This window comes from Chryseobacterium piscicola, from assembly GCF_900156685.1.
In the GTDB taxonomy this organism is placed as follows: Bacteria; Bacteroidota; Bacteroidia; order Flavobacteriales; family Weeksellaceae; genus Chryseobacterium; species Chryseobacterium piscicola.
Genome location: NZ_FTOJ01000003.1, coordinates 115,343 through 323,381, shown reverse-complemented (window position 1 = coordinate 323,381; position 208,039 = coordinate 115,343). Strand labels below are relative to the sequence as shown.

General features: G+C 32.9%; 182 protein-coding genes, 2 tRNA genes, 1 other RNA gene and 1 pseudogene (1 of these 186 only partly in view). 111 read left to right on the top strand and 75 right to left on the bottom strand.

Annotation, left to right across the window (positions count from 1 at the left end; genetic code table 11):
* A partial coding sequence (locus tag BW939_RS07515; protein WP_143753986.1) for a transposase occupies window positions 1-131 on the bottom strand: 131 nt, incomplete at its 3' end.
* Window positions 132-196: 65 nt separating this feature from the next.
* On the opposite strand from BW939_RS07515, the pseudogene BW939_RS16095 reads away from it, so the two are divergent.
* Window positions 197-2,554 (top strand): annotated as a pseudogene (locus BW939_RS16095) (S8 family serine peptidase).
* Between the two features lie 4 nt (window positions 2,555-2,558).
* Here BW939_RS16095 and BW939_RS07500 read toward each other — a convergent pair.
* On the bottom strand, window positions 2,559-3,584 hold the full coding sequence (locus tag BW939_RS07500) for an AAA family ATPase (protein WP_076451376.1): 1,026 nt from the start codon (window positions 3,582-3,584) through the stop codon (window positions 2,559-2,561).
* Window positions 3,585-3,910: 326 nt separating this feature from the next.
* On the opposite strand from BW939_RS07500, the gene BW939_RS07495 reads away from it, so the two are divergent.
* Entirely contained in the window at window positions 3,911-5,287 is a 1,377-nt protein-coding gene (locus BW939_RS07495; RefSeq protein WP_123891555.1) for a hypothetical protein, read from the top strand.
* Window positions 5,288-5,562: 275 nt separating this feature from the next.
* On the opposite strand, the gene BW939_RS15935 is transcribed toward BW939_RS07495, so the two are convergent.
* The 5 genes from BW939_RS15935 to BW939_RS07465 form a co-directional block, all read right to left on the bottom strand.
* Complete coding sequence (locus BW939_RS15935; protein WP_076451372.1) at window positions 5,563-6,726, bottom strand: NERD domain-containing protein; 1,164 nt, start codon at window positions 6,724-6,726, stop codon at window positions 5,563-5,565.
* Between the two features lie 4 nt (window positions 6,727-6,730).
* The gene (locus tag BW939_RS07485) at window positions 6,731-7,570 is read right to left on the bottom strand and encodes a reverse transcriptase family protein (RefSeq protein ID WP_159439259.1); all 840 of its coding nucleotides are present in this window, start codon (window positions 7,568-7,570) and stop codon (window positions 6,731-6,733) included.
* Window positions 7,560-7,856, bottom strand: a complete 297-nt coding sequence (locus BW939_RS07480; RefSeq protein WP_159439258.1) for a helix-turn-helix domain-containing protein — start codon at window positions 7,854-7,856, stop codon at window positions 7,560-7,562. The genes BW939_RS07485 and BW939_RS07480 overlap by 11 nt, the downstream gene beginning before the upstream one ends.
* A gap of 80 nt (window positions 7,857-7,936) precedes the next feature.
* Window positions 7,937-8,155 (bottom strand): hypothetical protein, encoded by a 219-nt coding sequence (locus tag BW939_RS07475; protein ID WP_076451366.1) that lies wholly within the window; start codon window positions 8,153-8,155, stop codon window positions 7,937-7,939.
* An 811-nt stretch (window positions 8,156-8,966) separates the two neighbouring features.
* Window positions 8,967-9,602 (bottom strand): hypothetical protein, encoded by a 636-nt coding sequence (locus BW939_RS07465; protein WP_076451362.1) that lies wholly within the window; start codon window positions 9,600-9,602, stop codon window positions 8,967-8,969.
* 831 nt (window positions 9,603-10,433) lie between these two features.
* Here BW939_RS07465 and BW939_RS16170 point away from each other — a divergent pair.
* Entirely contained in the window at window positions 10,434-10,565 is a 132-nt protein-coding gene (locus tag BW939_RS16170) for a leucine-rich repeat domain-containing protein (RefSeq protein WP_394333835.1), read from the top strand.
* A 111-nt stretch (window positions 10,566-10,676) separates the two neighbouring features.
* Here BW939_RS16170 and BW939_RS07460 read toward each other — a convergent pair whose 3' ends face one another.
* A complete protein-coding gene (locus tag BW939_RS07460; RefSeq protein ID WP_076451360.1) occupies window positions 10,677-11,000 on the bottom strand; it encodes a translation initiation factor in 324 nt (107 codons plus the stop codon).
* Window positions 11,001-11,405: 405 nt separating this feature from the next.
* Here BW939_RS07460 and gpmI point away from each other — a divergent pair, with 405 nt between their 5' ends.
* The 5 genes from gpmI (at window position 11,406) to BW939_RS07435 (ending at window position 16,262) form a co-directional block, all read left to right on the top strand.
* On the top strand, window positions 11,406-12,947 hold the full coding sequence (gene gpmI, locus BW939_RS07455) for a 2,3-bisphosphoglycerate-independent phosphoglycerate mutase (RefSeq protein WP_076451358.1): 1,542 nt from the start codon (window positions 11,406-11,408) through the stop codon (window positions 12,945-12,947).
* Between the two features lie 139 nt (window positions 12,948-13,086).
* Window positions 13,087-14,067 (top strand): acyl-ACP desaturase, encoded by a 981-nt coding sequence (locus tag BW939_RS07450; protein WP_076451356.1) that lies wholly within the window; start codon window positions 13,087-13,089, stop codon window positions 14,065-14,067.
* 97 nt (window positions 14,068-14,164) lie between these two features.
* The gene (locus BW939_RS07445) at window positions 14,165-14,593 is read left to right on the top strand and encodes a BT0820 family HAD-type phosphatase (RefSeq protein ID WP_076451354.1); all 429 of its coding nucleotides are present in this window, start codon (window positions 14,165-14,167) and stop codon (window positions 14,591-14,593) included.
* Window positions 14,594-14,685: 92 nt separating this feature from the next.
* Window positions 14,686-15,495, top strand: a complete 810-nt coding sequence (map, locus tag BW939_RS07440) for a type I methionyl aminopeptidase (RefSeq protein WP_076451352.1) — start codon at window positions 14,686-14,688, stop codon at window positions 15,493-15,495.
* Complete coding sequence (locus BW939_RS07435) at window positions 15,495-16,262, top strand: class I SAM-dependent methyltransferase (RefSeq protein ID WP_076451350.1); 768 nt, start codon at window positions 15,495-15,497, stop codon at window positions 16,260-16,262. The genes map and BW939_RS07435 overlap by 1 nt, the downstream gene beginning before the upstream one ends.
* Before the next feature lie 61 nt (window positions 16,263-16,323).
* On the opposite strand, the gene BW939_RS07430 is transcribed toward BW939_RS07435, so the two are convergent.
* Window positions 16,324-16,650, bottom strand: coding sequence for a DMT family transporter (locus BW939_RS07430; protein WP_076451348.1), 327 nt, complete (start codon window positions 16,648-16,650; stop codon window positions 16,324-16,326).
* A gap of 142 nt (window positions 16,651-16,792) precedes the next feature.
* Window positions 16,793-17,356 carry a Crp/Fnr family transcriptional regulator gene (locus BW939_RS07425; protein ID WP_076451346.1) on the bottom strand — a complete coding sequence of 188 codons (564 nt, stop codon included), beginning with the start codon at window positions 17,354-17,356 and terminating at the stop codon, window positions 16,793-16,795.
* A 250-nt stretch (window positions 17,357-17,606) separates the two neighbouring features.
* On the opposite strand from BW939_RS07425, the gene era reads away from it, so the two are divergent.
* The gene (gene era / locus BW939_RS07420) at window positions 17,607-18,482 is read left to right on the top strand and encodes a GTPase Era (protein WP_076451344.1); all 876 of its coding nucleotides are present in this window, start codon (window positions 17,607-17,609) and stop codon (window positions 18,480-18,482) included.
* A gap of 69 nt (window positions 18,483-18,551) precedes the next feature.
* Window positions 18,552-18,980: a DoxX family protein gene (locus BW939_RS07415; RefSeq protein WP_076451341.1), complete on the top strand. Its 429-nt coding sequence runs from the start codon at window positions 18,552-18,554 to the stop codon at window positions 18,978-18,980.
* A 120-nt stretch (window positions 18,981-19,100) separates the two neighbouring features.
* Here BW939_RS07415 and fsa read toward each other — a convergent pair whose 3' ends face one another.
* Window positions 19,101-19,754 carry a fructose-6-phosphate aldolase gene (fsa, locus tag BW939_RS07410; protein ID WP_076451339.1) on the bottom strand — a complete coding sequence of 218 codons (654 nt, stop codon included), beginning with the start codon at window positions 19,752-19,754 and terminating at the stop codon, window positions 19,101-19,103.
* Between the two features lie 154 nt (window positions 19,755-19,908).
* Between fsa and pepE the strand changes: the two genes are divergently transcribed.
* From pepE to BW939_RS07350, 12 genes are all read left to right on the top strand, one after another.
* Window positions 19,909-20,601 carry a dipeptidase PepE gene (gene pepE, locus BW939_RS07405; RefSeq protein WP_076451327.1) on the top strand — a complete coding sequence of 231 codons (693 nt, stop codon included), beginning with the start codon at window positions 19,909-19,911 and terminating at the stop codon, window positions 20,599-20,601.
* A 40-nt stretch (window positions 20,602-20,641) separates the two neighbouring features.
* The gene (dacB, locus tag BW939_RS07400; protein ID WP_076451325.1) at window positions 20,642-22,015 is read left to right on the top strand and encodes a D-alanyl-D-alanine carboxypeptidase/D-alanyl-D-alanine endopeptidase; all 1,374 of its coding nucleotides are present in this window, start codon (window positions 20,642-20,644) and stop codon (window positions 22,013-22,015) included.
* A 4-nt stretch (window positions 22,016-22,019) separates the two neighbouring features.
* Window positions 22,020-23,186: a sensor histidine kinase gene (locus BW939_RS07395; protein ID WP_076451323.1), complete on the top strand. Its 1,167-nt coding sequence runs from the start codon at window positions 22,020-22,022 to the stop codon at window positions 23,184-23,186.
* Window positions 23,187-23,255: 69 nt separating this feature from the next.
* Entirely contained in the window at window positions 23,256-23,924 is a 669-nt protein-coding gene (locus BW939_RS07390; RefSeq protein WP_076451321.1) for an ABC transporter ATP-binding protein, read from the top strand.
* 25 nt (window positions 23,925-23,949) lie between these two features.
* Window positions 23,950-24,504 carry a murein L,D-transpeptidase catalytic domain-containing protein gene (locus tag BW939_RS07385; RefSeq protein ID WP_228417151.1) on the top strand — a complete coding sequence of 185 codons (555 nt, stop codon included), beginning with the start codon at window positions 23,950-23,952 and terminating at the stop codon, window positions 24,502-24,504.
* Window positions 24,505-24,519: 15 nt separating this feature from the next.
* Complete coding sequence (gene radC / locus BW939_RS07380; protein ID WP_076451316.1) at window positions 24,520-25,197, top strand: RadC family protein; 678 nt, start codon at window positions 24,520-24,522, stop codon at window positions 25,195-25,197.
* Window positions 25,194-26,093: a hypothetical protein gene (locus BW939_RS07375; RefSeq protein WP_084566617.1), complete on the top strand. Its 900-nt coding sequence runs from the start codon at window positions 25,194-25,196 to the stop codon at window positions 26,091-26,093. The genes radC and BW939_RS07375 overlap by 4 nt, the downstream gene beginning before the upstream one ends.
* A 91-nt stretch (window positions 26,094-26,184) precedes the next feature.
* Window positions 26,185-26,712 (top strand): DUF1697 domain-containing protein, encoded by a 528-nt coding sequence (locus BW939_RS07370; protein WP_185115867.1) that lies wholly within the window; start codon window positions 26,185-26,187, stop codon window positions 26,710-26,712.
* A gap of 39 nt (window positions 26,713-26,751) precedes the next feature.
* Window positions 26,752-27,561, top strand: a complete 810-nt coding sequence (gene kdsA / locus BW939_RS07365; RefSeq protein ID WP_076451310.1) for a 3-deoxy-8-phosphooctulonate synthase — start codon at window positions 26,752-26,754, stop codon at window positions 27,559-27,561.
* A gap of 64 nt (window positions 27,562-27,625) precedes the next feature.
* Window positions 27,626-28,144 (top strand): hypothetical protein, encoded by a 519-nt coding sequence (locus tag BW939_RS07360; RefSeq protein WP_076451308.1) that lies wholly within the window; start codon window positions 27,626-27,628, stop codon window positions 28,142-28,144.
* A gap of 41 nt (window positions 28,145-28,185) precedes the next feature.
* Window positions 28,186-30,390, top strand: a complete 2,205-nt coding sequence (locus tag BW939_RS07355; protein WP_076451306.1) for a TonB-dependent receptor plug domain-containing protein — start codon at window positions 28,186-28,188, stop codon at window positions 30,388-30,390.
* 7 nt (window positions 30,391-30,397) lie between these two features.
* Entirely contained in the window at window positions 30,398-30,868 is a 471-nt protein-coding gene (locus BW939_RS07350) for a DUF3347 domain-containing protein (RefSeq protein ID WP_076451304.1), read from the top strand.
* Between the two features lie 67 nt (window positions 30,869-30,935).
* Here the strand turns inward: BW939_RS07350 and BW939_RS07345 are convergent, their stop codons facing one another.
* Window positions 30,936-31,133, bottom strand: a complete 198-nt coding sequence (locus BW939_RS07345; RefSeq protein WP_076451302.1) for a hypothetical protein — start codon at window positions 31,131-31,133, stop codon at window positions 30,936-30,938.
* Between the two features lie 136 nt (window positions 31,134-31,269).
* Between BW939_RS07345 and amaB the strand changes: the two genes are divergently transcribed.
* The 10 genes from amaB (at window position 31,270) to BW939_RS07295 (ending at window position 42,174) form a co-directional block, all read left to right on the top strand.
* Entirely contained in the window at window positions 31,270-32,820 is a 1,551-nt protein-coding gene (gene amaB, locus BW939_RS07340; protein ID WP_076451300.1) for an L-piperidine-6-carboxylate dehydrogenase, read from the top strand.
* 77 nt (window positions 32,821-32,897) lie between these two features.
* A complete protein-coding gene (lat, locus tag BW939_RS07335) occupies window positions 32,898-34,223 on the top strand; it encodes an L-lysine 6-transaminase (protein ID WP_076451298.1) in 1,326 nt (441 codons plus the stop codon).
* Window positions 34,224-34,286: 63 nt separating this feature from the next.
* The gene (locus BW939_RS07330; protein ID WP_076451295.1) at window positions 34,287-34,517 is read left to right on the top strand and encodes a DUF2007 domain-containing protein; all 231 of its coding nucleotides are present in this window, start codon (window positions 34,287-34,289) and stop codon (window positions 34,515-34,517) included.
* A gap of 120 nt (window positions 34,518-34,637) precedes the next feature.
* Window positions 34,638-35,150, top strand: coding sequence for a GNAT family N-acetyltransferase (locus BW939_RS07325; RefSeq protein WP_076451293.1), 513 nt, complete (start codon window positions 34,638-34,640; stop codon window positions 35,148-35,150).
* A 114-nt stretch (window positions 35,151-35,264) separates the two neighbouring features.
* A complete protein-coding gene (locus BW939_RS07320) occupies window positions 35,265-35,729 on the top strand; it encodes a transcriptional regulator (protein ID WP_076451291.1) in 465 nt (154 codons plus the stop codon).
* A gap of 1 nt (window position 35,730) precedes the next feature.
* Window positions 35,731-36,915, top strand: coding sequence for an efflux RND transporter periplasmic adaptor subunit (locus BW939_RS07315; protein WP_076451289.1), 1,185 nt, complete (start codon window positions 35,731-35,733; stop codon window positions 36,913-36,915).
* Window positions 36,915-40,061: an efflux RND transporter permease subunit gene (locus tag BW939_RS07310; RefSeq protein WP_076451287.1), complete on the top strand. Its 3,147-nt coding sequence runs from the start codon at window positions 36,915-36,917 to the stop codon at window positions 40,059-40,061. Before BW939_RS07315 ends, BW939_RS07310 begins: the two co-directional genes overlap by 1 nt.
* 20 nt (window positions 40,062-40,081) lie before the next feature.
* The gene (locus BW939_RS07305) at window positions 40,082-41,497 is read left to right on the top strand and encodes an efflux transporter outer membrane subunit (protein WP_076451285.1); all 1,416 of its coding nucleotides are present in this window, start codon (window positions 40,082-40,084) and stop codon (window positions 41,495-41,497) included.
* A 193-nt stretch (window positions 41,498-41,690) separates the two neighbouring features.
* Window positions 41,691-41,764, top strand: a tRNA-Ala gene (locus BW939_RS07300).
* Between the two features lie 29 nt (window positions 41,765-41,793).
* On the top strand, window positions 41,794-42,174 hold the full coding sequence (locus BW939_RS07295) for a hypothetical protein (protein WP_123891554.1): 381 nt from the start codon (window positions 41,794-41,796) through the stop codon (window positions 42,172-42,174).
* Window positions 42,175-42,241: 67 nt separating this feature from the next.
* Here the strand turns inward: BW939_RS07295 and BW939_RS07290 are convergent, their stop codons facing one another.
* Together BW939_RS07290 and BW939_RS07285 are read right to left on the bottom strand one after the other, a co-directional pair.
* A complete protein-coding gene (locus tag BW939_RS07290) occupies window positions 42,242-42,541 on the bottom strand; it encodes a putative quinol monooxygenase (protein WP_076451280.1) in 300 nt (99 codons plus the stop codon).
* Between the two features lie 206 nt (window positions 42,542-42,747).
* The gene (locus tag BW939_RS07285; protein ID WP_076451277.1) at window positions 42,748-43,317 is read right to left on the bottom strand and encodes a Crp/Fnr family transcriptional regulator; all 570 of its coding nucleotides are present in this window, start codon (window positions 43,315-43,317) and stop codon (window positions 42,748-42,750) included.
* A gap of 206 nt (window positions 43,318-43,523) precedes the next feature.
* Between BW939_RS07285 and uvrA (BW939_RS07280) the strand changes: the two genes are divergently transcribed.
* From uvrA (BW939_RS07280) to BW939_RS07255, 6 genes are all read left to right on the top strand, one after another.
* Window positions 43,524-46,352 (top strand): excinuclease ABC subunit UvrA, encoded by a 2,829-nt coding sequence (uvrA, locus tag BW939_RS07280; protein WP_076451418.1) that lies wholly within the window; start codon window positions 43,524-43,526, stop codon window positions 46,350-46,352.
* Window positions 46,353-46,423: 71 nt separating this feature from the next.
* A complete protein-coding gene (locus BW939_RS07275; protein ID WP_123891553.1) occupies window positions 46,424-47,209 on the top strand; it encodes a leucine-rich repeat domain-containing protein in 786 nt (261 codons plus the stop codon).
* A gap of 164 nt (window positions 47,210-47,373) precedes the next feature.
* On the top strand, window positions 47,374-47,775 hold the full coding sequence (locus BW939_RS07270) for a hypothetical protein (RefSeq protein ID WP_076451273.1): 402 nt from the start codon (window positions 47,374-47,376) through the stop codon (window positions 47,773-47,775).
* A 93-nt stretch (window positions 47,776-47,868) separates the two neighbouring features.
* Window positions 47,869-48,381 (top strand): DUF421 domain-containing protein, encoded by a 513-nt coding sequence (locus BW939_RS07265; protein ID WP_076451271.1) that lies wholly within the window; start codon window positions 47,869-47,871, stop codon window positions 48,379-48,381.
* 3 nt (window positions 48,382-48,384) lie between these two features.
* Complete coding sequence (locus BW939_RS07260) at window positions 48,385-48,879, top strand: GNAT family N-acetyltransferase (RefSeq protein ID WP_076451269.1); 495 nt, start codon at window positions 48,385-48,387, stop codon at window positions 48,877-48,879.
* Between the two features lie 105 nt (window positions 48,880-48,984).
* Window positions 48,985-49,272 carry a hypothetical protein gene (locus tag BW939_RS07255; protein WP_076451267.1) on the top strand — a complete coding sequence of 96 codons (288 nt, stop codon included), beginning with the start codon at window positions 48,985-48,987 and terminating at the stop codon, window positions 49,270-49,272.
* A gap of 41 nt (window positions 49,273-49,313) precedes the next feature.
* Here BW939_RS07255 and BW939_RS07250 read toward each other — a convergent pair whose 3' ends face one another.
* Window positions 49,314-49,628, bottom strand: a complete 315-nt coding sequence (locus BW939_RS07250) for a DUF4286 family protein (RefSeq protein ID WP_076451265.1) — start codon at window positions 49,626-49,628, stop codon at window positions 49,314-49,316.
* A 147-nt stretch (window positions 49,629-49,775) separates the two neighbouring features.
* On the opposite strand from BW939_RS07250, the gene gyrA reads away from it, so the two are divergent.
* From gyrA to BW939_RS07225, 5 genes are all read left to right on the top strand, one after another.
* A complete protein-coding gene (gyrA, locus tag BW939_RS07245) occupies window positions 49,776-52,361 on the top strand; it encodes a DNA gyrase subunit A (RefSeq protein WP_076451263.1) in 2,586 nt (861 codons plus the stop codon).
* A 102-nt stretch (window positions 52,362-52,463) separates the two neighbouring features.
* Window positions 52,464-53,495 (top strand): tetratricopeptide repeat protein, encoded by a 1,032-nt coding sequence (locus tag BW939_RS07240; RefSeq protein WP_076451261.1) that lies wholly within the window; start codon window positions 52,464-52,466, stop codon window positions 53,493-53,495.
* Between the two features lie 626 nt (window positions 53,496-54,121).
* Complete coding sequence (locus tag BW939_RS07235) at window positions 54,122-54,958, top strand: 1,4-dihydroxy-2-naphthoyl-CoA synthase (RefSeq protein WP_076451259.1); 837 nt, start codon at window positions 54,122-54,124, stop codon at window positions 54,956-54,958.
* A gap of 87 nt (window positions 54,959-55,045) precedes the next feature.
* The gene (gene menA / locus BW939_RS07230) at window positions 55,046-55,978 is read left to right on the top strand and encodes a 1,4-dihydroxy-2-naphthoate octaprenyltransferase (protein WP_076451257.1); all 933 of its coding nucleotides are present in this window, start codon (window positions 55,046-55,048) and stop codon (window positions 55,976-55,978) included.
* 21 nt (window positions 55,979-55,999) lie between these two features.
* Window positions 56,000-56,686 (top strand): metal-dependent hydrolase, encoded by a 687-nt coding sequence (locus BW939_RS07225; protein WP_076451255.1) that lies wholly within the window; start codon window positions 56,000-56,002, stop codon window positions 56,684-56,686.
* A gap of 62 nt (window positions 56,687-56,748) precedes the next feature.
* Here the strand turns inward: BW939_RS07225 and ffs are convergent.
* Window positions 56,749-56,846: signal recognition particle sRNA small type (gene ffs, locus BW939_RS07220), an RNA gene on the bottom strand.
* 132 nt (window positions 56,847-56,978) lie between these two features.
* Between ffs and BW939_RS07215 the strand changes: the two genes are divergently transcribed.
* The 9 genes from BW939_RS07215 to BW939_RS07175 all read left to right on the top strand — a co-directional run bounded on the left by BW939_RS07215 (window position 56,979) and on the right by BW939_RS07175 (window position 71,869).
* Window positions 56,979-57,578, top strand: coding sequence for a DUF4199 domain-containing protein (locus tag BW939_RS07215; RefSeq protein WP_076451253.1), 600 nt, complete (start codon window positions 56,979-56,981; stop codon window positions 57,576-57,578).
* 16 nt (window positions 57,579-57,594) lie between these two features.
* Window positions 57,595-58,545 carry a glycosyltransferase family 2 protein gene (locus BW939_RS07210; protein WP_076451251.1) on the top strand — a complete coding sequence of 317 codons (951 nt, stop codon included), beginning with the start codon at window positions 57,595-57,597 and terminating at the stop codon, window positions 58,543-58,545.
* A gap of 216 nt (window positions 58,546-58,761) precedes the next feature.
* Window positions 58,762-62,472: a DEAD/DEAH box helicase gene (locus tag BW939_RS07205; protein ID WP_076451249.1), complete on the top strand. Its 3,711-nt coding sequence runs from the start codon at window positions 58,762-58,764 to the stop codon at window positions 62,470-62,472.
* 145 nt (window positions 62,473-62,617) lie between these two features.
* Entirely contained in the window at window positions 62,618-63,337 is a 720-nt protein-coding gene (locus BW939_RS07200; RefSeq protein WP_076451246.1) for a GIN domain-containing protein, read from the top strand.
* Window positions 63,338-63,707: 370 nt separating this feature from the next.
* The gene (locus BW939_RS07195; RefSeq protein ID WP_076451416.1) at window positions 63,708-65,423 is read left to right on the top strand and encodes a phospho-sugar mutase; all 1,716 of its coding nucleotides are present in this window, start codon (window positions 63,708-63,710) and stop codon (window positions 65,421-65,423) included.
* A 191-nt stretch (window positions 65,424-65,614) separates the two neighbouring features.
* On the top strand, window positions 65,615-66,868 hold the full coding sequence (locus BW939_RS07190) for a pyridoxal phosphate-dependent aminotransferase (RefSeq protein ID WP_076451243.1): 1,254 nt from the start codon (window positions 65,615-65,617) through the stop codon (window positions 66,866-66,868).
* 88 nt (window positions 66,869-66,956) lie between these two features.
* The gene (locus BW939_RS07185; protein ID WP_076451241.1) at window positions 66,957-68,297 is read left to right on the top strand and encodes a S1 family peptidase; all 1,341 of its coding nucleotides are present in this window, start codon (window positions 66,957-66,959) and stop codon (window positions 68,295-68,297) included.
* Between the two features lie 113 nt (window positions 68,298-68,410).
* A complete protein-coding gene (locus BW939_RS07180) occupies window positions 68,411-68,944 on the top strand; it encodes a hypothetical protein (protein ID WP_076451239.1) in 534 nt (177 codons plus the stop codon).
* Window positions 68,945-69,025: 81 nt separating this feature from the next.
* Complete coding sequence (locus BW939_RS07175) at window positions 69,026-71,869, top strand: VIT domain-containing protein (RefSeq protein ID WP_076451237.1); 2,844 nt, start codon at window positions 69,026-69,028, stop codon at window positions 71,867-71,869.
* A gap of 69 nt (window positions 71,870-71,938) precedes the next feature.
* Here BW939_RS07175 and BW939_RS07170 read toward each other — a convergent pair whose 3' ends face one another.
* The gene (locus tag BW939_RS07170; protein ID WP_076451236.1) at window positions 71,939-72,589 is read right to left on the bottom strand and encodes an NAD(P)H-binding protein; all 651 of its coding nucleotides are present in this window, start codon (window positions 72,587-72,589) and stop codon (window positions 71,939-71,941) included.
* A 346-nt stretch (window positions 72,590-72,935) separates the two neighbouring features.
* Here BW939_RS07170 and BW939_RS07165 point away from each other — a divergent pair, with 346 nt between their 5' ends.
* The gene (locus BW939_RS07165; RefSeq protein ID WP_076451235.1) at window positions 72,936-73,961 is read left to right on the top strand and encodes a rod shape-determining protein; all 1,026 of its coding nucleotides are present in this window, start codon (window positions 72,936-72,938) and stop codon (window positions 73,959-73,961) included.
* A gap of 310 nt (window positions 73,962-74,271) precedes the next feature.
* Window positions 74,272-74,718, top strand: a complete 447-nt coding sequence (locus BW939_RS07160) for a phosphohydrolase (RefSeq protein WP_076451233.1) — start codon at window positions 74,272-74,274, stop codon at window positions 74,716-74,718.
* A gap of 277 nt (window positions 74,719-74,995) precedes the next feature.
* On the opposite strand, the gene BW939_RS07150 is transcribed toward BW939_RS07160, so the two are convergent.
* Window positions 74,996-75,673 (bottom strand): YceI family protein, encoded by a 678-nt coding sequence (locus BW939_RS07150; RefSeq protein ID WP_076451229.1) that lies wholly within the window; start codon window positions 75,671-75,673, stop codon window positions 74,996-74,998.
* 243 nt (window positions 75,674-75,916) lie between these two features.
* Here BW939_RS07150 and BW939_RS07145 point away from each other — a divergent pair, with 243 nt between their 5' ends.
* Both BW939_RS07145 and BW939_RS07140 read left to right on the top strand, forming a co-directional pair.
* Complete coding sequence (locus BW939_RS07145) at window positions 75,917-78,040, top strand: Tex family protein (RefSeq protein ID WP_076451227.1); 2,124 nt, start codon at window positions 75,917-75,919, stop codon at window positions 78,038-78,040.
* 329 nt (window positions 78,041-78,369) lie between these two features.
* Window positions 78,370-79,431 (top strand): 3-oxoacyl-ACP synthase III family protein, encoded by a 1,062-nt coding sequence (locus tag BW939_RS07140; RefSeq protein ID WP_076451225.1) that lies wholly within the window; start codon window positions 78,370-78,372, stop codon window positions 79,429-79,431.
* Between the two features lie 82 nt (window positions 79,432-79,513).
* On the opposite strand, the gene BW939_RS07135 is transcribed toward BW939_RS07140, so the two are convergent.
* The 6 genes from BW939_RS07135 to BW939_RS07110 form a co-directional block, all read right to left on the bottom strand.
* On the bottom strand, window positions 79,514-80,659 hold the full coding sequence (locus tag BW939_RS07135) for a peptidase associated/transthyretin-like domain-containing protein (protein ID WP_076451223.1): 1,146 nt from the start codon (window positions 80,657-80,659) through the stop codon (window positions 79,514-79,516).
* A gap of 226 nt (window positions 80,660-80,885) precedes the next feature.
* Complete coding sequence (locus tag BW939_RS07130) at window positions 80,886-82,343, bottom strand: hypothetical protein (RefSeq protein ID WP_123891552.1); 1,458 nt, start codon at window positions 82,341-82,343, stop codon at window positions 80,886-80,888.
* Window positions 82,333-83,361, bottom strand: a complete 1,029-nt coding sequence (locus BW939_RS07125; protein WP_076451219.1) for a caspase family protein — start codon at window positions 83,359-83,361, stop codon at window positions 82,333-82,335. The genes BW939_RS07130 and BW939_RS07125 overlap by 11 nt, the downstream gene beginning before the upstream one ends.
* A 3-nt stretch (window positions 83,362-83,364) precedes the next feature.
* Window positions 83,365-84,873 (bottom strand): hypothetical protein, encoded by a 1,509-nt coding sequence (locus BW939_RS07120; protein WP_076451217.1) that lies wholly within the window; start codon window positions 84,871-84,873, stop codon window positions 83,365-83,367.
* Window positions 84,874-85,214: 341 nt separating this feature from the next.
* The gene (locus BW939_RS07115) at window positions 85,215-85,391 is read right to left on the bottom strand and encodes a histone H1 (RefSeq protein ID WP_034684091.1); all 177 of its coding nucleotides are present in this window, start codon (window positions 85,389-85,391) and stop codon (window positions 85,215-85,217) included.
* Between the two features lie 408 nt (window positions 85,392-85,799).
* Window positions 85,800-86,855, bottom strand: coding sequence for a M28 family metallopeptidase (locus BW939_RS07110; RefSeq protein WP_084566615.1), 1,056 nt, complete (start codon window positions 86,853-86,855; stop codon window positions 85,800-85,802).
* A 37-nt stretch (window positions 86,856-86,892) separates the two neighbouring features.
* Between BW939_RS07110 and BW939_RS07105 the strand changes: the two genes are divergently transcribed.
* The gene (locus tag BW939_RS07105; RefSeq protein ID WP_228417148.1) at window positions 86,893-88,074 is read left to right on the top strand and encodes an aminotransferase class I/II-fold pyridoxal phosphate-dependent enzyme; all 1,182 of its coding nucleotides are present in this window, start codon (window positions 86,893-86,895) and stop codon (window positions 88,072-88,074) included.
* Window positions 88,075-88,125: 51 nt separating this feature from the next.
* Here the strand turns inward: BW939_RS07105 and BW939_RS07100 are convergent, their stop codons facing one another.
* From BW939_RS07100 to BW939_RS07035, 13 genes are all read right to left on the bottom strand, one after another.
* A complete protein-coding gene (locus BW939_RS07100; RefSeq protein WP_076451213.1) occupies window positions 88,126-88,737 on the bottom strand; it encodes an inorganic pyrophosphatase in 612 nt (203 codons plus the stop codon).
* A gap of 25 nt (window positions 88,738-88,762) precedes the next feature.
* Window positions 88,763-89,275, bottom strand: coding sequence for a DUF7935 family protein (locus BW939_RS07095; protein ID WP_076451211.1), 513 nt, complete (start codon window positions 89,273-89,275; stop codon window positions 88,763-88,765).
* A 78-nt stretch (window positions 89,276-89,353) separates the two neighbouring features.
* Complete coding sequence (locus tag BW939_RS07090; protein ID WP_076451209.1) at window positions 89,354-89,953, bottom strand: 5'-methylthioadenosine/S-adenosylhomocysteine nucleosidase family protein; 600 nt, start codon at window positions 89,951-89,953, stop codon at window positions 89,354-89,356.
* Between the two features lie 301 nt (window positions 89,954-90,254).
* Window positions 90,255-90,947, bottom strand: a complete 693-nt coding sequence (locus BW939_RS07085; RefSeq protein WP_076451412.1) for a DsbA family oxidoreductase — start codon at window positions 90,945-90,947, stop codon at window positions 90,255-90,257.
* A gap of 365 nt (window positions 90,948-91,312) precedes the next feature.
* On the bottom strand, window positions 91,313-93,088 hold the full coding sequence (locus BW939_RS07080) for an acyl-CoA dehydrogenase family protein (RefSeq protein WP_076451207.1): 1,776 nt from the start codon (window positions 93,086-93,088) through the stop codon (window positions 91,313-91,315).
* A gap of 100 nt (window positions 93,089-93,188) precedes the next feature.
* Entirely contained in the window at window positions 93,189-93,554 is a 366-nt protein-coding gene (locus tag BW939_RS07075; protein ID WP_076451205.1) for a four helix bundle protein, read from the bottom strand.
* 52 nt (window positions 93,555-93,606) lie between these two features.
* Window positions 93,607-94,788: an acetyl-CoA C-acyltransferase gene (locus tag BW939_RS07070; RefSeq protein WP_076451203.1), complete on the bottom strand. Its 1,182-nt coding sequence runs from the start codon at window positions 94,786-94,788 to the stop codon at window positions 93,607-93,609.
* A 96-nt stretch (window positions 94,789-94,884) separates the two neighbouring features.
* A complete protein-coding gene (tnpA, locus tag BW939_RS07065) occupies window positions 94,885-95,352 on the bottom strand; it encodes an IS200/IS605 family transposase (RefSeq protein ID WP_076451410.1) in 468 nt (155 codons plus the stop codon).
* 577 nt (window positions 95,353-95,929) lie between these two features.
* Window positions 95,930-98,323, bottom strand: a complete 2,394-nt coding sequence (locus tag BW939_RS07060) for a 3-hydroxyacyl-CoA dehydrogenase/enoyl-CoA hydratase family protein (RefSeq protein WP_076451201.1) — start codon at window positions 98,321-98,323, stop codon at window positions 95,930-95,932.
* A 64-nt stretch (window positions 98,324-98,387) separates the two neighbouring features.
* A complete protein-coding gene (locus BW939_RS07055; protein WP_076451199.1) occupies window positions 98,388-98,837 on the bottom strand; it encodes a MarR family winged helix-turn-helix transcriptional regulator in 450 nt (149 codons plus the stop codon).
* A gap of 167 nt (window positions 98,838-99,004) precedes the next feature.
* The gene (locus tag BW939_RS07050) at window positions 99,005-99,928 is read right to left on the bottom strand and encodes an ABC transporter ATP-binding protein (protein WP_076451197.1); all 924 of its coding nucleotides are present in this window, start codon (window positions 99,926-99,928) and stop codon (window positions 99,005-99,007) included.
* A 366-nt stretch (window positions 99,929-100,294) separates the two neighbouring features.
* Window positions 100,295-101,266 (bottom strand): FecCD family ABC transporter permease, encoded by a 972-nt coding sequence (locus BW939_RS07040; protein WP_076451194.1) that lies wholly within the window; start codon window positions 101,264-101,266, stop codon window positions 100,295-100,297.
* A gap of 15 nt (window positions 101,267-101,281) precedes the next feature.
* Entirely contained in the window at window positions 101,282-101,836 is a 555-nt protein-coding gene (locus BW939_RS07035) for a TlpA family protein disulfide reductase (protein ID WP_076451408.1), read from the bottom strand.
* 30 nt (window positions 101,837-101,866) lie between these two features.
* On the opposite strand from BW939_RS07035, the gene BW939_RS07030 reads away from it, so the two are divergent.
* Window positions 101,867-102,991, top strand: a complete 1,125-nt coding sequence (locus BW939_RS07030) for a 2Fe-2S iron-sulfur cluster-binding protein (protein ID WP_076451192.1) — start codon at window positions 101,867-101,869, stop codon at window positions 102,989-102,991.
* Window positions 102,988-103,605 (top strand): SanA/YdcF family protein, encoded by a 618-nt coding sequence (locus tag BW939_RS07025; protein ID WP_076451190.1) that lies wholly within the window; start codon window positions 102,988-102,990, stop codon window positions 103,603-103,605. Before BW939_RS07030 ends, BW939_RS07025 begins: the two co-directional genes overlap by 4 nt.
* A 4-nt stretch (window positions 103,606-103,609) precedes the next feature.
* On the opposite strand, the gene tamL is transcribed toward BW939_RS07025, so the two are convergent.
* Window positions 103,610-106,207, bottom strand: a complete 2,598-nt coding sequence (tamL, locus tag BW939_RS07020) for a translocation and assembly module lipoprotein TamL (RefSeq protein WP_076451188.1) — start codon at window positions 106,205-106,207, stop codon at window positions 103,610-103,612.
* On the opposite strand from tamL, the gene BW939_RS07015 reads away from it, so the two are divergent.
* The gene (locus tag BW939_RS07015; RefSeq protein WP_076451186.1) at window positions 106,193-106,918 is read left to right on the top strand and encodes a TrmH family RNA methyltransferase; all 726 of its coding nucleotides are present in this window, start codon (window positions 106,193-106,195) and stop codon (window positions 106,916-106,918) included. The genes tamL and BW939_RS07015 overlap by 15 nt on opposite strands.
* Before the next feature lie 91 nt (window positions 106,919-107,009).
* Here the strand turns inward: BW939_RS07015 and BW939_RS07010 are convergent, their stop codons facing one another.
* The 5 genes from BW939_RS07010 to porQ form a co-directional block, all read right to left on the bottom strand.
* The gene (locus BW939_RS07010) at window positions 107,010-107,507 is read right to left on the bottom strand and encodes a phosphoribosyl-ATP pyrophosphatase (protein WP_076451184.1); all 498 of its coding nucleotides are present in this window, start codon (window positions 107,505-107,507) and stop codon (window positions 107,010-107,012) included.
* A 4-nt stretch (window positions 107,508-107,511) separates the two neighbouring features.
* Entirely contained in the window at window positions 107,512-107,820 is a 309-nt protein-coding gene (locus BW939_RS07005) for a phage holin family protein (protein WP_076451182.1), read from the bottom strand.
* Window positions 107,821-107,899: 79 nt separating this feature from the next.
* The gene (locus BW939_RS07000) at window positions 107,900-108,244 is read right to left on the bottom strand and encodes a YtxH domain-containing protein (RefSeq protein ID WP_076451181.1); all 345 of its coding nucleotides are present in this window, start codon (window positions 108,242-108,244) and stop codon (window positions 107,900-107,902) included.
* A gap of 94 nt (window positions 108,245-108,338) precedes the next feature.
* A complete protein-coding gene (gene cmk, locus BW939_RS06995) occupies window positions 108,339-109,013 on the bottom strand; it encodes a (d)CMP kinase (protein WP_076451179.1) in 675 nt (224 codons plus the stop codon).
* Window positions 109,014-109,093: 80 nt separating this feature from the next.
* Complete coding sequence (gene porQ / locus BW939_RS06990) at window positions 109,094-110,086, bottom strand: type IX secretion system protein PorQ (protein WP_076451177.1); 993 nt, start codon at window positions 110,084-110,086, stop codon at window positions 109,094-109,096.
* A gap of 313 nt (window positions 110,087-110,399) precedes the next feature.
* Between porQ and pyrH the strand changes: the two genes are divergently transcribed.
* The 5 genes from pyrH to BW939_RS06965 all read left to right on the top strand — a co-directional run bounded on the left by pyrH (window position 110,400) and on the right by BW939_RS06965 (window position 117,299).
* The gene (gene pyrH / locus BW939_RS06985) at window positions 110,400-111,107 is read left to right on the top strand and encodes a UMP kinase (RefSeq protein WP_076451406.1); all 708 of its coding nucleotides are present in this window, start codon (window positions 110,400-110,402) and stop codon (window positions 111,105-111,107) included.
* A 141-nt stretch (window positions 111,108-111,248) separates the two neighbouring features.
* Window positions 111,249-111,803 carry a ribosome recycling factor gene (gene frr, locus BW939_RS06980; protein WP_076451175.1) on the top strand — a complete coding sequence of 185 codons (555 nt, stop codon included), beginning with the start codon at window positions 111,249-111,251 and terminating at the stop codon, window positions 111,801-111,803.
* A 588-nt stretch (window positions 111,804-112,391) separates the two neighbouring features.
* A complete protein-coding gene (locus tag BW939_RS06975) occupies window positions 112,392-113,894 on the top strand; it encodes a carbon-nitrogen hydrolase family protein (RefSeq protein ID WP_076451173.1) in 1,503 nt (500 codons plus the stop codon).
* A 190-nt stretch (window positions 113,895-114,084) separates the two neighbouring features.
* Entirely contained in the window at window positions 114,085-115,728 is a 1,644-nt protein-coding gene (locus BW939_RS06970) for an ABC1 kinase family protein (protein WP_076451170.1), read from the top strand.
* Window positions 115,729-115,946: 218 nt separating this feature from the next.
* Entirely contained in the window at window positions 115,947-117,299 is a 1,353-nt protein-coding gene (locus tag BW939_RS06965) for a DEAD/DEAH box helicase (protein WP_076451168.1), read from the top strand.
* A gap of 196 nt (window positions 117,300-117,495) precedes the next feature.
* Here BW939_RS06965 and BW939_RS06960 read toward each other — a convergent pair whose 3' ends face one another.
* The 3 genes from BW939_RS06960 to BW939_RS06950 all read right to left on the bottom strand — a co-directional run bounded on the left by BW939_RS06960 (window position 117,496) and on the right by BW939_RS06950 (window position 119,400).
* Window positions 117,496-118,152: a GDSL-type esterase/lipase family protein gene (locus BW939_RS06960; RefSeq protein WP_076451166.1), complete on the bottom strand. Its 657-nt coding sequence runs from the start codon at window positions 118,150-118,152 to the stop codon at window positions 117,496-117,498.
* Between the two features lie 67 nt (window positions 118,153-118,219).
* Complete coding sequence (locus BW939_RS06955) at window positions 118,220-118,678, bottom strand: lipocalin family protein (RefSeq protein ID WP_076451164.1); 459 nt, start codon at window positions 118,676-118,678, stop codon at window positions 118,220-118,222.
* A gap of 122 nt (window positions 118,679-118,800) precedes the next feature.
* Window positions 118,801-119,400: a hypothetical protein gene (locus tag BW939_RS06950; RefSeq protein WP_123891570.1), complete on the bottom strand. Its 600-nt coding sequence runs from the start codon at window positions 119,398-119,400 to the stop codon at window positions 118,801-118,803.
* A 145-nt stretch (window positions 119,401-119,545) separates the two neighbouring features.
* Between BW939_RS06950 and BW939_RS06945 the strand changes: the two genes are divergently transcribed.
* From BW939_RS06945 to bglX, 6 genes are all read left to right on the top strand, one after another.
* Window positions 119,546-122,080, top strand: coding sequence for a phosphoenolpyruvate carboxylase (locus BW939_RS06945; protein ID WP_076451160.1), 2,535 nt, complete (start codon window positions 119,546-119,548; stop codon window positions 122,078-122,080).
* 260 nt (window positions 122,081-122,340) lie between these two features.
* The gene (locus BW939_RS06940) at window positions 122,341-122,697 is read left to right on the top strand and encodes a bleomycin resistance protein (protein WP_076451158.1); all 357 of its coding nucleotides are present in this window, start codon (window positions 122,341-122,343) and stop codon (window positions 122,695-122,697) included.
* Window positions 122,698-123,127: 430 nt separating this feature from the next.
* On the top strand, window positions 123,128-125,917 hold the full coding sequence (locus BW939_RS06935; RefSeq protein WP_076451155.1) for a SusC/RagA family TonB-linked outer membrane protein: 2,790 nt from the start codon (window positions 123,128-123,130) through the stop codon (window positions 125,915-125,917).
* A 13-nt stretch (window positions 125,918-125,930) separates the two neighbouring features.
* Window positions 125,931-127,394, top strand: a complete 1,464-nt coding sequence (locus tag BW939_RS06930) for a RagB/SusD family nutrient uptake outer membrane protein (protein ID WP_076451153.1) — start codon at window positions 125,931-125,933, stop codon at window positions 127,392-127,394.
* Between the two features lie 2 nt (window positions 127,395-127,396).
* Window positions 127,397-128,827: a glycoside hydrolase family 30 protein gene (locus tag BW939_RS06925; protein ID WP_076451151.1), complete on the top strand. Its 1,431-nt coding sequence runs from the start codon at window positions 127,397-127,399 to the stop codon at window positions 128,825-128,827.
* Window positions 128,828-128,966: 139 nt separating this feature from the next.
* The gene (bglX, locus tag BW939_RS06920) at window positions 128,967-131,189 is read left to right on the top strand and encodes a beta-glucosidase BglX (protein WP_076451149.1); all 2,223 of its coding nucleotides are present in this window, start codon (window positions 128,967-128,969) and stop codon (window positions 131,187-131,189) included.
* 408 nt (window positions 131,190-131,597) lie between these two features.
* Here the strand turns inward: bglX and BW939_RS06915 are convergent, their stop codons facing one another.
* From BW939_RS06915 to BW939_RS06905, 3 genes are all read right to left on the bottom strand, one after another.
* Window positions 131,598-132,407, bottom strand: a complete 810-nt coding sequence (locus BW939_RS06915; RefSeq protein WP_076451147.1) for an enoyl-ACP reductase FabI — start codon at window positions 132,405-132,407, stop codon at window positions 131,598-131,600.
* Between the two features lie 118 nt (window positions 132,408-132,525).
* Window positions 132,526-132,825, bottom strand: coding sequence for a hypothetical protein (locus tag BW939_RS06910; protein ID WP_185115865.1), 300 nt, complete (start codon window positions 132,823-132,825; stop codon window positions 132,526-132,528).
* A gap of 326 nt (window positions 132,826-133,151) precedes the next feature.
* Entirely contained in the window at window positions 133,152-134,006 is an 855-nt protein-coding gene (locus BW939_RS06905; protein ID WP_076451146.1) for a nucleoside phosphorylase, read from the bottom strand.
* Window positions 134,007-134,384: 378 nt separating this feature from the next.
* Here BW939_RS06905 and BW939_RS15835 point away from each other — a divergent pair, with 378 nt between their 5' ends.
* On the top strand, window positions 134,385-134,537 hold the full coding sequence (locus BW939_RS15835; protein ID WP_159439257.1) for a hypothetical protein: 153 nt from the start codon (window positions 134,385-134,387) through the stop codon (window positions 134,535-134,537).
* Between the two features lie 21 nt (window positions 134,538-134,558).
* On the opposite strand, the gene nhaA is transcribed toward BW939_RS15835, so the two are convergent.
* The 3 genes from nhaA to BW939_RS06885 all read right to left on the bottom strand — a co-directional run bounded on the left by nhaA (window position 134,559) and on the right by BW939_RS06885 (window position 138,741).
* Window positions 134,559-135,902 (bottom strand): Na+/H+ antiporter NhaA, encoded by a 1,344-nt coding sequence (gene nhaA, locus BW939_RS06900; RefSeq protein ID WP_076451145.1) that lies wholly within the window; start codon window positions 135,900-135,902, stop codon window positions 134,559-134,561.
* Window positions 135,903-136,515: 613 nt separating this feature from the next.
* Complete coding sequence (locus BW939_RS06890; protein ID WP_076451142.1) at window positions 136,516-136,884, bottom strand: response regulator; 369 nt, start codon at window positions 136,882-136,884, stop codon at window positions 136,516-136,518.
* 9 nt (window positions 136,885-136,893) lie between these two features.
* The gene (locus BW939_RS06885; RefSeq protein WP_076451140.1) at window positions 136,894-138,741 is read right to left on the bottom strand and encodes a PAS domain-containing sensor histidine kinase; all 1,848 of its coding nucleotides are present in this window, start codon (window positions 138,739-138,741) and stop codon (window positions 136,894-136,896) included.
* 406 nt (window positions 138,742-139,147) lie between these two features.
* Here BW939_RS06885 and BW939_RS06880 point away from each other — a divergent pair, with 406 nt between their 5' ends.
* The 16 genes from BW939_RS06880 to hisIE all read left to right on the top strand — a co-directional run bounded on the left by BW939_RS06880 (window position 139,148) and on the right by hisIE (window position 151,422).
* Window positions 139,148-139,381, top strand: coding sequence for a hypothetical protein (locus BW939_RS06880; protein WP_076451138.1), 234 nt, complete (start codon window positions 139,148-139,150; stop codon window positions 139,379-139,381).
* A 19-nt stretch (window positions 139,382-139,400) separates the two neighbouring features.
* On the top strand, window positions 139,401-139,670 hold the full coding sequence (locus tag BW939_RS06875; protein ID WP_076451136.1) for a hypothetical protein: 270 nt from the start codon (window positions 139,401-139,403) through the stop codon (window positions 139,668-139,670).
* Between the two features lie 37 nt (window positions 139,671-139,707).
* On the top strand, window positions 139,708-140,043 hold the full coding sequence (locus BW939_RS06870) for an RNA polymerase sigma factor (protein WP_076451134.1): 336 nt from the start codon (window positions 139,708-139,710) through the stop codon (window positions 140,041-140,043).
* A gap of 135 nt (window positions 140,044-140,178) precedes the next feature.
* Window positions 140,179-140,607 carry a hypothetical protein gene (locus BW939_RS06865; protein ID WP_076451132.1) on the top strand — a complete coding sequence of 143 codons (429 nt, stop codon included), beginning with the start codon at window positions 140,179-140,181 and terminating at the stop codon, window positions 140,605-140,607.
* Window positions 140,608-140,977: 370 nt separating this feature from the next.
* Window positions 140,978-141,523 carry a C40 family peptidase gene (locus BW939_RS06860; protein ID WP_076451129.1) on the top strand — a complete coding sequence of 182 codons (546 nt, stop codon included), beginning with the start codon at window positions 140,978-140,980 and terminating at the stop codon, window positions 141,521-141,523.
* Window positions 141,524-141,621: 98 nt separating this feature from the next.
* On the top strand, window positions 141,622-142,434 hold the full coding sequence (locus BW939_RS06855) for a 2,3,4,5-tetrahydropyridine-2,6-dicarboxylate N-succinyltransferase (protein ID WP_076451126.1): 813 nt from the start codon (window positions 141,622-141,624) through the stop codon (window positions 142,432-142,434).
* A 10-nt stretch (window positions 142,435-142,444) separates the two neighbouring features.
* On the top strand, window positions 142,445-143,119 hold the full coding sequence (locus tag BW939_RS06850) for a glycosyltransferase family 32 protein (RefSeq protein WP_076451123.1): 675 nt from the start codon (window positions 142,445-142,447) through the stop codon (window positions 143,117-143,119).
* Entirely contained in the window at window positions 143,103-144,203 is a 1,101-nt protein-coding gene (locus BW939_RS06845; RefSeq protein WP_076451121.1) for a glycosyltransferase family 4 protein, read from the top strand. The genes BW939_RS06850 and BW939_RS06845 overlap by 17 nt, the downstream gene beginning before the upstream one ends.
* Window positions 144,204-144,447: 244 nt before the next feature.
* Window positions 144,448-145,305: an ATP phosphoribosyltransferase gene (gene hisG / locus BW939_RS06840; RefSeq protein WP_076451119.1), complete on the top strand. Its 858-nt coding sequence runs from the start codon at window positions 144,448-144,450 to the stop codon at window positions 145,303-145,305.
* 1 nt (window position 145,306) lies between these two features.
* Window positions 145,307-146,581 carry a histidinol dehydrogenase gene (gene hisD, locus BW939_RS06835; protein ID WP_076451117.1) on the top strand — a complete coding sequence of 425 codons (1,275 nt, stop codon included), beginning with the start codon at window positions 145,307-145,309 and terminating at the stop codon, window positions 146,579-146,581.
* A 4-nt stretch (window positions 146,582-146,585) separates the two neighbouring features.
* Window positions 146,586-147,611 (top strand): histidinol-phosphate transaminase, encoded by a 1,026-nt coding sequence (gene hisC, locus BW939_RS06830; RefSeq protein WP_076451115.1) that lies wholly within the window; start codon window positions 146,586-146,588, stop codon window positions 147,609-147,611.
* 2 nt (window positions 147,612-147,613) lie between these two features.
* Complete coding sequence (gene hisB, locus BW939_RS06825) at window positions 147,614-148,708, top strand: bifunctional histidinol-phosphatase/imidazoleglycerol-phosphate dehydratase HisB (protein WP_076451113.1); 1,095 nt, start codon at window positions 147,614-147,616, stop codon at window positions 148,706-148,708.
* Between the two features lies 1 nt (window position 148,709).
* Window positions 148,710-149,288: an imidazole glycerol phosphate synthase subunit HisH gene (hisH, locus tag BW939_RS06820; RefSeq protein ID WP_076451111.1), complete on the top strand. Its 579-nt coding sequence runs from the start codon at window positions 148,710-148,712 to the stop codon at window positions 149,286-149,288.
* An 82-nt stretch (window positions 149,289-149,370) separates the two neighbouring features.
* Window positions 149,371-150,093: a 1-(5-phosphoribosyl)-5-[(5-phosphoribosylamino)methylideneamino]imidazole-4-carboxamide isomerase gene (gene hisA, locus BW939_RS06815; RefSeq protein WP_076451109.1), complete on the top strand. Its 723-nt coding sequence runs from the start codon at window positions 149,371-149,373 to the stop codon at window positions 150,091-150,093.
* The gene (gene hisF / locus BW939_RS06810) at window positions 150,086-150,838 is read left to right on the top strand and encodes an imidazole glycerol phosphate synthase subunit HisF (protein WP_076451107.1); all 753 of its coding nucleotides are present in this window, start codon (window positions 150,086-150,088) and stop codon (window positions 150,836-150,838) included. Before hisA ends, hisF begins: the two co-directional genes overlap by 8 nt.
* The gene (gene hisIE, locus BW939_RS06805; RefSeq protein WP_076451104.1) at window positions 150,835-151,422 is read left to right on the top strand and encodes a bifunctional phosphoribosyl-AMP cyclohydrolase/phosphoribosyl-ATP diphosphatase HisIE; all 588 of its coding nucleotides are present in this window, start codon (window positions 150,835-150,837) and stop codon (window positions 151,420-151,422) included. Before hisF ends, hisIE begins: the two co-directional genes overlap by 4 nt.
* Before the next feature lie 82 nt (window positions 151,423-151,504).
* Here hisIE and BW939_RS06800 read toward each other — a convergent pair whose 3' ends face one another.
* The 6 genes from BW939_RS06800 to thrS form a co-directional block, all read right to left on the bottom strand.
* A complete protein-coding gene (locus BW939_RS06800) occupies window positions 151,505-152,428 on the bottom strand; it encodes a M28 family metallopeptidase (protein ID WP_076451102.1) in 924 nt (307 codons plus the stop codon).
* Between the two features lie 40 nt (window positions 152,429-152,468).
* On the bottom strand, window positions 152,469-153,632 hold the full coding sequence (locus tag BW939_RS06795) for a M28 family peptidase (protein WP_076451100.1): 1,164 nt from the start codon (window positions 153,630-153,632) through the stop codon (window positions 152,469-152,471).
* 92 nt (window positions 153,633-153,724) lie between these two features.
* On the bottom strand, window positions 153,725-154,069 hold the full coding sequence (gene rplT, locus BW939_RS06790; RefSeq protein ID WP_076451098.1) for a 50S ribosomal protein L20: 345 nt from the start codon (window positions 154,067-154,069) through the stop codon (window positions 153,725-153,727).
* A 119-nt stretch (window positions 154,070-154,188) separates the two neighbouring features.
* Entirely contained in the window at window positions 154,189-154,386 is a 198-nt protein-coding gene (gene rpmI, locus BW939_RS06785) for a 50S ribosomal protein L35 (RefSeq protein ID WP_076451096.1), read from the bottom strand.
* Between the two features lie 254 nt (window positions 154,387-154,640).
* Window positions 154,641-155,141 (bottom strand): translation initiation factor IF-3, encoded by a 501-nt coding sequence (gene infC / locus BW939_RS06780; protein WP_185115863.1) that lies wholly within the window; start codon window positions 155,139-155,141, stop codon window positions 154,641-154,643.
* A 162-nt stretch (window positions 155,142-155,303) separates the two neighbouring features.
* A complete protein-coding gene (gene thrS, locus BW939_RS06775) occupies window positions 155,304-157,241 on the bottom strand; it encodes a threonine--tRNA ligase (protein WP_076451092.1) in 1,938 nt (645 codons plus the stop codon).
* Between the two features lie 140 nt (window positions 157,242-157,381).
* On the opposite strand from thrS, the gene BW939_RS06770 reads away from it, so the two are divergent.
* Window positions 157,382-158,356 carry a dipeptidase gene (locus BW939_RS06770; RefSeq protein ID WP_076451090.1) on the top strand — a complete coding sequence of 325 codons (975 nt, stop codon included), beginning with the start codon at window positions 157,382-157,384 and terminating at the stop codon, window positions 158,354-158,356.
* Between the two features lie 16 nt (window positions 158,357-158,372).
* Here the strand turns inward: BW939_RS06770 and BW939_RS06765 are convergent, their stop codons facing one another.
* The 6 genes from BW939_RS06765 to BW939_RS06740 all read right to left on the bottom strand — a co-directional run bounded on the left by BW939_RS06765 (window position 158,373) and on the right by BW939_RS06740 (window position 164,718).
* Complete coding sequence (locus BW939_RS06765; protein ID WP_076451089.1) at window positions 158,373-158,558, bottom strand: hypothetical protein; 186 nt, start codon at window positions 158,556-158,558, stop codon at window positions 158,373-158,375.
* A gap of 12 nt (window positions 158,559-158,570) precedes the next feature.
* Window positions 158,571-159,176: a DUF4230 domain-containing protein gene (locus tag BW939_RS06760; RefSeq protein ID WP_076451087.1), complete on the bottom strand. Its 606-nt coding sequence runs from the start codon at window positions 159,174-159,176 to the stop codon at window positions 158,571-158,573.
* A 5-nt stretch (window positions 159,177-159,181) separates the two neighbouring features.
* Entirely contained in the window at window positions 159,182-159,745 is a 564-nt protein-coding gene (locus BW939_RS06755) for a thioredoxin family protein (protein WP_076451085.1), read from the bottom strand.
* A 1-nt stretch (window position 159,746) separates the two neighbouring features.
* Window positions 159,747-160,214, bottom strand: coding sequence for a pyrophosphohydrolase domain-containing protein (locus BW939_RS06750; RefSeq protein ID WP_076451084.1), 468 nt, complete (start codon window positions 160,212-160,214; stop codon window positions 159,747-159,749).
* A gap of 175 nt (window positions 160,215-160,389) precedes the next feature.
* Window positions 160,390-163,320, bottom strand: a complete 2,931-nt coding sequence (locus tag BW939_RS06745) for a reprolysin-like metallopeptidase (protein WP_076451082.1) — start codon at window positions 163,318-163,320, stop codon at window positions 160,390-160,392.
* Between the two features lie 258 nt (window positions 163,321-163,578).
* Window positions 163,579-164,718, bottom strand: a complete 1,140-nt coding sequence (locus BW939_RS06740) for an acyl-CoA dehydrogenase family protein (RefSeq protein WP_076451402.1) — start codon at window positions 164,716-164,718, stop codon at window positions 163,579-163,581.
* A 189-nt stretch (window positions 164,719-164,907) separates the two neighbouring features.
* Here BW939_RS06740 and BW939_RS06735 point away from each other — a divergent pair, with 189 nt between their 5' ends.
* Window positions 164,908-166,770, top strand: coding sequence for an endonuclease (locus tag BW939_RS06735; protein ID WP_076451080.1), 1,863 nt, complete (start codon window positions 164,908-164,910; stop codon window positions 166,768-166,770).
* A gap of 128 nt (window positions 166,771-166,898) precedes the next feature.
* On the opposite strand, the gene BW939_RS06730 is transcribed toward BW939_RS06735, so the two are convergent.
* Window positions 166,899-168,353, bottom strand: coding sequence for an LptF/LptG family permease (locus BW939_RS06730; RefSeq protein WP_076451078.1), 1,455 nt, complete (start codon window positions 168,351-168,353; stop codon window positions 166,899-166,901).
* Between the two features lie 410 nt (window positions 168,354-168,763).
* On the opposite strand from BW939_RS06730, the gene BW939_RS06725 reads away from it, so the two are divergent.
* Window positions 168,764-171,316 carry a M4 family metallopeptidase gene (locus tag BW939_RS06725; protein WP_076451076.1) on the top strand — a complete coding sequence of 851 codons (2,553 nt, stop codon included), beginning with the start codon at window positions 168,764-168,766 and terminating at the stop codon, window positions 171,314-171,316.
* Window positions 171,317-171,433: 117 nt separating this feature from the next.
* Here the strand turns inward: BW939_RS06725 and BW939_RS06720 are convergent, their stop codons facing one another.
* Window positions 171,434-172,081, bottom strand: coding sequence for an outer membrane lipoprotein periplasmic chaperone LolA1 (locus tag BW939_RS06720; protein ID WP_076451400.1), 648 nt, complete (start codon window positions 172,079-172,081; stop codon window positions 171,434-171,436).
* 245 nt (window positions 172,082-172,326) lie between these two features.
* Window positions 172,327-174,849 (bottom strand): FtsK/SpoIIIE family DNA translocase, encoded by a 2,523-nt coding sequence (locus BW939_RS06715; protein ID WP_076451074.1) that lies wholly within the window; start codon window positions 174,847-174,849, stop codon window positions 172,327-172,329.
* A gap of 248 nt (window positions 174,850-175,097) precedes the next feature.
* Here BW939_RS06715 and ccsA point away from each other — a divergent pair, with 248 nt between their 5' ends.
* Together ccsA and BW939_RS06705 are read left to right on the top strand one after the other, a co-directional pair.
* The gene (ccsA, locus tag BW939_RS06710) at window positions 175,098-178,421 is read left to right on the top strand and encodes a cytochrome c biogenesis protein (protein WP_076451072.1); all 3,324 of its coding nucleotides are present in this window, start codon (window positions 175,098-175,100) and stop codon (window positions 178,419-178,421) included.
* A 1,127-nt stretch (window positions 178,422-179,548) separates the two neighbouring features.
* The gene (locus tag BW939_RS06705; RefSeq protein WP_076451070.1) at window positions 179,549-181,381 is read left to right on the top strand and encodes a T9SS type A sorting domain-containing protein; all 1,833 of its coding nucleotides are present in this window, start codon (window positions 179,549-179,551) and stop codon (window positions 181,379-181,381) included.
* A gap of 138 nt (window positions 181,382-181,519) precedes the next feature.
* Here the strand turns inward: BW939_RS06705 and uvrA (BW939_RS06700) are convergent, their stop codons facing one another.
* Both uvrA (BW939_RS06700) and BW939_RS06695 read right to left on the bottom strand, forming a co-directional pair.
* A complete protein-coding gene (gene uvrA / locus BW939_RS06700; protein WP_076451068.1) occupies window positions 181,520-184,309 on the bottom strand; it encodes an excinuclease ABC subunit UvrA in 2,790 nt (929 codons plus the stop codon).
* A gap of 5 nt (window positions 184,310-184,314) precedes the next feature.
* Window positions 184,315-185,391 (bottom strand): hypothetical protein, encoded by a 1,077-nt coding sequence (locus tag BW939_RS06695; protein ID WP_076451066.1) that lies wholly within the window; start codon window positions 185,389-185,391, stop codon window positions 184,315-184,317.
* Between the two features lie 189 nt (window positions 185,392-185,580).
* Here BW939_RS06695 and BW939_RS06690 point away from each other — a divergent pair, with 189 nt between their 5' ends.
* From BW939_RS06690 to purF, 11 genes are all read left to right on the top strand, one after another.
* Complete coding sequence (locus tag BW939_RS06690; protein WP_076451064.1) at window positions 185,581-185,814, top strand: hypothetical protein; 234 nt, start codon at window positions 185,581-185,583, stop codon at window positions 185,812-185,814.
* A 162-nt stretch (window positions 185,815-185,976) separates the two neighbouring features.
* Window positions 185,977-186,735 carry a GLPGLI family protein gene (locus tag BW939_RS06685; RefSeq protein ID WP_076451062.1) on the top strand — a complete coding sequence of 253 codons (759 nt, stop codon included), beginning with the start codon at window positions 185,977-185,979 and terminating at the stop codon, window positions 186,733-186,735.
* Window positions 186,723-187,565 (top strand): GLPGLI family protein, encoded by an 843-nt coding sequence (locus tag BW939_RS06680; protein WP_084566614.1) that lies wholly within the window; start codon window positions 186,723-186,725, stop codon window positions 187,563-187,565. Before BW939_RS06685 ends, BW939_RS06680 begins: the two co-directional genes overlap by 13 nt.
* Window positions 187,566-187,674: 109 nt before the next feature.
* Window positions 187,675-189,486: a TonB-dependent receptor plug domain-containing protein gene (locus BW939_RS06675; RefSeq protein WP_076451058.1), complete on the top strand. Its 1,812-nt coding sequence runs from the start codon at window positions 187,675-187,677 to the stop codon at window positions 189,484-189,486.
* A 63-nt stretch (window positions 189,487-189,549) separates the two neighbouring features.
* Window positions 189,550-190,266 carry a DUF2490 domain-containing protein gene (locus BW939_RS06670; RefSeq protein ID WP_076451056.1) on the top strand — a complete coding sequence of 239 codons (717 nt, stop codon included), beginning with the start codon at window positions 189,550-189,552 and terminating at the stop codon, window positions 190,264-190,266.
* A gap of 108 nt (window positions 190,267-190,374) precedes the next feature.
* The gene (locus BW939_RS06665; protein ID WP_076451054.1) at window positions 190,375-190,980 is read left to right on the top strand and encodes a SatD family protein; all 606 of its coding nucleotides are present in this window, start codon (window positions 190,375-190,377) and stop codon (window positions 190,978-190,980) included.
* Window position 190,981: 1 nt separating this feature from the next.
* Window positions 190,982-191,677, top strand: coding sequence for a DUF3307 domain-containing protein (locus tag BW939_RS06660; protein ID WP_076451052.1), 696 nt, complete (start codon window positions 190,982-190,984; stop codon window positions 191,675-191,677).
* A 77-nt stretch (window positions 191,678-191,754) separates the two neighbouring features.
* Entirely contained in the window at window positions 191,755-192,477 is a 723-nt protein-coding gene (gene purC / locus BW939_RS06655; protein WP_076451050.1) for a phosphoribosylaminoimidazolesuccinocarboxamide synthase, read from the top strand.
* Window positions 192,478-192,580: 103 nt separating this feature from the next.
* On the top strand, window positions 192,581-192,697 hold the full coding sequence (locus BW939_RS16165) for a four helix bundle protein (protein ID WP_394333834.1): 117 nt from the start codon (window positions 192,581-192,583) through the stop codon (window positions 192,695-192,697).
* A complete protein-coding gene (locus BW939_RS06650; RefSeq protein ID WP_394333833.1) occupies window positions 192,648-192,875 on the top strand; it encodes a four helix bundle protein in 228 nt (75 codons plus the stop codon). The genes BW939_RS16165 and BW939_RS06650 overlap by 50 nt, the downstream gene beginning before the upstream one ends.
* A gap of 64 nt (window positions 192,876-192,939) precedes the next feature.
* A complete protein-coding gene (purF, locus tag BW939_RS06645) occupies window positions 192,940-194,439 on the top strand; it encodes an amidophosphoribosyltransferase (protein WP_076451048.1) in 1,500 nt (499 codons plus the stop codon).
* Between the two features lie 82 nt (window positions 194,440-194,521).
* Here the strand turns inward: purF and BW939_RS06640 are convergent, their stop codons facing one another.
* Both BW939_RS06640 and aroB read right to left on the bottom strand, forming a co-directional pair.
* Entirely contained in the window at window positions 194,522-195,169 is a 648-nt protein-coding gene (locus BW939_RS06640; RefSeq protein WP_076451046.1) for a porin family protein, read from the bottom strand.
* A 253-nt stretch (window positions 195,170-195,422) separates the two neighbouring features.
* Complete coding sequence (gene aroB, locus BW939_RS06635; protein WP_076451398.1) at window positions 195,423-196,469, bottom strand: 3-dehydroquinate synthase; 1,047 nt, start codon at window positions 196,467-196,469, stop codon at window positions 195,423-195,425.
* A 101-nt stretch (window positions 196,470-196,570) separates the two neighbouring features.
* On the opposite strand from aroB, the gene BW939_RS06630 reads away from it, so the two are divergent.
* The 6 genes from BW939_RS06630 to BW939_RS06605 all read left to right on the top strand — a co-directional run bounded on the left by BW939_RS06630 (window position 196,571) and on the right by BW939_RS06605 (window position 203,950).
* Window positions 196,571-197,725 carry a pseudouridine synthase gene (locus BW939_RS06630; protein WP_228417146.1) on the top strand — a complete coding sequence of 385 codons (1,155 nt, stop codon included), beginning with the start codon at window positions 196,571-196,573 and terminating at the stop codon, window positions 197,723-197,725.
* Window positions 197,726-198,217: 492 nt separating this feature from the next.
* Window positions 198,218-198,940 (top strand): NUDIX hydrolase, encoded by a 723-nt coding sequence (locus BW939_RS06625; protein WP_076451044.1) that lies wholly within the window; start codon window positions 198,218-198,220, stop codon window positions 198,938-198,940.
* A gap of 304 nt (window positions 198,941-199,244) precedes the next feature.
* Complete coding sequence (locus BW939_RS06620; protein ID WP_076451394.1) at window positions 199,245-200,045, top strand: Cof-type HAD-IIB family hydrolase; 801 nt, start codon at window positions 199,245-199,247, stop codon at window positions 200,043-200,045.
* Window positions 200,046-200,351: 306 nt separating this feature from the next.
* A tRNA-Ser gene (locus tag BW939_RS06615) sits at window positions 200,352-200,436 on the top strand.
* A gap of 359 nt (window positions 200,437-200,795) precedes the next feature.
* Window positions 200,796-203,129, top strand: coding sequence for a TonB-dependent receptor (locus tag BW939_RS06610; protein WP_076451042.1), 2,334 nt, complete (start codon window positions 200,796-200,798; stop codon window positions 203,127-203,129).
* Window positions 203,130-203,140: 11 nt separating this feature from the next.
* On the top strand, window positions 203,141-203,950 hold the full coding sequence (locus BW939_RS06605) for a DUF4249 domain-containing protein (RefSeq protein WP_076451040.1): 810 nt from the start codon (window positions 203,141-203,143) through the stop codon (window positions 203,948-203,950).
* Window positions 203,951-204,227: 277 nt separating this feature from the next.
* Here BW939_RS06605 and BW939_RS06600 read toward each other — a convergent pair whose 3' ends face one another.
* From BW939_RS06600 to BW939_RS06590, 3 genes are all read right to left on the bottom strand, one after another.
* Entirely contained in the window at window positions 204,228-204,602 is a 375-nt protein-coding gene (locus tag BW939_RS06600; RefSeq protein WP_076451038.1) for a response regulator transcription factor, read from the bottom strand.
* 67 nt (window positions 204,603-204,669) lie between these two features.
* The gene (locus BW939_RS06595) at window positions 204,670-204,873 is read right to left on the bottom strand and encodes a hypothetical protein (protein WP_076451035.1); all 204 of its coding nucleotides are present in this window, start codon (window positions 204,871-204,873) and stop codon (window positions 204,670-204,672) included.
* Between the two features lie 132 nt (window positions 204,874-205,005).
* A complete protein-coding gene (locus tag BW939_RS06590; RefSeq protein ID WP_076451033.1) occupies window positions 205,006-206,976 on the bottom strand; it encodes an ATP-binding protein in 1,971 nt (656 codons plus the stop codon).
* 603 nt (window positions 206,977-207,579) lie between these two features.
* On the opposite strand from BW939_RS06590, the gene BW939_RS06585 reads away from it, so the two are divergent.
* Window positions 207,580-207,837, top strand: a complete 258-nt coding sequence (locus BW939_RS06585) for a hypothetical protein (protein WP_076451030.1) — start codon at window positions 207,580-207,582, stop codon at window positions 207,835-207,837.
* A 52-nt stretch (window positions 207,838-207,889) separates the two neighbouring features.
* Here the strand turns inward: BW939_RS06585 and BW939_RS06580 are convergent, their stop codons facing one another.
* Window positions 207,890-208,039 carry the 3' end of a M28 family peptidase gene (locus BW939_RS06580; RefSeq protein WP_084566613.1) on the bottom strand. 1,248 nt of this gene lie beyond the right edge of the window, so 150 of the gene's 1,398 nt are visible here — the last part of the coding sequence; the start codon falls outside the window, past its right edge — the gene reads right to left on this strand; the stop codon is at window positions 207,890-207,892.

Here is a 208,039-nt window from a genome sequence, read left to right as displayed (position 1 = left end):
CGCCATTTGTATAGCAAAGTCACTTTAATACCGAGTTCTCTGGCTAATTCTGATATATTATTTCTCTCTCTGCTCAATTGAACTGCTTGGGTTTTGAAAGCAGGATCATAAATTTTTCGTTCTTGTTTCATATCTTAAAATTAAGGTTTTATGCTTAACTTTAACTGGACGTTAAATTAGTATATCCAACAACTCGATGTATGTAAATAATGAAGATGTAAAAGATCGACCTCGTGTAAGTAATTTCTTTCTGGCAAAACAAATTAGACCTTCAGTTATAGCTTATTCTCAAGATTTGTCTCAGAAATATAAAAATAGAGATGAAGAAGTTAAAGTGCCTCTGTACATAGATTATATAAAGATTAATTTTATTGATCAGTTTGATATTAAAAATTATAATCAAAAATATTATGATGATTTAGGACTAGAAAGTGTTGAGTTTAGTAATTTTGGAGCTACAGGGCTATTCGCTATTATTGATAAAGAAAAATTTGGTGATTTCTTTGAAGAGCTTGATAACTTCGTTAATACAACACGAGGATTTATCCTTCGAGCTGGAAGACCTAGATTTATTGGTTATATAAAAAATTTTTCTTTATTAACTTCGAAAAATATTATACCCTATAATCTTGAAAGAGACAATGATATAGTTATTCTAACATTAATTGACTTACCAGTTGATGAGGATAAAAAACAGGCAATACTAAAGTCATTAGATTATTATCTTTTAGAACAAAAAATAGATTTTCTTTATGATGAAAAAAATGATAGAATAGAAGTCTATAATTCTACAAATGATGAAATTCTAAAAATTGTTCAGAATTTTGATATTATTTTAAGTGTAACGAATTCATTTAACAGAACGATTGGTCCATCGGAATTTAATACTGTTAAATTAAGCCAAGCTTTTGAAATTTCAAATTCTGATGAAGACCTACCAATTATTGCTATTCTAGATACTGGTATTAGTGCTAAAACACCTCTTAAAGATATTCTTATAAATGACGATTCATTTACTTTGGGGGGACATCCATTTGAAGATACTTGTGGTAAGGCTCGTCACGGGCACGGAACTGCTGTCGCCGCCTTAGCAGCTCTTGGAAAAACTAACCATATTAATGAGTTTGCGGGGGAAGTTTTAGCAGACGCTAAACTGCTATCAGTAAAAATTCTTGATCGAGATTCTGGAGCAATTTCTGAATCAAAATTATTAGAACTTTTGTACGAAGTTAAAAGAAAATATCCTTTAATTAAATTATTTGTATTGACAACTTGCTATGAGTTACCGAAAAAAACAAATGAGAAATATTCAGAATATACTTAAGCTTTAGATAATTTTGCTCACGAAACAGATAGTCTTATTTTTATATGTACAGCTAATAATTATGATTGTTTTGGTGATGTTACAAATTATGATTACTCTTATTTTGAAAATGAAAAATCAAATTTGTGTACTCCTGCGGATAGTATGAATAATATTATTGTTGGTTCAGCTTCAGATAATTTCTTTGAGGTTTGTCAAGATAGTGTATCTCCTTTCAAGGAGTTTCCAACTATGTATTCTAGAACAGGCCATTTCGTTCAAAAAATGTTTCTTTCAACAAAAAAAATTAACAAAAATCTTTTTAGACCAGATATTATTGAGTCTGGTGGAGACTTAGGTTATAATAGATTAAATGAAATAGACGAAATAGATCCTCCTGCTTTAAAACTTCTTTCGGCAGTATCTTCATTGGGATCATACTATAATATAGGGACAAGCTTTTCTACACCGTTAGTAGCAAATATTGCTGCCAAAATTCAAAAAAATTATTCTGAGTTAAAATCTCAAACTATAAAAGCTTTAATAATCAATAATGCGTCTACGGAGTTCATAAAATTTCCTGCTAATTTTGGACACTTAGTAAGTTCAGCGTCAGGCAATGGCTTAGTAAATGATGAAAAATCTGTTTTCTCTTCTGAAAATTCTGCTACCTTTATTTTAGAAGATGAAATTGGTGAAAACAAAATTAAAGTATATCCAGTCAATATTCCACGATACATTATTGAGGATAGAATGGGCAAAAAAAATGGAGTTTTACGTATTACAGCAACAATGTGTTTTAGTTTTTCTCCAATAAAGAACAATCAACTTTCATATTGTCCAATACATATTGCTTATTCATTCTTTAAAAATCATAATGCAGAACAAATTCAACTTAAGAATGAAATACTTAAATCAAATTTTAAATCGAGTTTGAGATGGTCACAAGACGGAAGGTATGTTTCAAAGCCTATACCATATTCTAATTCTCAAAAAATCTCATTTGTTGTGAATTGCGATGAATTGTTAAATGAAGATTATACAGTTAAATTAGCTATTCATTGTAAAGTCTCCAAACAAATTGTTGGAGGACTTCCGAATGATTATCCTTCTGAATTTCCATTTTCAATTGTTTTTAAGATTGAGGAAACAATTAAAGAAAACACGGGACAACTTTATGATGAATTAGTTGCAATAAATGAAGTAGAAGTATTAAATGAAGTAGAATTGGGAGAACTTGATATTGAATAAATTATTATCTAAATAAAGAATTTTTTTCTGATTCTATTAATCCATTCCATATATCAGTAGATATTTTTCCAGAGATACTATTTTCTACATCTTCTTTCGCAAATAAGCTTCTTTTAATAGCGTTTATAAGAGATTTTTGGATACTATAATATGATAAGCCAACACTATTCTTTATAATTTTGTTGGCTTTTAATTTATTATCAAAAGTAAATTTATCATTTTGTAAAGTAAGATCAATTAATTTCTTAACATCTTTTTCAGTAGGTAAAGAAAACTCGATGATATTATCAAAACGTCTTAGTAATGCATCATCGATCATATCTTTTTGATTCGTTGCCGCAATAACAATTGTGCTTTGCGGCAGATAATCGAAAAGTTGTAGAATTGTATTAACTACTCTTTTCATTTCGCCGTGATCTTGTCCGTAATCTCTAACTTTTCCTAAACTATCAAATTCATCTAGGAAAATAATACAATCTTCTACGGATGCTTTTTTAAATAGTTTAGAAAGATTTTTGCTTGTTTCGCCAAGCTTAGATGAAACAATGGCACCTAGATTAATAACTACAATTAATTTGTTTAATTCTCCAGCAATAACGTAAGAAGCAAGTGTTTTTCCGCACCCTGATGGTCCAAAAAGAAGAAGTTTATTAGAAACAGGCAGATCAAATCTTTGTAATAAATCAATTTTTTGATGTTCCTCAATGAAATACTTTAATTCTTTAGAAACGGTTTCCTCACTAATTATGTTTTCAAGATTATAATCAGACGTAACTTTTTCTAAAATCAGATCTGAAATTTCTCGATCATCAACTTTCTGAAAATAAGAATCTGTTCCAACTTTTGTAAGCGCATTACTCTTTTGCAATCTAATAGAATCCTTTAAGATTGATTGTAATTGAATTGCAAAATTAAGTTTTTTACTTTTTTTTGAATGCTCTATTAATTCGCTAAGTACAGATAAAAGCCCTTCTTGGTCATTCTGTAGACCAAATTTTGCTATGTCTTTTATGTACTCTTGTTGGCTCATTTCTTAATTTTGTTGCAAATATAATGCTTTTAGTATCATTTAGTATCCAAGCTTTATTTACTTATCTTAAAGATAATGTTTTTTTCTAACATACACACTGCTTTATATCAGATAGTTATAGTAATGCAATAAAGAAAGCTATAAAAATTACTGTATACAAAAAAATCTAAGTTTTATTGCTCACACATTACTGTTTTCCTCTTTTTTCTTCTAAAAGCAGTTTGTATATTTATAAATTGATGTTTAATAGCAAATTTTATATCTAATAATATTAGCAAAAGAATACTACTATGTTAAGAATTTATTGTGACACAAATATATTTTCTTTGATAAAAGAAACTCACCCAGCATTTAATGCCAGTTTGAAGCAGGTTATGGATGAATTAAATAATATAATGCTATATACCTTCTCTTTTGCGCATTTGGAAGATAAAAGTAGAACTAAAAAAGAGCATATTCATCTAGCTGAGGATGATTTGAAAAGAATGGAAATGTATGTAAAAGATAATTATTTTTCTTACGAAGAAAATGATAAAATGACGCACTTCTTTTTAGCGACTCCTTTAGAAGCATTCGAAGGGATAAATTTTGATACCTATAATGAGGTACTTCAAAACGGTTTTGATTACACATCATTATTAACAGATTTAGATGACGACGAAATAAGTAGGCCTTTTACTTTTATGATGAAATCTTTACTTGATATGTCTGTGATTAATCCGAGAATTTCTATTGCAAATGACGATTCTCAATCTGAAAAGTGGTTAGATAAATTTTATCCACAAGAAGAAAATGTAACTTTTGGAGAGTTAATAAATAAGATGATGGGGTTTGGAAATCAGTTTCTTAATAATAGTTCTGAAATAAAAGAAATTAGAAAATATTTAGAAGAGTATTTAGATAGGGATGATTATAGTTTTGAAAAATGGGGGATTGAATTTGATAAAAAATTTTCGGATACTCAAATTAAAATGTCTTTTTCAGAATCGATGGAAAAGGTATTTAAGATTAATTCTAATTATACAGATTATGATAAATTTTTACTTTATTATTGTTCGTTGGAACTCTATAATGTCACAAAGGAAAAGAGTTCAGGAAAAACAAAATCATTTAATTTCAGAAGTTTACAAAATGATGCTAAACACGCTTGGTATGCATCTTTTTCTGATTATTTAGTTAGTGATGATAGAGGATTATTAATGAAGGCCTATATAGCGTATCGTTATTTTAAAATTCCTACAAGAATTTTGAGCATTACTGAATTTATTAATATGAAAACTCAATTTTTAAATCAGGAAGAAAATAGTAAGGCTTTTATAGAAACCTTAAAATATGAAGTGAAAAAAAGTCTTGTTTTAAAAGGAGAAACATTTAGTGATACTAGTAAAATAATAAAACCAACACATAATTTTTTCAACTATTTTAATCGTATAAAAGAAGATAGCAAGATTGTAACTCTTTTTTGTGAGCGAACAGCTAAAACTAATAATCTGATGTATCGAGAAATAGAACTTTTGATAAATAAACTAATTAACCTTTTCGGTGTTGATATCAACAATAAAGGTTATTTTGATTTTGATAAAGAAATTAAAGAAAATGAGGGTTACTTGAGAGTTTGGAAGTTGGAGGATTTGACAATTAAACTTTGGAATGCAAGAGTAACTGCAGGTACCACTGCTTGTCTGGATTTTATATTAAAGTAATTGGATTGCCCACCTTTCCCCAGCAAATAACATAATTTGGGATTGTGTTACATGCTTTCCTTACAACAGGCATAGCCCTTTTGCGCCGTTGCCCTACCAACGCTACCGGCAGCATAATATCAATACCTATCTGAAACAGAGTTGAATAATTTTATTCATTTTATAGATGTAAAAACTCATAGTCTTTGCTAATTGCTTTACCGCTATTATTACCAAAAGCTAATTAACTTGTTTTTTGTCAAATATTTCAATTTACAAAAAATAAGTATAATGATTTATTTTCTCATATCCTTACTACGACTTATCACGGGATTTTTAAAATATCCCAATTCTTCCTTAGCTTCTGCTATTTTTTCTAACATTTCACCATTTAATTCCGGAATATCCAAATAAGCAATATCAAATATATGTTGCTTTTCAGGGCTTTCGCCGATTGCAATACCAATAACTTTTGGAGCATTTTTATTTTCCATTCGTGCAATCAAACACCTTAGCTGTAGTTCCTTTTCTTTGTTTTCCCAGTTTTTAGGGCTTAAAGGCATAAATACATAAGAATGATCACTGCCTTTGTAGGGTGGTAGCATTCTGCCTTTCAATTTCTTTTGTATGGCATCGATAAAAGTCATTCCTAACTCAATTCTGTTAATTCTTGGTTCTAATGTGATTATCCTTGTTGCCTTTTCTAAGTCAGACATCATTTCAGAATTTCCTTTATCAACAATATGGATTTTATGTAGGTGCGATACAATTTCATCCCATATAAAGCTTTGTGGAATTTCTCTTTGCCAGTATTTATATTCTTCGCTTTCGATGTATTCTTCCCACATACCATCATCCAGCATAACGCTGTCAGGAACAAAATCAAATTTCAATTCTGTAGTAAGATAGAGTGCAAGAAAATCTATTTCTCTTGGTACAGAAACAATCTTGTTTGACAGAAAATCTTCTTTTGCTTTAAGATAATTTACAAAATCTGTAATGGTATCCAATTCTTTTAAAACTGTAAAAGTAGAAGGCTCGTCAAATACGTGTACAAAGCCATTCCCGAAATTTCCGTTATCTAAAGGGAATTCATTTTTACCGCCAAAAGCAATCGCAATTCTGAATATCTCTCTGTCTGAATGTGGTGGTAATTGAATTTTTGTAATCTTATCACTCAGCGTTATTTCGTTTACAGTTTTAAGAAATCTTTCAGCACCATATATTTGGTCAATTGAACCAAGGATAGCTTTCTTTTGCCATCTTTCATACTGAATGTTTTCATCCGAATGCTCTGAAACCTTAATGTCCTTGATTGAAATAATTACAATGGTGTTATTACAAACCACCAAAACATCACACAGTTCTTTATTTTTCTTTCCTAAAGGACTTGCAAAACTCCAAAAAGGCAGAAAGGATTTTTCGCATAATTCAGATACGAATTTTTCAGATGGTGTCATTTTATTACTTTTTCCTATTATTGGTTTTCAAAATATTATTTCGATAGCTTGTATAAGGTTTCATTGTTCCATCGGGCAATATTTCTTCCGCTTTAACCTTTGCTATAATCTTTTCTGGTGCATCAATTTTATTTAGAAAAATTTTAATTCCGGTTACGGTTTGTGCACCATTATAAAAGGTTTTTCTTCTACTTATTTTTAAACCACTCTCTAAAACAATACCTAAAATTTCTTCAATGATGTTCTGAAAATCTGATTGAGACGAAAAGGTTAAATCATCTATATACCTTGTGTAAGTAATGTTGTGAGCATTACAAAGCTCAATAAGTTTATAATCCGTTCTTAAAAAAACAATATTTGAGATGTGTGTACTTGTAGGCGTACCCTGGGGCAATTCTCCTTTCCAGGTTGTCAATCTGGTTATGTAAAAAGCACATTGAGCATTGAAGCCTAATTCAAGAAATGTTTCATATATTTTCTTCGCAGTTATTGACGGATAAAAGTCCTGCAAATCGGTTGTAAGTATATATTTCTTTCCTTGATGCGGTTTGGCATTTGTGATATTGCTTCGCTTTTTAACACCGCCGTGTACATTTTCAGGTAACTCAATTACAGCAAGAACACGGTCTTTGATTTGCTTCTGAATGGCTTTTAAAGGAGCTTTTGATGGTCTAATTGCTCTCTGTTTAATAGTACCGTCCTTGTATGTTTTAGGTTGATTGGTTTTCTTATCAACTTTTACCTCGTACCATTCCCTATAATGACTATCAATATTTTTGACAAACTCATCTAACTCCTTTTTTGATTTGCCAATAATTGATGGGAAATGTAATTTACTTCTCAACTCTGAAGAACTCATTTATCAGAGATTTTACGGATGGGTTAATAATTTCGAATGCTTTTCTTTTTTCTGGAGAAATGTCATCTTCATTAAGTGATAAATAGAATAATATAGGTAAGGGCAAATCAAGATTTTTACTTATCTCTTTTAGCGTAGATAAATTAGGCTCTTTAGCATTGTTTTCTATCTGAGATAAATAAGTTTGAGTAATACCACAACTATCAGCAAACTCTGTTTGAGTTTGCCCTCGTTGTTTTCTAATGTCTTTTATAACTGTACCTAAATTCATTTTAGTTGATGTTAAATGGAAAAATTTAAAGGGTGCCGAAAACGTGATTGTTGTATAATCTGTATCATAATTCAGTAGCATTAAATTAAAAACTTAATAATCAGGTCGATGATGTCGGCAATTTCCGTTTGGTACTGCTTATCCGTCAATCCTTTCTTTGTTCTTAATCTATTCAATTTTGCAACTGCATCGTTCAATAAATTAACGTCACTCTCCGAAAGAGAACACTGGTTCTGTAGGATGGTTTGTAATGATGTTTTCAAACCATCGATGTTTTGAAGTCTTTTTAACCGAGACATAAAAAATAAGATTTTAAAGTTAATGGGGCATTATTGCACCCTGCTTATTTTACAATAGCCCATTACTAAATGCGTAGACAATGTTCTCTATACACCACTTTAAAATCCCTGCTTCCTATCAATAATAAAATAAGAAACATTCAAATCAATTTAATTAATATCAAATCATCTAATATCCTTTCTCCTTGCATCAGTTATTGGCTGATTGGGGATTGAGGCATTTCGAGGACAGACAAGAGGATTGACCCGAAACCCCATAGGGGTTGTTTAATGAATTAAACAAAAAATATAAAGCTCCACTTAGTAATTAGCTTTCAAAACATATTTTCAAAGAACTATGATGCAAATATATAAATTATTTCTGACAGTTAATAAAAATGAAAGAAATATTTCAAAAAAGATTAAAACTCAACCATAGTCTATCAGGTCACGAAAAAATGTAGCTTTAGTAAAGTGTCCAGTGTATAAGTTTAATGCCTTGTCCCATATTTTAAGCTTTTCAAAGAATTATAGGAGGCAAAAATGATGCAGATAGTAGTCTTTTGCCAGTTCCTCCAGCCAATACACAGACAAGCTGTATATCCGCTTCCGTCACCGCGCACAGTCGTATTCCGTGCTGATGAAAATTACTTTTTGTCATAGCTTCCAGCATCATATCTTTTTCATCCAATACGAAAAAGCATTTTCTTTCAGCACTCCATACCACTGTTTTTCGAGCCGCCTGTCAGGATTAGCTATCCAAAGAAGTTGTTCTGCTTATTGATATTTTGGTATGCATCATTTTTGTGCGAGTTTTTTACCCTAATTAATTTCAGAAATCACGCTTTCTTCCCAAAATCAGATCATCAATTTCAAAATCAAATTTATCATATAGATCTCTGAAAGAAATTTGCTCTTCAAACAATGCTTTCTCAACTGCAAATTCACGATACTTATTTAATATTCCACCTTCTAAAAATACACACACTGAACTTTTGTTGTGGTCAACAGAATATTGTACATCTTTTACCCAAAACGTTGTCCATCCGGTTTTGGCTTTAAATTCAAAAGTTTCATAAGCTCTCGGAATTGCCGGAAGTGTCAGCCAAAAAGAACAATAGCCATCATAATAACGTATGTAGAGTTCTACTTGGATTCCTTGTTCTGCATAGAATAAATCCGGATAATTTTCATTGAGTTCTAGGATTCCGTCATAAATCTCCTGTAACCATTTAGAAATCTTTGCAGAAGGATATCCACTCAGTTTAGAAATTTGCGTAATGGTAAGATTGTCATTTGACCTACAATAGTCCTTTTCCAAAATCCATTTCAGAAAATCATTATATCCTTTTCCATTGTTTTGGGATAGTAATATTTCCGACCATCTAGACATATTCTGCAGGCAATGTAAATACTCTTGGGTAGAAGCCTTATGAATAAATTTGGGGCGTTCTTTTTTCCTTGGCATTTTATTTTAAAGTTAAGTAAATCGGTAGACAAAAAATAAAAAAAGCAAAGCAAGTTAGGAGGCTTCCCAATCCAGCCGTTATATTGTGTAAAGGTCAAGCCCTGCGGGTTTATAGGAAAAAGTTTTTTCGTATAAAATATACGCAAAAATTTTTTCCTATAAACCTTGACACAATTCGCCGCCCCTTACAAAAGTGCTTTATTTTTTTCGGTTTTTTCTTCGTTTCTTTTAGAAATATTTCAATTGAGAATTTCAGGGGAAAAGAGAGAAGGATTAAATTCTTGGTTTAAAATCTAAAAAGCCTGTTCAAATTTTGGACTTTTTACTTGCAGATTTGAGCAGAAATTTCTACTTTTACTACGTAAAATTTTTATAATGGATTTTACCGCTTTTTGCAAATGCCCTATTTAAGGCCTTTCACAAGATGCTACAGCGAAACGCTTATCAATAAAAGGACGAGAAGAAGTTACAAAAACCCTCTCTCTCCGCAAGTTGAGAAACTAAAAAACATCAAAAGCCTTTAAATAGTGATATTTAAAGGCTTTTTTGTGTTTATGATATATCACAACATATCATTACGATACAATTAAAAAGTGAGTAGTGAAAAATACAGAAAGTACTTAGTTAATTATATTTTTAAAAAAAACATAAATATAGAACAGATAAATTGTAGAATAAAAAAAATAGCAACGTCTTCAGTGAATCTCAATTAGCTAACAGTAATTAATCCACAGTTCTGTAAACTTCAAAATCTACAAACAGTCTATTTAGAAGCTTATAATCTTAAAAATTTTTCTTCGTACGTTTACTGAAATTACCAACATTGAATAAATTAATCTTCATAACAATCAAATCAGGAATGTTTCAGAGGTAGATAAATTTAAAAGCTTGAAATTTTTAAATTTTTCCTACAACCAAATTAATGATATGAGCGATTCTAAGTTTTCTAAAAATTTAAAATAACTAGAACTTCGGAAAATCAACAGAGCAGGCATTTCAGAATCTATTCTACATTTAAAAATATTGACTTTTTGAAAGTAGGAGAAAATAAAATCACCAATATTTATTTCTAGATTATCCGCCGACCCTTTTGGTCTTGAAGCCCATTTCTTTAAGGATATTCATTATTTTATCACGGTTGTCGCCTTGTATAATGATCGCTCCATCCTTTTCAGACCCGCCAATCCCCAAGGTAGTTTTTATTTTTTTTGAGATTTTTTTCAAATCTTCTTCACTGCCTTCCCAGCCCTCAACTACAGTTACAGGCTTTCCATTTCTTCCTTTTTTTTCAAATTTACATACCAAAGGTTCTTTTTGCTTAAAGGCTTCTTCTGGCATTTCAAAATCCTGCTCTTCGTGTGCAGGGAAAAGGTTTTTTAGTTGGTCTCTTAAATCCATAAGACAAAATTAAAAAAAATAATCCTGGTAAATATTGAATTATTATAAGTTCGGGTAATAAATTATTTTAAATTTAATCATAATTTATAAAAGTGAAAAAAAATAGTTATAAGTAGAGTTTTTAAGAACTACAAGTTTATTTTATTACTTGAATCTAAGATGCAAAACTGCCTCTTAGTATTATTTTAATAAGTTTTACGCATATTTATCAATTTACTAAATTGTATTAAACTTATTTATCTTCTATAGCTTTGTTTTTTAAAGGCTTACAATTAATTCAGATCAATTAGATCTTTTATGATTATTTCAAAATTCAAAAACGACTGGTTTTATCAAAATTTAAACATCATAAATTCTGATTTTCATTTATAAATAGATAAATTTGTTTGTTAAAATTTTCGAAGAATGTCAAAAAAAGCAATATTAGCAATCCTTGACGGATGGGGAATAGGCCTGAAACCAGAAGTTTCGGCAATAGAACAAGCCAACACACCGTTTATGGACAGCTGTTTCCAAAAGTTTCCTCATACAACTCTTGAAGCAAGTGGTCTTGCCGTAGGTCTTCCTGTAGGACAAATGGGAAATTCAGAAGTTGGTCACATGAATTTAGGTGCCGGAAGAGTAGTTTATCAAAACTTGGTAAAACTCAATATGGCAGTAGAAAACGGAACTCTTGGTCACGAAAAAGCAATTGTTGATGCTTTTGACTACGCTAAAAGAGAAAATAAAAATATACACTTCATCGGTTTGGTTTCCAATGGTGGTGTGCATTCACACATCAATCACTTAAAGGGTCTTTTAACAGCTGCTAAAAATTTTGGTTTAAATGAAAATGTATACGTTCATGCATTTACAGATGGCCGCGACTGTGATCCTCATTCTGGATTAGGGTTTATTACCGAGCTTCAGCACCACATGTCTGAAACAACAGGAAAACTGGCATCTGTTATTGGAAGATATTTTGCAATGGATAGAGACAGAAGGTGGGAGCGTGTAAAACTCGCTTATGATGCTATGACTGAGGGAGTGGGAGTTTTCACGACTGATGTACTGTCTGTAATTCAGCAATCGTATGACGAAAATGTAACTGACGAATTCATCAAGCCTATTATTTTGACCAAACAAACGCAGATTGGAAATGTAGTTCCAGTGGCAAAAATTATCAACGGTGATGTTGTTATTTGCTTCAACTTCCGCACAGATCGCGGACGTGAAATCACTGAAGTGCTTTGCCAGCATGATTTCCCTGATTATCAGATGAAAAAACTAGATTTATATTATGTTACACTTACCAATTATGATAAAACGTATCAAAATGTAAAAGTAGTTTTTGATGAAGATATTTTGAGAGAAACGATGGGCGAAATATTGGAGAAAAACGGCAAAACACAAATCAGAATTGCCGAAACAGAAAAATATCCTCACGTTACTTTTTTCTTTAGTGGAGGAAGAGAGGAAGAATACCATGGTGAAAGAAGATTGCTTTGCCCGAGCCCAAAAGATGTCCCTACTTACGATTTGAAACCTGAAATGTCTGCGTATGATATTACCAATGTCATTTTACCTGAACTAAAAAGTAAGTCTGCAGATTTTATATGTTTAAATTTTGCCAACACAGATATGGTAGGTCATACTGGGGTTTTTGAAGCCGCTGTGAAAGCTGCCGAAACAGTTGATAAATGTATAGAACAAGTTGCCACAACTGCTTATGAAAATGGTTATGCTGTTTTCATCTTAGCAGATCATGGGAATTCTGATATGATGAAAAATGCCGACGGATCGCCGAATACTCAGCACTCAACTAATTTGGTTCCTTTAATCGTGATGGATAAAGACCACGAGTGGAGCCTTACCCCCGGAAAACTAGGTGATATAGCACCTACGATATTGAAAGTAATGGGGATTGAAATTCCTGCAGTAATGACAGGAAATATTCTTGTAAATTAAAAAAATAACAACAATATAAGCGGATATGAACCGTTGTACAAATAGATGTATTTGATGATAATCATCATAAGGATACTTTTATTATGTTACAAATAATAAATTAAATCATATCTTTGCAATTCATATAAATCAATTTAGAATGTATCAAAGCTTGGTAAGGAAAGAAATAATGGGAATTTTGGAAAAAGAAGTAGGCTCTTTTCTAGAAAAATTTTTAACCCCTATTGAAAAGATTTGGCAGCCTTCAGACTACCTTCCGGACCCCTCAAGTCCAGACTTTAAATACGATTTAGAGGAAATCCAAACTTTTGCTCGCGAAATGCCTTATGATTTATTTGTAACGCTTATTGGAGACTGCATTACAGAAGAAGCACTTCCTTCTTATGAGTCTTGGTTAATGAGTGTTGACGGAATTGATCAAGAAAAAAGTGGACCAAGCTGGGCAAGCTGGATAAGATCATGGACGGCTGAAGAAAACAGACACGGCGATTTACTCGGGAAATATCTTTACTTATGTGGTAGAGTAAACATGAGACAAGTAGAAATTACTACCCAATACCTAATAAGTGATGGTTTTGATATAGGAACAAGCATGGATCCTTACAGAAACTTTATATATACTAGCTTTCAAGAGACAGCCACTAACGTTTCTCATAGAAGAGTAGGTACTTTAGCGAAGCAATCTGGAAATGGTAAATTAGCAAAAATGTGTGGTGTAATAGCGGCTGATGAAGCAAGACACGCAAAAGCATACAAACATTTTGTTGCGAAAATTTTAGAATTAGATCCTTCAGAAATGATCTTAGCATTCGAAGATATGATGCGTAAGAAAATTGTAATGCCAGCTCACATGATGAGACAATCTGGGCAGGCTGCAGGCGAACTTTGGGGGCATTTCTCAGATGCTGCACAAAGATGTATGGTATATACAGGACAAGATTATATCAACATCATGAAAGATCTTCTTGATGAATGGAAAATTGAACACATCACTGGTCTTACCGAGAAAGCCGAAAAAGCTCAGGAATATTTAATGAAACTTCCATCGAGACTTCAGAAAATTACTGATAGAATTTCTACCCCAGATCTTCAATTCCAATTCAGTTGGGTAAAACATTAAATAAAAGTTTAACTATTTTATCAAAATACAGTGTTGCAGTAATGTAGCACTTTTTTATTTTATTTAGTATCTTTGCAGAGCATAATGATACATAAAGATGAATAATAAAAAAATTGCAGTAGATTTTGACGGAACAGTTGTAGAAGATGCCTATCCATCGGTAGGTAAAGCTAAAATTTTCGCATTTGAAACCCTGAAAAAACTACAGTCTGAAGGCTATAGATTAATTCTTTGGACGTACCGTCATGGGCCCGCTTTAGAAGATGCTATAGAATTCTGCAGAAAAAACGGACTAGAATTTTATGCCGTAAACTCAAGTTTTGAAGGTGAAGTTTTTGATTCTGCTACGCAATCAAGAAAAATTGATGCCGATTGGTTTATTGATGACCGAAATATTGGCGGCTTTCCTGGCTGGGGAGAAATCTATAATATTATCACTGATAGAATAGAGTTCCGTGTTGAAGGTGGTGAAGTTTTAGCCTATTCAAAACTTAAAAAAGAAAAGAAAAAAGGACTTTTCTGGTAAGAAATCCTATGTAACAATTTACCAATATAACAATCTATCAATCAGCCATTGTTACACTGATACACTTTTAGATTGCTACATTTATAGAATTAATGATTCATTTAAAAAATATAGACGAACTTCGTCTAATGAAAGAAAGCGCAAGGTTGGTTTCCAAAACTTTAGGAATGATTGCTAAAGAAATTAAACCAGGAATTACAACGCTTTATTTAGATAAATTAGCTCATGATTTCATCAAAGATCATGGCGCAGAACCCGCATTTTTGGGATATGGAGGTTTTCCGTATTCACTCTGTATATCGCCTAATGATCAAGTGGTACACGGTTTTCCAAGCAAGGAAGAAATTAAAGAAGGCGATGTGCTTTCTGTAGATTGCGGAGCTATCCTCAACGGTTTTGTGGGAGATCACGCTTATACATTCGAAATTGGAGAAGTTGCCAGTGAAACAAAAAAATTACTGAAAGTTGCCAAAGAATCTTTATACAAAGGAATAGAGCAATGTGTAAGAGGAAAAAGAATTGGTGATATTTCTTATGCAATTCAAAATCATTGCGAAAAACAAGGTTATGGTGTGGTAAAAGAATTGGTGGGTCATGGTGTTGGAAGAAAAATGCATGAAGATCCGCAAGTTCCTAATTACGGTAGACAGGGAAGTGGAAAAGTCATCAAAGATGGTTTAACAATTGCCATTGAACCCATGATTAACCTTGGAACTGAAAAGGTGAAATTTCATAATGATGGATGGACAGTTACAACATTAGACAACAAACCTTCTGCGCATTTTGAGCATGATGTTGCTGTAATCAACGGTAAACCAGTACTTTTGTCTACTTTTCAATATATATATGATGCATTGGGAATTGTGAGTGATGAAGAGAAGGCTTTTCAATTGGATTTTTAATGAAAAAACTTACCAAACTTTTACTCAATAAAATCCCAAGACCCATGCTTATTCAGATGAGCGTTTGGGCACGTCCGTTGATATATCAGTTCTTTAAAGGCGATAAATTTTTTGACCCTATTGACGGTAGATCTTACAGGAAATTTCTTCCTTACGGATACGGAACTCAGCGTGAAAACGCTTTGTCTCCGGGAACTCTGAGCCTAGAGAGGCACCGTCAGATGTTTCTTTATCTTCAGAACGAGACAGAATTTTTTACCAGAAATTATAAAGTTCTCCACATTGCTCCCGAACAAGAGTTTTTGAGAAAATTCAAAAAAATGAAAAATCTAGAGTATATTTCTGCAGATCTTTTCTCGCCTATTGTAGATGTAAAAGCAGATATTTTGGATCTTCCCTTTGCAGATGAGAGTTTTGACATTATTTTCTGTAATCATGTTTTGGAACATATTCAGGATGATGCAAAAGCAATGAGCGAATTATATCGTGTGATGAGACCTGGAGGATGGGGGATTTTGCAGGTTCCGATGAAAAATTCACTAGAAAAAACCTACGAAGATTTCACCATTACAGATCCTAAGGAAAGACAAAAACATTTCGGGCAGTACGATCATGTTCGCTGGTATGGTATAGATTATTTTGACAGATTAAAAGAGGCTGGTTTTGAAACTGAAATTAATTTTTACTCACAACAGTTTTCTGATGAAGAAATCAATAAATACGGTTTAAGAAAAAACGAAATTTTACCGATAGTTCTAAAAAAATAAAAAACGGCTTCAGATTTTGAAGCCGTTTTTCTTTTATGTTTCGTGTATTTTATAATTAAAATTAATGTGAAACTGCCTTCAATCCAATTACAGAACCAATCAATGTACATATAAAAAATATTCTCCAGAAGCTTGCGGGATCTTTAAAGATGAAAATTCCTACCAATGCAGTTCCTACAGCTCCAATCCCAGTCCATACAGCATAAGCGGTTCCGATAGGTAATGTTTCTGTGGCTTTGATGAGCAACAGCATACTTACCGTTAAGCAGAATAAAAAACCGCCAAACCACCAGTACATCATGTTTCCCGAAGTTTCTTTTACTTTTCCGAGACATGATGCAAAAGCAACTTCAAACAATCCTGCGATGATTAAAATAATCCAGTTCATTTTAAAAAATTTATGATGTAAAATTGATATTTTAAAATCAATTAAAATTTTACAATTGTTAAAAAATACTGATTAGAATTCTCAATCATCAATCGCATAATCACTCAATTTTCACACTGTAAAACTCTTCATACGCCTCAGTTCACTTTATCTCTGCCCTAATTCTGCTTAAAGTCACCTGCGACATTCCCAGATAAGAAGCGATATGCCCCAGCTGAATTCTTTGCAAAAGATAAGGTTTGTCTTTTAGTAAATCTTTATAGCGCTCAAGAGCCGTTTTGTATTGTCTAGAAATAATTAATTCCTCAGTCTTTACCAGTTCACGTTCTGCAAATTTCCTTCCCCAATTGGCAATATGAATATCCTCATTAAATAACAACTTCAGCTGAGAAGTTTCTAGCTTATACAATTCGCAATCTTCTAAAAGCTCAATACTTTCATAGCCAGGTTTTCCTTCTACATAGCTTTTCATAGATACTATTGGTTCGCCTTCCGTACCAAACCAGAACGTAATATCATTATTTTCTGAAGAAGTGTAGGCTCTGGCAATACCTTTCTTTAAAAAATAAATATAAGGCACCACTTTATGGGCTTCCATCAAACAAAACCCTTTAGAATATTTTCCTTTTGAAATATGTAGCTTCAGATTTTCTCTAGAAGATTCTGGAAGTTGGTAAATTTGATTAAGAATTTCGTCAATATCCATAAATAAATTATATTTAGCAAAAGCTTTTTGTTGAAAATGCGTTTTTTAATACTTGCTTTTTTATTGAAAAGGCTTTTTTTACCCTCTTCAATATACTTGCTGCTAAAACCTCAGTTTAATCTAATGTTTTAAACATGTATTTCATTCAAAAATAAACTTTTTTGAACATCTAATTTTAATAATCATCAAAACACCAATTTTGTTTTTAGTAACTTTGCCAATCGTAACAAAAACGAATTAATTTTTTTATATGCATAAAGCAGGATTTGTAAATATCGTTGGAAAGCCAAATGCCGGAAAATCTACCCTTCTAAATCAATTGATGGGAGAGAAATTGGCTATAGTAACACAAAAGGCCCAAACAACTAGACACAGAATTTTTGGAATTTATAATGAAGAAGACCTACAAATTGTATTTTCTGATACTCCCGGAGTTTTAGATCCAAAATATGGTTTGCAAGAAAAAATGATGGATTTTGTGAAAGACTCATTGCAAGATGCAGACGTTTTTCTTTTCATCGTAGACGTTACCGATAAAGCCGAACCATCAGAATTTTTAATTGACAAATTAAATAAAATTCCAGTTCCGGTTTTATTATTATTAAATAAAATAGACCAAACCAACCAAGAAGGTTTAGAAAAAATAGCTACCGAATGGCACGAAAGGATTCCTAAAGCTGAAATTCTTCCTATTTCGGCACTCAATGCTTTTAACCTTGATATTATTTTGCCTAAATTAAAATCAATGTTACCAGAGAGCCCGGCTTACTATGATAAAGATATGTATACCGATAAACCTGAACGTTTCTTCGTTAATGAAGCCATCAGGGAGAAAATTCTTTTGAATTATGATAAAGAAATTCCATATTCTGTAGAAGTTGTTACAGAAATGTTTAAAGAAAAAGAAGGTATTATCTTTATTGATTCTATCATTTACGTAGAAAGAGACACGCAGAAGGGAATCATCATAGGGCACAAAGGTGAAGCCATTAAAAAAGTAGGAACTGAAGCAAGAATAGATTTAGAAAAGTTTTTTTCGAAAAAAATTCATTTAAACCTTTTTGTGAAAGTAAAAAAAGACTGGAGAAAGAACGACAGAGATTTGAAGAATTTTGGATATAGATAGACTAAAAACCTAATATTCATCGTCGAATTAAAAGATTTTTGCTATCTTTAAACTAAAATTTTCAAGTCGATGAGCTATCAAAATTTAAAATCTAATCCACTTATTTTCGATATTGTCTTGCTTATTGTAAGATTGTTTATAGGATTTGCCATGATTTCACACGGATTTCCTAAACTTCAAGATTTAATTGATGGTGTAGATAAACCATTCTTTGATTTTATTGGTTTAGGCCCGGAAATCACTTTATCATTAACAGTTTTTGCAGAATTTGTTTGTTCAATATTTATTATTTTAGGATTATTTACAAGAATTGCTGCAGGAATTCTGCTTTTTACAATGTCAGTTGCAGCATTTGTGGTACATGGAGCAGATGATTTTGCGAAAAAAGAAGCCAGCTTACTTTATCTTTCAATTTATACAATTATTGCCACGGTAGGAGCAGGAAGATTTTCGGTTGATGGTATGATTGAGAAACGAAAACGAACTTCAGATTGGTAAAATAATAGACATAAAATAGAAATCCCGAAACTTAAAAATTTCGGGATTTTTTATGTGTATTTTTTTAGATTTTAAATTCTCAAAAGAGTTTAAAATCTAAAACATCATATCTCAAATCAACTAAGACAGTTTCTGAGAATCTGCAACAAACTGAGCCAATCCGCTATCTGTTAAAGGATGTTTCAACAAACTCAAAATCGGAGGAAGCGGAGAAGTAATAACATCTGCACCAATTTTTGCACAATCAATAATGTGCATTGAATGACGGATAGAAGCCGCTAATATTTCGGTTTCATACATATAATTATCAAAAATTAATCTTATTTCTTGGATCAAATTCAGACCGTCTGTAGAAATATCATCCAACCTTCCTAAGAATGGCGAAACATAAGTTGCTCCTGCTTTTGCCGCTAAAAGCGCCTGTCCTGCAGAGAAAATCAATGTACAGTTTGTTTTGATACCTTTATCAGAAAAATATTTTAAAGCTTTGATACCGTCTTTAATCATCGGGATTTTCACCACAATATTCGGATGAATGGCAGCCAATTCGTCTCCTTCTTTAATCATTTCTTCATAGGTTGTAGAAAGAACTTCAGCAGAAATATCTCCGTCAACGATTTCGCAAATTGCTTTGTAGTGGTTTCTGATCTCTTCAGCACCACGAATTCCTTCTTTCGCCATCAAAGACGGGTTGGTAGTTACGCCATCAAGAATCCCAAGATCTTTGGCTTCTTTAATCTGCTCTAAATTGGCAGTGTCAATAAAAAATTTCATTTCGTTAAATTAGATTTAATTTCCACAAAGATAAACAATACTCGGAAATGATTTTCTAATGCTTTACCAATTCTTAGTTTTAATTATCTTTGTTTATACAGAACTGTTCTTTGCTGTTTTTTTTACTGGAAAAGAATTTTATTATCTTTAAAAAATGAATATCATACTAGCATCTACTTCCACACTTTTTGGCGGAAATTACTTAGAATATTTAAAAGAAGAGTTAATCGGATTATACAAAGGGATAGACGAAATTATTTTTATACCTTTCGCAAGACCGGGCGGCATCTCACACGAAGATTACACAGAAAAAGCGAAATCTTTTTTTGAAACCATCAATATTAGAGTAAGAGGTTTACATGAATTTGATGATAAAACGGAAGCTTTGGATCTGGCTAAGGGTTTTTTTACGGGTGGCGGAAATACTTTTCTGCTTGTAAAAACGTTACATGAAGAAAATCTGATGTCTGTTTTAAAGAAAAACATCGAGGCTGGAAAACCTTATCTAGGATGCAGTGCCGGAAGCAATATTGGCGGACAAAACATGAAAACAACGAACGATATGCCCATTGTTTATCCCCCAAGCTTTGATTGTATGGGGTTGGTTCCTTTTAATATCAATCCGCATTATTTGGATCCTAATCCAGAATTGAAACATAACGGAGAGACTAGAGAAACAAGAATTAAAGAATTTTTAACTCAAAATGAAATAAAAGTGGTGGGACTGCGTGAAGGAAACTGGATCAGAAGAATAGACAATATAATTACTGTAGAAGGCAGCGAGTTGACGAGGATTTTTGAAAAAGGAAAGGAGCCTTATGAAATTAAAAGCGGTAGCCAGATTTAATTTAAATTCTTATTTTCTATAGTAATAAAACCCCTTTTGAATGAAAAAAATAGTCTTCCTATTTTCATTTTCCGCACAGCTTGTTTTTGCCCAAAACATCAACCAAAAGCTCGATGATGCAACAAAAAATCTGATGAATTCTTCAACAGCAATTTCATCAAATTTATCATTCTATGTTGCCGATGAAAATGGTAATTTAATTTATGAATATCAAGGAAAAAAAGGACTTTCAACGGCTTCTACTCAAAAGATTTTTACCGCAGCTGCTGCTTTGGAAATTTTAGGAAAAAACTATACTTACAAAACCGTTACTTCTTATTCTGGAATAATTTCTAAAGGAAATTTAAATGGAAACCTCTTTGTAACATCAAATGGCGATCCCACCTTAGGAAGCTGGAGATATGAAGGTTACAAACCAGAAAATTTTAAACAAAAACTCTTAGATGCCATAAAAAAAGCAGGAATTACAAAGATTTTCGGAGATTTGATTATTGATGATTCTTATTTTGATCATCAGACCGTTCCAGGTGGCTGGCCTTGGGATGATTTGGGGAATTATTACGGAGCTGGTGTTTGGGGAGTAAATTGGCGTGAAAATCAGTTTGACATCAACATTAACGGAACAGATTTTAAAAATTTTTCTTATCCGCTGGAAGGCGTAAAATGGCTCAATGATTTGAAAGCTGCTGGAAGTTCAGATCAAAGTTTGATTTTTACAGCTCCACATTCAAATGTTGCTTTAATTAACGGAAGTTTACCAGCAGGAAAAGTAACTACGGTTTCAGGATCTGTTCCTAATCCTCCTCTGCAATTGGGAATTGAAATAAAAAAATGGCTGAGCGATTCGAAGATTGAAATTTCAGGAAAAGTTTTCACTAATTCTCAATTGGAAATAGAAGGCCAAGAACCATTGAAAACCCCTACAAAAAATATCATTTTCACTTACGAATCGCCGACTTTAGACAAAATCGTTTTTTGGTTTCTGAGAAAATCTGTCAATATGTATGGCGAGAATTTAATTAAAACTTTAGGAAAAGAGAAAAAAGGTAATCCTAGTTTCAAAAGTGGTATTTCTTATTTAAAAGAATTTTGGAAATCTAAAGGAATTGACTCTGCTATGATAAATTTTGCAGATGGGAGCGGACTTTCGCCTCAAAACTATGTGTCTGCAAAAGCTGAAGTTCAAGCTTTACTTTATGCGAAAAAACAACCTTGGTTTGAAACCTATTACGACGGATTTCCCACTCAAGACAATGGTATGAAAATGAAAAGTGGAACCATGCGAGACACAAAATCCTACGCAGGTTATTACACCTCTAAAGATGGAAAAAATTATGTTTATTCTATTATCATAAATAATTATCAAGGAAGTGGAAGCTCAGAACTGCAAAAAATCCTGAATGTTTTAAAATAATCAGATGAAAAACCGTCCTTTTTTAGCACGACTCAGCAATTGGTTTGTTTTTACAATACTGACTGTAATTGTTGTGGCGCTCATTGTTTCATCCAATATTCTCATTAATAATTTGAGAAATAAAGAAGCTGAACGCATCAAAGTCTTTGCAACGGCTATTAAAATTATGCAGGGAACAGAACAGACAAGTTCAGAAACGATGGATCTTATTTTCGCAATTTTGAACGAAAATGATCAAATTCCAACGATCTTGGCTGACGAAAATAAAAATCCGCTTATTTATGAGGGAAGTTCGAGAAATATTCCGCAGGAAATTTTAGACAATCCTAAAGAGTTGAAAAAACTCATCGTAAAAATGGAAAGCAATTACGCACCCATTGAAATAGAAATTACCAAAGGTGATAAGCAATTGCTTTTTTACGATAACTCAAAGTTGCTCAGTGATTTAAGATATTATCCATACTTTTTAGGACTATTCATTATCTCTTATCTCGCTTTCATTTTCTGGTTTCTGAGAACCATTAAAAAAACCGATGAAGGCTATCTCTGGGCAGGCTTGGCAAAAGAAACAGCACATCAAATTGGAACTCCATTATCTTCAATGATTGGATGGATGGAAATCATGAAACTAGAAACCCCCGATTCTGAAGGTGTTCATGAGATAGAAAAAGACATCGAAAGATTAAGAACAATTTCCGAAAGATTTTCTAAAATAGGATCTGTCCCTGAGCTTAATGACATGAATCTTAATGCTACAATTAAAGAAAATTACGATTATTTAAAAACAAGAATTTCACGAAAAGTTGATTTTACGATTCATCTTCCAACCTATCCAGTTTTGGTACCGCATAATAAAATTTTGATCAGCTGGGTTATAGAAAATCTTGTAAAAAATGCTGTTGATGCAATGAAAGGAGAGGGAAAACTTCAAATTTGGATGATGGGTAAAAATAAAAATATACTAATTGAAGTGAAAGACAATGGAAGCGGAATGACACATAATCAAGCTTTAAATGCTTTCAAACCAGGTTATTCTACAAAAAAAAGAGGTTGGGGTTTGGGGCTTAGTTTAGCAAAAAGAGTAGTGCAAGAATATCATAATGGGGATATAAAAATTTCTCAAACAGAATTGGGAAAAGGAACAACTTTCAGAATTTCAATTAGAAAGTAATAGAATTAATGATTAGTTTATTACTGAAAGCAAAACGATAAAAGCAAAAAAAATCACTATTTTTGAGGCATGATTACAGCAAAAAATATTCGTAAATCATACGGAGCTTTAGAAGTACTAAAAGGAGTAGATCTTCACATCAAAACAGGTGAAGTAGTCTCTATTGTGGGAGAATCCGGTGCAGGTAAGTCTACACTTTTGCAGATTCTGGGTACCTTAGATAGCCCTTCTTCTCCTAAAGAAAACAATACAGAAATCACAATTGCGGGAGAATCTTTCATTAATATGACCGATAAACAAATTTCTAAATTCAGAAATCAGAATATTGGTTTTGTTTTTCAGTTTCATCAGCTTTTACCAGAGTTTACAGCTTTGGAAAATGTTTTAATTCCTACTAAAATTGCAGGCGCCAACGAAAGAGAAGCTATAGAAAGAGCAGAATCTATTTTTGAAGATTTAAAAATTCAGCATCGTTTAGATCATAAACCAACTCAGCTTTCTGGTGGTGAAGCACAGCGTGTAGCGGTGGCCAGAGCATTAATCAATTCACCAAAAATAATTTTTGCCGACGAGCCTACAGGAAATCTGGATTCTAAAAATGCAGATGATCTTCACCGTCTTTTTTTTGATTTAAGAGACAAGTACAACCAAACTTTTGTGATTGTAACGCATAATCCAAATCTTGCTGAGATTACAGACAGAAAATTGGTCATGGTAGACGGTTTAATTGTAGAGTAAAAATATGTTTAAAAATTTTCTTTTTTTGCTGATTCTAGTTTTTGTGAGTTGCGAAGGAACATCTCAGACTTTTACAATGCAGATTCCTAAAGAGAAAATAACTGAATTGAAAACTTTTATAAAAGGCAAAAATTATAATCAAGATATTGCGGTTTTTATTAATTATAAAATTAAATCAGGAAAATACAGATATTTTGTTTACGATTTTAAAAACGATAAAATTCTACAATCCGCAATCGTTTCACATGGCTCCGGATCAGATACTGATATTTATGGTAATTTAAAATTCAGCAATACTGAAAATTCATATCAGTCGTCTTTGGGCAAATTCGAAATTAAAGAATCTTATTCTGGTAAGTTTGGCAAATCCTATCGTCTGGATGGTTTAGACAAAACCAACAGTAATGCAAGAAGCCGTGCCATTGTTTTACATTCTTTAGGATGTGTTTCAGATTTAGAATCAAATCAGCCGGCTTGTTTAAGTTTGGGTTGCCCCATGCTTTCGCCAAAATCATTTAAAGAAACGGCAAAATATATTGATATTTCTGATAAAACGATGATTTTATATGCTTTTTATTAAATTAAATTCAGAAAAATGTCCATTAAATTTTTAGCAGAAGACGACAGACCAAGAGAAAAATTTTTACTGAAAGGGAAAAATTCACTTTCTGATTCTGAACTTTTAGCCATCATTATGGGTAGCGGAAGTCGTGATGAAACTGCTGTGGAGTTGGCAAGAAAAATTTTAGCCTCAGTTGGCAACAGTTGGCATCAATTGAGTTTACTTACTATTAAGGATTTAACAAAATTTAAAGGAGTAGGTGAAGTAAAAGCCATTTCTATAGCGACAGCTTTAGAAATCGGAAGAAGAAGATCAGCACAAGAAATTCCAGACAAACCACAAATTAACAGCAGTAAAACAGCCTACGATGTTTTGAAAATTCATTTATCAGATTTGAGAACAGAAGAATTTTGGGCTTTATTTTTAAATCAAAATAATAAAGTTGTGCATATTTCTCAGCTCACTCAAGGTGGAATAAGCCAATCTTTGGTTGATCTTAGAATATTATTTAAAATTGCTATGGATCATTTCGCCACCGGAATTATTGTTTCTCACAATCATCCTTCAGGAAATCTTAAGCCTAGCCAAGAAGACATTAATATAACAAAAAAAATAAAAGATGCTGGAACTCTTTTAAGCATACAGCTTTTAGACCATCTCATTATTACTCAAAATTCATATTTGAGCTTTGCAGACGAAGGATTATTATGATCAGAAAATTAAAATATAATGAAATTGATTTCGAAAAGTATTCTCAATGCCTAGAAAACTCGGCACAGAGAAAATATTCTGCAACAAAAATATTTTTAGACATTACAACAAATAAAAAATGGGAATTGCTTGTTTACAAAGATTACGAAGCTGTAATGCCTGTTCCTTATGTTTTCAAAGCTGGCATAAAGATAGTTTTAAACCCCATGCTTTGTCAGCAATTAGGAATTTTTTCTAAAGAAGATAATGTTGAAATCAATAATCATTTTTTAAAATTTTTAGAAAAAAAATATCTCATCAAGTTTTATACATTCAATGAATTCAATCATTTTAGTAGTTCTTTAAAGTGTAAAAAAAACTTTCTTATTCCTGTTAATAATTATGAAGATGTTTATTCTAAATATTCGCCGAAAAGAAAAAGAAAACTGAGATTAGAAAAAGAGATTGCAAATCATTGTGAAATTAAAAAAATTAGTTTTATTCAAGCTGAAGCTTTTATAAAAGATAATTTTTTGGGGGCTAGTAAAGAAAAAGATATTGATTTATTCATTTCTATTTTTAAGAAAATGTTTGAAGAAGGTTGTCTCAGTTTTTCGGCTTTTTATCTTCATAACAAAATTATAAATATTATTGCAATTTATTTTGATGATATTACTACTGCGCTTTTAGGAACGTTTAATGATAAAAACGCAGTCAAATTTTCTGGTGCTTCAATGTTGATAGATCATTGCATAAAAGAAAACATCCAGTACAAAGTTTTTGATTTTGAAGGAAGCCAATTACCTAATGTTGAAGAGTTTTTCCGTGGTTTCAGACCCGAACTTCGACCCTACCAGTTAATTGAATATTCTAAAGTAGATATTCTAAAAAAAATTGTGCGTTTTAAAATATTTTAAAAGTTGAGTTAAGCCGTTCTCATTATTTTTTTTATTTAATTATAAAATTTTACAAAAATAAAATCAAAATCCTTTTTTAAATTTTAATATTATGAAATACTGCGCATTTCTACGTGGCGTTAACGTAAAAGGGACTACTATGAAAATGGCGGATGTCTGTAAAGTGTTTATAGATGCAGGAATGCAAGATGTAACTTCTGTTTTAGCATCTGGGAATATTATATTTTCATCAGATAAAAAAGAAAATCAACTTAAAATTATTCTTCAAGAGGCAATGTCTGAAAACTTTAATTATGAAGCATTTCTCTTTGTGAAAAACCAGCAAGAAATAGATTTTTTTTTGAAAAACAATCCGTTCACAAAAAATAATGATTTGCATGTTTATGGTTTTGTTGGCAAAGAAAATTTTGAAGAAATACTGATGCAAGAGTTTCAAAATTCTGAAACAACAGATAATGAAGATGCAAAAATTGTAAACGGTTTTTTTTATTGGCAAATTCCGAAGGGAAATACTCTAGATTCCACCTTTAGCAAAATTTTAGGCAAAAAAAACATGAAAGATCAGTTTACCAGCAGAAATATTAATACTTTTGAAAAAATCATCCAAAAAATGACTTAAATTTTATGTATTTTTACTGAACTTTTTTAATTTAATAAAATGATTCAGTATCTAGATAACATCCATCACAAGGATTCAAAAAACTTTTTTCTAATCGCAGGTCCTTGCATTATTGAAGGCGAAGACATGGCACTCAGGATTGCTGAAAAAGTTTTGGAATTAACCAATAAATACAAAATTCCTTATATTTTCAAAGGAAGCTTCAAAAAAGCCAACAGAAGCAGAGTAGACTCTTTTACAACAATAGGTGAAGAAAAATCTCTTGAAATTCTTAAAAAAGTAGGCCAAACTTTCAATATTCCAACCACAACGGATATACACGAAAACCAGCATGCAGCTCTGGCCGCACAATATGTAGATGTTTTACAAATTCCAGCTTTTTTGGTTCGTCAAACTGATCTTTTGGTAGCAGCAGCTGAAACAGGAAAATGTGTTTCTCTTAAAAAAGGACAATTTCTTTCTCCAGAATCAATGAAGTTTGCTGTGGAAAAAATTACCGATTCTAATAACCAAAAAGTAGCTATTATCGAGAGAGGAAATTCTTTTGGATATACAGATTTAATCGTTGATTACAGAGGCATTCCTACCATGAGAAATTACGCGCCGGTAATTTTAGATGTTACACATTCTCTTCAGCAGCCCAATCAAAGTTCTGGTATTACAGGTGGAAGACCAGACTTAATAGAAACCATTGCCAAAGCAGGGATTGCAGTAGGTGCAGACGGAATTTTCATAGAAACCCATCCAACCCCAGAAACAGCTTTATCTGATGGTGCCAATATGCTGAAACTTGATCTTTTGGAAGATTTACTTCAAAAGCTGACGAGGGTGAGAGAAGCAATATTATAATTAATTATTGAGGTTCAATCATTGATTTAATTCAAAACTCAATCGCCAATATGATATAAATTTTATGATAAAGAAACTTTCTTTACTTTTTTTCTTTTCAATTTTTTTTTGGTCTTCGGCTCAAAAGGCAGATTCATTGCAAATTGATTTTCCTGATAAGTATAAACTGAAATTGGCAAATTCCAAAGAAAATATGCAAATGAAGGTACTGGAGTATATTCCTGAAAACGAAAATTGGGAAAATTACAGCATCATTATTACCAAATTGACGATGAAAAACACGGCATCACTTCCCATGCAAACCCTTTTTGACTATCATAAGAAGATGGCTGAAGAAAAAGTGGTAAACTTAAAAGTTACAGAGATTTCAAGAAATAAAGAGGGCGAAAAAGAATACAAACTCTTTACCATGGAAGCCGATGCTTACAAAGATGCAGCTGGTACAGAATCTCAGGTTTACTATTTTATAAAAGGCAATCAAGATATTATTTTGTGCATTGCTGCAATAAAACAAAAAAAACTCCCTGCAGAGTTTATAGAAGAATGGTCAAATATTTTTCTTAAAAGCAGGATTATCAAATAAAAATTAATAAATTAACTTCCCGAAATCTTAAAGCATTTCTATTGAAAAAATTAGTTTTACCTCTCGGTCTTATACTTCCAATACTTGCGTTTTCGCAGGTTAAAAAGAAAGATACTACAAAAATTACCAATATTGAGGAAGTGGTTTTCCAAAGAAAAGATAAAGGTAAAACAAACGATCTTACTTCCGTTAGAATTTCGGCAAGAGATGCACAAAATGTAGCGAGTATTTCAGGTGGTATTGAAGGTTTAATTAAAACTTTGCCTTCCGTCAACTCCAATACCGAACTTTCTTCACAATACATGGTACGCGGTGGAAACTACGACGAAAATCTCATTTACATTAATGATATCGAGATTTACAGACCCTTTTTAATTAGAAATTCTCAGCAAGAAGGTTTAAGTATCATCAATCCGGATATGGTTTCTACGGTCAATTTTTCCGCAGGTGGTTTCGAGCCAAGATATGGTGATAAAATGTCATCAGCTTTAAATATTTATTATCGAGAGCCAGAAAAATCTGAAGTTTCTGGAGAAGCCAGTTTAATAGGAGGAAGATTAACAACCGGTTTAGCATCAAAAAATAAAAAATTGACTGCTTTATTTTCAGGAAGATACCGAAACACCAATTTGGTTCTAAATACTTTAAATGAAGACACAGATTTCAATCCTAAATATTATGATTTTCAATCTTATATAAATTATCATTTTAACGATAAACTTTCTGTTTCTTTCATAGGTTTTTATTCTAAAAACGATTATGAGATGATTCCTAAAGAAAGAGAAGTGAATTTTGGAACTGTAAGCCAACCTATCAACCTAAATGTATTTTACAACGGTAGAGAAACGGATGCTTATAAAAACATGATGGGAACAGTTTCTGTGAATTATAAACCTTCTGAAAAATGGAAATTTACTCTTGATAATTTTGCATACCAAAACCGTGAAAAAGAATATTACACGATTGCATCTAGCTATATTTTACAAACTTTTGATCCTATAACGGGAGCACCAGTTACTTCGTATGATGTTGGTGGGCAGATAGAGCATGCAAGAAATGATTTATTTGTAAGAACTTACGGTACTCAGCTTAGAACGCGTTTTTCTCCTAATGTAAACACAAATCTCGAATTTGGTTTTAAATTTGAAAAAGAAAATCTTCAGGATCTTACCAACGAATATAAATTGGTAGATTCTTCGGGATATAGTATTCCTACTTTGCCTTTTGATCCTAGGTTTCCAGATGCTTCAGATTTAGATTTGTTTTATAGCATTTCTGGTAAAAATCACATTCAGCCAACAAGGATGTCTGCTTATGCTCAATACTCTCAAAAGTTTTTTTGGGGAGCGAGCAAAGTTTTCATTAACGCAGGTGCAAGAGTAGCGCATTGGAGTTTCAATAAAGAAACCATTTTTTCACCAAGAATTCAGCTTGCAATAAAACCCGAATGGAATGCAGATATGCTTTTCACATTATCTGGTGGAGTTTATTATCAGTCTCCTTTTTATAAAGAAATTAAAGACTTGAATGGCAATTTTAATTCAGATATTAAATCTCAACGTTCAATTCAGGCAATTTTAAAAAACGATTACGAATTTACATTTGAAGACAGACCTTTTAAGCTTACTACAGAACTTTACTACAAAAAAATGAATGATCTGATTCCTTATTATATGGATAATGTAAGAATCAGGTATTCAGGCAAAAATAATGCTACGGGGTATGCTTACGGTGTAGACACCCGTCTTTTCGGGGAATTTGTTCCGGGGATTGATTCTTGGTTGTCTGCAAGCTATGCCCGAGTTTATGAAAATATATACGGAAGAGGTGATATTCCCAGACCAACCGATCAGCGATTTAGATTTGCCATGTTTTATCAGGATTATATGCCGAAATTTCCATCGATGAGAGTGAATTTGACTTTAACGTATGCGATGGGACTTCCAAATGGGGCTCCTGTTTTTACAGATCCATACCAATACCAGAAAACTTTACCTTCATACAAACGTGTAGATTTGGGACTTTCAAAAGTTTTTATTGATAGAAAAGACAAAAAGAAAACCTATGGATTTTGGGGTAATTTTGAAGAACTTATTTTGGGTGTACAAGTTTTCAATGCATTTAATATCAACAATACTGTCTCAAATCAATGGATAACAGATTCTAATACCAGTTTAATGTATCCTGTTCCGGTAAGGCTTACTGGACGATTTTTTAATGTAAAACTAGAATTTAAAATTAAATAATTTACAAATGAAAAAAAAGTTCATCATTTTGGTTTTCGCATTTTGTTCGGCTATGTTTTTTGCTCAGTCTAAGAAAAATGCTCAAGTTACAAATCTTTATAAAAATTATATTTCATTAAAAAATGCTTTGGCGACAGATAGTTCTGCAAAAGCATCTATTTCAGCGACAGATTTTGTAAAAACGGTTTCTGTAATTAATTCTAAAATAATTGCAGAAGGAAATCTAGCTATTATGAAAAACAGTGCGAAAGTAATTGCTAACTCAGATAATATAAAAGTTCAACGCAAAAATTTTGAAAATATATCAAACCAAATGATAGCATTAGCAAAACTATTTAAGTTGACAGATAATTCAGTTTATATTCAATATTGCCCAATGGCGGATGCCGGGTGGCTCAGTAACGAAAGTAAAATAATCAATCCCTACTACGGAAGCTCAATGCTAAGTTGCGGAAAGGTACAGCAAGAGATAAAATAAATACATATAAAATAAAAACAGCCTCGAATTTCGGGGCTGTTTCAATGTGTAGAGAATTTATCAATAATTAATCAAATACAGTTGTAAAATATGTTTTGATAACAGACCACAAGTTATTTCCTAAATATAAACCTAAAGTTGTTGTAATAATCCCTTTTATGGTAAAGAAAACAATACCCCAAACTCCAAATTTTTTCACCATCTGCTTCCATTTAGAATTTTTCTTTTCTTCCGTTATTTCATTAAGAGTCTCTTGATTTTCCATCTCTGAATTTCAAATGATTACCCTACAAATATACACATGTTCGTAATCATTACAAATAATTTTCATTTTAAATTTTTTAAAATTTCTCGGTAACGGATATTTTTTTATCTTTAGAAAAACGAAAAGTAAAATTTTTATGTCAAAAAAAGTCAAAGATTTCGGAATTGAAAAATCATTAAAAAATTTGGGAATCAAAGATGAAAACAAAGGTACTTCCATAGGAGGTAAATTTTTTGCATCAGGAAAAACAATTGAAAGTTACTCTCCCGCAGACGGAAGATTAATAGGAAAAGTAAAATTATCGGGCGAACAAGATTACGATAAAGTAATTGAATCTGCTCAAAAAGCATTTTTAGAATTCAGAACTGTACCTGCGCCGAAAAGAGGCGAAATCGTACGTCAATTAGGACAAAAATTAAGAGAATATAAAGACGATCTTGGGAAATTGGTTTCTTATGAAATGGGAAAATCTTTGCAGGAAGGACTTGGTGAAGTGCAGGAAATGATAGATATCTGCGATTTTGCGGTTGGCCTATCAAGACAGCTTCACGGTTATACAATGCATTCTGAAAGACCTGGCCATAGAATGTACGAACAATATCACCCGCTTGGTATCGTAAGCATCATTACAGCTTTCAACTTTCCAGTAGCCGTTTGGGCTTGGAATACAGCTTTAGCATGGATATGCGGTAATGTTACTATTTGGAAACCGTCAGAAAAAACACCGCTTTGTGCTATTGCTTGCCAGAATATTATGAATGAAGTTTTGAAAGAAAATAATCTTTCAGAAGGAATTTCAAGTGTAATGGTGGCGGACCATGAGATTGGGCAAAAATTAGTAGATGACAAACGTGTGGCTTTGGTTTCATTTACAGGTTCTACAAGAGTGGGAAGAATGGTTTCTTCTAAAGTGGCTGAAAGATTTGGCAAATCAATCCTTGAATTAGGAGGAAATAATGCAATTATTATTTCTAAAGATGCCGATTTAGATATGTCTATCATAGGAGCTGTTTTCGGCGCTGTGGGAACTGCTGGGCAAAGATGTACATCTACAAGACGATTAATTATTCACGAAAGTGTTTACGATGAAGTGAAAAATCGTTTGGCAAAAGCGTATGGTCAGTTAAAAATCGGAAATCCATTAGACGAAAACATGCACGTTGGGCCACTAATCGATGTGGAAGCCGTGAATCAATACGAACTTGCTATAGAAAAATGCAAAGCAGAAGGAGGGAAATTCGTGGTTGAAGGCGAGGTTTTAGAAGGAAAAGAATATGAATCTGGTTGTTATGTAAAACCGTGTATTGCGGAAGTTGAAAATTCTTATGAAATCGTTCAGCACGAAACTTTTGCGCCAATTTTATATTTAATTAAATACTCAACTTTAGAAGAAGCAATTGCAATTCAAAATGATGTTCCTCAAGGTTTATCTTCTGCGATTATGACTCAGAATTTGAGAGAGGCAGAATTGTTTCTTTCCCACGCTGGTTCAGATTGCGGAATTGCCAATGTCAACATAGGTACTTCAGGTGCGGAAATCGGTGGTGCATTTGGTGGTGAAAAAGAAACTGGAGGAGGAAGAGAATCTGGTTCTGATGTTTGGAAATACTACATGAGAAGACAAACTAACACGATTAATTATACTGCAAGTCTTCCTTTAGCTCAGGGAATTAAATTTGATCTTTAAAATAATTAGAATCAGGAGATTACATGTTTTTATTTTTAAATCTGCTGATTCATTTCAACTAAAATTTTAAAATTAATATGGACAATATATTAGAAATTCAGTCAAATAAAGTAAAAGAAACAGTAGGAAAACACGTTTTGGCAGACGGTTTTGATTTTGTAATGGATATCGAAAACTCTCATGGATCATGGATTCATGATTCAGTTTCTGGGAGAAATTTTCTGGATATGTTTTCAATGTTTGGTTCAGCATCAATTGGCTACAATCATCCATATCTTGTTGAAAAATCTCAATGGCTTGGGAAAATGGCGGTTAATAAACCAACTTTGGCAGATGTTTATTCTAAGGAATATGCACACTTTCTTGAAGTTTTCGAGAGAGTAGTTCTTCCTGAAGAATTACAGTATGCATTCTTTATAGAAGGTGGAGCTCTGGCCGTAGAAAATGCGATGAAAGCATGTTTCGATTGGAAAACAAGAAAAAATTTCGAAAAAGGTCTTGATCTTGAAGCGGGTATTTGTATTCATTTCAGACAGGCTTTTCACGGAAGAAGTGGTTATACTTTGAGTTTAACCAACACCTCAGACCCAAGAAAATATCAATATTTTCCAATGTTTGAATGGCCAAGAATTTTGAATCCTAAATTAAATTTTCCAATAACAGAGCAAAATTTAGAGGAAACTATTAAGAACGAAAATTTAGCATTACTTCAAATTACAGAATCTATTCTTTCTAATCCTGATAAAGTAGCTTGTATTATCATTGAACCAATTCAAGCTGAAGGAGGGGATAATCATTTCAGAGATGAATTTTTTGTAGGACTAAGAAAAATTTGTGATGAGCACGAAGTTCTTTTAATTTTTGATGAAGTACAATCGGGTATAGGGATTACAGGAAAAATGTGGGCTTTCGAACACCTTAGCGTAAGACCAGATATTATATCTTTTGGTAAAAAAACTCAGGTTTGTGGCATTTTAGCGAATAAAGAAAAATTTGATGAAATACCGAATAATGTTTTCAGAGAAAGCTCAAGAATTAATTCTACTTTTGGTGGAAATTTAATAGACATGCTTCGTTTCCAATTGGTAATGGAGGTTATAGAAAAAGAAAATCTTTTGGAAAATGCCAATATTGTTGGCGAATATCTTTTGGAAGGATTGCAGAATTTAGCTCATAAATATCCAGAAAAACTCTCTAATGCAAGAGGAAAAGGCTTGATGTGTGCTATAGATTTGCCATCTGGTGAACATAGAGACCAAATCAGAAATATTTTGTACAACGACGGATTAATTATCCTTTCTTGTGGCGATCAGTCTATAAGATTCAGACCGCATTTGAACGTTACAAAAGAAGAAATTCAAATTGCTTTAGATAAAATTGAAAATAATATTAATAAAATTTAAAACTCCAAAATTTGGAATTTAAAAAAAAACACCATAAATTTAGATACTCAAAATGTATATTATATGGAAAGAAGTACAAGAGTATCAGTTTTTGAAAGTGATAAACCAGCAGAAATTCAATTGATAAAATCTAAGCTTGATGAAGCCGAGATTACCAACGATACAGAAAATAATTATCTAACTTTTACCACAACACCTACAGCTACATCTCTGAAGGTAATGGTAGATTTACAAGATGAGAAGAAAGCATTTGAAGTAATTGATGCTTATTTGCAACAGAGTAAAAATCAATAAAAAATAATTTCATAATTTTAAATTTTACTACTTCGAAACCGAAAATTAATTCATATTAATTTTCGGTTTTTTATGGTATATAACCACAGAGTTTATTTTTTTATAACCAAATCATTAAAAATGGAAAATAAAATTGAAATGAGAGAAGCCCATATTTCTGAAGTCGGGCAAATCTGGAAAATCATTCAGCAAGCAATAGAACGCAGAAAAAACGAAGGAAGCACCCAATGGCAGAATGGCTACCCAAACCAAGACACCATAGAATCTGATATCAGTAAAAATTTCGGATATGTATTAACCGTTGATGGTGATATTGCAGTATACACAGCTTTAATTTTAAATAATGAGCCAGCATATTCTTCTATTGAAGGGGCTTGGCTCAGCACTGGTGAATTTGTGGTAATCCATAGAGTAGCTGTAGATGAAAAGTTTTTCGGCAAAGGACTCGTTAAAATTTTATTTGATAAAATTGAAGAATTTACCAAGAAACAAGGTATACAAAGTATAAAAGTTGATACCAACTATGATAATATTGCTATGCTGAAAATACTTGAGTCTAAAGGATATTCTTATTGCGGTGAAGTGATGCTCGCTGGAGGAATGAGAAAAGCTTTTGAGAAGATTATAATATAGGCCAAAAGTTAAATTCAACTTCATTGATTCTTTCTTAAGCAATCGATTAAAAAAGTCTATCTCTTTTGTTCGTTTTGTTCAGAACCAGTTTATATTTTTGTCAAAAATTTTTTTATGGAAAAAAAAATTTATTTAGATGACAAAATTTTTCAGGATGCTGTACGGTTTTATGGTACGGTTTTTAGTATACCTCCCTTAGCTTCAAAGATTTACGCCTATCTTCTTTTTGATTTTAAAAAAGAAGGTGTTACGTTTGAAGAATTTGTTCATGTATTCAATGCAAGTAAGAGTTCGGTTTCTACTAGCTTAGTACTCCTTTTAAATGCTGAATTAATAGTTGATTTAAATAAAATTGATGAAAGAAAAAGGTTTTTCTACATTAATGATGAGTTTAAAAGAATCAGATTTGAGAAGATAGTTCAGAAGATGCAGGATGAACTTAAACTTTTAGACGATTTCGATGTTTTTCATAAAAAACAAAACATAAACCACGACGAGTACGACGAAAAAGTTGTTGCATACAAAGAACTTTTACATAAAAATATAAACAATATAAAAGAATCACTTAATAAACTGTAAAATGAATAATAAACTAATCATACTTTCTATGGCATCGCTTTTATTGGCGTCGTGTAAGAAAGAAGTGCCTAAACAAGAAGATGCAAAGCCATTTCCTGTAGTAAAAGTAGAAAGCAGAAATATAACGGGATACCAAATTTTCCCCGCTAGTATTCAAGGAAAGGTGAATAATGATGTTCGTGCAAAAATTCAGGGTTACATCACCCAAGTTTTGGTGGATGAGGGACAATATGTTACTAAGGGTCAACCATTATTTCGTTTAGAGACCAATACTTTGAATGAAACAGCTGCCGCTGCAAAAGCCGGTATTGGGGCAGCACAATCTAATATTGCAGCAGCTCAAGCCGCAGTAAACGCTGCGCAGGTAGAAGTAAACAAACTGAAACCTTTAGTAGATAAAAAAATCATAAGCATTGTTCAGCTTCAGACTGCGCAGGCTAATCTTGCGCAGGCTCACGCACAGGTTCAGCAGGCTATTGCTGCTAAACAACAAGCTACGGCGAATTATAAAGGTGCAGCCGCAAACGTAGACTATTCTATTATTCGTTCACCTATTTCTGGTGTGGTAGGTAAATTACCTTTAAGAACAGGAAGTTTAGTAGGTCCTTCAGATCAAACAGCTTTAACAACGGTTTCTGATACGTCAGAAATTTACGCTTACTTTTCAATGAACGAAAAAGAATATTTCGATTTTCTCGAAAAATCTACCGGCGCTACAGTGCCAGAAAAAATAAAAAACTTACCAATGGTAGAGCTAGAACTTGCCAATGGAAGTTTATATCCAGAAAAAGGCAAAATTCAAGCTATTACAGGACAAATTGATCCCACCACAGGAACAATTCAGTTTAGGGTTTCATTTACCAATGCCCAAAAATTACTGAGCAACGGAAACAGTGGGAAAATTAGACTTCCAAAATATTACAATAACGTTTTGGTTGTTCCTGAAGGAGCTACCTATGAACAACAAGGAATTGTTTATGTTTACAAAGTCAACAAAGACACTGCCAGAAATACTGTAGTGAATATTATTGACAGAATCAACAATTTAGCACTTATAAAAGAAGGGGTAAAAGAAGGGGAGTCTGTAATTGCAGCTGGAACAGGAACCTTGAAAAACGGAACTCCTGTAAAACCACAGCCTACAACAACTGACGAAATCGTGAAATCTATAAAACCGAAATTCTAATGATAAAAAACTTTATTAACAGACCGGTTTTATCCACAGTAATCTCCATTTTAATTGTTATCCTCGGTGTTTTGGGACTTACAGTGCTTCCTGTAACTCAATATCCAGACATTGCACCCGCCACGGTGAGTGTAAGAGCAAACTATGCAGGAGCCAACGCTGAAACCGTAATGAAGAGTGTGGTTGTACCTTTAGAAGAACAAATCAACGGGGTTGAGGGGATGGATTACATTACTTCAACTGCAGGAAACGACGGGTCGGCTCAGATTCAAGTGTTTTTCAAACAAGGAGTTGATGCAGATATTGCTGCAGTAAACGTTCAGAATAGGGTTTCAAGAGCCAGCCCATTACTTCCAAGTGAAGTGACAAGAGCGGGTGTTGTAACTCAGAAACAACAGACAAGTGCATTGATGTATCTTTCTTTTTATTCTGAAAACAAAAATATTGATGATGTTTATCTTCAAAACTTTTTGAATATCAACGTTATTCCAGATCTTCAGAGAATTAATGGTGTAGGTGAAGCCAACGTTTTTGGTGGGAAAAACTATTCGATGAGAGTATGGCTAGATCCCGCAAAATTAGCAGCTTACGGAATTACACCTGCTGAAGTTACCTCTGCCATCAATGACCAAAGTAGAGAAGCAGCTGCAGGTTCTCTAGGACAAAACAGTGGAAGTTCTTTTGAATATATCATTAAATATGTCGGAAAATTCAGTGAGAAAGAGCAGTATGATGACATTATCATTAAATCTCTACCAGACGGGCAAAATTTAATGCTAAAAGATGTTGCAAAAGTAGAACTCGGAGGCCTGTCTTATTCAGGAGTTGGTGAAAACGGAGATAATCCTTCTATTAGTATGGGGGTTTTTCAAACGCCAGGATCAAATGCTCAGGAGATTATTGAAAACATAAAAAAACAACTTAAAGAAAATGAAAGCTCTTACCCAGAAGGCGTAAAATATACATTTAACTTTGATACCAATGAATTTTTGGACGCATCTATCGAAAAGGTAATTCATACTTTGATTGAAGCATTTATTTTGGTTTTTTTAGTGGTATATATTTTCTTACAAGATTTTAGATCAACATTGATCCCCGCAATTGCAGTTCCGGTTTCTATTGTAGGAACCTTCTTTTTCTTAAATCTATTCGGATATTCATTAAACCTATTAACGCTTTTCGCATTGGTACTGGCAATTGGTATTGTAGTAGATGATGCGATTGTGGTAGTAGAAGCAGTACATGCCAAAATGGAAAATGGTATTTCTGATGCCAAAAAAGCAACCGTTGAAGCAATGGACGAAATCACAGGAGCAATTATCTCTATTACTTTAGTAATGGCAGCGGTATTTATTCCGGTAACTTTTATTACAGGTCCTACTGGGGTGTTTTATCAACAGTTTGGTATTACTTTGATTATAGCAATTATTATTTCGGCAGTTAATGCATTAACATTGAGCCCAGTGTTATGTTCACTATTCTTAAAACCACACGAAGATCATCACGAAGATTATAAAAATAAAAATTTCATTAAGAAATTCTTTTATAAATTTAATATAGGCTTTAAAACTGCAACAGATCGTTACGGAAGAGGATTTAATTTTTTAATCAAACACAAGTGGGTAACTTTAGTAATTCTAATCGTAACAGGAGGAATTATTTATTGGGCAAACGGAAGCATGAAAAAAGGTTTCGTTCCTACAGAAGATAGAGGAATTATATTTACAGACGTTCAGCTTCCACCAGGAGCATCAATGGAAAGAACCTATACTGTTCTAAAAACGTTGCAAAAAGAAGCAATGAGAATCCCAGGAATTCAAAATGTAACTATTTCTACAGGTAGAGGATTATTATCCGGAAACGGGAGTAACAACGGCCTGGCTTTTATTAAATTGAAACCTTTTGACGATAGAAGCGGAGAAGGATTATCTTCTGAAGAAATTTCTAAACGATTATTCAGCTTATCTGGAAAAGTTCCGGACGCGAAAGTTGTATTCTTTCAGCCTCCGAGTGTACCAGGATTTGGTAATAGTGCAGGTTTTGAGATGGTTCTTTTAGATAAATCCGGAGGCGATTTTGCTCAGCTTGATGCTAAAACTAATGAATTCATCGGAAACTTAATGCAAAGACCAGAAATTGAATTTGCACAGACTTCATTTAATACAAAATATCCGCAGTATTTAATGGAAATCAATGTTCCATTGGCAAAACAAAAAGGAGTTTCTGTAAATGATATTTTGTCTGCTATGCAAGGCTATATTGGAGGTATTTATAGTGCAGACTTCACGAAATACGGAAAGCAGTTCAGGGTAATGATTCAGGCACTTCCGGAAGATAGAGCCAATGCTCAAAATCTTAATCAGTATTATATAAAAACAAGTTCTGGAGAGATGTCACCTATTTCACAATTTGTGACTTTAACCAAAACTTATGGCCCACAATCTGTAGGACGTTATAACTTGTTTACATCAGTTAAAATTACCGGAGCAAATAAAGCAGGATTCAGTTCTGGTGATGCAATTACAGCAGTTCAAGCGGTAGCAAAGGAAACACTCGACCAGAATTACGACGTTGAATTTACTGGGCTTACAAGAGAAGAATTGAGTTCAGGATCTCAGACTTTGTTGATTTTTGCTTTGAGTTTAGTATTTGTCTATTTCATCCTTTCTGCTCAGTATGAAAGCTATATTTTGCCATTAGTTGTGGTAATTTCTCTTCCTCTTGGGGTAATGGGAGCTTATTTCGGACAAAAAATAATGGGTCTAGAAAACAACATTTACTTTCAAATTGCATTAATCATGCTGGTGGGATTATTAGCAAAAAATGCAATTCTGATTATAGAATTTGCTGTTCAGAGAAGACATCACGGTGAAACAATTGTAGAATCTGCCATCAACGCAGCTAAAGCCAGATTAAGACCGATTTTGATGACATCATTAGCCTTTATCTTCGGTCTTCTACCATTGGTTTTAGCAAGCGGAATTGGTGCGGTAGGTAACAGATCAATCGCAACAGGAGCTTCTATTGGATTGTTGATAGGTACAATATTGGGTGTTTTTGTAATTCCTGTTTTGTATGTGATTTTCCAGACTTTGCAGGAGAAAATAAAACCTATTAAACCGAAAGACATCAATTTAGCCGAATAAGTAATTTAGAGTATTTAAAAATGAAAAAATTATCAATCTATATAAAAGGAACAGCTTTTTCAGTGCTTACTTTGGCAACCTTATTCTCCTGCAACATCAGAAAAGAATACGAAAGACCAAAAGAAATTACTCCAGAAAATCTATTCCGAACAGACATGCTTCCAAAAGATTCTTCGTCCATGGCAGCACTTTCTTGGAGAGAAATCTTTACGGATCCTATTTTGCAGGGTTACATTGAAAAAGGAGTACAGAATAATCTGGATGTTAGAATAGCAATTCAAAATTATGAGGCAGCCGAAGCTTACCTTAAACAAAGTAAAGCAGCATATCAACCCACGGTTTCTATCGGCCCGAATTATACATTTCAAACCCAGTCTGTCAATACACAATTTGGGCAAATTATTGGAGAAAGAAGATACATTAATCAATTTGATATTACGGCAACTATAGGCTTTGAAGCAGATATTTGGGGTAAATTAAAAGCTCAGGAAAAAGCACAAATTGCCTCTGTATGGGGAACTATAGCAGCCCATAAAGCAGTGAAAAATGATCTTATTGCTGCAATTGCGTCTTCTTATTATCAATTATTAACTTTCGATCAGCAAAAGAAAATTATTTCTAAAACTATTGTAATCAGAGAAAGCAATCTTGAAACTACGAAAGCTTTGAAAGAAGCCGGAATTCTTACAGAAGTTGCAGTACAGCAAAGTGAGGCTTTAGTTTATAATGCCAAGGCTTCATTAATAGATATTGAAACACAAATTCAGATTCTTGAAAATACAATGAGCCTATTGATGGCAGAACCTTCCCGAGAAATAGAGCGTTCTACATTGGAAGCACAAAAAATTCCTTCAGAAATTGCTGTGGGATATTCTGCAAGCCTTCTCGCCAACAGACCCGATGTAATGAGAGCAGAATTCAATTTGATGAATGCGTTTGAATTGACCAATGCTGCAAAAGCTCAATTTTATCCTACATTCAAAATAACAGGATCTGGCGGTGTACAATCTGTGGATATCGACCATCTTTTTAGTATAAACTCACTTTTTGCAAGTGTTGTAGGAGGGTTGGCACAGCCGCTTATTAATAAAAGACAAATCAGGACTAATTATGATGTAAGTCTCGCTAATAAAGAAATTGCTTATTTAAATTTCAGAAAGACCGTTCTCACAGCTGGAAAAGAAGTTTCTGATGGAATAAGAGTTTTTACTGTTCAAGATTCTTTTATAGATTTAAAAACCAAAGAACTCAATGCATACAAAAATTCGGTAAACTTTTCACAAGAATTGGTGAATTATGGTATGGCAAACTATCTTGAAGTGCTTACAGCCAACGTGAATGCTTTAAATGCAGAGCTTAATATCTCAAATGCCCAATACAACAAAATGAAAGCAGTAGTAGATCTTTACAAAGCCTTAGGTGGTGGATGGAGATAATCTACTTTCGTTAGAATTTTATTTTAATCTTATTTTAAACGTATGCTTTTCCGGGCATACGTTTTCTTTTTTTTTGATAAATTTTAAGCATTTTGTAATTATTTTAAATACATCTTCAATAAAATTTAACAAATTATTTGCATATCTGGTTTTATTACTTACTTTTGTATCGCTTCTAATAAAAGCAGTAAATGGGGGATTGGCGCAGTTGGCTAGCGCGTTTGACTGGCAGTCAAAAGGTCACGGGTTCGAATCCCGTATTCTCCACAAAAAACTTTATCAAACCTTGTAATCTTATGAAGAATTTTTTTTTACTTGTGTTCACAGCTCTTATGTTTATTGGTTGTAACTCTGATGACGAATTAACGATTTACGACTACATCGGAACATGGTCCGGAACCTACACCGGAACTAATGATAAAGGTGAATGGAACTTTGTAGTTGCTGATGATGGTAAAGTAACCGGAACAATGCATTCTATTAATTTCAACGAAAACTATTCTATCAATGGTCGTTTAGACAGATCTGGCCAATTGGTTTCAGAATTGGCATTGCCTGCAAAAGGAAATTTCAACGGAACGCTAAACACCGAGAAAAAAGGGAACGGAACTTGGAACAACAGTATCCCCAATCCTGCGAGATCCGGAAATTGGGAAGGATCTAAAATCAAAAAGTAATTTTCACTAAAAAATATAAAAAAACCACAGTTTCTAAAACTGTGGTTTTTCGTTTGCATCAACTTTACTAAAACAAAGAATTCATTACTATCACTTCTCTGTTTTCTAATAAAGGAAGTACCTGTTCTAGAACTAAAGTTTTATAATGCTCAGAATTACGGTGAGACTCTACTGCAGATTCATTTTCATATCCTTCAAATAAAATCAATGTATTTTCATCGGTTTTACTTTGATGAATTTTATAAAACAAATTTCCTTTTTCTTCAGCACTTTTTTGTGAAGCTTCTTTCATAATTTGCAATACGTCATTCAATTTCCCAACTTTTACCTGCCATTTGGCATAAACGTAAATTTCTTTTTTATTCATTTTTTTAAGTTTTTAATAGTCATTTTGAATAATAAACATCACTTCTAATTTCATCCTTTTAACTATTGAGTTAAAATAAATGTCGGATAATATTTTTTAAAATTGTTTTAAATTTTTACCAAATATAGGTCTATCCATTGCCTCAATAGAAGGAGAGAAGTCACAAAAAAAGCGTGACCGAAATCACACTTAAATTGACTATAAAACTATTTCTCATTTAAATACAATCTGCTTAAGGTTTCCCTGCTTACGCCCAAATATTCTGCAACATATTTTTTAGGAATTTGAGAGATAAGATCGGGGTATAATCTTGAAAATTCTTCATAGCGCTGTTGAGGATTGCTAGACAGTAAGAGCATAATTCTCTGTTGCAAAGCGATGTATCCGTTGGTTAATTTTGTTCTGAAAAAATATTCCATCTTATGAAACTCTGAGGCGAGATGTTCTCTTCCTTCCAATGTAAGACAAGCTACAGCTCCTTCCTGCAGACATTCTACAAACATCGTTGCGTTTTTTTGTTTGAAAAAGCCTATATAATCAGTCATCCACCAGTTCTTTTTTGCAAACTGCAAAATATGCTCTTTCCCATTTTCGTCTACATAATACACCTTGTAAATGCCATCTAATGTTAAAAATTCATACTTTACTTCGTCGCCTTCATGAACCAAAAACTGATTTTTTCGAACGTTTTTTATAGTGAAGAACGTTTTGATATAATCAAATTCTTCATCTGTAACTTTAATGATTTCCTCAATATGATCTCTCAGCCTATTCATTGTTTTGTATAATTATTTGTAAATTTAAGTAAAATGAGTAAATCAAATTCTAAGTGATTTTTTTTTATTTAAAATTATTACAGGCTCTTAAAACAAAAACTCCTATACATTCTAGTTTAATTAATCTCGCTGTTTTTAACAATATAGATTCCATAAAATTCCGTAATTTTGCCAATCGTGATTTTCATGTGAAATCACTCCAAATTATGAGCGAATCTAAAGAATATATAGAAGTTTACGGAGCCAGAGAACACAATCTCAAAAACATTGATGTAAAAATTCCTCGCAACGAGTTGGTTGTAATAACCGGGCTTTCGGGAAGTGGAAAATCATCATTGGCTTTTGATACAATTTTTGCAGAAGGTCAGCGTCGTTATATAGAAACTTTTTCTGCTTATGCAAGACAGTTTTTAGGAGGCTTGGAGCGTCCCGATGTTGATAAAATAGAAGGACTTTCTCCTGTGATTGCTATTGAGCAAAAAACGACCAACAAAAATCCTCGTTCTACTGTAGGAACTGTTACAGAGCTGTATGATTATCTTCGTCTTTTGTTTGCCAGAGTTTCTGATGCTTATTCTCAAACTACAGGAAAAAAAATGGTAAGTTATACAGAAGATCAGATTCTGAATACCATTAAACAAAATTATAAAGGCGAAAAAATCATGTTGATGGCGCCTGTTGTACGCTCTAGAAAAGGGCATTACCACGAGCTTTTTGTACAAATGGCAAAAAAAGGGTACGGGCAAGCAAGAATTGATGGCGAATTACAAGATATAGAATATGATCTAAAACTCGATCGCTACAAAACTCACGATATTGATATCGTAATAGATCGTTGGATTATTGGGGAATCTGCTTCTGAAACAAGAATGGAGAAGTCTTTAAGAACTGCCATGGAAATGGGGGAAGGTTTAATAGGAATTCAAAAACTGGGAAGTACAGAAATTGAATATTTTTCTAAAAATTTGATGGATGACGCGACAGGGCATTCATTAGCTTTACCAGAGCCGAACACGTTTTCATTCAACTCTCCAAAAGGAAGTTGCCCGAGTTGTAAAGGTTTAGGAACTATAAAAAAGATAAACACTGATCATTTTGTTGAAAATCCAAAATTATCAATCAACCAAGGAGGTTTGTTGCCTTTGGAAGATATAAAATCTAATAAATATATTCTTTCTCAAATAAAAAATATTCTTGAAATCTTTGGTTTAGGATTGGCAACACCCTTTAAAGATATTCCCTATGAGGCGTTAGATTATATTTACCACGGCTGTCATAAAGAATTTAATAAAGATTTGAAATACGCAGGAATTACTAAGAAAATTAAAATTAGTTTTGATGGTTTAATTCCTTTTATGGAAGAATTAATCGAAGAAAGAGAATCTTATGAAGCTATTTTGCTGGAAAGACATTTCACTACGGAAGAAACCTGCCCAGATTGTAAAGGAGCTCGTCTTCAGCCTTCAAGTTTAAGTTTTAAAATAGACGGTAAAAATATTGCTGAAATTAATGGGCTAAGTTTATCTGATCTGAAAGATTGGCTGAGAGACGTAAAAGATAAATTTTCTGAGAAGAACGGAATTATTGCTCATGAAATTTTAAAGGAAATAGAAACCAGACTTCAGTTTTTATTGGATGTTGGTTTAGAGTATCTAAGTTTGAGCAGAAGTTCAAAAACCCTTTCTGGTGGAGAATCACAGAGAATTCGATTGGCAACACAAATTGGTTCACAGTTGGTAAACGTTCTTTATATTTTGGATGAACCAAGTATAGGTTTGCACCAAAGAGATAACGAAAGGCTAATTAATTCATTGAAAAACCTCCGTGACATCGGAAATTCCGTCATTGTTGTAGAACACGATAAAGACATGATCATGGAAGCTGATGAGGTCTTAGATATTGGTCCAAGAGCCGGAAAATTCGGAGGGGAAATTCTTTGGCAGGGAAAACCTGCAGATTTACTGAAAGCAGATACCATCACGGCAGATTATATTAATGGAAAAAGAAAAATTGCCATTCCGGAAGTCAGAAGAGAAGGGAATGGTAAAAGTATCGTCTTAAAAGGAGCAACAGGAAACAATCTTAAAAATGTAACACTTGATATTCCTTTAGGAAAACTGGTGGTGGTAACAGGTATTTCAGGAAGTGGGAAATCTTCTTTGATTAACGGAACTTTGTATCCTATCCTCAACAAGCATTTCTACAGAGCCGTTCAGGAACCCTTACCTTACAAAAAAATAGATGGTCTTGATAATATTGACAAAATTGTAGATGTAGACCAAACGCCTATTGGCAGAACACCACGCTCAAACCCAGCAACTTACACAGGAATGTTTACCGATATCAGAAACTTATTTTCAGAATTACCTGAATCTAAAATTCGTGGCTACAAACCTGGAAGATTTTCTTTCAATGTAAAAGGCGGAAGATGCGAAACTTGCCAAGGAGGTGGTTTGAAAGTGATTGAAATGAACTTTTTACCCGATGTTTACGTACACTGCGAAACCTGCAACGGAAAACGTTTCAACAGAGAAACGCTGGAAGTTCGTTACAAAGGAAAATCTATTTCCGATGTGTTGGATATGACGATTGATGAAGCAGTTGATTTTTTCCAGCCGATTCCTAAGATTTTTGCAAGAGTAAAAACTTTACAGGATGTAGGTTTAGGCTACATAACAATGGGACAACAATCAACCACACTCTCTGGAGGTGAAGCACAGCGTATCAAGTTAGCAACAGAATTAGCAAAAAGACAAACCGGAAATACGCTATATATTCTTGATGAACCTACCACTGGGTTGCATTTTGAAGACGTGAAAATTTTGATGGATGCCATTAATAAACTGGTAGAATTAGGAAATTCATTCATCATTATTGAACATAATATGGATGTTATTAAATTAGCAGATCATATTATTGACGTGGGACCAGAAGGTGGAAAGTATGGCGGTGAGATTATTGCGAAAGGAACACCGGAAGAGATTATTAAATCTAAAAAATCTTTAACAGGGAAATACCTAAAGAAGGAAATGTAATACAAAATAGTAATTATAAAAAAGAATTTGTGAAAGCAGATTCTTTTTATTTTTATGAAAATAATGATGAAATGAAAAAGCCGAAAGAAATTATAGCTCTTGAAAAACTATACAATATTCAGCTTCAGCAGACTTTTTGCAAAGATGATATATTGAATGTTGATAGAAATAATTTGTTTTTGCTCGATAAAAAAGAAAATGTTTTAGGACTGAATCTTTCTGGTAATAAAATTGATGAAATTAAAGGTTTTGAAGATGTAAAGGAAGTACTTTATCTAAATTTCTATAACAATTCACTTAAAGTCATTGAAAATCTACAACATCTCAGAAAATTAGAAATACTAATCCTCAGCAATAATAAAATTGTGAAACTGAATGAGATTTCTAATCCTAACTTAAAAATATTAAATCTTACATCCAATCAAATTACTAAAATTATAGGACTAGAAAAACTTAAAAATTTAGAAGAAATTTATTTTACATTAAATCATATAAAAGAAATAAAAAATTTTGAAAATCTAAGAAATTTAAAAGTTTTAAAAATTGATTTTAATGACCTTACAGCACTAGATTTTGAGGCATTTTGTAATTGTAATCTGAAATATTTGGACCTAAGGAATAATTGGATTAATAAATTGATGAATTTGGAATTTGTAAAAGAAATAGAACACTTAAACCTCAAATACAACCATATAAATGAAGTTCAAATTATAAAAGAAATTTTGAATTTCAAGAATTTGAATTATATCAATGTAGAAGGTAATCCTTTTCTGAACAATACTAATTTAGAATTAAGGGGTTATGGTTACGAGAATCATGTAGACGATTTACGACAGTATTTTCATTCCCAATGTTAATTTTTTAATTATTTTAAAAATTTAAACAACTGCAAATCAATTTATTAACTTCTAATGTTAACCCAATGTTAACTCAATGTGAAATTTATATGAATTAAATTATATATCTTTGATTTAGAAAGTAAGAAACAATAATAATATTTAACTCTAAAAATCATAAACATATGAAAAAAATTCAAATATTCGCAGCTTCAGTTTTCGTATTAGCCTTTGCAACAGTATTTAATACCACGAAAGCTCAGATATCTTCAGACAATACCATTAAAGAAGTTCAACTGAATAAGAATGATGCTTTCAATGAAATAAGAAATCTATTGATGTCTAATTTTGATTTTACAAACCAAGATTACCAACAAGGAATCGTAAATTCTGAAGTGAAATTTGATGTTGCTGAAAACGGTAAAATCATAAATGTACATTCAAAAGGAGATTGCAAAAATGTAAGCAAAGAAATTGAAAAGATTTTAAGCAATTTACATTACAGAATGAATCCTTCGAAACTCAATGATAAAATGCTTGCATCAAGTTTTGTAATGCCGGTGAGAGTTGATATCAACAACAGATAGATAATAACTCATTATACTTTTTTCAAACTGCCTCCACGGGCAGTTTTTTTATTGGCATCAATTCATTAAATTTGAGTTTTTTAAATCTCAATTTTGGAAGAAATAGTAAACGTTGTATTTCGCTCACTATGCATTTACCTTTTTATGGTAGTAGCTATTCGCGTGTTTGGAAAAAATCAGCTTTCACAACTCAATGCTGGTGATGTGGTTTTGCTTCTCCTCATTTCAAATGCTGTTCAAAACGCAATGGTTGGCCCAGATACATCTTTGCAAGGTGGCATCATTGCAGCATTGGTGCTTTTTGCAGCAAATTTTATTTTGAAAAGAATCATGTTTAAAAATCCAAAATTTAAAAGCTTCTTGGAAGAAGATCCCGTAATTTTGATTAGAGATGGCAAAATAGATGAACCAGCTTTGAACAGAGTGAAAATAAGCGTTGATGAACTCGAAGAATCTATCAGAGAGCATGGTGTTGATGGCATAAAAAATGTAAAACTTTCTATTTTGGAAGTTGATGGTAATATCAGTGTAGTTTCTATGGATAAAACCAGAGATCAAACCCATTATACAAGGATTAAAAGAAAAAATAAAAGAAAATATCTTTAAAAAATGTATTACGAATTACGAGAAATGCGTCCCGGCGATGAGAAAAGGGTCTTAGAAATTTTCCAGCAAGGAATAGATAGTAAAATTGTAACTTTTGAAACTACTGTTCCCACAGAAGAAGCTTGGGACATGGAGTTTTTCAACAATTGCCGCTGGATTTTGGAAAACGAAAAAAGTGAAGTGATTGGATGGTGTGCTTTGAAACCAACAAGCAAAAGAGACTGCTTCAGCGGGGTTGCAGAGATTAGTATTTATTTTGATAACCAATATCACGGAATGGGGTTGGGATCTATGCTGCTCAAAAAATTAATCGCCGACAGTGAAGAACATGGGTTTTGGACTTTGCAAGCAAATATCTTTCCGGAAAACGAAATTTCGATAAAGTTTCATCAGAAATTCGGATTTAGAATTGTAGGGACAAGAAAAAAACTTGGAAAACTACACGGAGAATGGAAAGATGTTGTGATGCTAGAAAGACGTAGTGAAGCTATATTTTAGCATAAAAATTCATAAAAACCCTTAAAAACTATTATATTTTTTAGCCTAAATTATGATTGGCATTTATATTGGAGACTTACATCAATAATTTTAAAACAATGAATTATGAAGAGTTGGTTGAAAATTACAGCTATGTTTCTGATTTTTATCTTTTCAGCAAGTTTTAGTACTGTAAATGCACAAAGACATCACAATAAAGATCGAAAGTACTATTACAAATCAGTAAAACACCATCACAAAAGAGTAGCACATCATTATAGAAAACCACAAAGACATCTTTACTACGGATCTGTAGCGCATCACAGACCTTCAAGGCTGGCTTATAAGCAGAATAATAGAAAAATGAGACATTACTCACCAAGAAAAACAGTAATTATCATCAATCACAGATAAGTAAAAAACTGACTGCTCTTTTTAGCAGTCAGTTTTTATTTTTAAATTCTCGTTTTTATAGGATCCAAAAACGTATTGAAAATCATAATATCTTGTCCAAATTTTTTCTCTATCCGTTCAGCAATATTTTCTAACTCACTTTTTATAAAATCTTCACGAAGATTGATGTCATCAAAAATCAAAAGCAAATTATAGTTTTTACCTTCTTCAATATAGTCACTTTGTACTTCAGAAAGGATATATTTATTCACATCCAAAAGGTTTTCTGTCATTAGAAAAAGTTCTTCATCTACATATTTAGCCCATACTTCGAGGTTATTTTTCGGACAGTGGAAGGTAATGCTTAATACACTCATGTTTTATGATTTATTTAATATTTTAGATGCAAATCTAATGCAAAAATCGGTATTTTTTTCTTAAATTAGCACGTTATAATTTAACACAAATAAATAATTTTCAGACGTACAAACAACGTTCTGATAATCATCATAATAAACTTTTATATGCAAAGAGAAGGAGAAAGGCTGATTCCTATTAACATCGTTGATGAAATGAAGTCATCATACATCGATTATTCGATGTCGGTAATTGTTTCAAGAGCACTTCCGGACGTACGAGACGGTTTAAAACCTGTTCACAGAAGAGTATTGTACGGTATGTATGGGTTAGGAGTTTTTTCGAATAGAAAATATTTAAAATCTGCCAGAATCGTTGGAGACGTATTAGGTAAATATCACCCTCACGGTGACTCATCTGTTTACGATGCAATGGTAAGAATGGCTCAGGATTGGAGTCTTCGTTATCCTCAAGTTGACGGCCAGGGTAACTTTGGGTCTATGGACGGCGATCCGCCTGCAGCAATGCGTTACACAGAGGCTAGATTAAAGAAAATTTCCGACGAAATATTATCAGATCTTGATAAGGAGACGGTAGACTTTCAAAATAACTTTGACGACAGTTTAACGGAACCTAGCGTAATGCCTTCAAAGATCCCGAACCTTTTGGTTAACGGAACTTCTGGTATTGCAGTAGGTATGGCGACCAATATGGCGCCACACAACCTTACAGAATCCATCAATGCAATTTGTGCCTACATCGATAATAAAGAAATTACCATTGATGAATTGATGCAACACATCATTGCTCCCGATTTTCCTACAGGAGGAATTATTTATGGGTACGATGGCGTAAGAGATGCTTTCCATACAGGTAGGGGTAGAGTTGTTTTGAGAGCAAAAGTTAGCTTTGAAGAAGTTCACAACAGAAATGCCATTATTGTAAGCGAAATCCCTTATCAGGTAAACAAAGCAGAGATGATTGCCAGAACTGCAGAGTTGATAAAAGATGAGAAGATTCCCGGAATTTATGAAATCAGAGATGAGTCTGACAGAAGAGGTCTTCGTATAGTTTATGAGCTGAAAAATGATGCGATTCCTAATGTAGTTTTAAATTTATTATATAAATATACTTCGCTACAAACTTCTTTCAGTGTAAACAATATCGCATTGGTACACGGCAGACCAGAGCAACTGAATGTAAAAGATATCATCCACCATTTTGTGGAACACAGACATGAAGTAATTGTAAGAAGAACTCAATACGAGCTTAGAAAAGCAAAGGAAAGAGCCCATATCTTAGAAGGCTTCATGAAGGTGATTGGAACTCAAGATTCTTTAGATAAAGCTATCTCTATCATTCGTCATTCTGCAAATCCGCAGGCTGCGAAAGAGGGATTAATCTTAGAATTTGAACTCTCGGATATTCAGGCTCAGGCCATTCTCGATTTACGTCTTGCTCGTTTGACGGGTATGGAACTTGATAAAATTCGTGATGAATACGACGCAATTATGAAAGAAATTGCTGATTTAGAAGATATTTTAGCAAACGAACCTAGAAGATTCCAAATCATAAAAGACGAATTAATTGAAGTTAAAGAAAAATACGGCGACGAAAGAAGAACAGAAATAGATTATTCTGGAGGTGAAATGTCAATTGAAGACATTATTCCAAACGAAGAAGTAGTTCTTACCATTTCGCATGCAGGATATGTAAAAAGAACTTTACTCTCAGAATACAAAGTTCAAAGTAGAGGAGGTGTGGGTAATAAAGCTGCTACAACAAGAGACTCAGATTTCCTTGAGTACATTGTTTCAGCAACCAACCACCAATACATGTTGTTCTTTACAGAAAAAGGAAGATGTTATTGGCTAAGAGTATTTGAAATACCTGAAGGTTCAAAAATATCCAAAGGAAGAGCGGTACAGAACCTTATTAATATAGAACCAGACGATAAAATTAAAGCCTATATCAGAACCAATAATCTTAAAGATTCAGAATACGTTAATCAAATGAGCGTGGTAATGGTAACGAAAAACGGAACCATCAAAAAAACCTCATTGGAAGCTTATTCTAGACCAAGAGTAAACGGAGTAAACGCTATAGAAATAAGAGATAATGACCAACTCTTAGGTGCTTATTTAACAAACGGAACATCTCAAATCATGATTGCTACCAAAAATGGTAAATGTATCCGTTTCCCAGAAGAAAAAGTAAGAGAAGTAGGAAGAAGCTCCATTGGTGTACGTGGAATTACTTTGGAAGAAAATGACGAAGTAATCGGTATGATTGTTGCCAACGATCTTGAGAACGAAACTGTTTTGGTAGTTTCTGAAAAAGGATACGGAAAAAGAACAGCAGTTTTAGATTACAGAGAAACCAACAGAGGCGGAAAAGGGGTAATCACATTAAACATCACAGAAAAAACAGGAGATCTTATTGCTATCCAGAATGTTACAGATGAAGACGGATTAATGATTATCAACAAATCTGGTGTTGCCATAAGAATGGGAATGGATGAGATGAGAGTGATGGGTAGAAATACCCAAGGTGTAAAAATGATCAACCTGAAGAAAAACGACGAAATCGCCGCTATTGCAAAAGTTGCGATGGATAAGGATGTTGAAGACGATATTGAAGAATTAGAAGGAGAAAACGAAATTGTAACAGATAACCAAGAAAGTACCGCAGAAATCCTTCCGGAAAACGAAAACCCAGAAAGCGAAACTGAAAACTCTGATTCTGAAGAATAAATTTTTAAATAAAAATAATATGAAATCGCTATGATTCGCAAAAACAAACACCGATTTAGTTAGCGATTCCATATAACAATAAAAACCAATAAATAATTCCATATGAAAAAGCTGATTTTAGGAATAGCAATCTTAGCATCTTCGTTTACATTTGCTCAAAAAGATAAAGATGCTAACGCAAAGTTTGAACTTGCAAACAAAGCTGCATTAGATGCATATAATACAAAAAACTATGCAGTTGCTGCACCAAAATTTTTAGAAGCCTATGAAATTTTAAAAGCAAATGGTGCTACTGATGAAACCTTTAAATACAACGCAGCATTAAGCTATGCTCTAAACAATAACATCCCAGATGCTACAAAAATATTTGAAGAGTTAATTAGTAGTGGTTACACGGGAGTTCAAACAAGTTATACTGCTACGGATAAACAAGGTAAAGTGGAATCTTTTGATAAAAAAATGTGGGAAACTTTGAAAGGTAAATCAAAAGACTTTACAAATTTTAAGGAAGAGAAAACACCTTCTTTAGAACAAGAATTGTATGAGACTTTGGCTACTCTTTACCTCAATTCAAAACAAAACGACAAAGCAATTGAACTAATAGAAAAAGGCTTGGCTAAGTTTCCTAACAATGAAAAATTAAAAGATTTTCAAGGCACGGCATATTATGCTTCAGGAAACAATGATAAATTTGCAAATGTTATCAAAGAGCAGTTAGCAAAAGATCCTAATAATGCTGAAAACTGGTATAACCTAGGAGTTCTTCAGTCTAAAAATACGGCAAATGCAGCAGAAGCTGAAGCATCTTTCAAGAAAGCAATTGAGTTGAAACCTGGTTTTTCTAATGCACACATGAATCTTGTCTACGCAGTAATTGGAGATGAAGATGCTGCTGTAAAAAAAATCAATGAAACCAACAGAACCAATAAGACTGAAGGAATGAAACTCATTGAACAAAGAAGAGCTCGTTTTGCTAAAGCATTACCTTATGCAGAAAATTGGTACAAATTGCAACCAGAAAATATTGACGCAGTTTCTACGTTGAAAGATATTTATACCGTTACAAAAAACACTGAGAAAGCTGCCGCTCTCAAAACAAAACTAGCTGAACTAGAAGCAAAGCAAACGAAATAATTTTATTTCTATTGATATAAAATCCCGAGACATTTTTGTTTCGGGATTTTTTAATTGATTGAAAATGAGATTCAAAAAAAAAAAAAAAAAATAACTTATTTTTTTCTGCTTCTTTTAGCTCATAAATATAAAAGTACCAGAGATATAGATTTTCACAAGAATACCCTATTGTAAACCTTGCTCAAATTTCACGTTCCGAATTTGTAAGAAATTTTGTAAAGCTTAAAAAAAATTAAGTAAAAGGTCTAAAGAATTCAAAATATCTTCTCCAGAGCAGTGTTTATTTTGCCAATAGTTATTAAATAAATTATTAGAATTACAAATTCTTTTCAGATGGACATGATTAATAATAAAATTCCTTTTAATGGTAATTTAAGAGGAATCTATGCTCATCAGAACAAACATTCGTGACTAAATTTTCAAGTAATTTAAAAGCTGTTGGCTTAAAAAATATTCATATTATTAACTTAACCGAAACTTATCTATTTAAATCTCATAATTGATAAATTTGGCAAAACAATCTATTTTTTTTAATTAAAAATTCCGATAAATTCCAAACGATTATCATAAAATTTACAAGGAAAATTCTTCTCTAAATCCTTATCTTTGGGCAAAATTATTATAAAATGATTGAGTGGAAAACTGTTAAAGAATACGACGATATTACTTATAAAAAATGCAACGGTGTGGCAAGAATTGCCTTCAATAGACCGGATATCCGCAATGCATTTAGACCCAAAACAACCTCAGAATTGTATGATGCTTTTTATGATGCATCAGAAGATCCATCTATTGGTGTAGTATTGCTTTCAGGCGAAGGACCAAGTTCAAAAGACGGAGTTTGGGCTTTCTGCAGCGGAGGAGATCAAAAAGCCAGAGGCCAACAGGGTTACGTTGGTGAAGATGGTAGACACCGTTTAAATATTCTTGAGGTTCAGCGTTTGATCCGTTTTATGCCAAAAGCTGTAATTGCTGTAGTTCCTGGATGGGCTGTAGGTGGTGGCCACTCACTTCATGTGGTTTGCGACTTAACTCTAGCAAGCAAAGAGCACGCAATTTTCAAACAAACAGATGCCGATGTTACTAGCTTTGATGGAGGTTACGGCTCTGCGTATCTAGCAAAAATGGTAGGTCAGAAAAAAGCCCGTGAAATTTTCTTTTTAGGTAGAAACTATTCTGCTCAGGAAGCATTGGAAATGGGAATGGTAAATGCCGTAATTCCTCACGACGAGCTGGAAGATACCGCTTACGAATGGGCACAAGAAATTTTAGCTAAATCTCCTACTTCTATAAGAATGCTGAAATTTGCAATGAATCTTACAGACGACGGAATGGTAGGGCAGCAGATTTTCGCAGGGGAAGCAACCCGCTTGGCATATATGACCGAAGAAGCCAAAGAGGGTAGAAACGCATTCCTAGAAAAAAGAAAGCCAGATTTCGGAAAAGATCAGTGGATATCTTAATAGAAATTAGTTTTTAGAGGTTAGAAATTATAATTAATAATTCAATTCACTAACACCTAACATCTAGCATCTAACATCTAAAAAATTATGAAGGATTGGATACAGGCCGCAAGGCTAAGAACTTTACCGCTTTCCTTGAGCGGAATTATCATGGGGTCTTTCATCGCAAAATGGAGGCTTTACAGCGAAGGAGAAATTTGGGATTGGAAAATATTTGCATTAGCACTTCTGGTAACTTTACTTTATCAAATCTTGTCAAACTACGCCAACGATTACGGTGACGGTGTGAAAGGTACTGATGCAGAAAGGGCTACCGAAGCAGAAACAAGAGCGGTTGCATCGGGAAAAATCACAGCTAAACAAATGAAAAATGCAGTGATTTTATTTTCTATTTTATCTTTTGTAGCTACGGTAGCGCTTTTATATTTAGCATTTATCCCTAAATACATGAATGAATTTTACCTATTCATCGGTTTGGGGGTCGCAAGTATTTTGGCTGCAATAGGATATACTGTGGGTAAAAAGCCTTACGGATATATGGGACTTGGTGACCTATTCGTTTTTATATTCTTCGGTTTGGTTTCAGTTTGCGGAAGTTATTTTCTATTTACCAAAACCTTTAGCTGGGATATCTTACTTCCGGGTGCAGCTGTTGGAATGATGAGCATGGCGGTATTAAACCTGAATAATATGAGAGACATAGAAAGCGACAGATTATCAGGTAAAAACAGCTTTGCTTTGAGAATTGGTTTTAAAAATGCTATGATTTATGAAATTATACTCCTTCAACTGCCAATTATCTTAATTTTCGTATTTCTTTGCCTGCAAGGATTCCTCCAGACACAACAGTACTATGTGTTTATCGTTCTGATTTTACTTTTACCTATGATGAAAATCAGGCGCCAAATCATGTCTGTAAAAACACCGAAAGAACTAGATCCTTTTTTGAAACAAGTTGGAATTCTAACGCTTGTAATGGCAGTTTTAACTGTTTTGGGATTAAATTATTTTGGCAATTAAACAAGTTTAATAAATTTAAAAATGAAAATACAATACTTAGGACAAAATTGTTTTTTGTTCACTTATAAAGGGAAAAATATCTTGTGTGACCCTTTTTACAATTACAAAAAGGCTGAATCTGGATTTCAAATCTCAGCACAAAAAATTGATTATATCCTATTGACTCATGCTCACGGAGATCATATAGCTGATGTAGTAGAGGTACTAGAACATCATCCTGACGCTATGCTAATTGCAGTTCCGGAAGTGTGTGGCTATTTTAACAGTGCAAAAAATACTGCTGATATCAACTTGGGAGGTTCTATGAAAATTGATGATTTAACAATCTCCATGGTTTCGGCACAGCATACAAGTTCATTCCCAGACGGTAGCTATGGTGGAGTGCCTGTAGGTTACATTTTCAGTCTTCCTGAAGGTAAAAATGTGTATTTAGCTGGGGATACGGGAGTGATGGCAGATATGCAATTATTTCCTGCGTTGTACGGCAATTTAGACTTATCTATTCTTCCAATCGGTGGTCATTATACAATGTGTGCTAAAAATGCTTCATTTGCTGCAGCAGAATTATTGAAAACTCCAAAAGTTATAGGATGTCATTTTGATACTTTCCCAGCAATAGAAATTAATCACGAAGATGCAGCTAAACATTTTGCTGCTAAAAATATTGAATTAGTCTTACCTCAATTGGGAGAAAGCTTCAGTATATAAAAAAATTAAGAGATTAAGTAATTTTAATAAAATCATCTTAATCTCTTAATTTATAAAAAAAAAAATGGCAAGCTACCTAAATCACACCGCTACGACCAATTACCTTTGCTGCGTTCCCACCCTGGAGGGTTCTCAGGAGCTGGTTGTTTAGGACTTGCCGTTGCAAATATAGGAATTAATATTAAACCTCAAAACTGTATAACAGAAAAAAATGATGAAAACAGACTTAATAAACGCTAATTTGCTGAAATTTAAGTAAATAATTTTTCATCTTTAAGTAAATTTTTTAAATATGGCTAAAAGTCCAACCAACTTAGGTATCGTCCTTTTTATTGCTACAATGATTGTATTTTTTGTAGTTTATTCTTTCTTTTCAGGAATCAATTATTTTGATACTACACTGAAAGTCAACGCTTTTGTACTTCCTGTTTTATATGCAGGAACTGCTTTCTGGTCTGTGAAATCGTATTGGAACACGGCAAACGTGATGAGTTTTAAGGAAGCATTCAAAAGAGCATTTTATCCGATGTTTATTGGAGGTTTTCTTTCAATTGTGACTATTTTTACTTTTTTAAATTTCATTGATACCGATGCGAAAAAACTGCTAAACTATCAATATGTTGAAAGGCAGAGAACAGAATTGAATAAAGAATATACTTCAGCAAAAAAAATCATCAAACATCAAAAAGAAATTGATGAGCTAGAAAAAAAATATAAAGAAGGCCTTCAAAGAGTGAGTGATGATGCAGTAAAAGGAAAAGATATGCTTACAGCGAGTCATTTTTCAGGTTATTTTGCAGCGATACTGATATTTTACTTAGTTTTGTCGTTGTTTTTCGGAGCATTTTTCAGAACGAGAACTGTTCATCAAGAAACACCTACTCAACTCTAATTTTTATTTAATTTAAATGAATTTATCTATAGTTATTCCGTTATTGAACGAAGAAGATTCTTTGGAACAACTTTTCTCAAGAATCAATAAAACGTGTGAAACCAATAATTTATCTTACGAAGTTTGGTTTGTAGACGACGGAAGTACAGACCTATCGTGGAGTATTATTGAGAATCTGAAGGTGCAATACCCACAAGTTCAAGGTATTAAATTTTCTCGTAATTACGGAAAATCTCAAGCTCTGCACGCTGCATTTTTAAGAGTTCACGGCGATGTTGTTATCACGATGGATGCCGATTTGCAAGATTTCCCTGAAGAAATACCTGAACTTTACAGAATGGTAGTGGAAGAAAATTATGACATCGTTTCTGGCTGGAAAAGAAAACGTTTTGATAATGTGATGACAAAAAACATTCCGTCAAAACTCTTCAATGCTGCAGCAAGAAAAGTATCCGGAGTGGAGCTTCATGATTTCAATTGTGGTTTGAAAGCGTACAAAAAACAAGTGGTGAAATCTATTGATGTATACGGAGATATGCACAGATACATACCGGTTTTGGCAGCAAATGCAGGTTTTAGAAGAATTACAGAGAAAGAAGTTCCGCATCAAGCAAGACCTTATGGTACTTCAAAATTCGGAACAGAAAGATTCATCAGAGGTTTTCTTGATCTTGTAACACTTTGGTTCGTAAGTCGTTTTGGAGGTAGACCGATGCACTTTTTCGGAGCCGCTGGAACAATTATGTTTATAATGGGTTTTCTTTCAGCTTTTTGGTTAGGAGTTTCTAAATTAATTGATGTTGCAAAAGGAATTTACGGACATTTAATTACCAATAATCCTTGGTTTTTTATTGCACTTACAATGATGATGATGGGAACTTTGCTGTTTATTGCAGGGTTTTTAGGTGAAATGATTATTCGAACCAATAGAGAGCATAAGAATTACAATATTGATGAAGTAATATAAACTCTTGTTTTAATTATTTTTTTATATTAAAATTTCAAAAATTTCCAAATTCTAAGGAGTAATTACAATACTTCTTAGAATTTTTTTTGTTTTAAAATGAATATTCAATTTTATACCAAATTTTATTGCGCTTATTTTATTTTCTTAATTATAAATAAGAAATTTGCATACTTTACCTCTTATTAGAAGTAATATATTTTATTAGTTTTCAATACCATGGAAGAAATCAGCCGTAAACAAATCGTTCAGTTCATCAAAAATAATGCTCATGCCGATAGTATTAGAAAGTCTTTTGGAGTTTACTCGACACTTAAAAAAATAACTCCAAAATCTGCTATTTATGAATGTAAAGGTACTGCCTATAAAGCTTACACAATAACGATATCTTCAGAAAATAACATAAGTGTGCGGTGCAGTTGCCCCTATAATCATGGTGGTATTTGCAAGCATTCTATTGCATCATTAGAAAATTTTGCTCTTACTTTAAAAACTGATTCATCTTTTGTGAGAAATTCAAAAACTGAAACTGTAAATAAAATGATAAAAGTGAAATCTAGTGAAATATTTTCTTCTGTATTTACATTTCCGTTATCAGATAATGGTATTGATGAAGAGATGATTAGGGAAAATTTGTCACCAATAAAGAACGCCCCTATTTCTTATGCTGAACCTAGGATAGAATCTGTAAAAGCTACAGAAATTAAAACTAGAATTTCAGATTGGAGCAGCAATTTTTCTCAAACGTTTAAAATAGATTTCAAAGAGAAAATTCTTAGTATACAGTGCTCCTGCTCAGAGAAAACTTTTGATTCCCACTGTAAACATTTATCACCAGCTTTTGAAAAAGTAATAAAAATATTGGGTGCAAACTATTTTCAAGAGAATTATTTAGATAAAATGATTGAGCTTTTTCTAAAAGATTATGGTTTGGATCTCAATGATGATTACAAAAAGTATTTTGATTTTATTCTTGATGAAAAGGGATTTAGAGCGATAAGTTTATTCCCTGATTTGCAAAAAATATCAAGCCCTTTTGAAAGTAGTTTATCTTCAGAATTAAATAAAAATTCAAACAAAAACGATTTTAAATTTGCAAATGTAGAAACTGGTGAAGCTTTGGTTTTTGAATTTTCTGATGACAGTTTTTTAGGTTTTACGGCTGTACAGGCAAAATTTAATAAAGAGGGTACAGAGCTCGTTACGCATTTTAAGGAGATAATGATGTACCGGATTGAAACTACAATGCATCAATACAGCGACAAAACTACATCAATGATTTTGCTTGCTTTAAGAATAAATAATCTCTTAGCAGCATTTTATCATAAAAATACTGCGGAAAGTTTACAGAAATTATTTGAGTCTTTTGCTAAATTAATACCACATCTCACAGAATTTCCTCTTTACTCTCACACTGCCGAAGATACTTATACTCGTAAAAACTTGGTTAGTAATACTTTAAATACAGAAATCCTTAAACTTATTTTCAATTTTTCTCAAGACCCACTTTTTTATCATTTGGAACCCAAGCTGAAAATTGGAGATAAACTTTTTAAATTGAATTCTGATGAAATTACCATAACACCTCTGTTTGTTAAAATAAAAAATGAAATATACCCAATAAGAAATGCTGTTTTTTCTGCAGATTTGCTGTATTACTCGGAAATGAGCGAAACCAGATACATCAAAAAAAACGCTTTACATTTCAAAGAAAATGTCTTGCTTCCGCTTTCTACTAAGTATGAAGTGAGCAAAACCAATTTTGTAAAAGAAAAAGTAAACAAGAAAAATTTTGCAATTGAAAATATTCTAAACCACAAAACGCAAGTTTATATTGAAGATTTAAATGGTGCAGTAACTTTCAAATTGGCGATGCAATATCCTGAAAAATTGATAGATATTGAAAGCAGTGAAATGCGCATTGGCATTACTGAGAAGGGAGAATTTTCTTATCTTGAAAGAGATTGGGAAGCCGAAACTGCATTCAGAGAAGAATTTAGAAGCTATCATCCAGATTTTATATTACAAGATGACGGTTTTTATTTAAATCCTTTACAATTAATCGAAAATTTTTGGCTTATTGATTTGGTAGAAAAAATGAAAGAATCTGGTATAGAACTTTTAGGATTAAAAAATCTTAGCTCATTCAAATACAATATCCACAAACCATCTGTTTCTGTTAGTGTGCAATCTGATTTGGATTGGTTTGATGTGAAAATTGATATTTCCTTTGGCGACCAAAAACTAAGCTTGAAAGATTTGCAAAAAGCTTTTGTAAAAAAAACAAATTTCGTAACGCTATCAGATGGTAGTATAGGCATTTTACCAGAAGAATGGATGCAGAAATTTGCGGCATACTTTAAAATTGGTGAAGTGAAAAAAGATACTCTTCAAATCTCCAATTATCAGTTTGGAATGATTGACGAGTTGTATCAAGAACTAGAAGAAAAACCAGATTTTCTAATTGAGCTTTATGAAAAGAAAAAGCGAATTCAGAATATTTCAAATATCAATACTGTGGAAGTTCCAAAAGAAATTATTGCAACATTGAGAGATTATCAGCGTGAAGGCTTAAACTGGCTCGTTTTTTTAGAAGAAAATCAATTAGGAGGCTTTCTTGCAGATGATATGGGACTAGGTAAGACATTACAAACGATTGCTTTCTTACAACATTTGAAAATCACGAAAAAACCCAAATTACCATCCTTAATTATTGCGCCAACTTCGCTCGTCTTCAATTGGGAAAATGAGATGAAAAAGTTTTGTCCCAGTTTGAAATTGCTCATTTATACAGGGGCAAACAGAAATGAAAATTTAGAACAATTCTTGAATTATGATGTAATAATAACCACCTATGGTTCTTTACTCAATGATGTTGAAGTCTTGAAGGAGAAACATTTTAACTACATTATTTTAGATGAAAGCCAAGCCATCAAAAACCCAAACTCTAAAAGATACAAAAGCGTAAGATTACTGAAAAGCTTCAATAGAATTGCACTTTCTGGAACCCCAATAGAAAACAATACTTTTGATCTTTATGCTCAGTTTAATTTTTTGAATCCTGGGATTTTGGGTAATATCACACATTTCAAAAAAGAATTTTCTGATGCCATTGATAAAGAAAAAGAGGTTGCTACCTCCCAATTGCTTACAAAAATTATTCATCCTTTTATTTTAAGAAGAACTAAAGAACAAGTTGCTACAGAACTCCCCGAAAAAATAGAAAGCATCATCTATTGTGAGATGGAAAGTGAACAAAGGAAAGTCTACGATACCTTCAAAAATGAATACCGAGATTACCTACTGAATAAAATAAACGAGCATGGCGTTGCAAAATCGCAAATGTATGTTTTGGAGGGACTTACAAAGCTAAGGCAAATCTGCAATAGCCCTGCAATTATTTCAGAAAACGAAGACTATGGTAATGCTTCTGTAAAGCTGGATCTTCTCATAGAAAACATTAAAGAAAAAACAGGAAATCATAAGATTTTGATATTTTCTAGCTTTGTAAAAATGCTGCAACTCATCAAAGTAAAGCTGGAAGAAGAAAATATTACATTTGAATATCTAGATGGGCAAACTCGCGATCGCCAATCTCGTGTAGAAAATTTTCAGAATAAAAATGATGTACGGGTATTTTTAATCAGTACAAAAGCAGGAGGTACAGGTCTTAATCTTACAGAAGCAGATTATGTATTTATTGTAGACCCATGGTGGAACCCTGCGGTAGAAAACCAAGCCATAGACAGATGCTACAGAATAGGGCAGAAGAAACAAGTAATGGCATACCGTATGATTTGTAAGAATACGATTGAAGAAAAAATAATAGCACTTCAAAATAAAAAAAGAGGCATTGCTTCTACAATTATAAGTATAGATGAAGAACAAAAATCATTTAATAAAGAAGAAATAAAAAATTTATTTGCTTAAATGATAATGATGTAAAATTTCCCATTATCGATATATTATACACTATTAAAGGTCTCATTTTTATTAAATCTTAGAGCTGAAATGAGAATTTCCAAATCGTTTTTCTTTATATTTGTCCTGAATAAAATATAAAATCAAAAATTAAATGAAAGACTATTTTTCTGTAAAGAATTATATTTTTATTTCGTTATCTCTAATGATCTTATCCTGCGGAAAAATTTCTCCTAAAGGCAATATCGAAAACAAAGAAGTAAACGTTGATGAATTTGTGAACCTCGAAATGGAAGGTAAATTTCGTGTTTTTTATGCCAAAGCAAACAGAAATTATGTAGACATTGAAACTTACCCTAATGTTGCTGATAATCTGAATGTAGAAGTGAAAGACAAAACGCTTTTCATTAAAGAAAACAGAAAAACAAAAGGAGTAGATTTTTATAATATTATAGTGTATTCTAAATATAATCTTGAAAAAGTCTCTATTGCAGATTCTGTTGAACTCAATATTTCAAGTGAAATTAAAACCGATAATTTTAAATTAAATCTTAAAAATTATTCTACCTTCATGGGTTCGGTAAACACCAGAAAGTTAGATCTAGAAATGCTGAACCGAAGCCGTGCAAACTTTTTGGGTCAAACAAAAGATGCATTCATCAAAATTTCAGATACTGCAAGCTTGATTGCCCCGTATTGGAAAATTGAAAATTTAAATATAGATTCTAAAAATGGAAACTATGCAGAAGTAAATGTGAAAGATTCTTTGAAGGGAAACATTAAGAACACATCAAAATTTGTATATTACAACGATCCAATTAGAGCTTTTAAAGTGGACAAAACAGCGAAAGTGGAGAATAAAAAGCTGAAATAGTTTTTTCATTAATTTATTTTTAAAATTGGTCTGCCAAAATCAGTTGCTTTAGTAACATCCTATATAGTAACAAAAGACAGCTCTAAAACAACTTTGGTTTCTTTATTTTAAAACTAAACACAAATATTAAATCACAGAAACCAAAGATGAAGAAAAAATCAGAAACCTCAAATTTGTAAAACCAACAGAGAACATACTCATCGTAAAACAAAAAAATAAAGGAAACTAAAATCAACAGTAACAAAATATAGCACTAATGAAAAAAACTGTTAGACTTATTACAGAATTTTTAGATTTAGTCGGTATTGTTAATTATCATTCCTTAAAAAAGTAAGTAATTAAATAAACACAAGAATACAATATGTCAGAAATATCAACACTAGAAAAAGCGCAACTTTGGCTTACAGACACATTCGATCAGGAAACAAAAGATGCCGTTCAAGCATTAATAAATAGCAACTCTCCAGACTTAGAAGATTCTTTCTACCGTGAATTAGAATTTGGAACAGGTGGTATGAGAGGCATAATGGGAGTTGGAACTAATCGTTTAAATAAATACACCTTAGGTCAAGCTACACAAGGACTTGCGAACTATATGCTAAAGCAATTTCAAGGAGAAGAAATTAAAGTGGCAATTGCTTATGATGTAAGACACAATTCAAAAGAATTTGGAAAATTGGTAGCTGATGTTTTAACTGCTAACGGAATAAAAGTTTTGCTTTTTAAAAATCACAGACCAACTCCGGAATTGTCTTTTACCGTTCGTGATAAAAAATGCAACGGAGGAATTGTTTTAACAGCTTCCCACAATCCACCGGAATATAATGGATATAAAGTATACTGGAATGATGGTGCACAAATCGTTCCGCCACATGATGAAGCAATAATCAATCAGGTTTATTCTGTGAAATTTGAAGAAATTAAATTTGAAGGTAACGATAATTTAATAGAATGGATCGGAGAGGAGCAAGATGAAGTTTACATTGATGCTTGTATTGAAAACTCAACTTACCAGAACGTTGGAAAAGAAAATTTAAATATCGTTTTTACTTCCATTCACGGCACCACTTATACAACCGTTCCACAAGCTTTGGAAAAAGCAGGATTTAAAAAAATAGACTTAGTAAAAGAACAAATGATCCCAAGCGGAAATTTCCCAACGGTAGACTCTCCTAATCCGGAAGAACCTGCAGCATTGGAAATGGCAATGGATTTGGCAAAAATTACTAACGCAGACATTGTAATAGGTACAGATCCGGATGGCGACAGATTGGGAATTGCCGTAAGAAATCTAGACGGCGAAATGCAGCTTCTTAACGGAAATCAGTGCAATACTATTCTTACTTATTACATCTTAAATGAATGGAGAAAACTAGAAAAAATCACAGGAAAAGAATTCATCGGTTCTACAATTGTGACATCTGATATTTTCTATGATATTGCTCAAAAATTCGGTGTCGATTGCAAAGTTGGACTTACAGGATTCAAATGGATCGGAAAAATGATTCGTGATTTTGAAGGTAGAGAAAAATTCATCTGTGGTGGCGAAGAGAGTTTCGGGTTTATGACTGGAGATTTTGTGCGTGATAAAGATTCTTGTGGTAGTATTGTTCTTGCATGCGAAATCGCAGCTTGGTGCAAAGCCAATGGCAGAACCATGTACGAATACCTTATAGAAATTTATCAAGAAGTAGGGTTGTATTATGAAGGTTTAATTAATCTTGTAAGAAAAGGACGAGATGGTGCAGAAGAAATTCAAAATATGATGAAAAATTTCCGTGAAAACCCTCCCAAATCTTTGGCAGGATCTCCCGTTTCTCAAATAAAAGATTTCAAGGAACAGACAAATTTTATTGTTGCTGAAAATGCATCCAAAACAATGATTGATATTCCTAAATCAAACGTTTTAATCTATTACACAGAAGACGGAACCAAAGTTTGCGTAAGACCTTCGGGAACCGAGCCTAAAATTAAATTCTACGTTTCTGTGAAAGATGCTTTAGCTTCAAAAGATGAGTTTGAACACAAAATTAAAAGTCTTGAAGAGAAAATTCAGCAAATTAAAGCTGATTTACATTTAAATTAAAAAAAATTACCAATATAGAAAATCACCAAAATTTTTCTCATTACAGAGTAATATTCCGTTGTAAAATTATTCCATTCTATTTATAGAGAGAGTTTCGGAGAGAAAAGATTTATGTGATATTGGCAGATAAAGTAATTTTAAGTAATTAAATGTACAAAAAAAATTAAAAGTAATTATAAATTTTAAATAAAGTGAAAGTTTCAAAATTAGCGGCGAACCTTATTGGTTCTGAGATTGTAAAAATAGGTAATGAAGTAAACGATTTAAAGGCAAAAGGAGCAGAAATTGCTAATCTTACTATTGGCGATTTGAATTCTAATATTTATCCTATTCCTGCAAAATTAAAAGAAGAAATTCAAAAGGCCTATCAAAATAATTTAACCAATTATCCGCCCGCAAACGGACTTTTATCTTTACGAAAACAGGTTTCAAACGATCTTAAAAACAGATGGAATCTTGAATATTCACCAGATGATATTTTGATTACAGCAGGTTCAAGACCTTTAATTTACGCGGTTTATAAAACCATCGTAGATGAAGGTGATAAGGTAGTATATCCTACGCCATCTTGGAACAACAACCATTATGCATACCTCACTTCTGCAGACGCTGTAGAAGTAAAAACTACACAAGCAAATAATTTTCTTCCCACTGCAGACGATTTAAGACCTCACTTGCCGGGTACTGTTTTGCTAGCACTTTGTTCACCACTGAATCCTACAGGAACAATGTTTACAAAAGAACAGCTGACTGAAATTTGTGAATTGATTTTAGATGAAAATAAAAAAAGAGGCGAAGACGAAAAACCATTGTACTTAATGTACGATCAAATTTATTCCAATCTTACTTTCGGTGCCGAGCATGTAGATCCTGTTTCGCTTTTCCCAGAAATGAAAGAATATACAATTTATATCGAAGGAATCTCAAAATGCCTTGCTGCAACGGGAGTTCGTGTAGGTTGGGGATTTGGTCCGGCTCACATTATCGATAAAATGAAAGCACTTCTTACCCACGTGGGAGCTTGGGCACCAAAACCGGAGCAAGAAGCTACCGCAAGATATTTTGAAAATCCTGAAGATGTGAACGCTTTTATAGATGATTTTAAAGGGAAATTGGAGGTAAGTTTGAAAGTGCTGCATGCTGGAATTCAAGATTTAAAAGGAAAAGGCCTTGCAGTAGAATCTATAGAGCCAATGGGAGCTATGTATCTTACAATTAAATTAGATTACATCGGAAAAGCAAAACCCGACGGAACTGTAATTGAAAATTCTTCAGACTTGGTTTTTTATCTAATAAATGATGCTGGTGTAGCGTTGGTGCCATTTTCTGCATTTGGAGAAGCAAAATCTGAGCCTTGGTTCAGAGCTTCTGTAGGTGGTTTGGCAACAGATGAAATTTCTCTCATGATGCCAAAACTTGAAAAAGCTTTAAATAATCTGAAATAAATTAAAAAATTATTCTAAATTTATGATGTTGATTCTACTTAGTAGAGTCAACATTTTTTTATAAAATTAATGTAAATAAAAATCGCAAATGAGTAAAGAAAATCAAGAATCTAACGAGGATTCTAATGAAAAGAAACACCCTGAAAATAATTCGCAATTTAATGAGTTTTCAGAGCCTTCTGAATTAGAAAACGAAATTAGAGATGAAAATCCGCTAATTCCTAAAGAAGAAGTGGTAGAAAATCCTGTTATAGCTCCTACGCATCTTGATCCAGAAATCAACAAAAAAAATCCTTACAAAATAGCTTTTTTTAGCCTCGGTGGAATTATTCTACTCAGCGGAATTTCTTATTTTGGATATAAATTTTACAAAGAAAATCAAAAAACAGAGCCTATTGTAGCAAGTGCTTGCCTAGATACAGATACCAAGATTTATGACGCCTACAAAGATGCCGTAGTTATAGTAAAGCACCGCTACGGATATTTTGCAAAAATAAAAGGCAAAGAAATTCAGCTCAATATACCAGAAGCTACCGAAGAAATACTCTACGGAACAGCTTTTTTTGTTGATAAAAACGGAAATATGATTTCCAACAGCCACGTACTTCAACCTTGGAATACTCTTGAAAATAAAGAAAAAATCTTCACCAATACCGAAAATTTCAAAAGGAAAATTGCTTCAATTTTAACTACAGATATTTCAGAAGATGGTTACGAAACTTTCATCGCATCAAATTGGGGAAATGCTTCTTCAGAATACGATGGGGAAGGTGATGGCGGCAATTATGATGAAGGTTCAGAAGATAATACCGGCGAAGATTTTATAAGTTCTTCAGATGCTTCGGTAGTTGATACGCTTGCCGAGCCTGTAGATATTGCAGCATCAATTCCGCAAAAGGAATATGTTTCTCAAGATGAAATTCAGGTGTATATGAAAACATTGGATATTTCTGTGGCACTTCACGATTCTTCAGATCAATGGTTGCCATGTACCGTTGAAAAAATTGCTGAGGATGAAGGAGTAGACCTAGGAATTCTACAACTTTCAAATAAAGAAACGCCCAATACTGTTGTGAATATTATCAATTTAGATAATTCTATTACAGATGATAAATCTCTTCACCCTGGCGAAAAAGCAGTTATGATTGGTTATCCTTTAGGAGAAGATTTGGCACTTACCAACTCTGGTGTAAAAGTTCAATTATACAACGGGCAAATAAGTAAAGAATCAGACGGAACAAAAATTCAGTACAGTGTAACTTCTACACACGGTGCAAGCGGAGCTCCTGTTTTCAATAATTGTGGACAGCTTATTGCCGTGAATTTTAGTGGGATAGATCAAATCCAAGGCTTTAATTTTGGTATTGTTTCTAAACAGATTCGGTCTTCATTTCCTTTTTTAATTACAAAAAAACAAGAAACTAAATAGATTGTAATAATTTAAATATTATCAACTTATATAGATTAATTTAAAATTAACTCAAATTATATTAACTATTTTAGAAATAAATTTAAATCTTAAATATTTTTAGAAAAAACACAATGAAAATTACAAAAATCATTTCACTCTCGGTATTTACTTTTGCATTACAGTTGAGTGCTCAAACCAATTTTTTCCAAAAAACAACCTGGAAAATAGAATCTATTTCTACGGACGGAAAGGCTGTTTTGAAAAAAGTGAAGAGAATCAATTTGCCCTCAGAACAAAGTAAATTTCACTACCTCCAATTTGAGAATGAAAAATTTGATACTGGCAATTCATGTTTCCACATGGATGGGCACTATAACGTTTACGAACCTAATACTATCGAGTTTTCTGAAGGTGCTGCAGATATGGTAGGAGGTTGCGAAGAACCCAAAAGTCTTAGAGGAAACTATAGTTTTATTCTGAAAAAAGATTCCGTAGAGTTTTCTCCAATCGAGAAAATAGATGAGAATGTGCCTAGGCCAGATGTTGCAAATCAAGAAGTAGAATCTGTAGATATTGCTGTAGAAACTGCAGAAAAAGCGACTTCTGATCTAGAAAAATCATCAAAAAAGGTATCGAAAAAATCTACAAAAAAAATAAAGAAATAGTTTTGTTAATTAAATTTAAATAATAACCATTTTTACAATACTCTAAATGTTGGTTTTCATTTAAATTAATAAAAATCAAATATGAAAAAATTGATTAGTATAATCGCTACATTGGCTTTCACGTCAGCGTTTGCGCAAATTCCTTCGCTAGAAGTTTCGGGAGAAAAAAAACATCCTGTTATTCTTCAGAATGCAAAATTTGAGACAAAGATATTAGGAAATCTTGCCACTACAACGGCAACCTATACATTTTACAACCCCAGTAATAGACTTCTGGAGGCCACACTTACCTTTCCACTTCCGGATGGTGTGAGTGTGAGTGGATATGCTTTAGACATCAACGGAAAACTAAGAAATGCCGTTCCCGTACCGAAAGAAAGAGCAAAAGAGGTGTTTGAAAGTATAGAAAAAAGAAATGTAGACCCTGGAATTATAGAGAAAGTTCAGGGAAATAACTTTAGAACAAGAATTTATCCTTTACCCGAAAAAGGAAGTCGCACAATTCAGATTACTTATCATCAAGAGTTGAAAAACACAGCTTCTGAATATCAGTATTTTATGATTTTTGCTAATGCCTTAAGTATTCCAAAATTCGAAATAAAAGTTTCTATTAATGATGGTAATTCAACTCCTAAAATCATTGAAAATGCGGATGGAAGTTTTTCGTTTCAAAAACAAGGAAACCAATGGATTGCAGCTATTTCTAAAGAAAATTTCACTCCAAATGAAAATTTAAAAATTAATATCCCAAAAACGAGTCAAACTTCAAATGTTATTTTGCAGAAAGCATCAGAAAACCAATCTTATTTTGCTGCCAATGTTAGTATAGATTTTCCGAATAAAGAGAAGCCAAAATCCGAGAAAATTGCCATTATTTGGGATAACTCGTACAGCGGATCTAAAAGGAATCTCGATAAGGAATTGGATTTTCTGAATGCCTATTTTTCAGATAATAAGAACGTTACTGTTTCTTTATTGACCTTAAATAACACATTGGACACATCAGAAAACTTTGTGATTTCGCAGGGGAACTGGGTAGCTCTAAAAAATAAAATTTTAAACTTAAAATACGATGGCGGAACTGATTTCGAAGCTTTGAAAGAACTGAGCGGAGTAGAAGAGTATCTATTGTTTTCGGACGGAATATCTAACTTTGGAGATTTAAATATTAAATTCAAAAAGCCTTTAAACAGTATTACCAGCACACCAACCTCAGATTTTAATTTGTTGAAAATGCTTGCCAATCAATCCGGCGGAAATTTCATCAATTTAAACGAAACAGATACGCAGGCGGCTTTAATGAAGTTTAAAAAATTACCTGTAAGGTTTTTAGGTTTTAAAGAAAATCCTACTGTTCAGGAAGTTTTTCCAAATGTTGGCTCTGTGGTGAATGAACCTATCAATATTTTCGGAATTGCTTCAGGCAATCTAGGCAAACTAACTGCAATTTTTGCTATCGGAAACGAAAAATTTGAAATTCCCGTAGATTTTACCAATGCTTCAGCCACAGAAAATTGGGAAATCGCACAATTCTGGGCTCAGAGAAAAATTGATGAACTCGAAGTAAATCCTGCCAAAAATAGAAACGAAATAAAAAATATCAGCGAACAATTTGGTGTAGTGAGCAAAAATACAAGCTTGATTGTTCTGGATGATATCAATGATTATGTTCGCTACAAAATTACGCCTCCACAAGAATTGAAAGCAGAATACCAAAGGATTGTGTCTCAAAATAAAGGAAGAGTTTTGGAGCAGAGAAGAAATCTTCTATCCAAAGCTTTCGACAAAACCAGAGAATTGAAAACATGGTGGAATACAGATTTTAAACCTGAAGAAAAGAAAATTTATCCCGCAATAAAAAATCAATCTCAAATTGTGAACAGTAATGTTGCTGAAGCGATACAAGGAAGAGTTTATGGTGTTGCAGTTTCTTCGGAAGCAAATAAAATGTCTGATGAATCTATAGAAATATTTAATTCTGGCAGAAAAACCGAAGGAAAAATAACTTTAATTGATGTAGAAAGCAAAGCAGGATACATGAAAGATTTCCAGAATCTGCAGTCTGCGGAAGTGATTTATCAGAAATATCTGGAAAACCGATCTAAACACGAGAAGCAGGTAACTTACTATTTTGATATTTCAAAATTGCTTTTCAAAAAAGGAGATAAAGCTTTGGCTTTAAAAGTCTTAAGTACTCTTGCGGAGCTTGATCTTGAAAATGAAGAGCTCTACAAAACCATTTCTTATCTCTTGAAACAGCGCGGTCACTACGAAAAAGAACTCTGGATAACCCAGAAAATTCTGGAATGGCGACCTTTTGATGCGCAAAGTCACAGAGATCATGCTTTGGCTTTGGTTGATAATAAAAGACCTCAGGAGGCTTTGGATATTTACAAATCAATTCTATATCAAGAGTTTACCGACGAAATTGCAGTGCGTGATTATGGTATTGAAGAAATTTTAATCATGGAAATCAATAATATCCTCAAACAAAACAAAGGTGTGGATGGAAGTAAAATTGATGATCGATTAAAAGCTGATCTTCCGGTAGACATTCGTGTGGTTATTAACTGGAATAAAGACAATACTGATATTGACCTTTGGGTAACCGATCCGAAAGGAGAGGATTGTTCATATTCTCATAAATCTACTCAGATTGGTGGAAGATTAAGCAATGATTTTACGCAAGGATTTGGTCCTGAGCAGTTTTTGTTGAAAAAAGCAATAAAAGGAAAATATAAAATTAAAACCAATTTCTATGGTGAAAGACAGAATATTCTTTCTGGCCCCACAACAATTATGGCTGAAGTTTATCTGTATTATTCCGATGGAAGGCAGGAAAGAAAAATTGCCGTTTTCCAAAATCAAAAGGAAAATAAACCAGAAAGTGACAGCAAAATTCTTATTGGCGAATTTGAGTTTTAGATGAAATTAAAAAAAAAATTGCCGAAGAATTAATTGTTCTTCGGCATTTTTTATAGAATTAAAATAGATCTAAGTTTTATCAGCAAAGGCAAAAATGTTTCCCAGTTTTATACTAGAATATCCACTGCTCTTTATTTTTGAAGAATTGATCATAGCTTTGGCCAAAACCTGCGTTGGTAAAGGTTTATGGCTTTCTAAAAGCCCAATTTTATTGGCGAATTTAATGATTCTTCCGCCCAAAACTTCGCCATTCCTTTCAGAATCTTTTCTTTCTAGCATTCCCGGTTTGAAAATGGTGATTTTATTGAAATGAAGCTGTCTCACGGCATTTTCCAATTCGCCCTTCATTCGAGAATAGAAAATTTTAGATTTAGAATCTGCACCATAAGCTGAAACGAGAACAAAATCGTCCACGTTATTTTCTTTTGCCGATTTTGCAAAATTATACTGATAATTGTAATCTACTTTCCATTGCGCATCCCTACTGCCAGCATCTTTCAGCGTTGTGCCAAGACAAGAAAAAGCAACGTCTCCGGCAACAAGATTTTTCCATTGATCAGGTTGATCAAAATCTACGACATGAATTTTTAGTTTGTCATTATATATTCCTAGGGGTTTTCTAACGAAAATATCTACAGCTGTGTAGTCGGGATCATTGAGGAGTTGCTGTACCAAATCTTTACCCGTGGCGCCAGTAGCCCCAATAATTAATGCTTTCATGATTGAAAAATTTGTGGTTACTCTAATTTAAAAAAAAAGATTTAGAATAAAAGAATTTATTAAATATTTAAAGCAAGCATCATTCCGAAAAAATATAAATGGAAGAAATAGGAGACTCGTTTATGATTATTTGCTTTACAAGAATAATGCTGAAATCTAAACATTATCTTAGAGCTTGTTTAAAGTTTATCAAAATTATTTCCGACTAATTTTTTTTTAAATAGAATCTTAGAATCAATTTTTATTTTCAAAGCTTTTTAACTTATGTTTAACTTCTTATTATTGCTATTGTAGCAAGGATATAAAACTATTAGCCGTACATTTATCAATTAAAAATTAATGTAAGATGGGTATATTTGATATGTTTACGGAAGAGATTGCAATAGATCTAGGAACGGCTAATACCCTGATAATTCACAATAATAAAATCGTTATAGACCAGCCATCTATTGTAGCTATCGACCGTTTGACGGGTAAAGCTATTGCTGTAGGAACACAAGCAAAATTGATGCAGGGTAAAACTCATGAAAACATTAAAGTAATAAGACCTCTAAAAGATGGCGTTATTGCAGACTTTCATGCCTCTGAACACATGATAAAAGAATTTATTAAACAAATTTCTGAAATCAAGGGTAAAATAGTAAAACCAGCACTGAGGATTGTTATTTGTATTCCCTCCGGAATAACTGAAGTTGAAAGACGGGCAGTAAGAGATTCTGCCCAAAAAGTTAATGCAAAAGAGGTAATATTAATCTACGAACCAATGGCAGCAGCTATTGGAGCAGGGATTGATGTAGAAAGTCCTGAAGGTAACATGATTGTAGATATTGGCGGAGGTACTACAGAAATTGCGGTGATTGCGTTAGGTGGAATAGTGGTGGATAAATCATTGAAATTAGCAGGAGATGTTTTCACGAATGATATTTCGTATTTTATAAGGTCACAACACAATCTGGATATTGGCGAGAGAACTGCAGAAAGAATTAAGATTGAAATTGGTTCTGCTTTGGAAGAATTAGATGTGCCGCTAGATGATATTTCAGTTCAAGGAAAAGATTTGATTACAGGTAAGCCAAAAGAAATTATGGTAAACTATAAGGAAATTTTCAGAGCATTAGATAAATCTATTATGAGAATTGAAGATGCGATTTTGGAAACCTTGTCTATAACTCCTCCAGAACTAGCAACTGATATCTACAAAACAGGAATTTTTCTCGCTGGCGGTGGCGCATTGCTAAACGGATTAGCTGATAGAATTCACAGAAAAACAGGATTGCCCGTCTTCGTCGCCGAAGATCCTTTGAGAGCTGTTGTTCGTGGAACAGGAATAGCACTTAAAAATAATAATAAATTTAGATTCTTGATGAAATAGAAAGAAGTTTTACCAATCTGATTTATTCATCTTATTTAAAATGTATTTATACAATCTACGCATTTTGCATAAATTATCTAATGTATATTATTTTTCTATGAATAGGTTTTATAACACTTTTTTAGCTGTAAAAACCAATGATTACTTTAAAATAACAAGTCTTTTAGATGATTTTGAACAGATAAAAACAGATTCTAGATTCCCTTTAGAAGAGAATTAAATGTTATTAATATATTGTAAAATTATTTAGAAAAACACAGAATTTCTAGACGTTGTTTTTTACTTTTGCATTTCTATTTCTACAAAACTCATGACCAAAGAAGAATTGCTACACAAGGCTATAAAGATTGCCGACAAGGCTCACAAAGGACAAAAAGATAAATACCACGCGCCTTACATCGCACATGTAATGCGTGTGATGGAATACGGTAAAACGACAGATGAAAAAATAGTTGGCGTTCTTCACGATGTGGTAGAAGATAACCTCGACGAGTTCAGCATAGAATACCTACGAAATGAAGGCTTTCCCGAATACATCCTTTTCGCTATCAATTGTTTAACAAAATATGATCCAGAAGAAATTTATGATGATTTTGTAAAACGTACAGAACGTTCACCTCTTGCTGTTGCAGTAAAACTTAATGATCTTCGTGATAATATGGATCTGAGGCGTGTAAACCGTGAACTAACCCCAAAAGACATTCAACGTTTTAATAAGTACTTGAAGGCTTACAGATATCTTTCAGAAAAATACTAAAGCAGGAATTCTTCAGAATCTTTTTGATATGAAGTTAGGCTTCATACCAATTTTGATCAATTTTCAGTTCAGAAATTGTGAATTTTAATGCTGATTTTAGGGAATAGTACACAATTTCCTTTTGCAAATAGTTTTTATAATCTTCATTTGTACATCATAGAGATTTTTGGCAATCTGCTGTTTCTCTTACACATTATACATTTTAGATATTTTCAAATTCATAAATTAAAAAAGACTCACTTCTATGAAGTGAGTCTTTTTATATTAACGATTCAAATTATTTTGTAGCTTTCACGTCAACAGAAATTTCAATGTCTTTGCTGATCATCCATTCAGCAGGATCTGTTTCGTCTGTACCGAATTTGATTCCCCAATCTGCTCTATTCACAGTAAATTTAGCTTGTACTGCAGCTGTACCTTCAGCAACATCTACTTTTGCAGGGAAAGAAACATTTACAGTTTTCCCAAGAAGTGTAAGGTTTCCGCTTACAGTTTTGTTGGCTCCAGCCACAGCATCAGCCGGCGCAGTAGCAAGATCTGCAACGCTGGTGATTTTGAAATCTGCAGTCGGGAATTTGGTAACGTCGAAGAAGTCTGGATTTTTAAGGTGACCTTCAAGATCGGCTGGTTTTTTATCTTTTTCAGTAACAGATGCAGGGTCTACTTTAAGAGAAGCCATATCGATTACAAAGTTACCAGCAGTAAGTTGCCCACCATCTACGTTCAACTCACCAGACTGAATAGAAAGTGTTCCCCATCTTGGTGCAAAACCTCCTTTGTGAAATGCCTTCCAGTTTACCTTAGACGCAGCTACATCAGCTTTCAAAGCTTCTCCTTTGCCCTCTGCAACGTTTTGCTCTGTACCTGTTTTTGCAGCATCTGCTGATTTGTCTTTGTTACAAGATGCTGAGAGTAAACCTACAGCTACCAATGCGATTACGCTTAGTTTTTTCATATTAATTTAATTATTTAAATGTTTTAGAAGTGATAAATATAATAATAATTATACTATTTACCAATCTTTCAGTTATTAATGACGCAAAGATAGTAGGTCTGCAAGCAAATAAACCTTACCATACATCAAGAAAATATCTTAGTAAAGGCTTTTTATTTCATTATTAATACAATCTACATCAAACCGAGAAATCTACTTTCTTAGACTGAATTTTTACTATTTTAGCAGCTTCAAAAATACTTCATGAAGACTGTAAATTTCATTCAAAAAAAACTCAATATATCCGATAAAAGCATTAACGCTACTCTAAAATTATTATCAGAAGACTGTACTATACCATTCATTTCAAGATATAGGAAAGATGCTACTGGAAATTTAGATGAAATTGAAATTGAGCAAATATCTAAGCTCAATAAACAGTTTGAAGATATTATAAAGCGAAAAGAAAGTATTATAAAATCAATAGAAGAACAAGAATCTTTATCTCCAGAATTGAAACAGAGACTTGAAGATAGTTTTGATATTCAGGAATTAGAAGATTTGTATTTACCATTCAAAAAACGTAGGAAAACAAAAGCTGATGCTGCAAAAGAAAAAGGTCTTGAGCCCTTGGCGAAAATCATCATGATTCAAAAAGATCAGGATATTAAGTTTTTAGCTTCAAAATATGTAAATGATCAAGTTACTTCGGAAGAAGAGGCGTTACAAGGCGCAAGAGACATCATGGCAGAATGGATTAACGAAAATATGTACGTCCGTAAGAATCTCCGTAGACTTTTTCAGCGAAAAGCGGTTGTAAACTCAAAATTGGTAAAAGCAAAAAAAGATGAGGATGCTGCACAAAAATTTTCACAATATTTTGAATGGGAAGAAAGTTTGAACAAAACCCCATCACACAGACTTTTGGCAATGTTGAGAGCTGAAAAAGAAGGTTTTGTAAAAATAAACATCGAAATAGATAAAGAGGAAGCTTTAGAATTTATTAAACATGCGATTATTAAATCTAAAAATGAAAGTTCGGAACAGGTTGTTTTAGCCATAAAAGATTCTTATAAAAGGCTTCTTGAACCAGCAATTTCAAATGAAACACTACAAGAAGCAAAAGAAAAAGCAGATAAAAAAGCCATTGAAATATTTTCTGAAAATTTGAGCCAACTACTGCTCGCACCACCTTTGGGTGAAAAAAGAATTTTAGCAATCGATCCGGGCTATAAAAGTGGTTGTAAAGTAGTTTGTTTAGACGAAAAAGGAGATTTACTACACAATGAAACAATTTATCCTCACGCACCACAAAATGAAAGCGGAATGGCGATGAAAAAAATTCGTTCTATGGTAAATGCTTACAACATTCAGGCTATTTCAATAGGAAACGGAACAGCTAGCCGTGAAACAGAATTTTTCATTAAAAAAATAGCATTTGATAAGCCTTTACAGGTTTTTGTGGTTTCGGAAGCAGGAGCATCGGTTTATTCTGCCAGTAAAATTGCCAGAGACGAATTTCCAAGTTTTGATGTGACGGTTCGTGGTGCTATTTCTATAGGTAGACGTCTTTCTGATCCGCTTGCAGAATTGGTGAAGATTGATGCTAAATCTATTGGTGTAGGCCAATATCAACATGATGTAGACCAGACTCAGCTAAAAAATGAATTAGATTCTACTGTAATGAAATGTGTAAATTCTGTAGGAATTAATTTAAATACTGCAAGCAAATCATTATTAAGCTATGTTTCTGGGATTGGTGAAAAAATGGCTGAAAACATCGTGAATTACCGCACTGAAAATGGAGCATATGAAAACAGAAAACAACTGAAAAAAGTTCCGAGATTGGGAGAAAAAGCCTATCAGCAAGCAGCAGCATTCGTAAGAATTACCAATGGAGAAAATCCTTTAGACAATTCTGCAGTACACCCTGAAGCTTATAAAATAATCGAAAAAATGGCAAAAGATTTAGATATAAAAACTAATGATTTAATTGCCAATAAAGAGAAAATAGCTTTAATTGAAGCTGAAAAATACATTACAGAAGAAGTAGGAATTTTAGGAATAAAAGACATTATAAAGGAACTAGAAAAACCAGGATTAGATCCCCGAAAAGCGGCAAAAGTATTTGAGTTTGATCCCAATGTTAAAAAAATAACAGATTTGAAAACCGGCATGATCTTACCCGGGATTGTTAATAATATCACTGCTTTTGGATGCTTTGTAGATTTGGGAATTAAAGAAAGTGGGTTAGTACATATTTCTCAGCTAAAAGAAGGTTTTGTTTCTGATGTAAACGAAGTCGTGAAACTGCATCAGCACGTTCAGGTAAGAGTAACGGAAGTAGATGAGGCAAGAAAGAGAATTCAGTTGAGCATGATTTTGTAGTCTTTAAAATTTCACATAAAAATGCTAAAATTATTATCTATTTATCAATAAATTTCTTATGCGAAAAATAGCTTTTTAATGGAATTTAAGTTTTATTAATATATTGAAAAAAAATACACTTTTATAGTATAATTTATTTTTAATCGATTACCTTTATCAGTAAAAATACGATTACATCAACATTTATAGTCTTTTTTGAAAGCTTATAAACAAAGATTTGAACAAGAGCAAACTTATTTTTATTTAAAATTTACACAGAAGTGTGCATTTAAAAACTTAGGCAAAATAGCTCATTATATATATTAAGAATTAGAAATTTACACTAAGAAATGACCGGGAAAATTATTGGGGTGGGCAACTACATCCCTTCAGAAACAATTACCAATTTATTTTTTGATAAGCATGTTTTTATGAACGAACATGGCATTACCTTAAAAGAAGACAATGCTACTATTACCAGTAAATTAATGAAAATTACCGGTATTGAAGAGAGAAGATACGCTGCAAGCAACCAAGTAACTTCAGATTTGGGTTTTATAGCTGCAAAGAAAGCGATTGAAAACTCCGGAATTGATCCTGAAACTTTAGATTATATTATTTTTGCACATAATTTTGGAGATGTAAAAATCAATACGATTCAGTCTGATATGGTTCCTAGTCTCGCTTCGAGAGTGAAGAATTTACTTAAAATTAAGAACAATTTTTGTGTAGGTTATGATTTATTATTCGGTTGCCCTGGTTGGATTGAAGGTGTCATTCAAGCCAATGCATTCATCAAATCTGGTATTGCAAAAAGGTGCTTAGTTATAGGTGCTGAAACGCTTTCTAGAGTTGTTGACATTCACGACAGAGATAGTATGATCTATGCAGACGGTGCTGGTGCAGTGATAATTGAAGCCAATGACAGTGATGATTCTGGTATAAAATCTCACTTATCTGCTTCTTTTACTTTAAATGAAAAAGACTATTTATACTTCGGAAAATCTTATAACAATGAAGCTTGTCAGGATACAAAATTCATCAAGATGGATGGCAGAAAAATCTATGAATTTGCCCTTCTCAACGTTCCTGTTGCTATGAAAAAATGTTTTGATGAGAGTGGTTTCGCAATCAATAAACTCAATAAAATCATTATTCATCAAGCAAATGAAAAAATGGATGAAGCCATTGTTAATCGTTTTTACGAATTGTACGGTATTTCTACTCCTCCGGAGATTATGCCAATGGTCATTAATAAACTCGGGAACAGCAGCGTGGCTACCATTCCTTCGCTTCTCACCATGATTATGCAAGATGAATTAGAATCTCATAAAATTGAAAAAGGCGACATCGTTTTATTTGCATCTGTAGGAGCTGGGATGAATGTAAATGCAATTGTTTATCAATTTTAAAACTTCAAAATTTTATCAATCTGCATGGTTAAGATAATTAATTTTCTCTACAATCATGCAGATTTATTCTTACATACCTAGGCTACATTCTGTCTACAAATTCTTGTTCTTCTTTTGAAAGTAAAATAGTATTTTCTTTATCATCTTTTACAAGAATATTTTCCCAAATGCTTTTGCTAAAATCTACTCTGTTTTCAAGACCTTTTTTGGTAGATTCTCTGAAAGTGTTGTAGATGATTTCGGTTACAGCTTTTCTCTCATCTTTTTTATCTTCGTAGATGACATAAAATTTGCTTCCTTCTTTTCTTTTCATTGAAGGCAGATAAGTCCCATTTTTCTTATAAAATTCGTACGTTACCAAAACATCACCTAGCTGATATTGGAATTCTTTACCGTCTGTATTTGTTCGGTTGTAAGGTTTGTAACCAGCCTGTTGATAATTCATGCTGAAAAAAGTAATTGCTTTATCCGCTTTGTTGTATTTAAATTCCCCTTCTATGATGATGCCATTTTCAGATTTTACTTTCACTTTTATTAATTGCTCATCACCATCTTCGGCAAGTATTTTACCAGAACTTTTAGATTCTTTCAATTTCATATTTCCCAAAATCCTGCTGACTTCAAAAGAAAAGAAATAATCACCCATATCAGCATGATTGAAGTCATTAGTTTTAGCATTAAAGAGGGCATCAGATTTTGCTTCCTTTTTATATTTTACATTATTAAGCTGTATTTGAAGAATATCGTCGTACTTTTTTCTTATCCCATCTTTGTAATTATAAGAATTGCTTTTTGTCCACAATTTAGCCTCAGTAATGACCATGAAAAACAATTGGTCATTATTAAAACTTTTAGATTTGTAGGTTATATCGTATACAGATGGTTTATCATAATAACGTTTGTTGTAATTCTGGTGAAGATCTTCAAATAGAGATTTCAGATCAACACTTCGGATTTTTACCTCGTCAAGCTCTCTTACAGATGGTTTTAGTTTAATTGTACTTTTATATAAAGCTAAATTTACTTTATTGTAACCCACTGCAGATACTTCAATATTAGCAGCTGTACTTTCCACTGGTGCAAAACCGTCGTCGTTGGTATATAGAATCTGATCTTGAATAATAATTCGCGCGTTAAACAATGGCTTACCATTTTCAGCATCCAAAACTTGTAATTTTTGCGCCTGAATAGATACAGAAAATAAAATCAATATTGAAATATATCTCATAAAACAGAATTTTTCGATTCTTACGTAAGTAAGACAAATATAAATTTAAAAAAAATTAAATCAATATAAATTGATATAATTATTGATATTTACAACCATTTATTTTTTTTAAAACTACGGTATCATATCAGCAGAACTATTTATTTTAGAAGAGAAAATTTTTAATCTAAAACTAAAAAAAAGAAACAAAAGCTTTATTTTAATCAATTCTAAACCTGATTTTTAATTATTTTATTTTTACCAATTTTTCTATGTTTAATTTTAAAACTTTCTGAACGGGATTAAAATTTTCAAAAATATCTGCTTCAGAATTTGATAAATAGGAATCTATATTTACAAGACAGCTTTTCACCATATCCGGACTTACCTGAAGCTGAATTGCCAAATCAGCAACCGTATTCTGCCCAGAATTTTCTGAAGAAAGTTGATTCATTATTGTTTGGCTCAGCCAATCTTTTGGTTCTACAGCAAATTCTGAAAAGCTCATTTTCAATCCTATTTCATTGCCAGATAATCTCTGGGATTTCTTTTTCTCAATCGGCCTGTACGAACTCCAGACCATGTCGCCGTGAAGACTTGTAATGATTTCGTTTAATTCAATGATTTTTATTTTTTCAGGATTTCTTGCTGCCTGTTCTAGAAAAGTTTTAAAACCAACTTTTAACATACAAGGTTCATCAAGAATTAAACTTGGAATTTCCTTTTCAAACCTTACTGCTGCCAAAAGTTCAATAGCTTTTATATCCGGACAATAAGAAGCATTTGGTATTCTTAATTTTAGATTATCAAGTATTTTTTTTATAAAATGGTGGTGCTCAACTTCTGAGCACATTAGGTAAACATAGCAAACAACCATCGCCAACATCGGGTTTTGCCAGTTGTCGGAAGCTGTTTTCTCTAAAAGCTGTTTGGGAACGTGATAAATGGCATTCTGCATATTTCTAAGCAGTTTATCCACCTCCATATTATCATACTCAAAGATGTCGAAAGCAGAATTGGGTTTTCTGAATAAAATTCTTGCCGTAGGAAATATTGGCGTTCGTTTAAAAGTTAAAAAAAATTGTGTCTGCCAATCTTCAAAAACATAGAGAGGGATTTCTCTTTTTACAGGGCCATTGTAAACCAAATAATAAATCCCCGCATCTAGCGGAGCATGAAAAACAAGCCAGCCTGCGTCCTTATCTTCTTTTATATGATTTTCGTTTAATCTAAAAAGTAAATTTCTGTTTTTATCTAAAAGCGAAAAACGCCAACCCATAGATTCTGCTACATTTTTCTGCTGATCACGAATTTCTCTGTCTGGATACCTGAAAAATATAAAAACCGAAGAACCTTCATCATATTTTTTTTCGTCTAAAGTGAAATGATCACTCCAAAATTTTGAAGTTTCTGTGTAATATTCATGTGAACTTTCCAGAAAGTAGCCCGAAATTGATGAGTATGAACCTTTATTTTCATAATTTCCGTAATAGTCTTTGTCTAGGCGAATGGTTTGTGTTTCCAGCTTTTCATTAGAATAAATATTCATTTGATACAAACCTCGTTCGAGCTGCTCAGAAATACTTTTATACTTTTCTGCTACCAGTTTTCCAACGCCATCGAAGAGTTCCAGAAAAACAAACTCACTCAGCGGACCTTCTGCAACGAAATTGAACTGATAAACTGCTTTTTCTTTAGAATTCATAATGTACATCTTTTTTACTTCCGTCTATTCTTATTGATCGGGCAAGGTCTGCTTCGCCTTTGTTATAAATTGCGTAGGAGCTTTTCTTTACAGAAACCGTCCAGCTTCCATTTTCTGTATTGCCTTCTTTGATGATATTTAAATTAGAATCCTCTAAAATCACAGTTCTGTTATTTCCCTTAAAAGATATTACAAGTGAAATTTCCTGAGGACTAAAACCCTCAATAATCGTTACATCATTTCCCGCATTATCCGCATGAAATCTTGGAATCTGAATTTTCTGAACAGATTTTGCAAGTTCGGGAAGATTGAGTTTAAGATAATTGGTAAGTGATGACGTTGTAACTTTTCCATTTTCGGCAGCTGCACCTTTCAACCCATTCATTAAAGAAGTTGTAAATAATCCTTGAGTTCTGTTATTATCAAGTAAACTTCCATTACCAGGCTGTATAACGGCTTCGAAAGCTTTATTATCAAACTCTGTTGCTGAAAATACAAACGAAACACATTCTGCCGTTCCAGCTGCAGGTTTTATATTGGCGAAAAGCGGCTGTACACCGTTTACTCCTACCATTCTGTTTCGGCAACAGTCTAAAAAGAAAAAGACTTCTTTAAAATATCCGCACTGAATTAATGTTTTTAAATATCCCGAAGATGATAATGCATAATTTCTCAAAATATCTGTCCATGGTGGTAAAACCAAAGCCGTCTCGTTCCAGTCAATCCCTAAACCGTGACCAGAGAAGTAAAAGTAAAGTCTTCTTCCTTCTTTTCTACCAGATTTGAAACCTTCAAGAATTATGGCAAATGCAGTGTCAATGGAGTCTTGAATAGGCGATAAAGGGTCTTCTTTAGACAAAATCAAATGACAGTTTTCTGCAGGTATACTTCCTTCAGTTTCGTTGGTCAACCATTGATAGAATTTTTGCGCATCTTCATCCGGACCTTGAAGTTTGCTAAGCCCTTTATAATGACTTACACCGATTACAACAGCAAAATCTGTATTGTTTTTAATCATAAATTACTGATTGATAATGTAAACCATGCTGTCTAAAGTTGTTTCTTTGTCATCATCGAACCCGCCGTGTGAAAGTGAACCGGTTTTGAAACCGCTTAATGCAGTATCATCAGATTTCGAATAAACAATTTTACCATCATCTGCCAAAAATGTTTTAATTCTGGTAAACAGATCACCAAGGTAGGGTAGATTTCCTGTAATATGTCTTTGTAATCCTAAAATACAAGCATCCCTCTCTTCTTCTAAAATACCAGAGATAAGATATAAAAGTGATCTTGGATAAAGAAATTTAACCAAATGATCTTGCTTTTCTAGGTCATCTTTCATAGTAAAAATCCTGAATGAAGAAAATCTTTCCTGTGAACTAAGAATGGCTTCATCAAACAAATCACATCTACAAGCGGGTGCAAAAAACATAATATTTCTGAATTTCAAATTACTCTTTTCAGACTTTACTATTTTAAATAATTCACAAATAACAATGGATCCTGCAGAGTGACCTACAAGGTCTATCGTTAAAGGTTTTCCAATTTCTTTCTGATATTCTTCTATTTTTTTTACAAAATAAGAACCTACATGCCAGTTTTGATAATCTCCTGTGAAATTTGATGGTTTCCACATATCAGCAGCTTTCTTCTTCATGCTTCCCCAAAGCCAGTTACCAATATTTGAAACGTAAACTTCACGCAGAATTTCTTCAATTACTGTAGGATAAAAATCGTGATCCCGTTTCTGGATATGTCTTTTGATAACATTGTATGTAATTTTCACTGATGCAGTAATGAGTTTTGCCGAACTAATGATGCCTTTTCCTTCTGTAATTTCAGCTTCCTGGTATAGAGGATTCATTAGTTTTGTTTCTTCATCAGATTTTTCTTCTGCAGCAATTCTTTTAAACTCATCATCACTTTCAATTTCTTCTTCAAGCTCAGCTTCTATTTCTGGTAATAGTCGGGCTTCTAGTTCAATTTCCGTCTTTACCGTTTCAGCATCAATTACAGAAGCAGATTTGGATGAAACATTGACATGATAATTTTGAAAAGGTTCTTCTTTATCCAACTCATTTTGTATTTCAGCTTCTTTCATTGTTTCCACCCCTTTTGAGTTGCCGATACCGTCAATCGCTTCAATTCCTAATTTTTTTCCAGCTATTTTGATGACTTTCACCATCAGTTTTTTAAAAAATTCGGACTTTTCTACGATAGACAAGTTGTGCATAACAGTTTTGTACAAGCCGGTCTCCCAAATAAAACAAATTGGGTGTGCGTCTGTATTTTTTTCTACATAATGTACTATTCGTTTGGCAGTATCCATACCGTCTTTGGCAGGAACAAGCCCACCGTGGAAGTAAAGAACAATTTTTGTTTTATTATTATCTTTCAGCTCCTTGAAAAGCTGATCTATCTCTTGTGGAGTACTGTTGAAGATGGGGTCATTTCCCGAAAGAAAACTTCCTTCTTTGCCTACATTTATATAATTATTACGGTTTAGTGTAATGTCTTGAATTCCCATGATTTAGTTTTGTTTTTATACACTAAGTTAAAAATTTTTATGCTTAGATTTTAAACAAACTTAAAAATCACTGAAAATAGTGAAATTTTGTTTTATATATTTTTTCAATGCTATGTCGGAAGGAATAGTTTTAAGAAAGAAAATATATTTTTTTGATAACGCAGAAGGGTAGTGATTTCAACATAGGTTTATAAAATAATTGCATTTCTTTAAGAGGATTTTAAATCTATGTCAAACTTTATTTATTCATTAAATGTATGCTGTCTTTTAAAAACATTTTTCACAAAACCCCAAAAAAAGGCAAAAAAAAACCGGTTAATAAAACCGGTTAAAAATTCTGATTATTTTTTAGATTCTTCTACAGAAACTTTTCTGAAGTCTTTGAAGAGTTTGCTTAATTCTAAAGCTGATTTACGAGCTCTAGTACCTGCTGCTTTGTTTCCTTTCTCAGCTTGTTGATTAGCTTCTGTTGTGAACGCTTCAAATTCTGCGTTGATTTTTTCAATAAGTTCTTTCATGTCTAATAAAATTTAGGTTGCAAATATATGGTTTCAGATAATATAAGCATAACTTCGTTACAAAAATTTAACACAAATATGTGCATTTATGGGCTTTGAGGTTGGTTTGTATTCGTTTTTTGATTTTAAAGACCTGGTTTTCGTTCTAAAACTTATGTAAGAATAAAAATCATTTCAAAAGTTTTTGATGTCTTTTATACATTTTTTTGCTAGAATCAATTCTCTTCGAATATATTTTTTTTTCCGCTAAGTATAAAAAAAGTCTGTAAAACCAAATTTGCAAACTTTTTTTATTCATAATTTACTAAAATTTAGAAACTCTTGGTAATTTTCAAGATTATAAAAATCTACTTAATGCATAGATTCAAGTAATCTGTTTATTCTGGGAGAGACTATTTTTCTAGATGATTACTTTTTATCAACAACAATTCTTTCTGCTCTATTGGCTAATTCCCACGCGGTAGCAAAAACTAGCTGCGTTCTTTTTTGCAATAAAGGAAAATCAATCTTATCAACATCATCCGTTGGTTTATGATAATCTTCATGAATACCATCGAAGAAAAACGCTACCGGAATATTATTTTTAGCAAAGTTGTAGTGGTCTGATCTATAATATAATCTTTCTGTATCTGCGGGATCGTCATATTTATAGTTTAATTCAAGTTTGTTCGTATTTTTATTAGCAGCTTCTGTAATTATTTTCAGTTGGGAACTTAGCATTTCTGAACCGATGACGTAAACATACTGCTTACCACGATTTTCTGGATCATCACGACCAATCATATCAATATTAAGATCAGCAACGGTATTAGCTAAAGGAAAAACAGGATTATCTGTATAAAATTCAGAACCAAAAAGCCCGTGTTCTTCGCCTGTTACGTGAAGAAATAAAATTGAACGCTTTGGCCCATGACCTTCTTTTTTAGCTGTTTCAAAGGCTTTGGCGATTTCCATTACGGCAACAGTTCCGCTTCCGTCATCGTCTGCACCGTTGTAAACCACTCCCTTTCGGGTGCCAACATGATCGTAGTGACCTGAAATTACAATTATCTCATCTGGTTTTTCACTTCCTTCAATGAAGGCTAAAATATTTTCAGAATCAGGAAGACTTCCACCACCACGTTTTGCCATGTAAGATGCCGGAACTTTCTGGTAAAATGATCCTAAAACTTTTGGGAACGAAATTCCGTTTTGCTTGTAAAAATTAATCATGTATTCACCGGCTTTCTTTTGCCCAGGGCTTCCGGTGTCTCGTCCTCCCATCTCGTCAGACGCAATCACTGTAAGATTTTTTTTCAGACTTTCTAAGCTAATGCTTTGGTATGCAGATTTATAAACCTTGTCTTCTTTTGCAGATTTTGTAGAGACTGCAGTTGTAGAATTATTTTTTATAACCGTAGATTTTGTACTTCCACAAGAAGAAAGGATAACCGCGGATAAAAGAGGTAACAGAATTTTAATCATGTAAAATATTTTCTTAAAATTAAGAAAAAAATCTAAAATGATAGACGAATTAAGTTTTTTATTATATTTGATAGAAACTATGGAAACAAATTTACAATTTACTGATTATTCGTTTTTTACACAAATGTCTTTGCTAGCTCAGAAACATCAAAGTTTTGATTTGTCATTAGGTTTACCAGATTTTGAGGTTGATGCACGACTTAGGTTTTACCTTAAAGAATCTGCAGACAGCATTTCTCACAGTTACGAATCTCTTGCTGGAAATCCTTTGTTAATAAATAAGATTGTTGAGTTTAATGCCTCAAGAAAAAATCAAGTTCTTATCTGCAATGAAGAAGTAAACGTTGTTCCTTGTTCTACTTTTGCATTGTATACTTCTTTAAAATCAATTTTAAAATTTGGAGAAGAAGTTATCATTATTCAGCCGTCTTATTACACTTATGCTCCTTCAATTGTGATTAATGGTGGTGTTCCTGTTTATTACGAAGTTGAAGAAGATTTCAGTATTTGTTGGGAAAAATTAAAGCTTTTAATTACAGATAAAACAAAAGCAATAATCGTTAACACCCCACAAAATCCTACTGGAAAAATCTGGTCATCAGACGATTGGCAAAATCTATATGATTTAATAAAGGAACAAGAAATTTATGTGATTTCAGAGGAGATTTACGACATTTACTGTTATGATAATCATTCACATTACAGTGCATTTTTGCATCCTGAACTTAGAAAAAGAACTTTTAGTATTTTTTCTTTCGGGAAAATGTTTCATTCTACAGGCTGGAAAGTTAGTTATCTATTAGCAACTCCTGACTTGCTTCAATCATTCAGAAATCATCAACAATATATTTCTTATGGTACCAATGTACCATGCCAGTACGCGATAGCGAAATATCTTGATGTTTTTGATCCTGAAACCAATAGAAAAATCATGCAGAATAAGAGAGATGTTTTTTGTGAAATGATTTCAGAAACGCCATTTATTTTAAATAAAAAGTCCCAAGGTGGTTTTTTTCAGATAGTCAATTTCAGAAATATTTCTAAAACGATGACTGATGTTGAGTTTTCAAAATGGCTTACGGTTGAGAAAAAAGTGTCTTGTTTGCCGTTATCAGCCTTTTATCAGAATAAGAATGATTCAGATTTTATCCGTTTTAGTTTTGTGAAAAAAGATGAAATTATTTATGATGCAATGCAATATTTAAAATTACATCTTTGAAGAAAAAAAAAGCAGACAAAAATGCCTGCTTTAATATCATAAACGCTAAAATTAGTGTGTGTATTTTTCGTTATAGTCTTCCATAGAAGCAGTTATTACTTCTCTGGCATGTTCTACTCCGTATACTTCATCGATTCTGCATTTTGCAGGTTCGTTTGGTAAATTTTTGTAAGTAAGGAAATAATGCATTAATCTATTCACTTCAGCTTCAGGAAGTTGAGAAATATCTGTAAAATGGCCAAAAGCGTGATCTCCGATCAAAACAGCTACAATTTTATCATCAGCTTCACCACCATCAATCATTTTGAATCCACCAATTGGGCGGGCTTCCATCAAAATTCCTCCAGAGTTGAAGTTATGAGAACTCAATACACAGATATCCAAAGGATCTAGATCTCCCATTGTAACATCTGTAGAGCCACAGTCAACCGCCAATTTCATTACTCTAGCATCACAGTAAGTTCTAGGAACAAACCCGTAAAGTGCAGGAATAATATTAGAAAATTTTTGAGGTCTGTCTACTTTTAGAAAACCAGTTTCTTTATCGATTTCGTATTTTATAGTATCTGTAGGTACAATTTCTACAAAAACGTTTACGGTTTCTGGTGCATTTTCTCCAGCGGAGATTCCGTGCCAAGGATGTGCTTTAAATTTTGGAATCATTATTTATTAATATGTATATTTTAGTTTATGCAATAAGTAAAATTTCTTTTCTCAAGTCTTCGATGGTTTCTGCTATATAGTCGTTTTCGCCCATATAGTTCATTAGAAAAACAGTTTTAAAGTCGCTTAAAGAAGCATTGTTATTCATACTGTTGTAGGTTTTATGCAAAAGTTCTACAACGGCATTTTTAGAATCAACGATGTTTTTCCAAGAATTTCTAGTGATATAAAGCTGTTGAGAAGCGTTGTATTCAAACTCTTCGGTAATCGACTTTTCTGTAAGGAATATAAACTCGTGTATAGCCAAATCTTTATCAAATTTCTGAATGATATTTGAAGGTTTTATTCTTTCTAAAAAGAGAGTCATTCTTTCGTAAGAGTGAGTTTTGTTTTCTGAATTTGATTTTACGCTAAGAAGCTGTAATTCCTTATTTTTTAAGTTGATATAAGTGTACACAAACTGTCTCAGCAATACCAAAAACGGAATCGCCACAATCAATGCAAAAGCGTAGGGTAAATATTCTATTAGTTCAGTCATAATTTAAGGCAACAAAATTACAATATTTTCTATTAAAAATGAATAATTGATTTATTTGCTCTAAAAGATTAGTTTAAATTAATTTGAAACTTGTTCTTCTCTAAATAAAATATTTTTAAAAGCTTCTGCAGCAAGGTGTACCTGCACAGCCCAATCGTCTGCCGCGTCGCTATTGGCGTCATCAGAAATATATTTGAGAGATACAAATGGTATGTTTTCTTTCCATGCAACCAATGCTAATGCATAGGCTTCCATATCGATAACGTTGTATTCTGTATTGAGATGATTGGTTTCAAAACTATCTCCGGTTCCGCAAATTCCTACTGGTAAATTTTCAACTTCAATCCCATTTTCAAGAATGATGGGAATATTGGAAAGAGGTGTTTCAAATTTCTGAAACCCAAGACCTCTCACATCCATATCACGCTGGATAAATTTTGTACAACAAACCACATCTCCTTTTTTGAAACCAAAACCACCCGCCGAACCAAGATTAATGATAAGCTTTGGTTTTTTCTCAATAATTGCCTTTGTAAGACTGATTGCTGCGGTTACTTTTCCGATTCCTGTAATGAGTTTTTGGGTGTGATTAAACATTTCTTTTGCTTCAAATTCTAAAGCGAAAACGAATAAAATATCTTCTAAATTATAGATTTGGTTTTTGTTTAATTTAATCATTTTTTTAGGGTAGGGTTGTTGTTATTAGTTTAGCCTGCTCATTTGAAATTATTATTTTACCTGATGGAAACTTGCCACTGCAAGTTAAAACTATACTCAGTATAACTACTTTTCACATCTTTATCCATCTAAAATATTTAGAAAAACGATGCAAAAATCAGGACGAATAGATTATAATTTAAAATTAAGTATCTGTTTAAATTTCATCAAAATTATTTTCCTAAAACCTAAAGAATGGCTATAAAATATAATTATAGAATCATTTTTAAACACACTTTACATTTCATCTGCGTTTATACTATTAAATACTACAATCATCCTCACTGCAAGAAAGATCTTTATTATCATTAGATGTAAAACTACTTTCATTATAAGCCTGAGTTATCGCTTCCTTAAAGGTTTCGACGGGTTGTGCGCCAGAAACACCATATTTTTGGTTGATGACAAAGAAAGGAACTCCTGAAATTCCGAGTTGAGAAGCTTCAATAATTTCATGTTTTACCTCGAGATCCAAAACTTTACTGGAAAGTGCTTCTTTAATCATATCAGAATCTAAATCTATTTTTTTTCCCAGATTGATGAGTGTTTCCGAGTCTCCAATATTTTTTCCTTCAAGAAAATGAGTTTTGAATAGTTCTTCTTCCATTTCAGAACCCAAATCATTTTTTTTAGCTAAATGAATGAGCTTGTGAGCCTGAAAAGTGTTGGTAATAATTGCCTTTTCAAAATTAAAATCAATACCCGCAGATTTTCCCATTTCGGTAACCTGTGCAGTCATTTGCTTTGCCTGATTTTCGGGAAAGCCTTTTTTTTCTTTAAAATACTGAGCTGTAGTAATTGCTTCGCCCATTTCAAGACTTGGATCAAGCTGAAAACTTTTCCATTCTACATCAATTTTATCTTTTAATGAAAGCTCTTCCAAAGCATTTTCAAAATTCTTTTTTCCGATGTAGCAAAAAGGACACATCACATCAGACCAGATTTCAATTTTCATTTTTTTTATTTTTAAAATGTAAAGATAAAATAAAGTGGCAGAAAACAGGGACGAATCTAACGATTTCATCTAGTAAAGAAGTATTGCTATTTCCTTGTACTTCATAGAAAAATAAAATATGTAACTTTCTTTTAAATGATTGCTTTTGCAATAACAATATGTGAAAATGATATTTTACCCTTCTTTATCCTAAACTGATGCTAGTTGTTTGTAGTCATTAGAAAAATGATAAAATTTATTTTGAAAAGAGTTTTCATGAAATTTATCTTTATTGGAATATACAAAAACAAAAAATGTCTATTATAAAAATAAAAAAACCTAACAAATCTAAAATCTGTTAGGTTTAATTTTAAAAAAGAAACATCTTAATAATGTCCTTTCCCAATATAATGCGCGGCAACCTTTTCAGTCAACGCCACCACATTTGGGTTATTGGTGTATTTTGTAAATCTTCTTAAACCTGAAAGCATCATTCTTTGTTCGTCGCCTTCTGCGAAAGAAACAATTCCTTCTTTGGCAGCTGAAATTATTTTTTCGATTGCTTTGTAAAGATTCAATTGAGACATTGCAACTTCTACAGAATCAGCAGAGAAGTGTTTTCCAGCTCTTAAAACAGCAGATTCTGCCATGTAGATTTGGTTAAGAATTTCAGAAGCATTTAATAATAAATGCTGTTGCTTCTCAATATCCATCATGTATTTTTGAAGAGCAGCTCCTGAAACCATTAAAAATACTTTTTTAAGATTTGCCAAAATTGCTTTTTCTTCGCTCATTAATTCAGAATAATCAGGAACTTCAAATGACGGAATTCCCATTAATTCTTTAGAAATTGCCATTGCTGGAGAAAGTAAATCCAATTCACCTTTCATTGCTTTTTTGATTAACATTCCGACAGCTAAAAGACGATTGATCTCGTTGGTTCCTTCATAGATTCTTCCAATTCTGGCATCTCTCCATGCTGCTTCCATTGGCGTATCTTCTGAGAATCCCATTCCACCATAAATCTGAATTCCTTCATCGGCAGTAACCTGAGTAAGATCTGAAACGAAAACTTTAAGAATAGAAGCTTCTACTGCGAACTCTTCAACACCTTTCAATTCTGCTTGTTGATGATTCATTCCTCCAGAAACCAATTCTTCAATCTTATCTTCAACATTTTTTGCTAAACGGTAAGAACCAGCTTCACTCACGAAAACTCCGGTTGCCATTTCTGCCAATTTCTTTCTGATGGCTCCGAAAGTTGAAATAGAAACCCCAAATTGTTTTCTTTCATTTGAATATTGAATCGAATGGTTCAAGATTCTTCTTTGTCCATCAAGGTTTGCAGCAGCTAATTTTATTCTACCCACATTCAATGCATTCAAAGCGATTTTAAAACCATTGTTTCTTTCACCCAGCATATTTTCAACAGGAATTTTCATGTCATTGAAGAAAACCTGACGGGTAGAAGACGAACGGATACCCAATTTGTGCTCTTCTTCACCAAAAGTTAGGCTGTTTGGATCTTCCAATTCTGAACGGTTGATCACAAAACCTGTAATGTTTTTGTCATCATCAATTTTTGCGAACAATGTAAAAGTATCTGCAAAACCTGCGTTTGAAATCCACATTTTTTGTCCGTTGATGATGTAATGTTTTCCATCTTCAGATAATTTTGCTCTTGTTTTCCCTGAATTCGCGTCTGAACCAGCATCTGGCTCAGTCAAACAATACGCTCCGAATTTTGTTCCTGTAGCCAGATCTGGAAGATATTTCTTTTTCAATTCTTCACTTCCATAAAGAAGAGTGGGTAGTGTTCCAATTCCGGTATGTGCTCCATAAGCTGTTGCTAATGAACCATTTCCTCCTGAAACGTAATCGCAAGCCAACATTGTACTTACGAATCCCATCCCAAGACCTCCGTATTCCTCAGGAACGGTGATTCCCAGAAGTCCCATTTCGCCTAATTTGCGCATTGTTTCTTCCGTCAATGCATAATCTTTTTTCTCAAAACGATCATGATGCGGAATGACTTCTCTGTCGATAAATTCTTTCGCAGAATCACGAAGCATTTTTTGTTCTTCTGAAAGTTCTTCTAAAGTGAAGATTTCGTTTGCTGGAATTTCTTTGATTAGGAATTCGCCACCTTTTAAATTTGACATATTATTTATTTTTTTATTTTTTGTTTAAGACGGATAGATAATAGACAAATAGATGATAGATTTTGATAGGCTAATCTATTATCTATCTTTCTATATTCTTTTAGTCTTTTAATGTGTTCTGAAATACCATTGTTGCTTTTTGAAATTCTTCAATTTTAATTTCAAAAAATTCACTTCTTTCATCAGATAAATATTTTCTATGATTTGCCAGCAGTATTTGTGTTTGCAATTCAAATGATGAGCCTAAAGAAATATCTAAAAAATGACTAAAAGACTTATTTGTTCTGCTTGAACCTTCAGCTATATTTGATGGGATTGAGATTGAACATCTGTCCATTTGACTCTTCAAACCATATTTTTCATAAGCTGGAAAAGTATCTGTAAGATCTAATGTAAATTTTGATAATTCCATACTCATTTGCCAAATTTTAAGTTTTTTAAAATTATGCCTTTTAAAATCATTCATCATTTCTTGTGTGCTTTATTATCTATTATCTATCTGTCTATTATCTCATTGTCTATAGAAGTTCAAAGATTGAAGCTGCTCCCTGTCCAGTTCCCACGCACATCGAAACCATTCCGTATTTATTTCCGCGTTTTCTCATTTCGTCAAGGAGTTGAACGGTCAATTTCGTTCCGGTACAACCAAGTGGATGGCCAAGAGCGATTGCACCACCGTTTACATTCAGAATATCAGGATTTAAACCTAATTCTTTTTTGATAGCAACCGATTGAGAAGCGAAAGCTTCATTTAATTCAATCAATTCAATATCTTTCAATTCTAAACCTGCCTGTTTTAAAGCTTTTGGAATTGCATAAATTGGTCCCATTCCCATGATTCTTGGCTCAAGTCCCGCTGCAGCATAAGCAACCAATCTTGCTTCAGGCTCCAATCCTAATTCTTTTACCATTTCTTCAGACATCACGATCACGAAAGCTGCACCGTCACTCATTTGAGAAGAATTTCCTGCGGTTACGCTTCCTCCGTTTGCAAAAACGGGCTTTAATTTAGCTAAACCTTCCAAAGATGTGTCTAATCTTGGGCCTTCATCTACAGAAAAATCAAACTTTTTAGTCTGCATTTTCTGGTTTTCATCCAAGAAATTATATTCTACAGGAATTGATACGATTTGATTGGCAAATTTTCCTTCCTGATTTGCTTTTAAAGCTTTTTGATGAGATTCAAAAGCAAACTGATCTTGTTCTTCTCTTGAAATATTAAATTGTTTCGCAACTTCTTCCGCAGTATAACCCATTCCCCAATAATAATCAGGATTTGATTTTGCGATTTCTGTTTCGGGAACTGGTTTGTAACCACCCATCGGAATGTAAGACATAGATTCTGTACCACCTGCGATGATGCAGTCGGCCATTCCTGCCTGTATTTTTGCCGAAGCAATGGCAATCGCTTCACTTCCAGAAGCGCAATATCTATTCACAGTTACTCCCGGAACTTTGTCGGTTTGTAATCCCATCAAAGAAATTAAACGCGCCACATTTAAGCCTTGTTCAGCTTCCGGCATTGCGTTACCTACAATTAAATCGTCGATTCTGTTTTTGTCTAGCTGCGGAACGGCTGCCATGAGTTTTTCGATGACGGTTGCTGCCATTACGTCGGGTCTTGTAAATCTCAAACTACCTTTTGGAGCTTTTCCAACGGCAGTTCGGAATCCTTTTATGATGTATGCTTGTTTTGACATATTTTTTTATTTATTAAAATTATTTTAATGCCTCGCAGAGGCAAACTGTTAATAGCAATTTGTTTGTGTTTTGCGGAGCTCCGTAGGAGCGGTCTGTTAATTATTTTCAATCCATTCAAATAAATATTTTGAATCATATTCAATTTCAAATTTTTCTAAAAATTCCAAATATTCATTTTTAAATGATTTGTTCTTATGATGTTCTTCCTGATTTAAAATATATTTCACAACCAAATCAACATTGCTTTTAGAATAAGAGAAAGCTCCATATCCTTCCTGCCAATTGAATTTTTCGGTCATCCATTTTTTATCATTAATAAATTTTGAAGAACCTGCTTTAATATCTCTAACTAAATCTGAAATCGAAATATTAGGATTTATACTTACAAGGATATGAACGTGATCGGGCATCGCAAAAACTGCAAATAATTTCTGACCTCTGTTAGAAACAATTCCTGTAATGAATTTATGTAATTCTTCTCTGTTTTCTTTTGAAATCAGGTTTTGTCTTCCTTTTACAGCGAAAACAATTTGAATATAAATTTGTGTATAAGTGTTTGCCATCATTAATATTTAAAATTAAACATTGGTAAATCATTCATTAACAGGTCGCTCCTACGGAGCTAGATTAAAAATTCGCATCTAATTCTATTAACAGATCGCCTCTACGAGGCTTTGGATAAGAAATCTTTAATCATTCTGCTATTAACAGGTCGCTCCTACGGAGCTAAAATTAAAATTGGTTCAACATTCTATTAACAGGTCGCCTCTAGGAGGCTTGATTGTGATTTCCAAATCATTCTGCTATTAACAGGTCGCTCCTACGGAGCTAAAATTAAAATTGGTTCAACATTCTATTAACAGGTCGCCTCTAGGAGGCTTGATTGTGATTTCCAAATCATTCTGCTATTAACAGGTCGCTCCTATGGAGCTAAAATTAAAATTGATTCAACATTCTATTAACAGGTCGCCTCTAGGAGGCTTGATTGTGATTTCCTAATCATTCTGCTATTAACAGGTCGCTCCTATGGAGCTGGATTAAAAATCCGCATATAATTCTATTAACAGGTCGCCTCTAGGAGGCTTGATTGTGATTTCCAAATCATTCTGCTATTAACAGGTCGCTCCTACGGAGCTTCGCTTAATTTCTCAACGGTTTTCCTTTCTGTAACATAAACTGGATTCTTTCCAAAGTTTTTCTTTCACCACAAAGCTGAAGGAATGTTTCTCTTTCAAGATTTAATAAATATTGTTCGGTCACAACGGTTGGTTCAGAAAGATTTCCGCCTACCAAAACATTGGCTAATTTATCAGCAATTAATTTATCGTGTTTAGAAATGAAATTCCCTGTTAACATCTGATCAGTTCCCACATAGAACATGCCGAGCGCATCTTTTCCGAGAACTTTTACGGTTTGTTCGATTGGTTGTGTGTAACCATGCTCTGCCAAACTTTTAGCCATCATTTTTGCGGTCATAATCTGACGTTTTTTATCAACTACAACAACATCTTTTCCTTTTTCCAGAATTCCCATGTCGTAAGCTTCGTAGGCTGAAGTTGCTACTTTACCCATTGCAATGTTCATGAAAGCTTCACGGAGACGGTTGTTTTTCACATCATCGCTGTGGAATTCTCTAGAAGTTCTTAAGGCAAATTCTTTCGTTCCACCACCTCCAGGAATTACGCCGACTCCTGTCTCAACCAATCCTATATAGGTTTCTGCTGCTGCAACCACTCTGTCTGCGTGCATTGTCATTTCGCAACCGCCACCGAGAGTCATTCCGTGAGGAGCAACCACGACAGGAATTGAAGAGTAACGAACTCTCATCATCGACTTTTGGAAATACGCAATCGCCATATTCAAATCATCCCAATCTTGTTCGATTGCCATCATTAAAATCATCGCTAAATTGGCTCCGACAGAGAAATTTGCACCTTGATTTCCAATAACTAAACCATCATATTCTTTTTCGGCTAAATCAATCGCTCTGTTTAATCCATCGAGAACTTCACCTCCAAGAGAATTCATTTTAGAACGAATCTCGAAATTGATAATTCCATCACCCAAATCTTCAATGGAAGAACCTGAATTACTCCAAAGCGTTTTGTTTTTTCTGATATTATCTAAAATAATAAATGATTCTTGCCCCGGAATATTATTATAGTTTCCTGAATTTTTATCGAAGAAAATACTTTGTCCGTCTTCATTTACTTTGTAAAAAGATTCTACATTTTTAACCCAATCAGAAACTTCATAACCGGCTTCTTTCGCCAATTCGATTCCTTTTTGAACGCCAACTGCATCCCAAATTTCGAAAGGTCCGTTTTCCCAACCGAAACCTGCTCTCATCGCATCATCGATTTTGTAAACTTCATCAGAAATTTCAGGAACTTTATGAGAAACGTAAGCGAATAATGCTCCCAAAGATTTTCTGTAAAGCTCACCAGCTTTATCTTTTCCACCAATCAAAACTTTGAATCTGTCAATTGGTTTATCAATATTTTTAGTTAATTCTAAAGTCGGGAAAGAAGATTTTCCTTGAAGTTCGTATTCTAAAGTATCAAGATTTAAACCGTGAATTTCAGATTTTCCATCGGCAGCTTTTACTTTTTTATAGAAACCTTGTTCAGTTTTTGATCCCAACCATTTGTTATCAACCATTTTCTGAATATAATCAGGAAGAGCGAAAACATTGTTGAAATCATTCGCTTCAGCACCGCTGTTACGAACGCCATTGGCAACCATTACCAAAGTATCTAGACCAACAACATCGGCTGTTCTGAAGGTTGCAGATTTTGGTCTACCGATAACAGGACCTGTTAATTTATCAACATCAGAAACATTTAAACCTAATTTCTGAACATTGTGAAGCAAATCCATCATCGAGAAAACTCCAATTCTGTTGGCAATAAACGCAGGTGTATCTTTAGCTAAAACCGTAGTTTTTCCTAAGAATTTAGCACCATAATTCATGTAGAATTCGGCAATTTCTGGATCAGTCTCTTTGGTTGGTATCACTTCCAAAAGCGGAAGATATCTTACGGGATTGAAAAAGTGAGTTCCTGCAAAGTATTTTTTGAAATCATCGCTTCTTCCTTCCACCAACATATTGATGGGGATTCCTGAAGTATTAGATGAAACTAAAGTTCCAGGTTTTCTGAATTGTTCTATTTTTTCATAAACTGATTTTTTAATATCCAATCTTTCAACAACAACCTCAATAATCCAGTCGGTGTCTTTTATTTTCTTTAAATCATCATCAAAGTTTCCTACTTTAATACGCTCCGCAAATTTTGGAGAATAGAGTAGTGCCGGACTTGATTTTTTCAGTTTTTCAAAGTTTTCAGAAGCAATTCTGTTTCGAACGGCTTTGTCATCTTTGGTCAAACCTTTTTTCTGTTCGGATTCGTTCAATTCAAACGGAACAATGTCTAGAAGAGAAACCTGCACGCCTATGTTGGCAAAGTGTGCAGCAATACCGCTTCCCATGATTCCTGAACCTAAAACTGTAACGTGTTTGATTCTTCTTTTCATATATTACTATTATTTCTTTTGATTGTTTGATGAAATTATTTGTTTCCTACATTTAGGAAAGTAATTATTTTCTGTTATTTAAATCGTTGGCTATTTTCATAATTTCGGTCATTACTTCTTTAAAGGTTTCTAGCTTATCTGGAGCAATTTTTTCCATCACTTTTTTATTAAAATTGACAACAACTTCTTTCGACATATTTCTTGAGCTCAATCCCTTGTCGGTAAGCTTGATGATTACTTCTCTTTTATCAGTAGTCGTTTTTTCTTTGTAAATATATCCGTTGTCTTCAAGGAGTTTAATAATCCTTGTGAGAGAAGTAGGCTCAATTGCCATTTTAGGACCTAAATTGGTGCTTCTTGTACCTTCTTTTGGGTCAATTTTTAATAAAGTTAAAGCTTGTACTGCCGTAGAATCATGTTCTTGCGCAAGTTCCGTATACATTTTAGAGACAGCCAACCAGGTCTGCTTCAAAATGAGATCAACGTTTTCTGTTTTGTCTTTATTATTATCCATCTTATTTTTTTCCTAAACGGTTTTATCAAATGTAGTAAATATTATGCATGCATAGTATTATTGAATGTTAAAATTTGTTAACATCCTGATTTATAAATGATTAAAATGTATGATTAGCATAATACTATGCATGCATAGTATGTGAAATAAATAATTAAAACTTTGATTTAATGAAGGTTTGTGATTAATTTGACTATTTTTTCAAAAGATTCACATTGGTATACTTTTTTATCGTGTGAAATCTCCCAATTTAATCCATTAAAGCTAAAAACAAACGATGATAAATCTCTTTGAAAGTTTTTTTGAAGTAAAGAATACAACATTTCTTTGTGAATTTGTGGAGAGTTTATTGAGGGAGCCACAAAGTTTTCATTAACTTGGAAAAGAGAAGCATTGGTTAATTCATCATGTTGAAGAAGAACATCTTCAACAATTCCAGAGAATAATTGTTGATTTTTTATATACCAAATTTTGTCTGCAAACTCCTTTGCTAAACGCCAGTCATGAGAAGAAAAAAGAATAAGCTTATTTTGTTCTTTAGAGAGTTTTCTAAGAGTCTTTAGAATAATAATTTTATTTTTTTCATCTAAATGTGTTGTTGGTTCATCTAAAACAATAATTGGTGAATTCTGTGTTAAAGCACGACCAATGAAAGCTTTCTGTAGATTTCCGTCTGATAGATTTTTGAGCGGTGTGTTTTTGTATTGATTCAAATTCAGTTCGTCTATTATATACGAAACCTCATTTCTGTCTTCTTGTTTAAGCTCAAAATAATAGGGATAGTAAATGTATTTTCCCAAAGAAATTAAGTCTTCTACCGTATAATTTTGTGGAATGACAGCTTTAGAAAAGACAATCGCAATCTTTTTTGCAATTTCTTTTACGGATAAGTCTTGTATATTTTTTTGATCAATTAAAATTTCTCCATTTAATAAAGGATTTTGATGAAGTATGGATTTTATTAAAGTAGTTTTTCCTACACCATTATTTCCAATTAAGAGGCAAACTTCACCTAAGTTCAGAGAGGCGTTTGCATTTGAAATTAAGGCTGTGTCATAGCCAATGTAGGCTTGGTTGATTTGTAGGTGCATATTTTATATAGAAATAAAAATGATAAATAATAGGAGCGGTATAATACTAAATATAAAATATAAAAATTTATTTTGTTTGAGTTTCAATAAGCTATAACTACCTAAAATAAGAGATCCCCAAAAAGCAAAAGGAATACTAATTATAAACCACCAATTATGACCAAATGAATAGATCCAATGCTTTTCTTGGCTTATCCTAAAAATCTTAGAATATTCTAGAAAAACGAGACTTATTACAAACAAAATGATGTTTGTAATAATTAATTGTTTTTGTGTTATTTTGATATTCATAGTTTATGATTCCTGAATTATCACAATTATAGTATTTTATTTTAAGGAATTGCTACCAAACTAACATTTTTACTTTTAAACTCTATTCTGCTTCAAAAGCATCATCAAAATTACAGGAATTCCAAAAATTGAGCTGATCACATTTAAAGGAATTTGACTTTTTTCAGCTGCAATCGAAAATAGCAACATGATTAACATTCCTAAAAACATATTTAAAATCCATTGTTGCCATAATTTTGCAGGATTGTAAATTAACCTACAAAAATGGGGAACAATAATTCCTATAAATAAAATAGGGCCTAAAAAAGCAGTGATAGAAGCTGAAAGTAGGGAAGAAGTTAGTATAATCAGCAGCTTCAGATGATTTAAATTTACTCCTAAACTTTTGGCATATGAACTTCCAAACGAATTTCCTATTAAAGGTTTGATGGTTTTAAAACAAAAAAACAATCCAATTACAACCAAAATAGACAATACAATAATTTGATTTTTAGAAACCATATTATTAGCTCCAAATGACCATAAAATATAGTTTTTTAAACTTTGATTTTCTGCATAAAACTGAAGCAGAGAAACAATAGCTCCCGCAAAAGCTGAAACTAAAAATCCAAAAATTATTAAATATGATTTATCTTGAAATTTATTTGATATAGACAGCAAAACAAGCATCAAAACTAAACTCCCAATAATTGAAGATAGACTTAAAAAACTATTTTGCAAAAATTCTGGTAGTAAAATACTGTTTGAAAAAAAAATATAAAACGCTACGGATAGACTCGCTACTGACGTAATTCCTAAAATGTCTGGTCCGGCAAGCGGGTTTTGAAAATACTCCTGCATCAAGAATCCCGAGCTTGGAATTGAAATACCCGCCAAAATCATTGCTAAAACACGATTTACGCGAATTTCTGCAATTTGACTATTGGTTGAATTACTAAAAAAATCATTGAAATTTAAATTTAAAAATCCTGTATTCAGATTTATTATTGAAACAATTGCGATTGCTAAAATTAAAATTGAACACAAGATTTTGAAGTTTTTCGGCATTTCTAATCTAAAAATTTATTTTAAAAGCTTGGCTATCTTTTCGGTCAGTTGCTTTTCGCTTATATTTCCTAAGGTTTCTTCAGTAGTATCGCCTTTTCTCATGAAGGTAAAGGGAATTTCACCGCCAGTCCATTCTTTAAAATTAGAGTTAAAAAAATTAGCATCCAGAAGCTGAGCATCCAATAAAACTGTATGATTTTCAATTCCTTGTTCTTGAGCGAAAATTGGAACTTTAGAATCCCAAATTTCTTTCTGATCCAAGCTTACAAAAGTAATTTTTACAGGTTGATCTTTTAGTTCTTCTATTTTCTTTTTAAAATGTGGAATTTCTTCCACACACGGCCCACACCATGTTGCAAAAAAATTGGTAACATAAAGCGTATCATTTTTCTTTCCTAAAAAATCTGCAGTATTTGCTGCACTAACTATTGGTAGAGGTTTTGCTACTGGTTTTTGTACTATATTTGAAACCGTATCTTTAGTTTCAGAATTATTTTCTGTATTTGTGGTCTGCTTTTTACAGGCTGATAATGCACATAAAACAAATGCGGACAAAATGATTGTCTTCATATTTTTTTTATTTATTTTTGAGATGAACTTATGAAACAGCAAATTCACAAAGGAAAACCTACGGAATTTCATCCGTTAAAAATAGCTAAAAAGCGAGACCTGACCAAAAATACTTTCTCTCTAGAATTTGAAATTCCGGTGGATTGTATGTCTTTTTTTTCATTTGATTCAGGACAGTTTGTAAGTGTTTTTTTTGAAGTAGATGGTGCAGAATTTATTAATGATTATTCAATAACTTCAGCTCCTTTTGAAAAAAAAATAACTTTAGGAATCAAAATGAATTCTGGAAACAGCAGCGCTTCAAAACTTTACAAAAATTTTAATGAAGGCGACTTGTTGTTTGTGAGTAAACCATCAGGAAGATTTACTTTAGGTTCAAAACCAAGTGAATTCAGAACGATTGTAGGTTTTGCAGCAGGAATAGGAATTACCCCAATTTTAAGTCATTTCAAAAATATCCTTCACAATGAGCCCAGAGCCCGTCTTTTTCTTTTCTATGGGAACAAAAATTTTGAAAATCTGGCTTACCGTGAAGAACTAGATCAAATTACGCGGTTTTATGGAGATAGATTACAAATTTTTTACTTTTTTTCTGAAGAAAAAAATTACAATCCTTTTTTCTTAGGAAGACTTGATGAAAAAAAATTAAATTTAATTATTAATCAAATTTTACACTTAGATGATACCGATGAAGAATCTACAATTTGGGATTCGGTAGATGAAGTTTTAATTTGTGGAAAGGGAGAGATGATAAAAACTTTGGCAAATGCTTGTTATTATCACGGGATTCCAAAGAAAAATATTCATTTTGAGCTTTTTGAAGAATTTAATGAAGATATTTATCCTATTGAGAAAGATTTTTCTTTAATTGAAAATGTTCAGGTGGAATTTAAAATCAATAATGAAACATTCAATGCAGAACTTCCTAGTAACAGTGAGAAAATTTTACAGCAGCTTTTAATTCAAAAATTTAAAGTTCCTTATTCTTGTAAATCAGGAATTTGTGGAAGCTGTGAGTGCTTTTTGGAAGAAGGGGAAGTTGAGCTTTTAGAAAATGAATATTTAACAGAAAAAGAAGAATTGCAGGGAAAAATTTTAGCTTGCATGTCTATTGCTAAAACTAAGAAAATAAAGCTTAATTTTGATTTCAATTGAAAATCATTAAAAACATATTTAAATTTATTTTTCTGTCATCAGAAGTTGTAATTCTTTTGATGTGTATTTGCAATGCCTGGGTTTTTGGGCTTACCAACGGAAGAACATACACCAAGATATCAAAAATACCTCCCCGAGAAGTGGCTCTCGTATTGGGAACATCTCCAAGAATGAGGTCTGGTATTTCAAATCCTTATTTTACGAAAAGAATGGATGCTGCAGCTTTGCTTTATCATCATGGAAAAATAAAAACAATAATTGTAAGTGGCGAAAAAAGCAAAGGTTACGACGAACCTGCTGCCATGAAAAATTACCTTATTTATCAAGAAGGTGTTCCCGAGCACATTATTGTAGAAGACCCGAAAGGTTTTAATACTTACAAAAGTATTCTCCGCTGCAAAAACACTTATAAAAAGAAAAATGTAATCATTGTTTCGCAAGGGTTTCACAATCTTAGAGCATTGTTTTTTGCGAGAAATAACTCTATGAATGCTTTGGGTTTTGATGCCCAAGATGTTAATAAACCAGAAAGTTTTTATAGAAATCAATCCAGAGAAATTTTGGCAAGAGTGGTTGCCGTAGTTTATTTTACTTTAGGAATTTCTCGGGATTAAATTATTAAAATGGATACCCAAATGCGATATTCATTGTGGGTTTCAACGGTTGGAAATATTTTAATCTCCATCTTTCAGCATCTGGTCTATTTGGGTCATATATTTTGTATGCAAAATCTAGTCTCAAAGTAATATATGCAACGTTTACCCTTAATCCGAAACCACTTCCTACACCCATTTGACGAATAAATTTATTAAACTTAAACTGATCATCAAACCCACTGTCTTCTATGTTCCAGATGTTTCCGATGTCGGTAAATAAGGCTCCTTCATACATGTCGTTGAAAGGCATACGATACTCTATATTAGTAGTTAGCTTAATATTACCCATCAAATAAGTTCTTACACGGTTGTCAATCTGAGAATCTGCAGGACCTAACCCTCCGAAAGCCACCCATGCTCTGATGTCGTTTGATCCTCCGTTAAAATAGGATCTTACAAAAGGCATTGTAGAAGAGTTTCCGTAAGGAATTCCTATTCCAATGAATTGCCTAAGTGCAAGTGTTTGATTTCCGTTAAATTTATAATATTTTCTAATATCAAAATCAAACTTTACAAATTGTGCGTAAGGTATCCCGAAAATAGTTTTTTGAGGACTTGAGACAATTCCACCATCATCTCTTTTCTGATTAAAAATATTTGGAATATTTCCTGCTAATTCTACTTTACCGTTGAAATAGAAAGCATTGGGATAATCTTTTTTACCAATTTCGTTATACACAAAATTGTAAACTAGCGAAGATATTAAAACATCTTGTGTTTGCCTGTCTTTGTTTACCAAAGTTCCGCTAAAAGCTAAAAGACGATCTGCTTTCTCTTTATCTAGAGTTAAAACGTATTTTTGATCTTCAATAATCATCTGAGAAACCTGATCTCTAGAAATCTCTCCTGATGTGAATTGCTGACCCAATTGCGGATTATAGGCAAAATAATCATTAAATGCCGCTTTTCGAATGTTGTCATCTCCAACAAAGAAATCGTAATAGCTATCTTTATTTTTGGTTAAACTAAATTGTGTATTGAACAAAGTAAGTCTGTGCGAAACTTTATCATTAACATTCGCAAAATAGTTTAATCCTGTATTAAAATTGACTCTACCCAAGCCGATATTGTTTTGTACCGAAGTTCCTAAAACAATGGATGAAGTAGGGGTATATCTTTTAGGAATTAGTTTATAGTAAGAAAATGGCAAAAGTAATCTGGGAAACTGAAGTGATGCTTGTGCTGAGATTTCATAAGCACCGATTCTTTTGCTGATGTCTCGTGGATTTACAATTCTCCCAAAAGTTCCTGAAAGACTTGTAGAAAGGTTTTCTGCTCCTCCAAAAAGATTTCTCGTTGTAAGATCAATTGACGGGGAAATACCCAAGTTTAAAAGTTGGGAATAATTAACATCTGTTCCCAATTTTAGTTCGTATTTGTCTAGTGGTTTTAAAATGTATAAAAGATCAATAATACTATCGCTTTTCACTCCACCTTCATTTTTTCTATAATCGTCTTCAGCTTTTAGAATGCTAAAGTTGTTCATCGCAAGAAAATTTCTTTTGGTAAGATTAAGCTTTTGCTGGTCATAAACCGATTTATTGTCTTCAATTACAGCACGCCACAAAGCTTGGCTTTTGTATTTATTATCAACTTTATGAAAATTTATTCTACGAAGACTATCTTTTGTTGTACGCTTTTCATAATAATCTGAAATATTATTTACTACGGCAACATCAATATTTCCTATGGTTGCTACTTTGTAACGTGTATCTACGGAATCTTTGTGTATCTCTAGAGTCAGAGGGATTTCTTTTCTGTTTTTTAAGGAATCAGCAACAAAGAATATTTCATTATTGGCATTATTGAATCTATAATAGCCACGGCTTCTCATGATTTCGTTTAGCCTAGAAACTTCTTTCTCAAGATTGGTCTGATCTAAAATATCGCCTTTTTTAATAGCAGATTTAGATATATTATCTTTGAAATGTAATTTAATTGCCAAATCAGGAATATTGTAATAATAATCTTTGATGATTGTAGGGCTATTGTGTTTTACAGTATAATTTACAGTTGCTTTTTTATTAGCCGAATCTTTTTTATCGCTGGCTTTTACTTCTCCATCCCAAAAGCCTCTGTATGTAAGTCTTTTTTCGATAGATTCTGCACTTTTTTCTGTTTTAGTTTCATCAAAAATCACTGGAGCAGTTCCCCAATTATGATAAAGCCTGTCTAAAAAAAGGCTTTTTCCAACACTGCTTTGCATATTGTATTTAGTAAAAAGAGAATCTCTGAGTTTTTGATTTCTCATTTCACCTGGATAGCTCATATATTCAGTAAAAACCGTATCGTATTTTGGGTCTGCAGCATTATAAAACCAGAGACCAAGTGGAAGAAATAGCAATTGCTTTTTGTTGGGTTTTTGCTGCACATAGTCTTTGAGCTCATCATCGAAAGGCTGTTTTGAATCTTCAAATTCAAAATTATTACGTGTAAGAAGATATTGCCCATCTGGTACCTTTTTGGTTGTGCTGCAGGCATAATGCAAAATAATAAATGTTGCAAATGAAAGAATTTTATAATACTTTTGAGGAGATTTCTTATAATGCTTACAGCTCATACAATAAAAGTTTTACAGTCTCTTGATAAAAAGAAGTTCAGGCAAAAATACAATTTGTTTTTGGTTGAAGGCAACAAAATCATTTCCGAACTTCCGCATTCTAACTATAAAATTAAAGAAATATTTTCTACTGATCCAGAAAAATTAATGTTAAAAGGTATTTCTGGCATATCGGTTACCGAAAGTGAATTAAAAAAAATCAGTTTCCTGCAGCATCCAAAAGATTCTGTGGCCGTATGTTACCTATCAGAAAAAAATGAATTTCAGGAGAAAGATTTTCAAATTATTTTAGATGGAATACAAGACCCTGGTAATCTTGGAACAATTATCCGCTTGGCGGATTGGTTTGGTATTGAGCAAATTATTTGTAGTGAAGATACTGTAGATTTTTATAATCCAAAAGTAATTCAGGCTACCATGGGTTCTTTTACCAGAGTAAATATTGTTTATACAAATCTTCCGGAATATTTAGCCAATACTCAAAACCAGAATATTGGAACTGATATGGCAGGAGAAAATATATATACATTTAAAAAACCAGAAAAACTGAATCTAATTTTAGGAAATGAGGGCAACGGAATGCGCCCAGAAACCGAAAAATATCTTTCAGAAAGCGTTTGCATCCCAAGATTTGGAACATCTCAATCTACAGAAAGCTTGAATGTTTCTATGGCGGCCGGAATTATTCTTGGACAATTATTCTCGAAATAAATAAGAGTTTTTGTCTTAAAAAAAAGCTGAAATTAAGGATTAAATTTTCATTTTTTCTTAATTTCAGCTGTCAATATAATCTAATGAAACATCAAATCAGCTGTTCCATGCTAGATACACTTTTTGTTTTTTGATAAGCTTCTAGTTTTCCTCTCAAAAATTTTAGAGCTACAGGCGCAAGATAAATCATTGCAACACCAATAGCTTTTTTCTTCCAATTGCTGCTTTTCAAATTTTTTTTGGCATAGTTGGCAACCAATGCAGTGGTTCCCAACTTAATCAATCCTTCAATAGCATCTCCTTTGAAAGCACTATTTGCTATACCAATGGCAGTATTTTTATTAAAAATCATATTCTTGAATTCAGAAGAAACCTGTTTGGCAATTACGTCTTTTCGTAAAACCGTCACTTCTTCACCATCTTCATCTGTTTTTTCTTTTAGATACTGATCTGTAAAACCATTGGTAAATGCACTCAAGCTTTCTTTGGCATTTTTAAATGTAAGAATTGCCTCAAGGTCATTTACTTCTGCTTGCAAAAGTTTCTTTTTTCTTTTTAGTTCTTCAAGACTATTGTAATTTACACTCATGAGCTTAATGGTTTATAAATTGCACTACTTTATTGGCAATTAAATTTACAATTTTTTTCTTAAAAATAACGACAACAATCATCACGACGATATAAAACGCCGCAACAATCAGAAAACCGTACGAAGTATTATTTAATGCATTACCAATTAAAAAAGCAAGGCCAAAATTAAATAGTATAATAAAAAAAGCAAAAGCTATAAGAAAGATAATTAAAAAGGCAATAATTCCTGCAGAAATTGAGGTCTTTTCGGTAGCCTGTATCTTGATAAGATCTAGCCTTTTGGTTGCATATTCTTTTAGAGTTTCTACCATTATTTTTGTTTTTTGAAAGTTACAAAAAAAGGAACTTTTAAATGAAAGTTCCTTTAACTATTTTAATGTAAAAAGTACGTTATTTTAAGTCATTTAGACCCGCTTCTACATCTTTTACTACATCAGTAGTTTTAGATACGATTTGATCTTTGTACTTATCATAACCATCTTTTACAGTATTTGCAACATTATTGGCAGTATCTTTGAAAGTGGAAGAAATATTGTCATATTGCTCTTTCATTTTGTCAGAAACTTCGCCGTATTTATTTTTTGCTTGATCTTTAAGATCATCAGCTTTAGTTTTGATTTTTTTTCTTGTTTCTTTACCTTCTTCAGGTGCATAAAGCATTCCTAAAACCACGCCAGCTGCGGCTCCTGCTAATAATCCTGCTAAAATTCCTGCTGTATTTCCTTTTTTAGACATTTTTTGTTTTTTTTAAATGGTTAATATATTCGGTTTAATGTTTTTAAAGTTTGCAATTAATATACCAATCAATTGAAATGAATTATAAAAACTGTTAAAAGTTGTTCACATAGTTCAATATTGCCTCGATAGTTTCTTTCTTTGTCATCTCAGTATTATCAATAACAATTGCATCGTCTGCCTGCCTAAGTGGTGCTACCTCTCTTTCGCTATCTATACGGTCTCTTTCTGCTAAATTTTCTGCCACCTGCTTTTCATCAGTCGCAATACCAAGACCCAAAAGTTCCTGATATCTTCTTCTTGTACGCTCTTCTAGGCTTGCAGTAAGAAAAAATTTGAAGTCTGCATTTGGTAAAACCACAGTTCCGATGTCTCTTCCATCCATAATGATTCCGCCTTTTTCTGCTAGTTTTCTTTGGTAGCCAAGCAAAAAGTAGCGCACTTCTGGCTGTTTTGCAACGTTACTTACATTTTCAGACACTTCATTGCTTCTTATTTCTTTGGTAATATTGATTTCATTCAGGAAGAGAACCATTTCGTTTTCAATACTTTTAAATTCAAGATGAATATGATCAAAGTTTTTGAATAAATTATTTACATCAACTGTTCCGTCTTCTTTGCAGCAATTCTGAAGCGCAAACCAAGTTACACCTCTATATAATGCGCCTGTGTCTAAATGTACAAGATTAAGTTTTTGAGCAATTATTTTAGATATTGAACTTTTCCCTGTAGAAGAAAATCCATCAATGGCAATTACCGGTTTTTTCATAAATGCAAATTTCAAGAATATTATTAAAAAATCAAAAAATGAGTACGGTAAATATCATTTTCTTAAATCTTAAATAGATTTCATTCTCCACTACGACTTGTGAGATCAACAGAAACACCGAGTTGATTGACGTTGGCAGAATTATGATATCTGATATGAGCATAATCTAAACGAAATCTTGAAAGTTTAATTCCAAAACCTCCGGAAAGACCCGAAAAACTTCTTTGATCTGTTACAGTAAGTTCGCTTCCTCTTCTGACATTGTACCCTAAACGGATATTGAAGCTTCTTTCTGGGAAAAGTTCGGCACCCAGAGAAAAGTGATCCGCAATTTTTCTCCCGATATTCACTTCTTGCCCGTTGGCGTTAAGTTCTGAGGAGATGTCAAACTGCTGAAGGTCATGTACTGTAATCGTTACAGCTAGAGGAAAGTTAGGAACAATTCTTGTGTACCCAAGATCAATTCTGAAAGGTAAATTTTCTCTTACTCCGTTAAATGATTTAAACTGATATCCGAAATTTCTAAAAACCAAAGAAGCCGTTTCTTTATTTTTTTTGTGATGATAGGTAATACCACCAGTTCCTGAAATCGCAGAAGATGAGTAAGTATCTATCTTTGAAGTGATGAAATTTAAACCTCCACCTATCGTCCAGTTTTCCTCAAATTGGTAAGCATATCCTGCACCTACGGCAACATCAGAAGCGGAGAATTCCCCCATTTCGAAACCGCTTTCGTCAGTTCTTGGGATATTTCCGTAGCTTAGGTATCTTGCATTAGCAGTCAAAAAATGACCATTATCCATATCTTTTGCAAAAGCAACGGTTCCGTATTTTGAATCTGCTAGGTAGGCGGTCGCATTTATAGCAAGTTGCATATCAGAATCTTTATTTAACAAAGAAGGATTGGCAATTGCAAACGACACATCTTGATCTCTTACAGATATCGCATCACCACCCAAAGCTGCTTGTCTGGCAGACACTGGAATGTTTAAGAAAGGATATACATTCATTCCGTTTTGTGCAAACGAAACAAAACCTGCGAGCACGAGAGGGAAAAATAAAACTTTCTTCAATTCATTATATAATTAATGCAAAAATAATCCTTTTTAGTACTTATCAAAATATTTGTTTAAGTATTTACGCTATTATTTGTTAAATATATTGAAGTTTAAGATTAATGTATCGTTTTTTTACTTTTTTTTCGAAAATTAAATGAAGCTTATTTGATTTAATTTTCAAAGTTTTTTTCTTAAATATCATTATAATTCAATCTAAAATTAAAACTTTTGAAGCATGAAAATTTCTAAAAAATAATTGCTATTAATGTTTATATTTGCAGTGTTAATTTTCAAAAAAATTAATGTTTTAAAATTATTATTAAAAAACATGAAATATAAAAGAATCCTTCTAAAATTGAGTGGTGAAGCCCTAATGGGAGATAAGCAATACGGTATTGACACAGAAAGACTTCAGGAATATGCTGCAGAGATAAAAAAAGTAGTTGAGAAAGGTTGTGAGATGGCAATTGTAATAGGAGGAGGAAATATTTTCCGTGGCGTAGCAGGTGCTGCAAAAGGAATGGATAGAGTACAAGGTGATTATATGGGAATGCTTGCTACTGTGATTAACGGTATGGCATTGCAAGGCGCTTTAGAAGATGCAGGAATAAAAACAAGACTTCAGTCTGCAATTGAGATGGATAAAGTTGCTGAACCTTTCATCAAAAGAAGAGCGGTAAGGCACCTTGAAAAAGGAAGAGTTGTAATCTTCGGAGCAGGAACAGGAAATCCTTATTTCACAACAGATACAGCAGCCACTTTAAGAGCAATAGAAATTGATGCCGATGTCATTTTAAAAGGGACAAGAGTAGACGGAATATACGACAGTGATCCTGAGAAAAATTCAAATGCTGTAAAATACAACTCCTTGACGTTTGAAGAAGTTTTTGAAAAAGACCTAAAAGTAATGGATATGACTGCCTTTACACTAAGCCACGAAAATAAGCTTCCAATCATAGTTTTTGACATGAATAAAGAAGGAAATCTTCTTAAAATTGTGGAGGGAGAAAATGTAGGAACATTGGTTAATTTGTAGAAACCAAAGAAAAAAGTAAAAAAGAGCCAAGTAGGGATAATTAAATGAAAGTAAAGAAGTTTATTACTGATTATACATTACTCATTACCCAACACTTATCACTCATTAAAAATGTGTAACTTTTCAAATTTTAAATATATAATGGAAGAATTAGATCTTATATTAGAATCTGTAAAACATGACATGGACGCGGCAGTAAAGCATTTGGATCATGCATTTCAAAGAATTAGAGCAGGACGTGCTTCTACGTCTATGGTGCAAGATGTAATGGTAGAATATTACGGTGCGCCCACGCCACTTAATCAAGTTGCCAATGTTTCTGTGCCAGATGCGATGACGATAGCTATTCAGCCTTGGGACAGAACTGCCATCAATGCTATTGAAAAAGCAATTATCAATTCAAATTTAGGTTTTGCGCCTTCTAATAATGGTGAAAATATCATTCTGAATGTTCCGCCATTGACGGAGGAAAGAAGAAAAGAGCTTGCAAAACAAGCTAAAGGTGAAACTGAGGATACCAAAATTGTAATCAGAAATGCAAGACAAAATGGTATTAAAGAACTTAAGAAGTTAGAAGGTGTTTCTGAAGATATTATTAAAGATTCTGAAGGCAGCGTACAAGAACTAACCGACAAGTTCTCCAAAATCTGTGATGAACACCTTAAAAATAAAGAAGCTGAAATTATGAAGGTTTAATCTTCATTAATTCATTTAAATATAAAAGAGATTTTCCAATTTGGAGGTCTCTTTTTTTTGTTTTAAAGACAATTTTAAGATTGGTTATATCACTTTTATGCTCAGCAAACTTCTTCAATTCTAAGAGCAGATCAGCAAACTTAGAAAGATACTATTTTGATTTGATTTTTTTATAAATCTGGTATTTCCCTAGAATTAGAATTTTTGATGTAATTCTTTTTCGCAATATTAATCACTTCAACATGCAAAAACTATAATTTCGGTTTTTCATATTATCTATTAATTCATTTTTTCTATCTCATTTTGAATTTAAGTATATTCTTTAATATCCTCTTTTGAAAAAATTGAAAAACTTCTATAATAATCTTAGAATTTATGGTTTTACCGAAATTTTTATTTTTTTTAGATTGAAATAACATTTTATCTTTTAAACAATAAAAAACAAGAAAGAAAGTGAGCATTATCTAGATATTTTTCATACTTTACATTATCAATACAAAAACGATACAGTCTGGTTTAAATCTTGTTTAAATAAAGGCTCAAAACAAAGTTTTAAATTGTAAAAGAATTAATTTTAAAAGAAAATAAATGCAAATAGACGCAAGAAATCTAAGTGTAGACGATCACGACGAATTGGTAGGTACGATGAAAAGAGCGTATCCCACAATGTCTGAATATATATGGCCAAAAAAAAGCATAGAAAAACTCACAAAAATATTTCCGCAAGGACAAATCTGCATCACTGTAGACGGAAAATTGGCTGCAGTTGCACTGTCAATCATCGTTGATTATGATGATTTTGGCGACGATCATACCTATAAAGATATTACAGGAAATTATACTTTCAGCACCCACACAAATTCCGGAAATGTACTTTACGGAATCGAAGTTTTTGTAGATCCCGAGTATCGTGAACTAAGATTAGGACGAAGATTATACGATCTCAGAAAAGAGCTTTGTGAACAGCTTAATCTAAGAGCGATTGTTCTGGGAGGAAGAATTCCTCATTATCACAAGTACAGTGATGAGTTATCTGCAAGAGACTATATTAGAAAAGTAAGAGATAAAGAAATCTACGATCCAGTACTTTCTTTTCAATTGTCTAATAATTTTCTACCAATAAAAGTTCTTAAAAAATATCTTCTTGAAGATGAATCATCTAAAGAAAACGCTGTTCTTTTGCAATGGAACAACATTTATTACAGCAAAAAACCCAACACAATGCAGGACAGCGTTATCCGTCTTGGTTTGGTGCAATGGCAGATGAGGCAATTTAAAGATATTGACGCTTTTTATGAACAAGTTGAATTTTTCGTCAATGTAATGGGAGACTACAAAGCAGATTTTGTGCTTTTTCCAGAATTATTCAACACGCCTTTATTGGCTCCTTTCAACCATCTATCTGAAAGAGACAGCATGATAGAGCTAGCAAAACTAACAGAAGACATCAGAACGAAAATTTCTGAACTTGCCATCAGTTACAATGTAAATATCATATCCGGAAGTATGCCTTACTACGACGATAACGATTTGTATAACATCTCATATCTAATGCATCGTGACGGCAAAATTGATGAATACAGAAAAATTCATATCACCCCGAATGAAAAAAAATATTACGGAATGAAAGGTGGAAGCGAAATAAGATCATTTGATACCGATTGTGGAAAAATTGGTCTTGTTATATGCTATGATGTAGAGTTTCCTGAATTACCAAGGATTTTAGCCGATCAAGGCATGAAAATTCTATTTGTGCCTTATCTTACAGACACTCAGAATGCCTACATGAGAGTTCGCCATTGTGCCGCTGCAAGAGCCATTGAAAACGAATGTTACGTTGCCATTGCTGGTTGCGTAGGAAATCTTCCGGGAGTGAATAATATGGATATTCAGTTTGGGCAGGCCGCTGTTTTTACACCCTCAGATTTCGCTTTCCCATCGAATGCTGTAAAGGGTGAAGCTACTCCAAACACCGAAATGACACTGATTGTAGATGTAGATTTAAATCTCTTGAAAGACCTTCACCACAACGGATCTGTTCAAATTTTGAAAGACCGCAGAACTGATCTCTATGAAATTTATTTGAAATAAAAATTCAGTTGAAAATAATTTATCTCTAAAGCAGGCTCTATTTTAAAATAAAGTAACATTTAAATACAATCTATAAATTTAGCTTTAAGAAATGTTTTTTTTTAGTTATAAAAAGCATTCTTTACTTAAATTAATTTCTAGTAGGAATAATTTTTGAACTTACTTTTTAATTCAATTCATACTCAAAATTATGTTCGACAAACAGCAGCGAAAGCTGAAAAGATCTGCCCGCCTAATATCCGTTTTAAGCAAATATGGCTTCAAAGACATCATCGCCAGAATGGGCAAAAAATCGGAGGAAAACTCTGCACAGTTTGAAGAAATTATTTCCAAAGGAACCGTATACGAAAGAATTAGGCTTGTTTTAGAAGAACTCGGTCCCACTTTTGTGAAGCTCGGACAAACATTCAGCAACCGTGAAGATTTGCTTCCTCCGGAACTCATTAAAGAGTTGCAGAAGCTTCAGGATAGAGTAGAAGTGGTAGAAATGAACGTTGAAGAAATTCTTGAAAATGAATTTAATATTGTTGTTAAAGAACATTTTGCAGATATTATTCATAAGCCTTTAGCAACAGCCTCTATTGCACAGGTATACAAAGCTACTTTAACGACGGGAGAAGAAGTCATTTTAAAAATCAAAAAACCTGATGTTCTCAGTGTAATTGAAGATGATTTGCTGCTCATCAAAGATTTGGTAAAACTCATTTCTACGTATTCTGAAATTGGCTCAAAATTAAATTTAAAACAAGCGGTTGCAACTTTCGAAAAGTCTTTACTAGAAGAAGTTTCACTGGTTAACGAAAGAAATAACATCAAACAATTTGCTTTAAATTTTAAAAACAATAAAGAAACTTATGTTCCGATTATTTATGACGAATTCTCCAACAATAATATTCTTTGCATGGAATTTATTGCCGGAATTAAAGTGACAGATAAAGAAGAACTTTTAAAGCATAATATCAATCCTATAGTAGTTTCCGAAGTAGGTTTAAGGCTTTTCGTATCACAGATTTTAGATTACGGTTTTTTCCATGCTGATCCACACGCCGGAAATATTTTGGTGAAAAAAGACGGAAAAGTTGTCTTCATAGATTTCGGTGCTGTAGGAAAAATACAACCGAATGACAAGGAGATTTTAGAAAGTTTAATTGTGGCTTTTGTCGCAAAAAATTCTCCTAAAATTGTCCGTTACCTGAAAAAGATGGCAGTCAGCTACGAAATTCCAGACGAAAGAAGGTTTGAAAACGATGTTGATGAAGTTATAAATTTCGTTCACAGCACTTCACTGAAAGATATAGACCCCAATATCATTCTTAATAAGATGAAAGATGTTTTAAAAGATAACCAGCTGTATATGCCAGATTATTTTTATCTTTTATTCAAAGGAATTGGTTTGATAGAAGGTGTAGGAAGAACCATTAATCCTGACTTGGATATTGTAAAAAGCCTTCATCCATACACTAAAAAAATCTTGGCCAGAAAGATAAGTCCAAAGAAAATCTTGAAATCTGGGATGGATAAAATCATGGCTTTCACAGACAATGTGGATGAAATTCCTAAAGAACTTCGCTCTGTTTTACAAAAGTTGGATGATAATAAATTTACCATTTCAAGTGAAATTAAAAATATTGAAAAGACCAATAATCTTATCAAATCAAGCATCATCAATTTAATTTTGGCAATGATTTTAGGAGCAAATATTATTGCAACGGCAATTGTTTTTGTTTCAGAATCGGGGCCGAGAATTGGGGAAATGTCTTTGATTGCTGTTCTTGGATTTTGTTTTTCAGTTTTATTGGTAATCATTCTTTTGTTGAGAATTATGAGGAAGTAATTTTGAAAATCATGCAGATTTTTACAAATTCAGGAAAATAAATATTTAATTTACTACTTCTGAAACAATCTATACAAAATTTCAGATTACCATTTAGATTCCTTCTGGAGAACAACGGTTTGGATAATTCCCTACTTATCTACATTGAATTTTAGTGGTATTCAACATCAATCTTCCAACCATAAAAACCAATCCAATTAATTCCCTATCTTTGCAAAATGGAAAAACTCACTTTTGCAGACTTTGACCTTCCAGTGAAGGTTCTTGATGTTTTAGCAGATTTAAATTTATTTGAGCCCACTCCAATTCAGGAAAAAAGTATCGGCCCGATTCTTTCGGGAAGAGATGTGATGGGAATTGCACAGACGGGAACGGGAAAAACTTTAGCGTATTTGTTGCCGGTTTTAAAAACTTGGAAATACAATAAAAATGGAAATCCTACCATTGTCGTTTTGGTTCCTACAAGAGAATTGGTGGTTCAAGTTACCGAAATCATAGAGAAACTGACAGAAAATCTTACTGCAAGAGTAATCGGAATATATGGTGGGAAAAATATCAACACACAAAAACTATTGTTTAATAACGGGTGTGATATTTTAGTAGGAACTCCTGGTAGAATAATGGATTTGTCTATTGACAATGCTATCTCTCTGAAAGATGTTCAAAAACTGATTATTGATGAATTCGACGAAATGTTGAATCTAGGTTTCAGACCGCAGTTGACGCATATTTTCGAAATGATGCGTGATAAAAGACAGAATATTCTTTTTTCTGCAACGATGACAGAAGCTGTTGACGAAATGTTGGAGCAGTATTTTGCAGGTCCCATTGAAATTTCATTGGCAAAATCTGGAACTCCGCTTGAGAAAATTGAGCAGACTGCCTATAAAGTTGAAAATTTCAATACCAAAATCAATTTGCTTGAGCATTTGTTGAAAAGCAAAGAAGAAATGTCTAAAGTGTTGATTTTTGCTAATAATAAGAAGCATTCTGACTTACTTTTCACTCAAATTAACGAGCTTTTTCCGGAGCAGTTTGATGTTATTCACTCTAATAAATCCCAAAACTACAGACTTAAAGCCATGAAACGCTTTGAGAATGAAGAAATTAGAGGTTTAATCACCACAGATGTTATGGCCAGAGGTCTTGATATTTCAAATATTACTCATGTTATCAATTTTGAAACTCCTGAAGTTCCAGAACAATATATTCACAGAATCGGTAGAACCGGTAGAGCAGATAAAGATGGTATTGCCATCACATTTGTGGCTAAAAGTGAAGAAGAATCTGCTTTAGAAATCGAATTTTTGATGGATAAAGAATTGGCCTACATCGATTTCCCTGAAGAGGTGAAAATTAATCCAAAGAAAATAGCATCTGAAGAAGATTTAATCGTGATGAAAAATCCGGCACACGGAAAATTATTTGAAGGCGGCGGTGCTTTTCACGAGAAAAAAGATAAGAACAAGAAAGAAAACTGGGGCGGACCAACGAAAAGAAAAACTCCAAAAAAATTCGGAGCCAATAGAGCTCAACAAAAAGCAATTTCTAAATCGAAACGTAAAAAATAGTATAAAAAAACACTTCCAATCGGAAGTGTTTTTTTTATTTCGTCATCACGAAAATTACATTATCATTTTACTCCGTCATCTTTAACTTGTGAACTTCAATTCTATTTGAGTAAGGCCAACAATTTCTATATTTTCGCCCAATACTGCATCATAATTTATGCGTAAGTTACAGTTTCAATTCCCTTACTTACAACATTTATTTCATGTAAGGAGTCATTACCAAAGTCCAAAGTCTGTAGCCTTCCGGCGTCATGTGAAGCAAGTCTTCTACGAAAAGTTCTTTTCTGGTTTTTCCGTTTTGATCATTCATTACTTTGGTGATATCTATAAACTCAGCATTTTTTTCTTTTAACATGAATTTTGCAATTTGTTTATTGGCTTCTTTCATTTGTGGCCAAAGATTTTCCCTGCTCGGAGAATATTTTATTGAGATATAATCAACTTCTATATTGGGATATTTTTTGCGAATTTTTTTGTAAAAAGATTTAAATCTATCGACTACCACTTCTGCATCAAGTTTAGGACTGTCTGAAAAATCATTTTCACCACAATAGATGATAATTTGTTTTGGCTGATAAGGAGATAGTAAATCTTCAGAATAAAAATTAAGATCAATAAGTCTGGAACCTCCAAAACCTCTGTTTATAATAGTTTTTCCAAGAAAATAATCATTTACATCAACCCATTTTGTAAATGAAGAACTTCCGATAAGAAGTATAGAATTTTTAGGTGGTGCAGTTTGCTGGTCTAATTTTTTAAAACTTTGAATATCTTCCCAGAACATGGGCTGTTTTTCCTGAGCGAAAACCACGGCTAAAGTCAGCAAAAGAAATACTGAAAAAATCTTCTTCATAAATATCTGAATTATAATTCAGCTAAAGGTAATAAAAAAAACTCCCGACTTTTCGGGAGTTTTGTATTTATCTTTTAAAGGTGATGTAAGAAACATCAATTTTTTGATCTCCGTTGATATCAATGTTACCTGTTTTTTGCTTTAATCTAAGCTCAGAACTGCTTAATATTACAACTTCATAAGGTCGAGGTGTGTCTTTTTCGTAGCTAATTATCATTTCTTTTGTTTCCGCATTATAGGTATAGGTTCCTTTTGTATAGGTCATTGCACAAGTAGTACCAGATCCTGAGTAAGATTGATAGCTTGTAGATAAATCTATGCTGAAAGCAGTTATACTTTTTGAACTGCAAAAATTGGGTATATCAGTATTTAATACTGTTGTATTATCTGCTCCCGATATGATTTCGGTTTTTTCTGTCTTCCAATTACCTTTTAGCATATCTAATTCATATCCAAAAACGTCGTCTTCTTTACAAGAATTCAGTGCTAATACAGAAAAGGCAAATAAAAGTAGGTGTTTTTTCATTTTCACAATTTTAAGAATATGCTAAAATATAAATAAATTTGAAATATTTGTAAAGAACATCGCGTTTTTTAGACGAAAATTTAGAAATAAAACTTTTTCGATTATAATTTCTGAGTTTTTATTCAATCACACGCCTTTTTTATGCTATAAATAGTGTTGGTTTTATATGTCAGGTTAGAATTATTTCTTCCTATTGTAATTGTAAAAGATTCTTTCACTTCTGAACATTTTTTTTGCTTGTATAATTTTAAATAAAAATTTTCATCATCTTTTGTAAATGATCCACCTCTCAAATCACTAGTATCCACCAAAAAACCTTGAGTCTTCGCTACTAAGATCGCTTCAGCAACATTGTCTATTTTTCCTATAAATTGAATGAGATTTTTCTCTGTTAAAAAGAATACAGATCTTCCGTTTTTGCAAGCAATAATATAATTAAAGCAATTTTCACCAAGACAATTTTGAAAAAATCCTTTTTCTGGAATAGGCTCCAAAATCGTCATAGAAACAGGTGCTTGGCTTTCATACAAAACCGCTTTTTCAGAATCACTATTATTAATGAATGCTTTCCAATAAGCAACGTCTTCGCCAGGCTGTATAAAAGCATAAAGGTTCTCTGTGGTATCAAAAACCTCTGGGATTTTCAAAAAATCTTTCGGAATCTCTGATTGAGAAAAAAATAATTGACAAAAAAAAATAAATAGTAATCCTGATTTTTTCATAAAAAACATTCATCAACTGATTCATTTTTAAAATTAAGAATTTAATAGCTAATTTGATAATTTAAGTCAATAATTTTATGAAAATTTAATAACTTTTAAACTTCAAAAATTACAATTTTAAAGATAATTCTACTACATTTGTTATATGATACATGAGAACCGCGCTGAAAAATTTAGACAAATCGTCGAAAATAAATTTCAAATCTACAACTCACTTTTTATGAGTTTGCCTTATGATAAAATGACCAATATAGGGATGCTCCTTCCATTTCTATACGAAGAAAGCAAAACAGGCTATGAAGCTGGAAAAACTCCCGAAGAAATCGTTGAAGAATTTTTTACAAGCCATACAGATCTTAAAACCGAAGATCAAAAACTAGAACTCCTTTTTAAAATCATTCAATATATTGAAAGACAAGTTGTTTTGTTTGATAGTATTGAAGATGCCGCATTCCCAAGTTTGCATTCTGAAAATGATAACGGAACGGTAGGTAATATGTACGAAAAGGCTATCAATAATCATCAACTAGACAAAGTAAGAGAAAAACTGGAAGATTTTAATGTAAAAGTAGTTTTCACAGCGCACCCTACACAATTTTACCCCAATTCTGTTCAAAAAATCATTCATGACTTAAGAGCTGCAATTACTGCAGATTCTATAACTCAAATTGATACTTTACTTCAGCAACTGGGGAAAACTCCTTTTGTAAATAAAGAAAAACCTACACCTATTGATGAGGCTCTGAGTATCATAACTTACTTGAGGTTTGTGTATTACGAAACCGTTGGAGACTTGTTTACGAAGATAAAGAAAACATTTAATAACGAAAATTTTCAGTTGCATGAAGATATTATTCAGCTCGGTTTTTGGCCAGGTGGTGACCGTGACGGAAATCCTTTTGTAACTGCCGAGGTAACTAAAAAAGTAGCTTACGAATTACGCTCAGCTATTTTAAAATCTTATTACAATCATCTAAAATTTGTGAGAAGAAGATTGAGCTTCAGAGATGTATCAGAAATCCTAAAAGATTTAAGTGAAATACTTTATGATGCCATATTTAAAGAAAACGACATAAGTTCTGAGCAGATTTTAAATAAAATTGATGAAGCAGAAGATATACTGATTAAGCATCACAACGGTCTTTTCCTTGATATTCTTTATAGTTTTAAAGATAGAGTAAAAATTTTCGGAACCCATTTCGCAACCTTAGATATAAGACAAGACAGCAGAGTTCATCAGCAAGTTATTGATGAAGTTTATTCTAAATTATTTCCCAACCAGGAAGTTGATAACAAAACCAAGTATTCTAAACTAATAGAAGTTTCTGAAAAAGTAAATGCAGACAATTTTCAAGATATTGTAAAAGATACTTTAGAAACAGTCTCACAAATCACTGAAATACAGAAACAAAACGGTTGGAGAGGAATGAATCGTTATATTATTTCTAATTCTGACGATGTGAAAGATGTGATGAATGTCTACGCTTTTTTCAAAATTTGTGGTTACAAGGAAAACGACATCAAAATGGATATCGTTCCTTTATTTGAAACCATGGAAGGTCTTGCAAATGCAGAATCTGTAATGACAGCTCTGTACAGCCATCCTATTTATAAAAAACATATCGGAAATCGTGGAAATCAACAGACCATCATGCTTGGTTTTTCAGACGGAACTAAAGACGGAGGCTACTTGAAAGCCAATTGGGAAATCTATAAAGCTAAAGAAGTACTTACTACAATATCCGAAAAAAACGGAATAAAAGTAATATTTTTCGATGGCAGAGGCGGTCCGCCCGCAAGAGGTGGTGGTAAGACGCATGATTTCTATGCATCTCAAGGTAAAACCATTGCCAATAATAAAATTGAATTAACCATTCAAGGGCAAACCATTACAAGTATTTTCGGAAATAAAGAGCAGGCGTCTTTCAATTTTGAGCAACTTTTGAGTGCAGGTGTAGAAAATGATGTTTTTAAAAGCAGTAAAAAAGATTTAACTGAAAAAGAGAGAATATTAATTTCTGAGCTGGCTGATAGTAGCTTCAAAAAATATTCAGACTTAAAAGCACATCAAATGTTCGTTCCTTATCTACAGGAAATGAGTACTTTACAATACTACGGCAAAACCAATATTGGAAGCCGTCCTTCAAAAAGAGGAAGTGGTAATGAGCTTAAATTTGAAGACCTCAGAGCCATTCCTTTTGTAGGATCATGGGCACAGTTGAAACAAAATGTTCCCGGATTTTTCGGTTTTGGTTTTGCAATGAATAAATTGAAAGAAAACGGAAGATTTAATGAAATTAAAGAACTGTATGCAGGTTCAGATTTCTTTAAAACTTTAGTTCTCAACTCTATGATGAGTATGAATAAAACATATTTCCCGCTCACTTATTATATTAAAAACAACCCGAAATTTGGCGAATTCTGGACCATTCTTTTTGATGAATACCAGCTTTCACGCGATATTATGCTTGAATTAACCGGATTTAAAATGTTGCAAGAAGAAGATCCTTTATCCAGAAAATCTGTAAAAATACGTGAGAAAATTGTTTTACCTCTATTGAGTATTCAGCAATATGCTTTAATGAAGATTCAAAAAGGCGAAGGCAACAAAGAGGCTTATGAAAAACTAGTTACGAGATCGCTGTTTGGGAATATTAATGCAAGCAGAAACTCGGCATAACATATTTTTTAATACTATTGAAACAACCCCTTTTTTAAAATATTAAAAAAGGGGTTCTGTTATAAAAATCCATTTAGAAATTAATTAAAACTCAGAAAATAATCTTAGAGCTTGTTTCAATTTCCGCAAAATTTTCCTCCAACTCTAAAGAACGAAATTTTTTAATCATTCTTAAACAGACTTTTAAAAAATGTTTAAAATCTAATTGCAAAATACAACTTTTAAAATTCAGACTTTTTTTATTTTAAATTTTAAAAATAATGCTTACAAAAATTCACCCCAAACTGCCGATGCGAGATAAAACGGCAACTAAAAAATATTACATCGAAAATCTTGGTTTTGAGCAAATAGGTTCAGATGATTTTCCCGATTATTTAATGCTGAAAAAAGATGAAATTGAAATTCATTTTTTTTTGTTTAAAGACTTAAAACCAGAAGAAAATTACGGAATGGTCTACATTAGAGTAGCAGATATTGAAGCGCAATATCAAACACTATTAGATACAAAAGTCGCCATTCATCCCAACGGAAGTTTACAGAAAAAACCTTGGGGACAAAAAGAATTTGCTCTTCTAGATCCAGATTTTAATCTTTTAACTTTCGGGGAAGCTGTATAATTTCCATTTTTTTTTCGAAGAATTAATTTTTTTATAACGTTTAAAATAGATTTTATTTTAAAAGCCGATTTGTAATACACATAAATCAAATTATACCTTGATTCAATTGTAAAGTATAGAGACTACAACTTTCAAAATTCATTATGTCTTAAGATTACAAGATTTATTCTAACTCATCTAATTTTTTTGGTGACTATTTTTCACTAAATAATATTCAAATCAACTCCACGCCCAAATTACCCATTATTAAAAGTGAATAAATATTGATATTATTTTAAATTTTTTATAAAATTAAATCATTAAAACTGTAAATATTGTTGATTTTGAGTAAAAAATTTAAATTTTAAAATAATTTTTATTTTTTTGGTAACAGTAAACAAAAAAAATATAATTTTATTGTCTCAATTTGAGAATTAATAAAATACTGTATATGAATGTACAACTATCTAGAAGTTTAGGAATTATCGCTGCACTTTATTTTACTGCAAATTTCAGTGCACAAACAGCAATTTCAGACACTCTTCAAAAAGAAAAAAACATTGAAGAAGTTGTGGTAATCGGCTATGGTTCTGTAAAAAAATCTAACCTTACAAGTGCTGTATCTACCGTAAAGGCTGAAACATTTGATGACAGACCTATTTACAATGTAGGACAAGCTTTACAAGGAAATGCGGCAGGTGTTAACGTAATTCAGTCTTCAGGAAAACCAGGAGCTGCAATTGATGTAAAAATCAGAGGAAACAATTCTATTTCTTCAAGTGTAAACCCGCTGTATGTAGTAGACGGAATTCAAACCTTTGACATCAGTGGAATAAATCCTGATGATATTGTAGATTTAACGGTTTTAAAAGATGCAACTTCTGCTGCTATCTACGGAATCAACGGTTCTTCTGGTGTGGTAATAGTTACTACCAAAAGAGGGAAAGCCAACAAACCACAATTGGCATTTAATGCATATTGGGGAATGTCTAAAACAGTAAGTAATATTGATGTTTTAAATTTAGATCAGTACAAATCTTTAATGGAAAATATTGCTGCCAACGGAGGCACAAATTATCTACCGACCATTAACAATCCTAAATACGCAGGAATCAATACCAATTGGAGAGATGAAGTTTTCAGAACAGGTTTTGACCAAAATTACAATGTAAATTATTCTTTCGGAAACGAAAAAGTAAGAGCCTACACTGCATTAGGCTATCAAGGTATTGACGGTATTATCAACCCAGCGAGATTTGATAGAGTATCGGCAAAGATAAACCTAGACGCTAAACTCGCCAATTGGATAAAGCTAACAGGGAATTTCAACTACATTAATACCACGCTTAAAAACACCAATGATAATTTGGGAACTTCAAGAGGTGGCGTTATTCTTAGTGCTTTAAATACACCTGCGTTTCTTCCTGTTTACGGCAATCAACTTACTATAAGAGATACAGATGCTTCCGGAAACTATATTGATGGTTCTAAAGATGGGCAATTTGCTTTAAATCCGTTCCAATCTTCTTGGGAAAATCCTATTGCATATCAATCAAGAAAAAATGAAACTCAGACACAACGTTTCATGAGTAACTTGGGATTGGAAGTAAATTTGCTGAAAAATTTAATCTGGAAACCAACCGTTTCTTTTGACTTAATTGATGTTACTAATGATCAATTTACCGATGGCTACCAAACAAGTTATGGAAGACAGCAAAAAGGTATAGGTGGCAAATATTTATCTACGTATCAGGATTTGAATATTGAAAATACTTTAACATATATCATAAAATCTGGAGTTCATGATTTGGCTTTACTAGGAGGGAACCAGATTCACGAGAAAAGAAATTCGTGGAATAATTTTTCGGGTAACAATTTTGCAGAAGGTACTACAGCCTTCAATTTTAATGCTGCCATTGATAACAGACAAGAAACTTTGGTGAAAGAGCATTTAAGAGAACTTTCGTTTTTCGGGCGTGCACTTTATACTTATGATAACAAGTACACCATCATGGGAGTTTTCAGGTACAATGGAAGTTCAGCTTTAGCACCAGGAAATAAGTGGGGATTCTTTCCAGGAGTTTCTGCCGCATGGACGGTTTCTAACGAAGATTTTATGTCTGATAACAAAATTTTCTCTGAACTGAAATTTAGAGGAGGATGGGGACAAAGTGGAAATGCATCAGGAATACCACCATATTCTCATTATAATTTGGAGAGATTAACACGACTTGGTGCAGCAGGAACGCCCTATACTTATCAATGGGATAGCGGGGATCTAGGCTGGGAAGTTACCAGCGATGCTAATATAGGTGTTGATTTTGGTTTTTTAAGCAATAGAGTGAAATTAAGTGTAGATGCTTACAAGAGAAATACGAAAGATTTAATAGTTCCAATTTCAATGGGACCTACAATTCCCAATATTCTTAAAAATGTAGGAAGTATGCAAAATAAAGGTGTAGAATTTGGATTAAATACCCAAAATTTTAAAGGAGAATTTACATGGAATACTAACTTCAATATTTCTTTTACGAAAAACCAAGTTACAAGCCTAAAATATCAACCAAATATTGATAAAGCAAATATAGAAACAGTAGGAGCTAATTTAGTAAGATTCACCCCCGGGCAAGCAATAAGTTCTTTTTATGGATATCAGGTGGATTATGTAGATCCCCAAACAGGTAATCTTGTTTATAAAGATAATAATGGAAACGGAATATTTGACCCAAATGATAGAACGATAATTGGAAATCCAAATCCTGATTTCTCTTTTGGTTTTAATAATAGTTTTTCACTTAAAAATTGGTATTTAGATGTTTTAGTTACAGGATCTTATGGCGGAGAAATTTACAATGCCTCAAGATTCGATCTTGAAATGATGAACGATTTTAAAAATCAATCAACGGCTGTTCTCAACAGATGGACGACTCCCGGACAAATCACCAATACCCCAAGAGCTAATTCTGCAAATTCACAATTTGTATCTGATCGATTTGTAGAAGACGGTTCGTTTCTTAAAATAAAGAGTGCAACTTTGGGTTATAACTTTTTAAGTCCATTTAAAGGCGTAAGTAAAATCAATCTATATATAACAGGACAAAATCTATTGACTTGGACAGAATATACAGGTTTTGACCCTGAAGTAAATGCTTTCAATACAACAGCCGGTGTTTCTGGCGTTGATTATGGCACTTATCCGCAAGTAAGAACATTTATTTTTGGTCTTAAAGCTAATTTTTAATAAACCTAATATTATGAAACTTAATAAAACAATATATTATTTTTTGCTTGGTGCAACTTTTACAATTACAGCCACTTCTTGCAGTGATTATCTTGATACTGAGCCATTAACCGACAAAATTATTCCACTAACCGACACTCCATACAAAACAGCCTCAGAAGCAGAGGGTTTAATGACTGCTATTTACGTTGATTTGGGTAATGAATACTGGCAACTGGATTATTTTTTCAATGGTGATGCACAAACAGACATTGCCCACGCTGGAAGTGATAATGTTCAAAATTTTCAAATTGATGAATATAGAATTATTGCTACCAATTCAAACGTAAACAGAGATTGGAATTATCTTTTTACGTTGATCAATAACTGTAATAAAATATTAAATTACGTAGATAACATACCAGATACTGCACTTACAAATTCACGTAAAGCTGAAATGAAGGCTGAAGCAGCCATTATGCGTGCAATGTATAACTTTCATGGTGTGCAATTATGGGGAGATTTTCCTTTGGTAACCAAGGCAGTAATTGGTGTAAATGACGAAAACTTTGATGAAGTTTATGAGCAGATTTATCCTAAAAGAAAATCTGTTAACGAAGTTTACTCTCAAATTATCGCTGATTTGGAAGGGGCTTTAGCAAGTGCACCTGCAAGCTCAAACAAATATAAAGCAACCAAAGGTCTAGCGTTATCATTATTGGCAAAAGTGCATGCAACAAAACCAAATCCGGATTATGCAAAAGTGATTGATTATACAACACAATTAATGGGAGAAGGATATTCTTTACTTCCAAATTACGATCACCTTTTTGATGGAAACCACGAAGCCAATGCAGAATCTATTTTCGAGTCCAACGGAAATGCAGGAAATCTTTGGGCATGGGGATCTTTAATGTTTTACGGAACAGATTGGAAAAAATTTAATACCCCGTCTTATGACATCGTAAACACATTCAATACAGAAAATGATAATGTTAGAAAAAACGCCAGTATCCTATTCTCAACCAATACAGTAAACTGGTCAGATAATTACTGGCAGAGTAATAATTTCCCTTTCATGTATAAAATGAGAATTACTTCAGGACATCAAAATTTCTACGTGATGAGGTATGCAGATTTATTACTAATCAGAGCGGAAGCTTTAGTTCGACAAGGAAATTTCACAGAGGCTGCAGCTTTGGTGAACCAAGTGAGAGCAAGAGCGAGCTCAACTTTAGCGCCTATTACAATTGCCAATACAGATGATGGAATCAATAAAATTCTAAAAGAAAGAAAATTAGAGTTAGCTTTCGAAGGCCATCGATGGTTTGATTTGAAACGTACAGGAAAAGCAATATCTATACTTTCACAACAAAAAAATGCTCAAGGAAATCTTCTGCCGTATGTGAATAATCTAAATCAAAACAGATTACTATGGCCAATTCCGCAAACCCAATTGGATAATAACCCGAATTTAACTCAAAATCCTGGATATTAAATATGCTAAATAAAAATTCTTATAGTTTCTTTTTAAAAAGTACTGCACTGCTATTTAGCGGTGTGGTACTTTTGCCTTTATCTTCCTGTATATCTGTAGCCAATACAGATGAAAAAATACAAAGCTGGATGACAAAAGGTGATGAAAGTGTAAAATTACAGCAACAAAATGCAGCAGCGTTTGTAAATATTTCTAATACCTTTCAGAATATTGAAATTGATGACGCTCAAAAGTTTCAATATATTGATGGTTTTGGGTATACTTTAACTGGTGGAAGTGTAGAAGTAATCAATCGTCTCTCAACTTCCAAAAGAAAAGCACTTTTAAATGAACTTTTCGGTAATGATAAGAACTCAATTTCCATCAATTATTTAAGATTAAGTATTGGTGCATCCGATCTAGATGGTGAAGTTTTTTCTTATAATGATATACCCCAAGGTCAAACTGACCCAACTTTATCAAAATTTAGTCTGGCGAGAGATAAAGATTTAATCGTGATGTTAAAAGAAATTTTAGCCATCAATCCGAAAATCAAAATCATTGCTGCTCCATGGTCGCCTCCGGTTTGGATGAAAGACAATGGGAAATCAGTTGGAGGAAGTTTAAAAACTGAATTTTATGATGTATACGCAAAATATTTCGTAAAATATATACAAGGAATGCAGAAAGAGGGAATTACAATTGATGCAATTACTCCTCAAAATGAACCTTTACATCCCGGAAATAATCCGAGTTTGCTAATGATTTCAGATCAGCAAAGAGATTTTATTAAGCAAAGTTTAGGTCCTATTTTTAAATCAAATAATATTAAAACCAAAATTGTTGTTTACGATCACAATTGCAATAAACCGGAATACGCTATCAATATTTTGAATGATACTGAAGCTAACCAATACATTGACGGTTCGGCTTTTCATTTATATGAAGGCGATATTTCAGCTTTGAGTACAGTTCATAATGCTCATCCAAATAAAAATCTTTATTTTACAGAGCAATGGACGGGTGCAAAAGGAACTTTCAATGAAGATTTAAACTGGCATACCAAAAACGTAGTCATTGGCTCGATGAGAAATTGGAGCAAAATCGCTTTAGAATGGAACCTTGCCAATGATCCGGAATACAAACCTCATACTCCGGGAGGCTGCACAGAATGTAAAGGTGCAATTACGGTTTCAGACAGTGAAAATTTCACAAGAAATGTTGCGTATTATATAATTGCCCATGCTTCAAAATTTGTTCCGGCAAATTCTCAGAGAATAGCTTCTACACAAACCGAAAACTTGTCTACAGTTGCTTTTAAAACTCCCGAAGGAAAAACAGTTTTGATTGTTCAGAATTACAGCAAAACAGACGAAAATTTTAATATTAAATTTAAAAATAAAACAGCTCCTATAAACATCCCTGGAAGTTCTGTTGCTACTTATATTTTTTAAAATACAATTTTTAAATTATTTTTTTTCCTTTCCTAGGTAGAACGGCTTTCCTAAGTTAAAAATATACATAAGCTTTAAAAAATTCTTTGTGTCTTTTGCGTTTAAATTAATGTAAAGCTTCAATAAAAAATACATCAAAATGAGAAAACTTTATTTTATATTAGCATTTACAGCATTCGGATTCAACGCTTTTGGTCAAAAAACAATTGACCAGAGAGTTTCTGAATTATTGTCTGAAATGACTTTGGAAGAAAAAGTAGGACAGCTCATTCAATACAGCGGTTTTGACTATGCAACTGGTCCGCAAAATTCAAGTTCTGCAACGGTTTTAGAAGAAATAAAAAAAGGAAAAGTAGGATCTATGCTCAACGTAGCAGGAGCACAAGAAACAAAAAAATTTCAGGAATTAGCTTTAAAATCAAGATTGAAAATACCATTACTGTTTGGTCAGGACGTGATTCATGGTTATAGAACAACATTCCCGGTGAATTTAGGTCAAGCGGCAAGTTGGGATTTAAAATTAATTGAAAAATCTGAAAGAATTGCCGCAACGGAAGCTTCAGCTTACGGTATTCACTGGACTTTTGCACCAATGGTAGACATTACAAGAGACCCAAGATGGGGAAGAGTAATGGAAGGTTCGGGAGAAGACACCTATTTAGGAAGTCAAATTGGTATGGCAAGAATTAAAGGTTTTCAGGGAAAAGGTCTTGGAAATCTTGATGCAATTATGGCATGCGCAAAACATTTCGCAGCGTATGGAGCAGCGATAGGTGGAAGAGATTACAATTCCGTAGACATGAGCTTAAGACAACTTCACGAAACGTATTTACCGCCATTCAAAGCGGCTGCAGAAGCCGGAGTTGCTACTTTTATGAATTCTTTTAACGACATCAATGGAATTCCGGCAACAGCAAACCAATATATTGTAAGAAATCTTTTAAAAAACCAATGGAAATATAAAGGTTTTGTGGTTTCAGACTGGGGAAGTATTGGCGAAATGATTCCTCACGGTTATGCGAAAGATTATAAAGAGGCAGCAGAAAAAGCGATTAATGCAGGAACAGATATGGATATGGAAAGCCGTGCTTACATGGCTGAACTTCCAAAATTGGTTAAAGAAGGAAAAGTTGATCCTAAGCTTATTGATGATGCAGCAAGAAGGATTTTGCTTAAAAAGTTTGAAATGGGATTATTTGATGATCCTTACAGATTTAGTAACGAAAAAAGGCAAAAAGAACAACTGAACAATCAGGAAAATAGAAAATTTGGGAGAGAATTTGGTTCGAAATCTATTGTTTTGCTTAAGAATGAAAAGAATATTCTTCCACTTTCAAAATCTATTAAAACCGTGGCGCTAATTGGTCCTTTCGGAAAAGAAACCGTTGCCAATCATGGTTTCTGGTCTATTGCATTTAAAGATGATAATCAAAGAATTGTTACTCAATTTGACGGAATTAAAAATCAATTAGATAAAAATTCCACTTTATTGTATGCAAAAGGTGCAAATGTTGACGACCAAGACCAATCGATGTTTGCAGAAGCTATAGAAACGGCAAAAAAAGCAGACGTTGTGATTATGACTTTAGGTGAAGGTCACGCCATGAGTGGTGAGGCGAAAAGCAGAAGTAATATTCGTTTTTCAGGAGTTCAGGAGGATCTTTTAAAAGAAGTTGCGAAAACCGGAAAACCAATTATTTTAATGATCAATGCAGGAAGACCTTTGGTTTTTGATTGGGCTGCAGACAACATTCCAGCTATTGTTTATACTTGGTGGTTGGGAACTGAAGCCGGAAATTCTATCGCAGATGTTCTTTTCGGAAACGTAAACCCTGGTGGAAAACTTCCAATGACTTTCCCTAGAACCGAAGGACAGATTCCTGCTTATTACAATTATTATAACACAGGAAGACCCGCAAAAAGCAACAAAGACAGAAATTATGTTTCCGCATACATTGATTTGGATAATGACCCGAAATTCCCTTTTGGGTATGGTTTAAGTTATACTCAGTTTAAATATTCTGAAATCAATTTAAGTTCTACAAATCTTAAAGGAAATCAGACTTTAAATATCATTGTAGATATTTCAAACACGGGAAATTATGATGGGGAAGAAGTGGTGCAGTTGTACATCAGAGATTTATTTGGAAAGGTAATAAGACCTGTAAAAGAATTAAAAGGTTTCCAAAAAATATTCATTAAAAAAGGAGAAACTAAATCCGTAAATTTCACCTTAACTCCCGAAAATTTGAAATTTTATGATGATGAATTAAACTATGATTGGGAAGAAGGTGATTTCGATATCATGGTGGGAACCGATTCTCAAAATGTTCAGACAAAAAGGATTTATTGGTCAAAATAATATTAGTTTTCATCACTAAGAGCGGAATAAAACCCGCTTTTTTTGGTAAAAAAACATTCTTCTTAATGAGTGTAAACATCCCTTCTGTCAATCTGAAAAAATTGGTGCATATCAACAGGTTTTCTTCAAAAGTTAATAATTAAGATTCTTCTTTCGTGAGAACAAGACAGTCATATTTTTTTTGAACTAAAACTTTATGTTAAAAAAAACAATATAGATCGTAACATAAATTTTAAAATTCTAAACTTTAATACACAGCAAATTTCATATCAATATTTTTAATTAAAAATCGGCAGTACCTTTGGTTTTGCCGAATTTATTTTTCAAAACAAGGCATACAAAAGCTATCAAAAAAAATCCGAAACAAAAAAATGTTTCGGATTAAATTATTTATAGTGAAAATTTCACTTATTCAACATCATATTTGCTGATTACTTTTTGGGTAACACCCGAGCTGCTGAATCCTCCATCATGGAAAAGATTCTGCATCGTTACTTTTTTAGTTAAATCAGAGAAAAGAGTTACACAGTAATCTGCACATTCCAAAGCTGTAGCATTTCCTAGTGGAGACATATCTTCAGCGTAACCCATAAATCCGCCAAAACCTTTCACGCCGCTTCCTGCAGTGGTAGGAGTTGGAGATTGAGAAACCGTATTTACACGTACTTTTCTTTGTCCCCAATAGTTCCCGAAAGTTCTCGCAATACTTTCAAGATAAGCTTTATTGTCAGACATATCGTTGTAATCTGGAAATGTTCTTTGAGCTGCAATATAGGTAAGTGCCAAGATGCTTCCCCATTCGTTCATACAATCTTTTTCGTAAGCAACCCTCATTACTTTGTGGAAAGAAACCGCTGATATATCCCAACCTTTTTCTAACCAGTCGTAGTTCATCTCTGTATAATGCTTTCCTTTTCTCACGTTGATAGACATCCCAATTGAGTGGAGGATAAAATCGATTTTACCAAATTTTTCAACAGCAGCATCAAAAAGTTTTTCGAGATCTTCAATAGATGTTGCATCTGCACCAATCACATCAGAACCTGTTTTCTCTGCTAATGCATTTAATTCCCCCATTCTTAGTGCAATAGGAGCGTTTGATAAAATAAATTCTGCACCTTCTTCATGACATCTTTCTGCAACTTTCCAAGCGATTGATTGTTCATTAAGGGCTCCAAAAATAATTCCCTTCTTGCCTTTAAGTAAACCGTATGACATAGTATTTTAATGTTTATTAATCTCACAAATGTAACGATTATTTGTGTTTAAAACATAAAAAAAACGAAGCCTTATATAAAAGACTTCGTTTTTTTTGATATATTTATAAGACTGAATTTTAATTCGTTTTTTTATTCCATTCTGCTTTCACATCTTCTGCAGCATCTTTGGTTTTCTCCCAAGCATCATTTGCACCATCTTTAATGTCTTCCCACGCATCTGCTGCATTTGATTTTACTTTATCTAGCCAACCTTCGTTTGTAGCTTCTTCATCATTATTTCTTCTTTCGTTGATATACTCCTTGGCTTTATCTGCCAATTCTTCAACTTTCCATTTTGTGTTGTTAGCAGCATCTTTCAAAGAATCTTTGGTGTTGTCTACTGCGTTTTCTGCTTTGTTGTAATCTGAATTATTCATAATGTAATATTTTATTGTGTGATAAAGAATAAACAAGAAGTATTCCTAAAATAATTCTATGATGTTAAAGTTTTCCCAATATTTTATTACTGTAAAAAAATGTTTTAATTTTCACCAAAATTAATTCCGTTCACTTTAAAAGGTATAATTATGATGAAATTGTCGAGAATTTTCCAATGCGAGAATGTCTTCAACATCTCCAATAAAAAATTAATGTTACAAATCTATTAGAAAGCTATGCGAGTTTGTATTCTAGATATTTTTCGTCACTATACACGAGTATTAATAAGTAAAAAAGGATTTCAAAATATGAAATCCTTTTTTACTTATTTTACAACTCTTTCCAAAACCCATTCAATCAAATTTTGTTCGGAAGCATGGTGATCTTTAGAAAATTCGCCTCTTCGTCTATTTGCAATCACATTATTAACTGTAATAGCTTGATGACCCAGTAATTTTGAAAAAGCATAAATAGCAGAAGTTTCCATTTCGAAATTGGTAATTCCCAAATCATTTAAAGTTTCCAAAAACTTTTCATCTGTAGCTTCCAAACGTAATTGCCTGCCTTGTGGAGCATAAAAACCTGGGAAAGTAGCTGTATTTCCATGGTATTTTGCATCTTTATACAAATTGCCCAATTCTTCAGACCATTCTGAGAAATAAAGCATTGATTTTATTTTATCGTAAGGGAATTTTTGATAAAAACTCCTTGAAAATTCATTCTCGAATTGATAATCTTTGTAAAAATTCATCAGTCCGTCAAGTCCTACTACATTTTGTGTTACAAGCATATTATCTACCTCAACATCTGGATTTACACTACCGCATGTTCCCATTCTGAAAAGTTTTAGGGAAGTTTTTTGAGATTTTATTTCTTTCTTTTGAAGATCAATATTAACTAAAGCATCCAGCTCATTCATCACAATATCAATGTTTTCAGTACCAATTCCCGTAGACATTACCGTGATTCTTTCTCCTCTTAAAATTCCGGTGTGAGTATAAAACTCTCTTTTGTTTTTCTTAATTTCTACCTTGTCAAAATGTTTAGAAACCTTTGCTACACGGTCTGGATCTCCTACAAGAATGATTTTTTCGGCAATATCTTCGGGTAAAAGATTAAGATGATAAATGCTACCGTCTTCATTTAAAATAAGTTCTGAATCTGCAAGTTGATTAAACATAATAATTATTTTTCTGTTTCTAAAAATACTAAAATTGACGTAAACGAGATGTAAACATTATTTAATTTATAGTTAAAATATTCATTAAATTATTCTATTAATATAAAATATCCTCTGAAAAACATCATTGAAATATTAAAAATGCCAGAAATTAATCTGAAGAAACCGATTTTTTTGCATCTTCATATTATTCAGAATTTACCAAAATTCACCTCAATACATCCGCAACCAGAGCCAATACATTGCCACCAGAAGAGTTACAGGTTTTAAATGAATTGGTTTTTTTTCTAAAGAAACACGAACTAAGAAAGAAGAAATAAAGACTATTAACAATTTTCTAAAAAAAAAATGCATCAGAAGAAATGATTGAATTTTATAATGGAAGATAGAGGAGAGGCTTGGTTTACTGATGAAAAACAAACGCTTTTGAATGAAAAACTGAATCTTTCTATAATTGAAAAGAAACAGCTGCTTTGCCTAATCAAAAGTAGTTTTACGAGTAATATTTCCCTATATCTTATCGTTTATTAAAGATTGATGAAATTGAAAATACTATTCATTGTCATCTGATGATTCAGTGTTTTTATTAAGAATAATATAACCTAAGATCCCGCCAATAATAGATGCTGCAAAAATTCCTATTTTGGCTTGGGTTTGATACTCTTCCTCTGTGAAGGCCAATGAAGTTACAAATAATGACATAGTAAAACCAATGGAAGCAAGAAAGCCTAGACCAAAGAGATTCTTAATCGTCATTCCTTCAGGCACTTTTGCGATTTTTAGTTTTATGAAAATTGCTGTAAATCCTACTACACCCAAAACCTTTCCTACCAACAGACCTAAAGCCACTCCCAATGCAATATTGGTATCCAACAAACTGTAAAAGTCAATATCCAGTGAAACACCAGCATTGGCTATGGCAAAAACAGGGATGATTACGAAAGTTACAATAGGATGCATAGCATGTTCAAGTCTTTGAAGTGGAGGAGTTGCGGCAATAGTAGCCACATTGATTTTTTCTAATACATGAAGCTGATCGTTGGTTAAAGTAGGATTATTTTCTGTAGGATCAATATTTTTAAATGCTTCTAGATAATTGGTAATTTTAGAAATAAAAATAGTTTCCTTAATTTTTACATCTGCGGGAATGGTAAATGCTGCTAAAACGGCAGCAATTGTTGCATGAACACCTGAAATCACAAAACAAGTCCATACTCCGCAAATACCAAGAAATGCAAAGAAAAATATAGATCTTACTCCTAGCTTATTTCCTAGATACATTATGGCAAGAATGAAAAGACCGATCAATAAATAAGTCATTTCAATATCTGCTGTGTAGAAAAATGCAATTACAAGAACCGCTCCCAGATCATCCACAATGGCTAATGCAGTTAAGAAGACTTTTAAAGAAAGTGGTATTTTTTTGCCTAACAGAAAAAGAACACCTAATGCAAAAGCAATATCGGTAGCCATGGGTATTCCCCAACCCTTATGCATTTCTCCACTAGGATTAAGCAATAAAAAGATTAAAGCAGGCATTACCATTCCACCGATTGCAGCTACGATTGGTAACATGGCTTTTCGGGGGTTGGAAAGTTCGCCGCCAATGATCTCGCGCTTGAGTTCTAAACCTACTACAAAAAAAAAGATAGACATCAATCCATCATTAATCCAATGATGAAGAGTAAAATCAAAAAAAACTTTGCCATTCCAGCGAAATCCAAATGTCTGCTCAAGAAAATGATGGTATGCCGCTGACAAAGGAGAATTAGCAAGTACCAATGCAATAATAACACTAATCCCCAAAAGTAATCCCCCTGATTTTTCTTGCTCTATAAACCGCTGTACAGGCTGTGTGATTTTGTCAATCGGTTTGGTAGGATAATTTTTGATCATGTTTTTTTAATAGTTGGTGCAAATTTATAAATACTAAAAATAAAACTAAGTATTCATAAAAAAAGTTATAATAAATAATGAGATTTTTATAAGTAATTGGCGATAGAAAATCCCGGAATTGCATTTCAAATTAAAGTTATAAAAAATTGGAAAGCGAAATTCAAAAAATAATTCCTGAAATAAGGAAATCATTTCTATTTTGTTCAGAAGCTGCATCAGAGAAGCAAAATTATTTTATACTTTAACCGACTTTGGAGAAACTTTAGATGAAAAAACAAATGAAATATTCCACCAAGTAAATGGTTTTTATTTTGAAAGATTAGGAGTGATTTATGAAAATATAGAATTATTGCAAAATGGTGAAAATTTTAAAATCATAAAAATCAAAAGTTCTAAAAGTGAACCAACGAATATACGTGACTAGGCATTCATTTTTTTTGCATTGAAAAAATATAATAAAACACCCGAAAATAATAGCAGAAATCAGTATCAAAAATTAAGAAAAAAAACTTTTTTTACTGACATTTACAGCTTAAAAAATAATCTAGAGATAGAAAAAAAAGCTAAGTAATATTTCTTCGGTTGATTAAATTATTTTATTTCCTCATCAAAATTATTTTATATAAACCCTTAATCTTTCAATAATATCCTCCATATCAAAAGGTTTTGCAATAAAATCGTTTGCACCCGCATCTAGTGCCGATTGCCCAAGACCTCTACTTGCAGACATGATGACCACTGGTATGTCTTTCAAATATTCGTCAGCTTTTATATGTCTACAAATGTCTCTTCCATCTTCACCAGAAAGCCACATATCCATCAAAATAACTTTTGGCTTTTCTTTTACATTTAATGCATCAAGCATATCTGTTCCTTTATAAAACTTAGAAATTGAAAGTCCTTCAAGTTCCATCATTAGCTCTATTGAATCAACAATCGCAGGACTGTCGTCCAAAACTACAATTTGTGTGGCGGTAGACATAATTAAAAATTATACGTTTGGTATTTCGAAGCAAAATTCAGACCCTTTTCCTTCTGTGGAAAGTACATAAATTTTCCCGCCCATTCTTTTGATGATTTCTGACGAGATGTATAGCCCCAAACCAAGCCCTGGGAAGGTATGTTCTTTATTTCCACTTACACGATAATACTGTTCAAAAACTTTATGTTGTTTGTCTTCTGGTATTCCTATCCCGAAATCTCGTACAGAATATTTAATAATACCATCACGAACTTCCACTGTAACGATTATTTCATCTGCATTCGGCGAATATTTTATTGCATTGCTTATGAGATTACTCATTACCTGCGAAACTCTGTGACGGTCTGTAGTGACATTACCAATGGTATCTGAACTAAGAATAATCTTGTGTCTTGCACTCATTTGCTGTTCTACAATCACTTCATCGATAAGTTGATCAAAATTAAATTCAGATTCATTCATTTGAATATTTCCTTTTTGAATTTTGGTAACATCCAGCAAATCGTTGATTAATTCTGAAAGTTTATCGATTTGGGAGTTCATCCTTTTTGCAACATCAGCATTTTTTGTATCGCCTAGTTTCATAAGGTTACTCTCAATAAATTGAGTATACAATTTCAAGCTAGTGAGAGGGGTTTTAAGTTCATGGCTAGCAATACCGAGAAAATTGTCTTTTTGAGTTTGAAGCTGTTTAAAATCATCAATATCAGTGAAAGTACCCGTCCATTGTACGATTTCTCCATTTTGATTGGTGTTTGCAACAGCTCTTCCTAAGAACCATCGGTAAACTTCAGGATTTTTTGGATCTTGAAATTCATATTCTACTTCAAAAGGATTTCCGGTTTTCAAACTTTGTTCCCAGATTTCCATGATTCGAGGATAAATTTCTGGTCTTATAATTCTTTGTATCGCTTCATTGGAGTCTTCATCTTTACTAAAACCCATGTACTGATACCAATTATCATTCATGTAAGTAATTTTCCCTTCTTTATCACTCGTCCAGACAAATTGAGGCATAGAATCTGCAAGCTGACGCAACTTTATTTCGCTTTCCTGAATTACTTTTCTCGCTGTCACTTGATCTGTAACATTTACTGCAGTATTGTGAATTGCATATACCTCACCTGAAACATTTTTCAGAGGCTTGTAAGAAAAATTAAAATAAAATGTCTGTAGTTTTCCGTCTACAACAAGGTCTACGCGATCTTCTTTTGCAGTGTAAGTTTCTCCGGTTTTGAAGATATTTTTTAAAATTCCTATAAAAGGCTGACCTTCCAATTCGGGAAGCGCTTCTTCTAGTTTTTTCCCGATTACAGATTTATCTTTACCCCAAGTTTTCAGCATGGGATCGTTTGCTAATTCTATAAAAAGATCTTCTGAATAATAAATGGCAATAGAGTAATCTGATTGTTTAATGAGATCCTCAAATCTGTACTCACTTTCTTTAAGTTTTTGTTCATAAATTACTTGATCTGTAACTTCTGTTCCTACAATACTTACGCCTACAATTATGTTTTCTTCACTGTATACTGGGGCATAAATAAAGTTGAAAAAATGCTCTTCGTATTTGCCATATTTCTGAAGAAAAACAGACCACTTGTTTCCATTGAAAATTTCTCCTCTTTTGTATACTTTGTCAAAAATTTCACGAAAACCTTGAGCTTCTATTTCTGGTAAAGCTTCAAATAGAGACATCCCTATCACTGAGGAATCTCTTCCCCACAATTCTAAAATCTGCGGATTGGCGTTACTGATAACAAAAGTATCACCCATTACCAAAGACATCGCTACAGGTGCTTTGCTAAATAACGTTACCAAAGATTCGTGCGAGATGTTTTCGGCAGTAAAGTTTTGCATAAAAGAGATTTTGTAGATGCAAAAATAAATTTTATTTTAGTTTTAAATCAAAATTTACTGTTTCTTTTTAGAATTAGCCGCTAGTTGTATTTACTCACAACTTTTTCGTTCTTTGAAATTGAAAAAGAGAAATAGACTCGGAAGATGTGATTGTATTCTCTATATTGAGATTTGTTGGTTTTCATCAATCTAAAATACTTAGCCAAAAAAACGCCTAAAACAAAGTGTGGTATCTAAAGTTTTTATTATTAAACAGAAAGGCAGAGTAATTGTATTTCAAATTTCAGATATCCTTAAAAAATTATCTTTTTATAAATCTTGCTACCAATTTTTGTTTTAATCATTATTTACTTTAATGTATAAAAACACTTAATATTTTACATTTCATTTTTAATAAATTTAAACTATGACATTTGAAGAATCTATAAAGCATAAAAATGAATCTGTAAAGTCTGCTGATGAATCTGTACTAAAACTTTATCATATTTTGATTGCTCCTGCTAATACAGAAGAAAGTGTGAATTATATAAATCACTTTCTGAAAAATCCACAATCTTGCAATGACGAAACCTGCAAACAATTTTCTTCTTCAGATAATTATGAAATTGTAAGCATTAGAAAAGAAGAAACTGCAAAATAAAATTTAATCCAAAACAAGCATGGAAATAAATGATCTCCTAATACAAGAACTTACAAAACCGTCGGAAAACATTGAAAAAGTAACGGTAAAATACACTAAAAAACTCATCATATCAGGAGTTATTTCAAAATTACAGATCAACCCTTTTAGTATTTTATTGTCTACAGAAAATAATAAATCGAAAGAAGATGGGTTTCATACTATCAATTTTGCTGAGGCAAAACAAATTTCTATCAAGTTTTATGATGGTAGAATAAGTGTTCATCAAGACAGTAAGTATACAGATTGACATCATAAATTATTTAGAAATTTAAACATTACTTACAATGAGTATTTCCGAAAACAAAAGTAAATTTTGTTCCCTACTAAAAACCAAAAACCGCGAAGTTTTTGATGAATTGTATGCCGAATACGGAAGCCAACTGTATGGTATGGCCCTACAATGCGTGGGAGAGGAGAAACTTGCAAACGAATTGATGCTCATTACATTTACCAATATTTGGAGAGAATTGGAAAGTTTTGATAATACTAAAATTGAAATAAAAACCTGGTGTACCATGATGCTTGTAAAATCATTCAGGCACTGTTTTTCTTCAACCGATCGGTTCAGAAGAAACAAAAATCAAATTACAGACAATACAGAAATAGATTCTTTCATATAATTTTTAATAAAATAAAATTTTCAATAAAAAGAGACAGTCATCAATTACTCAACATTGTTTTTCAATACTTTATATATACTAAATAGTGAATTCTTTTTTCCACTCCAAATAATCTACAATAATTCAAAAAAAATAATGTTTCATACTCCTATAGAAAAAATAGATTTTCTGCGTTTCTTTTTGGGAAATGCCCATGGCAAAAGTGCTGAACTTATCATTGATAAAGGATTAGTTTACATCAGTGAATACTTCGGATATTTCAAAGAAATACTACAAAAATCAGATAAAAATTTTGCTCAAAACAATGAACAAAAATTAATTACTACTCTGGAAGAAATAGGCATAAAAGATTGGAAAGAAAATTATGATAACAACCCAATTTTTGAAGGGACAGAATGGGAGCTGGAGATGAAAATAAATAATGAGCAAAAACACTATTGTTTTTCCGGATATGAAGAATTTCCCGAAAAAACAGGAGATTCTACTTTCACGAAATATTCTAATGAATTCAGAAAATTATTACACGTACTGAATTCACTTTCAGACGCTACTTACTTTGCATAAAAACTAATTTTGAAAAAACAAGATGTAAAATTTGAATATTAGTAAACATAATGCTTAATTTAATGCATTGGCAAACAAATAATTTAAATTTCTATTTCTATAAAATACTCAAAATAAATGCTGCGTACACAGTATAAACTTCAAAATTTGTAAAGAGATACAAAATATTTTTAATAAAAAATTGCCGAATACAGTATTATAATTAAACTATTTTGAGGTTAAAAATACATTATACTTTAAAGCTGTAAAAACACATGAAGATAAAAAAATGTGAACCATTTTTTCCGCCATATCTAAGTTTTTACGCTTACATTTTTATTTTTCACAAAAACAAATTATTATCTTTGAAAAGTCTTTGATAAAATCCATAATGAAACTGAACTTTTCTGTAAAAATAATCATTCTTTTTTTTGTAGTCTGCATCGCAACAATTTCTTGCGGAAGCTCCAAACCAGCAACCTCAAATACAAAATCCAAAGTTAAAAACGAAAATTTACGATCGCTAGATTCTGATTTTAACGGGAAAGCTGGTTCGGTAGCAAAACGAATTTTAAATGATGCCGAAAAATATTTAGGCACTCCCTACAAATTTGCAGGAAATACCGCTGAAGGATTTGATTGTTCGGGACTTATAACCAAAGTTTTTGGAGAAAACAATCTCAAATTACCAAGAAGATCCGCAGATCAAGCAGAATTTGGAAAAAAAATTAATATTGCTGATACCCAACCCGGCGACTTGTTATTTTTTGCAACAGCAGGAGGAAACAAGGTTTCACATGTTGGGATTATTCATTCCATAGAAAACAACGGCGAAATAAAATTTCTTCACGCATCAACTTCAAAGGGAGTTATCATATCTTCTTTAAACGAAAAATACTGGAACAAAGCTTTCCTACACGCGCAGAGAGTTTTATAATTGCTATAATCTCTCTACTTAATCTTCAATTTAACCCCAATTTAGCTTAAAAACTTTTGTATCTTTGAAGTCACTATTTTAATAAAATTCAAATAAAAATGTCATTACAACAAACTATCGAAAACATCTGGGAAAACAGAGATTTATTACAAAACGAAGACAGCCAAAAAGCCATCAGAGAAGTGATTTCTTTGGTAGACAAGGGTGAACTTCGTACCGCAGAACCTAAAGAAAACGGATGGCAGGTAAATGAGTGGGTAAAAAAAGCCATTGTAATGTATTTTCCTATTCAAAAGATGGAAACTATTGAAGTAGGGCCATTTGAGTTTCATGATAAAATGCCTTTGAAGAGAAACTATGCTGAAAAAGGAGTGAGGGTTGTTCCACATGCCATTGCAAGAGAAGGAGCGTATATTGCACCTGGCGTAATTTTAATGCCTTCTTACGTCAACATCGGGGCTTATGTAGATTCAGGAACAATGGTTGATACCTGGGCAACAGTTGGAAGTTGTGCGCAAATTGGTAAAAATGTTCACCTAAGTGGTGGCGTTGGTATTGGAGGAGTATTAGAACCTCTTCAGGCCGCACCTGTAATTATTGAAGATGACTGTTTTATAGGTTCTAGATGCATCGTTGTAGAGGGTGTTCATGTTGAAAGAGAAGCAGTATTGGGAGCCAATGTAGTTTTAACAGCTTCTACAAAGATTATTGATGTTACCGGAGAAACACCAATCGAAATTAAAGGTAGAGTTCCTGCTCGTTCAGTTGTAATTCCGGGAAGTTATACCAAACAATTTCCTGCCGGAGAATATCAGGTACCTTGTGCTTTGATTATTGGGCAGAGAAAAGAATCTACAGATAAAAAAACATCTCTTAATGATGCTTTGAGAGAAAATAATGTAGCAGTATAAAGATTCTACGATGGCAATTCCCAAGCAAATATTTCAAACTTTTAAAACCCATAAACTTCCTTGGATTACGAAGTTTTACATTAAAAGAATGCTCAAAAAAAACCCTGAATATCAATATCATTTTTATGATGACGAGAAAATCCAGTCGTTTTTTAAGGATGAGTTTCCTCCTGAATATTTTAAAGCTTATAATAGATTAACCATCGGAGCTGCTAAAGCAGATTTTTTCAGATATGCCATTTTATACAAAAAAGGCGGCGTTTATCTGGATATAGATAGTGGAATTAATAGCCCTTTGCGAGACTTCATTCGTGAAAACGACGTTGCTTTAGTTACGGATGAAATTCCGCCAACATATTATGTACAATGGGGTCTGGTTTACCAAGCCGGACACCCATTTTTACAAAAAACATTAGAGAATATTCTGGATAATATCAAAAACAATCCGCATCCTCACAACGTTCATAAGACCACAGGTCCTACAGTTTATACAGACTCCATAAAACAATGTCTCGCAGAAAACCCCAATATTCCTCACCGTTTTTTAGCGCCACATTATGACAATAAAATGCAATTTAAATATAAAATGGGCAAATTTTTTCTTTACAGTGATAAATCTGAACACTGGAAGAGGAAGCAACTCACACAAAATATTATAAAACCCGAGAATGAAGATAGCATTTGATGCCAAACGTTTCTTTCACAATACTTCAGGTTTAGGCAACTATTCCCGTGATTTGGTAAGAATTTTATCTCAATATTTTCCGGAAAATGAATTCTTTTTACTCAACAAAAATAAGTCCGAAAGAGGAAGTGAAATCTTGGAACAAAAAAATGTTCACTTTATAGAATCTTCAAAAGGAAAATTTTCCCGTCAACTTAAAATGGGTAAAGATGCACAAGCTGAAAACGCAGATATATTCCACGGATTATCTGGTGAATTACCTTTAAGATGGAATAAAAATCCGATCAAAAAAATAGTTACAATTCATGATTTAATTTTCATGCGATATCCCCAATATTACTCATTTTTTGATAGAAAAATTCACTTTTGGAAATTTAAAAAAGCAGCCGAATCTGCGGATAAAATAATTGCCATTTCAGAACAAACCAAGCGAGATATTGTTAATTATTTAAAAGTTCCTGAAAGTAAAATAGAAGTTATTTACCAAGGTTGTCATCAAGCTTTTAAAGAAAATCAGGCTCAAGAATTCATTCATAAAACCAAACAAAAATTCAATTTACCAGAACGATTTATCTTAAATGTAGGAACAATTGAAGAACGCAAAAACCTCTTAAATATTATAAAAGCTATCGATGAAACCAATATTCCTTTGGTTGTTGTTGGAAGAAAAACAAAATATTTCAAAAAAATAAAAAATTATACTCAAAAAAATAAAATAGAAAAGCAAATTCATTTTCTGGAAGGCGTTTCCATGGATGAACTGGCTGTGATTTACAAGCTTGCAGATATTTTTGTCTACCCAAGTCTTTTTGAAGGCTTCGGAATCCCTGTTATTGAAGCATTGTTTTCAAAAACCGTTACAATTACAAGCAACACAAGTTGCCTCCCAGAAGCCGGAGGTAAAGATTCTGTTTACATAGACCCAAAAAATTATTTAGATTTAAAATCAAAAATAAAATTTCTATGGAACAGCGAATCTGAAAGAAAACGCCGTGCAGAAAAGGGTTTTGAGTTTGTACAAAAGTTCAATGATGAACCTATTGCGAATGAGCTGATGAATCTTTATCAAAAAATTATTTTATAAATTTCTTGGAAGTTTAAAAATAAGTTATATATTTGCATCACAATATTCAAAAAAATGAAACCGAATTTCTCAACACTTCATCATTATCATCATCTCAGCTAAGGCGGAAGTGATTGATATTTTGTGTTGAATTCATAAAAATAAATTAAAAACCGTCTGAGTATAAGACGGTTTTTTTTATTTCCACAATTCTGTGAAATCTCATTAATCACCTTTATTTACTCAGACAAAATCTTTTAAAGTAATGAGTAAATTAAAAATTGCTATTCAGAAAAACGGGCGTTTATACGAAGAATCTCTTCAGCTCCTCAAGGATTGTGGTATATCTGTAAACAACGGCAAAGACCAACTTAAGGTTTTGGTAGATAATTTTCCTTTGGAAATTATGTACCTTAGAAACTCAGACATTCCACAATATCTGGAAGATGGAGTAGTTGACATTGCTATTGTTGGTGAAAATCTTCTCGCTGAAAAACAAAAACAAAACGAGATTGTACAGAAACTAGGCTTTTCCAAATGCCGTGTCTCCTTAGCCATTCCTAAAGATATTGATACAGACCAACCCCAATATTTTCAAGGAAAAAAGATAGCTACATCTTATCCCAATACATTAAAAAAATATTTACGCGAAAATAATATTCAGGCAGATATTCACGTGATTTCAGGTTCTGTAGAAATTGCTCCAAACATAGGATTAGCAGACGGAATCTGCGATATTGTGAGTTCAGGAAGTACTTTATTTAAAAATGGATTGCGAGAAACCGTTACCCTTTTAAAATCCGAAGCTGTTTTAGCAAAAAACATCAATCTGAATACATTGCAGGAAGAAATTTTAGACAAATTATTATTCAGAATTAAAGCAGTTTTGAAGGCAAAAAATTCAAAATATATTCTGATGAATGTTCCTAATGATAAGATTTCAGAAATCTCCAATGTGCTACCTGTTTTAAAAAGTCCTACAGTAATTCCCCTCGCTGAAGAAGGATGGAGCAGTATTCATTCTGTTATTGACGAAGAACGCTTTTGGGATGTCATTGACGAATTAAAACTAAACGGAGCGCAAGATATTTTGATAATTCCAATCGATAAAATGGTTATTTAAGATGAATATTTACAAAAATCCTAAAACAGAAACTTGGTTTGAACTCGTAAAAAGACCGCTTTTTAAAAATAATGAAATTTCAGAAACCATTAAAGAAATCTTTACAGAAGTTCAAAAAAATGGAGACCAAGCTTTGATTAATTATGCTGAAAAATTTGATTCTGCTAAAATAAATCAGTTACAGACAACCATAGAAGAAATTGATATTGCAGAAAATCTAATTTCCGAAGATTTAAAAAAAGCAATCCAGGTTGCAAAAGAAAATATAACAAAATTCCATGCTTCTCAGATTGTAGAAATTGAAAAAATTGAAACAACAAAAGGTGTAATTTGCTGGAGAGAAAGCCGTGCCATCGAAAAAGTAGGAATTTATATTCCCGGCGGAACAGCTCCCTTATTTTCTACGGTTTTGATGCTCGCTATACCGGCTCAATTAGCGGGTTGCAATGAAGTTGTTTTGTGCACACCTCCAGATAAAAATGGAAATATCAACCCCGCAATTCTTTACACTGCAAAACTTTGCGGAGTTTCAAAAATATTCAAAGTGGGTGGTGCACAAGCAGTAGCAGCAATGACTTTCGGTACAGAAACTATTCCGAATGTGTATAAAATATTCGGTCCGGGTAATCAATTTGTAGTTGCAGCAAAGGATTTTGCTCAGAATTTTGGGGTGGCCATAGATATGCCTGCGGGACCGAGTGAAGTTTTGATTATTGCCGACCAAAATGCTAACCCAGAGTTTTGTGCAGCAGATCTATTGTCTCAGGCTGAACATGGAAGCGACAGTCAAGTGATTTTTATTTCAACAGATTTCAATATTTTAAATAAAACAATTCAGGAGGTAGAAAAACAAGTAAATGAACTTCCAAGAAACATATTTGCAAATAAATCTTTGGAAAACAGCCACTTTATTTTTTTAGAATCTATGGATGAAGCTTTGAAATTCAGCAATTTGTATGCTCCCGAACATTTGATTTTAGCCATTGAAAATTTTGAAAATTATATTGAAAAAATTCAAAATGCAGGTTCGGTTTTTCTCGGCAATTATTCTTGTGAAAGTGCCGGAGATTATGCCAGCGGAACAAATCACACGCTTCCTACCAATGGTTTTGCCAAAAATTACAGCGGCGTTTCTTTAGATAGTTTTGTGAAGAAAATTACGTTTCAGAATTTATCAAAAGAAGGCTTGCAGAATTTAGGAACAACTATTGAATTGATGGCGGAAGCAGAAGGACTTTTTGCACACAAAAATGCAGTATCCATTAGATTAAAATAAACTTATGACAACATTAGATATTCAAAAATTTGTTAGAAAAAATATACAGGAACTGAAACCATACATCAGTTTCAGAGATAACAATCAGTTTATAAAACCTTTAATGATGGATGCTAACGAGAGCCCGTTTGGTGAATTTAATCGCTATCCGGATTCTACGCACAAAAACTTAAGAGATAAAATATCAGCTTTTAAAAACATTGCAGCCAATCAGATTGCCCTCGGAAATGGTAGTGACGAATTAATTGATTTGATTATAAAAATTTTCTGTGAACCAAAGAAAGATTCTGTCTTGGTGATGAATCCTTCTTTTGCAATGTATGGATTTTACGCATCCATTAATGAAAATAAAGTACTACCACTCAATCTTAATGAAAAGTTTGAAATTGTAAAGGAGGATTTTCTAAATAGTAGTAAAGAAAATCAAACTAAGCTATTATTTATCTGTTCGCCCAATAATCCAACAGGGAATTCAATAAGTGACATAGAATTTTACATCAAGAATTTTCAAGGAATTGTTGTCGTTGATGAAGCATATATTGAGTTTTCTGAGCAAAAATCATGTCTTGAACTAATCAACGAATATCCTAATTTGATTGTTTTGCAAACATTCTCAAAAGCCTGGGGCTTAGCAGGAGCAAGAGTTGGAATTGCTTATTCATCAGTAGAAATTACCAATCTTATCTATACGGTAAAATCACCTTTTAATGTGAATATTTTGAGCCAAAATTTGGTTTTAGAAAAATTAGATCAGATTGAAGATTTCCAAAATAATTTAAATGAAATCTTGAAGGAGCGAGACTGGCTGAAAAATCAACTTTTAAGTGTAAAATGCATTTCAAAAATTTATCCAACAGATGCTAATTTCTTTCTTATTGAATTTGAAAATGCAGAAAAAGTGTATTCTACATTGGTTGAAAATGAAATTCTCACCAGCAAAAGATTTCCTCAGATTCCCAACTGCATCAGAATTAATGTTGGAAACCGAAATGAAAATGAAATTTTAATCAATACTTTAAAAAATATTTAAACATGAAAAAAGTATTATTCATAGACCGAGATGGCACATTGATTATAGAACCGCCAACAGATTTTCAGGTAGATTCTTTGGAAAAGCTGGAATTTTATCCGGGAGTTTTTCAAAATTTAGCCAAAATAGCAAAGGAATTAGACTACGAATTGGTTATGGTAACCAACCAAGATGGTTTGGGAACAGACAGTTTTCCTTTTGAAGATTTTGTAAAGCCACAAGATAAAATGTTGAAAGCTTTTGAAAATGAAGGTATTGTTTTCAATGATATTTTAATTGACAAAAGTTTTGAGCATGAGAATTCTCCCAACAGAAAACCTGAAATCGGAATGCTTGGAAAATATATTTACGGCAATTATGATCTTGAAAATTCTTTTGTAATTGGAGACCGATTGACGGATATTCAGTTAGCTAAAAACTTAGGATCAAAAAGTATTTTTATTAATGAGATTGAAAATGAAAATGCTGAATGCACAACCAAAAGCTGGAGCGAAATCTATCAATATTTAAAGCAAATTCCCAGAACAGCAAAAGTTTTCAGAAAAACAAACGAAACAGAAATCGATGTAGAAGTGAATCTTGACGGAAGCGGAAATTCGGAAATTTCAACAGGTTTACATTTTTTTGACCACATGCTTGAACAGATTTCAAAACATGGAAATTTAGATTTAAAAATAAAGGTGAAAGGAGATTTGCAGGTTGACGAACACCACACAATCGAAGACACGGGAATTGTTCTCGGAGAAGCCGTTTTAAAAGCTTTAGGAAATAAAAAAGGAATAGAAAGATATGGTTTTTTACTTCCAATGGACGATTGTTTGTCTCAAGTGGCGATTGATTTTGGCGGCCGTCCTTGGTTGGTTTGGGAAGCTGATTTTAAAAGAGAAAAAGTTGGCGACGTACCAACGGAAATGTTTTACCACTTTTTCAAGTCATTTACAGATGCTGCAAAATGCAATTTGAATATTAAATCTGAGGGAGAAAACGAGCACCACAAAATTGAATCAGTCTTTAAAGCGTTTGCAAAAGCGATAAAAATGGCAGTCAATCAGACCGATCAAAATTACAATTTACCATCAACCAAAGGAAGTTTATAAGATGATAGCGATTATAAAATACAACGGCGGAAACGTTAATTCTGTTCAGAACGCCTTAGAAAGATTAGGTGCAAATTCTATTATCACCGATGATTTTGAATTGATAAAAAACGCAGAAAAAATAATTTTCCCAGGCGTAGGCGAAGCTTCTTCTACGATGAAACGGCTAAGAGAAAAAGGTTTGGATCAACTTATTCCCTCATTAACGCAGCCTGTTTTGGGAATTTGCCTAGGAATGCAACTGATGTGTAAAAATAATGAAGAGGGAAATACTGAAGGATTGGGAATTTTTGATTGTAATGTGAAAAAATTTCCTCCACTTGATCTCGTTCCACACATGGGTTGGAATACAGTTTCAGATTTGAAACCACCACTGTTTTCAGAGATTTCAGAAGAAAGTGATCTGTATTTTGTACACAGTTTTTATTGTGAATTATCTGAACATACGACTTCAGTTTGTGATTATATTTTACCGTTTAGCGCTTCTTTGCAGAAAGATAATTTCTTTGCGACTCAATTCCATCCAGAGAAGTCAGGGAAATTCGGGAATCAAATACTCAAAAACTTCTTAAAAATTTAATGATGAAATCGCAATGATTGGTAATAGAAAATCCATGAAAAACAGCGATTGTATATAATTTATAAAAACAATAAAACTACTTATGAAAATTATTCCTGCCATAGACATCATCGACGGAAAATGTGTAAGATTATCAAAAGGTGATTACAATACCAAAAAAATTTATAATGAAAATCCACTCGAAGTAGCCAAAGAGTTTGAGGGGGCTGGAATTGAATTTCTGCATTTGGTGGATCTTGATGGTGCAAAATCAAAACATATTATCAACCAGAAAGTACTAGAAAATTTAGCTAAAAAAACCTCTTTGCATATTGACTTTGGTGGCGGACTGAAAACTGATAAGGATATTGAAATAGCTTTTAATTCTGGAGCAAAACAAATTACCATAGGCAGTATCGCAGTTCAAAATCCCGAATTCTGTATTTCATTAATAGAAAAATACAGCGCAAAAAAAATAATCCTAGGAGCTGACTGTGAAAATAAAAAAATAAAAACTGCTGGTTGGCTGGAAGAAAGTGATAAAAATGTAATTGATTTTATTCTTGATTATCAAATGAAAGGCATTATGAATGTAATTTGCACAGATATTTCAAAAGACGGAATGTTGCAAGGTGCTTCCACAGAATTGTATCAAGATATTTTGGATAAAACAACCGTTCAGCTAGTGGCAAGTGGTGGGATTTCCTGCATTGAAGATGTCTATTTGATGAAAGAAATCGGATGTGCTGGTACCATTATTGGAAAAGCTATTTATGAAGGAAAAATATCATTAAATCAACTTCAAAATTTTATTCAAAATGCTTAAAAAAAGAATAATTCCATGCCTAGATATTAAAGACGGAACCACCGTGAAAGGGATTAATTTTGAAGGACTGATCAATGCAGGAAATCCGATTGATTTAGCCAAAAAATACGAAAATGAAGGCGCTGACGAACTGGTTTTTCTTGATATCACCGCAACTATCGAAGAACGAAAAACTTTTGTAGAACTCGTAGAAAATATTGCCAAAGAGCTTAGTATACCATTTACAGTGGGTGGTGGGATATCTTCCATTGAAGATGTAAGAAAATTACTAGAAGCGGGAGCCGATAAAATAAGTATCAATTCTTCTGCTGTTAAAAACCCTTATCTGATTTCTGAATTAGCAAAAGAATTCGGAAACCAATGCGTAGTTGTAGCAATTGATACAAAAATAGTGAATGGCGAAGATTGGGTTTTTGTGAAAGGTGGAAGAGAAATGACTCATCTAAAAACCTTAGAGTGGGCAAAAAAAGTAGAAGAATTGGGTGCGGGAGAAATTCTTTTAACCTCAATGAATAGTGATGGAACTAAAAATGGTTTTGATTTGAAATTGACGAAGCTAATTTCAGAAAACGTAAACATCCCGGTCATTGCATCTGGTGGAGCAGGAAAAACTGAAGATTTTGAAGATGTTTTTAATCTCACAAAAGCAACAGGAGCTTTGGCCGCTAGCGTTTTCCATTTTGACGAAATTGGAATTGGTGACTTAAAAAATAACCTCAAAAATAAAAATATCAACGTAAGATGAAAATAGACTTTAATAAAACAAACGGATTGATTCCGGTAATCATTCAAGACGAGCGAACTTTGCAGGTTTTAATGCTTGGTTACATGAATGAAGAAGCTTTCAGCAAAACAAAAACCGAAGGAATAGTAACATTTTTCAGCCGTTCTAAAAATAGATTATGGACGAAAGGCGAGGAGTCTGGAAATTTTCTAACGGTAAAAAATATTCAGATTGATTGTGATCAGGATACGATTTTAATTAAAGTGATACCAAAAAACACAGTTTGTCACACCGGAAGCTTCAGCTGTTTTGGTGAAAAAGATTCTAAAGGTTTTTTGTATGAATTGGAAAGCAAAATTGCGCAGCGAATTGATGATCAAGTAGAAGATTCTTATACCTATTCTTTATTTCAGAGGGGCATCAATAAAGTGGCTCAAAAAGTAGGCGAGGAGGCTGTGGAATTGGTTATAGAAGCTAAAGATGATAATGAAGATTTGTTTAAAAATGAAGCTGCTGATTTACTGTATCACTTTTTAATCTTGTTGAAAGCGAAGAACTTTTCTTTAAATGAAATAGAAAAAATTCTCCTGAATAGAAATCAATAGAAAAACCTGCAAATCTGCAGGTTTCGCTTATAATTAATTTAAAACTGATGATATTATTATCTGTAATTTATTTTTTATGAGCCTATTTCACATCTGAAATTTTACTTGCTACTGCAAAATGTTGCAAAGCTCCGATGGTTGCTTTTCCAATATTAAAAACATATTGCACATCTGTATTGGCAAACGTATCATTTTCTGTATGTGGCAGTTCGCTTCTTAAATACTCAAAAAACCCGGTTATTACTTCACCTTTTTTCTCGAAGGAAATGTAGTCGCTGTGCTCTGCAGGATCTATTTTAGCTTTTAAAGGGGAGTATAATGTTGTACACGTCATCAGTTCTTTTGTAGCTTGAGTAGAAGCCGCGTTATTTTTGGAACTTCCTCCTTGGTCTTCATCGCAAAAAACAGTGTCATTAAATAACCCTTTCTTGCCACCAACCTGATCAAGATTGAAGACCATTTTAATATCAATCAAACGTTGTTTACCATTGAATACTACTTCATTTGCATAATGCTTACTGCCATAAAGCCCTTGTTCCTCGCCCGAAAAATGGATGAATTTAATAGAATATTCTGTGGGAACGTCTTTTAAAATCCTAGCTGTTTCCAAAATGATAGATGTACCACTTCCATTGTCATTCACTCCGGGACCATTGATGCTGTCAAAATGACCGCAGATGATGATGTATTTATCTGGAAATTTTGTTCCCTTTTTAGTGATAATAAGATTTTTAGACTTCATTCTTCCCACTGAAAACGGATCTTCCATTATCTGATCTTCATTATAACCAAAAGAAATATATTTATCTTTAACCCAAAGCAATGCTTTGTTATTTTCTGATGAACCTGTTGTTTTTATTCCAAGTTTTTCAAATTCTCTCAAATGAGAAGTGATGTTCTCAAGCTGCAATAAATTAACACGTTCTTGATAGGTTTGAATAAAATGTTGTGCCTCAATATTTTCTAAGGCTATTCCTAAAAGTAAAAAAGCAATGAGTTTTTTCATATTTGGTTTTTAAAATAAACAGAAGAAAATTACAACTAAACTATTTTTCTATAATAAGTTTTTTAGAAATTTTCTCGCCATTACAACTTACCGTTCCAATATAATTTCCAGAATCTATTCCTGAGATATTGATTTCTTTTTGGTTTTCTGATTTCAAAATCAATTTTCCAGTTATATCTGTAATTTCGATAGTAAAATTTCTTACATCTTTGGGAGTTTCAACATATAAAGTATTTTTTACCGGATTGGGATAAAATTTAAAAGTATCTAAATTCTGCTTTGCCTCATCTGTTGCCAAAACTAAATTGGCAACAGCAAAATGCTGAAGCGCCCCTACGGCTGCTTTCCCAACCTTAAAAACGTACACCGGATCTACATTGTTAAAAGTATCATTTACCGTGTGCTGATTGCCACTTACAGGAGTTTCGTAGAAACCAGTGATGATATCTCCCTTGTTTTCAAAAGGAATATAATCTGATGCAAATGCATTAGACATGATGACCTGAAGAGGAGAGTAGAGTGTTGTACAGTTTGCTAATTGCTGAGTCATCGCCAGAGACGGTGCGTTGTTGGCAGTTTGGCCACTCATATCACTTTCACACGTTATGGTGGAATTGGGGTTTCCAATTTTGCCGCCCACCTGATCAATATTGAAAACAACTTTTAAATTTAATTGGCGGACGTTATTATTAAAAACCACATTATTCACATAGTGAGTACTTCCTAGAAGACCTTGCTCTTCACCTGAAAAGTGAATAAACTTAATTGAATATTCAGTGGGAACATCTTTCAAAATTCTTGCGGCTTCCAATAAAATAGAAGTACCACTTCCATTATCGCTTACCCCTGGACTATTTATTGTGTCGTAATGCCCACAAATAACTACAAAAATATCCGGATATAAAGTTCCGGTTTTTGTTATAATCAAATTTTTTGAAGTCGCGCTTCCAGAGGTAAAAGTATCTTCTGTAATCTGGCTTGCAGAATATCCGTAAGCTAAATATTGATTTGTAAGCCAAGTTAACGTATTATTATTGGCTACAGATCCTGTGGTTTTTGTTCCAAGATTAGAAAACTGCTGAAGCAAACTCGTGATATTCGCTTGGGTCACTTGATTGGCTCGATCTTGATATGCTTGTATAAAGGTTTGGCTTTGAAAAAAACCAAGCATGCCTAAAGACAAAATAGAGAATACTTTTTTCACTTTAAATTTTAATTACTTATAACAAATTTAGATAATATAAAAATCCCGAGCAAAAAACTCGGGATTTTATATTGATAACAAAATTGTTTTTATTATTTTACTTGATCTACAACAGCTTTGAAAGCTTCTGGATGATTCATTGCTAAATCAGCTAAAACCTTTCTGTTCAATTCGATGTTGTTCTTTTTAAGAGCTCCCATAAACTGAGAGTAAGACATTCCGTGTTCTCTAGCTCCCGCATTAATACGAGTAATCCAAAGTGATCTGAAGTTTCTTTTCTTCTCTTTTCTTCCACGGTAAGCATATTGCATTGCTTTTTCTACCGCGTTTTTTGCTACAGTCCAAACGTTCTTTCTTCTACCGAAAAAACCTTTAGCCAGCTTTATAACTTTTTTTCTGCGTGCTCTTGAAGCTACTGCATTTACTGATCTAGGCATAATGTAATTGTTTTTTTGAATTCAGCGCTGCTTGTTTCATCAGACTTTGGAGCTGCAATTCAGGGTTAAATTTTTTGAATTTTTTTGAATTCCTATAAACCGACAAAGATTTATAAAAACTACTGAATGGCTAATTGACGTCTAACGCTTTTTTCGTCCACTTTTGCTACATAAGAAGTAGTAGTAAGATTTCTCTTCTGCTTAGTTTCTTTTTTAGTCAAAATGTGGCTTTTGTAAGCATTTTTTCTTTTGATCTTACCAGAACCAGTAAGAGCAAAACGCTTCTTAGCACCTGATTTCGTTTTTAATTTTGGCATTGTTCTGCTTTTTTATGTTTTTGTTATCAATATCTTTTTAAGAGCTAATTGCTATGCAAGCATTTAGCTAAGCGAATTACTATTTAAAATAAAATCATGAATGATGTATGCATACTAAATAGGTATTCCGCAAATGAGGTTGCAAAATTACAAAATTAAACAATACAAAAAGAGACTTTCTATCAAAAATCTCTTTTACATGTTTCGGTTTTGATTTGTAAGCAAAATCTTCTCAATCAAAACATTGTATTTGCTTATTTCGCAGGCTTCTTAGGGCTCATCATCATAATCATTCTTTTCCCTTCAAGCTTAGGAAGTTGGTCTACTTTTCCTACGTGCTCCAATTCCTGAGCAAGCTTTAGAAGTAAAATTTCTCCTTGATCTTTAAAGATAATAGAACGCCCTTTAAAAAACACGTAGGTTTTTAGTTTAGAGCCTTCTTCAAGAAATTTTTCGGCATGTTTTTTCTTAAACTCATAATCATGCTCATCTGTCTGAGGTCCAAAACGGATCTCTTTTACGACCACTTTTATTTGCTTAGCCTTTAGTTCTTTTTGCTTTTTCTTTTGCTCATATAAGAATTTTTTATATTCTAATATTCTTGCAATAAACGGTTCTGCCTTATCGGAAATTACTACTAAATCCAAATCTTGTTCCGAAGCAATTTGTCTTGCTTTGTCTATCGGATAAATTCCCGGCTCTACGTTATCGCCCACCAAACGAAGCTCTCTCACACGAATTTTATCGTTGATCAAGTGTAAGTCCTCCTGTACAGGACGTCTTTGTGGGCCCCTGTTGTTAAATCTTTGTGCTATTGTATTATTATTTATTGGTTAATCTCTATCTTAATTAGCTTTAGCTAATTTTTTATAAATATAATGAATTCTATGGTAAAGTCTATTAGTTTTTAGCTAAAACTATCCACGAAATTCAAATCCTGTTTTAGATGCTTCTTTAAAGTAAGCAACAAAATTATCAATGCTCATTGCTCCAAGATCTCCTTCACCACGTCTTCTTACAGAAATCGTACCATCACCTTCCTCATTTTCTCCTACAATAATCATAAATGGAATTTTATTCAGCTCAGCATCACGGATTTTTTTACCCGTTTTTTCATTTCTCTCATCTATCAAACCGCTAATGTCGTGATTTTCTAAAAGTTGAGAAACTTTTTTAGCATAATCTACATATTTTTCACTAATCGGAAGGATGATAAACTGATCCGGAGCCAACCACAAAGGAAAATCTCCTGCTGTATTTTCTATCAAAATAGCAATAAATCTTTCTAAAGAGCCAAATGGCGCTCTGTGAATCATTACTGGTCTGTGTTTTTCACCATCACTTCCTGTATACCAAAGATCAAATCTTTCAGGCAAGTTGTAATCTACCTGAATAGTCCCCAACTGCCATTTTCTTCCCAAAGCATCTTTTACCATGAAATCCAATTTTGGACCATAGAATGCCGCTTCACCATATTCTGTAACAGTATTTAAACCTTTTTCCTTTGCTGCAGTTACAATTGCGTTTTCTGCTTTCTCCCAGTTTTCGTCGGTTCCTATATATTTCTCTTTGTTCTCTGGATCTCTTAAAGAAATCTGAGCTGTAAAGTCTGCAAAACCTAATGATCCAAAAACATACAGAACCAAATCTATTGTTTTCTTAAACTCATCCATCAGCTGATCCGGAGTACAAAATAAATGGGCATCATCTTGAGTAAACCCACGAACTCTCGTTAAGCCGTGAAGCTCGCCACTCTGCTCATATCTGTAAACTGTCCCGAATTCTGCATATCTTTTTGGTAAATCTCTATAGCTCCATTGTGAAGTTTTGTAAATCTCACAATGATGTGGGCAGTTCATAGGCTTCAGCATAAATTCTTCTCCTTCATTGGGCGTTTTGATAGGCTGAAAACTGTCGGCTCCGTATTTATCCCAATGTCCTGAAGTTACATATAATTCTTTAGCTCCAATGTGCGGAGACACTACAAATTCGTAACCTGCTTTTTTCTGAGCAGCAGAAAGGAAATTTTCTAATTTTTTTCTTAAAGAAGCACCCTTTGGCAACCATAAAGGCAAGCCAGCACCTACTTTTTCGGAAAAGGCAAAAATCCCAAGTTCTTTACCCAATTTTCTGTGATCTCTTCTTTTAGCTTCTTCTAATCTCTCAAGATGCTCGGATAGTTCCTTTTGTTTTGGGAAAGAAATACCATACACCCTGGTCAACTGAGGATTTTTTTCATTTCCTCTCCAATAAGCTCCTGCTGCATTCAAAACTTTGAAAGCCTTTACAATCGCTGTGTTTGGAATGTGCCCTCCACGACAAAGATCTGTGAAATTATCGTGCGTTACAAAAGTGATTTCTCCATCATTAAGGTTGGAGATTAATTCAACTTTGTACGGATTATCTGCGTATGTTTTTAAAGCTTCTTCTTTTGAAACTGGATATAGAGAGAATGTAGATCCTTTTTTAGCATTTTCTAAAACTTTCTTTTCAATCTTTTCAAAATCTTTTTCAGATAAAGTTTCGTCACCGAAATCTACATCATAGTAAAATCCATTTTCAATTGCTGGGCCAATTGTAAGCTTAGCATTGGGATAAAATTCCATGATTGCTTGCGCCAAAAGATGCGCCGAAGAATGCCAAAAAGCTTTCTTTCCAAGATCGTCATTCCAGGTTAAAAGCTGTATCGTAGAATCTGTGGTGATAGGCGTGGTAACTTCTGTTTGTGTGCCGTTTACAATTGCGGAAATGGTATTTCTAGCCAATCCCTCGCTTATAGATTTTGCCACCTCTAAAGGAGTTACTTCTCCTTCAAATTCTCTGACGCTTTGGTCTGGAAGGGTAATTTTTATCATTGTTTACTAAGAAATTTTAGGTTGCAAAAATACGCTTTTTTTATTTAAAACCGAACAAAACCATATATTTGAATTGAGAATTAATGTTGAAACTCGTGAAAAATTCATTTTATTTAAAGTAAATATTAAAAAAACAAATTATGAATAACCTCAATATAGACTTGCATTGTGACCTATTATATTATTTATTAAGAGCAGATATTAAACTTGATGACAAAGAATTGGGCTGTTCTTTGCCTTTTCTGAAAGAAGGAAATGTAAGATTGCAGACAATGGCAATTTATGCTCCTACTTCTAAAAACAGTTGTTTTTTAGCTTTACAACAAAGTGAAATTTTCGGTAAATTAATAGAAGATTCTAATTTTTTCCATTTTAATCTTAATAATTACGATGATTTGGAGAATAGAAGTAGAGTAGGAATATTAGCTTCTATAGAAAACGCTTCTTGTTTTTGTGAAGAAAATTCCCCATTGAACAAAGGTTTTGAAAATTTAGAAAAAATCATTCAGAATACAAAAAAACTTTTTTATATAAGCCTAACTCATCATGATGAAAATCGCTTTGGAGGAGGAAATAATTCTGAAGCAGGTTTAAAACCTGACGGAAAAGTATTGATAGACTATTTAAATGAGAAGAAAATTGCTATAGATTTTGCTCATACAAGCGATCAGTTAGCTTATGATATACTGAATTATATTGATCAAAGAAATTATAAAATTTCAGTTTTGGCTAGTCATTCAAATTTCAGAACGATTTATAAAAACAACAGAAATCTTCCTGATGAATTGGTTAATGAAATGATCGCCAGAAAAGGATTAATTGGATTGAATTTTATTAGAGATTATATTGATGTAGAGCATCCGGAAAGATTTTATGAACATATTCAACATGGTTTACATTTAGGCGCAGGAGATAATATGGCGTATGGAGCTGATTTCTTTTTTGATAAAAATCATCCAGATAAATCTAGGTATCCTTTCTTTTTCAAAGATTTTGAAAATGCTACAGCTTACAATGCAATTAACAACAGATTAAATGAAGAATTTTCTTCTGAAATCATGGAGAAAATTAGCCATAAAAATGCTTTAGATTTCATAAAAAGATTATGGACTTAAAAAAAATACTAAGTTTTCACTTAGTATTATCTGTTTTTCCCGATTTGTTGTTTTTTGAATATTTTTGAATATCTTCTTTATCAACATCAGAAGGGTTTTGTTTTTCTGAAGACGCCGGAATATCTCGGAAGTCTTCATTTTGTTTTTTTGTTTCTGCAGAATTAGCAGACTCTTTCTTTTTATTAATGTCTTTCGAATCCATAATTTTGAATTTTTAAATTCCAAGAATTCCGAGTTTTCCGGATTGATCTTCGATTTTATAGTTCAAAGCCTTTGCCAAAACGAAAATATTATTTAAATTTTCTATAAGTTGCGTTCTTCCTTCGTTGCGAAGTCTGTTTTGATCAATTGATTTTACAGCAGCTGTTTTTGCTTTCTGAGTAACGCTTTTCACATCTTTCTCTGTAATCCTGTGCGTAAAAGAATCGTCCATCGACTGAATCTCCACACTTGGCGTAATTCTAATGTCTGGATCGGGGATTTCTTTAATGATGAGTTTCTTATTAATAGAATCCACCTCTATTTTCATCTTATTAAGATCATACGAAACTTGTGCATTGGTTTTAGTATACGTAACAATATTTGTACTCGTCATTTCAGCACCCAAAAAAGTATAGCTGTACTTTGTTTTCTGTATTTCGGAAGTATTTTGCTCCATTACTACCATTTTATTCATCTTAGAAATTTGGTTGGTAATGAGATAATAATCTGAAGTTTCAGTTTTGTCTGATGATTTAAAACAAGATTTAAAACTAAAAAACAATACTGTCATCAGCAGAATTCCTGCTAAAAATGCGATAGGTAATTTAACGTTTTTCAAGACTGTTATTTAAAAATTTCTTTGATGACAGATTTATCATCTTTCTTTAAAATATCTACCAAATCTCTCTCAATATATCCTGTAGTAGGCATTTCTATAATTCTACCAATTTCCTTGCCATATTTTTGAACGATAATTGTAGGAACTTTTTGGATGTTGTAAATTCCCTCATCACCTGTTGGTGATTCTTTCTTTTTATTAACCGCAATGATGGTAAGTTTTCCGTCAGGATATTTTAATTCATCTAAAATTCTCATCAAACGAGGGAAATCTCTGTGGCTATCTTCGCACCAAGTTCCCATAAAAACGATAAGGCTATAGCTTGAGAGTTTAGCTTTTCTTAAATCTTTAATAGCATTTTGGTCTAAAGCATACTCGTCACGTTCTTTCACAAACCAATTAGAATATGGTTCTTTTAAGAATTGATCTTTCAGCTGATGTCCTAAAAGCATTTTACCATCTTCTGTAGTTTCAACTTCTCTATTAACTACCACTTTTTGAGCAACCATTTGCTGGGAAGCCAAGATAATGCAGGACGCTGCAAAAATATTTCTGATAATTTTTTTCATACTATTTGTCTAAAATATGTTTTAAATCTGCGGGAGAATAGTGTTTATTTTTCAAAACTTTATGATCAGTTTTTCTGTAAACATTAAATTTTTCTCCTGATTTTTCGTAGAACGATTCTACTTCTTTTTCTTTATAAAAATCTACCGTCTCTTTTGCCTGGGTCTCATTATCACAAGCTTTAGACATATTTGATCGTTGAACTTCATTAAATAGTTCTACAAATTTTTCGCCTAGCCCAAATTCTAAAACTGCACCGCTCAAAACGTACTGCAAATCACATAAAGCATCAGCAATTTCTACGATATCATTATCTGCGATAGCCTGTTTCAATTCGTTTAATTCCTCTTGTAAAAGTTCAACTCTTAGGTTACAACGATCCATTGATGGGATTGTTGGCGTGTCTAGAATAGGGGCTTTGAAAGTTGTATGAAATTCTGCAACTTGATTGAGGCTGTCTATCTTTTCCATGAATATTTTAATAAAATTTAGACAAATATAAATATTAGGAATGACAAAACATCATTGCTAATTAATAAATAATGTATGATTTATTTATAAACAGAAATAGAATCTCCTATCATTTATGCATCATGAAAAAAGCTGCTCGTTTCCGAACAGCCTTATTAAAGTTAATTACAGTTATTTAGTTTTTAATAAATCTTTTAGAAATTTCTCCTACCTGTATTACGTAAGCACCTTTGATTAAATTACTCACATTAGCCGAACCTCTTTGGAGCTTTCCTGAAATGATTACTTTTCCGCCCATATCGAAGATTTTGTAATCTTCATTTGTTGTTGTAGAAACATTTATAATATCTTTCGCAGGATTCGGATACAATTTAATGTTAGTAAACAAGTTTTCGGTATCTACATCGTTATTTCTTCCAGCCGAAACAATATTCAAAGTATAATCTTCAACTTGTCCGTAAGTGTAAGATCCACAAGATGAAGATGGTAAAGCATTATACTGCATCATCACTCTCATCCTGGTTGCTCCCAAGGTTGCAGCGGAAGGAATCGTGATAGATCCTGTAGCTGGAGATGTTTGTGAAGCTGTTTTAGACCAAGCCAATTCGCCGCTGTCGGAAAAATCGCCATCTTTGTTGTAGTCAATATAGACAGAATATGCTTCGTTATATTTAGTTGCAGCCCAAACCGGAGTTACCGAGATGGAATACGCACTTCCTCTTATAACATTCGTAGAAATTGCAGTAAAATTTTCATAACCTGCTGTTCCTGTAGAAGTGTTATTAATCGTTCCGAATTTCACATTTCCAATTCTTTCATCTGCAGTATTAGTAGCTGCAGCAGAGCAATAAGAAACGGTAGTTCCCGCCAAAGTTGTAACACTTACCGAGTTGCTTGCAGTTGAAATATTTCCTGCTGCATCTTTAGCTTTTACATTAAAACTATACGTAGTGGAAGGTGCTAAGCTTGTAACAGTGTAAGTTGTAGATAATGTAGAACCAATCATAGAAGCACCTTGATAAACACCATACCCCGTTACGCCCACAGCATCTGTAGCGCCCGACCATGCAAGACTTGTGCTTGTAGAAGTTGTTCCCGAAGCAACCAATGCAGGAGCTGTCGGTGGAGTAGTATCAACAGTTCCCGAGCCTGCATTTACTGTGATATTGGCATTGTTGACATCAAAGAAAATATGGTTTGAGCCTTTCACCATAATCCTTCCGGTTGTGGTAGAAACATTTGGAATAATTACTGCCTGAGAACCATCGTTTGGAGTTGCGGCCAAAAGCGTCGTCCATGTAATTCCTGAATTTGTAGACCAAAGAATATCTACATTGGTAGCATTCACGTCGTTTGCTGTAGTTCCGGCAACGATCCAATTAACAGTTTGAGAAGTTCCTCCTGTATAAGAGGTTGCAGAGTTTTGAGAACTCACACTAAAAGGCCCTGCAGTTCCGTTTACAGTAATCACAGTGTCATCTGAATTATTTCCCGATCCTCCAGACTTATTATCCCGAACTGTAAATCTGAAATTATAAGATCTTGCTACATTTGATAAAGCTTCTACAGTGATTTCTGAACCAGCAGTTGTAGTAGCACCTGCTAAAACAGACGCCATTTGTGGTAAATATCTTGTAGGCGTTAGCTGTGGAGCCCAAGATCTAAAAGTAGGCCCTGTAGCTTTTGTAGCACTGGCTGCTGAATTGGCAGCCGTTTGAGACGACGAAGCATTGTTCATTTGTTCCCAAATGTAGGTTAAAGCATCACCATTGGCATCTGTTCCAGTACCCGTCAACATGAATGGAGTTCCTTTAGGAATAGTATAATCTAGACCTGCATTAGCTGTAGGAATTGCGTTTCCTGTATTAGTAGTGGTTGGGCAGGTTTTAGCTTTGATATTATCTGTAATTTGTTGAATACTTACTGCATGGAAAAAAGGATCTGAATGCAACTGAACATCCTGAGCGGTAATCCCTGCATAACCCATGATTGTAGACCCTGAGCCGGTTTCCATATTCACGCCCGTTCCTTCATTACTGTGTGAGAAAGTATGGTTTCCTCCAAACTGATGCCCCAATTCGTGAGCAACATAATCAATATCAAAATTATCCCCCGAAGGAATTCCATCATTTGGCGAAGTATAGCCACTGCCTTTAGAACCATTCACACATACACATCCTATGCAACCTGCATTTCCACCACCACCGGAAGCTCCGAACAAGTGCCCAACATCGTAATTAGCTTCACCAATTACCGAAGTTAGAGTGGATTGAAGTTGAGAATTCCAGTTGCTCAATTGTGATGATGGAGAATAAGGATCTGTAGATGCGTTGGTATAAATTACAGCGTCATTATTGCTAATCAAAACCATTCTTGCGGAAAAATCTTTCTCAAAAACACCGTTAACACGGGTCATTGTATTGTTTATAGCAGCTAAGGCGTTGGCTTTGGTTCCTCCAAAATAAGTAGTGTATTCACCGGTAGTTGATAATGCTAATCTGAAAGTTCTCAATTTAGCATCGTCGGCATTTGGCCTTAAAACTAAGCTATTATTATTTGAAATTCCTTTTTGGGCAACATCTATAACGCTGCATTCGAAAGGATTTAAATCAGATTTTTTATCAGATTTTTTATAAACAGCATAGGTTAAAAGATCTTTAGTGTAAGGTTCGATGAATACTGCAGATTTGTTGCCATAAATTTCCATTGAAGATAAACCGAGTGACGAAATACTGAAATAAATGGTAGAATTTGAATTATCTAAACCATCGCCTACATAAGATTTGATATCTGGGTATTTTGCAGAAAGAGCGGGATCAAAGTTTGAGTTTTCTCTTACTTTAAAATTTTCCATTTTACCCTCAGAATTTGGAAAAGAGATGATAATTTCAGATTTTTCTCCTACAGACAGTCTTTTTGGAGCTTTTGCTAAAGCATTTTTTAATCCGTTAAAGTCTAGTGCATAAATTTTGGGACTGAGGAGTGAGGTTTTGTTTTCAATAATTTCAGAATTAGATTTTGCAAAAGTGCTAGACCAAAGCTGATCTGTTTGCGCAAATGAAATGCAAGATGTAAGCATCCCAATGACCAATAGTTGTTTTTTCATATAAATCTTATTTTGTTTGAGAAAATCCAAAGCTATTAAAATTTACTTTATGAAAATGTAAATTAATTAAGAATAATTTAGATTATTTGTATAAACTAATATGCGATACATTGAACTTAATTAACTTAAATACAATTATGAATAAGAATAACAAAATATACATTAACTCTTATTGAGATAATTAAAATTTTAAATTAAAAAAAGAAAACCATCTTAATTAAAAGACGGTTTTCAGTGTTAAACAAAAAAAATACTAATTTATTTAGTAATATCTCTACCGATTACTAATCTTTGAATTTCTGAAGTTCCTTCTCCGATTGTACACAGTTTAGAATCTCTATAGAATTTTTCTGCAGGGAAATCTTTTGTATAGCCATAACCTCCGAAGATTTGAACGGCGTTGTTTGATATTCTTACGCAAGCTTCAGAAGCATACAATTTTGCCATTGCACCTTCTTTGGTCATTTTTTGTTTTGCGTTTTTAAGTGTAGAAGCTCTTTGGATCAACAATTCTGCAGCGTCAATTTCTGTTGCCATATCTGCCAACATAAAATTAATAGCCTGAAACTCAGAGATTGATTTTCCGAACTGTTTTCTTTCTTTAGCATATTTCAAAGCTGCTTTGTAAGCACCTCTTGCAGTTCCCAAACTAAGTGCAGCAATAGAAATTCTACCACCATCCAAAATTTTCATTGCCTGCTTGAAGCCTTCTCCAACTTCACCTAAACGATTGGCATCAGAAACGCGTACGTTATCGAAAATAAGCTCTGCAGTTTCAGAAGCTCTCATTCCCAATTTGTTTTCTTTTTTACCAGAAGTAAACCCTGCCATTCCTTTTTCTAAGACGAAAGCAGTAGAGTTGTTTTTAGCACCAATCTCTCCGGTTCTCGTCATTACTACAGCAATATCTCCTGAAATAGCGTGGGTAATAAAGTTTTTAGCACCGTTGATTACCCAATGGTCACCGTCTTTCACTGCAGTAGTAGACATCCCTCCAGAATCTGATCCTGTATTGTGCTCCGTCAACCCCCAAGCTCCAATTACTTTACCAGAAGCCAGCTGAGGAAGCCATCTTTGTCTTTGCTCTTCATTAGCAAACTCATATATATGATTGGTACAAAGAGAGTTGTGAGCTGCTACAGAAAGTCCGATTGAAGGATCAACCTGAGAAATCTCATCTAAAATAGTTACATATTCATGATATCCAAGACCAGAACCTCCATATTCTTCAGGAATTACAATTCCCATAAATCCCATTTCCCCCAACTGATGAAACAATTCTTTCGGGAAAGTCTGGCTTTCGTCCCATTCCATAATATTGGGTCTGATGTTTTTCTCAGCAAAGTCTTTTGCCGTCTCGGCTATCATTTTAATGTTATCCATTGTTTCTGTATTCATAATCTGTAAAAAGTTTCTGCCCAAAGATAATTAAATTGACGAAATTGCAAAAATATATTAACATACGTTTATTACAAAATTTAAATAATTTGTAATCAATTAATTAAAATGATTGTTAATGTAATTTTAATATTTAACATAAATTTTTAAAAATAATAAAATCTTATCTTAGCAGCCCAATTTTGAATTATGAAAAAAATTCTATTTTCGGCTGTGTTTCTGTCAGCAATTGTTTCAGCACAAGCACCTTCCGGATACTACGATAATACCATCGGATTAACAGGTTATGCATTAAAAACAAAGCTGCACGAGATTATTTCGAACAAAAATGTTAATTGGCATTATAGTGACTTGCCTACGTATTATAATCAGACAGATTTGGATAAATATTATGATCATGATGCAAATAATACCACTATTTTGCTAGATATTTATTCTGAAATACCATCGGGATTAGATTCTTATGAATACAGTTCTGCCAACTTAATCAGCACTTCCGGAGCTGAAGGTTTGGGATACAATAGAGAGCATGCAGTACCGCAAAGTACTTTCAACAGCAATTATCCTATGTATTCTGATTTGCATTTTGTAATCCCTACTGATGCAAGAATTAATCAGTTGAGAAATAATTATCCTTATGGAATAGGAAATTCTACAGTACATTATACATTTTCAAACACTTCGAAAATATGCAATAGCGCTATCCCGAATTACGTTTATACCAATCGTGTTTACGAGCCGATTGCTGAATTCAGGGGTGATATTGCCAGAATGCTACTTTATTTCGCAGTAAGATATGAGGATAAATTGCCCTCATTTAATCATTCTACCAACATCAACCCAGCAATTGACAGATCTGCTTTTGATGGAACTGCCGAACGGGCTTTTGAGCCTGCTTATATTACAATGTTGCTACAATGGCATCAGCAAGACCCTGTTTCTCAAAGGGAAATTGACAGAAATAATGCAGTATATAATCTTCAAAAAAATAGAAACCCTTTTATTGACAATCCACAATGGGTGGATTCAATCTGGCTGCAAACTGCCGATTCTATTGCTCCTCAAACGCCTCTAAATTTAAATTCAACTCAAACGGGAGCTAACTTCACCAATTTAGCATGGTCTCCAAGTACGAATACTGATGTTTTAGGATATAATATTTATCAAAATGGAGTTTACGTTGCTACAACAAAATCAACTTCGATAGTAATTGATCATCTCACAGCATCCACTACTTATTCTTTTACTGTAAAAGCTTATGATCAAGCATACCTTGTGTCACCAGACAGCAATACAGTTAACGTTTCTACTCTTGCAACAGATTCTAATGCTAAAGATCTTTATATCACTAAATACATTGAAGGAACTGGCAATAATAAAGCTATTGAAATATTAAATAAAACCGGACATGAGGTTGATTTGAATAATTACAGCATCAAAGTGCAATATTATAACAGTGTTACTAATTCCTATTATTTCGGAAATAGTTTTGAACTTGAGGGAAAAATTTCCAATAATGAGAGTCGTGTTATTCTCAATCCGAAAGGTGCACTTTCTTGTTATACAAATAATGAAGCAGATTTTTTGACAGCAGGTGATGCAATGAATTTTTCGGGAACACAGTATATAGAATTGGCTTATAAATCTACAACTGTAGATGCAGTAGGCAGCAAATTTGTGAATAACACACTTGGCGATATTTCTCTTTATAGAAAAAATACTGTGACACAACCAAATAATAGCTACATCAATACAGAATGGGATTCTTATGCTGTAAACTATTGCCAAAATCTAGGCAATCTCTCTGTTTCGGATTTTGCAATCAATGCTTCTGAAATTAAAATATATCCGAATCCTGTTTCAGAGCACATCTTTGTTAGTGGAAAGATTGAAAATATTAAAAACGCTCAGATTCTAGATTATTCAGGTAAATTAATTTATACTGAAAATAATCCTTTTAAAAATAAAAAGAGTATTTCAGTACAAAATATTAATTCTGGAAATTACATTCTTTTGCTTGACGATAAATCCTTTAAGTTTACTAAAAAATAAACCGTTTAGATTTAAGCAAAAAAAAAATCCTCAAAAAATTATTTTTGAGGATTTTTTCAATTTAATATATGATGTGAATGATGAAATTATGTTTTGAAATAACCAAAAACTATGCCATAAACAATACCTTATTGATACCTTTGATGTTCTTTCTGTTTAACAAATCTTTTTGTAATTGGTTTTAGTAAAGCTTTATATTTTTCTGCATCAAACAATTGCGAGTCTGTAAGGGCTTTATAAGTCATCCATACACCAAAAGGTAAAAGAATAATGTTTGGTAACCAAGCTGCAAGATAAGGATTGAGTTTACCTGTCCAAGCTAAATTTTCAAAACCTACATTGATGACATAAAAAATAATAAATATCACGATGGCTACAATTACAGGAAGACCCATTCCTCCTTTTCTGATGATAGAACCCAAGCTAGCGCCAATCATGAAAAAAATGAGACAAGTAAATGAGTAAGTAACGATTCTCTGCTGGTAAATGATTACTTTGCTGAAGTATTTCACACTCGGATTAAGCTCATTACTTTTGTTATCTAAACTACTTTTGAGATTATCTAATCTGTTATATCCATTAAATATGAGGTCTAGTTTTTTGTCTGATTTTATTGTATCTATTTTATACTGAGCTTTCAAAGGTACTTTAGACTTGTTTTGATCTATATATGACATCACCGAACTTGTTTGAGAAAGTAAATCTGAACTTATATTCTCTGCAAGCCTTTTATTATCTTTCTGCACTGTAAGAATAGTAGCATTGAGCTCGTTATAAGTCTGAAAACGATAATCATCTGTAATTTGCTCTTTTTCAATAGCTTTACTAATCAACTCACTGATGTCAAAATGAGAAACCAAGGTATCAAATTTAATTGCTTGATCTGGTTGTTTTACTCGAACGTTTTCACCTTTTCCGGCATAGCTATCTTCAAAGATATACCCATTGTATAGCACCAGTTTTAAAAATGCAGGATTGGTTGCCGGCAGAAACTCACCCCTTTGCGCTACAATAGACTGCTGATTATCAAACGTATTTGCTTTTCTATGAATAAAAACTCCATCCAATTTTTCAGCATTTTTTCCTTCAATCTTATCAAATTTCACCATATATCCGGGAATTTGATCAATGAATTGCCCTGGTGTGAAATTAAGCGCAGGCTTTGTTTGCGCAATATTGAAAAGCATATTTTTTGCCTTCCTCTGAAAATCGGGAACAATATTATTTGAAAATAGATAAAGTAAGATTGCCAAAAGTGTTGTGACGCCAAAAAGAGGAATCATCACTCGGGTAAGTGATATTCCGGCAGCTTTCATGGCAGCAAGCTCATACCTTTCGCCAAATTCTCCAAAACACATGATGCTTGCCAACAAAATCGTAAGTGGTAATACCAACGTTATGACATTTACTCCCAGATAAAAAAGAAGCTTCAAAATTTGAAATGTGGATAATCCTTTACCCATAAACTGCCCAAGTTGAATCCAAACAATATTGACAATAAAGATAAAAAACAGCACACTGAATATGAAAAAGAAAGGACCAAAAAAGGTCTTGATGATATATCGGTCTAAAATTTTAAACATGAAGCAAATTTATAAAAAAACAAAAGATTCTTATTGATAAATTGTATCCGAATAAAATTTGTTTAAACAAATTAGGAGTGTTTGTACTCCGCCATAATTGAAAAGCCTTTTTATTCTTTGCTAAGCTTACGTATTTACCTTTAATTTTTTAAAATTTTAATGGAATCGCTGAATTTTCATTTGCGAGCCTTAAAAAAGGTTAGTAGTTAAAAAAAGCTTGTGCATTTAGAGTGAAAAATTGGTTTTACGAGGAATAACGGTCCATCAAAAACAAATTATTATAAATTATTATAAAGCAATTTTTCCCTATAATATATTACATTATTTTGATTATTTTTTATAAAATTAACTATGAAAATTAACAAAAAATGTATATTTGTAAATCTAATATCTAAAACAAGTAAAATTATATGAAAAGAGTTATTTGCACTATTCTTATAGCCGCTTCGATGCTTGGTTATGCACAAAAATCGAAAAATATTGATTTTTTCATTAATGAAACCAAAGCAGAAGTGACAATCAATAACAGTACTTCTACACCAAGTTTTATAACCTTTCCAAATTCTCAACATTTAAAACTTACCGGAGAGAGTGTTACTGAAAAAGTGCAAAACTTTATTTCTACAAACTTCAAAATTTTCAATTTAAATTCTGCCCAAGATTTGGTTTTTGTAAAAGAATTTACCGATAATTATGGGTTAAAGAATGTATTTTATGCACAAGTTTACAAAGGGGTTCCCGTTTACGATGGCGTTTTAAAATTTCATTTTAATAAAAATGAAGAACTTACTTCAATCAACGGAAACATTATCCCTAATATTAATGATACTGGAATTGCAGAAATTACAAAACAAAATGCAATAGAAAAAGCGAAATCTGTTGTAAAAGATCAAAAACTTAGTTTCGCAGAATTGCCTTTAGAAGTAGGAAAATTCAGACTTTTAATATTCCCTAAAGGACTTGCTCAAAACGAAATCGTACAATCACATCTTGCTTATGAAATTGAAATAACCAATAAAAATGATGTAAGAGAATACTTATATATAGATGCCCACACGGGTAAAATAGTAGAGCAGTTTACAGGAATTCATAATGTGCTTGATAGAAAACTTTATGAAACGAACACTACCAACCCAACCAATCTTAAATGGTCTGAAGGAGATCCTCTACCAGGAACGCTAGATCAATGGCAGCAAAATGAAGTAATTACTTCTGAACATGTTTACAATTTCTTCAAAAATGCTTTCAACTACATCTCTTATGATGGTGCAGACCATAGCATGACTACAATAAATAACAACCCAAACATTAGCTGCCCTAATGCCAATTGGAACGGAACTACAGCAAACTATTGCACAGGTACAGCTGCAGACGACGTTGTAGCACATGAATGGGGACACGCATACACAGAGTACACCAGTGAACTGATTTATTCTTATCAATCTGGAGCGATTAATGAATCTTATTCTGATGTATGGGGCGAAACGATTGACCTCTTGAATAATTACCAAGATGCGGGAGAAAATTTGGCAGTAAGAACAAGTACAACCTGCACTGGTACACAAAGGTGGAAAATGGGAGAAGACACCACTTCTTTTGGTGGCCCTATCCGAGATATGTGGAATCCCAATTGCAACAACGATCCGGGGAATATGAATGACACTTATTACCATTGTGCTACCACAGATTCTGGAGGCGTTCACATCAATTCTGGTGTAGGAAATCGCCTTTACTCTTTGCTAGTAGATGGTGGAACTTACGGCGGATACACGATTACCCCTATTGGTTTTACAAAAGCTGCTCACTTGTGGTGGAGAGCACAAGCAGTTTACCTTACTTCCACAAGTGGATACGAAACTTTTGCCAATGCACTTGAAGCTTCCTTTAATGATTTAGTAGGCATTAACCTTCAAGGGCTATCCACAACATCAACTCCTGCAGGATTATCTGGACAAATTTTTGCTGCTGGAGAACTTCAAAATCTACAAAATGCTCTTTTAGCAGTAAAATTAAGAACTCCGCCGCCGGCAAGTTGTAATTTCTTGCCTATTTTAGCTGCAGCACCAGCTTTGTGCACCAACGCAACTTCAGCTCCGTTATTTCAAGAAACTTGGGAAAATGGTATGGGTAACTGGACGGTAAGCAATATTGGTGTTACCCCTACTTGGACCCCAAGAAACTGGGCTATTGATACCACTTTACCAAAAGGCAGAGCAGGAAAAGGAATTTTTGGGATTGATCCTGTTAACGGAAATTGTTCTACAGATTTTCAAAATGGAACATTGCGTCTTGAAAGCCCACTTATCACCTTTCCCGCTTACACCGCTGGAAATTATGAAATGGCATTCAATCATTATGTAACTACTGAAAATTTGTATGATGGCGGTAACATTAAATATAGTCTTAACGGTGGTGCCTGGACACTTCTTCCGGCAAGTGCATTTACCACAAATCCGTATAATAAAACTCTTGCTAATACAGGAAATGATAATCCGATAAAAAACCAGCCTGCTTTCTCAGGAACCGATGGAGGTGGGCTTGAAGGAAGCTGGGGAAGAAGCGTTGTTAATCTTTCATTAATTGGTGTAACTCCAAATTCTAATATAAAATTTAGATTTGAAATGGGAACCGACGGATGTAATGGGGTAGAGGGTTGGTATATTGATGAAGTCTACGTTTACAACTGTAGCTTTGCAAGTTTAAGCGTTGAAGAAACCGTAAAAACAAAAGGCCTATCAGTTTATCCGAACCCAACAAACGGAATCATTACCATCAGCAACAGCAAAAATATAAATGTGAAAAATGCTGAATTGTACAACAGTGCTGGTCAGTTACTCAAAACTTATTCTTTAGAAAGAGATGAAAACAATAAGTTGGATTTCTCAAAAATAACAGAAGGAATTTATATCCTTAAAGTGATAACTAAAGATAAAACGCAAACTTTCAAAATAATTAAAAAGTAAATTGTCTTCACAAAATACTTTTGAAATTCACAAACTTTTTTTTAGATTCTTATCTGAAAAATATTTAATGTGATTCATCTACAAAAAAACACCCGCTGGTAGCGGGTGTTTCTATTTTTAAAGTTCTGTAACAAGATAAGATTTGTATTTATTTTTATCAAAACTAAACATCTGCGAATCTAATTTCTGATTTTCTTTATATTCCTGAATGGCAATTACAGCAATATCTTTGTTGTTTCCGTATTGTTCTAGTTTTAGCATTTGTTTTTTCGTAGAATCAATGTAGAGATAAACATGTTGTAATCCGTTTGATTTTACTGGGGTCAACTTAATGAAATCTGCACTCACACCGTTGATTGTTTTCTTGCCATTATACGTTACATTGTAATCATTTCTATAGCTGGAAAGGTAGTTTATTGGAGAAAACATTTGTCCGCCGGCGTTTGGTTTTGCAACGGTAACTTCCATATCTTCTGTATTGATATTGTAAATTTTGCTGCCGTCAAAAATCTGTTCAATTTCCATGATTTTCAATTTGTATTTGTCACCAGCAGAGTAGTAGATCCCTGTTTCCGTTTTGCTCACTTTTCCGTTCATTCCGCTACCAAAAGAAAACTTAAAGTATGAATTTTTTTTCGCGTTATAATTAGCAGTTACTTCATCCAAAATTTTCTTAGATTTTGCATCTATTTTCTGCGCTTGTGATAAACCAGCATTCATGATAATTAATCCTGCTGCTGTTATTTTAAATAATAGGTTTTTCATTTTTAAATTTCTGTACTGTTCTTTAGACGTTATTTTAAGTCTTAAGTTAAAAGTTTTATATTGATTAGAAAAAAGACTATTGATTATCATTTGGGCTGTATTTTAAAGATTTAAATACAGCATAAATTAATATCAAGATAAACAATATCTTCAAGTATGGTATTAAGACAATCAAACTACTTAAATATTTTTATTATTTTAGAGGTAATTCGAGCTTAAAAATCATTTAAGTTTTCATTTTATTTTTAACTGCGTAAATCTTCCAAAAACTGTTCCAAAGAATGAAGATCACTGATGAGAACCTCTCTTGCTTTTGCTCCGTTGAAACCACCCACTAGACCACTTGCTTCCAGTTGGTCCATAATTCTTCCGGCTCTGTTATAGCCCAATTTTAGTTGCCTCTGAAGCATAGAAGTAGAACCTTGTTGCGTTGAAACAATAATTCTTGCTGCATCTTCAAACAATACATCTTTTTCGTTCGGATCAAAAGCTCCTACGTTGCTTGATCCTTCATCAGAAACAAATTCCGGCAGTAGAAATGCAGAAGCGTATCCTTTTTGTTCACCGATAAATTCTGCCAATCTTTCCACCTCAGGAGTATCAACGAATGCACATTGAAGTCTTAGAATTTCATTTCCGTTAAAATAAAGCATATCGCCTTTTCCAATCAGCTGGTCTGCACCGGTAGAATCTAAAATCGTTCTAGAATCAACACTTGAAATCACTCTGAATGCTGCTCTCGCAGGGAAATTGGCTTTAATCATCCCGGTAATTACATTTACAGAAGGCCTTTGTGTTGCAACAATCAGGTGAATTCCCACAGCTCTGGCTAGCTGCGCCAATCTGGCAATAGGAAGTTCTACCTCTTTTCCTGCAGTCATTATTAAATCTGCGAATTCGTCTACTACCAAAACGATGTAAGGCAAATATCGATGTCCGTTTTCAGGATTTAATTTTCTTTCGGTAAATTTTTTATTGTATTCTTTTAAGTTTTTACAGAAAGCATTTTTAAGCAAATCATAACGTTGATCCATCTCTATACAAAGTGAATTAAGTGTATTGATTACTTTATTGGTGTCTGTAATAATTGCATCATCAGAATCTGGAAGTTTGGCTAAATAATGTCTTTCTATTTTAGAATAAAGAGAGAGTTCCACTTTTTTAGGGTCAACCATTACAAATTTTAATTCACTAGGATGCTTTTTGTAGAGTAGGGAAGTTAAAATAGCGTTGATACCTACAGATTTACCTTGTCCTGTAGCCCCCGCCATTAATAGGTGAGGCATTTTAGACAAATCTGCCATAAAAACTTCATTAGAAATTGTTTTACCAAAAACTACTGGCAAATCCATGTCAGTATTTTGAAATTTCTGTGAAGCAATTACTGATCTCATTGAGACCATCGTAGGATTTTTTCTTGGAACTTCAATACCAATAGTACCTTTCCCGGGCATTGGTGCAATAATTCTGATTCCTAAAGCAGAAAGATTCAATGCAATATCATCCTGTAATTTTTTAATAGAAGCTACTCTAATTCCTGCTTCGGGTACAATTTCGTATAGCGTAACTGTTGGTCCGATGGTCGCTTTAATTTCAGCAATTCCAACATTGAAGTTTTTCAAAAGCCCAACAATTTTGTTTTTGTTTTCTTCTAACTCTTCTTTATTAATTGAAATTTCTTCATTTCCATAATCTTTCAATAAATCTAAAGTAGGCATCTGAAATTTTGCTAAATCTAATCTATGATCATACAATCCATGCTTATCAACCAAATCCTGAGATTGTCTATCTACATCATCCACAATGTCAATTACCGGTGCAACTTCAACTTTAAAAGAGATATTATCTGCAGAAGAATTTGAATCAACTATTACATCAAATGCCTCTTTTGGCTCAGTCTTCGGAAGAGATACAGGTGTATTCATTGAGAGATTTACTGTACTCGACAAATTTATTTTTTCTTCTTTCTGTTCTGCAAAAGATGTTTGGTTCGGTGTAATAATTGGTTCGAGTTTTGGTTCTTCAATTTTTATTTCAGGAATAATCTCTATATTATTAGCAGTAGTAATTCTTTCTTGTGCTGCAGTTTTCACTTCTGGTTCAGGATTTTCTTCTGTTTCAGTAAGTTCTTGATCTGCTTCAAAATTTTCATCAGATTTTGGCATCATCGCTTTTACCCTTTCGATTGTATTTTCGTTTATAGAATCTAATTTATTTTTAATAGAGCTTGGTCTTATATTAAACTCAAGTATAAAATACAAAGCAATACTTACAAACAAAACTACCCAAAGCCCCACACTTCCAATCATTGAAACCAATGTATCCATGATTTGATAGCCATAAACGCCGCACAAAACACTTTGCCCAATTGGTATTGCTGCAAAAAAAATAGGCAGCCAACAAATAAAAAACAAAGAATGCCCAAAGGTTTTCCAGGGTTTAAATATTTTTTTCTTGAGTATCATTGTACCAAAAACCACAAACAAAAATGCAACGATAAATGCTGCTACACCAATACTTTCATAAATGAATATTTTGCCAAACCACTGACCCATTTTCCCAAAAATATTAGAAGATTTTATGGTTTTGTCTAGCAATGCACCAGCTTGGCTTTGGTCTGATTTCCAGTTAACTAAATAAGAAATAAACGATATCGTTAAGATTCCGGCAAATACAATACATAGCAAACCGAAAAAGATTCTCGGTTTAGATAAAATTTTAGATTGCTCTTGTAAAACGGTCTGTGTTTTTTGTGTTTTCTTTTCCATAGCTTCAATGGGGGCAAATTTAATGTTTTTTTAGATTAAAGTTTGGCATTTGAGTAAGCCAATTTTGTAGAATTTCATCTAAGTTTTTGAGCTAGAAGCCTATATTTTTACAAAAAATGAGAATACTCAATCGTTATTAAGAATCATTCCAAACAAGCTGAATAAGAGTATTGGGTGACAAAAAACAGCTTTTTTTCACTGCCTTTCGTCTAATCATCCTTATTTTTGCAAGTCAAGTAAAAAATAAAATGAAGAAGTTAACAGACCTCCTGATTTCTACCAGAACTACGGCAGTACTTTTACTGGTATATGCCTTCTCAATGGCCTACGCCACATTCATGGAAAACGACTATGGCACACCCACAGCAAAAGCTTTAATTTATGAAGCAAAATGGTTTGAGCTCGTTATGTTTCTGCTAATTCTCAATTTTTGTGGTAATATTGCCCGATATCGTCTTTGGAAGAGAGAAAAATGGCCTGTTCTGGTTTTCCACTTGGCTTTTATCTTGATATTTATTGGTGGTGCAGTTACCAGATACATCAGTTTTGAAGGTCAAATGAGCATTCGTGAAGGAGAAACCACTAATGAGATTGTTACCGATAAGCATTTCTTTAAAATTCAAATTGAAGAAAAAGGTGATGTTTTAACTTATCAGGATATCCCATATTTAATGTCTCCGCTTCACAAAAGTTTTGAGGCCAACTATGAGTTTCACAACAAAAAAATAAAAGTTGTAGCCAAAGAATATATTCAAAGAAAAAAAGACAGTTTAGTTCCTAATACACAAGGTGCAGAATATCTTCATTTGGTTTCTACAGGTAGTACAGGAAGACAAAACATCTATCTTAAACAAGGCGAAACCAAATCTATCAACGGAACTTTGGTTTCTTTCGGCAGAGCAATTGAAGGAGCTGTAGAGTTTGCCAATAACAATGGGCAGTTAATGATTAAAACACCTGTAGATGCAGCTTACATGACAATGGCAACACAGGCAACAGGAAATACAGTTAAAAATCAGTTTCAGCCTTTAGTTCTAAGAAGTTTATACACCATAAATGAATTGAAATTAGTAGTACCGGAAGGTTTGAAAAAAGGAAAACTAATGGCTATTGAAGGTGACAAGAAGAAAGACCAGAATGTTCCGGATCAGTTGACAGTTGAAATTCAAGGACCAAAAACTAAACAGCTTGTTGATCTTTCTGTTGAAAGAGGAAATCCTGACGCTTATAAGCAAGTAACAATGGACGGACTGAATATTATGCTTGGTTTCGGACCAAAAAAATACACTACACCTTTCAGCATCAAATTAGATGATTTTGTAATGGAAACTTATCCAGGAAGTACTTCTCCAAGTGCCTACGAAAGCCATATAAAGGTGATTGATGAAGGCAAAGAAACTCCTCATAAAATCTATATGAACAATGTTTTGAATTATAAAGGTTATCGTTTTTTTCAGGCTAGCTACACGCCCGACAGAATGGGAACGTTACTTTCTGTAAACCATGATTTCTGGGGAACTTTAATCTCCTATATTGGTTATGCTTTCTTGTTTGGAGGTATGTTTGTGATGTTTTTCTGGAAAGGAACCCATTTTTGGAAGCTTAATAAAATGCTGAAAGACATCAGTAAAAAGAAGGCAACAATGATTCTTCTCATTCTTTTGAGTTTGGGTTTAAACGCTCAAAAAATTGAAACCCACGGAACAAGCGACGGAAGCAGAGAGCATGTACATGTAGAAGGCGATGACCACTCCCACGACGTGGCTCCAGAGTTGGTTCAACCAAAACAAAATTCTGTTGCATCTCCTTTAACGAAAATGAGAAATATTTCGCCAGACGAAATCATATCTAAAAATAAAATAAGCAAAGAACACGCAGATAAATTCGGGTATCTTTTGGTACAGAATTTTGAAGGAAGAATTGTTCCTATCAATACAGAAGCTTTAGATGTTTTAAGAAAACTTTACCAAAGAGATAAATTCAAAGGAACAGACGGTAAATTTTTAACAGCCGAACAATGGTTTATTTCTATTAATACAGATACTCCTAGCTGGACGATGGTTCCGCTAATAAAAGTAGATGCCAAAGGAGGTAAAGAACTTTTGAAAATGACAAAAGCGAATGAAGATGGCTATACTTCTTTGATGAATCTTTTCCCAGCAGATGCTAATGGAAATCTAACTTACATTTTAGAAGCTGAATACAATACTGCATTCCGTAAAAAACCGGCTGAGCAGTCGGAATATGATAAACAAATTATCAAAATAAACGAAAGAGTACAGATTTTTAACGGTTTATTCAGCGGTCAGTTTATGAGAATTGTACCCGTAAAGAATGATCCGAATCACACTTGGAATTCATGGTTAAATCAAAAAATGGAACCAGATACAGAATCTCAACAAGTGATGGGACCATATTTTGCAGAAGTGCTTCTGGCACAAAAAACAGGAAACTGGAGCAAAGCAGATGCTGAATTGAAAAAGCTTTCAGATTATCAGCAAAAGTGGGGTAAATCTGTAGTTCCTACACAATCTAAAGTTGATTTGGAAGTTTTTATGAATAAAACCGACATCAATTTTAAGCTTTTGATTTTCTATACTTTAATTGGTGGTTTATTGTTAATTCTTGGTTTTGTTGAATTATTTAAGCCAAATAAAATTTTGAACAAGATCATCAAGGGTTTCATTTATCTGGGGTTAATAGGATATTTCTGTCATTTCTTAGGATTGATAGGGAGATGGTACATCTCAGGTCACGCTCCTTGGAGTAACGGTTATGAGGCCATTATCTTTATTTCTTGGGTCGGTATTTCTGCGGGATTAATGTTCTATTTTGGATTTGGGAAAAGTAGTTTTACTGATAAAACCAAGTCTGAAGGCGCTAAAAATTTGGTATCTAAAAACAACTCAAATGCATTGATACCTGCAGCAGGCTATATGGTTGCGGTAATCATGATGGGATTTGCACATGGTGCATCATCTCTAGACCCTCAAATCACACCCCTAGTTCCTGTTTTGAAATCATATTGGCTCATTGTGCACGTTGCCATTATTATTTCTAGTTATGGTTTCTTCTCACTATCAATGATTATTGCGGTAATTTCATTGGTATTTTATATTATTTCAGATAAAAAATTATTCAAAACGCATAACGATTCTACACTGAAAGAACTGGCAATTGTTGCAGAAATGTCTACCACCATCGGGCTCTTTGCATTAACAGTAGGTATGTTCCTTGGAGGAATTTGGGCCAATGAATCTTGGGGTAGATATTGGAGCTGGGATCCTAAAGAAACTTGGGCTTTCATTTCAGTAATCATTTATGCTTTCGTTTTACACATGAGATTGGTTCCGGGATTGAGAAGTAGATGGGCAATTCACGTAGCAACAATGTTCTCGTTCTGTTCAATGCTAATGACTTACGTTGGAGTAAATTACTACTTAAGCGGACTTCATTCCTACGCAGCAGGTGATCCTGTTCCTATTCCGGCTTGGGTGTATATCGGCTTTGCGACAATGGTTGTACTGTCTGTAGTTTCATTTATAAAATTTAAGGCTCTTACTAAAAAATAGAAAACTTAAAATACTATTTTAAAATCCTGAAGAAAAATCTTCAGGATTTTTTTATTGATAAAATTTCATGTTTTATAAACTATAAATAGGATTGTTTTGATGATGTAAAATAGATTGAATGATGAGAATATTTTTATTGTTTTTTTTCACTATTTTATATCTCCTTATTATTTTATTCGTTAAAAAATACAATTTTTTGATGCTAATTATTTTTAATTATCAGTTAATCTAGAAAAGATATTTTAATAATTTAAATAAAGTCTATTCATTAAAATCATATAGATTAAAGCAACAAAAGAATCCGCTTTTTAGAAGCGGATTCAGTAGATAAATAAATCTCATTTTTTAGTTAGACAACAATAAAAAAGCACAGCCGACGATGCTGTGCTTAAATTTTTTATATCAAATTTAATTGCAATTTCTGAAAATAGAAAAGAAAAAAAGGTTTCATTTCATTTTTTTACATCGTAAAATTAATAACATTTTCGATAGGGTATGTAAATTTAATATTAAAATTAAAAAATTATCTCCCAAAAAATAGGGCGAAAATTTTAGAGGAAAGCCAATCTCTCATTTTTGTATTATTTTGCATAAAAACACATCACAACAGATTAAATTCAAATTAAAAACTATTATTATTTAATAATTCATAATCATTTTATATCTTTGATGAATACTCTCTTGTATGAGACATAATTTAACAATCTTTTCGGTTTTGTTTTTATTTGTAGGCATGAAATCTCAAACTCTTCTCCAGCATATTAAAACTTGGAAAACTTATGTTGGTGGTTACAGAACTCACCTCAATGAATAAAATCAGTACAGAAATGGTTTACAACTAGATATTTACTTTTGAAGTAACAGATCAATTAGATATTCAGTTGTACAACAATCCCCATAACGGAAATTTTTATCGTAAATGATTTGTTCTCGAAAAGCAAAATGCAAAAAAAGAGTAATAGATATGTCTGCAAGATTAATAGCTTCTTAAAATTTAGAAAAGAAAAAAAATATTCGATTGAAAAGACTACTTGCTGCCTGAAATTATATTGTAGAAACAGTTTCTGAAAAAGGAAATCGGATAAGAGTCTTCAAACTTCTTGCAAATCAATAATCAAAATAAAAGTATGAAAAATATTATTAGCTTATCCTTAATTATTTTATTATTTAATTCAGCTTTTTCTCAGACAACTTTTACATACCAAAGAACTTGGGGTACCTACGTTGGCGGAACTGGAAATCTTCTTTTCGATGAGTATAAAGTAGGAACAAACGTCTTCCATGATTCTCAAAACAATATTTATACAAACTCTACTGCCTATTTGGTAAGTGGCTATCAAAACAGCTATTACGATCAGTATGTTTTGGGAGGAAACAACTGTGATTTATCGGTTTCTCCCAATTTGTATCATTCTGTTTACAGTGCAAATGCACCAATGATATGGGGAGGATATAAAGGTATAGATAGCGGAACAATTCACAATTTTGAGATTCTAAGAGGTATTGATCATAATAACAACAAATACATATTAAAAGCCTATAGCGGCATTATAAATAATCTTTCAACTTCCGGTGTATGGCTTACTCAAAATCAAAATTTACCTTCAAACATTACCGTTACACTTTCTAAGTATACACCATCAGGAATACTTCTTTGGACGACTTACTTGCCCAATACAACTTCAGCAAGAGGTGTTATACTGCGATTTGATGAAGATTCTAATATTTATTTGGTTTCCGACACCAAAGCTGATATTCCCGGGCTTACAACGCCAGGTGTTTTTGTGGAAAATTTTATAGATTATCAAACTGCAAATATGCAGTTATCCAACAGTTATATTGTAAAGCTCAATAGTTCTGGGCAAAAGCTTTGGGCAACCTACTCACCTTTGATTATAGATTATGAACTGTATGATGGTTCTATGTACGCAGTTACAGATTATGAGCAAAATATGCCGGGAACTTACACAGATGCCGGAACTTTTCAGCCATTAGCTAGCGCACAAAATTTAATTATAAAAATAAATGCCAATACAGGTCAAAAAGATTGGGGTACATTTTACGGAACTCCTTTTTCATCGGGTTTATACAGTGGAGCAGGAATTTATGGAATTGAAGTAAGTTCTACCGGAGTCTACGTTTCGGGTGAAAATATGGACCAGAGCAACCCAACCTATTTTGCAACTTCTGGAGCTTTTAAGCCTCAGTTAACAGGTGACAGCGATCTTTTTTTAAGCAAATTTGGTTTTACCGGAAATCGCTTGTGGAGTACTTACTTTGGAACAAACGGCTATGATACAAGCCTCGCTTTCAGTAATCTTTCTGTTTTTGATAATAAAATATTAATTACAGGAAATCAATATGGTGCCACAGACAACATTTCTACACCACTAGCTTTTCTAAATACAATACCAAATACTTCAACCAATTGGTCGAATATGTATTTTGCAGAATTTGACGCCAGTGGAGCAAGAAAATGGTGCTCATATTATGGCGGTCCGGGCACTAGCTTTTGGGGAGAATACATAACACCCCGATTTTTAAATGACGGCTCATTTATACTTTACGGTACAACAGGCTCACCTACAGGAATCGGTACAGAAAACGGAGCTTTCCCTTATATGCTAAATCCGGCAATACAACAATCTTTTGGCTATATCGGAAAATTTGATTTAAAAAACCCTCTATCAACATCCGAAGTTCTATCACAAATAGATATTCAGCTGTATGACAATCCCAATGACGGAAATTTCTACATAAAAGGAGATATTCTCCAAAAACAAAAAGCTTCTATAAAAATTTCAGATTGGTCTGGAAGATTAATTGCCACACAAAATTTGGAAAAAGAGAAAATCAATTTTATACAAATGAAGGGAAAACTTTCTGTAGGAAATTATCTTTTGGAAGTATTTTCTGAAAAAGCCGAACAGATGAAGGTTTTTAAAATAACAGTAAAATAAAAATAGGAAGCAAAAATTGCTTCCTATTTTGTTATCCAATTAATTTCTAATGGAGCTGTGCGTGGAACGGTAGGTGTTTTTTTTCCTAACAGGAAAAAAAACCTTTCAAATTTTCAAAATTCGTAAAGTTTCTATTTTTTAAACCAACTTTTCTGCGACATATTTCGCCGTATGTGATTTTTTATTTTTTGCCAATTCTTCAGGTGTACCTGTGAAAACCACTTCGCCACCATATTTTCCGGCATCGGGACCTATGTCTACAATATAATCAGCACATTTTATAATATCCGGCTGATGCTCAATAACAATTACAGAATGTCCAAGATCAATCAATGCCTGCAATGACTTCAATAATTTTTGAATATCGTGAAAATGCAATCCGGTAGACGGTTCATCAAAAATAAATAAGGTTTTATCATTCGTAACACCTCTCACTAGGAAAGAAGCAAGTTTTACCCTTTGTGCTTCCCCGCCAGAAAGGGTAGAAGAACTTTGCCCGAGTTGAAGATACCCCAAACCAACATCCTGTAGCGGGGTAAGTTTCGTCACAATTTTATCTTCTTTATTTTCTCTGAAAAATTCAAGTGACTCATCAACAGTCATGTGCAAAATATCTGAAATATTTTTTTCATCATATCTTACTTCCAGAATTTCGTTTTTAAAACGGGTTCCTTTACAGGTTTCACATTCCAATTCTATATCAGCCATAAACTGCATCGAAACATTGATTACACCTTCGCCTTTACACTCATCACATCTTCCGCCATCAACGTTGAAAGAAAAATGCTTTGGTTTATAGCCCATCATTTTAGACATTTTCTGCTTGGCAAAAAGATCTCTGATATCGTCGTAAGCTTTTAGATAAGTTACGGGGTTTGATCTTGAAGATTTCCCGATAGGATTCTGGTCGATTAACTCAATATTTTTAATCATTTTTAAAGGAAATTCAACTGAATCATAATCTCCTTTTTTACCGCCCATCCCAAGCTGTATCTGCACGTCATTCGTAAGAATTTCTTTCATCAAAGTAGATTTTCCGCTACCCGAAACTCCCGTGATTACTACAAGATTCTCAAGAGGAATATCTACATCAATATTTTTAAGATTATTTTGTCTTGCTCCTTTTATATGGATAAATTCTTTCGCTTTTCTTCTCTTTTTCGGAACTTCAATTTCCAATCTTCCCGTAAGGTATTTTGAAGTTAAAGTATCGGCATCTTTTAATTCTTTATAATCGCCTGCAAAAACCAGTTCGCCGCCCAAATATCCCGCTTCCGGGCCAATATCGATGATATAATCTGCAGCTTTCATCACATCTTCATCGTGTTCTACAACAATCACAGTATTCCCGAGGTCGCGCAGGTTTTTCAAAACTCCAATCAGGTTTTCTGTATCTCTAGAGTGAAGCCCTATGGATGGTTCATCTAAAATATAAATTGACCCTACAAGAGAACTACCCAAACTTGTGGCTAAATTTATTCTCTGGCTTTCGCCTCCGGAAAGCGTGTTGGAAGTTCTGTTTAAAGTTAAATACCCTAAACCAACTTTTAATAAAAATGCAATTCTGGTTGTAATTTCGTATAAAAGTCTTTTCGCAATTTCTTTATCGTGATCAGATAGTTTTAAACTTTCAATAAGAGGAAAAAGCTCATCCAAAGGAAGTTCAATCATCGACTGTATATTGTGGCCATCTATTTTCACCCACGTAGTTTCTTCGCGCAAACGCAAACCTTCACAGGTTGGGCAAAGGGTTTTGCCTCGGTAACGGGACAACATCACTCTGTACTGAATTTTGTACAAATTTTCTTCCAACATTTTGAAGAAATTATTCAAAGATGGAAAAGTACTTTTCCCGTCGCCTTTCCAAAGAAAATTTTTCTGATCTTTTGTTAATTGATGATATGGTTTATGAATAGGGAAGTCGCCGGCTTTTTTGATGAAATCTTTTTTCCATTCGCTCATACTTTCTCCTTTCCAGGATGCTACTGCGTCTTCAAAAAGAGATAACGCTTTGTTGGGGATAACCAAATCTTCATCAATTCCGATTACTTTTCCGTATCCTTCGCAGGTAGGGCAAGCTCCGAAAGGATTATTAAAACTAAAAAAATGAACATTAGGCTCTACAAATTCAATCCCGTCTAGCTCAAATTTATTCGAAAATTCTTGTATTTTTTCGGACTCTATATTTTTTAAAGAACAATATCCTCTTCCTTCATAAAACGCCATTTGAATAGAATCTGCCAGTCTCTGGAGAAAACTTTCGTCTTCTTCGTAAGAAAAACGGTCGATGACCAAATTAATCAGCATATCTTTTTCTGGAGTAAATCCGAAGCTTTCCAAATCTTCTATTCCTGCAACGTTTCCGTTGATTTCGAGTCTTGTAAAACCCGCCAGTTTTAAAACATTTAAAGTTTCTTTAAAATTTTCTGCATCAAAATTTAAAGGAGCAGTTAGTAAGAATGCAGTTTCTTTTTTTGCAGATTTTATATAATCAATCACATCAGAAACTGAATCTTTTTTCACTTCCAAGCCAGAAACTGGTGAAAAAGTTTTTCCTATTCTGGCAAAAAGGAGCTTCATATAATCATAAATCTCGGTAGAAGTTCCCACTGTAGATCTCGGATTAGACGAAATTACCTTTTGCTGAATCGCAATGGAAGGTGCAAGCCCTTTAATATCATCAATTTTTGGTTTTTCGAGTTTACCTAAAAACTGACGGGCATAAGAACTTAAGCTTTCCACGTATCTCCTCTGTCCTTCGGCATAAATGGTATCGAAAGCCAATGAAGATTTTCCGCTTCCCGAGACACCTGTAATCACGATGAGCTTGTTTTTAGGAATCAGAACGTCTATATGCTTCAAGTTGTTCAAGTGAGCATTTTTAACGAAAAGTTGTTTTTTTATATCGATTTCTGTAGTTGCAGCCATAATTTTTATTCGTAAAATGTATAAACAGATTCGTAACCTAATCCTGTTTGGGTAATTTTGTTTTTACTATGAGTAATTGTGAATAATGGATTAATAACATTATTTTGTTTGTGATCGACCTTTGTTAATCTTTCCTGATCATCATAAAAATATAATGTACTGAATATTTTTTCTTCTTTATCACTTCCAATACTCTTTTCTATTAAAGTCTTGTTTGCATATTTGTATGATATAGTGATAATTCCGGAGTCTATTTTAGTTTTTGTTATTTTCTTTATTGATTTATCAATATTATATTCATACAATCTTTCATCCCAAACCTTATTGGCGATTAAGTGAGTGTATTTGATAATTTTATTGTTTTGATACACATATTTCTTCTCATTAATACCATGCATACTGCTATTTTCTGAATTTAAAATCAAATTTCCGGCATCATTATATTCAAAAGTATTGCTTCGTAACATTTTTTGCCCATTAATAAATGTGTTTTCTGAATTTATAGAAATAAGTTTCCCATTAGAATCATAAGTGAAAAATGACTGACGATTAAAGCTTTTTTCTTTTGATGAAATTCTAGTTAGAAGCTCATTTTCATAAAAATATTCGTTAGTCTCATCTTTATTTTCAGTTTTTATTATTTGATTATTGCTATTATAAGATACATCAGTTTTCGTGCCTATTTTACCAGAATTTTCCGAATAGAATGAAACTATTTTATCATTGATCAATACGGTTTTATACTCGGTTTTTTTGTTTTCAGGGATATCAACCAAAGCTGATGATAACGGAGCCTGTCTGTAATCTGCAGGTAATTCTGTAGAATATAGTGTGTATATAATATTTCCTGAAATATCCAGTTTTTTAATCTCAGTTTTGGTTTGTCCTAAAAACGTTCCTTTTTTCGAAAATTCTTTTAGTTTTTTATTTTTAGTAATAATAGATTCTGCGGAATATATTGTTTCTTTTTCGTCATCAAAATCAATTTTAGATAACGGATCTGGAATCGATACGTTAGGATAGGGAAATTGAGATTTTACAAAAACACCTATTACAAATAACAAAGAAGATAATAATTTCATAGTAAAATTATGACCGACAAAAATACGAAATTCTGACTTGTAAATTTAAAACATTTTTTAGAGGATAAGTTGTAAGGAAAATGATTTATGGATAATTTATAAAAAAAAAGAAAATAATTTTGCTTATTATAATTTTAATTTTAATTTTAATTTAGTGTTGAATAAATAACAAATAAAAAATTTATTAACATGAAAAAATTAATTTTATTGGCAGCTCTAGGAGTTGCGGGATTGGCGAGTGCTAAACCAGTAAGTGAAACCAACAAAATTGTAAAGTCTGAAAAGATAAGCAAGTCTGAAAACATTAGTAAATCTGAAAATTACATTAGTAAAACAGTTTTTATAATGGGTACGTGTACAGTACAGATATTCAGAGATAATCATAATGGTACTTCTAGTCAAGTATTTTATCATCAATTCTGAACTGAAACACCAGAGCAATGTTGGGCGATTCGAGATGTGATTTTAGCATTGGCAGAATTAGAAGGATGGTAATATTCTTTTGAATATCTCATTAAATATAACTGAAGATAGGCTGTTTACCGAAGAGTGAATAGTCTATTTTTTTAAAAAAATTAGAAAATTATGTCTGTAAAAAAAACAATTTCAACATTATTAATTTTAACATCAATTTATCATTATTCTCAAACCATAGAAGCTACTTATGAGCACGTATATAAAAACTTCGATTCAAACAAGTCTTATACTTTTAAATCTGAAGTATATTATAATAATATTAAAAAAAATAAACTTTTCAAAATTTTTTATGGAATAAATGATGATAATACAAAAATAATTAACCCATATATTCAAGGCATCCCAGCGGTAAGAAGCAAAATTATATCAACATATATTTTATATTCTGCCAATGACAGCATTTCTTTGATAAAAGATGTAATTGAGAAAAAAGAATATATCTTAAAAGATAAAATCCCTAAAATTAAATGGAAGAAAAGAAGTTTAAGAAAAAAAATTAATAATTTAACTTTAAATAGTGCTACTGCGGAGTTTAGAGGTAGAATCTATACAATTTGGTATGATGCTAACTCAAAGATATGTCTTGCGCCTTGGAAATTCAATAATGTTCCAGGCTTAGTTTATGAAATTTATGACGATAGAAAAATGATTTTTTGGAATTTGACTGATTTAAAAACTACAGATGAAGAAATTACAAATCCCTTTACTGATGAAATGAAAGCAAGTGCAATTGACTACAAAAACTATCCAAAAATAAGATTTGGTTTATCCGAAAGAATGAAAGAGATGTTAAAGAACGATCCTAGCAATAAAATGACAGAACAAAAGAGAGATGGATTAGAAATAAAATTTGAATGGGAAAAATAATGAAGTATTTTGCTGTAATTTTTCTATCAATATTCACAAAAAGCTTAAGCCAAAATTTGAGTATAGTTTATGAAGTAAATGGTCGTTTTTCTAAAAGTGATTCTTTAAAGAAAAAAGAGGAAATGATTTTGATAATCAATACCCAAACAAAAGAGTCGCTTTTTCAAAACAGAGAGAATTTTGATATTGAAGGTATAGGTGATTTTAATGAAAAGATATTAAAAAGCGTAAGCCTCAACCAAAGAAGAAATTTTTTTGATTTGATATATAAAAATTTTTCTTCTCAACTATTTTTTCAATATAATTCAATATCAGAAAAATATTTTAAAATAAGTTACTCAAAACCAGTTGAAGAATGGAGTCTTTTAAACGATGAAAAAATAATCTTAGGTTATAATTGCTATAAAGCAAGCATGAATTTTGGTCAACGAAAATGGATAGCTTGGTACACAAATGAAATTCCTATCTCTGATGGTCCATATAAATTTAGTGGATTACCAGGATTAATTTTGGAAATTTTTTCTTTAGATGATGAATACCATTACACAATGATTTCTTTACAAAAAAATACTAGTAATAAAATTTTTATTCCGAAATCAATTGATGTAGATATTAACGAGCTTCATAAAATTAGGAAAGACTTCATAGCAGATCCATCAATGTATATAAGGCAGTTGAATAATAATCGTAACTTAACTTCAATAACAACCTTTGAAAATCAAGAACTTAAGATTGACAAAGAATATTATTCGAGGAAAAACAGTCAATATTGGGATTGGATGAAAAAACATGACAATCCATTGGAAATTAATGAAATTTGGCTAAAATAATTTCTTATGTCCATAGATTTTTTTTGATGTTAAAAAAGTGACAAGTATCATTTTTTTGTCTGAAGGAAGACTGCTAATTTTGAAAGCTTCAAACTAAACTATATAGACTATGATCAGAAAACTGGTTGCTATTTCCACTGTTGCAGTATTTTTCTCCGTTTCGGCTCAGGAAAAAACGGCAGATATCGATTCTGTACAAATTCAAGGAAAATTTATTTCAACTCCTTATAAATCTGCTAATCAAAACATTTCGATAATTACAAAAGCTGACATTCTTGCATCGCCAGCAAAAAGCATTGACGAAATCCTTCAGCTCGTTCCTGGAATGGACGTCAGAAGGCGTGGAGCCAACGGAGTGCAGAGTGACGTGAGTTTCAGAGGTGGATCTTTTGAGCAGATGCTGATTCTCATCAACGGAATCAGGATGAATGACTCACAAACAGGACACAATTCTCTGAATATCCCTGTTGATTTGGATGACGTGGAGAGAATTGAAGTAATCAAAGGTCCTGCTGCAAGACGTTTTGGACAAAATGCTTACGCAGGAGCCATTAATATTATCACAAAAGCAGAACCTGGAAAGCGGGTGAAAATAAATGCTGAAGCGGGTGATTATGAAACATACGGAATGGGATTGAATGCCAATTTTGGAAATGAAAAATTCTCAAATCTATTACAAGTAAACAGTAATTCTTCACAGGGTTACCGTTACAATACAGATTACGAAATCCGAAATGCATATTATCAAAATCAGCTTAAAATAAAAAATGGAAGCTTCAGACTTCAAGCCGGAATTTCCGAGAAAAAATTTGGAGCGAACGGATTTTATTCTTCTCCGGCCGCGACTGAGCAGTATGAAGAATTACAAGCTTCCATCGTAAGTTTAGCACATCAGCAAACTTTTGGAAAATTCAAACTCAACTCTAATGTGTACTGGAGAAGAGGGCAAGATATGTATCTTTTCAACCGTGCCAAACCAGAGATTTACCGAAATATGCACATCGGAAACAATGTGGGTGGTGAAGTGAATACAAGCTATAATTCTGCTTTAGGAACTACAGGCTTGGGTGTGGAATTGAGAAAAGAATTTCTGGCAAGTAATAATCTAGGACATCGTGAAAGATTTGTTACGCAAGTATTTTTTGAACATCATTTTTCATTTTTTGATAAGAAATTAAACATCAGTCCGGGGGCTTCATGGGCGAATTACTCCACAGACGGAAACTTTTTTTATCCGGGAATTGATGTGGGATATACTTTTCTTGAAAACAGCAAAGTTTATGGAAATATTGCCAGAGTTCATAGAGTTCCTACGTTTACAGATTTGTACTATGTAAGCAAAACCGAGAAGGGAAATATGAATCTTTTACCTGAAAATGCTTTGTATGCAGAAATCGGTTATCAGTATCAGACTAAAAACATTTTAGCGAAAGCCAGCGGATTCGTGAGAGATGCCAACAACGCTATAGACTGGACAAAAATAAGTCTCACAGATCCCGTATGGTATGCAAAAAACGTGGGTGATAATACCGTAAAAGGTATTGAACTAGAGCTTGATCACAAAGTGACAGATTGGCTTAGGTATACCGTGGGCTATACTTTTCTGGAAAATAAATTAGTCAATTCTGAATCACTTTTGGCAAGGTACAGCCTAGATAATCTGAAGCATCAGTTTGTAGGAAAACTTCAGAACCGTTTCTTGAAATATTTTGCAAACGAATTGGTTTACCGTTATAATGAAAGGCTGAATTTTGGGAGCTACCAGCTTTTAGATGAAAAACTAAGCTTTACAAAAAATAATCTTTCAGTTTACATTTTAATTAATAACATCACCAATACAAAATATACAGAAACCTTCGGTATACCGATGCCGGAAAGGTGGTTTCATTTAGGTTTTACATATCAGATTAATTTCAAATAATTGTTAATGTAAATTTAATATGAACAAAATGTTAATTAATCTAATTTTGCAAAAATTTTTTAGATGAGATTCTTTGTCGGTCTGGGATTGATTTTAGGTTTAGGTTTTGCCAATGCACAGGAACATATTTCCAGTTTTAATGCAATAACGTTGACGTATAAATTTCATCCTAAATTTTTCCTGTACGCAGAAACGCAAATGCGTGGAATTGAGGAGTATTCTTACCCCGATTATTACGAAATAAAGGGAGGTTTAGGCTACAATTTAACCAAAGCACACAAACCTTTTGTGGGATTGGGAAGATATGCAACTTACAAAAATCACACCATCAGCCGTGAAGAATTTAGGGTTTGGCTGCAGGATGTAATCGATTTTAAAAAAGGGGTTGTGAAGTTTGAAAACCGTTTCCGTGTAGAAAAAAGCTGGTTTCATGATCCTATTAAAGATATCAACTCTAAAAGAATGAGATATCGCTACAGGCTCAATGTTACACTTCCCCTCAATGCAAAATCAGTAAAACCCGGAACTGTATTTGCCAACGTATACGATGAGATTTTTCTTGTTAGCCCAAACAAACCCACTTTCGCAAGAAACAGAGTTTACGGAGGATTTGGTTATCAAATTGATGAAAATTTCGGAATGCTGGGCGGTTATCTTTGGCAAAGAGAATTTGAAGCTTCTGGCAACAAAAATATACATTTCCTTTACCTTGCTTTAAATATCAATATTGATAATAGTGATAATAAGAACGAATCCTATCATTTTCCGGGAGCAGATTAATTTAATTTTAACAAAAATACTATATAAGCAAAAAAGCTAATAATCAATCATTATAAGGTTTTTTGCTTATATTTTTTATTTATAAGTAATAATGCTTATATTTGCAAAATGATAGCGGTCATCACTGGTGATATTATTAATTCTCAACACGCAGATACTGAAGTTTGGATCACCAAACTAAAAAATCTCCTTGCAAAATGGGGGAGTAGCCCACACACATGGGAAATTTATCGAGGCGATGAGTTTCAGATAAAATGCAGTATAGATGATGTCTTCTGGCGTTTCTTAGCCATAAAATCACTTATTAAAAGTCAGGAAAATTTAGATGTAAGAATAGCCATTGGCATTGGAGAAGAAAATTTTTCTTCAGAAAAAATTACTGAATCCAACGGAACAGCTTACGTAAATTCCGGAAGATTATTAAATGATCTGAAAAGTGACGGACATACCGTATCCATCAAAACTTCAAATGATTCTTTAGACCGAGATTTAAATATTTTATTAAAATGGTCATCAAAAGATTTTGACAGCTGGACGATGGCGACTTCAGAAATCATTCACGAGATGATTATGAACCAAGACAATACACAAGAAGATCTTGCCAAAAAATTTACCATTTCACAATCTTCTATCAGCCAAAGACTGAAACGTGCCAACTACGATCTTATCGTAGAGACCAACCACTACTTCAAAAAGAAAATTTCAGAATTATAAGATGATTTTTATTCAACTCATATTGGCGCATTTACTCGGAGATTTTATTCTTCAGCCAAATTCTTGGGTTGCAGATAAAGAAAACAAAAAACTGAAGAGTAAATATTTGTACCTTCACGTTTTGATACACACTGTTTTAAGTTTTATTTTTCTTTGGAATCTTGAGCTTTGGTGGGTAGCTGTTTTGGTAGGAATCACCCATTTTATTATTGACGTTTGCAAGCTAAGTTTTCAAAATATACAGACAACAAAAAAATGGTTTTTCATCGATCAGATTCTTCATATAGCAGTAATCGGAGGGGTTTCTCTTTATTTTAATGAATTTGAATTTAATTTTCTGAAAAATAAAGATTTTTTGAAAATTTTGATGGCTACTTTATTTTTAACCTCGCCGGCTTCCATTTTTATTAAACTAATATTGTCATCGTGGACTCCTGTAAATGAACAGGCAGGAAGTCTACAAACAGAATCTTTATCAAACGCTGGAAAATATATCGGGATTTTAGAACGTCTTTTGGTTTTCACATTTATTATGGTAAATCATTGGGAAGGCGTAGGTTTTATGGTGGCAGCAAAATCAGTTTTCAGATTCAGTGATTTGGCACAAGCAAAACAGCGCAAACTCACAGAATATGTATTAATAGGTACATTACTAAGTTTTGGATTAGCTGTTTTAACCGGAATTTTAATTAAATAATAAAGTAATATAAATCTAACCATAATCGAAAACCTTTGATTCAAGGTTTTCTAAAGTAAAAAAAAAGTAAAAAAATTATGAGTCAAAAGCTAGAAATGTTGTACGAAGGGAAAGCAAAACAAGTATTTGCAACCGAAAATCCTGAAGAAGTTGTAGTACGTTTCAAAGACGATGCAACAGCATTTAATGCTCAAAAAAGAGGATCTGTAGATTTGAAAGGCGAAATGAACAATGCCATCACTACCCTTATTTTTGAATATTTAAATGAAAAAGGAATTAAAACTCATTTCATCAAACAAATAGACGAAAGAGAGCAATTGGTAAAAAAAGTATCAATTATTCCTTTGGAAATGGTGGTAAGAAACTATTCTGCAGGAAGCATGGCTCAGAGATTAGGTGTTGAAGAGGGGATTAAATCTCCCGTAACAATCTTCGATATTTGCTACAAAAAAGATGAATTAGGAGATCCGCTTATCAACGATCACCATGCCGTTTTCTTGGGTGCAGCAACTTATGAAGAGCTTAATGAAATGTATGCACTAACTGCAGAAATCAATCAAATCCTAATCGATCTTTTTGATAAAATGAATATCATTTTAGTGGATTTCAAAATTGAATTAGGAAAAACTTCGACTGGAGAAATCATTCTTGCTGACGAAATTTCTCCTGATACTTGCAGACTTTGGGACAAGGATACGATGAAAAAACTAGATAAAGACAGATTCAGAAGAGATCTAGGTGAAGTAACTGAAGCTTACGTGGAGATCTACAACAGACTGAAAACTTTACTTAATAAATAAAGTTTAGAAGTTAGAAGCTAGATATTAGAAGTTAGTATGAAATCACATCGAATTGAAGATTTGAAAGTTTAGAGTAAGTCAATGGCCTTATTAAAAGAAGTTTATTTGGTTACTGCAGAACCTTCCAGTCGAAGAAAAATTTGGTTTACTTTCTCAAATCAGAAGATGTACTGTTTCAATCCCTTCAAATATCGCAGAAGAAGCAGCAAGAAATAATTAAGAATGAATTTTATCAATTTCTTGGGATTGCGTTTGGATCAACACATGAATTACAAACTCAATTACAATTATTAATTGACTTAAATTTTATTTCTGAAACTAAAATCCTGCCTCTAAAAGAACTTTTAACTGAGATACAGAAAATGATTTACTCATTAAAGACAAGTTTAAAATTATAATTGAAGTTAACTTAGACTAATCTCTAACATCTAATATCTAACTTCTAATTTAGAAAAAATAGAAATGAAAAGTTTAGACATTCATAAAAGTGAATATTTAAAACAGTTTGAAACTGAAACTTACGGCAGAAATCTTTTCAGAACGCAGGAAGAAGAAAGACTAGACGCTCCGAATGAGGAGTGCGGTATCTTCGGGATGTATTCTGATAATGATCTCGATACGTTTTCTCTTTCACAGTTCGGGCTTTTTGCTTTACAGCACAGAGGCCAAGAAGCTTGTGGTATTTCTGTTCTTAAGGAAGGGAAAATCACAAATATGAAAGATGAAGGTTTGGTTTTGGATGTTTATAAAGAGATCCAGGAACCGGAAACTTTTATGGGAAATTCTGCAATCGGTCATACCCGTTACACAACTGCAGGAGACAAAAAGAAATATAATTTTCAGCCATTTTTTGCCAAAAACGAATATGACCAGATTATACTTTCTATCGCTCACAATGGTAATTTAACCAACGCGAGAGAATTAAAAACAGAATTGGAAGCTGAAGGCGTTGTTTTCAGAGCCACTTCAGATTCTGAGGTTATTTTAAGATTAATTCAAAAAAATCTTGATTTAGGTCTTCGTGGTGCTATTAAAGCAACAATGGAGAAAATTGAAGGTGCCTATTCTGTGGTCGGAATGACGAGAAACAAATTCTTTGCATTCAGAGATTTCAACGGTATAAGACCTTTGGTTTTAGGTGCTATAGACGAAAAAACGTATGTTGTAGCTTCAGAATCGGTAGCATTAGACGCTGTTGGAGCTCAATATGTAAGAGACATTCTTCCTGGAGAAATCATTTATACCAATGAAAACGAACCTGGAAAATTGAATTCTTACATGGTGAATGAAGAAAGAGGAAAACAAAGAATCTGTTCGTTTGAATACATTTATTTTGCAAGACCGGACTCTACTTTAGAAAACATCAACGTTTACGAAATCAGAGAAAAATCTGGTGAAAAAATATGGGAACAGGCTCCTGTAGAAGCTGATATTGTGATTGGAGTTCCAGATTCGGGAGTTCCTGCTGCAATTGGTTTTTCTAAAGCCTCCGGAATACCTTTCCGCCCGGTTTTGATTAAAAACAGATACATTGGTAGAAGTTTCATCGTTCCGACTCAGGAAATGAGAGAAAGGGTAGTGAATTTGAAACTAAACCCAATTATTTCTGAAATCAAAGGTAAAAGAGTAGTAATTATTGACGATTCCATCGTTCGTGGTACGACTTCTAAGAGATTGGTTAAAATTCTGAAAGAAGCAGGTGTTAAAGAAATTCATTTCAGAAGTGTTTCTCCGCCCATTATTGCACCATGTTATTTGGGAATTGATACGCCTTCGAAAGACGATTTGATTTCTGCAAATATGTCGACCGAAGAATTAAGAGATTATCTGGGAGTAGATTCTTTAGAATTCTTAAGTACAGAAAATTTAAAAGTAATTTTAGGTTCTTCCAACCATTGTTTTGGATGCTTCACAGAAGAATATCCAGTAGCAAAAGGAGAGGAGATTGAATTATTCAATTAATTTTTTTCTTGAAATAAAATAAAAAGGTCAGGTTTCGTAATGAAAACCTGACCTTTTTTATTGAAACTAAGATTTTTTCTTATTAGAATTTGTAAGCTAAACCAACTGCAAAGTTGTTGTTTCTTACAGCATCAGAACCATTTGGTCTGTCTTTAGCAACATCAGTTACACCAGCTGTATATCTCGCTGTAATACCAATATTATCTGTGAAATAATAACCAGCACCAAGACCAATACCTAAATTAAAGGTATTCAAATCGTCTTTATAATTTCCAGTTGTATTTAAAGGATCATTATTAGACTCGTTTTTCAATTTATTTTTAGCACTCACTAAAAGTCCGAATTCAGGACCAGCTTCTACATAAAAATTTGGAATAAAATTGTACTGGAACATCACAGGTACAGCTACATAATCTAATTGTCTTGCATATGAGATTCTATCGTTTGAAATTGGTGCTCTATAATCATATTTATCACCATATTGTGTATATAAAACCTCTGGCTGAATGCTGAAAGATTCTGCTACCGGAATCGTTGCAAATAAACCAGCATTAAAACCAATTTTAGATCCTTGATCTTCTAATGTACCATCTTTCGATAAAGAAGACACGTTCATACCACCTTTGATACCAAATCTTACATCTGATGAAGACATTGATTTTGTTGTTGTTGTTTGAGCGAATGCTAATGAACTTGCTGTAACCGCTAGTCCTAAAATTAACTTTTTCATAACTTTAAATTTTTAATATTTTACTTATTCTTATTTTAAATTTTGATTGTCTTTTTTTAATAAGACGTGTGGAGTCTTCCAAATACTTTGCCAAAAATTAATATTTGATGTTTCCTAAAAAATTAAAGCTACTCACATTTGTGAATAGCCTCGAATATATCTAACTAAAAACCAAATAATTGCAACAATAACAATTGACATATCATCAAAAGCTGCACATGATTTTAATCATGTATTTCTATTATTTTCAAAATCAAAATCCACTAAGTTCTTTATAAAAATCCAATGATTTTTTAATATTATCAGTATTACATTCATGATCAAAGACACAAGAACCTATTCCGGAAAGCAAAGAAAAGTTGATCTTTTCATCTGTATTTTTCTTATCATTTAATAATAGGTTGAAAATTTCTTCATCCTTAAAATCACTTAAGTTGATAAAACTGAAATATCTCTGAATATTTTCTACAATTAAATCTGAATCTTCTTTAGAAATCAAACTTTCGAGGTAAGAAAGATGGCTTTCGCAGATCATTCCCAGTGCAACCGCTTCACCGTGAAGGATGGGGTTTTGGTTCTGAAGACATAGACTTTCGATGGCATGACCAATTGTATGGCCGAAATTTAAAGTTTTTCTCACATTTTTCTCATGAAAATCGGCATTTACAACTTCCTGCTTTATCTCCATAGACTTTGCAATGAAAGATTCTACACCCAACACATCTACATCGTTTAATTGAATTAAATCTTCCCAGTGTTTTTTATCGGCAATCAAACCATGTTTTAGCATTTCTGCAAATCCGCTTTTCAATTCATTCGCCGGAAGCGTATCTAAAAATTTTGTATACACATAAATTTGTTCAGGGAAAGAAAATGTTCCCACCATATTTTTGTAATGCATCAAATCAATTCCTGTTTTTCCACCAATAGAAGCGTCACACATAGAAAGAAGAGTAGTAGGAATATTAATAAACTGAATTCCTCTTTTATAGGTAGAAGCTACAAAACCGCCCATATCTGTGATAACTCCGCCACCAAGATTGATGATCAAGGCTTTTCTATCGGCTTGCATCTCTGTTAAAATTTCCCATAAATGATTGGCAGTCTGAATGTTTTTCATCTCTTCACCAGGTTCCACTTCCAAAATTTCAAAACTAATTTCTGTTTCTAAATTTCCCAAAAGTATAGGAAGACAATATTCGTGAGTATTTTCATCTACTAAAATAAAAATTTTACTGAATGATTTTTCACTTAAAAATTGATTGATTTGCGAGAAATTTTCGTCTAATAAAGTAATCATCATATAATTTTTTGATAATTTAAAGCTGTACAAAGTTACAAAGTTATGATTCTTAATTTCTAACTCGTAACTAAATTACTATCTTTGCAAAAATATTTAGAATGAGCAGAGACAATAATAGTTCGGGGAGACCTAAAAAACCTAGATCTTCAACAAGAAATTCAGACAGTCCTCGTGCTTCAAAATCAGGAAATTCAGGATCAGACTCCTTTAAAAAGTCTTTTCCGAAAGCAGGTGAAAGAAATTCAGATTCTAGGAGAAATGGCGACAACAGTTACCAAGCCCGAATAGACAAGAAATTTTCAAAAACTGAACAAGAACCTTTTATTACCAGCTCAAGTGAAGATAAAAAGGCTTTCGGAAAATCAGCAACTAACAGCAGAGGAGGTAGCAGACCTAAAAGCTCTGACACCAGAGATAAATATGAAAGAGGCAGCCTGAAATATGGAAGAAGGCCAGGTGCAGAAAGAACTGATGAAGATAGAGATAAAGCAAGATCTTTCGTTCAGCAAAGAAGATTCAAAAAAGTAGAGCAAGATGTACATAAAGACACCATTCGTCTTAATAAGTATATCGCTAATTCTGGAATTTGCAGCAGGAGAGAGGCTGATGAGTTAATTACTCAAGGTTTGGTGGAAGTAAACGGAAAGGTGGTAAACGAAATGGGTTACCAAGTTCAAAAATCTGATAAAGTGGTATTTGACGGGCAAAATATTACTCCAGAAAAGCCAGTTTATGTACTTTTGAATAAACCAAAAGGATATATTTCTACTACTAAAGATGACAAAGCTAGAAAAACAGTAATGGATTTGGTTGCTAATGCTTCGCCATACAGAGTTTTCCCAGTCGGAAGATTAGATCGTTCAACAACCGGAGTTATTCTTTTGACAAATGATGGTCACATGACGAAAAAACTTACACATCCTTCTTTTGATGCCAAGAAAATTTATCATGTAACTTTAGATAAAAAGCTAACGAACGAAGACCTAAAACTTATTGCAGAAGGTATTCGTTTGGATGAAGGTATTGCAGAGGTAGATCAAATTTCATTTATCGAAGGTAAACCAAGAAATGAAGTAGGAATAGAGATTCATATTGGCTGGAATCGTGTTATCAGAAGGATTTTCCAAAGATTAGGATATGAAGTAGAAGCGTTGGATAGAGTAATGTTTGCGGGATTAACCAAGAAAAACATCAAAAGAGGCCACTGGAGAATTCTTACAGAATTGGAAGTGAATAATCTAAAAATGCTTTAGAAAAATTTTTTAGCTAAAATATAAACTGTCTCTTTGGAGACAGTTTTTTTTGTTTAAAAAAAATATTGCGCTTCACATAACGCTACTTTTTTTATAATTCATTGAATCAAAATTCAAAATAAGCAATTCAGATAAAAAATCAAAATATTTTTTATAAACTAATACATAGTTTTAACAAAAAAATAATCTATTTCAAGAATAAATACATTTCAGTTAAAAATGAATTAAAATGTATATAATATCATATTTCAAAACAAAATCTCAACAATATTATTAAGTAAAAATTATACTTCTAAGTAGTTATAAATGAGATTATACAACTGAAAAAGCATCCTCTTTTAAACCATAAGCTTATCATAAATTAAAAGCAATTAATATTATATACAATCTGAACTTAAAACATTGATTAACAGAACGTAAATTCAAATTAATTTTTTTTAATCCTTTTGAATATTTATATTTGTGATATTACGAAACTGCTAACATCCAACCATGATTTCAAATTTTATACACACCTACGTTTCTATAGATTGCGTTGTCTTTGGTTTTGACAACGAAAACAGACTCAACATTCTCTTGGTACAGAGGCATTTTGAAAATATTCCCGAAGAAAAACAGAGAAAACTCCCAGGAAGTCTCATCATGAACAACGAAGACGTAGACGATGCTGCACAACGCGTGCTTACTGAGCTTACAGGGATAAAAAAAATGGTCTTGAAACAGTTTAAATGTTTTGCAGATCCCAAAAGAGCCAATAAAAAAGATGTGCAGTGGATGGCTGAAGAATATAACCATCATATCGACAGAATTATTACAGTGGCTTATCTCTCATTATGTAAAATTAATAGAAAAATAAACTGCAGTAAATATGAAACTGTAGATTGGTTCCCAATAGATAAAGTTCCAGACTTGCCTTTTGATCATAATCAAATTATTAATGAATCTTTAATCGAAATCAGAAAATGGATAGAATCTGATTTCTCTATAATTTTTGAACTTTTACCAAAAAAATTTACCATCAGACAGCTATATCAGCTATACAGTGCAATTAGTGAAAAATATATCGATATTAAGAATTTTCACAAAAAAATATCTTCATTCAATTATATCATTCAGCTGGATGAGATTGAGACCAACGTAGCACATCGTGCAGCAAGATATTATAAGTTTGATCCAAAGATTTACAAAAAAAACAATACAAAACTCATCAAATAAATCGCATCCTAAAAATCATAATCATTTGAGACCATCTATCATTCGACACAACAGCCGAGCAGCTACATATTAATAAAAGGTTTTAAAAGCAAAATATACAAAAGCTTACGAAAGATAGAATATTTTTTTTCGGATTATCCAATTTTCAATCCAAAAATTACTTTTATGTAAAGATTTCATTATCTAAAAAATAAACTAATGTGACCTCCGAATCATTAATCTTTGCTTAAAACTGAATCATTTAGAAAGACCTACATTTGTGCATCTTAAAAGCATCAAAAAAAAGTCAAAAAAAAAAAGAAAAATGAAGGATATAAAGCTGATTGTAACAGATATGGACGGTACTTTTCTGAATTCTAAATACGAGGTAAGCCCAGATTTCCCACAAATTTATAAAGAACTAAAAAAAAGAAAAATCATATTCGTTCCTGCAAGTGGTAGGCAAATGTCTGGAATAACAAAATACTTCGGAGAAATTGAAAATGAAATAGGTTTCATTGCTGAAAACGGAGGTTACATAGTATACCAGAATAAAGAAATTTTCGCTGATAAGCTTCATCAAACTGCCATTGTAGAAATTATAAAAACCATAAGACAAATTCCTAATGCAAGAGCTGTTTTGAGTGCGAAAAACAGTTCTTATTACGAAAGTAGTGATCAGGATTTTATAGATTATTTCAGCAAATATTATATAAAAAATCAAAAAAAAGAAGACCTTACCAAACCTGTAGAAGATTCTGTATTTAAAATTGCAGTTTATCATCCTCTAAGTTCTGAAGATTTTCTATATCCTTCTTTGAAAAAATTTGAAAACGAAGACCTTGTAGTTGTAGTTTCTGGCAAAAACTGGCTAGACATTATGAACAAACACACCAACAAAGGTATTGCCATTGAGAAACTTCAAAAATCTCTTAATATTCTTCCCGAGCAAACCATGGCATTCGGAGACTATTTTAATGATATTGAAATGCTTAAAAATGCACATTATTCATTCGCCATGAAAAACGCACATCCATCAGTAAAAGAAGCTGCAAAATTTGAAGCTTGTTCTAATGACAGTTTTGGCGTTATGGAGACTATTAAAAACTATTTAAATCAGTTTTAAAAAAACAGTTCCAATTTTTTTTTGAGAATTTTCTTTTTCGGCTACTAAATTTATTTTCAAACATCGGCTAATTTTGTAAGCATATTTATAAAATAGAGATCACTCGACGTTTAGAACCAATATATCAAAAAATAGCCGATCCAATGAATTATAAAGAAGCAATTGAGGAAATCTCAACTACTTTAAATCACTCATTACCTTTAGTTTAATTTTTTAATAAAAATAATTATTAAATTTTTCTTTGCCAATACAAAAAAACTTTATATTTTTGCACCACTGAAAACAAAGATACTATCTGAGTTTTAGGGAGAGATGGCAGAGTGGTCGATTGCGATAGTCTTGAAAACTATTGACTGTAACAGGTCCGGGGGTTCGAATCCCTCTCTCTCCGCTGGTAGAGAAAATAAAAAACACCAAAAGCCTTTAAATAGTGATATTTAAAGGCTTTTTTGTGTTTATACGATATTAAAAAAATATCATTACGATACAAATAAAAAGTGAGTATCTAGGTGAATAGTAAGTTGTTTACAAAAACTGCAGAAAGCATTAGTAATAAAAATAAAATTATGAATACAAACTTAATTTTAGATTTAATTTTCAAAAAAAATCATAATAATATATCTGTAGAAATAGAAAGCTAGAGTATTGATTATTGAAATTATTTTTTTCTTTTTAAATTTAAGTTAAATACGATGATATCACCCCTTACTGAAATTTAAATTCAATATCTTTACTGCGTAAATTATTTGCATGCATATATCTTCGTTGAAAATTGCTACCTCTATAGCAGCAATTTGTTTCAGTACAGCCGTATTTTCACAAGAAAATTTTTCCGTAAGCGGTACTATAAAAGATCAAAAAAATGGTGAATTGCTCATTGGAGTAATCGTAAAAATTGCTGAAAACCCATCAATATCAGTTGTTGCCAATGAATATGGTTTTTATTCGCTTTCGCTTCCAAAAGGCTCTTACACTGTTATTATTTCTAATCCTGGTTTTAAAGATTTTCAGCAAAATATAATCGTTGAAAATGATCTAAAACAAAACATTCAGCTAGAGCAACAAAGTGAAGAAAAGACTTCTAATATTGATGAAGTGGTGATTGTTGCAGCAAAAAAAGACAAAAATCTTTCTTCTGCGCAAATGGGAACCGAAACATTGAGTATTAAACAAATAGACAAACTGCCAGTTTTGTTTGGTGAAAAAGATGTGATGAAAACCATTCAACTTTTGCCCGGAATTAAAAGCAATGGTGAAGGAAGCAGTGGTTTTTCTGTGAGAGGTGGTGCAATAGACCAAAACTTGATTTTATTAGATGAAGCTGCAGTTTACAATGCTTCACATTTGCTTGGTTTTTTCAGTACATTTAATAGTGATGCGCTAAAAGATGTGAGTATCATCAAAGGAAACAGTCCGGCACAATATGGCGGTAGACTTTCGTCTGTTTTGGATGTAAAAATGAAAGACGGCAACAACAAAGATTATAACGTGAATGGCGGAATTGGTTTAATCAGCAGTAGATTAAGCGTTGAAGGACCTATTCAAAAAGAAAAATCTTCATTTATTGTTTCGGGAAGAAGAACGTATGCAGATGTATTTTTAAAGGCAACGGATGATTTTAAAGATAGCAAGCTGTATTTCTATGATTTAAATTTAAAAGCCAATTATCAAATTAATGAAAACAACCGTTTGTATTTATCTGGATATTTTGGAAGAGATGTTTTAGGCTTGGGCGATACTTTTTCCACAGATTGGGGAAACACCACAGCAACGTTGCGTTGGAATAGTATTATCAGCAGTAAATTATTCTCCAACACCTCATTCATTTACAGCAATTACAATTACAATGTAAGTTTAAGCAGTAACAATAATACTTTCGGATTAGATTCTACAATTGAAGACTGGAATTTGAAACAAGATTTCTCTTGGTTTGCAGGAAATAAGCATTCTGTGAAATTTGGTTTACAGTCTATATACCACACGATTACACCTAGTAGTGCATCCGGAACCAGCGTAAGCAGTTTCCCGAGAAATCCTAGATATTCTTGGGAGAATGCTTTGTACATTAATGACGATTTCAAAGCGACAGAAAAACTAACGATTAATTATGGAGCGAGATTAGCAATGTTCAGTGTTTTGGGTGGCGACACTTTTAACACTTATGAAAACGGAACTATCATCGGTTCTGAATTTTTGGAAAAAGGGAAATTCGGGAAAACCTACGTTAATCTTGAACCGCGAATCACTGCAAATTACAGAATCAATGAAGTCAGCAGCGTGAAAGGTGGCTATTCTAGAAACACACAAAACTTACATTTATTAAGCAATAGCGGAAGCGGAAACCCAACCGACCAATGGATTGGAAGCAGCTACACTGTGAAACCTGAAATTGCAGACCAAATAAGTGCCGGCTACAGCCGAAATTTCAACAATAATAATTATGAAGTGAATGCTGAGATATACTACAAATCAATGCAGAATCAAATTGATTATAAAAACGGAGCGCAAATTTCATTCGATACTGCTGCAGATGTTGAAAGCGAATTATTATTCGGAAAAGGAAGAGCTTACGGTTTAGAATTAATTGCTAAAAAGAAAAGCGGAAAACTAACCGGTTGGATTTCTTACACCTTATCAAAAACCGAAAGAAAAATCAACGGAATCAACGATAATGAATGGTATGACGCAAGACAAGATAAAACACACGACCTATCTGTAGTAGCTACTTATCAGCTGAATCCACAGTGGTCTTTTTCAGGATTATTCCTTTATAGTACTGGGAATGCGGTCACTTTCCCAACAGGAAAATATGAATTGAACGGAGAAACTGTTTTTCAATACAGCAACAGAAATGCTGATAGAATGCCAGCGTACCACAGAATGGATGTGAGTGCAACGTATGAACCAACGTCTAGTAAGCGTTTTAAAGGTTCTTGGTCTTTTGGAGTTTACAATGTTTACGGAAGGCAAAATGCATACACAATTACATTTGAAGATAACCCAAATAATCCAGGAACAACCAGAGCGATGCAAACTTCACTCTTCCGTTGGGTTCCGAATATTACTTATAACTTCAAATTTTAATATAGCTAACTATGAAAAATATATTTTCAATTATATTATCCCTGTTTTTAGTGATTTCTTGCGAAAAAGAAATCAACCTTGATTTGGAAGATCAAAGTGGAAACATAGTGATAGAAGCCAACATTACAGATCAAGCTGGTCCTTATTACGTTAAAATAACAAAAACGGTCGCTTTTACCCAAGCCAATCAATATCCATCCATTGAGAATGCACAAGTAGTTTTGAGCGATAATACCGGACAAACCGAAACATTACAATACGTAGGAAACGGAAGATATAAAACTTCAACTTTTATTGGCCAATCTGGGAGAACCTATACTCTAAAAATTCAAGCAGAAGGGAAACAATATACTTCAACAAGTAAAATGCCTGAAGCGGTTTCTTTTGATAATTTGGAGCAAGACTCATTTGTAGTAGGTGGCGAAACCAGTTATACACTTTTACCTGTTTTTACAGATCCACAGACATTAGGAAATCGTTATCTTTTCACTTACACGATTAATAACAATCCCAAAAAATATTTCTCTGAATTTTCTGATAATGTTAACAACGGATTGCCCAACCAAAGACCTTTAATATTACCAAATGACAATGGCGATGAGCCAGATAATATAAAAGTGGTGGTGGGAGATACCGTTCATGTAGAAATGCAATGCATAGATGATAAAGTTTATTTATTTTATGCTGCTTTATTACAACTTTCTGGTGGCGGTCCGGGAGGCGGAGTTACTCCAGCCAATCCTCCGAGTAATATTAGTAATGGAGCTTTAGGTTATTTTTCTGCACATACAGTAAGAACGAGAAATATAGTAATCAATTAGGTTTATACAGGGAGATTAAGTCTTGTTCCACGAGAAAACAACAGTAATAGAAAATAGTTTTTTCACAACAACAGCTCCCGAGGATTAAACAATTATTGTGATTTTTATCTGATAAAATTGTTTTTAAATCAATTAACTTTTTGTACTGTTTTATAAAATTAAAAAGACTTTTCTTGAACTGAAAAGTCTTTTTAATTTTATAAATATTGCTTTTAGTAAAGAAAAAAATGGAAAAATCTCTATTAAATAATAATTGAAAAATCCCAAAATTTGAATTTTATCCTTCAGATTTTGAGTCTCTCGTTAAGTTTTCAATTTGAGTGATTACATCATCAATATCAAAAGGTTTACTTATAAATACATCTGCATTGCAAGATTTTACAACATCATCGTTTTTAGCATGTGCGCTAATAATCATAACTGGAACCGTAGCAGATTGAGGGTCGTTCTTCGTTTGATTGCAAACATCAGTACCCAAACCATCTGGCATCATGACATCAAAAATAAATAAGTCTGGAACAATAGATTTATCTCTCTCCGTAAATGCGGAAATAGTTGAAAATGAACGAACGTCATAGTTTTCAAATGATAATAACAATTGTAAAGCATCTCTGATGCCTGTATCGTCTTCAAGTATATAGATAGTTTTCATATCCGTGGTTAAGCAAATCAGAAGCCAAAATTATTCTACATTAAAATTATTTTTAATCTTAAAACAATTAAATTACTTTTTCATCTTTTAGATGTATAGCAAGCTGAAAAAGAGTTTTCGCTTTGTATAGTTTTCTAAGGCTGCTTAGTCTTTTTTCCACTAGACTCTCACTCATAACTATGGAATGATGCAAATTTAATTGACCTCTTATTTCATTTACTTTAAAGCCTTCAACGAGGTATTTGATGATGAGTTGATCTCTTTTTTCCATTTTTAAATATACTATTTTTTTTAATTGTTAAAATTTAAATTAAAGCAAAAAATATTATTTTCGTTATGCAAAGAATTTTAAATCTCTATAAAAACTAAACTACAATTGCTCTTATCAATTGAATTTGGTAATTCATGATTCTTCATGCATTGGTAGCGTTAACCAAAACGTACTACCGTAGCCTTTTGTACTATTTACACCAATTTCTCCACCATGCCGTTTTATAATTTCTGCTGAAATATACAATCCTAAGCCTAAACCAGAATATTGTTTTTCTTCATAATGTGCTCTAAAATAACGTTCAAACAAGAGAGGCTGTATTTCTTCATCAATTCCATCTCCAAAATCTGTTACGCCAATTTTCATTGAATCACCAATTTTCTCTATCGTCAAAAAAATCTCTTTACAATGTGGGGCATATTTCAATGCATTATTAAGAAAATTGGCAACTACTTGATAAATACGATCTTCATCTGCAATCACTTTCGCCTGTAAATCTCCAATTATTTTTATTTGGTGGGTTTCTGCAAGCCTAAGAGATTCGCAACAGGCATCGAGCATTTCAGATATAATAAAGTTGGTTTTTACGAGTTCCATTTTTCCGCCGCTCAGTCTATTTAGATTAAGAAGATCATCTACCAGTATTGTAAGTTTATCAATACTCTTCACAGATTGCTCAATCAATCTAGGAATCTTGTCGTGATTAGGTCGATTTTTTAACCTATCTAAAAGTTGTATGCTGGCTTTTAAACTTGTAATAGGAGTTTTCAACTCATGACTTGCAATGCTTAAAAAATCATCTTTTTGAGTTTCGTAATTTTTGCGTTTTGTAATATCAGATGTCACGCAATTCATATAGGCGGGTTTCCCTTCAGAATCGTAACTTGTTAATCCAGAAGCATTCATCCAGTGAAAAGAGCCATCCGGCCATTGTATTAAATATTCAGCATTATAAGGAACTGCATTTTCAATAGAATCATTTACTTTCGCAGTCACTATATTTCTATATTCCGGAACAATAGATTCCAACAAATCTTCAAAGTTGAACAAATCATTTTTTAAACGACCATAATTGTTTTTGCATACTTCAGAGCAAATCATTTTACCTGTAACAAGATCAAGGGTATAAGTTCCTAGTTGCCCGGCTTTTAAAGCCATTTCATATTGTTGATTAAGAGTTTCCAGCTCTTGTTTTTTATTTATTTGGTCTGTTACCTCGTTAGCGATTACAATGATTGAAGTAGTGTTTCCATTTTCATCTTTTAGGGGCTCATAAATAAAGTCAAACCATGCATCATACAGATTTCCGTTATTTTCAAGTTTTGTTTTTGCTGTATTTCCCACGTAAGGCGTTCCTGTTTTTAGCACATCAGCAAGAATATTAAGGTATGGATGCCCTTTCAATTCAAGTAGAGCTTCTGCAAGAGGTTTACCTATAACGTCTTTATTTTTTCTCCATAGTTTGAGAATCATTTCGTTGGCTGTTTCTATAATCAATTCTTCGCCACTTAAAATTCCGAAAGCTACAGGGGCATTTTTTATAAAAGATTTTAAACGTAACTCGCTGTTTTCAAGCTTTTCAATAGTATCTAAGGAAGAAAGTCTAAGTTCAATTTGATCCATTGCCGTTTTTGCCAACCCCTCAAGAATTTGTTTCTCTTGCGCAGAAAATAATCTTGTTTTTTGATCTATGATACACAAAGTTCCTATTAAATGTCCGTCATGTGTAATCAAAGGAGCACCTGCATAAAACCTTAGTCCAAAATCACCTATTACATTAGGATTTGTCATTAAACAAGGTTCTTTCAATGCATCTTCAAAAACAGTAACATTTTGGTTCAATACCGCCAAGGAACACAAACTTTTACCACGGTTGGTTTTTTTTGCACTTCCCATTCCTATATTTGCCTTAAAAAAAACTGATTCTGAATCTACAAGAGAAATCAACGCTATAGGAACATTAAAAATCTGGGTTGCCAGTTTAGCTATACCATTAAAACTATCTTCAGAAGGTGTATCCGTAATTTTATATCTTTGTAGAGCTTGCAGCCTCTCGTTTTCATTCTCGGGTATTATATTTAATCCAAAGGTATTTTCAATCATGTAGAACAATATTAAAAGCGGGTAAAGTTAAGGATATTTGATTACCAAACAACGCGTTATGCATTAATAGAGTAGGATTTGATTCGTCTAAAAAAATCGGAACACAAAATACCACAATCTATCTGCAAAGTTTCTGATAAAACAATAGGTTTTAAATTACAAAGGCAAATGTGGTCCCACAGAAGATGTTTTGAACTTATCTTGATATTAATAAACTAGAAACAACCAAGCAAGAAGTACAAAAGTAAAACTATTTACAGATATTCTATTAAGCCATCAATAGTAGTTGAACCAAACACAATCACATAATTGCACTAGTTGGTTAAATATTTTAATATATTTTAGATTTAAATTTAAATATATTCTGTCAATAAAGTTTTCATGTTTAAAATTTAAATTTAATAACAAAAAAAGCAGAATACAGTAATTTCAAGGAAGTAATATGTTTATTAAATCTATTACAATAATCAATCTATTTTAAATTAAATTTATAGATAATCGATTATAACAAAATTAATCGAAATATATGTGAACTTAACTGCTAAATCAATTTTTTTTTGGAGATTACAAAATTTTGCTTAATTTTAAGAAAAAAATACAAAGATGAAAAAAATCGAATTCTTATCAGAATCTGGTCTCGAGCTGGGTAATGTTTCAATTGGTGGTATCAACATTTCCGAGATAGAAAATTTCTTAGAAAGCATTTATAATGAAAGCTTTGAATATATTTGCCTCTATTATGACGAAGAAAATAAAATACTTTGCCTAGAGGAAGAAAGAGGTGTAATATTTCCGCAATATGGTCACTTCATTACCCTTATTACAGAAAGTAAATACAAACACTGCTTTGATTTCGCTTAAACAGAAGCTAAAAAAAATAAAAAAACGGTACATTAAAAGTACCGTTTTTGTTTTACCAATTTTTATCAACCATAAAAATCAACTGAGTCATCACAACTGCCCCCATAAGGAGTTCACGCTTATTTACTTTATCTAAAGTATCTTCGGTAGAGTGGTGATAATCAAAGTATCTTTGGGTATCTACCACCATTTCAGCTAAAGG

Excerpts from the sequence above, each read along its gene's own strand:
- BW939_RS07500 (WP_076451376.1), bottom strand. The coding sequence starts at position 3,584 with ATGAGCCAACAAGAGTACATAAAAGACATAGCAAAATTTGGTCTACAG.
- BW939_RS15935 (WP_076451372.1), bottom strand. The coding sequence starts at position 6,726 with ATGACACCATCTGAAAAATTCGTATCTGAATTATGCGAAAAATCCTTT.
- BW939_RS07480 (WP_159439258.1), bottom strand. The coding sequence starts at position 7,856 with ATGAATTTAGGTACAGTTATAAAAGACATTAGAAAACAACGAGGGCAA.
- BW939_RS07475 (WP_076451366.1), bottom strand. The coding sequence starts at position 8,155 with ATGTCTCGGTTAAAAAGACTTCAAAACATCGATGGTTTGAAAACATCA.
- BW939_RS07465 (WP_076451362.1), bottom strand. The coding sequence starts at position 9,602 with ATGCCAAGGAAAAAAGAACGCCCCAAATTTATTCATAAGGCTTCTACC.
- BW939_RS07460 (WP_076451360.1), bottom strand. The coding sequence starts at position 11,000 with ATGGATTTAAGAGACCAACTAAAAAACCTTTTCCCTGCACACGAAGAG.
- gpmI (WP_076451358.1), top strand. The coding sequence starts at position 11,406 with ATGTCAAAAAAAGCAATATTAGCAATCCTTGACGGATGGGGAATAGGC.
- BW939_RS07450 (WP_076451356.1), top strand. The coding sequence starts at position 13,087 with ATGTATCAAAGCTTGGTAAGGAAAGAAATAATGGGAATTTTGGAAAAA.
- BW939_RS07445 (WP_076451354.1), top strand. The coding sequence starts at position 14,165 with ATGAATAATAAAAAAATTGCAGTAGATTTTGACGGAACAGTTGTAGAA.
- map (WP_076451352.1), top strand. The coding sequence starts at position 14,686 with ATGATTCATTTAAAAAATATAGACGAACTTCGTCTAATGAAAGAAAGC.
- BW939_RS07435 (WP_076451350.1), top strand. The coding sequence starts at position 15,495 with ATGAAAAAACTTACCAAACTTTTACTCAATAAAATCCCAAGACCCATG.
- BW939_RS07430 (WP_076451348.1), bottom strand. The coding sequence starts at position 16,650 with ATGAACTGGATTATTTTAATCATCGCAGGATTGTTTGAAGTTGCTTTT.
- BW939_RS07425 (WP_076451346.1), bottom strand. The coding sequence starts at position 17,356 with ATGGATATTGACGAAATTCTTAATCAAATTTACCAACTTCCAGAATCT.
- era (WP_076451344.1), top strand. The coding sequence starts at position 17,607 with ATGCATAAAGCAGGATTTGTAAATATCGTTGGAAAGCCAAATGCCGGA.
- BW939_RS07415 (WP_076451341.1), top strand. The coding sequence starts at position 18,552 with ATGAGCTATCAAAATTTAAAATCTAATCCACTTATTTTCGATATTGTC.
- fsa (WP_076451339.1), bottom strand. The coding sequence starts at position 19,754 with ATGAAATTTTTTATTGACACTGCCAATTTAGAGCAGATTAAAGAAGCC.
- pepE (WP_076451327.1), top strand. The coding sequence starts at position 19,909 with ATGAATATCATACTAGCATCTACTTCCACACTTTTTGGCGGAAATTAC.
- dacB (WP_076451325.1), top strand. The coding sequence starts at position 20,642 with ATGAAAAAAATAGTCTTCCTATTTTCATTTTCCGCACAGCTTGTTTTT.
- BW939_RS07395 (WP_076451323.1), top strand. The coding sequence starts at position 22,020 with ATGAAAAACCGTCCTTTTTTAGCACGACTCAGCAATTGGTTTGTTTTT.
- BW939_RS07390 (WP_076451321.1), top strand. The coding sequence starts at position 23,256 with ATGATTACAGCAAAAAATATTCGTAAATCATACGGAGCTTTAGAAGTA.
- radC (WP_076451316.1), top strand. The coding sequence starts at position 24,520 with ATGTCCATTAAATTTTTAGCAGAAGACGACAGACCAAGAGAAAAATTT.
- BW939_RS07375 (WP_084566617.1), top strand. The coding sequence starts at position 25,194 with ATGATCAGAAAATTAAAATATAATGAAATTGATTTCGAAAAGTATTCT.
- BW939_RS07370 (WP_185115867.1), top strand. The coding sequence starts at position 26,185 with ATGAAATACTGCGCATTTCTACGTGGCGTTAACGTAAAAGGGACTACT.
- kdsA (WP_076451310.1), top strand. The coding sequence starts at position 26,752 with ATGATTCAGTATCTAGATAACATCCATCACAAGGATTCAAAAAACTTT.
- BW939_RS07360 (WP_076451308.1), top strand. The coding sequence starts at position 27,626 with ATGATAAAGAAACTTTCTTTACTTTTTTTCTTTTCAATTTTTTTTTGG.
- BW939_RS07350 (WP_076451304.1), top strand. The coding sequence starts at position 30,398 with ATGAAAAAAAAGTTCATCATTTTGGTTTTCGCATTTTGTTCGGCTATG.
- BW939_RS07345 (WP_076451302.1), bottom strand. The coding sequence starts at position 31,133 with ATGGAAAATCAAGAGACTCTTAATGAAATAACGGAAGAAAAGAAAAAT.
- amaB (WP_076451300.1), top strand. The coding sequence starts at position 31,270 with ATGTCAAAAAAAGTCAAAGATTTCGGAATTGAAAAATCATTAAAAAAT.
- lat (WP_076451298.1), top strand. The coding sequence starts at position 32,898 with ATGGACAATATATTAGAAATTCAGTCAAATAAAGTAAAAGAAACAGTA.
- BW939_RS07330 (WP_076451295.1), top strand. The coding sequence starts at position 34,287 with ATGGAAAGAAGTACAAGAGTATCAGTTTTTGAAAGTGATAAACCAGCA.
- BW939_RS07325 (WP_076451293.1), top strand. The coding sequence starts at position 34,638 with ATGGAAAATAAAATTGAAATGAGAGAAGCCCATATTTCTGAAGTCGGG.
- BW939_RS07320 (WP_076451291.1), top strand. The coding sequence starts at position 35,265 with ATGGAAAAAAAAATTTATTTAGATGACAAAATTTTTCAGGATGCTGTA.
- BW939_RS07315 (WP_076451289.1), top strand. The coding sequence starts at position 35,731 with ATGAATAATAAACTAATCATACTTTCTATGGCATCGCTTTTATTGGCG.
- BW939_RS07310 (WP_076451287.1), top strand. The coding sequence starts at position 36,915 with ATGATAAAAAACTTTATTAACAGACCGGTTTTATCCACAGTAATCTCC.
- BW939_RS07305 (WP_076451285.1), top strand. The coding sequence starts at position 40,082 with ATGAAAAAATTATCAATCTATATAAAAGGAACAGCTTTTTCAGTGCTT.
- BW939_RS07295 (WP_123891554.1), top strand. The coding sequence starts at position 41,794 with ATGAAGAATTTTTTTTTACTTGTGTTCACAGCTCTTATGTTTATTGGT.
- BW939_RS07290 (WP_076451280.1), bottom strand. The coding sequence starts at position 42,541 with ATGAATAAAAAAGAAATTTACGTTTATGCCAAATGGCAGGTAAAAGTT.
- BW939_RS07285 (WP_076451277.1), bottom strand. The coding sequence starts at position 43,317 with ATGAATAGGCTGAGAGATCATATTGAGGAAATCATTAAAGTTACAGAT.
- uvrA (WP_076451418.1), top strand. The coding sequence starts at position 43,524 with ATGAGCGAATCTAAAGAATATATAGAAGTTTACGGAGCCAGAGAACAC.
- BW939_RS07275 (WP_123891553.1), top strand. The coding sequence starts at position 46,424 with ATGAAAAAGCCGAAAGAAATTATAGCTCTTGAAAAACTATACAATATT.
- BW939_RS07270 (WP_076451273.1), top strand. The coding sequence starts at position 47,374 with ATGAAAAAAATTCAAATATTCGCAGCTTCAGTTTTCGTATTAGCCTTT.
- BW939_RS07260 (WP_076451269.1), top strand. The coding sequence starts at position 48,385 with ATGTATTACGAATTACGAGAAATGCGTCCCGGCGATGAGAAAAGGGTC.
- BW939_RS07255 (WP_076451267.1), top strand. The coding sequence starts at position 48,985 with ATGAAGAGTTGGTTGAAAATTACAGCTATGTTTCTGATTTTTATCTTT.
- BW939_RS07250 (WP_076451265.1), bottom strand. The coding sequence starts at position 49,628 with ATGAGTGTATTAAGCATTACCTTCCACTGTCCGAAAAATAACCTCGAA.
- gyrA (WP_076451263.1), top strand. The coding sequence starts at position 49,776 with ATGCAAAGAGAAGGAGAAAGGCTGATTCCTATTAACATCGTTGATGAA.
- BW939_RS07240 (WP_076451261.1), top strand. The coding sequence starts at position 52,464 with ATGAAAAAGCTGATTTTAGGAATAGCAATCTTAGCATCTTCGTTTACA.
- BW939_RS07235 (WP_076451259.1), top strand. The coding sequence starts at position 54,122 with ATGATTGAGTGGAAAACTGTTAAAGAATACGACGATATTACTTATAAA.
- menA (WP_076451257.1), top strand. The coding sequence starts at position 55,046 with ATGAAGGATTGGATACAGGCCGCAAGGCTAAGAACTTTACCGCTTTCC.
- BW939_RS07225 (WP_076451255.1), top strand. The coding sequence starts at position 56,000 with ATGAAAATACAATACTTAGGACAAAATTGTTTTTTGTTCACTTATAAA.
- BW939_RS07215 (WP_076451253.1), top strand. The coding sequence starts at position 56,979 with ATGGCTAAAAGTCCAACCAACTTAGGTATCGTCCTTTTTATTGCTACA.
- BW939_RS07210 (WP_076451251.1), top strand. The coding sequence starts at position 57,595 with ATGAATTTATCTATAGTTATTCCGTTATTGAACGAAGAAGATTCTTTG.
- BW939_RS07205 (WP_076451249.1), top strand. The coding sequence starts at position 58,762 with ATGGAAGAAATCAGCCGTAAACAAATCGTTCAGTTCATCAAAAATAAT.
- BW939_RS07200 (WP_076451246.1), top strand. The coding sequence starts at position 62,618 with ATGAAAGACTATTTTTCTGTAAAGAATTATATTTTTATTTCGTTATCT.
- BW939_RS07185 (WP_076451241.1), top strand. The coding sequence starts at position 66,957 with ATGAGTAAAGAAAATCAAGAATCTAACGAGGATTCTAATGAAAAGAAA.
- BW939_RS07180 (WP_076451239.1), top strand. The coding sequence starts at position 68,411 with ATGAAAATTACAAAAATCATTTCACTCTCGGTATTTACTTTTGCATTA.
- BW939_RS07175 (WP_076451237.1), top strand. The coding sequence starts at position 69,026 with ATGAAAAAATTGATTAGTATAATCGCTACATTGGCTTTCACGTCAGCG.
- BW939_RS07170 (WP_076451236.1), bottom strand. The coding sequence starts at position 72,589 with ATGAAAGCATTAATTATTGGGGCTACTGGCGCCACGGGTAAAGATTTG.
- BW939_RS07165 (WP_076451235.1), top strand. The coding sequence starts at position 72,936 with ATGGGTATATTTGATATGTTTACGGAAGAGATTGCAATAGATCTAGGA.
- BW939_RS07160 (WP_076451233.1), top strand. The coding sequence starts at position 74,272 with ATGACCAAAGAAGAATTGCTACACAAGGCTATAAAGATTGCCGACAAG.
- BW939_RS07150 (WP_076451229.1), bottom strand. The coding sequence starts at position 75,673 with ATGAAAAAACTAAGCGTAATCGCATTGGTAGCTGTAGGTTTACTCTCA.
- BW939_RS07145 (WP_076451227.1), top strand. The coding sequence starts at position 75,917 with ATGAAGACTGTAAATTTCATTCAAAAAAAACTCAATATATCCGATAAA.
- BW939_RS07140 (WP_076451225.1), top strand. The coding sequence starts at position 78,370 with ATGACCGGGAAAATTATTGGGGTGGGCAACTACATCCCTTCAGAAACA.
- BW939_RS07135 (WP_076451223.1), bottom strand. The coding sequence starts at position 80,659 with ATGAGATATATTTCAATATTGATTTTATTTTCTGTATCTATTCAGGCG.
- BW939_RS07130 (WP_123891552.1), bottom strand. The coding sequence starts at position 82,343 with ATGAATTCTAAAGAAAAAGCAGTTTATCAGTTCAATTTCGTTGCAGAA.
- BW939_RS07125 (WP_076451219.1), bottom strand. The coding sequence starts at position 83,361 with ATGATTAAAAACAATACAGATTTTGCTGTTGTAATCGGTGTAAGTCAT.
- BW939_RS07120 (WP_076451217.1), bottom strand. The coding sequence starts at position 84,873 with ATGGGAATTCAAGACATTACACTAAACCGTAATAATTATATAAATGTA.
- BW939_RS07115 (WP_034684091.1), bottom strand. The coding sequence starts at position 85,391 with ATGAAAGAACTTATTGAAAAAATCAACGCAGAATTTGAAGCGTTCACA.
- BW939_RS07110 (WP_084566615.1), bottom strand. The coding sequence starts at position 86,855 with ATGATTAAAATTCTGTTACCTCTTTTATCCGCGGTTATCCTTTCTTCT.
- BW939_RS07105 (WP_228417148.1), top strand. The coding sequence starts at position 86,893 with ATGATAGACGAATTAAGTTTTTTATTATATTTGATAGAAACTATGGAA.
- BW939_RS07100 (WP_076451213.1), bottom strand. The coding sequence starts at position 88,737 with ATGATTCCAAAATTTAAAGCACATCCTTGGCACGGAATCTCCGCTGGA.
- BW939_RS07095 (WP_076451211.1), bottom strand. The coding sequence starts at position 89,275 with ATGACTGAACTAATAGAATATTTACCCTACGCTTTTGCATTGATTGTG.
- BW939_RS07090 (WP_076451209.1), bottom strand. The coding sequence starts at position 89,953 with ATGATTAAATTAAACAAAAACCAAATCTATAATTTAGAAGATATTTTA.
- BW939_RS07085 (WP_076451412.1), bottom strand. The coding sequence starts at position 90,947 with ATGAAAATTGAAATCTGGTCTGATGTGATGTGTCCTTTTTGCTACATC.
- BW939_RS07080 (WP_076451207.1), bottom strand. The coding sequence starts at position 93,088 with ATGTCAAATTTAAAAGGTGGCGAATTCCTAATCAAAGAAATTCCAGCA.
- BW939_RS07075 (WP_076451205.1), bottom strand. The coding sequence starts at position 93,554 with ATGAATGATTTTAAAAGGCATAATTTTAAAAAACTTAAAATTTGGCAA.
- BW939_RS07070 (WP_076451203.1), bottom strand. The coding sequence starts at position 94,788 with ATGTCAAAACAAGCATACATCATAAAAGGATTCCGAACTGCCGTTGGA.
- tnpA (WP_076451410.1), bottom strand. The coding sequence starts at position 95,352 with ATGGCAAACACTTATACACAAATTTATATTCAAATTGTTTTCGCTGTA.
- BW939_RS07060 (WP_076451201.1), bottom strand. The coding sequence starts at position 98,323 with ATGAAAAGAAGAATCAAACACGTTACAGTTTTAGGTTCAGGAATCATG.
- BW939_RS07055 (WP_076451199.1), bottom strand. The coding sequence starts at position 98,837 with ATGGATAATAATAAAGACAAAACAGAAAACGTTGATCTCATTTTGAAG.
- BW939_RS07050 (WP_076451197.1), bottom strand. The coding sequence starts at position 99,928 with ATGCACCTACAAATCAACCAAGCCTACATTGGCTATGACACAGCCTTA.
- BW939_RS07040 (WP_076451194.1), bottom strand. The coding sequence starts at position 101,266 with ATGCCGAAAAACTTCAAAATCTTGTGTTCAATTTTAATTTTAGCAATC.
- BW939_RS07035 (WP_076451408.1), bottom strand. The coding sequence starts at position 101,836 with ATGAAGACAATCATTTTGTCCGCATTTGTTTTATGTGCATTATCAGCC.
- BW939_RS07030 (WP_076451192.1), top strand. The coding sequence starts at position 101,867 with ATGAAACAGCAAATTCACAAAGGAAAACCTACGGAATTTCATCCGTTA.
- BW939_RS07015 (WP_076451186.1), top strand. The coding sequence starts at position 106,193 with ATGCTTACAGCTCATACAATAAAAGTTTTACAGTCTCTTGATAAAAAG.
- tamL (WP_076451188.1), bottom strand. The coding sequence starts at position 106,207 with ATGAGCTGTAAGCATTATAAGAAATCTCCTCAAAAGTATTATAAAATT.
- BW939_RS07010 (WP_076451184.1), bottom strand. The coding sequence starts at position 107,507 with ATGAGTGTAAATTACAATAGTCTTGAAGAACTAAAAAGAAAAAAGAAA.
- BW939_RS07005 (WP_076451182.1), bottom strand. The coding sequence starts at position 107,820 with ATGGTAGAAACTCTAAAAGAATATGCAACCAAAAGGCTAGATCTTATC.
- BW939_RS07000 (WP_076451181.1), bottom strand. The coding sequence starts at position 108,244 with ATGTCTAAAAAAGGAAATACAGCAGGAATTTTAGCAGGATTATTAGCA.
- cmk (WP_076451179.1), bottom strand. The coding sequence starts at position 109,013 with ATGAAAAAACCGGTAATTGCCATTGATGGATTTTCTTCTACAGGGAAA.
- pyrH (WP_076451406.1), top strand. The coding sequence starts at position 110,400 with ATGAAATATAAAAGAATCCTTCTAAAATTGAGTGGTGAAGCCCTAATG.
- frr (WP_076451175.1), top strand. The coding sequence starts at position 111,249 with ATGGAAGAATTAGATCTTATATTAGAATCTGTAAAACATGACATGGAC.
- BW939_RS06975 (WP_076451173.1), top strand. The coding sequence starts at position 112,392 with ATGCAAATAGACGCAAGAAATCTAAGTGTAGACGATCACGACGAATTG.
- BW939_RS06970 (WP_076451170.1), top strand. The coding sequence starts at position 114,085 with ATGTTCGACAAACAGCAGCGAAAGCTGAAAAGATCTGCCCGCCTAATA.
- BW939_RS06965 (WP_076451168.1), top strand. The coding sequence starts at position 115,947 with ATGGAAAAACTCACTTTTGCAGACTTTGACCTTCCAGTGAAGGTTCTT.
- BW939_RS06960 (WP_076451166.1), bottom strand. The coding sequence starts at position 118,152 with ATGAAGAAGATTTTTTCAGTATTTCTTTTGCTGACTTTAGCCGTGGTT.
- BW939_RS06955 (WP_076451164.1), bottom strand. The coding sequence starts at position 118,678 with ATGAAAAAACACCTACTTTTATTTGCCTTTTCTGTATTAGCACTGAAT.
- BW939_RS06950 (WP_123891570.1), bottom strand. The coding sequence starts at position 119,400 with ATGAAAAAATCAGGATTACTATTTATTTTTTTTTGTCAATTATTTTTT.
- BW939_RS06945 (WP_076451160.1), top strand. The coding sequence starts at position 119,546 with ATGATACATGAGAACCGCGCTGAAAAATTTAGACAAATCGTCGAAAAT.
- BW939_RS06940 (WP_076451158.1), top strand. The coding sequence starts at position 122,341 with ATGCTTACAAAAATTCACCCCAAACTGCCGATGCGAGATAAAACGGCA.
- BW939_RS06935 (WP_076451155.1), top strand. The coding sequence starts at position 123,128 with ATGAATGTACAACTATCTAGAAGTTTAGGAATTATCGCTGCACTTTAT.
- BW939_RS06930 (WP_076451153.1), top strand. The coding sequence starts at position 125,931 with ATGAAACTTAATAAAACAATATATTATTTTTTGCTTGGTGCAACTTTT.
- BW939_RS06925 (WP_076451151.1), top strand. The coding sequence starts at position 127,397 with ATGCTAAATAAAAATTCTTATAGTTTCTTTTTAAAAAGTACTGCACTG.
- bglX (WP_076451149.1), top strand. The coding sequence starts at position 128,967 with ATGAGAAAACTTTATTTTATATTAGCATTTACAGCATTCGGATTCAAC.
- BW939_RS06915 (WP_076451147.1), bottom strand. The coding sequence starts at position 132,407 with ATGTCATACGGTTTACTTAAAGGCAAGAAGGGAATTATTTTTGGAGCC.
- BW939_RS06910 (WP_185115865.1), bottom strand. The coding sequence starts at position 132,825 with ATGAATAATTCAGATTACAACAAAGCAGAAAACGCAGTAGACAACACC.
- BW939_RS06905 (WP_076451146.1), bottom strand. The coding sequence starts at position 134,006 with ATGTTTAATCAACTTGCAGATTCAGAACTTATTTTAAATGAAGACGGT.
- BW939_RS15835 (WP_159439257.1), top strand. The coding sequence starts at position 134,385 with ATGGAAGATAGAGGAGAGGCTTGGTTTACTGATGAAAAACAAACGCTT.
- nhaA (WP_076451145.1), bottom strand. The coding sequence starts at position 135,902 with ATGATCAAAAATTATCCTACCAAACCGATTGACAAAATCACACAGCCT.
- BW939_RS06890 (WP_076451142.1), bottom strand. The coding sequence starts at position 136,884 with ATGTCTACCGCCACACAAATTGTAGTTTTGGACGACAGTCCTGCGATT.
- BW939_RS06885 (WP_076451140.1), bottom strand. The coding sequence starts at position 138,741 with ATGCAAAACTTTACTGCCGAAAACATCTCGCACGAATCTTTGGTAACG.
- BW939_RS06880 (WP_076451138.1), top strand. The coding sequence starts at position 139,148 with ATGACATTTGAAGAATCTATAAAGCATAAAAATGAATCTGTAAAGTCT.
- BW939_RS06875 (WP_076451136.1), top strand. The coding sequence starts at position 139,401 with ATGGAAATAAATGATCTCCTAATACAAGAACTTACAAAACCGTCGGAA.
- BW939_RS06870 (WP_076451134.1), top strand. The coding sequence starts at position 139,708 with ATGAGTATTTCCGAAAACAAAAGTAAATTTTGTTCCCTACTAAAAACC.
- BW939_RS06865 (WP_076451132.1), top strand. The coding sequence starts at position 140,179 with ATGTTTCATACTCCTATAGAAAAAATAGATTTTCTGCGTTTCTTTTTG.
- BW939_RS06860 (WP_076451129.1), top strand. The coding sequence starts at position 140,978 with ATGAAACTGAACTTTTCTGTAAAAATAATCATTCTTTTTTTTGTAGTC.
- BW939_RS06855 (WP_076451126.1), top strand. The coding sequence starts at position 141,622 with ATGTCATTACAACAAACTATCGAAAACATCTGGGAAAACAGAGATTTA.
- BW939_RS06850 (WP_076451123.1), top strand. The coding sequence starts at position 142,445 with ATGGCAATTCCCAAGCAAATATTTCAAACTTTTAAAACCCATAAACTT.
- BW939_RS06845 (WP_076451121.1), top strand. The coding sequence starts at position 143,103 with ATGAAGATAGCATTTGATGCCAAACGTTTCTTTCACAATACTTCAGGT.
- hisG (WP_076451119.1), top strand. The coding sequence starts at position 144,448 with ATGAGTAAATTAAAAATTGCTATTCAGAAAAACGGGCGTTTATACGAA.
- hisD (WP_076451117.1), top strand. The coding sequence starts at position 145,307 with ATGAATATTTACAAAAATCCTAAAACAGAAACTTGGTTTGAACTCGTA.
- hisC (WP_076451115.1), top strand. The coding sequence starts at position 146,586 with ATGACAACATTAGATATTCAAAAATTTGTTAGAAAAAATATACAGGAA.
- hisB (WP_076451113.1), top strand. The coding sequence starts at position 147,614 with ATGAAAAAAGTATTATTCATAGACCGAGATGGCACATTGATTATAGAA.
- hisH (WP_076451111.1), top strand. The coding sequence starts at position 148,710 with ATGATAGCGATTATAAAATACAACGGCGGAAACGTTAATTCTGTTCAG.
- hisA (WP_076451109.1), top strand. The coding sequence starts at position 149,371 with ATGAAAATTATTCCTGCCATAGACATCATCGACGGAAAATGTGTAAGA.
- hisF (WP_076451107.1), top strand. The coding sequence starts at position 150,086 with ATGCTTAAAAAAAGAATAATTCCATGCCTAGATATTAAAGACGGAACC.
- hisIE (WP_076451104.1), top strand. The coding sequence starts at position 150,835 with ATGAAAATAGACTTTAATAAAACAAACGGATTGATTCCGGTAATCATT.
- BW939_RS06800 (WP_076451102.1), bottom strand. The coding sequence starts at position 152,428 with ATGAAAAAACTCATTGCTTTTTTACTTTTAGGAATAGCCTTAGAAAAT.
- rplT (WP_076451098.1), bottom strand. The coding sequence starts at position 154,069 with ATGCCTAGATCAGTAAATGCAGTAGCTTCAAGAGCACGCAGAAAAAAA.
- rpmI (WP_076451096.1), bottom strand. The coding sequence starts at position 154,386 with ATGCCAAAATTAAAAACGAAATCAGGTGCTAAGAAGCGTTTTGCTCTT.
- thrS (WP_076451092.1), bottom strand. The coding sequence starts at position 157,241 with ATGATAAAAATTACCCTTCCAGACCAAAGCGTCAGAGAATTTGAAGGA.
- BW939_RS06770 (WP_076451090.1), top strand. The coding sequence starts at position 157,382 with ATGAATAACCTCAATATAGACTTGCATTGTGACCTATTATATTATTTA.
- BW939_RS06765 (WP_076451089.1), bottom strand. The coding sequence starts at position 158,558 with ATGGATTCGAAAGACATTAATAAAAAGAAAGAGTCTGCTAATTCTGCA.
- BW939_RS06755 (WP_076451085.1), bottom strand. The coding sequence starts at position 159,745 with ATGAAAAAAATTATCAGAAATATTTTTGCAGCGTCCTGCATTATCTTG.
- BW939_RS06750 (WP_076451084.1), bottom strand. The coding sequence starts at position 160,214 with ATGGAAAAGATAGACAGCCTCAATCAAGTTGCAGAATTTCATACAACT.
- BW939_RS06745 (WP_076451082.1), bottom strand. The coding sequence starts at position 163,320 with ATGAAAAAACAACTATTGGTCATTGGGATGCTTACATCTTGCATTTCA.
- BW939_RS06740 (WP_076451402.1), bottom strand. The coding sequence starts at position 164,718 with ATGAATACAGAAACAATGGATAACATTAAAATGATAGCCGAGACGGCA.
- BW939_RS06735 (WP_076451080.1), top strand. The coding sequence starts at position 164,908 with ATGAAAAAAATTCTATTTTCGGCTGTGTTTCTGTCAGCAATTGTTTCA.
- BW939_RS06730 (WP_076451078.1), bottom strand. The coding sequence starts at position 168,353 with ATGTTTAAAATTTTAGACCGATATATCATCAAGACCTTTTTTGGTCCT.
- BW939_RS06725 (WP_076451076.1), top strand. The coding sequence starts at position 168,764 with ATGAAAAGAGTTATTTGCACTATTCTTATAGCCGCTTCGATGCTTGGT.
- BW939_RS06720 (WP_076451400.1), bottom strand. The coding sequence starts at position 172,081 with ATGAAAAACCTATTATTTAAAATAACAGCAGCAGGATTAATTATCATG.
- BW939_RS06715 (WP_076451074.1), bottom strand. The coding sequence starts at position 174,849 with ATGGAAAAGAAAACACAAAAAACACAGACCGTTTTACAAGAGCAATCT.
- ccsA (WP_076451072.1), top strand. The coding sequence starts at position 175,098 with ATGAAGAAGTTAACAGACCTCCTGATTTCTACCAGAACTACGGCAGTA.
- BW939_RS06705 (WP_076451070.1), top strand. The coding sequence starts at position 179,549 with ATGAAAAATATTATTAGCTTATCCTTAATTATTTTATTATTTAATTCA.
- uvrA (WP_076451068.1), bottom strand. The coding sequence starts at position 184,309 with ATGGCTGCAACTACAGAAATCGATATAAAAAAACAACTTTTCGTTAAA.
- BW939_RS06695 (WP_076451066.1), bottom strand. The coding sequence starts at position 185,391 with ATGAAATTATTATCTTCTTTGTTATTTGTAATAGGTGTTTTTGTAAAA.
- BW939_RS06690 (WP_076451064.1), top strand. The coding sequence starts at position 185,581 with ATGAAAAAATTAATTTTATTGGCAGCTCTAGGAGTTGCGGGATTGGCG.
- BW939_RS06685 (WP_076451062.1), top strand. The coding sequence starts at position 185,977 with ATGTCTGTAAAAAAAACAATTTCAACATTATTAATTTTAACATCAATT.
- BW939_RS06680 (WP_084566614.1), top strand. The coding sequence starts at position 186,723 with ATGGGAAAAATAATGAAGTATTTTGCTGTAATTTTTCTATCAATATTC.
- BW939_RS06675 (WP_076451058.1), top strand. The coding sequence starts at position 187,675 with ATGATCAGAAAACTGGTTGCTATTTCCACTGTTGCAGTATTTTTCTCC.
- BW939_RS06670 (WP_076451056.1), top strand. The coding sequence starts at position 189,550 with ATGAGATTCTTTGTCGGTCTGGGATTGATTTTAGGTTTAGGTTTTGCC.
- BW939_RS06665 (WP_076451054.1), top strand. The coding sequence starts at position 190,375 with ATGATAGCGGTCATCACTGGTGATATTATTAATTCTCAACACGCAGAT.
- BW939_RS06660 (WP_076451052.1), top strand. The coding sequence starts at position 190,982 with ATGATTTTTATTCAACTCATATTGGCGCATTTACTCGGAGATTTTATT.
- purC (WP_076451050.1), top strand. The coding sequence starts at position 191,755 with ATGAGTCAAAAGCTAGAAATGTTGTACGAAGGGAAAGCAAAACAAGTA.
- purF (WP_076451048.1), top strand. The coding sequence starts at position 192,940 with ATGAAAAGTTTAGACATTCATAAAAGTGAATATTTAAAACAGTTTGAA.
- BW939_RS06640 (WP_076451046.1), bottom strand. The coding sequence starts at position 195,169 with ATGAAAAAGTTAATTTTAGGACTAGCGGTTACAGCAAGTTCATTAGCA.
- aroB (WP_076451398.1), bottom strand. The coding sequence starts at position 196,469 with ATGATTACTTTATTAGACGAAAATTTCTCGCAAATCAATCAATTTTTA.
- BW939_RS06630 (WP_228417146.1), top strand. The coding sequence starts at position 196,571 with ATGAGCAGAGACAATAATAGTTCGGGGAGACCTAAAAAACCTAGATCT.
- BW939_RS06625 (WP_076451044.1), top strand. The coding sequence starts at position 198,218 with ATGATTTCAAATTTTATACACACCTACGTTTCTATAGATTGCGTTGTC.
- BW939_RS06620 (WP_076451394.1), top strand. The coding sequence starts at position 199,245 with ATGAAGGATATAAAGCTGATTGTAACAGATATGGACGGTACTTTTCTG.
- BW939_RS06610 (WP_076451042.1), top strand. The coding sequence starts at position 200,796 with ATGCATATATCTTCGTTGAAAATTGCTACCTCTATAGCAGCAATTTGT.
- BW939_RS06605 (WP_076451040.1), top strand. The coding sequence starts at position 203,141 with ATGAAAAATATATTTTCAATTATATTATCCCTGTTTTTAGTGATTTCT.
- BW939_RS06600 (WP_076451038.1), bottom strand. The coding sequence starts at position 204,602 with ATGAAAACTATCTATATACTTGAAGACGATACAGGCATCAGAGATGCT.
- BW939_RS06595 (WP_076451035.1), bottom strand. The coding sequence starts at position 204,873 with ATGGAAAAAAGAGATCAACTCATCATCAAATACCTCGTTGAAGGCTTT.
- BW939_RS06590 (WP_076451033.1), bottom strand. The coding sequence starts at position 206,976 with ATGATTGAAAATACCTTTGGATTAAATATAATACCCGAGAATGAAAAC.
- BW939_RS06585 (WP_076451030.1), top strand. The coding sequence starts at position 207,580 with ATGAAAAAAATCGAATTCTTATCAGAATCTGGTCTCGAGCTGGGTAAT.